The sequence below is a fragment of the Tissierella pigra genome (assembly GCF_018917845.1).
Taxonomy (GTDB): domain Bacteria; phylum Bacillota; class Clostridia; order Tissierellales; family Tissierellaceae; genus Tissierella; species Tissierella pigra.
Genome location: NZ_JAHLPJ010000001.1, coordinates 3,630,617 through 3,823,950 on the forward strand (window position 1 = coordinate 3,630,617; position 193,334 = coordinate 3,823,950).

188 protein-coding genes, 5 tRNA genes, 3 rRNA genes, 1 pseudogene, 2 riboswitches and 1 other annotated feature (1 of these 200 cut by a window edge) are annotated in these 193,334 nt (G+C 30.3%); of the genes and pseudogenes, 72 read left to right on the forward strand and 125 right to left on the reverse strand.

What is annotated here, in order from left to right; genetic code table 11:
• The 3 genes in view from KQI41_RS17570 to KQI41_RS17580 are tightly spaced (each overlapping or abutting the next) and all read right to left on the reverse strand, a layout consistent with a single transcriptional unit that may run on beyond the window.
• Nucleotides 1-66, reverse strand: partial view of a flagellin N-terminal helical domain-containing protein gene (locus KQI41_RS17570; protein WP_216585854.1) — the 5' portion only. Its footprint begins 825 nt before the window's first position; 66 of the gene's 891 nt are visible here — the first part of the coding sequence; the start codon lies at nucleotides 64-66; the stop codon falls past the left edge of the window.
• Nucleotides 56-256, reverse strand: coding sequence for a hypothetical protein (locus tag KQI41_RS17575; protein ID WP_154441372.1), 201 nt, complete (start codon nucleotides 254-256; stop codon nucleotides 56-58). Before KQI41_RS17575 ends, KQI41_RS17570 begins: the two co-directional genes overlap by 11 nt.
• Nucleotides 253-2,589: a DUF6240 domain-containing protein gene (locus KQI41_RS17580; protein ID WP_216585855.1), complete on the reverse strand. Its 2,337-nt coding sequence runs from the start codon at nucleotides 2,587-2,589 to the stop codon at nucleotides 253-255. Before KQI41_RS17580 ends, KQI41_RS17575 begins: the two co-directional genes overlap by 4 nt.
• 144 nt (nucleotides 2,590-2,733) lie before the next feature.
• Between KQI41_RS17580 and KQI41_RS17585 the strand changes: the two genes are divergently transcribed.
• The 3 genes from KQI41_RS17585 to KQI41_RS17595 all read left to right on the forward strand — a co-directional run bounded on the left by KQI41_RS17585 (nucleotide 2,734) and on the right by KQI41_RS17595 (nucleotide 5,146).
• Nucleotides 2,734-3,180, forward strand: a complete 447-nt coding sequence (locus tag KQI41_RS17585) for a YaaR family protein (RefSeq protein ID WP_154441368.1) — start codon at nucleotides 2,734-2,736, stop codon at nucleotides 3,178-3,180.
• Nucleotides 3,181-3,244: 64 nt separating this feature from the next.
• Nucleotides 3,245-3,535: a phasin family protein gene (locus KQI41_RS17590; protein ID WP_244971177.1), complete on the forward strand. Its 291-nt coding sequence runs from the start codon at nucleotides 3,245-3,247 to the stop codon at nucleotides 3,533-3,535.
• Nucleotides 3,536-3,565: 30 nt separating this feature from the next.
• Nucleotides 3,566-5,146 (forward strand): ABC1 kinase family protein, encoded by a 1,581-nt coding sequence (locus KQI41_RS17595; protein WP_216585857.1) that lies wholly within the window; start codon nucleotides 3,566-3,568, stop codon nucleotides 5,144-5,146.
• Between the two features lie 8 nt (nucleotides 5,147-5,154).
• On the opposite strand, the gene cuyB is transcribed toward KQI41_RS17595, so the two are convergent.
• Together cuyB and KQI41_RS17605 are read right to left on the reverse strand one after the other, a co-directional pair.
• Complete coding sequence (gene cuyB / locus KQI41_RS17600; RefSeq protein ID WP_154441362.1) at nucleotides 5,155-5,847, reverse strand: cysteate racemase; 693 nt, start codon at nucleotides 5,845-5,847, stop codon at nucleotides 5,155-5,157.
• 425 nt (nucleotides 5,848-6,272) lie between these two features.
• Nucleotides 6,273-6,542, reverse strand: a complete 270-nt coding sequence (locus KQI41_RS17605; RefSeq protein ID WP_154441360.1) for a CD3324 family protein — start codon at nucleotides 6,540-6,542, stop codon at nucleotides 6,273-6,275.
• Nucleotides 6,543-7,014: 472 nt separating this feature from the next.
• Between KQI41_RS17605 and KQI41_RS17610 the strand changes: the two genes are divergently transcribed.
• Nucleotides 7,015-8,481, forward strand: a complete 1,467-nt coding sequence (locus KQI41_RS17610) for a catalase (RefSeq protein WP_216585858.1) — start codon at nucleotides 7,015-7,017, stop codon at nucleotides 8,479-8,481.
• A gap of 84 nt (nucleotides 8,482-8,565) precedes the next feature.
• Here the strand turns inward: KQI41_RS17610 and clpB are convergent, their stop codons facing one another.
• From clpB to KQI41_RS17625, 3 genes are all read right to left on the reverse strand, one after another.
• Nucleotides 8,566-11,160, reverse strand: a complete 2,595-nt coding sequence (gene clpB, locus KQI41_RS17615; RefSeq protein ID WP_216585859.1) for an ATP-dependent chaperone ClpB — start codon at nucleotides 11,158-11,160, stop codon at nucleotides 8,566-8,568.
• A 17-nt stretch (nucleotides 11,161-11,177) separates the two neighbouring features.
• Nucleotides 11,178-12,107: a DnaJ C-terminal domain-containing protein gene (locus KQI41_RS17620; protein ID WP_216585860.1), complete on the reverse strand. Its 930-nt coding sequence runs from the start codon at nucleotides 12,105-12,107 to the stop codon at nucleotides 11,178-11,180.
• Nucleotides 12,108-12,402: 295 nt separating this feature from the next.
• Nucleotides 12,403-12,549, reverse strand: a complete 147-nt coding sequence (locus KQI41_RS17625; protein ID WP_216585861.1) for an aspartyl-phosphate phosphatase Spo0E family protein — start codon at nucleotides 12,547-12,549, stop codon at nucleotides 12,403-12,405.
• A gap of 154 nt (nucleotides 12,550-12,703) precedes the next feature.
• On the opposite strand from KQI41_RS17625, the gene KQI41_RS17630 reads away from it, so the two are divergent.
• Nucleotides 12,704-13,099 carry a helix-turn-helix domain-containing protein gene (locus KQI41_RS17630; protein WP_216585862.1) on the forward strand — a complete coding sequence of 132 codons (396 nt, stop codon included), beginning with the start codon at nucleotides 12,704-12,706 and terminating at the stop codon, nucleotides 13,097-13,099.
• A 65-nt stretch (nucleotides 13,100-13,164) separates the two neighbouring features.
• Here KQI41_RS17630 and KQI41_RS17635 read toward each other — a convergent pair whose 3' ends face one another.
• The 4 genes from KQI41_RS17635 to KQI41_RS17650 all read right to left on the reverse strand — a co-directional run bounded on the left by KQI41_RS17635 (nucleotide 13,165) and on the right by KQI41_RS17650 (nucleotide 16,368).
• The gene (locus tag KQI41_RS17635) at nucleotides 13,165-13,329 is read right to left on the reverse strand and encodes an aspartyl-phosphate phosphatase Spo0E family protein (protein WP_154441348.1); all 165 of its coding nucleotides are present in this window, start codon (nucleotides 13,327-13,329) and stop codon (nucleotides 13,165-13,167) included.
• 145 nt (nucleotides 13,330-13,474) lie between these two features.
• Nucleotides 13,475-13,744: a metal-sensing transcriptional repressor gene (locus KQI41_RS17640; RefSeq protein WP_154441346.1), complete on the reverse strand. Its 270-nt coding sequence runs from the start codon at nucleotides 13,742-13,744 to the stop codon at nucleotides 13,475-13,477.
• 14 nt (nucleotides 13,745-13,758) lie between these two features.
• Nucleotides 13,759-13,965: a copper ion binding protein gene (locus tag KQI41_RS17645; protein WP_216585863.1), complete on the reverse strand. Its 207-nt coding sequence runs from the start codon at nucleotides 13,963-13,965 to the stop codon at nucleotides 13,759-13,761.
• A 30-nt stretch (nucleotides 13,966-13,995) separates the two neighbouring features.
• Nucleotides 13,996-16,368 carry a heavy metal translocating P-type ATPase gene (locus tag KQI41_RS17650; RefSeq protein ID WP_216585864.1) on the reverse strand — a complete coding sequence of 791 codons (2,373 nt, stop codon included), beginning with the start codon at nucleotides 16,366-16,368 and terminating at the stop codon, nucleotides 13,996-13,998.
• A 220-nt stretch (nucleotides 16,369-16,588) separates the two neighbouring features.
• Between KQI41_RS17650 and KQI41_RS17655 the strand changes: the two genes are divergently transcribed.
• The 4 genes from KQI41_RS17655 (at nucleotide 16,589) to KQI41_RS17670 (ending at nucleotide 21,068) form a co-directional block, all read left to right on the forward strand.
• Nucleotides 16,589-16,813 (forward strand): FeoA family protein, encoded by a 225-nt coding sequence (locus tag KQI41_RS17655; protein WP_154441340.1) that lies wholly within the window; start codon nucleotides 16,589-16,591, stop codon nucleotides 16,811-16,813.
• A 30-nt stretch (nucleotides 16,814-16,843) separates the two neighbouring features.
• The gene (gene feoB / locus KQI41_RS17660; RefSeq protein WP_154441338.1) at nucleotides 16,844-18,838 is read left to right on the forward strand and encodes a ferrous iron transport protein B; all 1,995 of its coding nucleotides are present in this window, start codon (nucleotides 16,844-16,846) and stop codon (nucleotides 18,836-18,838) included.
• 11 nt (nucleotides 18,839-18,849) lie between these two features.
• Nucleotides 18,850-19,113, forward strand: coding sequence for a hypothetical protein (locus tag KQI41_RS17665; protein WP_154441336.1), 264 nt, complete (start codon nucleotides 18,850-18,852; stop codon nucleotides 19,111-19,113).
• A 500-nt stretch (nucleotides 19,114-19,613) separates the two neighbouring features.
• On the forward strand, nucleotides 19,614-21,068 hold the full coding sequence (locus KQI41_RS17670) for a nicotinate phosphoribosyltransferase (protein WP_216585865.1): 1,455 nt from the start codon (nucleotides 19,614-19,616) through the stop codon (nucleotides 21,066-21,068).
• Between the two features lie 49 nt (nucleotides 21,069-21,117).
• On the opposite strand, the gene KQI41_RS17675 is transcribed toward KQI41_RS17670, so the two are convergent.
• The 3 genes from KQI41_RS17675 to KQI41_RS17685 are packed head-to-tail and all read right to left on the reverse strand — an operon-like array spanning nucleotide 21,118 to nucleotide 24,326.
• Nucleotides 21,118-22,311 carry a hypothetical protein gene (locus KQI41_RS17675; RefSeq protein ID WP_216585866.1) on the reverse strand — a complete coding sequence of 398 codons (1,194 nt, stop codon included), beginning with the start codon at nucleotides 22,309-22,311 and terminating at the stop codon, nucleotides 21,118-21,120.
• Nucleotides 22,312-23,388, reverse strand: coding sequence for a DUF58 domain-containing protein (locus KQI41_RS17680; protein WP_216585867.1), 1,077 nt, complete (start codon nucleotides 23,386-23,388; stop codon nucleotides 22,312-22,314).
• A gap of 2 nt (nucleotides 23,389-23,390) precedes the next feature.
• The gene (locus KQI41_RS17685) at nucleotides 23,391-24,326 is read right to left on the reverse strand and encodes an AAA family ATPase (protein WP_244971118.1); all 936 of its coding nucleotides are present in this window, start codon (nucleotides 24,324-24,326) and stop codon (nucleotides 23,391-23,393) included.
• A gap of 234 nt (nucleotides 24,327-24,560) precedes the next feature.
• On the opposite strand from KQI41_RS17685, the gene KQI41_RS17690 reads away from it, so the two are divergent.
• Nucleotides 24,561-25,112, forward strand: a complete 552-nt coding sequence (locus KQI41_RS17690) for a hypothetical protein (RefSeq protein ID WP_216585869.1) — start codon at nucleotides 24,561-24,563, stop codon at nucleotides 25,110-25,112.
• A gap of 12 nt (nucleotides 25,113-25,124) precedes the next feature.
• Nucleotides 25,125-25,523, forward strand: coding sequence for a hypothetical protein (locus tag KQI41_RS17695; protein WP_216585870.1), 399 nt, complete (start codon nucleotides 25,125-25,127; stop codon nucleotides 25,521-25,523).
• 53 nt (nucleotides 25,524-25,576) lie between these two features.
• Here KQI41_RS17695 and KQI41_RS17700 read toward each other — a convergent pair whose 3' ends face one another.
• The 3 genes from KQI41_RS17700 to KQI41_RS17710 all read right to left on the reverse strand — a co-directional run bounded on the left by KQI41_RS17700 (nucleotide 25,577) and on the right by KQI41_RS17710 (nucleotide 27,909).
• On the reverse strand, nucleotides 25,577-26,041 hold the full coding sequence (locus KQI41_RS17700) for a hypothetical protein (protein ID WP_216585871.1): 465 nt from the start codon (nucleotides 26,039-26,041) through the stop codon (nucleotides 25,577-25,579).
• Between the two features lie 109 nt (nucleotides 26,042-26,150).
• A complete protein-coding gene (locus KQI41_RS17705; RefSeq protein WP_195838005.1) occupies nucleotides 26,151-26,702 on the reverse strand; it encodes an accessory gene regulator B family protein in 552 nt (183 codons plus the stop codon).
• A gap of 1 nt (nucleotide 26,703) precedes the next feature.
• Nucleotides 26,704-27,909: a hypothetical protein gene (locus KQI41_RS17710; protein WP_216585872.1), complete on the reverse strand. Its 1,206-nt coding sequence runs from the start codon at nucleotides 27,907-27,909 to the stop codon at nucleotides 26,704-26,706.
• Nucleotides 27,910-28,239: 330 nt separating this feature from the next.
• Between KQI41_RS17710 and KQI41_RS17715 the strand changes: the two genes are divergently transcribed.
• Nucleotides 28,240-28,617: a hypothetical protein gene (locus KQI41_RS17715; protein ID WP_216585873.1), complete on the forward strand. Its 378-nt coding sequence runs from the start codon at nucleotides 28,240-28,242 to the stop codon at nucleotides 28,615-28,617.
• A gap of 210 nt (nucleotides 28,618-28,827) precedes the next feature.
• Here KQI41_RS17715 and KQI41_RS17720 read toward each other — a convergent pair whose 3' ends face one another.
• The 3 genes from KQI41_RS17720 to KQI41_RS17730 all read right to left on the reverse strand — a co-directional run bounded on the left by KQI41_RS17720 (nucleotide 28,828) and on the right by KQI41_RS17730 (nucleotide 32,461).
• Complete coding sequence (locus KQI41_RS17720) at nucleotides 28,828-28,959, reverse strand: cyclic lactone autoinducer peptide (RefSeq protein ID WP_154441316.1); 132 nt, start codon at nucleotides 28,957-28,959, stop codon at nucleotides 28,828-28,830.
• Between the two features lie 197 nt (nucleotides 28,960-29,156).
• Nucleotides 29,157-30,350 carry a hypothetical protein gene (locus KQI41_RS17725; RefSeq protein WP_154441314.1) on the reverse strand — a complete coding sequence of 398 codons (1,194 nt, stop codon included), beginning with the start codon at nucleotides 30,348-30,350 and terminating at the stop codon, nucleotides 29,157-29,159.
• Between the two features lie 1,355 nt (nucleotides 30,351-31,705).
• Entirely contained in the window at nucleotides 31,706-32,461 is a 756-nt protein-coding gene (locus KQI41_RS17730) for a C39 family peptidase (RefSeq protein WP_154441312.1), read from the reverse strand.
• A 453-nt stretch (nucleotides 32,462-32,914) separates the two neighbouring features.
• Between KQI41_RS17730 and KQI41_RS17735 the strand changes: the two genes are divergently transcribed.
• The 3 genes from KQI41_RS17735 (at nucleotide 32,915) to KQI41_RS17745 (ending at nucleotide 36,309) form a co-directional block, all read left to right on the forward strand.
• Nucleotides 32,915-33,640 (forward strand): LytR/AlgR family response regulator transcription factor, encoded by a 726-nt coding sequence (locus KQI41_RS17735; RefSeq protein ID WP_195838004.1) that lies wholly within the window; start codon nucleotides 32,915-32,917, stop codon nucleotides 33,638-33,640.
• A gap of 2 nt (nucleotides 33,641-33,642) precedes the next feature.
• Nucleotides 33,643-34,959 carry a sensor histidine kinase gene (locus KQI41_RS19350; protein WP_216585874.1) on the forward strand — a complete coding sequence of 439 codons (1,317 nt, stop codon included), beginning with the start codon at nucleotides 33,643-33,645 and terminating at the stop codon, nucleotides 34,957-34,959.
• A gap of 246 nt (nucleotides 34,960-35,205) precedes the next feature.
• A complete protein-coding gene (locus KQI41_RS17745; protein ID WP_195838079.1) occupies nucleotides 35,206-36,309 on the forward strand; it encodes an IS4 family transposase in 1,104 nt (367 codons plus the stop codon).
• Nucleotides 36,310-36,553: 244 nt separating this feature from the next.
• Here the strand turns inward: KQI41_RS17745 and KQI41_RS17750 are convergent, their stop codons facing one another.
• The 24 genes from KQI41_RS17750 to KQI41_RS17865 form a co-directional block, all read right to left on the reverse strand.
• Nucleotides 36,554-36,733 (reverse strand): hypothetical protein, encoded by a 180-nt coding sequence (locus KQI41_RS17750; RefSeq protein WP_154441234.1) that lies wholly within the window; start codon nucleotides 36,731-36,733, stop codon nucleotides 36,554-36,556.
• 235 nt (nucleotides 36,734-36,968) lie between these two features.
• A complete protein-coding gene (locus KQI41_RS17755; RefSeq protein WP_216585875.1) occupies nucleotides 36,969-37,178 on the reverse strand; it encodes a hypothetical protein in 210 nt (69 codons plus the stop codon).
• A gap of 52 nt (nucleotides 37,179-37,230) precedes the next feature.
• Nucleotides 37,231-37,743 carry a hypothetical protein gene (locus KQI41_RS17760; RefSeq protein WP_154441236.1) on the reverse strand — a complete coding sequence of 171 codons (513 nt, stop codon included), beginning with the start codon at nucleotides 37,741-37,743 and terminating at the stop codon, nucleotides 37,231-37,233.
• A gap of 318 nt (nucleotides 37,744-38,061) precedes the next feature.
• Entirely contained in the window at nucleotides 38,062-38,673 is a 612-nt protein-coding gene (locus tag KQI41_RS17765) for a V-type ATP synthase subunit D (RefSeq protein WP_154441238.1), read from the reverse strand.
• Nucleotides 38,674-38,682: 9 nt separating this feature from the next.
• Nucleotides 38,683-40,059 (reverse strand): V-type ATP synthase subunit B, encoded by a 1,377-nt coding sequence (locus tag KQI41_RS17770; protein ID WP_216585876.1) that lies wholly within the window; start codon nucleotides 40,057-40,059, stop codon nucleotides 38,683-38,685.
• An 11-nt stretch (nucleotides 40,060-40,070) separates the two neighbouring features.
• Nucleotides 40,071-41,843 (reverse strand): V-type ATP synthase subunit A, encoded by a 1,773-nt coding sequence (locus tag KQI41_RS17775; protein WP_154441240.1) that lies wholly within the window; start codon nucleotides 41,841-41,843, stop codon nucleotides 40,071-40,073.
• Nucleotides 41,836-42,465 (reverse strand): V-type ATP synthase subunit E, encoded by a 630-nt coding sequence (locus tag KQI41_RS17780; RefSeq protein ID WP_154441242.1) that lies wholly within the window; start codon nucleotides 42,463-42,465, stop codon nucleotides 41,836-41,838. Before KQI41_RS17780 ends, KQI41_RS17775 begins: the two co-directional genes overlap by 8 nt.
• An 11-nt stretch (nucleotides 42,466-42,476) precedes the next feature.
• Nucleotides 42,477-42,782 carry a V-type ATP synthase subunit F gene (locus KQI41_RS17785; protein ID WP_154441244.1) on the reverse strand — a complete coding sequence of 102 codons (306 nt, stop codon included), beginning with the start codon at nucleotides 42,780-42,782 and terminating at the stop codon, nucleotides 42,477-42,479.
• Nucleotide 42,783: 1 nt separating this feature from the next.
• A complete protein-coding gene (locus tag KQI41_RS17790; RefSeq protein WP_154441246.1) occupies nucleotides 42,784-43,206 on the reverse strand; it encodes an ATP synthase subunit C in 423 nt (140 codons plus the stop codon).
• Between the two features lie 14 nt (nucleotides 43,207-43,220).
• Nucleotides 43,221-45,155, reverse strand: coding sequence for a V-type ATP synthase subunit I (locus KQI41_RS17795; protein ID WP_154441248.1), 1,935 nt, complete (start codon nucleotides 45,153-45,155; stop codon nucleotides 43,221-43,223).
• Nucleotides 45,155-46,216 (reverse strand): V-type ATPase subunit, encoded by a 1,062-nt coding sequence (locus KQI41_RS17800; RefSeq protein ID WP_154441250.1) that lies wholly within the window; start codon nucleotides 46,214-46,216, stop codon nucleotides 45,155-45,157. The genes KQI41_RS17795 and KQI41_RS17800 overlap by 1 nt, the downstream gene beginning before the upstream one ends.
• A 10-nt stretch (nucleotides 46,217-46,226) precedes the next feature.
• Nucleotides 46,227-46,544: a hypothetical protein gene (locus KQI41_RS17805; protein WP_154441252.1), complete on the reverse strand. Its 318-nt coding sequence runs from the start codon at nucleotides 46,542-46,544 to the stop codon at nucleotides 46,227-46,229.
• Nucleotides 46,545-46,791: 247 nt separating this feature from the next.
• Nucleotides 46,792-47,358: an indolepyruvate oxidoreductase subunit beta gene (locus KQI41_RS17810; RefSeq protein WP_154441254.1), complete on the reverse strand. Its 567-nt coding sequence runs from the start codon at nucleotides 47,356-47,358 to the stop codon at nucleotides 46,792-46,794.
• A 1-nt stretch (nucleotide 47,359) separates the two neighbouring features.
• The gene (iorA, locus tag KQI41_RS17815) at nucleotides 47,360-49,135 is read right to left on the reverse strand and encodes an indolepyruvate ferredoxin oxidoreductase subunit alpha (RefSeq protein WP_154441256.1); all 1,776 of its coding nucleotides are present in this window, start codon (nucleotides 49,133-49,135) and stop codon (nucleotides 47,360-47,362) included.
• 88 nt (nucleotides 49,136-49,223) lie between these two features.
• The gene (locus tag KQI41_RS17820) at nucleotides 49,224-50,132 is read right to left on the reverse strand and encodes a nucleoside hydrolase (protein ID WP_154441258.1); all 909 of its coding nucleotides are present in this window, start codon (nucleotides 50,130-50,132) and stop codon (nucleotides 49,224-49,226) included.
• An 18-nt stretch (nucleotides 50,133-50,150) separates the two neighbouring features.
• Complete coding sequence (locus tag KQI41_RS17825; RefSeq protein ID WP_154441260.1) at nucleotides 50,151-50,504, reverse strand: DUF1622 domain-containing protein; 354 nt, start codon at nucleotides 50,502-50,504, stop codon at nucleotides 50,151-50,153.
• Nucleotides 50,505-50,671: 167 nt separating this feature from the next.
• On the reverse strand, nucleotides 50,672-51,238 hold the full coding sequence (locus KQI41_RS17830; protein WP_154441262.1) for a hypothetical protein: 567 nt from the start codon (nucleotides 51,236-51,238) through the stop codon (nucleotides 50,672-50,674).
• Between the two features lie 18 nt (nucleotides 51,239-51,256).
• Complete coding sequence (locus KQI41_RS17835) at nucleotides 51,257-53,104, reverse strand: magnesium chelatase subunit D family protein (protein ID WP_154441264.1); 1,848 nt, start codon at nucleotides 53,102-53,104, stop codon at nucleotides 51,257-51,259.
• Between the two features lie 25 nt (nucleotides 53,105-53,129).
• The gene (locus KQI41_RS17840; RefSeq protein WP_154441266.1) at nucleotides 53,130-54,161 is read right to left on the reverse strand and encodes a magnesium chelatase ATPase subunit I; all 1,032 of its coding nucleotides are present in this window, start codon (nucleotides 54,159-54,161) and stop codon (nucleotides 53,130-53,132) included.
• A gap of 13 nt (nucleotides 54,162-54,174) precedes the next feature.
• On the reverse strand, nucleotides 54,175-57,888 hold the full coding sequence (locus KQI41_RS17845; protein ID WP_216585877.1) for a cobaltochelatase subunit CobN: 3,714 nt from the start codon (nucleotides 57,886-57,888) through the stop codon (nucleotides 54,175-54,177).
• Between the two features lie 12 nt (nucleotides 57,889-57,900).
• The gene (locus KQI41_RS17850; RefSeq protein ID WP_154441268.1) at nucleotides 57,901-58,701 is read right to left on the reverse strand and encodes an ABC transporter ATP-binding protein; all 801 of its coding nucleotides are present in this window, start codon (nucleotides 58,699-58,701) and stop codon (nucleotides 57,901-57,903) included.
• 4 nt (nucleotides 58,702-58,705) lie between these two features.
• Complete coding sequence (locus KQI41_RS17855; protein WP_154441270.1) at nucleotides 58,706-59,704, reverse strand: FecCD family ABC transporter permease; 999 nt, start codon at nucleotides 59,702-59,704, stop codon at nucleotides 58,706-58,708.
• 1 nt (nucleotide 59,705) lies between these two features.
• Nucleotides 59,706-60,749 carry an ABC transporter substrate-binding protein gene (locus KQI41_RS17860; protein ID WP_154441272.1) on the reverse strand — a complete coding sequence of 348 codons (1,044 nt, stop codon included), beginning with the start codon at nucleotides 60,747-60,749 and terminating at the stop codon, nucleotides 59,706-59,708.
• 215 nt (nucleotides 60,750-60,964) lie between these two features.
• A riboswitch (cobalamin riboswitch) is annotated at nucleotides 60,965-61,148 on the reverse strand.
• A gap of 127 nt (nucleotides 61,149-61,275) precedes the next feature.
• A complete protein-coding gene (locus KQI41_RS17865) occupies nucleotides 61,276-61,587 on the reverse strand; it encodes a winged helix-turn-helix transcriptional regulator (protein ID WP_154441274.1) in 312 nt (103 codons plus the stop codon).
• 116 nt (nucleotides 61,588-61,703) lie between these two features.
• On the opposite strand from KQI41_RS17865, the gene KQI41_RS17870 reads away from it, so the two are divergent.
• Nucleotides 61,704-62,138: a Dps family protein gene (locus KQI41_RS17870; protein ID WP_154441276.1), complete on the forward strand. Its 435-nt coding sequence runs from the start codon at nucleotides 61,704-61,706 to the stop codon at nucleotides 62,136-62,138.
• A 108-nt stretch (nucleotides 62,139-62,246) separates the two neighbouring features.
• Here the strand turns inward: KQI41_RS17870 and KQI41_RS17875 are convergent, their stop codons facing one another.
• The 4 genes from KQI41_RS17875 to KQI41_RS17890 form a co-directional block, all read right to left on the reverse strand.
• A complete protein-coding gene (locus KQI41_RS17875; RefSeq protein ID WP_154441278.1) occupies nucleotides 62,247-62,798 on the reverse strand; it encodes a CD3072 family TudS-related putative desulfidase in 552 nt (183 codons plus the stop codon).
• A gap of 27 nt (nucleotides 62,799-62,825) precedes the next feature.
• Entirely contained in the window at nucleotides 62,826-63,839 is a 1,014-nt protein-coding gene (locus tag KQI41_RS17880) for an ABC transporter ATP-binding protein (protein ID WP_154441280.1), read from the reverse strand.
• Nucleotides 63,840-63,955: 116 nt separating this feature from the next.
• The gene (locus tag KQI41_RS17885; protein ID WP_154441282.1) at nucleotides 63,956-64,957 is read right to left on the reverse strand and encodes an ABC transporter substrate-binding protein; all 1,002 of its coding nucleotides are present in this window, start codon (nucleotides 64,955-64,957) and stop codon (nucleotides 63,956-63,958) included.
• 26 nt (nucleotides 64,958-64,983) lie between these two features.
• Nucleotides 64,984-65,781 carry an ABC transporter permease gene (locus KQI41_RS17890; protein ID WP_154441284.1) on the reverse strand — a complete coding sequence of 266 codons (798 nt, stop codon included), beginning with the start codon at nucleotides 65,779-65,781 and terminating at the stop codon, nucleotides 64,984-64,986.
• 384 nt (nucleotides 65,782-66,165) lie between these two features.
• Between KQI41_RS17890 and KQI41_RS17895 the strand changes: the two genes are divergently transcribed.
• From KQI41_RS17895 to KQI41_RS17905, 3 genes are all read left to right on the forward strand, one after another.
• Nucleotides 66,166-66,240, forward strand: a tRNA-Glu gene (locus KQI41_RS17895).
• Between the two features lie 116 nt (nucleotides 66,241-66,356).
• A tRNA-Asp gene (locus KQI41_RS17900) sits at nucleotides 66,357-66,433 on the forward strand.
• Nucleotides 66,434-66,437: 4 nt separating this feature from the next.
• Nucleotides 66,438-66,513: transfer RNA gene (locus KQI41_RS17905), tRNA-Thr, on the forward strand.
• A 237-nt stretch (nucleotides 66,514-66,750) separates the two neighbouring features.
• Here the strand turns inward: KQI41_RS17905 and KQI41_RS17910 are convergent.
• The 8 genes from KQI41_RS17910 to KQI41_RS17945 all read right to left on the reverse strand — a co-directional run bounded on the left by KQI41_RS17910 (nucleotide 66,751) and on the right by KQI41_RS17945 (nucleotide 73,817).
• Nucleotides 66,751-67,497 (reverse strand): GNAT family N-acetyltransferase, encoded by a 747-nt coding sequence (locus KQI41_RS17910; protein ID WP_154441286.1) that lies wholly within the window; start codon nucleotides 67,495-67,497, stop codon nucleotides 66,751-66,753.
• 98 nt (nucleotides 67,498-67,595) lie between these two features.
• Nucleotides 67,596-68,048: a tRNA adenosine(34) deaminase TadA gene (gene tadA / locus KQI41_RS17915; RefSeq protein ID WP_154441288.1), complete on the reverse strand. Its 453-nt coding sequence runs from the start codon at nucleotides 68,046-68,048 to the stop codon at nucleotides 67,596-67,598.
• Between the two features lie 48 nt (nucleotides 68,049-68,096).
• The gene (locus KQI41_RS17920; RefSeq protein WP_154441290.1) at nucleotides 68,097-69,263 is read right to left on the reverse strand and encodes a SpoIIE family protein phosphatase; all 1,167 of its coding nucleotides are present in this window, start codon (nucleotides 69,261-69,263) and stop codon (nucleotides 68,097-68,099) included.
• Between the two features lie 14 nt (nucleotides 69,264-69,277).
• Nucleotides 69,278-70,963 (reverse strand): [Fe-Fe] hydrogenase large subunit C-terminal domain-containing protein, encoded by a 1,686-nt coding sequence (locus tag KQI41_RS17925; RefSeq protein ID WP_154441292.1) that lies wholly within the window; start codon nucleotides 70,961-70,963, stop codon nucleotides 69,278-69,280.
• Between the two features lie 206 nt (nucleotides 70,964-71,169).
• Nucleotides 71,170-71,637, reverse strand: coding sequence for a GNAT family N-acetyltransferase (locus tag KQI41_RS17930; protein ID WP_154441294.1), 468 nt, complete (start codon nucleotides 71,635-71,637; stop codon nucleotides 71,170-71,172).
• A gap of 42 nt (nucleotides 71,638-71,679) precedes the next feature.
• Entirely contained in the window at nucleotides 71,680-72,120 is a 441-nt protein-coding gene (locus tag KQI41_RS17935; RefSeq protein ID WP_154441296.1) for a pyridoxamine 5'-phosphate oxidase family protein, read from the reverse strand.
• A 23-nt stretch (nucleotides 72,121-72,143) separates the two neighbouring features.
• Nucleotides 72,144-72,851 carry an AlkZ-related protein gene (locus KQI41_RS17940; RefSeq protein ID WP_216585878.1) on the reverse strand — a complete coding sequence of 236 codons (708 nt, stop codon included), beginning with the start codon at nucleotides 72,849-72,851 and terminating at the stop codon, nucleotides 72,144-72,146.
• A gap of 60 nt (nucleotides 72,852-72,911) precedes the next feature.
• Nucleotides 72,912-73,817: a helix-turn-helix transcriptional regulator gene (locus KQI41_RS17945; RefSeq protein ID WP_154441298.1), complete on the reverse strand. Its 906-nt coding sequence runs from the start codon at nucleotides 73,815-73,817 to the stop codon at nucleotides 72,912-72,914.
• Between the two features lie 155 nt (nucleotides 73,818-73,972).
• On the opposite strand from KQI41_RS17945, the gene KQI41_RS17950 reads away from it, so the two are divergent.
• Nucleotides 73,973-74,512, forward strand: a complete 540-nt coding sequence (locus KQI41_RS17950; protein WP_154441300.1) for a class I SAM-dependent methyltransferase — start codon at nucleotides 73,973-73,975, stop codon at nucleotides 74,510-74,512.
• A 196-nt stretch (nucleotides 74,513-74,708) separates the two neighbouring features.
• On the opposite strand, the gene KQI41_RS17955 is transcribed toward KQI41_RS17950, so the two are convergent.
• The 6 genes from KQI41_RS17955 to KQI41_RS17980 form a co-directional block, all read right to left on the reverse strand.
• The gene (locus KQI41_RS17955; RefSeq protein WP_154441302.1) at nucleotides 74,709-75,263 is read right to left on the reverse strand and encodes a GyrI-like domain-containing protein; all 555 of its coding nucleotides are present in this window, start codon (nucleotides 75,261-75,263) and stop codon (nucleotides 74,709-74,711) included.
• 113 nt (nucleotides 75,264-75,376) lie between these two features.
• Nucleotides 75,377-75,453, reverse strand: a tRNA-Arg gene (locus KQI41_RS17960).
• A gap of 214 nt (nucleotides 75,454-75,667) precedes the next feature.
• Nucleotides 75,668-76,606, reverse strand: coding sequence for a DDE-type integrase/transposase/recombinase (locus KQI41_RS17965; protein WP_216584566.1), 939 nt, complete (start codon nucleotides 76,604-76,606; stop codon nucleotides 75,668-75,670).
• Between the two features lie 304 nt (nucleotides 76,607-76,910).
• Entirely contained in the window at nucleotides 76,911-78,035 is a 1,125-nt protein-coding gene (locus KQI41_RS17970) for an ABC transporter permease (protein ID WP_154443019.1), read from the reverse strand.
• Nucleotides 78,022-79,077, reverse strand: coding sequence for an ABC transporter permease (locus tag KQI41_RS17975; RefSeq protein WP_154443018.1), 1,056 nt, complete (start codon nucleotides 79,075-79,077; stop codon nucleotides 78,022-78,024). The genes KQI41_RS17970 and KQI41_RS17975 overlap by 14 nt, the downstream gene beginning before the upstream one ends.
• A gap of 1 nt (nucleotide 79,078) precedes the next feature.
• Complete coding sequence (locus tag KQI41_RS17980; RefSeq protein ID WP_154443017.1) at nucleotides 79,079-80,011, reverse strand: ABC transporter ATP-binding protein; 933 nt, start codon at nucleotides 80,009-80,011, stop codon at nucleotides 79,079-79,081.
• A 214-nt stretch (nucleotides 80,012-80,225) separates the two neighbouring features.
• Between KQI41_RS17980 and KQI41_RS17985 the strand changes: the two genes are divergently transcribed.
• The 3 genes from KQI41_RS17985 (at nucleotide 80,226) to KQI41_RS17995 (ending at nucleotide 83,873) form a co-directional block, all read left to right on the forward strand.
• Complete coding sequence (locus tag KQI41_RS17985) at nucleotides 80,226-81,269, forward strand: sensor histidine kinase (RefSeq protein ID WP_154443016.1); 1,044 nt, start codon at nucleotides 80,226-80,228, stop codon at nucleotides 81,267-81,269.
• 4 nt (nucleotides 81,270-81,273) lie between these two features.
• Nucleotides 81,274-81,873 carry a response regulator transcription factor gene (locus KQI41_RS17990; RefSeq protein WP_154443015.1) on the forward strand — a complete coding sequence of 200 codons (600 nt, stop codon included), beginning with the start codon at nucleotides 81,274-81,276 and terminating at the stop codon, nucleotides 81,871-81,873.
• Between the two features lie 1,256 nt (nucleotides 81,874-83,129).
• A complete protein-coding gene (locus tag KQI41_RS17995) occupies nucleotides 83,130-83,873 on the forward strand; it encodes a hypothetical protein (protein WP_154443014.1) in 744 nt (247 codons plus the stop codon).
• Nucleotides 83,874-84,381: 508 nt separating this feature from the next.
• Here KQI41_RS17995 and KQI41_RS18000 read toward each other — a convergent pair.
• A pseudogene (locus KQI41_RS18000) lies at nucleotides 84,382-85,218 on the reverse strand (transposase); the annotation flags it as partial.
• Nucleotides 85,219-85,534: 316 nt separating this feature from the next.
• Between KQI41_RS18000 and tnpA the strand changes: the two are divergent.
• The 5 genes from tnpA to tnpC all read left to right on the forward strand — a co-directional run bounded on the left by tnpA (nucleotide 85,535) and on the right by tnpC (nucleotide 90,126).
• Nucleotides 85,535-85,903 carry an IS66 family insertion sequence element accessory protein TnpA gene (gene tnpA, locus KQI41_RS18005; RefSeq protein ID WP_216585088.1) on the forward strand — a complete coding sequence of 123 codons (369 nt, stop codon included), beginning with the start codon at nucleotides 85,535-85,537 and terminating at the stop codon, nucleotides 85,901-85,903.
• Nucleotides 85,900-86,256, forward strand: a complete 357-nt coding sequence (gene tnpB / locus KQI41_RS18010; RefSeq protein WP_154443011.1) for an IS66 family insertion sequence element accessory protein TnpB — start codon at nucleotides 85,900-85,902, stop codon at nucleotides 86,254-86,256. Before tnpA ends, tnpB begins: the two co-directional genes overlap by 4 nt.
• Before the next feature lie 111 nt (nucleotides 86,257-86,367).
• On the forward strand, nucleotides 86,368-87,603 hold the full coding sequence (gene istA / locus KQI41_RS18015) for an IS21 family transposase (protein ID WP_216584826.1): 1,236 nt from the start codon (nucleotides 86,368-86,370) through the stop codon (nucleotides 87,601-87,603).
• Nucleotides 87,596-88,384, forward strand: a complete 789-nt coding sequence (gene istB / locus KQI41_RS18020) for an IS21-like element helper ATPase IstB (RefSeq protein WP_216584825.1) — start codon at nucleotides 87,596-87,598, stop codon at nucleotides 88,382-88,384. The genes istA and istB overlap by 8 nt, the downstream gene beginning before the upstream one ends.
• Before the next feature lie 167 nt (nucleotides 88,385-88,551).
• The gene (gene tnpC / locus KQI41_RS18025) at nucleotides 88,552-90,126 is read left to right on the forward strand and encodes an IS66 family transposase (RefSeq protein WP_244971094.1); all 1,575 of its coding nucleotides are present in this window, start codon (nucleotides 88,552-88,554) and stop codon (nucleotides 90,124-90,126) included.
• Nucleotides 90,127-90,153: 27 nt separating this feature from the next.
• On the opposite strand, the gene KQI41_RS18030 is transcribed toward tnpC, so the two are convergent.
• Nucleotides 90,154-90,774: a transposase gene (locus tag KQI41_RS18030; protein WP_154440027.1), complete on the reverse strand. Its 621-nt coding sequence runs from the start codon at nucleotides 90,772-90,774 to the stop codon at nucleotides 90,154-90,156.
• 671 nt (nucleotides 90,775-91,445) lie between these two features.
• On the opposite strand from KQI41_RS18030, the gene KQI41_RS18035 reads away from it, so the two are divergent.
• From KQI41_RS18035 to KQI41_RS18055, 5 genes are all read left to right on the forward strand, one after another.
• Complete coding sequence (locus KQI41_RS18035) at nucleotides 91,446-91,850, forward strand: hypothetical protein (protein ID WP_154440028.1); 405 nt, start codon at nucleotides 91,446-91,448, stop codon at nucleotides 91,848-91,850.
• 279 nt (nucleotides 91,851-92,129) lie between these two features.
• Entirely contained in the window at nucleotides 92,130-93,404 is a 1,275-nt protein-coding gene (locus KQI41_RS18040) for an ABC transporter substrate-binding protein (protein ID WP_154440029.1), read from the forward strand.
• Between the two features lie 25 nt (nucleotides 93,405-93,429).
• A complete protein-coding gene (locus KQI41_RS18045; RefSeq protein WP_216585879.1) occupies nucleotides 93,430-94,281 on the forward strand; it encodes an ABC transporter permease in 852 nt (283 codons plus the stop codon).
• 5 nt (nucleotides 94,282-94,286) lie between these two features.
• A complete protein-coding gene (locus KQI41_RS18050; RefSeq protein ID WP_154440031.1) occupies nucleotides 94,287-95,099 on the forward strand; it encodes an ABC transporter permease in 813 nt (270 codons plus the stop codon).
• Nucleotides 95,100-96,116, forward strand: coding sequence for an ABC transporter ATP-binding protein (locus tag KQI41_RS18055; protein ID WP_154440032.1), 1,017 nt, complete (start codon nucleotides 95,100-95,102; stop codon nucleotides 96,114-96,116).
• A gap of 39 nt (nucleotides 96,117-96,155) precedes the next feature.
• Here the strand turns inward: KQI41_RS18055 and KQI41_RS18060 are convergent, their stop codons facing one another.
• The 16 genes from KQI41_RS18060 to serS form a co-directional block, all read right to left on the reverse strand.
• Nucleotides 96,156-97,019, reverse strand: coding sequence for a nucleoside hydrolase (locus KQI41_RS18060; protein WP_154440033.1), 864 nt, complete (start codon nucleotides 97,017-97,019; stop codon nucleotides 96,156-96,158).
• A 253-nt stretch (nucleotides 97,020-97,272) separates the two neighbouring features.
• A complete protein-coding gene (locus tag KQI41_RS18065; protein WP_216585880.1) occupies nucleotides 97,273-98,250 on the reverse strand; it encodes a heterodisulfide reductase-related iron-sulfur binding cluster in 978 nt (325 codons plus the stop codon).
• A 13-nt stretch (nucleotides 98,251-98,263) separates the two neighbouring features.
• Nucleotides 98,264-98,953, reverse strand: coding sequence for a TIGR04283 family arsenosugar biosynthesis glycosyltransferase (locus tag KQI41_RS18070; protein ID WP_154440035.1), 690 nt, complete (start codon nucleotides 98,951-98,953; stop codon nucleotides 98,264-98,266).
• Nucleotides 98,943-99,941 carry an aminoglycoside phosphotransferase family protein gene (locus tag KQI41_RS18075; protein WP_154440036.1) on the reverse strand — a complete coding sequence of 333 codons (999 nt, stop codon included), beginning with the start codon at nucleotides 99,939-99,941 and terminating at the stop codon, nucleotides 98,943-98,945. The genes KQI41_RS18070 and KQI41_RS18075 overlap by 11 nt, the downstream gene beginning before the upstream one ends.
• Nucleotides 99,934-100,608, reverse strand: coding sequence for a TIGR04282 family arsenosugar biosynthesis glycosyltransferase (locus KQI41_RS18080; protein WP_154440037.1), 675 nt, complete (start codon nucleotides 100,606-100,608; stop codon nucleotides 99,934-99,936). The genes KQI41_RS18075 and KQI41_RS18080 overlap by 8 nt, the downstream gene beginning before the upstream one ends.
• The gene (locus KQI41_RS18085; RefSeq protein ID WP_154440038.1) at nucleotides 100,598-101,287 is read right to left on the reverse strand and encodes a TVP38/TMEM64 family protein; all 690 of its coding nucleotides are present in this window, start codon (nucleotides 101,285-101,287) and stop codon (nucleotides 100,598-100,600) included. Before KQI41_RS18085 ends, KQI41_RS18080 begins: the two co-directional genes overlap by 11 nt.
• On the reverse strand, nucleotides 101,274-101,996 hold the full coding sequence (locus KQI41_RS18090; protein WP_154440039.1) for a TVP38/TMEM64 family protein: 723 nt from the start codon (nucleotides 101,994-101,996) through the stop codon (nucleotides 101,274-101,276). Before KQI41_RS18090 ends, KQI41_RS18085 begins: the two co-directional genes overlap by 14 nt.
• 83 nt (nucleotides 101,997-102,079) lie before the next feature.
• Nucleotides 102,080-102,574: a rhodanese-like domain-containing protein gene (locus KQI41_RS18095; protein WP_195837970.1), complete on the reverse strand. Its 495-nt coding sequence runs from the start codon at nucleotides 102,572-102,574 to the stop codon at nucleotides 102,080-102,082.
• 151 nt (nucleotides 102,575-102,725) lie between these two features.
• Nucleotides 102,726-104,570, reverse strand: coding sequence for an ABC transporter ATP-binding protein (locus tag KQI41_RS18100; protein ID WP_154440041.1), 1,845 nt, complete (start codon nucleotides 104,568-104,570; stop codon nucleotides 102,726-102,728).
• Nucleotides 104,545-106,395, reverse strand: a complete 1,851-nt coding sequence (locus tag KQI41_RS18105) for an ABC transporter ATP-binding protein (RefSeq protein WP_195837971.1) — start codon at nucleotides 106,393-106,395, stop codon at nucleotides 104,545-104,547. Before KQI41_RS18105 ends, KQI41_RS18100 begins: the two co-directional genes overlap by 26 nt.
• An 89-nt stretch (nucleotides 106,396-106,484) precedes the next feature.
• Nucleotides 106,485-107,216, reverse strand: a complete 732-nt coding sequence (locus tag KQI41_RS18110; RefSeq protein WP_154440043.1) for a sensor histidine kinase — start codon at nucleotides 107,214-107,216, stop codon at nucleotides 106,485-106,487.
• Nucleotides 107,209-107,937 carry a LytR/AlgR family response regulator transcription factor gene (locus KQI41_RS18115; protein ID WP_154440044.1) on the reverse strand — a complete coding sequence of 243 codons (729 nt, stop codon included), beginning with the start codon at nucleotides 107,935-107,937 and terminating at the stop codon, nucleotides 107,209-107,211. Before KQI41_RS18115 ends, KQI41_RS18110 begins: the two co-directional genes overlap by 8 nt.
• 1 nt (nucleotide 107,938) lies before the next feature.
• Complete coding sequence (locus KQI41_RS18120; protein ID WP_154440045.1) at nucleotides 107,939-109,132, reverse strand: D-alanyl-D-alanine carboxypeptidase family protein; 1,194 nt, start codon at nucleotides 109,130-109,132, stop codon at nucleotides 107,939-107,941.
• Nucleotides 109,133-109,262: 130 nt separating this feature from the next.
• The gene (locus KQI41_RS18125; RefSeq protein WP_154440046.1) at nucleotides 109,263-110,762 is read right to left on the reverse strand and encodes a M1 family metallopeptidase; all 1,500 of its coding nucleotides are present in this window, start codon (nucleotides 110,760-110,762) and stop codon (nucleotides 109,263-109,265) included.
• 98 nt (nucleotides 110,763-110,860) lie between these two features.
• On the reverse strand, nucleotides 110,861-111,730 hold the full coding sequence (locus tag KQI41_RS18130; protein ID WP_154440047.1) for a DUF1002 domain-containing protein: 870 nt from the start codon (nucleotides 111,728-111,730) through the stop codon (nucleotides 110,861-110,863).
• 126 nt (nucleotides 111,731-111,856) lie between these two features.
• The gene (serS, locus tag KQI41_RS18135; RefSeq protein ID WP_154440048.1) at nucleotides 111,857-113,131 is read right to left on the reverse strand and encodes a serine--tRNA ligase; all 1,275 of its coding nucleotides are present in this window, start codon (nucleotides 113,129-113,131) and stop codon (nucleotides 111,857-111,859) included.
• 354 nt (nucleotides 113,132-113,485) lie between these two features.
• Nucleotides 113,486-113,648: a binding site (T-box leader), on the reverse strand.
• A 301-nt stretch (nucleotides 113,649-113,949) separates the two neighbouring features.
• On the opposite strand from serS, the gene KQI41_RS18140 reads away from it, so the two are divergent.
• From KQI41_RS18140 to KQI41_RS18160, 5 genes are all read left to right on the forward strand, one after another.
• Nucleotides 113,950-114,342, forward strand: a complete 393-nt coding sequence (locus KQI41_RS18140) for an ATP-binding cassette domain-containing protein (protein ID WP_154440049.1) — start codon at nucleotides 113,950-113,952, stop codon at nucleotides 114,340-114,342.
• A complete protein-coding gene (locus KQI41_RS18145; RefSeq protein ID WP_154440050.1) occupies nucleotides 114,318-114,620 on the forward strand; it encodes an MptD family putative ECF transporter S component in 303 nt (100 codons plus the stop codon). The genes KQI41_RS18140 and KQI41_RS18145 overlap by 25 nt, the downstream gene beginning before the upstream one ends.
• A 56-nt stretch (nucleotides 114,621-114,676) precedes the next feature.
• A complete protein-coding gene (locus tag KQI41_RS18150; protein WP_154440051.1) occupies nucleotides 114,677-115,627 on the forward strand; it encodes a helix-turn-helix domain-containing protein in 951 nt (316 codons plus the stop codon).
• Nucleotides 115,628-115,742: 115 nt separating this feature from the next.
• Entirely contained in the window at nucleotides 115,743-117,497 is a 1,755-nt protein-coding gene (locus KQI41_RS18155) for an ABC transporter ATP-binding protein (RefSeq protein ID WP_154440052.1), read from the forward strand.
• A 13-nt stretch (nucleotides 117,498-117,510) separates the two neighbouring features.
• On the forward strand, nucleotides 117,511-119,259 hold the full coding sequence (locus KQI41_RS18160) for an ABC transporter ATP-binding protein (RefSeq protein ID WP_154440053.1): 1,749 nt from the start codon (nucleotides 117,511-117,513) through the stop codon (nucleotides 119,257-119,259).
• Nucleotides 119,260-119,354: 95 nt separating this feature from the next.
• Here the strand turns inward: KQI41_RS18160 and KQI41_RS18165 are convergent, their stop codons facing one another.
• The 17 genes from KQI41_RS18165 to KQI41_RS18245 all read right to left on the reverse strand — a co-directional run bounded on the left by KQI41_RS18165 (nucleotide 119,355) and on the right by KQI41_RS18245 (nucleotide 134,001).
• Nucleotides 119,355-120,767: a sensor histidine kinase gene (locus KQI41_RS18165; RefSeq protein ID WP_154440054.1), complete on the reverse strand. Its 1,413-nt coding sequence runs from the start codon at nucleotides 120,765-120,767 to the stop codon at nucleotides 119,355-119,357.
• A gap of 1 nt (nucleotide 120,768) precedes the next feature.
• The gene (locus KQI41_RS18170; RefSeq protein WP_154440055.1) at nucleotides 120,769-121,479 is read right to left on the reverse strand and encodes a response regulator transcription factor; all 711 of its coding nucleotides are present in this window, start codon (nucleotides 121,477-121,479) and stop codon (nucleotides 120,769-120,771) included.
• Nucleotides 121,480-121,544: 65 nt separating this feature from the next.
• Entirely contained in the window at nucleotides 121,545-122,336 is a 792-nt protein-coding gene (locus tag KQI41_RS18175) for a TraX family protein (RefSeq protein ID WP_154440056.1), read from the reverse strand.
• Between the two features lie 297 nt (nucleotides 122,337-122,633).
• Nucleotides 122,634-123,662 (reverse strand): PTS sugar transporter subunit IIC, encoded by a 1,029-nt coding sequence (locus tag KQI41_RS18180; RefSeq protein WP_412034781.1) that lies wholly within the window; start codon nucleotides 123,660-123,662, stop codon nucleotides 122,634-122,636.
• Nucleotides 123,663-123,723: 61 nt separating this feature from the next.
• Nucleotides 123,724-124,245, reverse strand: coding sequence for a transcription repressor NadR (locus tag KQI41_RS18185; RefSeq protein ID WP_216585881.1), 522 nt, complete (start codon nucleotides 124,243-124,245; stop codon nucleotides 123,724-123,726).
• Nucleotides 124,246-124,285: 40 nt separating this feature from the next.
• Nucleotides 124,286-125,263: an ATP-binding protein gene (locus tag KQI41_RS18190; RefSeq protein ID WP_154440057.1), complete on the reverse strand. Its 978-nt coding sequence runs from the start codon at nucleotides 125,261-125,263 to the stop codon at nucleotides 124,286-124,288.
• 2 nt (nucleotides 125,264-125,265) lie between these two features.
• A complete protein-coding gene (locus KQI41_RS18195) occupies nucleotides 125,266-126,360 on the reverse strand; it encodes a DnaD domain-containing protein (protein WP_154440058.1) in 1,095 nt (364 codons plus the stop codon).
• A gap of 11 nt (nucleotides 126,361-126,371) precedes the next feature.
• A complete protein-coding gene (locus tag KQI41_RS18200; RefSeq protein ID WP_154440059.1) occupies nucleotides 126,372-126,971 on the reverse strand; it encodes a GNAT family N-acetyltransferase in 600 nt (199 codons plus the stop codon).
• Between the two features lie 145 nt (nucleotides 126,972-127,116).
• Nucleotides 127,117-128,448 (reverse strand): replicative DNA helicase, encoded by a 1,332-nt coding sequence (gene dnaB, locus KQI41_RS18205; protein ID WP_154440060.1) that lies wholly within the window; start codon nucleotides 128,446-128,448, stop codon nucleotides 127,117-127,119.
• Nucleotides 128,449-128,460: 12 nt separating this feature from the next.
• Nucleotides 128,461-128,907 carry a 50S ribosomal protein L9 gene (gene rplI / locus KQI41_RS18210; RefSeq protein ID WP_154440061.1) on the reverse strand — a complete coding sequence of 149 codons (447 nt, stop codon included), beginning with the start codon at nucleotides 128,905-128,907 and terminating at the stop codon, nucleotides 128,461-128,463.
• Complete coding sequence (locus tag KQI41_RS18215) at nucleotides 128,904-130,901, reverse strand: DHH family phosphoesterase (protein ID WP_154440062.1); 1,998 nt, start codon at nucleotides 130,899-130,901, stop codon at nucleotides 128,904-128,906. The genes rplI and KQI41_RS18215 overlap by 4 nt, the downstream gene beginning before the upstream one ends.
• 15 nt (nucleotides 130,902-130,916) lie before the next feature.
• Entirely contained in the window at nucleotides 130,917-131,870 is a 954-nt protein-coding gene (locus tag KQI41_RS18220; protein ID WP_154440063.1) for a DUF2232 domain-containing protein, read from the reverse strand.
• Nucleotides 131,871-131,881: 11 nt separating this feature from the next.
• A complete protein-coding gene (locus KQI41_RS18225; protein ID WP_154440064.1) occupies nucleotides 131,882-132,202 on the reverse strand; it encodes a MazG-like family protein in 321 nt (106 codons plus the stop codon).
• A gap of 93 nt (nucleotides 132,203-132,295) precedes the next feature.
• Complete coding sequence (gene rpsR, locus KQI41_RS18230) at nucleotides 132,296-132,520, reverse strand: 30S ribosomal protein S18 (RefSeq protein WP_154440065.1); 225 nt, start codon at nucleotides 132,518-132,520, stop codon at nucleotides 132,296-132,298.
• Nucleotides 132,521-132,536: 16 nt separating this feature from the next.
• Complete coding sequence (locus tag KQI41_RS18235) at nucleotides 132,537-132,968, reverse strand: single-stranded DNA-binding protein (protein WP_154440066.1); 432 nt, start codon at nucleotides 132,966-132,968, stop codon at nucleotides 132,537-132,539.
• Between the two features lie 20 nt (nucleotides 132,969-132,988).
• Entirely contained in the window at nucleotides 132,989-133,270 is a 282-nt protein-coding gene (gene rpsF, locus KQI41_RS18240) for a 30S ribosomal protein S6 (protein WP_154440067.1), read from the reverse strand.
• A 170-nt stretch (nucleotides 133,271-133,440) separates the two neighbouring features.
• Nucleotides 133,441-134,001 carry a hypothetical protein gene (locus KQI41_RS18245; RefSeq protein ID WP_154440068.1) on the reverse strand — a complete coding sequence of 187 codons (561 nt, stop codon included), beginning with the start codon at nucleotides 133,999-134,001 and terminating at the stop codon, nucleotides 133,441-133,443.
• A gap of 242 nt (nucleotides 134,002-134,243) precedes the next feature.
• Here KQI41_RS18245 and KQI41_RS18250 point away from each other — a divergent pair, with 242 nt between their 5' ends.
• The 7 genes from KQI41_RS18250 to KQI41_RS18280 all read left to right on the forward strand — a co-directional run bounded on the left by KQI41_RS18250 (nucleotide 134,244) and on the right by KQI41_RS18280 (nucleotide 140,266).
• On the forward strand, nucleotides 134,244-135,149 hold the full coding sequence (locus KQI41_RS18250; RefSeq protein ID WP_154440069.1) for a substrate-binding domain-containing protein: 906 nt from the start codon (nucleotides 134,244-134,246) through the stop codon (nucleotides 135,147-135,149).
• A gap of 11 nt (nucleotides 135,150-135,160) precedes the next feature.
• A complete protein-coding gene (gene pstC / locus KQI41_RS18255) occupies nucleotides 135,161-136,018 on the forward strand; it encodes a phosphate ABC transporter permease subunit PstC (protein WP_154440070.1) in 858 nt (285 codons plus the stop codon).
• Entirely contained in the window at nucleotides 136,019-136,846 is an 828-nt protein-coding gene (gene pstA / locus KQI41_RS18260) for a phosphate ABC transporter permease PstA (RefSeq protein WP_280634067.1), read from the forward strand.
• On the forward strand, nucleotides 136,839-137,594 hold the full coding sequence (gene pstB / locus KQI41_RS18265; protein ID WP_154440071.1) for a phosphate ABC transporter ATP-binding protein PstB: 756 nt from the start codon (nucleotides 136,839-136,841) through the stop codon (nucleotides 137,592-137,594). The genes pstA and pstB overlap by 8 nt, the downstream gene beginning before the upstream one ends.
• A 15-nt stretch (nucleotides 137,595-137,609) precedes the next feature.
• On the forward strand, nucleotides 137,610-138,269 hold the full coding sequence (gene phoU / locus KQI41_RS18270; protein WP_154440072.1) for a phosphate signaling complex protein PhoU: 660 nt from the start codon (nucleotides 137,610-137,612) through the stop codon (nucleotides 138,267-138,269).
• Nucleotides 138,270-138,410: 141 nt separating this feature from the next.
• Complete coding sequence (locus KQI41_RS18275) at nucleotides 138,411-139,088, forward strand: response regulator transcription factor (RefSeq protein ID WP_154440073.1); 678 nt, start codon at nucleotides 138,411-138,413, stop codon at nucleotides 139,086-139,088.
• Nucleotides 139,089-139,090: 2 nt separating this feature from the next.
• Nucleotides 139,091-140,266 (forward strand): sensor histidine kinase, encoded by a 1,176-nt coding sequence (locus tag KQI41_RS18280; RefSeq protein WP_154440074.1) that lies wholly within the window; start codon nucleotides 139,091-139,093, stop codon nucleotides 140,264-140,266.
• A gap of 58 nt (nucleotides 140,267-140,324) precedes the next feature.
• Here the strand turns inward: KQI41_RS18280 and KQI41_RS18285 are convergent, their stop codons facing one another.
• The 6 genes from KQI41_RS18285 to KQI41_RS18310 form a co-directional block, all read right to left on the reverse strand.
• Nucleotides 140,325-141,509 carry an aminotransferase-like domain-containing protein gene (locus tag KQI41_RS18285; RefSeq protein WP_154440075.1) on the reverse strand — a complete coding sequence of 395 codons (1,185 nt, stop codon included), beginning with the start codon at nucleotides 141,507-141,509 and terminating at the stop codon, nucleotides 140,325-140,327.
• Nucleotides 141,510-141,645: 136 nt separating this feature from the next.
• Nucleotides 141,646-141,888 carry a DUF951 domain-containing protein gene (locus KQI41_RS18290; RefSeq protein ID WP_154440076.1) on the reverse strand — a complete coding sequence of 81 codons (243 nt, stop codon included), beginning with the start codon at nucleotides 141,886-141,888 and terminating at the stop codon, nucleotides 141,646-141,648.
• Complete coding sequence (locus KQI41_RS18295) at nucleotides 141,872-142,759, reverse strand: mechanosensitive ion channel family protein (protein WP_154440077.1); 888 nt, start codon at nucleotides 142,757-142,759, stop codon at nucleotides 141,872-141,874. Before KQI41_RS18295 ends, KQI41_RS18290 begins: the two co-directional genes overlap by 17 nt.
• 16 nt (nucleotides 142,760-142,775) lie before the next feature.
• Nucleotides 142,776-143,042, reverse strand: coding sequence for a putative Se/S carrier protein (locus KQI41_RS18300; protein ID WP_154440078.1), 267 nt, complete (start codon nucleotides 143,040-143,042; stop codon nucleotides 142,776-142,778).
• A 9-nt stretch (nucleotides 143,043-143,051) separates the two neighbouring features.
• A complete protein-coding gene (gene yedF / locus KQI41_RS18305) occupies nucleotides 143,052-143,648 on the reverse strand; it encodes a sulfurtransferase-like selenium metabolism protein YedF (protein ID WP_154440079.1) in 597 nt (198 codons plus the stop codon).
• Between the two features lie 119 nt (nucleotides 143,649-143,767).
• On the reverse strand, nucleotides 143,768-144,847 hold the full coding sequence (locus KQI41_RS18310) for a DUF5711 family protein (protein ID WP_154440080.1): 1,080 nt from the start codon (nucleotides 144,845-144,847) through the stop codon (nucleotides 143,768-143,770).
• A gap of 251 nt (nucleotides 144,848-145,098) precedes the next feature.
• Between KQI41_RS18310 and KQI41_RS18315 the strand changes: the two genes are divergently transcribed.
• The 4 genes from KQI41_RS18315 to pdxR all read left to right on the forward strand — a co-directional run bounded on the left by KQI41_RS18315 (nucleotide 145,099) and on the right by pdxR (nucleotide 148,618).
• On the forward strand, nucleotides 145,099-145,467 hold the full coding sequence (locus KQI41_RS18315) for a DUF2089 domain-containing protein (protein WP_154440081.1): 369 nt from the start codon (nucleotides 145,099-145,101) through the stop codon (nucleotides 145,465-145,467).
• A 14-nt stretch (nucleotides 145,468-145,481) separates the two neighbouring features.
• A complete protein-coding gene (locus KQI41_RS18320; protein WP_154440082.1) occupies nucleotides 145,482-146,693 on the forward strand; it encodes a DUF4097 family beta strand repeat-containing protein in 1,212 nt (403 codons plus the stop codon).
• Nucleotides 146,694-146,704: 11 nt separating this feature from the next.
• Nucleotides 146,705-147,082, forward strand: a complete 378-nt coding sequence (locus KQI41_RS18325; protein ID WP_154440083.1) for an SHOCT-like domain-containing protein — start codon at nucleotides 146,705-146,707, stop codon at nucleotides 147,080-147,082.
• A gap of 87 nt (nucleotides 147,083-147,169) precedes the next feature.
• Entirely contained in the window at nucleotides 147,170-148,618 is a 1,449-nt protein-coding gene (gene pdxR, locus KQI41_RS18330; protein WP_154440084.1) for a MocR-like pyridoxine biosynthesis transcription factor PdxR, read from the forward strand.
• Nucleotides 148,619-148,670: 52 nt separating this feature from the next.
• On the opposite strand, the gene KQI41_RS18335 is transcribed toward pdxR, so the two are convergent.
• The 3 genes from KQI41_RS18335 to KQI41_RS18350 all read right to left on the reverse strand — a co-directional run bounded on the left by KQI41_RS18335 (nucleotide 148,671) and on the right by KQI41_RS18350 (nucleotide 152,885).
• On the reverse strand, nucleotides 148,671-150,164 hold the full coding sequence (locus KQI41_RS18335; RefSeq protein ID WP_154440085.1) for a glycine betaine uptake BCCT transporter: 1,494 nt from the start codon (nucleotides 150,162-150,164) through the stop codon (nucleotides 148,671-148,673).
• A 73-nt stretch (nucleotides 150,165-150,237) separates the two neighbouring features.
• Nucleotides 150,238-151,548 (reverse strand): betaine reductase selenoprotein B, encoded by a 1,311-nt coding sequence (grdH, locus tag KQI41_RS18345; RefSeq protein WP_154440086.1) that lies wholly within the window; start codon nucleotides 151,546-151,548, stop codon nucleotides 150,238-150,240.
• A gap of 11 nt (nucleotides 151,549-151,559) precedes the next feature.
• Nucleotides 151,560-152,885 (reverse strand): glycine/sarcosine/betaine reductase component B subunit, encoded by a 1,326-nt coding sequence (locus KQI41_RS18350; RefSeq protein ID WP_154440087.1) that lies wholly within the window; start codon nucleotides 152,883-152,885, stop codon nucleotides 151,560-151,562.
• Between the two features lie 246 nt (nucleotides 152,886-153,131).
• On the opposite strand from KQI41_RS18350, the gene KQI41_RS18355 reads away from it, so the two are divergent.
• Nucleotides 153,132-153,800 (forward strand): TetR/AcrR family transcriptional regulator, encoded by a 669-nt coding sequence (locus KQI41_RS18355; protein WP_154440088.1) that lies wholly within the window; start codon nucleotides 153,132-153,134, stop codon nucleotides 153,798-153,800.
• Between the two features lie 57 nt (nucleotides 153,801-153,857).
• A riboswitch (M-box (ykoK) riboswitch) is annotated at nucleotides 153,858-154,012 on the forward strand.
• A 289-nt stretch (nucleotides 154,013-154,301) separates the two neighbouring features.
• A complete protein-coding gene (gene mgtA / locus KQI41_RS18360) occupies nucleotides 154,302-156,935 on the forward strand; it encodes a magnesium-translocating P-type ATPase (protein ID WP_154440089.1) in 2,634 nt (877 codons plus the stop codon).
• On the opposite strand, the gene KQI41_RS18365 is transcribed toward mgtA, so the two are convergent.
• From KQI41_RS18365 to dnaA, 16 genes are all read right to left on the reverse strand, one after another.
• Nucleotides 156,919-157,731 (reverse strand): alpha/beta fold hydrolase, encoded by an 813-nt coding sequence (locus KQI41_RS18365; RefSeq protein ID WP_154440090.1) that lies wholly within the window; start codon nucleotides 157,729-157,731, stop codon nucleotides 156,919-156,921. The two genes, mgtA and KQI41_RS18365, sit on opposite strands and share 17 nt — an antisense overlap.
• Nucleotides 157,732-157,753: 22 nt before the next feature.
• On the reverse strand, nucleotides 157,754-158,770 hold the full coding sequence (locus KQI41_RS18370; RefSeq protein ID WP_154440091.1) for a YkvI family membrane protein: 1,017 nt from the start codon (nucleotides 158,768-158,770) through the stop codon (nucleotides 157,754-157,756).
• A 373-nt stretch (nucleotides 158,771-159,143) separates the two neighbouring features.
• Nucleotides 159,144-159,260: ribosomal RNA gene (gene rrf / locus KQI41_RS18375) — 5S ribosomal RNA — on the reverse strand.
• A 111-nt stretch (nucleotides 159,261-159,371) separates the two neighbouring features.
• Nucleotides 159,372-162,265: ribosomal RNA gene (locus KQI41_RS18380) — 23S ribosomal RNA — on the reverse strand.
• A 157-nt stretch (nucleotides 162,266-162,422) separates the two neighbouring features.
• Nucleotides 162,423-162,498 (reverse strand) — tRNA-Ala (locus tag KQI41_RS18385).
• Between the two features lie 128 nt (nucleotides 162,499-162,626).
• Nucleotides 162,627-164,156, reverse strand: a 16S ribosomal RNA gene (locus KQI41_RS18390).
• Together the 16S, 23S and 5S rRNA genes with 1 tRNA gene alongside form the textbook arrangement of a ribosomal RNA operon.
• 306 nt (nucleotides 164,157-164,462) lie before the next feature.
• The gene (locus tag KQI41_RS18395) at nucleotides 164,463-165,254 is read right to left on the reverse strand and encodes a SigB/SigF/SigG family RNA polymerase sigma factor (RefSeq protein WP_154441622.1); all 792 of its coding nucleotides are present in this window, start codon (nucleotides 165,252-165,254) and stop codon (nucleotides 164,463-164,465) included.
• Nucleotides 165,251-165,628: an ATP-binding protein gene (locus KQI41_RS18400; RefSeq protein ID WP_154441624.1), complete on the reverse strand. Its 378-nt coding sequence runs from the start codon at nucleotides 165,626-165,628 to the stop codon at nucleotides 165,251-165,253. The genes KQI41_RS18395 and KQI41_RS18400 overlap by 4 nt, the downstream gene beginning before the upstream one ends.
• Complete coding sequence (locus KQI41_RS18405) at nucleotides 165,621-165,950, reverse strand: anti-sigma factor antagonist (RefSeq protein WP_154441626.1); 330 nt, start codon at nucleotides 165,948-165,950, stop codon at nucleotides 165,621-165,623. Before KQI41_RS18405 ends, KQI41_RS18400 begins: the two co-directional genes overlap by 8 nt.
• Before the next feature lie 139 nt (nucleotides 165,951-166,089).
• Nucleotides 166,090-168,513: a DNA gyrase subunit A gene (gene gyrA, locus KQI41_RS18410; RefSeq protein ID WP_154441628.1), complete on the reverse strand. Its 2,424-nt coding sequence runs from the start codon at nucleotides 168,511-168,513 to the stop codon at nucleotides 166,090-166,092.
• Between the two features lie 10 nt (nucleotides 168,514-168,523).
• Entirely contained in the window at nucleotides 168,524-170,443 is a 1,920-nt protein-coding gene (gene gyrB / locus KQI41_RS18415; protein WP_154441630.1) for a DNA topoisomerase (ATP-hydrolyzing) subunit B, read from the reverse strand.
• A gap of 25 nt (nucleotides 170,444-170,468) precedes the next feature.
• On the reverse strand, nucleotides 170,469-170,720 hold the full coding sequence (remB, locus tag KQI41_RS18420; RefSeq protein ID WP_154441632.1) for an extracellular matrix regulator RemB: 252 nt from the start codon (nucleotides 170,718-170,720) through the stop codon (nucleotides 170,469-170,471).
• Between the two features lie 14 nt (nucleotides 170,721-170,734).
• Nucleotides 170,735-171,835, reverse strand: coding sequence for a DNA replication/repair protein RecF (gene recF, locus KQI41_RS18425; protein WP_154441634.1), 1,101 nt, complete (start codon nucleotides 171,833-171,835; stop codon nucleotides 170,735-170,737).
• 28 nt (nucleotides 171,836-171,863) lie between these two features.
• Nucleotides 171,864-172,073, reverse strand: coding sequence for an RNA-binding S4 domain-containing protein (locus KQI41_RS18430; RefSeq protein WP_154441636.1), 210 nt, complete (start codon nucleotides 172,071-172,073; stop codon nucleotides 171,864-171,866).
• Between the two features lie 12 nt (nucleotides 172,074-172,085).
• Nucleotides 172,086-173,192, reverse strand: coding sequence for a DNA polymerase III subunit beta (gene dnaN, locus KQI41_RS18435; RefSeq protein ID WP_154441638.1), 1,107 nt, complete (start codon nucleotides 173,190-173,192; stop codon nucleotides 172,086-172,088).
• 185 nt (nucleotides 173,193-173,377) lie between these two features.
• Nucleotides 173,378-174,709 (reverse strand): chromosomal replication initiator protein DnaA, encoded by a 1,332-nt coding sequence (gene dnaA, locus KQI41_RS18440; protein WP_154441640.1) that lies wholly within the window; start codon nucleotides 174,707-174,709, stop codon nucleotides 173,378-173,380.
• Between the two features lie 674 nt (nucleotides 174,710-175,383).
• Between dnaA and rpmH the strand changes: the two genes are divergently transcribed.
• From rpmH to noc, 9 genes are all read left to right on the forward strand, one after another.
• Nucleotides 175,384-175,518, forward strand: a complete 135-nt coding sequence (gene rpmH, locus KQI41_RS18445) for a 50S ribosomal protein L34 (protein ID WP_072977524.1) — start codon at nucleotides 175,384-175,386, stop codon at nucleotides 175,516-175,518.
• Between the two features lie 127 nt (nucleotides 175,519-175,645).
• Nucleotides 175,646-176,002 carry a ribonuclease P protein component gene (rnpA, locus tag KQI41_RS18450; protein ID WP_154441642.1) on the forward strand — a complete coding sequence of 119 codons (357 nt, stop codon included), beginning with the start codon at nucleotides 175,646-175,648 and terminating at the stop codon, nucleotides 176,000-176,002.
• Nucleotides 175,995-176,210, forward strand: coding sequence for a membrane protein insertion efficiency factor YidD (gene yidD, locus KQI41_RS18455; RefSeq protein ID WP_154441644.1), 216 nt, complete (start codon nucleotides 175,995-175,997; stop codon nucleotides 176,208-176,210). Before rnpA ends, yidD begins: the two co-directional genes overlap by 8 nt.
• Nucleotides 176,211-176,224: 14 nt before the next feature.
• The gene (locus KQI41_RS18460; RefSeq protein WP_154441646.1) at nucleotides 176,225-176,932 is read left to right on the forward strand and encodes a YidC/Oxa1 family membrane protein insertase; all 708 of its coding nucleotides are present in this window, start codon (nucleotides 176,225-176,227) and stop codon (nucleotides 176,930-176,932) included.
• A gap of 4 nt (nucleotides 176,933-176,936) precedes the next feature.
• The gene (jag, locus tag KQI41_RS18465) at nucleotides 176,937-177,563 is read left to right on the forward strand and encodes an RNA-binding cell elongation regulator Jag/EloR (protein ID WP_154441648.1); all 627 of its coding nucleotides are present in this window, start codon (nucleotides 176,937-176,939) and stop codon (nucleotides 177,561-177,563) included.
• Between the two features lie 114 nt (nucleotides 177,564-177,677).
• Nucleotides 177,678-179,051: a tRNA uridine-5-carboxymethylaminomethyl(34) synthesis GTPase MnmE gene (mnmE, locus tag KQI41_RS18470; RefSeq protein ID WP_154441650.1), complete on the forward strand. Its 1,374-nt coding sequence runs from the start codon at nucleotides 177,678-177,680 to the stop codon at nucleotides 179,049-179,051.
• A gap of 141 nt (nucleotides 179,052-179,192) precedes the next feature.
• Entirely contained in the window at nucleotides 179,193-181,112 is a 1,920-nt protein-coding gene (gene mnmG / locus KQI41_RS18475) for a tRNA uridine-5-carboxymethylaminomethyl(34) synthesis enzyme MnmG (RefSeq protein ID WP_154441652.1), read from the forward strand.
• On the forward strand, nucleotides 181,099-181,815 hold the full coding sequence (rsmG, locus tag KQI41_RS18480) for a 16S rRNA (guanine(527)-N(7))-methyltransferase RsmG (protein WP_154441654.1): 717 nt from the start codon (nucleotides 181,099-181,101) through the stop codon (nucleotides 181,813-181,815). Before mnmG ends, rsmG begins: the two co-directional genes overlap by 14 nt.
• Nucleotides 181,816-181,913: 98 nt before the next feature.
• On the forward strand, nucleotides 181,914-182,705 hold the full coding sequence (gene noc, locus KQI41_RS18485; protein WP_154441656.1) for a nucleoid occlusion protein: 792 nt from the start codon (nucleotides 181,914-181,916) through the stop codon (nucleotides 182,703-182,705).
• A gap of 38 nt (nucleotides 182,706-182,743) precedes the next feature.
• On the opposite strand, the gene KQI41_RS18490 is transcribed toward noc, so the two are convergent.
• Nucleotides 182,744-183,511: a polysaccharide deacetylase family protein gene (locus tag KQI41_RS18490; protein WP_154441658.1), complete on the reverse strand. Its 768-nt coding sequence runs from the start codon at nucleotides 183,509-183,511 to the stop codon at nucleotides 182,744-182,746.
• 192 nt (nucleotides 183,512-183,703) lie between these two features.
• Between KQI41_RS18490 and KQI41_RS18495 the strand changes: the two genes are divergently transcribed.
• Both KQI41_RS18495 and KQI41_RS18500 read left to right on the forward strand, forming a co-directional pair.
• Nucleotides 183,704-184,108 (forward strand): GNAT family N-acetyltransferase, encoded by a 405-nt coding sequence (locus KQI41_RS18495; protein WP_195838012.1) that lies wholly within the window; start codon nucleotides 183,704-183,706, stop codon nucleotides 184,106-184,108.
• 720 nt (nucleotides 184,109-184,828) lie between these two features.
• Complete coding sequence (locus KQI41_RS18500) at nucleotides 184,829-185,701, forward strand: AraC family transcriptional regulator (protein WP_154441662.1); 873 nt, start codon at nucleotides 184,829-184,831, stop codon at nucleotides 185,699-185,701.
• Nucleotides 185,702-185,784: 83 nt separating this feature from the next.
• On the opposite strand, the gene KQI41_RS18505 is transcribed toward KQI41_RS18500, so the two are convergent.
• Entirely contained in the window at nucleotides 185,785-186,375 is a 591-nt protein-coding gene (locus KQI41_RS18505) for a DsbA family oxidoreductase (RefSeq protein ID WP_154441664.1), read from the reverse strand.
• A 198-nt stretch (nucleotides 186,376-186,573) separates the two neighbouring features.
• On the opposite strand from KQI41_RS18505, the gene KQI41_RS18510 reads away from it, so the two are divergent.
• The 10 genes from KQI41_RS18510 to KQI41_RS18555 all read left to right on the forward strand — a co-directional run.
• On the forward strand, nucleotides 186,574-186,822 hold the full coding sequence (locus tag KQI41_RS18510) for a hypothetical protein (RefSeq protein ID WP_154441666.1): 249 nt from the start codon (nucleotides 186,574-186,576) through the stop codon (nucleotides 186,820-186,822).
• Between the two features lie 63 nt (nucleotides 186,823-186,885).
• On the forward strand, nucleotides 186,886-187,296 hold the full coding sequence (locus tag KQI41_RS18515; protein ID WP_195838013.1) for a GNAT family N-acetyltransferase: 411 nt from the start codon (nucleotides 186,886-186,888) through the stop codon (nucleotides 187,294-187,296).
• A 20-nt stretch (nucleotides 187,297-187,316) separates the two neighbouring features.
• Nucleotides 187,317-187,772, forward strand: a complete 456-nt coding sequence (locus KQI41_RS18520) for a GNAT family N-acetyltransferase (RefSeq protein WP_154441668.1) — start codon at nucleotides 187,317-187,319, stop codon at nucleotides 187,770-187,772.
• A gap of 255 nt (nucleotides 187,773-188,027) precedes the next feature.
• Complete coding sequence (locus KQI41_RS18525) at nucleotides 188,028-188,225, forward strand: hypothetical protein (protein ID WP_154441670.1); 198 nt, start codon at nucleotides 188,028-188,030, stop codon at nucleotides 188,223-188,225.
• A complete protein-coding gene (locus KQI41_RS18530) occupies nucleotides 188,212-188,475 on the forward strand; it encodes a hypothetical protein (protein WP_154441671.1) in 264 nt (87 codons plus the stop codon). Before KQI41_RS18525 ends, KQI41_RS18530 begins: the two co-directional genes overlap by 14 nt.
• Nucleotides 188,472-188,966 (forward strand): hypothetical protein, encoded by a 495-nt coding sequence (locus tag KQI41_RS18535; protein ID WP_154441672.1) that lies wholly within the window; start codon nucleotides 188,472-188,474, stop codon nucleotides 188,964-188,966. The genes KQI41_RS18530 and KQI41_RS18535 overlap by 4 nt, the downstream gene beginning before the upstream one ends.
• A 482-nt stretch (nucleotides 188,967-189,448) precedes the next feature.
• Nucleotides 189,449-190,216 (forward strand): ParA family protein, encoded by a 768-nt coding sequence (locus KQI41_RS18540; protein ID WP_154441673.1) that lies wholly within the window; start codon nucleotides 189,449-189,451, stop codon nucleotides 190,214-190,216.
• Nucleotides 190,217-190,220: 4 nt separating this feature from the next.
• On the forward strand, nucleotides 190,221-191,078 hold the full coding sequence (locus KQI41_RS18545) for a ParB/RepB/Spo0J family partition protein (RefSeq protein WP_216585884.1): 858 nt from the start codon (nucleotides 190,221-190,223) through the stop codon (nucleotides 191,076-191,078).
• Nucleotides 191,079-191,099: 21 nt separating this feature from the next.
• A complete protein-coding gene (locus KQI41_RS18550) occupies nucleotides 191,100-191,996 on the forward strand; it encodes a PhzF family phenazine biosynthesis protein (RefSeq protein ID WP_154441676.1) in 897 nt (298 codons plus the stop codon).
• Nucleotides 191,997-192,216: 220 nt separating this feature from the next.
• On the forward strand, nucleotides 192,217-193,334 hold a 1,118-nt coding region (locus KQI41_RS18555), incomplete at its 3' end, for an alanine/glycine:cation symporter family protein (protein ID WP_216585885.1).

Sequence of the window (193,334 nt, forward strand, 5' to 3'; positions counted from 1 at the left end):
TCCTTCCGTATTCATATTTAATAGTCTATGGGTATTTAATGCTGGTATATTGTTGTTAATTCTCATGGTTTTTATCCCCCTCTAATTTATTTGTTTTTTCTATAAATGAAATTACCTCTCCTAATATTTGAAACATTTCCTTTGGCAGTTTGTCCACCTTTTCTTCTATTGTTTCTTCATTTAAAGCATTTTCATTTACTTCATCTTTAATATATGCCTTTTCAACATATTTTCTTGATATTAATCTTCTTTTCATAGTATCACCAATTTATATCCTAAATCTTCTAGAGATTTTTCCAATATATTAATTTTTTGGAGTAAAGAATCTTCTTCTAAATTTACATATACTTCTTTGCCTCTTACATTAAAATCCATATTTATAAGTCCCAAATTTTCTGTTTCAAGACTTATATAAAAGTTCATATTATTTTTATCAATGGCTTTTTCCCCATGGGATACTATAATATTTAAACTTTTATATTCATCTCCTATTTCCAGTGGCAACTGAAGTATTGTATCTTTTTTAGTTATCTTCTTTTGAATACTTAAATATTCGTCCTTTGGTTCTCTTTTATCATTGGAATCAAAAGACCTTTCTCCACTATTCAATAGACCTACTAAATCCTTATAGTTTTCTTTGAAGCTATCATCACCATTTTTAATGGATTCCGATATTTTCTCTTGAAGAATTTTTATATTTTCTTTAAATTCTTCATTGTATTTAGAATTATGAGGATCCTGTATATCCTTTAATATATTGGCAATTCCTTTATTTCCATTAAAAAAAAGATTTACGTCTTTAATCTCTTTTAAGGTCATAGGAATTTGGTTCTTCATTATAATTGGTAATATTCTTTCTTCATTTCCTTTAATATCTTTTATTTCCTTGGTCATTCTATGGTTTTCTTTATATCTGTTTACCTTTTTTTCTATATAATTATTTAATTCATTTATTTCCATATGTTCCAAGGATTTTCCTTCTTTAATGCTTTCCCTTATTATATTTGTAGTTAGGCTATTTTTTGCCCTTATATATTCTTCAAATATTAACCCCTTACTTATTTTATCGACTGGGTTAATGGTTTCTATACTTGTATTTATTTCCTTATGAACCATGTATAGGTTATCTAGGGTAATAGCGTTAAACTTCTTCTCTGTAAGAGATACTGTTGTAGGATTTAGGTTTTCTCCTAAATTATTAAATATATTGGATATATGAATAGTCTTATCTACTGTTCTTTCCTCTATATTTAAGTGTTTTTGCATATTTGTATCTATTACTTCTTTAATGGTTTTTATATTAAAATCTTCCCCACTTTTTAGTAACTGCAAAAGATTCTTATCTGTAATCTTTCCTAGTACTTCCAGTTCTTCCTTTATTTTATCAATAAAGTCTTTAGCCATAGGCTCATATATTTCTTTTGATGAGTCTTCACTTTTTAATTCTTTTATTAATTCATGAATGTTTTCTTCTAATATATTTATACCTTTTTCATTTAAGTTTATTATTTGACTCTGATCTAATATGGATACTAGTTCTTTTACAGCTTCCTTCATATTTTTGACTTCATTGTATTTTTCCTTGTCCATGGTCATATTGTTTATTATAAATTCTCTAAGAATATTGATGTTTTCTACATTTTCATCTATATCTAAATTCTTTAGTATTTCTCTTAAACTATTTATTGATGTTTCTTGTACTATTGTAAAACCTTCAAAGTTTTTAGCTTCAGAGTTGCTACTTATTTCATCTGTTATATAAGAATTATTTATTTTATATAAATTCTCTATATTAAACTCTTTATCTTCACCTATTATCTTTACATATGCCTCTTCCTTTAGGGACTTTAAATTATATAATTTTTTCATAACTTCCATGGTCTTATCTATATTTTCCTTTGTAATAGGAAGTTTTTCTTTGTGTAATATCATAATAGTATCATATACATCTTTTCCCATCTTCTGACCATAGATTTCCTTGCATATTTCCTCTGCCTCTTTATAGGTCAAATCCCTTTCTAATTTTAAAAATCTTTTTAAGGAAAATTCAGGCTTTTCATTTTTTATTTCTTCTAAAACTTCATTTATCTTTTGTAAATTTACATTTTCTAAATCAATTCCTCTATCTATAAGCTTTACTATGGAATCTGTGTCTATATCCTCTATTATTTTATTTAGGTATTCTTTTGACTTAATATAGGAATCCACATTTCCTTTTGTAATTGCTATGCCACTACTAAGAAGAAATTCTATCATCCTTATGTTTTCCTCTGTATATTCTAATCCTAGTTCACTTAATATATCTGCTGCCCTTCTTGTTTCTTGCTCTTCTTTTACTACTTCTTTTTTTTCTTCTACTTTAGAAGATACTATATTTTCTTTTTCGACTACTATTTCTTCCCCTAAATCTTTTACCATTTCTTCCTTTAGTCTTAAAGAATATTCTATAGTCTTATTATCTATGGTCTTTTGAACCTTTATATCTTTACCATTTTGTTCTACCAAAACTCCTTCTATATCATAAGGAAGGGTTGGGGTGTTGTAACTATTCATTATATTTTCTTTGCTGCCTATTTTTAAAATTTCCATAATGATTTCCTTTCATTGATTAAATGAATAACTTTCCACTACTTTTACTATATATCGACAATATTAAAAATTTCCTTGAGGGACTTATTACTTATTTCCTTATTTATGTCGATAATATATAATGAATGGGTAGGAGGGATTAATATGAATCGGATAAATAGAACTGGTATGGAAAATGTTTCACCTATAGAGATTTCCCGGGCTGTAGATAAAAAAGCTGTAAAAGATACTTTTAAATTGAAATTAAATGAATTAGAACAAGAACAAATTAGAACTGAATTAAAATCCTTATACGATAAAATTGAGGAGCAATCCAATCGATTATCTGATAAATTATTTATAGACGATTTAATTTCTTATAAAAAATTAGTTAAAGAATTTCTAAATATTACAGTAAATAACTCTCATATTTTTTTCAAAGAAAACTCTCTCGATAGGCGAGGCAGACATAGAATCTACTCCTTAGTTAAAAAAGTAGATCAAGAATTAGATGAGTTGACTCAGGAATTTTTGGATTTAGAAAACAAACGATTAAACATTCTTAAAAGACTAAACGATATACAAGGAATTCTAATGGATATAATAGCATAAAATAATCGAATATTTTTTATATAGATGGGTATATTCTTTCATAGGGGTGATTAATTTGGAAGATATGATAAGAAGAATATTTTTAGCTGGAATTGGTACTTTAGCTTTAACTTATGAAAAATCTAATGAAATGATACAGAATTTAGTGGAAAAAGGTAAAATTACTGTAGAACAAGGCAAAGAATTAAACGAGGAGTTAAAAAGAGTTATAAACAATAAAGAGAATAGTAAAGATAGCAAAGAGGATTTAAAGGAAATCTTAAAGGACTTAAATCTAGCAACTAAAGAAGATATTGCTAATCTTGAGTCAAGAATCAAGGCTATTGAAAAAAACAATAATTTGGAGGGAAAATAAATACCTTGATGTTTCAAGGTATTTTTCAATATGGAGAATAATTATACTAAATTAAGGTTTAAAGAAATTATTTCTGTAGCCATTAAGCATGGGCTAAAAAACGGAATAGGAAATCCCTCAGATTTAAGGCTGGTTTTAGAGGAGTTAGGACCAACCTTTGTTAAAATTGGACAAATACTATCTACACGTTCTGATATACTACCTAAAGAATACATACTAGAATTGGAAAAGCTTCAAGATGATGTGAAGTCTGATGATTTTAATATAATGAAAGAACTTATAGAAGAAAATCTTAATGGAAATATTTCAGATGTGTTTTTAGATTTTCAAACTACACCTTTGGCTTCTGCTTCTCTTGCAGAAGTCTATTTAGCTAAACTAAAAACTGGAGAACAAGTAGTTCTAAAAATCCAACGTCCCTTTGTAAAAGACAAAATCCTAGCTGATATTCATATCTTAAAAAAACTTAGTCCTTTTATTAAATTGACAACAAAGAATGAATTCTTTGATATTAATGAAATAATTGAGGAAATTCAAGCTGCTACAGAAAAGGAACTAGATTTTTTAAATGAAAAAGAAAATATAAAGAAATTTAATCTAAATAATAAGGATATAAAATATATTAAACATATTGAAGTCTACGAAAAATATTGTACTTCTCATATGATAGTAATGGAGTACATTAGTGGTATAAAAATAGACGATATTTCCAAGTTAATAGAAGGTGGATATGATACTAAAGAAATAGCCAAAAAGCTTACTTATAATTATTTTAAGCAAGTTTTTGAAGATGGCTTTTTCCATGGAGACCCTCATCCAGGAAATATCTTAGTTCATGAGAACAAAATTGGATTTATTGATTTTGGTCTAATGGGAGATTTGAATCTAGGGCTCAAGAAGAAATTTAATCTATTTTTAGAGGGAGTGGCTACTAATAATGTGGAATTAATGACTAGCTCTATTTTGAGTATTGGTATTAAAAAAGATGAAATAGATATAAATAAACTTTATCAAGATATAGATCTGCTTTATAATACATATATAAATGAGTCTATCTATGAATATGACTTGGCTCAAATCCTAGAAGAAATTATTGTTACCTGTAGAAGAAATAAGATAGCCATGCCTAAAGACGTAGTTTTCCTTGCAAAAGGTATATTAACTTTACAGGGAGTTCTGGCTAAAATAGATAAAGATTTAAATATCATGGACATTGCAACTCCCTACTTTAAAAATAAAATTATAGAAGAAAAACTAAGGGATTTTGATTTCAATTTATTAGGGGGAAAGGTCTTATCTATTGGAAATTCATTTTTGGACCTGCCTTTGAAGCTGCTTCAACTTATTGATAGAGGTATTGAAGGAAGGCTAAAGCTTAACTTACAGTTTAAAGATATGGATGAAAACTTTAATGAAATCAATAAAATGGTAAATAGAATTATCTTCTCTGTTATTGTAGCTGGATTATTAGTAAGTTCTTCTTTAGTCATAAATGCCAATATAGGATTAAAGATTTATGGTATATCTGCCATAGGTATCGTAGGCTATTTAGGTGCAGGATTAGCTGGATTTTGGCTTTTAATATCTATACTAAAATCAGGGAAACTATAAACTAACTGTCAGTCATTTAGTTTATAGTTTCTCATTTCTACACATCTTTGAGCTAATATAACAATAGGATCTATATATTCCTTTGGAGCACCTATTTCTTCTGCTAAAAGAGGTAACTCTGTACACCCTAAAATCACTGGCATATGACTATCTTCAATATATTTATCTATAAGACCTTGAATTTCCATTGGTTCTACATTAAATTTTGAGGATTTAACGTCATATATCCAATTCATCAGAGTTTTCTTATGAGTATCATCGGGATATATAATGTCTAAATCAAATTCTTGAAATATGATTTTATAAATTTCAGATTTATAAGTCCCTTCTGTTGCAAGAAGTAAATATTTCTTGTGAGTATAATTATTTTTTAAATATTTTGCTGTTTCATATATCATATTCAATATCTTTACTTTAGTATACTTAGTTATTTCATCATAAAAATAATGAGCAGTATTACATGGTATGGCTATATAATCTACTCCCATTATCTCTAGTTTTAAAATAGATTTTATCATCTCCGTAATAGGATTTTCCCCTAGTCCTAAAATATATGCTGTCCTATCGGGTATTTCCACATTATTGTCAATAATAATATGTAAATGTTCTTGATCTTTAGTTGCAGGTGTAAGACTTATAATCTTATTAAATAAGTAACAGGTAGCTGCTGGTCCCATACCTCCCATTATTCCAAGAATCATTCTACCACCCCATAATTTTTATCTGTTTATCCTTTTTTTATATAATAATATCTTTTTAATATTATATTTAAGATATGAAAAAGCACAAAATTATATGAATATAAATTATAATTTTATGCCAAAGTGTATGGAATACTAGAATATAAAAATCATGAAGAATTAGTTCAAAATCCATAAATATTACCTTATTAATTGGATTAATTGATATTTTAAACGCCTTTACCATTATTCTGCTATGACTTGTGATTAAATCTCTATCCTCTAGATAAACAAATAAGCCAGGTCAGTTATGACCTAGCTTATTTGTTTAAAAATTTATACTAAAAACACCTCTATTATTTTCAAAATACCATCTCCCTTCTTCTATGTTAACCGGTTAATTATATTTTCTCATTTATTCTATAAAAATCATATAGAGAAAACAATTATAATAGTTTTTTACCATATACTATTTTTCTAACGGTCTCTTGACTTAGATAATACTCTTCTGATATCTTACTAATAGAAATACCATTTTGAAATAATTTGATAATATCTTTATTCCTTTCTGCAAGGGCTTCTTTAGAACCTGTCAATTGACCCCAACTCAATCTGTTGCTAACCTTAGGTATATATATTAGTCCTCCATCAATATGCTTTTGAACCTCTTCCAGCAAATGAGGTGGCAATACTTCTGCTGCATTTTTGTAACTCAAATATCAGTACCTCCCATAAAAAAGTATTAGATTGACAAATGTAAATTTCACATTTATTCACAATACCCACCTCCCTTAGTATATTTTTTAATATTATCTATTATATTTTAGAATAATATTTACAATGATCTTTCATTCTAATTTCTCTTCTGCCTTCAGCCTTAATATATACATCCCATTCATTATACTGAGCTGATAACCTAATTCTATCATTTATTGTATAAGAATAATATGGAAAAAACAATTATAATAATTTTTCCCCTTGAATTTAAAAAATTTTTCTTATTACTAGAAACTATTACGTTATCTTATCTTTCAAATCTCTCCCGATAATCATTTTATCTATTTCAGCTAGGTTTTGGCTTTTAATATCTATACCAAAAGCGAAGAGACTATAATGGTTTATAGTTTTAATGTTCTAAATTAGGGTATTTAAATAACTAAGTCATAAACTAAAGAGAGGAGATGGAATATGGATAAAAACAAGAAATTAACCACAGTCACAGGTGCACCAGTGGCTAATAATCAAGACTCTATGACTATAGGTCCTAGAGGTCCTATGGTACTGCAAGATGTTTGGTTTCTAGAAAAACTTGCTCATTTTGATAGAGAGGTTATTCCAGAAAGAAGAATGCACGCTAAAGGCTCAGGAGCCTTTGGAAAGTTTACAGTGACAGATGATATTACTAAATACACAAAGGCAAAATTATTTTCAGAAATAGGTAAAGAAACTGAAATATTTGTACGTTTTTCTACTGTTGCAGGTGAAAGAGGAGCTGCTGATGCTGAAAGAGATATTCGGGGATTCGCAATAAAGTTTTATACTGAAGAAGGAAACTGGGACTTGGCTGGTAATAACACTCCAGTATTCTTTTTTAGAGATCCTCTCAAATTCCCTGACTTAAATCATGCAGTAAAACGTGATCCTCGTACTAACATGAGAAGTCCTACAAACAATTGGGATTTTTGGACTTCACTTCCTGAAGCATTACATCAAATAACAATTACCATGAGTGACAGAGGAATACCAAAGTCCTATAGACATATGCATGGATTTTCTTCTCACGCCTATAGTTTTATCAATGCTGAAAATGAAAGGGTTTGGGTAAAATTCCATTTTACAACTCATCAAGGTATAGAAAATCTAACAGATGAGGAGTCAGCTACAATAATTGCAAATGATAGAGAAAGTCATCAAAGAGATTTATATGAATCAATTGAAAAAGGTGATTTCCCTAAATGGACAATGTATGTTCAAATAATGACTGAAGATCAAGCTAATAGTATGCCATACAATCCTTTTGATTTAACAAAGGTTTGGTATAAAAGTGAATATCCTCTAATAAAAGTTGGCATATTAGAGTTAAATAAAAATCCTGATAATTATTTCCAAGATGTAGAGCAATCAGCTTTTAATCCTGCTAGTGTGGTGCCAGGAATAAGTTTCTCTCCTGATAGAATGCTTCAGGGAAGACTATTTGCATATGGAGATGCACAACGCTATAGATTGGGAGTTAATCATCATCAAATCCCTGTTAATTATCCAAAGGCAGTTAAAGACTATAATAGTTTCCATAGAGATGGACAAATGAGAGTTGATGGCAACCATGGTTCAAAATTGCACTATGAACCTAATAGTTATAATGAATGGCAAGAGCAATCTGAATATGGTGACCCAATTGAAATGACTTCTGGACATATTATGAGATTTGATTTTAGAGAAGATGATGATGACTATTATACACAGCCTGGTAAGCTCTTTAGATTAATGACCCCAGAAAAACAACAAGCTTTATTTGAAAATACAGCTCGAAATATGGAAGGCGTTCCTGAATTTATAAAGATGAGACATATAGAAAATTGTCTAAAAGCAGATCCAGCCTATGGTGAAGGTGTGGCAAAAGCAATGGGTATAAGTTTATCTTCCAGTACAGAATAATATAAACATATGAATATAACCTTTTTGAAACCTATTTATGTAAAAAACTTGGTACAATTATTAATAATTGTACCAAGTTTTTATTTAATCAATATTATTTACTTTAAATTTAAAATCTTCTCCATCACATACTACTAGAATATTATCCTTATCTTTCAAATCTCCTCTAATAATCATTCTACCTATTTCAGTTTCCAAATGTTTTTGTAAAAATCGCTTAACTGGTCTTGCACCATATTGTATGGAATAGGCTCTGTCTAAAATAAAGTCTTTTGCTTCATCTGTTAATTCTATAGAAATCTGCCTATCTTCTAGTCTATGACGGATTTCCTCTATTTGAAGGTCTATTATTTTAAATATCTCTTCCCTTTGTAATGGTTTAAACATTACAATTTCATCTATACGATTCAAAAACTCAGGTTTAAAAGTTCTTCTCATTTCATTCATTACTTTATCTTTTGCATACTCATCTATACTGCCATCTGGTCTGATTCCTTCTAATAAATAAGATGAACCTAAGTTGGAAGTCATTATAATAACTGTATTTTTGAAGTCAACTGTTCTACCTTGATTGTCAGTTAACCTTCCGTCATCTAATACTTGTAAAAGTATATTAAATACATCTGGATGGGCTTTTTCTATTTCATCAAATAAGATTACTGAATACGGTTTTCTTCTTACAGATTCAGTTAATTGACCACCTTCATCGTATCCAACATATCCAGGAGGTGCTCCTACAAGTCTAGATACAGAGTGTTTTTCCATATACTCGGACATATCTATCCTTATAATATTTCTCTCATCATCAAATAATGTGGTAGTTAAAGCTTTAGATAGTTCTGTCTTACCTACTCCTGTAGGACCTAAGAATATAAAAGATCCTATTGGTCTATTTATTTGTTTCATTCCTGCCCTAGCTCTAATTACTGCATCTACTACGGATTCCACAGCTTCATCTTGCCCTATTACTCTTTTATGAAGTATTTTATCTAAGGATAACAGCTTTTCTCTTTCTGTTTCTACCAGTTTAGACACTGGAATTCCTGTCCATTTAGCCACTACTTCTGCTATTTCTTCTTCGGTAACTTCTTCCTTTAACATTCTTTCTTCTTTTTCGTTTTTCTCATTGACAGATTGTAGTTTCTTCTCTAATTCTGCTAAAGTTCCATATTTCAATTGTGATAATTTTTCTAAATCATATTTTCTTTCTGCTTCTTCTATTTCCCTTTTTACTCTATCTATTTCTTCTTTTATATCTTTAATATTTGATATACTCTTTTTTTCATCTTCCCATTGGGCCTTCATTATATCGAACTTTTCCTTAGAATCTGATAATTCTTTCTCCAGTTTTTCTAATCTTATTTTTGAAGCTTCATCAGTCTCTTTCTTTAAAGCAGATTTCTCGATTTCCAGTTGTAGTATCCTTCTTCTTATTTCATCAATTTCCACAGGCATAGAATCTATTTCGGTTCTTATCATGGCTGAAGCTTCGTCCATTAAGTCTATTGCCTTATCAGGTAAAAATCTATCAGATATATATCGGTCGGATAAAGTTGCTGCAGCTATTACAGCACCATCTGATATTCTTATTCCATGATGGATTTCATATTTTTCTTTTAATCCCCTAAGAATTGATATGGTGTCCTCAACTGTTGGCTCCTGAACTAATACTTTTTGAAATCTTCTTTCTAAAGCTGCATCTTTTTCAATATACTGTCTATATTCATCTAAAGTAGTAGCACCTATTGTATGAACCTCTCCCCTTGCAAGCATTGGCTTCAAAAGATTTGAAGCATCCATAGCTCCATCAGTTCTTCCTGCGCCTACTATATTGTGAATTTCATCTATAAACATTATTATTCTACCTTCTGATTTTTCTATTTCAGACAAAACTGCTTTTAATCTTTCTTCAAATTCACCTCTATACTTTGCTCCGGCAATTAATGCTCCCATATCCAATGCAAATATGGTCTTATCCTTGAGTCCCTCTGGAACATCTCCGTTAACTATTCTAGAAGCTAAACCTTCTACTATGGCTGTTTTACCTACTCCAGGGTCTCCTATTAAAACAGGATTGTTTTTAGTTCTTCTAGATAATATTCTAATTACATTTCTTATTTCCCCATCTCTGCCGATTACGGGGTCAATTTTGCCTTTTCTGGCATCTTCTACTAGATCTCTTCCAAATCTAGTCAATGCCTCATAAGTAGACTCTGGATTGTCAGAAGTAATGGTTTGATTTCCCCTTATTTTCTTTAACGCCTCTAAAAATCTTTGTAGATTTATATTATATTTATTAAATATCCTTTCAGATGCAGAACCTTTTTCCTTTAAAAGTGATATATAAATATGCTCTACTCCTACATATTCATCTCCAAATTTCTTAGCCTCTTCTTCTGCATTTAATAAAATCTTTGTATATACTCTACTAGGATACATAGAACCTCCACCACCAGATTGCTTAGGAAGTTTTTCTATTTCTCTTTCAACATCTATTCTAACCAGTTCAGAGTCTTCTCCCATTAAAGATACTACTTTAGGGATTAATCCCTCATTTTGTGTCATTAAGCCATAGTGAATATGGATTTCTTGTAACTCTGGATTTCCATTTTTTATGGCTATATTTTGTGAATTTTGTACTGCTTCTAAAGACTTCTGAGTAAATTTATTTAAATCCATATTATATACCTCCTTGACTACTTATTATCTTTACTAATATTTTTTAGTTTTTCATATAATTTGATTTCTTCTTCTGTAATATTATTTGGACTTACTATATTTATTTCTACATATAAGTCTCCCCTATTATCTTGCATATCCTTATATCCTTTTTTAGGTATTCTAATTTTCTTTCCTGACGAAATTAACTTTGGAACATCGATTTTAATTTTTCCATCTAGGGTGTTTACTACTACCTTTTCTCCCAATACAGCTTCCCAAGGTAGTAAATCTACTTTAGATATTATGTCCAGTCCTTCCAGTTTATTTCTTTCATCTTCCATAAAATTAATTTTAAAGAGAATATCTCCATTAATGCCCCATTTTTCACCTTTAACTTTTAATTTTTTCCCAGGCAATATTCCCTTTGGCACCTTTACTGATATATTTTTATTTTCGCCACCAACATTAAGATTTATATCTTTCTGGATTCCATTATAACCTTCTTCAATAGTTATATTTAGTTCCGATTCGTAAGAAGGACTTTGCTTCTTAGTTGCTTTCCTACTGCCAAACAAGTTACCTAAATCAAAACCTCTTTGACTGCCACCTCTTTGATTTCCGCCCATTCCACCAAAAAACATATTAAAAAAATCACTAAAATCCCCATCTGTTGTAGTATAGGTATATCCTCCTGATCCACCAAAACCATATTGGGATGGATCAAAATTTTGACCATTAGAAAAATTATATCCCGAACCAAATTGATCATACATCCTTTTCTTTTCTTCGTCTCCTAATACTTCATAGGCTTCATTTATTTCCTTAAACTTTTCCTGTGCCTTATTATCATTTGGGTTTAGATCTGGATGATACTTCTTAGCTAAACTTCTAAAGGACTTTTTTATTTCATCTTGACTTGTATTTTTATCAACACCAAGTATTTTATAATAATCTTTATATTCCATAGAATCTTCTCCCTTTTTATAATTAAATGATTCAACCTTATTTGACTTTCCTTGACCTTTAACTTAATTATACATTTTTCACTGAAAAAATCAATATAATAACAATATAATTAGTTAATTTTTTTCCTTTTTTATTACTCTTCACAGTTAATAAAAAAATAATAAAAATACACACTGATTACGCTCAAATAATGCAAACTGCTTAAAATCTTTTTTGCTTATGGCAACTCAAAAATTAAATCCTGTCTGCAAATGTCCTCTCAGTATTTTTATTATTTTTCAATATAACTGTGAATTATAAACTTTCTTCTAAGTCTTCTTCTTTATGATATTCTATTATTAATTTATCAAGCTCTTGACTTATTTGCAATATTTCTACTTTATTGTTGGACTTAACTACCTGATGTAAATGTTCCCTTAAATTATTAATTTTATTCTTCATTTTTTTCCTCCAAATAAATTTTATTACATTTATTATATAATAAAACATACTTGCAATACAATACTTTTTATGCAAATAGGCAATTATATTTATATGCCATTAGCCAATTTAGTTAAGACCCAGAAACGTATACATTATTATTGAGGTGGCGAAAATGAATGATTCAAAAAAGACATTAAACTACAAAGATGTAGGATTGAGAATTAGATTAGAAAGAGAAAAATTAGGATTATCTAGAGAAAAGTTTGCTGAATTAGTTGGATTATCATCATTTTATATTGGTCAACTGGAAAGAGGAGATCGTAAAATGAGTGTAGATACCTTAGTAAATATATCCAGTGTTTTAAATATCTCAGTAGACTATCTTCTATATGGTTATAACTATTATATGGAAAATATAAGTATTTCGGAGGCATTTAATGATATTTACAAGGTATCCGTTGACAATGAACTCAAAGAATTATTGAACGTATTAGAAGGTAGTTCTAAGGAACAAATATCTCTTTTAAAGGATATTTATAAACTTATTTTACCTTCTATTAAAAAGTAAGGTCATACTTTGACCTCCCCTGACTTTTATTAAAATTGTAAAACTGATTTAATGGAAAATCAACTTTATTGCAGCTTCTTTTTATTTAATTTTTCTTCTTCCTCTAAATGGTATTTTACAATAAGTTTATCCAGTTCCTCACTTACTTGAATGACTTCCTTATGGTTATCATTTTGAAATTTCATTTCTTTATACAACTTTTCTCTAATCTTATTAATTTCGTTTTTCATATTATCCCCCTACATAAAATCATATAGTTTAAATTATACGTTAAAACCTATGTTCGTTCAATAGATTTCTTTCTATTATATTAGAAAGGTTTTGACAAAATAAAACAACTTAATATAATTAAGTTGTTTTATTTGTCTTATTTTTTTATTTTATATATTTATCTATGATATTTATTATCTCATCTATTTTCTCTCCGCCTTGTTCTTCACCTTCTAAAATAGCAGTAATTACACAAGATCTTATATGACTATTTAGTATATCTATATTTGCCTTTTTTAACAATCCAATTGCAGATAGAATCTGTGTAGAAACATCTACACAATATCTATCGTCTTCAAGCATTTTTATTATTCCATCTATTTGACCTCTAGCTGTTTTCAGTTTAATAGCGGCTTTTCTTTTTCCCTCATTCATTAAATCACTACTCTCTATTTTATTTCTATTAAATCATATCCTGCATCTTCTATTGCATCTTTTATAAGAGTATCATCTAAACTTTCTCCCTCTACCTCTACTGTTTTAGTTGATAAATCAACTTCTACTTTTGTTACTCCAGATAATTCATTTAATGCGTTTTTTACAGCTTTTTCACAATGTCCACAGGACATTCCTTCTACTAATAAAGTTTTTTTCATTTTTTTCTTCCTCCTCTATTTTATAAATAACTATGCACGAAATTTCTTTAGTCTTAATGAATTTGTAACTACTGAAACTGAACTAAAGGCCATAGCTGCACCTGCTATCATTGGATCTAGAAAACCTAAAGCCGCAAAAGGTATTCCTATGGTATTATAGAAAAATGCCCAAAATAGATTTTCTCTTATGGTTTTCATAGTTCTATGACTTAGTTTAATGGCTGTTACTACTCCAGATAAATCTCCCCTCATAAGGGTTATATCTGCTGCCTCCATAGCAACATCTGTACCAGTTCCTATGGCAAATCCCACATCTGCAGCAGCTAAAGCTGGTGCATCATTTATACCATCTCCAACCATTCCTATATGCTTTCCTTCTGATTTAAGCTTTTCTACTACTTCAGCCTTATTCTCTGGTAAAACTTCTGCTAATATATTCGTTATACCCACTTCTTTAGCTATGGCCTTAGCTGTTCTCTCGTTGTCTCCCGTTATCATATAAACTTCTAATCCCATGGATTTCAACTGTTCTATTGCCTTTTGAGATGTTTCTTTTATTTGATCTGCCACAGCTATTATTCCAGATAATTTATTGTCTATGGATATTAGCATTGCAGTTTTACCTTCTTCTTCTAATCTTAGTAAGTCTTTTTCTCCTTCTGATATGGAAATATTATTATCTCCCATTAGTTTTCTATTTCCAACTAGTATCTCTTTGTCTTCAAAAATTGCCCTAAGTCCTTTTCCTGGTATTGCTGCAAAATCTGTGGGAATAGATAGTTTAAGCAATTCTTCTTCACCTTTTTTTACTATAGACTGACCTAGTGGATGCTCTGAAGTTTTTTCTACTGATGCAGCTATTCTAAGAATTTCTTCTTTCTCTATTTCTGTAATAGAAACTATATCTGTTACTTCAGGTTCTCCTTTAGTTATTGTACCTGTTTTATCAAATACTATTGTATCCATTTTATGAGCTCTCTCTAAATGTTCTCCTGATTTAATTAGTATACCATTTTCTGCACCTTTACCAGTACCTACCATAATAGCTGTAGGTGTTGCTAATCCCAATGCACAAGGACAAGCTATTACTAAAACTGCGACTGCATTTACAAGCCCTATATTGAAGTCTCCTTTAATAAAATAGAATCCTACAAATGTAAGTAATGCTATAACAACAACTACTGGTACAAATATTCCAGATATTTTGTCTGCCAATCTTTGTACTGGTGCTTTAGAGCCTTGAGCATCTTCTACTAATTTTATAATTTGAGATAATACTGTATCCTTACCTATTTTAGTTGCTCTAAATTTAAAAGCACCATATTTATTTATTGTAGCCCCTATTACTTCATCATCTACTGATTTATCTACAGGAATACTTTCACCTGTAAGCATAGATTCATCTACTGAGGAATTTCCCTCTACTATAATTCCATCAACTGGTATTTTTTCTCCTGGTCTAACAACTATAATATCTCCTATTTCTACCTTTTCTATAGGTATATCCATTTCTACTCCATCTTTTATAACCTTTGCTGTTTTAGGCTGTAAACCCATTAGTTTTTTTATGGCTTCAGAAGTCTTTCCTTTAGCCACAGCTTCAAAGGTTTTTCCTAAAAGAATTAAGGTTATAATAACTGCTGAAGATTCAAAATAATATTCATGAACTCCTGTTAATAAATTATATATACTATAGAAGTAAGCTGCCGATGTTCCCATGGATATAAGCACATCCATATTAGCCCCCCCACCTCTTAAAGCATTATATGCTCCCTTATAAAACCTATAGCCTATTATAAACTGCACAGGAGTTGCAAGGGCTAATTGAAACCAACCATTACTTAATATATTGTGAATTCCAGCCATATGAAAAAACATTGCAGAAAATAAAGGTATACTTAATATGGCTGAAATGATGAAGGATGTTTTTAAAGACTTTATTTCCTTTTCTCTCATTTCTTTTTCCCTATCTAAATCTCTCTCTATTTCTATTTCTGCTTTATATCCTGCTTTTTCTACAGTCTTAATTAAAGTTTCTTCATCTGTTAAGCCAGATAAATATTCTACTGTTGCTTTATTTGTTGATAGATTAACTGTAGCCTTAACCCTCTCTAGTTTATTAAGAACCTTTTCTACCCTAGTGGAACAAGCAGCACAAGTCATTCCTTCTATAATTAAAGTTTTTTTAACTAGAGGAACTTCATATCCTGTTTTTTCTATTACCTTGATTAAATTCTCTGGTTTGACTTTATTAGGGTCAAACTCTATATTTGCCTTATTGGAAAGTAAGTTTACTGCTACAGACTCTACTCCATCTTGTTTGCCTAGAGATTTTTCTACTCTAGCAGAACAAGCTGCACAAGTCATTCCAAGTACATCTATACTTATCTTTTTAGTTTCCATTATATCACTCCTTTTTATCCCACCCCCACGGGGGGGGTGTATTTTTATTATATTAGTATTCTTGAATTCTGTCAACAAAATTATTATTTATTAATATTTATTTACTTATTCACGTTATATATGAAATACATATTGCATTTATGTACTAAATCATTTATAATAGAAATATTAATGATAATTATTATCAATATCGTATATACATATATGAAAGGATGATATTATGAGCAGTTCATCTTTAGTTTCCTTAAAACCCAAAGAATGTGGAAGAGTTAAAGAGATTTCAGGGTGTTGTAAAGCAAAAAAAAGATTATATGAATTGGGGCTTCATAAAAATGCCTGCGTCAAGGTTGTAAAAAATGATTTTGGTCCTATTATTATCAACTTATCAGGTAATAAATTGGCTTTAGGTCGTGGACTGGCATCCCATGTATTTATTGAACATTAAATAGTGACTGATTTTGAAGGGGGAAGTCGTTTGAATACAATAGCACTTGTTGGTAATCCAAATAGTGGAAAAACAACTTTATTTAATGCACTAACAGGCTCTAACCAACACGTTGGAAACTGGCCTGGGGTTACTGTGGAAAAAAAAGAAGGAAAGTTTAAATATAAAGGTAATCAGTATAATGTGGTGGATCTTCCTGGAACATATAGCCTCGGAGCATATTCAGAGGATGAAGTAGTTGCTAGAGATTATATTTTAAAGGGAAATCCAGATATTGTAATCAATGTAGTAGATGCCACTAATATAGAAAGAAATCTTTATCTAACAACTCAATTAATGGAAATGGGAGTAAAGGTTATTATTGCTCTCAATATGATGGACGAGGCTAAGCAAAAAAATATCGAGATAAATCTAGATAAATTGTCTAAAGAACTAGGGGTTCCCATAATACCCACTGTTGCAGCTAAAAGCCAAGGCCTTGATCTTTTAATAGATAAATCCATTGACTCTATAAAAAAAGAAAAATATTCTAATAAATCTTTTAGTTATGGAAAGGATATTGATAGTGAGATAAATGAAATAGAAAAAATCTTAGATAACTTAGATTTACAATATCCTAAAAAATGGATAGCAGTAAAGCTTTTAGAAGGAGATAAAGAAATTTATAGCCTTTTATCAAAAAAAGCTTCCCAGCCTATTAAAGACAGATTGATAGATATAGAGGAAAAATCTAGTGAATATGAACTTGAAATAGTAGACAAAAGATATGAGTTTATTGGAAATATAGTAAATCAATCTATTAAAAAACCTTCAGAAGAAAGAGAAACTGTAACTGATAAAATAGATAAAATTGTTACTCACAAGTATTTAGGAATACCTATATTTGCTTTAATTATGTTTTTAGTATTTCAGCTAACTTTTGTTATAGGTCAGGATTTACTTGGAGGATATGTAGCAGATGCTATTGAATCTATGGGAGAGTTTGTAGTCTCCTTATTGGAAAATATCAACTCACCTGAATGGATAATTTCTTTCCTTTCAGAAGGCATATTTGGTGGAGTAGGAGCTGTATTTGAATTTGTTCCCCTTATTATGGTCTTATACTTTTTCTTAGGTATATTAGAAGATACAGGATATATGGCAAGGGCTGCTTATATAATGGATGGATTTATGAGACGCCTTGGTCTTCATGGGAAAAGTTTTATTTCAATGATTATAGGATTTGGTTGTAATGTACCTGGTATCATGTCTACTAGAACCTTAGATAACAAAAAAGATAGAATGATTGCATTATTAATTAACCCATTTATGTCTTGTGGAGCTAGGCTTCCTATTTATTTAGTATTTATAGCTGCATTTTTTCCAAGTCATGGAGGAATCGTATTATTTACACTTTATGCTTTGGGAATCATTATGGCTTTAATAATGGGTAAAATATTCTCAAAAACATTATTTAAAGGTGAGTCCTCTCACTTTATAATGGAGTTGCCACCTTATAGATTGCCTATATTTAAATATGTATTAAAAGATATGTGGAGTAAAGTCTGGGACTTCCTACACAGAGCTGGAACTATTATATTCTTTGTAGTATCTATTCTATGGGTGTTATCTGTATTGCCATTTGGAGTAGAGCCATATAGTCAAGAAAGTATTTTAGGTAGAATAGGTACTATTTTATCACCTATATTTATACCTGCTGGATTTGGTACTTGGCAAGCCACTGTTAGTTTATTTGCAGGAATCGCTGCAAAAGAAGCTGTTGTTGCAATCCTTGGAATGGTTTATGCAGGTGTAAGTGAAGGTACTGCTCTTGTTTCTGCCATACAAAATGTATTTACACCATTAACTGCCGTATCCTTTATGGTAATGGTTCTTTTATACACTCCTTGTGCCGCAGTAATAGGTACTGTAAAGCATGAAACTAAATCAATTAAATGGGCAGCTTTTATGGCTATATATCCATTTGTAATGGGCTGGATATTATCGGTTATTGTATATCAAGTTGGAAGCCTATTAGGATTTTAGGAGTTGATAGTATGCTTAAAGATGTTTTAAAGGAGTTGTCAGAAATTAGAGTTCTTTCCACTTCTTTAATAGCAAAAAAGTTAAATACATCAGAAGCCTTAGTAGAGGAAATCATCCAACAACTATATCGTATGGAGTATATTAAAAATGATGAAGGATGTGCTACCTCAGATGTTAAATGTAGTAGCTGTGCATATAAATCTATGTGTACAAGTACACCAATAAAAACCATAAGTATTACAGACAAGGGAAAGACATTACTAAAAAAACTTTAAGAAAATTTCTTAAAGTTTTTTTTAATATTATGTTTAAAATAAAATTTCTGGGTATAATATGAATACATACATCAGCAAGTTATATTGATAAAGCAGTATTTTGATATAGCATGATGTATGTATAAAATAGATAGAACTTTAGCCTTAAACCTAATTAAAGTATTTAATTGGCCCCTTAGTTTAAAAATAGTTTTACTGGCAAATAAAAATGTATATAGCACTACCCTTAGGATTGCAAATAGTAAATCCTCCATTGTTAAATAGTTAGATGAAAATGATCAAAGAATTATAGCATTAAGGAGTGTATCAACGTATTGAATTTGAAAAACAATGTAGTTCCATTAGGTTTAGGCATCAAAATAAAGTTCTATTTTATATAATGGGTAATTTCTATAGAGATTAGAAATTACCCATTTATTATTTTTTATTATTATGTTTATTGAACTTTTCATATTATAGGTCTATAATTAGGGTAATGATAATGAAAAAGGAGATTGCCAATGATAAGCTTAGATTGGAAAGATAGAAAGAATCTTACTATGTTAGCAGACTTTTACGAATTTACCATGGCTAATGGTTATTTAGAAAATGGTATGGGAGATCAAATTGCTTATTTTGATATGTTTTTTAGATCAATACCTGATGATGGTGGCTTTGCTATTATGGCAGGTGTGGAACAATTAATAGAATATCTAAGAAATCTTAAATTTGACGAGGAAGATATAAGCTACTTTGAATCCAAGAATATATTTTCACAATTGTTTTTAGATTATTTAAAGGACTTTAGATTTAAATGCGATGTATGGGCCATTCCAGAGGGAACACCAATATTTCCTCAAGAACCTATAGTAGTGGTTCGTGGTCCTGTAATACAGGCGCAACTTATAGAAACTATGGTACTTCTAACCATAAATCATCAAAGTCTAATAGCCACTAAGTCCAATAGAATAGTTAGGGCAGCAGATGGCAGAACTGTAATGGAATTTGGTTCTAGACGTGCTCAAGGATATGAAGGTGCAATTTTAGGTGCTAGGGCTGCATATATTGGTGGCTGTATAGGAACAGCAAATACCATAGTAGATAGAGATTTTGATATTCCTGCCATGGGTACAATGGCTCATAGCTGGGTTCAAATGTTTCCTACTGAATTAGAAGCCTTTAGGGCCTATGCTAAGACCTATCCAGATAATTGTACACTTTTAATAGATACGTACAATACTTTAAAGCAAGGATTACCAAATGCTATACAGGTATTTAATGAAGAAGTTGTACCACGAGGATTTAGGCCTAAGGGTATTAGAATAGATAGTGGTGATATTGCTTATCTATCTAAAGAATGTCGTAGAATGTTAGATGAAGCAGGATTTAACGATTGTAAAATAGTAGCGTCCAGTTCCCTTGATGAATATGTAATTAGAGACTTACTTATTCAAGGAGCACAAATCGACTCCTTTGGAGTAGGCGAAAGACTTATAACTGCAAAGTCACAACCTGTCTTTGGTGGTGTTTATAAATTGACTACCATAGAAAGAAATGGACAGCTTGTTCCTACTATAAAGGTAAGTGAAAATGTGGGCAAAATAACTACCCCAGGGTTTAAACAAGTATATAGATTATTTGATAATATTACTAAAAAAGCAATAGCCGATGTAATTACTTTACATGATGAAGTAATCGACACTAGTAAACCTTATGAAATATTCCATCCTCTATATACTTGGAAAAGAAAAACATTAGAAAATTTCCATGCTAAAAAGCTTCTAGTACAGATCTTTGAAGATGGAAATTGTATATATGAAAGTCCAAATATACATGAAATAAAAAATCATTGTAAAGAACAGTTGGATTTAATGTGGGATGAAGTAAAGAGATTTGAAAAACCACATAGATATTTTGTAGATTTGTCACAAGAACTATGGAATATTAAGAATCAGTTATTAAAAAAACATAGATAGGATAATCACCAGTAAAAAAGCTTAGGTTTCCATGGAAACCTAAGCTTTTTTATAAATTCTTATATAAATTTTCTATCTCTTTTACTGTATTTGTATTTATTTCTTTATCTCCATAACGTGTATTTATATAAATTTCTCTTATCTTTTCTACTTCCTTTGAAAATACCCTTTCTGCTTTTTTATTTATATCTAAAGATGTATCTGATTTCGTTATTTCTACATCCTTTTTATTTAATTTCTCTAAATATCTTCTATAGTAAAACCTTATCTGTTCTTTTAACTCCTTAGGATATTTTTCTCTTATCTTTTTCTTCCTTAAATTAGCGATCTTTATATATTCTCTTTCTTCAGTATATTCTACATTATTATATTTTCTATCTCCCATTTTACCTATTAGTTTATATATAATATAAGTTCCAGCTATAATGAGCAAAAAACCTATTACTTTCTTCAATATTGGAAAATTTCGTAGAACTATTTCCTCTACTTCTTCCATGGTTTCAGGATTATCTATATTCATATTTTCAAATAAAATCTCTAAATTACGTGCCTCCATTTTCCCTTGAATAAATGCAATAAATTTATTTACTAAATAAAAAATAAAAGTAATTGGATAGTACAGTACCTTCATTATTATATCTATAATAAAACTATATACACTTCCAATGGTTGAGAATATAAAGTTTCTCAGTTTATCAATGGCAACTATAAAGGATACTATGGAAATAACTCCTATGTATCTTTTATTCGATCTTTTTATATTTTCTATATCCATTCCAGAATCCAAGTGTCTAACTGTTCTTATTAATATTATTATAGTCATTTGGCTAATGATTATAAATGGTATGGAATATACTATGAAATTGTTAAATACATCTCCTAAAAAAGCTAAAATTATCACAGCTATATATGCCATATATGATTTCTTCAATCTTTCTGAATACTCATAATGACTACCTTTAAGTAAGGAATTTCTAATATATAGAAATATAATAATAGTAGTCATAAATATAAAAATCCTTGCCCAAATACTCTTGAAAAATAATAATGGGTAAAGCAAAAGTAATATACTTGTTCTATATATCTTCTTTTCCTTATAATTAAATGCAAATATTAGAGAACCTAAAATTGTCCAGATAAAAACTATAAATACCTTATCTAAAGATGCAAAAGGAAAAAAAGTAAGTAATAGGGAATATATAAATGAAACTACAGATATTATTTCAATTAAAATCAAATCCATTTAATCACTCCTATACTTCAGTATATTTCTATTTAAATCCTTTAAATCCTCACCTTTTATAGATATACAAACTACCTTATTTACAACTTTACTTAATGAATTTATAACATCTATATATGGTTCTAGTACTTTTGGTGTAACTATTACAACTGTAGTATAGTTTCCTTGGGATTTTAAAATATCATTTAAAGTTTCTTCAAAAGTTGAAGAAATTATATAGTTTATACTTCCTAAAATCTCAAGAAAATTATATAATCTGTGATTTCCTAATCCTGGATGATAGAAGTGCCCTTTAGTATAATTTGAATTTCTATCATGAGCATTAGAAATAAAACCATAAGGTATTTTTAAATCTTCAAATTCTTCCATTATGGCTCTAGTTATTGAAATGCTTTTTTCTATTGCTTCCTCATCTATACATTGCCAGTAAGGTTTCATTGATTCAATATTTAAAGCTATAAGGACATTGTTATCTGTGGTAAAATCAAAATTTTTAACCATTAAACTATTGTATTTTAAAGAAGAAGGCCAATGTATAAATCTCTCCGATTCATTTCCAGTATATTCCCTTATTCCAATAGTCATAAGGGGATCATCAATTATCCATCTCTTTACAGAAATATCTCCATTGAAAGACCCTAAGGGGGTAATACTTTTTTCTATATCTAGTTTTTGAGGAAATATTATTATTTCATTCTGATTTTCCCTATACTGGTGTTTTGTTTTAAGTCCAATAAAATCTCCCAACTCTAAATGAGAATTATTTATACTGTAAATTCCCCTTTTACTTCCTTGTATTTTATATTTTCTTCTAACTCTTTGATAAGGCATAATAAATAGAGTATATATATTTTTTTCTATATTAAATCCTTTAGGAAATATTTCGCTGACCTTTAGAAAGAATACTGTTAAAAACTTTTTATTCTCTATTGTAGATATAATCTCTATATCTTCTCCTATTTCTCCAGTTCTTTTATCTATATCCATTCTATAGGATAAATTTTTGAAACCATAGTCCAATGTGATTTTGTTGATTAAGTAGGTAAACACTACTAATCCTAATAAAAACCAAATCATATCTATATACTTTCTAAGGGAACTTCCACTGAATTTACGATTCCCTCAATTAGTTCTATTGAATCTTCTATTCTATTTACACCACGAGCAATTATCCTATGGTTTAACACATATGGAGCCATAGCCTTTATGTCTTCAGGTATTATATAATCTCTTCCATTGATTCCAGCATATACTCTTGATGCCTTAAATAATGCAATAGACCCTCTGGGGCTTACTCCTAACTCAATATTTGTTTTATTTCTAGTTTCACCTACTATATTTACTAAATAATCCATTACTTCATCTTTTATGGAGATATTTGATATATTCTCTAATACATTATCTAATTCTTCACCATCTGCTATTGGTTCTATTATATCTAAAGGATCAGTTATATTTCTTTTAATTATTGTTTTTTCCTGCTCTTTTGTTGGATAACCCAATTTTATTCTCATAAAAAATCTATCTAGCTGAGCTTCTGGAAGAGGAAAAGTTCCATAAGATTCCACAGGATTTTGTGTAGCCAATACCATAAATGGACTATGTAATTTTCTAGTTTCTCCATCAGCTGTAACTTGTTTTTCTTCCATTGCCTCTAGTAAAGATGATTGTGTTCTAGGAGTTGCTCTATTTATTTCGTCTGTTAGGATTATATTCGAGAATAAAGGACCTTCTCTAAATTGAAAGTCTGCTGTTTTTTGATTGTAAAAGTTAATTCCTGTAATATCTGATGGAAGTAAGTCAGGTGTAAATTGGATTCTTTTAAATGGTAAATTTAATGTCTTTGCAAATGCCTTTATCATCATAGTTTTTCCCATTCCAGGTATATCTTCTAATAAGACATGACCTCCTGAAAGAAAGGATACTATAATTAGTTCTATTTCTTTGTCTTTACCTATTATTACCTTTGATACATTTTCTATTATCTTTTCTTTAAAATCAACTAGCAATCTCATAATCTCCTCCTTTTCCATATTATATTAATTATACATCATTCTATAAATATAAAACAACAAACAAAAAAAATAGGATATAATCCATTTATAAGGGGAAAATATTTCCCACTACCTTTTGCATTTTAAATATTTTTGGGGTATTATATTAGTATCCATTTATTTGTGATATAACTTTAATCTAATATACAGACATAAACACTAATAACATAATTGCAATAGAAAGAAGGGAAAGCTATGAAACGAACTATATTTTTCTTACTTTATAGCTTAGTAAGTATAGGTATTTTGCTTTTAGCACTAATGAATAACACATTACTGCACAGTAGAATTTTTTTACTGACAGCCATTTTATTTTTAGGAGTTGGATTAATAAATCATTTCTATGAAATAAGCAAGTTAAATAAGGAAAGTGGAAAGGAAAAAAGAAACTTTGCTAAAGATGATTTGAAAATTTTAATAGGCTCAACTCTATCAGCCACAATAACATGGTATATAAATCACGAAATGGGCTATGGTGCAGTAGTTGCAAATGGCTTTATAGGAGTCCTAGCAGCTACATTATTTACTCCAAAATTAGCAGGAATCATATATACTGCTTCTTTTATAGGTATGTCATCTCAAACCATAATAGCTACTATGCCTATAGCTGGATTTACGGGATTTATTGCTGGAATGATAATTATATTATCTAAAGATATATATGTAGGATTTGGTGGAAAGGGTGGTACTTCAATGGCTCTTTCTACTCAACTAGTAAGATTATTTCTAAGTATATTTAGAATATAGGGAGGTTATTAAATGGTTATGATAATTTCCATATGCTCAGCATGTCTAACTTATTTCTTAGGGCTACACCTTAAAAAAGGCCCTGTACTTTCATCAGCTATAGTAACCTTGAGCTCGGGATTGTTATTACCACACTTCTTTATCGAAGGAGACACCTTAGCACTTGCTGCCACTACTGCTTCCTATGCAGCCATGGTATCTACCATTAAGTTCCCAAAGCTTATTGAAATGGTGGCAATTGGATGTATATGCGGTATTGTTTTTAATTTAACTCAAGATGTATTTATAGGTGTCGGTGGAAGACTTGGGTCTATTGCAGCTATAGCTGGATTTTCATGGTTTGGACTTAAGCAAATAATAGAAAAGTTTATGGGAAAAAATAAGTTTACAATAAATTTACTGCAAAAATAAATGTAAAAAAATAGAGTTATAGGGTTTAAATTCTATAACTCTATTTTTTTACATTATCTGGCTGCTTTTAATTTTGCTATATCATTCCAGTTCTTTGCTGTAACTATTTCTATTGTGTTGAATTCTTCTGTTAGCTTATCTACTTTTGTATTTATTTCATATCTAAATTCACTTAAATTGGTAGTTTGTTCAATAATAGATTTTACGTCTTTTTTAATTTCTTCCTGTCCTTTTTCAAGATTTACTACCTTATTTCCAAGGTCTACTACCTTGTCTTCAAGACTTACTACCTTATCTTCAAGTCCTACTACCTTATCTTCAAGTCCTACTACCTTATCTTCAAGTCCCACTACCTTATCTTCAAGTCCTACTACCTTATCTTCAAGTCCTACTACCTTATCTTCAAGTCCCACTACCTTATCTTCAAGTCCCACTACCTTATTTCCAATACCTACTACCTTATCCTCAAGGTTTCCTAACTTTTCTAGCACTATTTTTTGAAATTCCTCGTTAGTCATTTTATCGACCTCCTTTATTCATTTCATTTATAGTTTAATAATAATTATATATTATAACAATGGATTATACAATGAAGAAATACTTTTACATTATAGTCTATTTTACAATTTAAATACTTAATGCTACTACCATTAAAGAACTACTAATGGCAAAGAAGTAATTAAGTACACCTACTATATCTAATAATACTAATACATGGCATATAGTTGCCAACACCAATATAGCACTTAACCACTTATCCTTTTTTGCAATACTTTTATTTATAGTATCTTCATCTACAGTTCTATTTATATGTACTATGGGTTTAGTGGTATAAATCTTTACTGTGGAATAAATAATAAATATTATTCCCAGAACTTGTTTTAAGGTGGAATTTAAATATATTTCTAAAACCCCTATTACTATAAAGTTTAAGGCTGTAATAAATAAGCACCCCAAATAGGTCTTACTATGGTATCCCCCTATATTTCTCCTAAGTAAAATTAACACACCTAAATAAATAATTGATGGAATAGTTTGTCCTATAATTATTCCAATTAATACAATAATTAAAGCCGTTAACATACTAGTTCCTATGATTTTCATTCCATAGAGTATTACCTCTATTTCATCATCTGTTGTTGACAAAGAAACATATCTTCTAATAAATTGACTTAGCACTTTAACCCTTACTCCTTTCATCGCTTATATTTAAATCTAAATATAAATATTCGCTTTCAAAAAATACACCATATTGATTTTTATCTTTTTTAAATAAGCGTACAATATTCATATTACTAATTTTAAGCTTGTTTATATCAGCTAGTGTTTGTGTTAAAATCTTTTTATCACTAATACTTATATAATAAATATTAAAAAAAGAATCCGTTCCTAGACAATTATTTAGTCCATTACTAACTATAGTATACATATCATTACTTTGAATAACTGATTTCTCATGGTCTATAAAACTTATAAACATTAATTCTGATGTATTAATTTTGCTATTTTCATAAGATACAACAACTCCATTTTCTAACATATTATAAGAGAATACTTTTTCATAGGGTTCTAAATATATCTTATCTATAAGACTATTTTCATTTAAGATATAGAAACAAGCAGTTTTATTATCTTCCATAAAAATCATTAATAAATTTTCATTTGAAAATAACCTTGTATCTAAATAATCAACATCTTCAAACCTGTGAACACTAACTATTTTGTTCTTATCTATCTTTTTAATTCCACAAATAGTCTTAGTATCATTTTCTTCTTTGTATGTATAATATATATCTGATAACACTTTACTGAATCTTGAGGGTTTATAAACAAAACCTCTATATGTATCTAAAACTGTTATACTATCATCGTCATTAATACTTCCTATATAATAGTCTATTTCACCTAAATTATTATTTTCTATATCTATTCCAGTTACTCCAGGCCCAACTAATATATAAGATATGAATATTTCTCCATCATTACTTATTACCAAATCGTAGCAATAAATATCTTCCTTTAGTTCAATTACTCTTTCAATGTTTTGTAATTTATAATTATACATTATTATGTGTTTATTAACTATACTTAGACCCATTTGGTCCATAGGAATATCATCATCTAAATAGTTTTCTAGGACTATGAACATTAAGTCATCTTCTACAAAAATAATATTGGCAAAACTGTCCTCCATATTTAGATTATTATACTTGAGTTCCTTTAATATATCATACTTATTAAAGTTTATATTAGTCGATTTTGTTTCCAAATTTATACCATTCTCAATTTCTATGCTCTCATTTTTAGAAGAAATACAAACTAACACAATCATAGTAATAAAAAATATATATTTTACCTTTTTATCACTATATCTGAAGGTATTCATATCAAAACCTCCCAAATTATATTCTAATCTAAATCCCTCTAATATAATAATTATATCAAGCTAATTTTATATTTGTCGAAATCTGGTCTAAGTGGTCTTTTTGGGGAATAAGTGGTTATTTAAGAGGGATTGTGTTATTCTTCTTTTAAACGCCCATTCAATCCAAAAAATAGACACCTGCTCCAAATCTAAACTATTTTAATTTTTATTTGATATAATTGTTATAAGTATAGAAAATATATATACTTTTATAATAAGCTAAATAAAGTGTATCCTCTCAATTAAATTAAAATCTTCGTACAGTTTTTAAACCATGAAAGGGATGAAATAGTGAAAAAATTTATTATATTGCTACTAGTATTAGTGTTGATATTACTTATACTATCTTTAAATTACAAAGAAGAAACCTATGTGCTTCAAGGTACCTTTTTATGTAAAGAACTTCCCTTTTCTTCTATGGTTTTTGATACAGCTGATAATTTTACTTATTATTACTACTATTTAGATTCTGATAATAATCAAAAGGAAGATAAGGGTATCTTTTCATCAAATCCAAATTCTCCATCAAACTATGTAATTAACAGTGAAATCTTTGATAATAAAGTAATTAGTTTTGAAAAAAATAAATTTAAAATAACTATTGATGATAATATATATACTTTTAAAAGATTTCATCATACTCCAATGATTATCTTAATAGATGATTAAATAAAATTAAAGTCTCATAATGAGACTTTAATTTTATCTTTTTAAACTAATACAACTTCTAGATAATCTCTAATCAGATTTCTAGTATAAGTATATTATATAAATTCCCAATCTCCAGCTTTATAATAAGCTTTCTATAAGTTTTATAATGCGTTACCTCTATATCTTTTTATATTAATAATTTACTAAAACTAGTTTCTTATTCTTATTTTATTTCTTAATAGACTTTGGTGCCTTAGGTTCATAATATAAAAATGTAGAAACTGTATTTGGAGACTCTTCAGCAATTTTTTTTGCTGTCTTGCTTATTTTATCTATACTCTTAATTAGAACTTTCTTCATCTTCTGTCCTCCTCTCTAGCTTTATTATTAATACTTAATGCCATTGTAGAAAAATACTTCAATGACAAAAGTAATTAATCTCATTTAATAAACTAATTTGTTTATCACTTTAACTACTATGACCTTTCATTTATAATAATTATATCAAGCTAATTTTATATTTGTCGAAATCTGGATTAAGTGGCATTTTCTTGGAATCAATCTTGGTTTATATTTAAATCTAAATATAAATATTCATCTTCAAGAAATACACCATAGTTGTTTTTATCTTTCTTAAATAAACGTACAATATTCATGTTACTAATTTTAAGCTTGTTTATATCAGCTAATTTATTTATGGAAATTTTTCCATCATTTATATTTATATAATGAACATTGAAAAAAGGATCAGTTCCTATACAATTATTTAATCCATTACTAACTATAGCATATATATCATTGCTTCTAGTAACTGATTTTTCATGATCTATAAAACTTATAAACATTAATTCTGATATATCAGTATTACTATTTTGATAAGATACAACAACTCCATTTTCTAACATATTGTAAGATAATACTTTTTCATAAGGTTCTAAGTATATCTTATCTATAAGATTGTTTTCATTTAAGATATAGAAACAAGCAGTTTTATTATCTTCCATAAAGATCATTAATAGATTTTCATTTGAAAATAACCTTGTATCTAAATAATCAATATCTTCGAACTTGTGAACACTGACTATTTTGTTCTTATCTATCTTTTTAATTCCAGAAATAGTCTTAGTATTATTTTCTTCTTTGTATGTATAATATATATCTGATAACACTTTACTGAATCTTGAAGGTTTATAAACAAAACCTTTATATGTATCTAGAACTGTTATACTATCATCGTCATTAATACTTCCTATATAATAGTCTATTTCATCTAAACAATTATCTTCTGTATCTACTTCAGTTACTCTAGGCTCAACTAATCTATAAGATATGAATATTTCTCCATCATTATCTATCACCAAATCATAGCAATAGATATTTTCCCGCAATTCAATTGTTCTTTCAATTTTTTGTAATTTATAATTATACATTATTATATTTCTATTAATTACACTTGGCCCCATTTGGCTCATATAGATATCATCATCTAAATAATCTTCTAGGACTATAAACATTAAATCATCTTCTACAAAAATAATATTAAAGAAGTTATCCTCTATATCTATATTATTAGATTTCAATTCCTTTAATATATCATATTTATTAATTTTAATATTAGCAGGTTTTGCTTCCAAACTTATACTTTCCTCAATCTTTATATTTTTATTTTTACAAGAAATACAAAACAACACAATTATTGAAATAAAAAATATATATATTGTTTTTTTATTACTATATCTGAAGGTATTCATACCAAAACCCCCTATCTAATATGTTAGTGTAAACCTATTTATATAATTAATAGATCTATACTCTGTGTTCTCAAGGGTTTTAAAGCTTTTTAAAATAAAAAACAATGACCCTTTTTTTGGTATAATTGAGTCGCGAAACAAACAAATATCCAACGAAAGGTGTGTCATTGTACATTGTGGACTCAATTATATTATATTTACTTTTATATAATCAATTTTAAATTTCGACTATTCGTCAATTAGTTTTATTTATTGTTAAAAATATTCCTTTACAAGATTTTAAAGTTAATCATTTTAATCCTAAATATCAAAAGTTTACTCTTAAAACTCTTGACTACAAAACTGCAAATGAAAAAGAGTTAAAACCTGTTAAGTCACATGGTGGTAAGTCTGTGTCTTCTGATGCTATGTGCCCTCGTTGTGGTGCCTCTCATAATTATCTTTATAATAACAATGGTAAACACGGTCAGCTTCTTTACAAGGTTTGTGACTTTAGATTCAACAAGGATAAGGATGATCTCAGTTCCAATACTTTTGTTTGCTTTTATTGTGCCCGTGCTAAAAAGAAAAGCCGTAAGCTTTTTTAATATACATAAGTGTGTTAACCCTAAATGTCCATTTTATTTTGATTCTCTTAAAAGGTTATCTTCCCATATAATACGACTTTGCCTTACTTACCATGTTAATCTTGGTTTATCTACTGGAGCTACTGCAAGAGCTTTACGAGAAATTCATCAAGTCAAAATTTCTATGTTAAGGATTTCAACTTAATTCAAATCATTGGACTTACTAACGATGAACCATTTCAAAATAGTATCTTTGGTTAAAACAGATTATTAAACGTATGAACAGAACATTTTAGTTCTCTTAACAAGTTACTAATGGCTATGGTAACGGTACATATTCAGATGCACATGTAGGCTTGTTGCTTATTACAACTTTCTTAGTCATAGCAATGAGGCTTAAGAAAGCTCATTCCTATACTTATTGGAAGCCTTTAAACTCTATTAAAGACCTTCAAGTTTCTTAAAAACTTTTGTAAACTTTTCCTTCAACCTCAAAGCATTTTAAACAATCAGTTTAATTGCTGTCAAATGGCTCGACTCCAAAGTTTCTGATCTCTTGACTGACATTAGTTATGCTCACAAAGTGGTTAGATGGAAACATCTTTAGAATATCTCTTATTTTTTATTCTTTTTTTCTTTAAAGTTCTATATTTTTAGTAAATTTAATTCTATTTAGACTACATTCTTTTAATCTAGTTTTTTATACCCTAGTTAACACTATCGCTAAATTTAGAAAAAAGATTTCAGACTTTAATATATAAAATCTGAAATCCTAAATTATATTCTAGGCTAAATCCCCCTAATATAATAACCTAGTCTATCATCTATAGCTTTAACCATTTGACTCCATGTACATGAATATTTGCCGTAATATTCATTTTTATAATGTGGATCGTTATAGTAAACAATGTCCTCACTACTTGATCCACTCATACCCCAAAGATATCCTGTATTGACTATAAAATGACCTGACCCTGCCCCTGGAGAATGTGGAAGTGAACTTGCTCTTACATGAGCTATAATAGGTTTTCCCTTATCAATACTATATATTAAATCATTTACAAAATTTGAGCTATCAGTATTTGTGTATTCATATCTACTATATTTATTTAATTCCTGAGCTAATCTATATACCATAGTACCAGTTTTATCGGTTCCCATATTACTAGCCAGAGTTCTCTGAGTTGGACTTTGTCCTTGAAGGTATAAAATTGTCATTTGTGCACTTGCAGGACCACAATAATAGGTTTCTTCCTGTTGTCTTAATGGGACATTTAACCTTTTTGAATCATAAGAATAAGGTTGGATATTTCCATAAAACTTTTGTAATCTTTGAGACCTTTTCATATTAAAGTATTTTTCTGAAACTTCATTTTGACTTTTGATTTGTTCTTGGACTTCAATTTGCTCAAAGCCTGGAGCATGAGAATCAGCCGAGAAGTTATCCCCTATAAATCCCTCAGCTAACACTGATGAAAAACTTACTGTAAGTATATTAAAAATTAACCCTGATAAAATATAAAACCTTTTCAACTTATTTCTCATTTCATCCTCTCCTCTCAATATCTAATATTCAATCAATATGTTCTTATTATCAATAACAGGTACTACCTTTACATTTAATTTATCTACCTTATCTTTTGTCTACTTCCTAATCTTCTTAGATGCTCTAGTTTCATAATATAGAAACGTAGAAACCGTATTTGGTGATTCTTCAGCAATTTTCTTTGCTGTCTTGCTTATTTTATCTATCCCCCTAGTTAAAATCTTCTTTATCCCTGGCCCTCCTCTCTAGCTTTATTATTAACACTTAATGCCATTGTAGAAAATACTGCCAATGACAAAAGTAATTAATTTCATTTAATAAACTAATTTGTTTATCACTTTAACTACTATGACCTTTCATTTATAATAATTATATCAGGTTAATTTTATATTTGTTCAAATCTGGATTAAGTGGCATTTTCTTGGAGTAAATGGTTGTTTAGGGGGGATTCTGTGTTTAAAATTGGAATTTGTGAAGACAATAAAAAGTTCTCATGTGAATTAAGGTTAATAATTGAAAAAAAATTTATCCAACATAATATTAATTGCGAAATAGATTGTTTTTATTCTGGAGAAGAGGTTCTTGACAATATATTTAATTTAAAGAAGAACTATGATATTATATTTTTTGATATAGAACTGCAAAAATTAAATGGAATAGAAACAGCACGAAAAGTTAGAGAAGCCAATGAAAATACCATATTTATATTTATTACATATTTAAACGAGAAAGTATATGAAGCCTTAGACCTTACAATCTTTCATTTTATAAGAAAAAGTCACTTCCACAAGGAAGTTAATTCAGTCCTTGATTCATTAATTAAAAAACTTGAATATTTAACTGAAAAATATTCCTTTCCCATAGATGATAATAATATTTATCTTAAACTCTATGATATTATATACTTTGAGGTAAACAATAGAACTGTAATTATACACACCATAGATAATACCTATACCTCAAATTATCGTTCTTTAAAAGATATTCCTTATAATCTAACAGAAAAGTATTTCTTTGAAATATATAGAGGAATCATGATAAATCTTAATCGTGTAGAAGATTTTAGAAATAATAAGGTTATTCTATCTAACGGAGATACCTTATATATTGCAAGAAGGAGAATTAATAGTTTTAAAGAAGAATTCTATAGATATATTTCATCCAGAAGAGAGGGATAACTGTGGAAAAGCCTAATATTATATTAAGCTTCTTATTTTCTATAGTAGATAATACAATTTTTATAGGTATATTATCTAAGTTTAGAAATCATCAAGATAATTATAAATCAATTGATACTCTTGTAATTATTATAGTATCTATTTTTACATGTTTATTTACTGAATTTGGTATCACTCCATTTATTAAATTAACTTTTATATTAATGATACTGTTTTTAGCAACCTTTTTATATAATCTTAAATTTCATCAACGAGTTTTAGTCATTATAATGTATTATTTTATACTAATTATATCTGAACTATTAGTAACCTTATTAGCTTCAAATATTCTCGATAAAACTGTTGAGGGATTAAAATACACTTATTTCTTTTTAGGACTGCTTAGTAAATTTCTATCTGCATTAATATTTACGCTAATCAATAGGAAGTTCTTAAATACAAAGATTATTCTTCCTAAGATTTTAAATTATGTAATGATATTGATATTATCATTATCTACTATTTCAATGGTATTATTATTTTATTCTAGTTTAGTAATATCTTCAGAAAGTACTATATTGATTTTATTTTTTATATGCTTGTTTATTCTTTTCATTAGTTTAGGTACGATGGTAATGTATTATAATGCAAATACCTTTTATATTAATTTACAGAAAGAAACTACTAAAAGGATTTATGATAAATCCTATGAAAAATTTATTATTAATGCTGAACTAAGAAGCGATACTTTGTCTAAAATATGGCATGACATGGCAAATCATATTAAAGTCTTGGAGAAAATCAATGATATAGAAGATGAAAAATATATCAAATATGTTAATTCAATAAAAGATAAATTTAAGGAAATTCCTAATACAATAAATACTGGAAATAGATTAATAGATATAATATTAAATGATAAATATTCAGAAGCTGTAATGCAAGGTATAGATTTTGATATAAAGGCAATAGCTCCTCCTAAAGTAAACATAGATGATATGGATTTAAGTTCTATACTATTTAATACCATAGACAATGCAATAGAAGCTTGTATGAACTCCAGTGCAGAGAATAAATATATTAATTTAGAATTATATCCTGATGCGAATTTTTTATGTTATAAGATTAGAAATAATTATAATTCTACTAATGGCAACTCTCATATGAGGACTTATTTAAATAAAAAGAAATATATTTCTTCTGGATATGGTCTTAGTATAATAGAGGATATTATAAATAAATATGATGGTTATATGGATATAAAGAAAAATGATATGGAATATTTAGTTACTATTATTCTTCCTTTAAATGATCATTCAGTCCAGAAAATAACCACTTAAACTAAATTTAAACTATTTTAAATTAGATTTTATATAATTGTTATAGATAAATAAAGCATATATCTCATATGACAAATTAAAGTGTACCTAAATAAGAAAAAACACAAAAAGAAGGCAAAAGTCTTCTAGTGTTGCATCAAAATAAAAAATACCAGTTGACATGGTAAAATTTGATTAATGAAAAAAAGAGCCTCATTTGGTTTAATGGAATTATCGAGAAACCATACACCAAGGAGGTTCTTTTTCATGTATATAAATAATAATAAAATATTTTTTGATAAAATAACACAAGTAATTAATGGTAATATACTAAATATGCTTGTCAAAAAATATAATACAGATTACAGGACGCAGCATTTTGATACTTCTTCACACCTACTTGCAATGCTTTTCTTTCAGTTAAAGGGTTTAAATAGTTTGAGGGAACTGCAAACTAATATCTCAAATAATAATAAATTAAGAAAAATGATTAATGTACCAAGTGTTTCCCAATTTTCAAGAAAGAATGCTAACAGGGATTATAGGGTTTTCGAGGAACTTTACTATCATATAGTAAACAAGGCTACAAAAATGTTTGGTCTTCAGCGTATCAATAAGGATCTTCCAATAATTAAAATTATAGACTCTACTATGATAGATTTGCCTTTCAATTTTGTTAAAGAATTTCGTTATGATAATAAACAGAAACGTTCGGCAGTTAAAGTAAGTACTCTTTTTAATGGCGATTTCCCTGAAAAGATACACATAGTATCAGGAAAAGTAAATGATAGAAAATGTATAGATGACATGATTAATAATAAGGATGCTATATATCTATTTGATAGAGGATATTCTGATTATAAATGGTATGATAAATTAACTGATGATAAATATAAATTTATAACAAGGCAGGTATCTAATGCCTGTGTTGAAGAAATCAAAAGCACCTATGTGGAAAATGATTTAATATTTGATTATGAAATTACAATGGGAACTGAATATAGTAAGAATAAAACCGAGCACACATATAGGGAAATCCTAACTTTTGATGAAAACGAGGAAGAATTTAGACTTGTAACAAATATATTTGATATACCAGCAGAAGGAATAATAGCTTTATATAAGAAACGTTGGAAAATAGAGTTGTTCTTTAAGTGGATTAAACAAAATCTTAAAATAAAGAAGTGTATCGGGTATTCTGAAAATGCTATAAAGATCCAAATATATACTGCCTTGATAATGTATATGCTGTTATATATTTTTAAGATGAAAATAAACTCTAAATTATCAATGCTAGTTCTTACAAGGATTATAAAAGTAAATATATTAGAGAATTTCAATGAAAGTATAGAATATTTATTGACGGGATAATACTTGGATAAAATTGGATGATTGTTAATTAGCCTTGTAGCACTTTTAGCTCCCTATATGGTAATATTAGACAATTATGTATTACACTGTAGAATTAGGAATCCCTTGGATGTAATTTATATCATCCAAGGGATTCTCACTTTGTCAATATTTAATTGTTTCCTAAATGCAACACTAGAAGGCAAAAGTCCTTCTTTTTTAATAATAATTGAATTTTAAAGATAAATTTTTTTTGTAGAATGGTTTATTGTTCTAAATAATATTTATTTATAAAATATACTCCTATTATAAAACATAAAACTTTCATTATAAAAGCAATATAATTCATAGGTTCTACCAAATAATTACCTGTAATACTTCCTGTTAATAAAAAGGGATATATTATTACTAATATACTTAAAATCAAGCTAACTTTTTTATTCATATTATCCTCCTTTCTGTAAATAAAATATGAAAATAAAATTCCTTTAGGAAATCTTTATTTTCATATTTGCTATTCCTCATTTAAAATTAAATTTAACGTCTATAATAAGTACTACCTGAAACTGTATCGTAGAAGTTTCCAGCTCTAGAAATTCCAAATTCAGCAGTTTTACCCTCTCCTATTTCTACCTTTCCTCCTCCGTCAACAGTGACGGTCCCAGAAGAATATAATGCCCCTAATACTGAGATTTTATATAACCATCCTCAACTAAAATTTCAATCATTTCATCATAATTTATAACTCTAGATTCACTTATTTCTTGAGAAGTCAAATCAATTAAACCACTATCAATTTGTTCTGCTTTTACAAATGTCGTTGGTATTAAAAACATCAATGCTAAAAATAAAGATAAAACTTTAACAATTTTTTTTGCAACTTTTAACATATTGATCACCTCGCATAATAGTAAAAAACTTTCATAAAAAATCTTTACTACCCTACTCCCTTCCATATTTTATGCTTTCAACAAAAAAATAGTTTGTTGAAAAATTTGTAACAGCAATATAATATTTGCCATCTTCTAAAACTTCTAACATAATATCATCTTTAGGGGATTTTAAGTCATCATGTTTAACATTATCATTAACAATATTAGACTTTATAAGTTCTACATTTAAGGCTTTATCTGTTACATATTTCTCGCTTTCGCTTTGTCCTAATATAGGGCGACCTTCTATTTCAACAGAAATTCTATCGCCTTTTTTTAATGATAATCTTTTTTCTTTTTCACCTCCCAATAAGACTGTATCCCCATTTTGTAACATTATATTGAATTGTTGATATGGCTCTTGATTTAAAATTGGTGTAGTAAATTCCACTTTTGCTTTTACCTTTTCATTATTATCTAGAATATTGTAAAAGTTTTTTGAACTATAATAATTTCCTATTAATAACAAAAATAAGCAAATAAATATTATTAAAGAAATAAATAGACTCTTTTTCTTAGGCATTATTTCTATCCCCTTTATTATTTTATAATAATTATATCAGATTAATTTTATATTTGTTGGACTCTGGACTAAGTGGTCTTTTTGAGAAGTGAGTGGTTATTTCCATATAAAAAGAGACTGTTTCAAAATCAAAACGAATCATCTCCTTTGTTATTTTTTGTATATTCATTATACAATAAAAAACAATAGGTTTTGAGGAACTTGTTGAAACTTATATATGTTTTTGTTGAAACTTACAATTTTTGCATATTTATCACTAAAATATTAAAAGGGACTGTTGCATAACTAATTTAATAGTTATGCAACAGTCCCTTTTTATTATTTTCCCTTAACTCTCTTTAATCTAAAGAAATCTTCTCTTTCTTTCTCTTCCAATACTTCTTCTATATATTTAATAGTAGAAGTATATTTAGGGATTTGGATTTTATCTAGGGCGTTGGCTCTTTTTTGTGTCTTTTTTATTTCCATGGCTAGTTTATATACTGAGTTTTCTAGCTCTGCTAATTCATATATAAGATTTTTTATATCTGTAAAGTTTAGTACAGCCTTATCAAAGGCTGGATTTGTTCTAAAAAATCCATATTCTGTAGTAAGAGTTGTGTCTTCTCTTTTTATAATTGGAACCTCTACTCCCATTACAGATTTAAATAATATATTAAAGTCTTTCTCTTTTTCAATAGAACTTGCCAACTCATTTACATATTCACTGCCTATGGTTATATTGGCTAATTTTAAAGCTTCATAGGCTTGTTTAAACTCAGTATCTATTCTTTCCTGCAAAACATTTGCTCTATCTATGAGAGACATCATCTCTCTAATTAAAACTGTTCTTTTTCTATCTAATAATTCATAGCCCTTCTTTGCAAATCCAAGAGAACCCTTAGCTTTAATTAGATTTGCTTTTGTCGGTGTCATTTTATATACTGCCATTTAATCACCTTATTTCATATACTTTTCTATTAAGGTTGGATCTAATCTATCTAATTCTTCCTTAGGTAATAATGAAAGAATATTCCATGATAAGTCTAATGTATTCTCCATATCTCTGTTTTCATTATACTTTTGAGTTACAAACTTTTCTTCAAAGGCATCTCCAAACTCCATATATTTCTTATCTTTATCTGATAAATCCTCTTCACCCACTATCTGTGCCAAAGCTCTAATATCCTGAACTTTAGAATATGCAGAGAATAATTGGTTAGATACATCTGGATGGTCTACCCTTGTATATCCTTCTCCTATACCATCCTTCATAAGTCTCGATAATGAAGGAAGTACATTTATAGGTGGATATATATTCTTTTGATGAAGCTCCCTTGATAATACTATTTGTCCCTCTGTTATATAGCCAGTTAAATCTGGTATAGGGTGTGTTATATCATCATTTGGCATGGTAAGTATTGGTATCAAAGTTACAGAACCTTCCCTATCCTTTAGCATACCTGCCCTTTCATATAAGCTAGCCAAATCAGAGTAAAGATACCCTGGATAGCCTCTTCTACTAGGTACCTCTTCTCTTAGGGAAGAAACCTCTCTAAGAGCTTCACCATAACTTGTTATATCTGTCATTATAACTAATACGTGTTGGTTTTCCTCAAAAGCAAGATATTCTGCTGCTGTTAAAGCTGCTCTTGGTGCTATGATCCTCTCCATTATTGGGTCATCTGCATAGTTAATATACATAACTACTTTATTTTGAACTCCTGCTTTTTTAAAGGCTTCTTTAAAGAAAAACGCCTCATCATGTTTTACACCTATGGCTGCAAAGACTATGGAAAAATTATTTCTTTCCTGGCCCTTTACTTTAATCTTTGCCTGTCTAACTATTTGTGCCGCCAACTCATTATGAGGTAAACCTGAACCTGAAAATATAGGTAGCTTCTGACCTCTAATAAGGGTAATAAGTCCGTCTATGGACGATATTCCCGTTTGAATATAGTCCCTTGGATATTCTCTAGATACAGGATTTATAGGTCTTCCATTTACATTGTAAAAGTTGTCTGCATATATATCTCCACCATTATCTATTGGTATACCTATTCCATTAAAAGTTCTTCCTAGTATATCCTTAGATAATGGGATCTCAAAGGGTCTCCCTTCAAAGCTTACCTTAGTATTTTCCACAGAATGACCTAAGGTAGAACCAAAAACCTGTACTACTACTTTATCTCCATCTATTTTAATAACTCTGCCAAGTTTCTTCTCACCTAAATTATTTTCGACTTCAACTATTTCTCCATATCCAACTGCATGAACTTTTGATAATTCAATTAATGCTCCCTCTACCTTATCTAATACTAAATATTCTTTTTTCACTTGATCACCTACTATTTAGAATAATCTAATTCTAATTTATTGTAAAAATCATTAATCATATTTTTTAGTTCTTCTATCTTTTCTATATTGTCGTTAGGTATAGAGTATTTCATCTTAATAACTTCATCATAAAGTTCTCCATTCCTTACTTTAGAAATAGGAATATTTTTCTTTACAGATTGTAACCCTCTTTCATACAGTAAATCTATGGTCTTTAACATTTCTAGTTGTTTCCTTAAAGGTACATAGGTATCTTCCTTGTGAAAAGCATTTTGCTGTAAAAATCCAATCTTTATAACCCTTGCAATTTCAAGAATTAATCTTTGATCATCAGGCAATACATCTTCACCAACTAAAAGAACTATTTCAAGAAGTCTGCTTTCCTCAAATAAAAGTCTCAACATCTTTCCACGAAGCCCTTCTACTTCTTCATTTAATTCCATTTCATAATAGTTCTTTAACATTTCCATATATCCACTATAACTATTTAACCAGTTTATAGCTGGGTAATGTCTTGAGTAAGCTAATTCTCTGTCTAGTCCTAAAAATACATTTACGAACCTTTTGGTGTTTTCTGTAACTGGTTCAGAGAAATCCCCTCCTGCTGGAGACACAGCACCTATAATAGTTACAGAACCTTCATTACCTGAAAGAGATTTTACATATCCTGCTCTTTCATAGAATTGAGCAAGTCTAGAAGGCAAATATGCTGGATAACCTTCTTCTGCTGGCATCTCCTCTAGTCTTCCTGATATTTCACGGAGAGCTTCTGCCCAACGGGAGGTGGAGTCTGCCATTATTGCCACATGGTATCCCATATCTCTAAAGTATTCTGCCATGGTGATTCCTGTATAAATACTTGCTTCCCTTGCGGCTACTGGCATATTAGATGTATTGGCTATAAGAACAGTTCTTTCCATTATGGCTTTTCCAGTTTTAGGGTCTATTAATTCTGGGAAATCCTCTAGTACTTCTGTCATTTCATTTCCTCTTTCACCGCAGCCGATATAGATTATAATATCTGCATCGGACCATTTTGCTAATTGGTGCTGAGTCATGGTCTTTCCTGTACCAAATCCGCCAGGAATTGCTGCGGTTCCACCTTTGGCTATGGGAAAGAAAATGTCTAGTACCCTTTGGCCTGTGGCTAAAAGTTTAGTTATAGGCAGTCTTTCTTTAGTTGGTCTTGAAATCCTAACAGGCCACTCCTGATACATTTTAAGTGAATGTTTATTTCCTTCTCTATCTTCTAATTCAACTAATTTTTCTTCAATATTATATTTTCCATTTTTTATTACTGTAATTACTCTACCCTCTAATCCTACAGGAACTAAAAGCTTGTGGTTAATTAAAGATGTTTCCTGTACTGTACCAAAGATTTCTCCTTCTTTAAGATAATCTCCTAGCTTTACATTTATACTTACTTCCCATAATTTCTCTTCATCTATGGATATAAGACCTATACCTTCTGGAATAAAGCTGCCAAAATCATCTCTTATTTTTTTCAGTGGTCTTTGTATACCATCAAACATATTACCAAGCATACCTGGTCCTAATTTCAGAGATAGAGGTTTTCCAGTTGAAACTATCTTTTCTCCTCTTTTTAAACCTTCTGTTTCTTCATATACTTGAACTGTACCATATTCTCCATCTATGGATATAATTTCACCAATAAGTTTTTTCTCCCCTACCAATACCATCTCTCTCATTTTAAATCCAGTCATTTCTTCTCCAAGTATTACAGGACCATTTATCATAGAGATTTTACCTATTAAATTATCCATTTAAATCACCTGTCTTTTCTAAAGAACCATATAATTTTTTACCAATTTCATATCTATTTGCAGATATAATGGTTTTGAAGCTATTATCCAAATTATAAGTCCTGTTTTTGTCTGACAATATAAATCCACCAATTAAATCCCTTTTAACCACATTACAGGATATATCCTTATTGTTTTCTTTGCCCAGTTTTACAATAGCACCTTGAAGTTTTTCTATGTCTTCTTCCATTAATCCTATAATGATACTATCTTCCTCTATTTCATCAATTAAATTCTTGATTTTACTTAAAACATAGCTTTCATAAGCCTTAGTTTTAGTAAATTCCCTTGACTTTTCTTCTAAAGCCTCAACTAAATCTACTAAAAGCTCTTCTCTTTTTGAAAGTATTCTTTCTCTATTATTTTCAATGGCTTTAGAAATCATTTCATTCTTTGCAATTTCAGCTATATTCCTTTTTCTCTCTATTAAATCCTCTTTAGCCTTTGTAAGGTTAGATGTCTTTTCTTCTAATATCTTTTTATTTCTCTCCTCTTGTTCTTCTAAAAGTTTTTTACATTTTTCTTCTTCATCTTTATAAACTAATCTATAGAAAATATCTAACTTATTATCAATAGTAATCATCGTTTCACCACCTAAATTTTTATACCTATGGATTCCTTTACATATCTCATAATAAAGTTTTTGTCCCTTAGACCAGTTCTATCTGGAATAGTAGTTATAAGCTTAGAATCAAAGGTTTTTTTTAGTTCCAATACCTGTTCTTCTATTTCTTCAAATATCTTTTCTGTTATTATGATTATTCCAATTTCTGGATTCCCTACAGCTTCTTCAAAATATTTTTGTGTTTCTTCTTTATCCTTTGCTAAAACTCCTTCTATTCCTGCAAGCCTAAGTCCTATTATGGCATCCTCATTATGGCTGATTAAGAAGGATTTCATATTATAACCTTCCTAAAATCAAGATAGATACTATAAGTCCGTAAATAGCAATACCTTCTGCAAGACCTACGAAAATAAGCGTCTTACCTAGTATACTTGAATCCTCTGATACAGCTCCTAAGGCTGAAGCACCTACTACAGCAACTGCATATCCTGCACCTATAGTTGCTAAACCTGTAGATAAAGCTGCTGCAATAAATCCCATACCTGAAGGGGATGCACTTGATGTTGTTTCTGCATTAATTGCTCCTGGTACTAAAGTTATTACAGCTGCTGCAAGTAGTGGTAAAAATACGAATAAGTTAGCTCTTAAAATCTTCTTTAATTTCTTCTTGTTACCTTCCATATTGTTGTAAATCATAAAAATCCCAGTTCCTATTGTCATTAGAACCATTAAAGTTGTTGATATTAATATAAATTGCATTTAAATTCCTCCTATTATTTAATATTTACAGGGTCAAATTCTGTTCCTTCACCTTTATAATATCTACTGAATAACTCATAATATTGAAGTCTCAAACCCTGGATAAACACTATAAGACCTTCCATACCGATGATTACAATATTTCCTATAATAAGAACTATAATATTTCCTGTTGTAGTTCCTATCATTTTTCCTATGGTTTCAAAGGCTATAAATAAACCTACGTGAGTTAAAGCAAAGGCTCCTACCCTTATGAAAGAAACTGTACCACTTAACATACTTAAAAGTGTCTCTATAATTGAGAATACAGACTCTATATAATATCCAGTTACATCTTCTCCATGGAGAGGACGTTTATTCATTATAAAATGAGTAAGTGGCTGTTTGAATATCATTACCAATATACAAATGACAATGATACCTATGCCTATTTCCATTGATAATATTGGCTTATTTAAAAGTTTCCCACCCACTAATATAAGCAGACATAAATAAAATAAAAATCCTGCCAAACCTTCTTTTCCAAATAGTCCCTCTTCTACGTCTTTTCTCTTTATACTATTTATCATTCCATAGATATAAGCCATAAGAATAAGCCCTATACCTATAAATACTGCTGATACCAATACTGTATTTATATTTTCAAAGGGTTTAATTAAAATGGCAGGCAAAAGATGTTCAAATCCAAATACAGCCCCATATAATCCTCCAAATATCATGGAACTAACACCTAATCTTCCTAACAAACCACCGAACATCTTATTTTTTCTGGATAAAATCAATCCACCTAGTAATAATATGAACCCTTGACCTAAATCTCCAAACATTGAACCAAATAGCAGCATATAAGATATAGATAAAAATGGAGTAGGGTCTAATTCATTATAAGACGGCATACCATACATTTTAACTAATGATTCAAATGGTCGAAAAAGCCAAAAGTTTCTTAATTTAGTGGGAGGTGTAATATCCAGGTCATCTTTAAACATTATAAGGATGTCTTTATAATCCTTTAATATTCCCTCTATCTTTTTCTTATCCTTTTTAGCTACCCAGCCTGATAAATAAAAAAATCTATTGGACCTGGCTAATTTCTCTTTAATATCTTCGATTTTTCCTTTTACATTTAAATGATTTACTATTTTCACAATCCTATCTTTATATTCATTCTCCAAATCATTTAAATGTTGTTCTAATAATTTTATATTTTTTATTAGCTCATTCTTCTTAGATTCTAAAACTTCCATCATATCCTTTGGAGTACCTTTATATTCCTCAGGTATTGAAATCTCACTGAAGTTTAAAGACCTTAAAATCCTATTCATTTCTTCTCTTATTGTTGATGGATACATTACTAAATAAGTTTCTCCATATTTACTTGTTCCTGTATGAAGAATTGTTGCTAATATATTCTCATAATTCTTTTTAAGTTTTAATCTATCCTCTTTAGATAAAACTCCAATTCTAAAATCAAAGTATGAAAGATTTTTTAATTCCTCTATTGGTATCTGAAAATCCTTTATTTGTGAAAAACTTCTATAAAATTCTTCTATTTTTTCTAATGATTCTCGAGATTTCTTTAGTTCTTCATTAGGTGCTTTCACTTCATTATATATTTTTTCTAATTCCTTAGAAATACTAGGTATATCTACATTTTCTTTTAAATCAGGCTCCATATTTGATTCAATATGGAAGATTTCCTTTAATTCTTCTCCTTTTTTGATAATTCCTTCGTGAGACTTATCTTTCTGAAAGGATGATATATAGTTTAAATCTATTACTTTTTCTAAGTTTTCATCTTCTACCTTAAAAACAAAACTATTGTCTTCAATTTGAGATAATGCAGATACTAATTCTACCTTCCCAGACAAAATTATATCCTTTAGAACATTATCTGCATCAGAGATATTTCCAATGACATTAACCATGGTCATCTTTTCAACAGCCATTATTTATCACTTCCTTCAATTTTCCTTACTAAATACTCCTTCATTTCTTCTTTTTTTAGACCATATTTTTTAGCTTCTAGTATAGAAACAATATCTCTTATTTCATACTCTAAAAGATGAAAATATGCGAAGGGCAGAGTTATATCAAACTTTGCTTTTTTAAATGCACTTAAAAACCTATAATAAATATATCTCTGAATTCTTCTTTCCATATATAAATCTACATCTTTTTCAGTATCAAATAAGAAACCATAGGAGGTAGATAAAACCATTTCTTCAAGTCCAGATATATTTGAATAACACATTTTCCTTAAATTCTTATAATTTAATTCATATCCGTAAGGTAATGTGTAGTTTATTAATTCTTCTGGGATTAAATTATAAAATTTAAGTCCCCTATATATCCATTCAATATTTAATAGATCTTCATTTCTTCCAAGAATTTCTTCAAAAATCAATCTATCTTCTTTATTTAAGTTCTTAGAGCTATTACGTAAAAGATTAAAATATAGCCTATCTAAATTCATTTCCATATAAAAGATAATCTTTTGAGGATCTTCCTTTTTATATGGACTTAAAGAATTATAATAGATAGTCCCCTTCAGGTTTTCCACTAATTCCTCTAAGTTAGAGGCATTCTTCAATTCACTGGGATCAAAACTATAATCCTTTTCACTTAAAAGGCTTAAATGATTAATTTTCGTCTTTATCTTACCTTCATCTCTACCAAATGCCCTTAAATATAGTTTTAAATCCTCAATTTCATATCTAAGAATCAGGGCCTTAAATAAATCCCTATATCCACCAGTAAAATATTTTATTATCCTTTCAAACTCATGGATTAGATTTCTTTCAAGCTCTATTTCTATTTGTTTAATATCCTCTAAATCCTCTATATCTTTTAAAGCTTCTTTATAACTAGTATTCTCCTTTAGATATAAAACTTGTTCTTCTATGGTTTCCTTTTCCATTAAACTAATATAATCTTCTTTATCCAATAATTTAGCCTTTAGAACTCTAATTTTAGTGTTTATGGCTGCAAAAACTCTTTCACTCCCCATAAATATCCCTCTATTCTTCTGCCTTAAATAGATCAATCCATAAATCTTCAATTAATCTTTTCTTTTTTTCCTTATAGAAGTTTTCAATATCCTCTAAAATTTTGCTATCTTTAGATTCTAACCTTTTTATTTCTTCTTCACCATCTTTGATGATTTTTATATATATCTCCTCCCCCTCTTTCTTTCCTTCTTCCATAAATCTCCTTTCTAATTCCTGGAGACTTTCTTTTAGCTGACTTTCTCTTTGATTTATAATTTCTTCGGTTCTTTGTTTCATACTTGTAGTATCTTTATCAATACTAATAACTTTTTTAACAATTTCATCCATATAAATCACTCCTTGACTAACTCATTATACTCCTATTATCTGTTATGTAAACCATGATAATACCTTCTTTATACTCGATAAATTAATATAAATAGGTTTTCTATAATAATTTTTATACTATCTTCTCTTTTCTTTATAAATCTAACTTATTCTTTCTTTTACTAGGTTTTTGTATTTATTACAAAAACTTAATAAATATAAAAAAAGACTGTAGTATTTTTGAAAAATACTACAGTCTTTTTTTATATTAGTTTATACCTCTCTCGAATGCCCTTAAATTCACATCATGGACTCTTTCTGGAAGGAATTTTTTTATTTTTTCTTTCCAATCAATATTTTCTAGTCCTAAAGCTTTAACTATTAATCCTAGCATTACTATATTTTGACACCTTGGTTCTCCAAGTTCTTCTGCTATATTTCTTGCATTTATTGATATTACATTGTCAATTTTATCTCTTAATTCTTCCATTATTCCTTCAGGATACTTCTCCATTCCTGCTAAAACTGGAAGTGGCCACATTTCTTCTTCATTTACTATAAGTGTGCCATCTTTCTTAAGTTGGGATACATATCTTGCCCCTTCTAATTTCTCAAAAGAAACTAATACATCTGCTTCTCCTTTATTTATAGTTGGTGAATATACTTTATCACCAAATCTAATCTGAGTAGTAACACTACCACCTCTTTGGGCCATTCCATGGATTTCAGACATTTTTACATCATATCCTTCTTCCAATAATCCTTCTGATAATATTTTAGATACTAAAATTGTACCTTGACCACCTACACCTACTAAAAGTAAAGACTTAGTCAACTTACTCCACCTCTTTTCCAAAAGATTCTATAGCATTAAATGGACAGACTTGTAGACATACTGTACAACCATTACACATGGAAGTATCCATACTTACTACATTATCCTTCATGGATATTGCAGGACAACCTATTCTTAAACAAGTCTTACACTTTCTACATTTGTCTTGATTGACTTGACAATGTAATCCTGCTCTTCTTTTTTGTACATCTTTAATAAGTGCACAAGGCTGTTTTGTAATAATTACAAAAGGCTCTGTTGCTTCTAAGGCATCTTTTACTGCATTAGTATTTTCATCCATTTTATATGGATCTACTACTCTTATATTTTCCTCTTTTACACCTATAGCTTTAACTAAGCCTTCTATATCAATCATTGGCGCTTCTACACCAGATATACTTTTACCAGTACCTGGGTTTTCTTGATGTCCTGTCATGGCTGTTATTCTATTATCTAGAATTACTACTACCATATTGCTCTTATTATATACTGCATTAACTAATCCGGTCATACCAGAATGGAAGAACGTAGAATCTCCTACAAATCCAAATACTTTCTTACCTCTATCTGCCATCTGATTAACTTTGTCAAATCCAATACCTGCCGTAATTCCAGCACCCATACAAATAACAGTATCTCCCATACCTAATGGTGGCATAGCGCCTAGAGTATAGCAGCCTATATCTGAGGTAACTACTACTTTATTTTTATGTTTAGATAAAGCATAGAATATTCCTCTATGTGGACATCCTGCACATAATGCTGGTGGTCTTGATGATACTTCTAAATCTAGGTTATATGTTTCTTCTACTTTTTCACCAAGAATTGCTTCTCTTATGATTTGTGGATTTATTTCTCCGCAAACTGAGAATATTTCTTTACCTATACATTCTATTCCCATAGCTTTAATAAATTGTTCCATATATGGTTCATTTTCTTCTATTATATAAAGCTTGTCTACTCCATCGCTAAATTCTTTAAATAATTTATCTGGCAATGGATAGCTAAAGCCTACTTTTAAGTATGATACTGTGTCTCCAAATACTTCCTTTGCATGAAGATAAGATGCACCTGATGTAATAATTCCTATTTTTTTATCATTCCATTCAATTCTATTTAATGGACTATTATTTGAATACTCCCTAAGTCTTGGAAGCCTATCTGTTTCTATTTCTATATGTTTAGCTTTAGAATTTGCTGGAACCATTATATACTTTTTAGGGTCCTTTACATATTCTTTAATTCCCACTTCAGTTCTTTCTCCTAATTCAACTACACCTTTACTATGGCAAACTCTAGTAGTTACCTTAAACAATACTGGGGTATCATAGGTTTCAGAGATTTCAAAAGCATGCTTTATAAAATCTTTACATTCCTGACTATCTGATGGTTCTACCATAGCCACTTTTGCATGAGGTGCAAACAGTCTATTGTCCTGTTCATTTTGTGAACTATGCATACCTGGCTCATCAGCAGTTATAACTATAAGTCCTCCGTTTACTCCTTCATAAGCTATGGTGAACAATGGATCTGCTGCTACATTTAGTCCCACGTGCTTCATAGAAACTAAGGACCTAGCTCCTGCTATAGATGCACCTGCTCCAACTTCTAAAGCTACCTTCTCATTTGTAGACCACTCTGAATATATTTCCTCATATGTAGAAATATTTTCAAGTATTTCAGTACTTGGTGTTCCAGGATAAGCTGCTGCAACTAAACATCCTGCCTCATAGGCTCCTCTTGCAATAGCTTCATTTCCTGTTAAAAGCTTTTTCATAGAATCCCTCCTACTTTTTATGGTGTTTATACTATTATATCAAAAGTGTTCTAATTTGTAATAAAATTTGAAAATTTAAATTGAAAATTTAACAGACCAATTTCTTAAGGGAAGATTTAAACTTTTCCACATCTATATCTACTGATATATCCATATTCTTGTCTGATTCTGGAATATTTCTATAATCTAAAAGTATAGATCCTAATGACCCTTTATTATTGGTTTCTATTGATACATGAAACTTCTTCTTTTTAATTATTTCTGGCAAAATCATAGCAATAAAAGCCACTGCATCATGGATTTCAATTGCATCTTCTCTCCATAAACACTCTCTCTTATGGATTGCAAGGAGAATATCTGCAAATAACCTACTATGGATATTATTACAAGATAAAAAATAATCTGTATCTTCTAAGGTTAAAAATGCCCTTTTGGTTACATCTAATGCTACCATAGTTAAAGGTATGGAAGATTTAAATACTATATCTGCAGCATGAGGGTCTACATACATATTAAATTCAGCCCATGGTGTAATATTTCCTGTTCCTGTAGCTCCACCCATAAATGTTATGGCTTTTATTAGTTTTTTTATATCTGGATACTTTAGTAGAGTATTTGCAATGTTAGTCATAGGTCCTATAGCTAAGATTTCTAACTGTCCATTATGCTTTATAGCTTCATTGTATATAAAATCTACTGCATTTATATTATAAAGTTCTCTTTCAGATTCCTGTAATACTACATGACCTAGTCCCTTTCTTTTATTGGGTAGTTTCCTCTCTCTGCCTATAGGCTGGTCAGCTCCTTTTATGACTGGTATATTCCATCCAATAGTATCCAATATATTTAAGGCATTTCTACTTGTGTTTTCTACACTGGCATTTCCAACTATAGTTGTTAACCCTAATACATCAATATCCTCCACCTTATGAGCAAGTATTAAAGCCACTGCGTCATCTAATCCTGGATCGCAGTCTATAATAATTGGTCTTTTCATATTATCCCCCCAGATAACTTAAATAGATTTTTCTTCTGGTAATTCCATATTCTTTGTTCCGTTTTTCAATTCCCAATGCAGTACAAAGGTTAAAACTACCCTAAGTATTGCTACTGCTGCAAGTATAATAAATTCGTCTATTGTTCTTATGATTACTGTTTTTATAATTTCCGCCGCTAATTTAAATTCTAAACTAAGTGACATTGCTTTAGCAAAGTCAATGGCCACCTTATCATCCCTAAAATCAAACCCATTTTTTATAAACTGAAAAATTCCCCTTAAAGCTGCTATTGTAATAATTGCTACACCAATAGCCTCTAGGGAGCCAGTAATATATGGTATTATAAGCTCTAAAAATTCCTCAATTATCATAATTTCTCTCCTCTTTTGTATAATATCAGGGGATAATACATTACCCCTATATTTTAACATAAATCAATATATTATGTTAGTATATAATTTATGCCAATCTACATACTAAAAATACCTTTAGTCCAAATTTAAATCATGGACTAAAGGTATTTTTTAATATTTATTGTCTATTTTCCTAAAACTGATTCTTTAATTGTCATACTATATTGTTCTTTAAAATAATCCTCTAATAACTTTACCTCTTCATCTGTTTTTTCAGCAGCACTGTCCCATCTTCCAGATGACTTCATACCTTCAGTACTGTCATTATGATCTCCATCCTCAACCTTTACCAATTGCCCTTCCTCTAAATCGTAATAGTAATAAAATGCTGTTCCCATTGCTGAAACATAGTAGTATTTTTCCATAGTATTAGTTGCATAATCAAATTTATAATAATCTACAGTCTCATTTCCTTCCAAATCAGTCTTTATAAATTCAACATAACCATCTTCGCCTTCTTTAATTGATATTTTTAATCCTGATTCATCAAAGGGTCCATTCTCCACATCAGTATATACTAAAAGTCCATCTTTTTCTTCAAATTTTGATACATCTTGGTTTTCATTTTGATTTTCATTTTCAACATTGTTTGTTTGTAAACTCTCTTCTACATTGTTGTTCTTCGGCGAACATCCACCTACTACTGCCATTGTTAACATAAGTACTAACAATAATGATACTATTTTTTTCATATAAACTCTCTCCTTTTATTATTGATTTATATTCAGCAAGTTTTTTATACTTGTCTCAATATCACTTTTAGATATTTGATTAATCTTTATATATTCACTATCCATCTTTTCAGCTAGTTCCTTTGCAAATCCATATTCTATATAATTTTTTTCTGTATCAATTACCATGGTTTTTATTCCTTCATTTCTGATTTTCATACCTAAATTAAAAGCATCCTCCAGTGGATTTTCTGTCTCTAAGGAAACGTTTGCTTTCCCATCGGAAATTACCACCAAATATTGTAATGAATCTGGATTTTTTATTTTATCTGCTTTTAGAACTTGATAGGAAGTATAGAGTCCAGCAGCTAATGGTGTTTTTCCACCAGTAGGTAATTTTCTAAGATACTTTTCTGCTAAATCTACACTTCTCGTAATATTTAATAATATCTCTGCCTTGTCCTTTCTAAATGCCACTATACCAATACTATCTCTTTTTTGATATGCGTCTCTTAACAATGAGAGTACTGCTCCTTTTACTGCCCCCATTCTTCTTTTGGCTCCCATGGAACCACTTGCATCTACTGCAAATAAAATGGTGGCTCCTGTATGTTTTTCTCTAACCTTCTCCCTTATATCTTGAGGCTTTATACATACAGCTAGTCCATTTTTATTTCTATTTTTTTGATTACAAGCAGCTATTCTAAAAGTAGCATCAAAGGCTATATCTTTTACCTTTCCCCTTGGAATTTTACATCTTACATATCTTCCCTTGCTGCTATTTGCTTTTACTTTAGTTCGTTTTCCTGAACCTTGATTACTGGTCATTTTTCTAAAATCCATATTTATGGATATTTCATTATTATATGGAACTATATCTTCTATATTTTCCTTTATATCATCTTCTTTTGTATCTGTTTCTATATCTTCCTTTGGTCTATCTAAATCATGACTATCTATAGACTCATAATCCCCATTACAAGCATTATCTTCCAGTGCATCTTTATCTAAAGGTTCCTCTAGTTCTTCAAATGTTATGGACTCTCTTATTCTATGAGGTAATACATAAGTTGCTGCAATTTTAATATCATTTTCAGTTATATACTCTCTTTGATTAAAGGCAGCAATAGCTTTGGCTGTTTCAATTAATATTATTTCCGCCCTATTTCCTGAACAGTTACCATTTTTACATAAATCTACTGCAAAATAATAATCCTCATCTTTTATTTTTATATTTTTGATTATTGCTCTGCCTTTATCTATTAAACTCCCTATTTTTTCATTTTCTTCCTTCCATTTTAATAGAAACTCCGAAGGATTATTTTCATATTCAATATATCTTTTAATTATTTCTATACGATTATTTAAATCTATTTCTCCTTTAGCTTCCGCATATAGTCCAAACTTGTCCAATAGCTGGGGTCTTAAAATACCTTCTTCTGGATTCATAGAACCTATTAATATAAATCTGGATGGATGCCTATAAGATATACCTTCTCTCTCTACTATATTGGTGCCTGTAGATAATACCTCTAAAAGTATATTTACTATATGTTCACTTAATAAATTTACTTCATCAACATATAAAATTTGATTATGTGCTTTATATAAAATTCCTTCTTCAAAGGTTTTCTCTCCATTTACTATGGCTTTTTTTATATCAATACTGCCTATAAGTCTATCATCAGTAATATTTAGAGGTAATTCCACTACATTCATGTAATCAATCACATTTGAGACTCCTCTTACTAATGTAGTTTTAGCAGTTCCCTTTTCTCCACTTATAAGAACTCCTCCTATATAGGGGTTAATCATATTTAATATTAGAGCCATTTTAATTTTTTCCTGTCCTAATACAGCTGAAAAAGGAAAACAATTATTAAACATAGTTAAATCACAAACCTTTCTATATTTACATTATTGTTCTTTCAATAAGTTCATTGATTTGTTGAAAATCAATGACTCCTTCTTCAAAAGGTTGTCTTCTCATTCTATGGGGGAGAGACAATTTAGCTGCTGCAATAAGGTCCTCTTTATTTACTTTTATTTCTCCCCTATAGGCAGCATGGGTTACTGCTGTTTTTATGAAAGTTATATCTGCCCTATGTCCATCTACACCAATTTTTATGGCTATTTCTGCTGCTAGTCTTAAACATTCTTCTGAATACTCTACTTTATCCAATAAGTCCTTTGCCTGTTCTATTCTTTCTGCTAAATTCTTCTGCTGATTCTCATACTCTTTTATAAACTTATGAGGGTTATCTTCAAAGCCTAACCTTCTCTTAATTACTTCAACTCTTGAATCCTGACATCTTTCACCATATACATCTACAACTAATCCAAATCTATCTATTAATTGGGGACGCAAATCTCCCTCTTCTGGGTTCATAGTGCCTATTAAAACAAATTTTGATGGATGGGTATAAGATATTCCCTCTCTCTCAATCGAATTAACTCCCATGGCAGCAGCATCTAATAATACATCTACTACATGGTCATCTAAAAGATTCACTTCATCTACATATAAAATATTTCTATTCGCTTCTGCCAATATTCCAGGTTCAAATTTCTTCTCTCCAGATTTTATTGCATATTCTATATCTAAAGTTCCAACTACTCTATCTTCTGTAGCACCTACAGGTAAATTAATTACTCGCATTTTTTCTTTTTTTATCTTTATATCTTCTTCAAGTATCTTTTTGCAGTTTTCACATAAAGAACTATAATCCCTTGGATCACAAGAAAAAATACAATCTACAACCTGTTCCCTAACTGGAAGAATATCTATTAAAGCCCTTACTGCTGTAGATTTTGCTGTTCCTTTTTCTCCCCTTATTAAAACACCATTTAGCTTGGGGTTTATAATATTTAATATTAATGCTTTTTTCATATCTTCTTGCCCTACTATGGCGGTAAAAGGATATATTAGTCTATGATTCTCCATATTCTTACACTCCTTATAAACTTTCTTCTATATTATCTTCAAGTTTCAAATACAATTCCTTAATTTTGTTTATCTTTTCTTCATCTGCATCCCAATAGCCCCTGTTATAATACTCAGTCATTTGCTCTAATATATCCATATAAGCATAAGAATTATTTTCAATAAGTCTTTCTCTAAGTTCCTCATCTTCAACATAGGAGTTATACATATCTTCATAAATCCACTCCTCTACACTATTTGTAGTAGCAGCAAGCCCCATTATATTCTCAAATCTATCTGCAATCTTTTGAACACCATGATATTTATGCTCTAACATTCCATCTATCCATTTAGGATTAAGCACCCTAGTTCTTATACCTCTGCCTATGGACTTTTCTACACTTTCACTGATTACTCTTTCTCCTGTTGTGTCGGTTATATACATTTTTGCCTTTTTCCCCTTTACCATTTCAACAGACTTGGATAATCCTCCAAAGAACTCATAGTAATGGTCCAAATCCGTAATTTCATATTCATGATTACTTCTTATTTGAGAAATAATTTCTACAGATTTTAAGTTTTCCTCATAAAGCCCCTCAACTTTTTTACCATGAGATTTTTCATTATATATATATTGCAAACTGCTTATATATACTTTGCCTAGTTGTTCTTCATCTTCCCAATTTTTGGTTTCTATTATTCCCGTTATTCCTGTACCATAACCACCTTCTTTAGGTCCAAATATCCTAGAAATAGCCAGTTCTTCTGCTTCTTTCTCATCATAACCTTCATCTATAAGTTTTTTATATATTTCTTTTGAGTTTCTTTTAAAGTAATTTTCTTCATCAGTTTCCTCTAGATTCCAAATCTTTTCAAATATTTCACTAAGGCTTGTAATCAAGTTTGGAAACATATCCCTGAAAAATCCACATATATTTATGGTAACATCTATTCTAGGTCTGCCTAATTCTTCAATTGGAATAATATCAAATTTAGGTTCCCACATATTCCCTTTATCCGAAACTTTAACTCCTAAATAAGCTAATATCTGTGAAAACGTCTCCCCTTGGGTTCTTGATGTTTCTAATCCCCATAATATAACTGCCGTAGATAATGGATATTCTCCTTCTTCTTCTTTATAGGATTCAAGGGTATTTAAGCAAATCTTCTCTCCCCTTATATAAGCGGTTTTAGTAGGTATAAGCCTTGGGTCAAATTGATATAGATTATATCCAGTAGGCAATATTTCAGGATGTCTATAAATATCTCCTGCTAATTTTGCAGGATTATAATGTCCTCCTAATACTCGTAGCAAACCTTTAATTTCATGGTTTTCCTGTGAAGAATTGGTAACTTGTAGTCCAAATTCCAATGATTTTTTAAGCTCATCTTTGTTTATTGAATGTGAAATTTCAGTATTGCCTATATTTTTATATTCAAAATAATAATCAATAATTTTTTCTGCTTCTTCATCTATATCCTTTACAATCTCATATTTGTTATTATCCAGAAGAAAATCTAAGTTGTAGCCTTTAGATTTTGCTACTAATTCTCGAACACTAAAAATACCATTTCTATTATATCTTAATAACCCTTTGGCATATTCCCTTGCTTCTTCTTGGTTATATCCCTTCCCAAATATATGAAGTCCCTTTGGTATAAGACTTTTCTGCATTCTATATAATTCAGATTCTATTTCAACAATATCTTTTGGAAGATTAAGTTCTTCTGCTAACTCCAATATATTTCCTAATATATCCTTACTAGTTTGAGGAGCTAATAACAAAGATTGATGATAATTATCTATCATAGACATTAGCTTTGAAAAATCTCCATAAAGCTCTCCCTGAATAAATACTGGCGGCTGGTATCCTATTAGATTTCCATGAGAACGTCTTTTAGCAATAGTTCCTTCAGCTGGATTTCCACAATAATATAGATACATATGAGGAATATCTGATATAAGTCTATCTGGATAGCAATTACCACTCATTCCACATTCCTTACCTTTTAAAAACTCTAATGTTCCATGAGTTCCTACATGAATAATTACATCAGCCTTAAACTCATCTTTAATCCATTTATAAAATGCTAAATATTGATGATGAGGTGGTAATGTTTTATCATGATAAGCCTTCTCAACATCTTCATGAATACCTCTAGTTGGTTGTAATCCTAAAAATATATTTCCCTCAACTATGCCAGGAATCAAGAATTCATTATTTTCAGTACTCATTATAGTCCCTGGTACTTGACCCCAGGCTGTTATTATTTCTTCACCATCTAAACTTTTCTCTAGTTCCTTTTTATACTCCATATCCTTATATTTTATTATATTATCCCAATCATCACTGTATTTTCCTGAGTTTACAATTCCACCAGCAGTAAATTTATCCATTAACTCTTCTTTTGTAAAAGCGTTTAAATTATATCCATTATCTTTAAGATTTTTAAAGATATTTTCAACTGAAGCAAAAGTATCTAGAAATGCCCCTCCAAATAAATTACTCTCTCCTGGAGGATAGTTATAGCATATAATGGCTACCTTTTTTTCTTCATTTTTCTTTTTCCTAAGAAGAATATAGGACTTGATTCTGGAAACTAGCTTATCTACCCTTTCCTCTATAATAGTAAGCTCATCAGTCATAATGTCAAATTCAGAATCATATTTTGGTTCTGTCATAGCTCCAATAGGATAAGTTTCTATACATCCATCTAGTTCTGGCAACATAACAGAAATAAGTACTTCTGATGTACTACATCCTTGTGTAGATTCTTCCCATTCTTTTACAGTTCTTCTTGACATAAAATATGGATGAAAATATGGCGCACCTACTTCTTCCAATAGATTTATACCTGCTTGAGAATCTCCCCCCATTGGTCCTGCTCCAAGTCTAAAGGACATAAAGTTCAATATAATATCTATAGGATTTTTAGTGGAATTTAGTATTATATCCCTAATTTTTTCCTCATTCTTTACAAAGGCCCCTGAAACCGCAACAGGCAAAACGTTTGCAAACTCCTCAATCCTCTCCTTAATCTGTCCAACGCAAGAAGATGTATCTGTAGGGTATGTATGTCCATAAAAAAGCATGACTACTATAGGCTTTTCATTATCGAAGGGAAAATCTCTTTCATAATCTCCATAGTCTTTATAAAACTTCAAGTTTTCTGGATTACATATACTGACTTCATCCACTTCCCTTGGTTCAAGGGGCTTAGGTAATTCCTTTATATTGCCATAATCCCTCAATAGAAGATAGAGCATATTCTTTATGTTTGATTTATCTGCTACCTTAAAATATTTCATTATATTAGAATAGTTTCTCATATCTCTCATTTTGCCTGGCATTACTTTTCCAAGCATCTCTGCTGCATTTCTCATTTTTTCAATGGCAGCCATATCCATTTTTTTGTTACTGCTTTTCATACTTTCCATAGTAAAACTTCCAAGACGCATATATTCCCTTGCAGAACTTCCATATGGAATTATATTTCCATTACATTGTTCAAGACCTATATATACATCTTTCACTATGGCTGAAGGACTCCCCATTAAATCTACAAATACTATATTACTTTCCTTAATGTCTTCTATCATCTGTTGTCTTTTTTCATCTGACATTTCTTCTTTTCCATAATAAATATTTAAATCGAGGATTTTAGAATAGCTTTGATTTATGTCTTTTCCCGCCTCAACTAAATTTTTAATTCCTGGGGCTGATACAGTTATAAATGTAATCTTCACCTTAACAACCTCCTAACTATTAGAGACTACTTTTTTAGCATAAAATATTGGTTTATCTGTGTCTTTATCTTTTGTTATTTCAGATTCAATCTTAAAGACTTCTTCCAAAACTTTAGATTCTAATATAGTCCAAGGATCCCCTTGACTATGTATTTTTTTATTATTTATTACAACAAGCTCATCTGAATATCTAGCCGCATGATTTATATCATGTAGTACCATAACTATGGTTATACCTTCTTCTTTATTTAGTCTAGATATTAGTTCCATAATTTCTAACTGATGACATATATCAAGATAAGTTGTAGGCTCATCCAATAGAAGAATTTCTGGTTTTTGGGCAATAGACATGGCTATCCATGCCCTTTGCTTTTCTCCTCCTGAAAGGGTATCTATTCTTCTATTTTGAAGACTAGTAACTCCAGTTTTCTCCATGGCCCATTCCACTATCTTATCATCATTATCATCTATACCTTTCCACCAATCCTTGTGAGCATAACGACCATATTGAACTAATTTCCTTACATTTACATCGCTTATGGTATCATTAGCTTGATTTAGTATAGACATTTTTTTAGCTACATGTTTATTTTTCATATTGAATATATTATTTCCATATAAAAGTACCTTCCCCTGTTTAGGCTTTATACCTCTGCTTATGGTACGCATTAAGGTAGTTTTTCCACAACCATTTGGTCCAATTATAGAATAAACCTTTTCTTTTTCTATCTTTAGATTTATTTCTTTTAAAACATTCTTGTTTTTATAGCTTATACTTAAATCTTTAATCTCTAGTATAATATTATTATTCATCCATTTACTCCCTCCTCAGCAAGAATAAAAAGAATGGTGCTCCTAATACTGCCATTACAATACCTACTGGTATCTCCGTTGGACTTAAAAACGTTCTTGCAAAGGTATCACTAAACATTAGAAGTATAGAGCCTAATAATGCTGTTGCAGGAAACATATAATTATAATCATTTCCCATTATTAGTCTTATACTGTGAGGCACTATAAGACCAACAAATCCTAAAAGTCCTACAACACTTACTGCACTAGCAGCTAGAAGAGCAGCGAGAACAGTAAATCCAAGTCTTGCAGCCTCTACATTTAACCCTAAACCCCTTGCAACATCATCACCTAATATTAAAATATTAAGTTTCTCTGCAAATATATTTACTAAAATAATTCCTATTATGGTATAAGGTAATATGGTATATACTTCTGGCCAAGACCTTGAAGATAAACTTCCATTCATAAAGGTTAATGCTCCATGAACACGGTCACTATAGAAAACTAGCATACCTGAAATACCTGCTCCGAATAAGGCCGATACAGCTACACCTGCTAATATTATTCTTGTAGTTTGTATTCCACCCTTCCAAGATAAAATATATATTATAAAAGCTGCTAACATAGCCCCTATAAAGGCGGCAATAGGTACTAAACCAACATGCTGAGGAAAGATAACTAATACTGCTATACCAAAAAGCCCTGCACCACTACTTATACCAATAATACTTGGATCTGCTAAAGGATTCTTCATAACCCCTTGTAAAATAGCACCTGATAAAGCAAGGTTTGCACCTACTAAAGCAGCTAATATCATTCTTGGCAATCTAATATTCCAAATTACCATTCTTTCCGCACTTCCGTCATCTGTCATAATAACTTCAAATATACGTTTTGCCCCAACTTCAAGAGTGCCTTTAGTATTTCCCAGTATAAAACCCACAAAAAACAGTATTATTAAAATAGCAATAATGGTTATTTTAAAACCTTTATTGTCTTTAAGGGAAATATCGCTTTTCATCCTACTTATTCACCTCTTCATAAATTTCTGGATAAATATTTTTAGCCATATATTCTATGGCTTCATTATAATAAGGCCCTGCATTATACAAAAAGTATTCCTGTGGAAGATGAATAACACGACCTTCCTGTACAGCTTTTACCCCACTCCATACTGGATTTGTGTTAAATTCTTCCTCTATGGATTTTATAGCTTCTTCATTACTGGAAATCATACTGGTAACCAAAACATAATCTGGATTTTTCTCCACTATATACTCTATATCCAATGGCGTAGTTTCTGATCCTATAGTATCTGGTGGTAAATCAGATGCAATATTTTTAAGTCTCAATATCTTAGCAACATCTCCTGCTATACTATTATCTAGTTTTACAGCAAGTGTTTTAGAAGTTATATATAATATAACTACAGATTTAGATTCATCTGGTAATTTTGATACAATTTCTTTTTTCTGTTTTTCCAGTTCCTTTATTTTAGTTTCAGCTAGTTCTTCCTTCTCAAGTATTTTTCCAAATGCCTTATATGTAGACACCACATCATCATATCCTCTTATATGAGTAGTGATTACATTAAAACCCATTTCTCTTAACTTCTTTGCTTGAGTTGATTGGGTTCCAACTTGAGCTATAATTAAATCTGGCTTATGAGGTATTACAGACTCCATATCTATAGAATATACAGGCCCTATAGTTGGAAGATTTCGTATTTCCTCTCTATACTCTGGTATAAGTTTCACATTGTCTGATACGTCAGATGTACATACAGACTTGCCTCCTAAATCGTACCAAATGTTTAAAGGAGTACCAGACAATACAGCTATCTTCTCTGGTTTCTCTTTTAAAATAGTTTCCTTTTTTAAAAAGTCCTTTACAGTTAAGGGATACTTGTCTCCTTCTACAGTTATTGATAGCTGAGTATCATCTACCTTTTCTGTATTCTGAACATTGGTTAAACCACCTACTCCTGTGGTTTTGGTACAACCTGAAATACTAGTGGTTATTACAGCCAAAATCATTAACCACAATATGTTTTTATACTTTTTCATCTTTTTCACCCTTTCTTTTTACGGTACATAAAAAACTCCAACATTCATAGAATTCTACGATTGCTGGAGTTTTGTAAGCCTATATATAGACCATTTTTGTTGTTTTAAATCCAAAAATAATTGCTATCAAAAAACCTTCTGAAAATAATCATCAGAAGGATAGCCAAATAAAGCAATTTACTTAAAAACTAGCTTTCTCCATCTACCGTAGAGTTATTCTGCTAATAAAATAGGAAGGTATTCTGACTCAAGCTTAATCATCTTTTCTGCCTTCCCAGTTTCCCAGTGGCATTTAGAAAAGACTATTCTTTTACAGCGGCGGGACCGTGAGGGATTTACACCCTACTTCCCTATTACAATAGAATAATAATTCTATAAACCTATTTATCCTATATTCAATTTTAATCAACATTATACTACATAAATAAATTCCACACAAGCTTCAGCAAATATGTTTGTTATCTTTTTATTAATACTTAAGACCTGATGAATGTTTAATACAAGGAAATCAACTCATTATACCTGTTTATCCAGATTTTTGCTCAAAATACTTATCCTCCAAATCTTCTAAGTGATAAAAAATATGAACTAAATCTTTGCCAAAGCTCTGCAAGGAATAGTAGTTATCACTTCCATCGGTTATTTTCTCTATAACCTTTCTGTCTAGTAATATAGTTAATTTCCTATTTAATTCTGTATGACTCATATATGGGATACTATTTAAAATATCCTTATACCGTCCATTCCCAAGATGGATAGACTTTAGAATTTCTGGTATCCATCTTAGTTTAATTAAATCATGTACAATTTCAAATCCATTAGAAATTTTGCTTTTCATAATTTCACATCCTTACGAACAAATTTGTGCCTTTTTGTTTATCTTATTTTATCATATAATTAGATTAAAGAAAGATACTAATTAATAGTTAATTAAAAATTTTTAGGAGGGGTTATATGAAACATGTAAATTTATTACAAAAATATTTATCAAATTTGGCTGTATTGAATATTAAATTCCACAATATCCATTGGAATGTTGTAGGTAACCAATTTGTTCAAGTTCACGAATTTACTGAAGGTCTATATGACAAATTATTTGAAAATCTAGACGAAGTTGCAGAATTATTAAAGATGAAAGATATAATGCCATTATCAACTATGGCTGAATACCTAGATAATTCAGATATTGAAGAAATCAAGGCTAAAGATTTTGCAATTAAAGAATCATTAGAAATAGTTAAAACAGATTTAGAAAAAATGAAAATATTAGCAACTGAAATCAGAAATATAGCTGATGAAGAAGGAGACTTTGAAACTGTAGCCATATTTGAAGACTACGTTGCTGATTATAGTAAAAATATATGGTTCATTAATTCTATATTAAAATAAAAATAAGTATAATATAAAATGAGGCTGTTTCATAACTGGTTTATCAGTTATGAAACAGCCTTTTTTATTCTCGAGCTAACAACTGATAAATAGGAGAATTACTGTTTTCTAGTTTATAAATTCTGCTATTTTATCCAAAGAACTATATACATCATTTTCATTAATTGCTATAAAGGGTATCTTTATTCCAGATTCTTTCAGATAATTTGTTAACTCTTCCATAAATATACCAGAACCTTTAACTTCCTTTAAAGTTTCAAGGATGCTTTCTAATTCATCATTATTCGAAATCTCTCCTCTGAATTCTCCAGAACAAGTATAATTAACTCCACAACTTGGACTTCCATCTATACCCACAACTCCTAGAATCTCATATCCTGCATCAATATAACTTTTAGTCTGTTGAACTATTGGTCTAAGCATTTCTCTACATTGTTCTCTATAAAATAAGGTATCAAATTGCTCCTTTACATGGCCCCATCTTTTTATTCCATATACAATCATTTCTGGACAAGGAAGTTGAATAATACCAATATCTTTCTCTGCAATAAGATTTACAAATTCCTTAAAAATTCCCCCATACTGACTAAGACCTTCAACCTTAGAATTGGAATTAATGATACAATGACAAATTAATATTATCTTTTTATTCCTTTTCAATTTCCATCCTCCTTAACTATTCCATAGTTATAGATTAATACAATGATTTTTCTTAAATTTTAAATATACTTCTTGTCCCAAAGCATAAAGTTCCAAATCATTAAAGAGCACATCCACTTTTAAAGAAACAGAATTGATATCAACTGTATATCTTATAATATTACCTTGAGGGAGTATACCAATAATTTTACCCGAAACAGAATATGAATCTTTGCAAGATTCTAGTTTAACATGAGATATTTCAATAGTCTCTGGCCTAATTACAATTTTTGAATAAGTTGAATACTCTTGATTTATTAGTTTTGAGAATTGATCTTTTTCCAATATATTGTAATTTCCAACAAAACTTGCCGCAAAAATACTTTTTGGATTACTATAGACTTCAAAAGGGGTTCCTGATTGTTCTATAATACCATCTCTCATTATATGAATTGTATCTGACATAGTCATTGCTTCATCTTGATCGTGGGTGACAAATATAGAAGTCATATTAAGTTCTCTATGTATTTCCTTTATCCTAGCTTGTAAAGATTTTCGAAGCTTCGCATCTACTGCACTCAAGGGCTCATCTAGTAGTAATACCTTGGGCTTAGTAACAATACATCTTGCCAATGCCACTCTCTGCTGTTCGCCACCTGAAAGCTGGTAAGGATATCGCTTTTCATAACCTTGGAGATCTACTATTTTTAAAGTATCTTTCACAAGACCATTAATAGTGTCTTTTTTAACCTTCTTCATCCTAAGTCCAAATGAAATATTATTATATACATTCATATTAGGAAAAAGGCTATATTGTTGGAATATCATCCCAATATTTCGGCTCTTAGGATTCCAAAAAGTAATATCTTCTCCATCTAGAAATATCTTTCCACTGGTTACCCCTTCTAATCCAGCAAGACATCGAAGAAGTGTACTTTTTCCACAGCCTGAAGAGCCAAGTAATGTAACAAATTCTCCCTTATGAATTGAAAGATTGGTATTTTTAAGTACATGATTTTCACCATAATATTTTTCTATATTTTCAAAAACAATATATGACATGTTTATCTCCTTAATTTGATTAAATCATCTATAAACAATAAATTAAAGTTAATCTAACTTCCAATATGTTTTTCTTAGAAATTAGATTAACTGTTATAATATATTTTGAAAGAATTTTATTTCTCTAATGATTTTATTGCATTATTCACATAAGACATATCAATTACATTTTCATATCCAATAGGGTTTTCAATAATTCCTTGTTCTAAGCAAAAACCTTCGATTGCATTATAGCCTTCTTCGGAAAAGAAACCATCGTTAGAAAGTGACCCTCTCAATATGCCAACAATTTCAACTAAATCTTTACCTTCAAACATAGGAGAAACTAATTTCGCAAGTTCTTCATCAGTATGCTCTGATTGCCATGCCATAGCTTTTATAACAGCATTTACAAATTTTTGAACTGTTTCAGGATTTTTTTCTGCAAACTCCTTAGTAACTGTGACCATTTGTGATTCATAGTACTTAGAACCATAAAGTGCCTCATGCTGTATAGGATCCGAGGTATTAATTAAAATATTGGCATTTAGATTTTTAAGTTCATTAATATGAATTCCATCAAAAAATGATGCAGCTATACTTCCTTGCTCAAGTGCAACCAAAGCAGCTCCATACTCCATATTTATCCATTCAACATCATTTTCAGAAAGTCCCGCTTCTTCTAAAACAGAAAGAACAAATGAATAAGGAGCAGAACCTGGCATACCAGCAAAAATCGTCTTACCTCTTAATTGTTCAACGCTTGTTATTTCAGAATTTCCAGCAAAAATATATTGTTTATTCTTTACTGTTGAAATAACAATCTTAGACTCTAAGCCCTCTTCAAAAGCACGAAGTACCGGCTCAGTAGATAACATACAAAATTGTGAATCTCCTGCATGCATTCCTTGGAAAGCTATTGGCCCATCTTTAAAAACAACCCATTCAGTATCTAAACCCTCTTCTTTAAAGTAGCCTAACATTTCAGCTGCATATACAGGAATCCAAGACTCTCCTCTCATTTCTGATATTACAATTTTTGTAAGATCAGAATCATTATAAACACCTTTTGATGTGCATCCAGTAAATACTCCAGCTACTAAACAAATTAAAAGTACGATAATTATTGATTTTTTCATATTCTGCCTCCTTATTTAATTAGATTTTATGTATTTTTTTCATGATGTAGAGATAATCTTGTAACTGCTCTCCAACGCAGTAAATATGCTTCAATCTTATCAAGAATAAAATTAAGAATAATACCTACTATTAATAAAATAAAAATACATGACATAACACGAGCAATTTTAAAATATGATGACGCATAAGCAATCATCCATCCAAACCCTGCCGAAGCCCCCATAAATTCTCCAATGATTGCACCAATTAAAGAAGCCCCTACACCATTACGAATGCCAGCTATTATCCAAGGCATACTAGATGGTAACACGACATGGTATATTGTTTGTATCGTTCCTGCACCTAGTAAGTTCGCGGATTCAATGAGCTTGGGTTCTACATTTTGAATACCTGCATAAGTAGAGAAAAAAACATTGAAAAAGACCATTAATGCTGCAAGAAATATCTTTGATGTTAGACCCAGTCCAAACCATAATATATATACTGGTGCTAGTGTAAGTTGAGGTACACCATGAATAGCTGTAATTATCGGTAAAAAAATTTTACCTAATGATTGTACTTGTCCAAATAATAGTCCAACAAAAATTCCTATAATAGTACCATAAAATAATCCAGCAAGTGCTTCACGTAAGGTTATAGATGTATGTTTTACTAAGTCTCCACTTAAAAAAAATTGTTTTAAATCTAAAATAATCTCACTTGGATAACTTGTAAAAAAAGCATTATAGAGCTTTAATTTAGCAGCAATTTCCCAGAAAGATATAAATAGAATAACAATCAATATCCTTGTGATAACTATAAGATTATTTTTTCTCTTCTCCATAATCACCATCCTTTCATCTTGATCCAAAATTGTCGAGTATTGTCAATAACATCACGCTGTATACATATAATAATCTATCACTATAAGATATTGAAGTGTTATTAAAAAAGATAATAGCAATTAAATTGCTATTATCTTTTTTAATAATATAATTTTAGGTAGCCTTGATATTGTGGCGTTGTTTAATGTATGTTGGAGTAATTTATTTGTCAGTATTAATGATAGATTAACATAATTGCTGGAGTTTTTATATTTGTAAATTTTAACTAGCACAACGAGTTACATTATCATTTTAAAAAGTTAAATAATAAAATATAAAAATATGTTTGACAAATATAATAATCCATGTTAATATTAAGAAGGTTGTCTTTAGACGACTCATATGGCCCCATGGTCAAGCGGTTAAGACATCGCCCTTTCACGGCGGTAACCCGGGTTCGAATCCCGGTGGGGTCACCATTATGACCTAACACAGCGAACTAAGTTAAGTTGATGTAGGTCAAATGCAACGAGAACCAAATCTATACGGGTGTAACGAGTAAATAGATTTGAGTTTCGAGGCTGTAAAATATAATGGCCTGGTAGTTCAGTTGGTTAGAATGCCAGCCTGTCACGCTGGAGGTCGAGGGTTCGAGTCCCTTCCAGGTCGCCATTATGCTGGCGTAGCTCAATCGGCAGAGCAACTGACTTGTAATCAGTAGGTTGGGGGTTCAATTCCTCTCGCCAGCTCCAAACTTATCTTAAAGCCCTTGATAATCAAGGGCTTTAAGCGTTTTATCAAAATAAAATGACACCGTATTTGAAATAAATATTTCAAATACGGTGTCATTTTTGTGTTTTATATAAAAAATCATAAGGAACATTCCATGTATTGTTGTAATCACTTCAATTCTAGCAAATCCCACACTTTTTATATAATCACTAAGATAGTGTATTGAATAATCTATAACATAACATATCTTCTTAGGACTATAATTTTTTTGAATATACCTCTGCCCATACTGGAAAAAAGCCAGCATTTATTGCAACATTCTTAGAATTAATATTAGATACTGATGTCCCATAAAAAGGTATCTTTCCACGCTTTAAAAGCTCCTGCTTTAATAATGCAACCAAATTTGTACCAATACCTTTTCCTCTATATTCAGGTAGCACATCAATACCAATTTGATATAAAGTTTTACTGTCTTCACTAGATCCTGCCATCCCCATGATATTGTCACCATCGTAAGCAGCAACTCCAAGAACATCTGGATAATTCTCATCAAAAACAAAAGCTTGCTCAAACCTACTATCATCTTTAAATTGTAATATCTCTTCCTTTTCAAACCACTTTATTGTAGTCATAGGCTTTATCTCACAGGTAACAGGGTTTGGTAGATAAAAATGGGGCATCTCATCAATTTCATGGCCAAATTCTCTTAATTTATTATCTATCATCCTAAGATTACCGTAATCAAACAACCAAAGTGCATTTTTCTTTAATATTTTCTCTTCAATCCAAGGTCTTATTTTCTCATCAGCACAAATTATTGCCTTACCACCGATAGTAATTATCTTTAGGAAGCATCCATCACTTTCATTGATACGCCTTCCCTCTAGGAGCTTGTTTTCAGTAATTATATTTTCCTCTTTTTTAAAGTCTGAAATCTGACAATTATAATCAAGTGCCAGTTGTGTTTTTGCAATACTAAGTATTTCAGATTTTGTATACATACTCTTATATCCCCCTTATATTTACATGCCTACTTTAACTCTTCTCAAGAAATATCATAATAATGACATTTAAAAAGCAATCAATTCTTTATTGAGATCTATTTATTTTCCCTAAGCTCTCTAAAAAAGTCCGAGATTATGCTACTGCATTCATCCTCCAATACACCAAATTCTACTTCTAATCTATGATTGAATTTAGGGTGATTAGTTAAGTCTTCTACAGTTCCGCAGCAACCTCTCTTAGGATCTCTAGTTCCCATAACCAGTCTTCCTATTCTGGCATTAACTATTGCTCCTGCACACATTGCACAAGGTTCTAAAGTCACATACATAGTGCAATTAAGCAGCCTCCAAGCATCAAGATGCTTACTTGCCTCTTTGATTGCAAGGATTTCAGCATGGGCTGTCGGATCATTTAAAGTTTCCCTTTGATTATATCCCCTACCAATTATTTCTCCTTCGTAAACAACAACAGCACCTACAGGTACTTCATAGATGCTGTAAGCTTTTTCTGCTTCTTTCAAAGCTTCTCTCATATATAAAATATCCATCAATATCACCTTACATTGCTAAATTTAGATATGCTTTTCATTTACATATCAGCACATACTAATCTTTACCTTCTTGCCTATCTTTTCAAGATTTTCTCCTATATTCTGTACAAGTTTTAATTTTGACACCATATCAATTCCCGATTCTCCATCTTGATGGCTGTCATTTACAGCATTTCCTAAATATATATTTATATCCGTTGCATCCTCAATTAACATACGTGCCAACATAGCTACACCATCTTTTCTCTTTTCCAGTTCAAGTAAAATAATAGCATTTTCTTCATATTCACGTATAAGCTTAGGAATATTTCTCAAGGTAATGATACCCTCTGTTACTAAATCTACCCCTTCTATTTTTGACATGGCAGGTATACTTTCAGATGAGGTATTATCTATAGATATAATAGGCCTTTTTAAAAATTTAGCAACCATATTGGCTGTACTTCCTCCACATACAACATGTTTTCCTTTTTTTCCAAAGAACATATTCAATATCTTATGATCTTCAGCGGGATTTTCAGGAGGTCCAATTATAATATTTACAGCTTTTCGTTCTCGAAGCTGCAATGTCAAAATCGTAGTGTCATCCTTAGGTTTTCCATCATAAAGGCTCAAGCAGGCATTCATTAAACGTGCTCCTAGCAGTGCCGCCGAAACTCCTGATCTATACCATTGCTCCAAAAGTCTTACAACTTCATCATGTCCTAAACCTTCTCCAAACCCACTATCTAATCCTGCATTTGTAACTCCATCTGTCATTAGAAAAAGCATATCATCAAAATACAAAGGTATAGTACTTTCCCAAATCTCTTTCTCTTGAATGAAAAAACGTGTAGCTTCATGTTTCACATATTTTCCTCCTCGAAGAAGTATAGCAGGAGGGTTATCAAATTGTGTCAGGTATACCTTATATTTCTGTATTCTTGCAGCGACAAATGTAGCATATGCAAGCTTTCGTTCTCTGCAAATAGGTAATGTCTGCACTGTAGTAAAAATAGCATCCTCTAAAATCATACCTCCTGAAAGCAATGTACCTAATATTTGAGAAGTTAATGTTGCCAGTATATTTGCCTTTACTCCGCTTCCCAAACCATCAGAAAGAACTACAGTGGTTCCATCCTCTGTAGTTTCTTTATAATAAAAGTCTCCACAAATACTTTCTGTATATTTATTATAGCTTAGCTTTGCAAAATCTAGTACATAATCAAGCATATTAGCCACCTATCCTAAAAAATCTCGTCATCCATAAGTATTGTTTTTTTCAAGTCCATTATTGCCAACTTAGTTTTTGCAGCTGTTTCCCCTAAAAGAGATGCTATCTCATGTACTGTCCGTAACTGAGCCTCCACAATTTCATCAGCCATATTGGCTGAATTCATCTTTGCCTGACGAATCCTATTTTTCTCCATACGGAGCTGAGTAATATCCTTCATTACACAACTTATTATACTATTTGCCTTATCATATATAAGAGTCTGCTCCAGATATAGACCGTATTCAGCAACGTATATATTTCTGCTTATCCTCTCTTCTCCACTTGCAATCAAATCAACAAAATTATACTCATCCAATATACGTGAAACAGGAGAGCCGAGAATGTCCTTAGGTGAAGATAGATGAAAAGCTTTACAAGTAGCATTGTTAATCATTATAACACACATATCAATATCCACAGCCAGTATAAGATTAGGAGATGACTCTATAACCTTATCTGCAAAGGATTCTGTACGGGCTTTCATAAAGGGTAGGCACATATTGATATCCGCTTTGTTCTGATAAATAGCCATAGCCTTTTCTCGACAGCTTGAATAACCGCATGAACCACAATTTAGTTCATCTTCCATAGTATTCTTTCCCATCTTCTTTAATATTGCAGATAGTTGCCACTCTGTAGGAGGCATACAAATTACTTTTTTATCGAAAAATTTTCGTTTTAATGGAAAATCAGCTTTCACATCAAAATCAGTATTATCTCCACTTTCATCTACTGCTTGCTTCTTAACCAATGTTTTCGCCAAAATCTGCCTATGTTGACTTTTTTGAAAAGATGGCCCTCCTATACAGCTACCAGTACAAGCACTCATTTCTATAAAATATCCTTTCAGATTACCTGAAACCACTTCCTGCAACGCATTTATACAATTTTCAATCCCATCAACTGCCATATATTGAAATTCACTTTCCTTTACCATACTATCTGATATACCTCCACTATATGGAAAGGAACGAGATAGTTTTGGCATAGACACTAAATCATCTTCTTTAGGTTCTATACTAGAATTTCTAAACCATCCTTCAAGCTCATCAAAGGTGATTACATAATCTGCTCCATTTTCACCACATTCTGCTTTCTTAGAAATACATGGACCAATAAATACCACTATAGCATTAGGATATAGCTCTTTTAACTTATTAGCACTTACCTGCATAGGAGATATTATTGGAGCCAAGAAATCCAAAGCCTCAGGAAAATGATGTTCAATATATAGATTTATTGTAGTACAACAAGAGGATATGATCACGTCGTTCCATTTATCTTTGATTAATTTTTCATACTGACTTTTTACAACATATGCACCCTCTGCTGTTTCAGCAATATGTGAAAATCCAAGATTAATCAGTGCATCAGAAAAGCTTTTAAATGACGCCTTTGGATATGCAGTAATCCACGAAGGTGCTACTGTTGCCACAATCTCACGTCCTTCACTAAGCAATTCCAAAATTTTAGGAATATCATTACTGTCCTCCTTTGCATTTTGGGGACAAATAACAGTACATGTTCCGCATAAAATACATTCTGATTCAATGATTTGTGCTCGTCCATTTTTAACAGTTATAGATTTAACAGGACAATACCTGATACATTTATAACAATCCATACATTCAATTTCTTTAAAACTTAAAATTGCCATATAATTCGCCTACTTTGAGATAGTTTATTTAATTTAATTATGAAAACTTATTACTGAATAAAAGAAAAATCTTAATTTCATTCTTTATATTTCTATATTAAATCAACTGTTTGTTATAATAATAACAGTATATATCTATACTGTCAAGATAATGAAAATCCCTTCAAAGTACGCTTAAAATGTAAAAATAATGTTGTTCAATCCTTTTATTCTTTAACCATTATATAGAATTCATCTCCAGACTTAGAATGATTAATAGTCTTTAATATTATAAAACCAGCTTTTTCATATAAACTAACTGCTCGTTTATTGAAGGAAGCAACTGTTAGTCGGTATTTTTCAGCTTTGAATTGCTTTTTAGCAAAGTCCATCCCAGTATTTAAAAATGTATATCCTAATCCCCTTCCACATAAAATTGGCTTCATACCCAATCCAATATCCAATACTTCTTCAGAATATATATAGTCATTAGTTGGTATTTGTGCGGATTTACCAAAACAAAAGTACCCAAATAATTGATTTTCATCATCTATAAAAACATAATAATCCCCACCCATAAGCTCAAGAATGGTTTCTAGATTGTTTTCTAAACTATATATAGAATAGGGTTCTTCATAGATCCAATTTGAAATATTTTCAGCAAAATCTTTTGTCATTTCAGTAATTAAGCTCATATAATCTCTCCATCTCAATTTATTCTAAAAATTCATATTTCTTTACAATACTCCCTCTGCTTCCTGCCAATCAACTAAAAGATTATATCGATTGGTCTTAAAACGCAGAACACAATATTCTGGGTCATCAGAACCCTTAAAATGTTGTCCCATTCCTGGATACCACATTTCCTCCTTCACAGCTGAATCTGTTACAATCTCAATAGTTCCTACTAAGGTTATATTATATGCACCATCTCTATTAAAGCATAGGCTGGCACGATTACAGTGTTCTATACGCTTTGCCTTGTTGCTTTTAAGCCCAGTACAAAATGTGATCCAATTAATTCCATCAGACTTTGATGCCGTAATAGTTGAAGCAGTAGGATAACCATCCTTGTCAATAAGTGCAAGAACACAATAAGGCTCTGAGCCTTCCAATAAATTATGAGCTGTATTCTTATCAATAATTTCTCCTGCTTTTTCAATAATCTCTTTACTCATTTTGTCACCTCCGTAATAATTTTTTAGCCCTTAATAAATTTCAAAATCTTTTTTACCTCTCCATTAGGATTAAGCATAAAAACACGCTCTTTTATTTTTTCAATTGCCTCATCCTTCTCAATTTCTGCTGCTTTCTCAAATACATCTTCATCCCAAAAATTCTCAGTTGTACAAAATACAGTTGAAGACCATCCATATTCCATTCCTTTTTGAGATATCTTCTGCTGTCTTCCACACATGGTCAAATACATTTTCATTTGCAACTCTGTCAAAGCTCTATCAAATTGAGATTTCTCCTCTTTCCCAAAGCCTGCCAACTGCTTTATTCCATGTAAGGGCAAGGTTCCATTTTCAATAATAGCATCATAAATACGTTTTGCAGTGTTACTGATTGTACCTTCCGAGTATTCCTCATCAAAAGTCCTATTTTCTCTCCGAACAGCAAGAAAATAAGGAGCCCATTCCTTGGTAATATATCCACTTTTCTTGAAGAATAATTTTGAATAAGCAATATCCTTACGTTCATCTAACACCCGAATACGCCACTCCCAAGGGTCAGTTTCTGGATTTCCTGTATGCCAAGAAACTGGTGTCTCGTAAGGAGGTACCTCCTTCCAATTCCATGGAATTACTGAAAAAATACCTTCACTATTTCCACCGCCCATGGAAAAGCCTACATCCAATAATGTACTAACGAAATCTCCATAACCTTTTATTTCTCTGCTATTCAATCTCAATCCCTCCTTTTTAAAAAATTATATCATATTAAACAGGACAACATTATGTCTTGTTTATTTATATTGTTCCAAAATATTAACAGCAATTCTTTTTATATGTTCTGCCATATCAACAGGTTCAATTACCCTTACCTTATCTCCAAATCCTAGAATCCATGATATGGTGAAGTCCATATTTGTATAGCCAACTTCAAGACGAAGCAAACCTTCTTTAGTTTCTGTATAACAATGAAGTCCATATGTTTCAATAAGCTGATAGCGTACTGATGGATCAAATAGAGCTACTAGCTTTTTATCATCAGGTAGATGGTCATTGAAGTCTCTCTTTTCAGGTGGAATTTCACGAGGAATATAAGTTTCGTCACAAATATGTAAATCCCATAATCGCATCATCTTAAATAATCTCCAGTCCTTTCGCTCTTGGCAAAAGCCAAATATATACCATGCCGTCCACTGGAAAATTATAAAGTATGGTTCAATACAACGATGGGTAATACCCTTTTCATAATAATAGTCAAATTCAATTAGTCTATGGTCGTGAATAGCCTGTTTAATAAGTTCAATCTTTTCTGTTAGACTACCTTTGTAATGAGAAGCAAGGTCGATTACAATAGGTTCTCGTAGAGATAGGATCATATCTTTATTGGCAGATAATTTATTTAAGGTTTTTTCAATATAACACCTGTCTGATACACTTCCAAGACCTTTAAGTCCTGCAATAATTCCCAAAAGCTCATCAGCAGTCAGAATACTTTTATCAATCTTGAAGCCTTCTGCAATAGAAATACCACCACCACTACCTTGATATGTAATAATAGGTATCCCCGACTGACAAAGAGTATCAATATCTCTTCCAATGGTACGTCGAGTAACTTCAAATTTCTCAGCAAGATAGGGAGCTGTTACTCTATCATTCTGAAGTAAAATTGTCAGTATTCCAAGTAAACGATCAATCTTCATGGATTTCCACCTCCTATTACCATTATAACATATGAAATCTCAACTAAATTTCTTGACTAATATTAAATATATTAGTATATTAATATATACTGACAGGGGGTATATTAATGTAATAACAGCTGTTATACTTAATCTAGAAAGGAGAGTTTAAATATATGGAACATAAGTTGGAAAATCCTCAACGTATAAAAGAACTAAATCCATTAGAAACACTTAAAATCCTCAATCTTAAAGATGGAAATTCTTTTTGTGATATCGGTGCAGGAACAGGAATCTTTACATTTTCTGCATCTAAATTAACTACATCTAATATATATGCAGTGGATATATCTACTGCAATGCTTGAAATATTAAATATGAAAAAAGGAGAACAAAATGCAGATAATGTTATAATTAAAAACCATGTTCAGGATGTACCTTCATCCTCTTGTGATATAGCTTTAGTTTCTACTGTTTTTCACGAATTGAAGGACATGGATGGTATGGCAGATGAAATCAAGCGAATTCTGAATATAAATGGCATCTTAGGTATTATTGAATTTCATAAACGCCAGACTCCTATAGGTCCACCTGTCCAAAGTAGATTAAGCCCCGAACAAATTGACGACCTACTGCAAAAACATGACTTCAATAAAATCAACTATTTTGAACTGGGACAGAATTTTTATATATCAATTTTTACTTTAATCAAGTAAAGAGTGTGATTTTTGTTGCATTCAGATATTAACTCAATTGCCATACTACACCACCTGCACATTATATAAATTATCTGCATTATATCGTATAAAAAGAAAGAAGTCGAATATAAAATCATTCGACTTCTTTTGACGATATTTCTTATAGGGTACTGTGAAAAAGATGCTAGATGAATAATGTGCTTATTCGGTGCAACTAAACCTTTGGGAGAACTGGCATCCAAAACTGAACAATTCGATTTTTATTCGTAGAATCTTTGGGAACGTATATTTCATTTTTTGCGATAAAGATCACATCCAAATGAAAACCAACTTCATCGTTAAACGAATATCCCAGAGAGTCAATCCAAATATAAGGCTTTTCCGCACCATGACCATCATCCCAACTGTGAAGCAATTCATCTTGTTCCAATTCAAAACAAATCCATTCTGACTCAGCAGCTTTCATGGAAAACGTTTCATGTCCCTCAAAAACAGTTAAATCAACCAATTCAGTTTCTTCTATGCAAGCAGTATACCGAAATGTACCCTCTGGACATTCCTCGTCCCAAGAGCCACATCCAAATAAAACAGGAGGCAACATGGAAGCCGAACGGAGGCAATCAAGTCGTCCGTCGTCCGCTAATTCCTGCCAAAAAAACGGCACTTCTTTCTCATCTTTTACAAATTTTGAAAATCCCATCATGCTAAATGCCTTTTTTGAAAAATGATAAACATCAAATCCCAGGTTATGATTCTTTATCTTTTTCATCTCTCACACCGCCTAATATAAATACTATTAACAATCTCATTATAGCAAAACCTGCCGAAAAAGCAATCTACGCTTGCAAATCGTAGACTTTGACTTTCTTCGACAGGTTCATTTGGCGTTCCCGACACGAATCGAACGTGCGGCCTTTCGCTTAGGAGGCGAACGCTCTATCCTACTGAGCTACGGGAACATATTTACCTATATATTTTATAATATCTATGGATAGATGTCAAGGATGAACAAATCCAGAATATTTGGATTCAGAGAAGTCAAACATATGTGACACAGACCTCTGAAAAATTTTCTCTGAATAATGCTGTGGTTTTCTTAAATTGCTAGTAATTATTTTGTCAAGGAGGAAAGCGATAGCGATCCTTGATTAAATAATTATTAGTAATACCATCTTAAGCAGCATTTTTAGAGAAGTACTCCTCAACTATTTCATTTGGCGTCTTAAAGTTAAGAATTTTCCTTGCTATGTTATTGTATTTGTTACTATATCTTCTAAATGACTTCTCCATTTCTTTATAGCTACTAAACCGTCTTCTGCTGTAGAATAATTCATTATCTATCCTATGACTACGCTCTACTATACCATTTTGCCATGGTGAATATGGACGAATACGTTTGTGTTTTATATCTAGCTTTTCTAAATACTTTTCAAATCTAGTTTTCTTATTTGTAATATCTTGATCATTAACAAATTCGATTCCATTATCAGTTTGAACCAATTCAACTTTAAATCCTAATTTATCTTCTAATCGTGTTAAAAAGTTAGATGTACTATATGTGCTAAGTTCATTAACTAATTCTAAATATCTCTTTCTTGAATATTCATCAATAGCTGTTATTTGGTAGTATCTGCTATGATTACTTGCAAAGCCAATACATTCATTTGGAACATACTTTACATCTATTTGTACTCTTTCCCCTGGATAAGTAGCAAGGTTTTTATGATAGTTAGATTTAGGATAGCTCACTCTTTTCTTTGCTACATTTAATTTCATTTTTCTTATCTGTCTACACATAGAATCATAGGTTCTTTTATACCCTGCATCTCTTAACTTACGATATATCTGTGCATAACCTTCATGCTGATGGTATCGATGCTTATATCTTATTAAATCTAACTCTTCTTGAGTATGTTGATTAGGATGTGACTTTGGTCTTGTACTTCTATTGGCCAAGGATTTTACATCACCATCATATCTTTTTCTCCAGCGTTGAACTTGCTGACGGCTGGTATGGTATTTTCTAGCTGCCTTAGCATTATTATCATGTTTAATTGCATATTTAACTACCCTTTGACGAAATCTCATCTCTTCTGTTATAATTGTTTTCATAAGGAAAGATCCCTCCGATTTTTGTTTGTTATGGTAAACAACATTATATCAGAGGTCTTTCCTTTTTTCATATTTACTTGTCACAAATGTATTGTCTCATATCAGAACAAATCCAGAATATTTGGATTCCCTAAATAGCAGGAGTAGGATATTTCTTTAACTAAATTGCTATAAATTTTAGATATTTTATTTAGATTTATTATGATTTGTTTAGATAATATACTAAGTTTAAAATAAAGTAAATCCTTATAAACAATGTTTATAAGGATTTACTTTATTTCTTAACACAAATTTTCAAATTACACTATACCTTTTGCTTTGTTTTGGAAAAATATAGTCCCATTAATAAAAATACTATGGCAAATAGTAGCTGCATAAAGATTTCATATTTTACATCTAAGAATGAATTTATATTCATTTCATTTATCTTTACAAAGTAATATGTCGGGAAAAACTTGGCTATTGTCAATACCTTTTCTCCTAAAAATTGCTGAGGTACCATTACTCCTGATATAAATGAAGTTCCAAGAGACAGTACTGTACTTACACCAGATATAATATATTTATTATGTGTTATATTATTGATTAAAAATACAAGGCATAAAGCTGAAAATGAAAATACTATTGTATTGACTACATATTTTAGGAAATCTACTTCACCAATATATTTTCCCCTTAAAATCATACTTCCCATAATAAATATCATAGTTATAAGTGAAGCTATAGTCAATTGTCCTAGATATATTTCCTTATTGAACTTCAAAAACCTTATTGAAGATACCTTTCTTCTATTTTCAATTTCTTCATCTATAAACTCCGTCATAACATATCCTATTACAGCAATATATAAAGCCATTATTATATATGAGACAAAATTGAAGTAAAATTTAAACCACGTATTTACTTTTTGATTTACATTATCTTCAGATTCAATTAGATTTACATCTACGCTTTTATCTAAGGCTGAACCTACATTGAGTAAATCAAACTCTCCATTTTCATAAGTTGCATTGGCAAAGGAAATAAATTTATTGATTTGATTTTCAATTTGATAAGATGCTATATTCCTATCATCTCTAAATAATTCAATAGCATTTTTTTTATTCACTATCCTTTCATTAAAATCCTCTGGAATGATGATTACTGCATCTACTACTTGAAGAAACACCTGCTCCTTAATATAATCTTCATCTGCATCCATGAATGTTATTTTATTCTTCTTTCCTAGATAATCTGTTAAGTTCCTAGATATTTCACTATTGCTGTTATCAACTATTCCAATAATAAACTTTGTTTCTGTGAAGCTGATTTCCCTTTGAGCATTGCTACTACCATTTAATATTGATAGAATAAAGAATATTATAGTATATGAGAGAATAACACCCTTGTTTTTTAGTGCTATTTTAATGAAATACTTATATACTGTCATAGGTCTTCCTCCTTAAAAATACATAGGATATACTGATTAAAGCTACACAATAAATTGATAAGACAATGATGCCTTCACTTACACTTTTAGTGCTTCCTAACAGATTTATCCTATAAAGATTATTAGTTATTATGGCGATTGGATTTATCCTTCCTAATACTGGAATACTTTTATCAAGCTCAATCTTTATATTAGGTGACATCATTCCCGATAAAGCCGATAAAACTAAAGTAATCATAATCCCTATAATTGTTTTCGTATTTTCATTTTGTTTATTGGAAGCTCCAATAAACATTCCAAGGGCTACTCCAAATAAGTTTCCCATTATTATAAACACTGTACTGTACTTTATCTCCGTAAACAAATTAATTTTTAAGATATATTTTATAAAAATCAATAATAGACCGTTTGAAAGCAAATTTAAGATTAATGAGACTATAATACCTGCCAATAGAAATTCGTTCTTTCTGAGAGGTGTTATATTTATTCTCTTGCCTACATTAGTCAGATTTGCTTGAATCAAAATCACTGTTACAATTCCAGGAAAAATTCCATATGCAGAAACCATTGCAATTAGTGAATAGAATATTATAATTACAACATCTGCTTTTTGATTTGTTTTTGAAATATAGTTTACTGTAAAATCAAATTTTTCCATAGGCACATTTAAACTTCCCATCTGTTTAATCTGATCCAATATTTCTTTGATTATAGTCTGATTTACCCCTGATTTTTTCACTAATAGATTTAAATCATTGTCTACAAATCCTTGAATTTCTTCATTCTCTAATTTTTCATTTATTTCATCCTCTAAGATTTTATGAACCTTCACTATTTCAATTTCTTCCAATATAAATGCAATAGGATTTTCAGAACTTATTCCTATATCAATATTTTCTAATTGTATATTTATCATTCCATTAAAGGCTGTATAGAAAAATATTGCCATTATAATTGGATATATTAAAGTCCAGAAAAGAAAAGATTTGTCTCTATATAAGTTTTTTCCTTGATACATACAATTTCTAAATATACTTTTCATATCAATCCCTAAGCTCCTTCCCTGTTAACTCTAAAAATACATCATTTAGTGTTGGTAACTGGCTATATAATTTTGTATAGGTAAGGTTATTTTCTTTTATAAATTCCAATAGATTTGATAAATTATTTAGTCCATTTTCAAACTTTATTATATAATCATCTTCTCTTTTTTCTATATCTATTACATGAGGAATATTTTTGATCTTCTGAATCTCTTTATCTTCAATAGATGAGAAGCCAACTACTATTTTTTCAGTGGTTGTTATCATAGCCTTTAACTCCTCATTAGTTCCTGAAACCAAATTTTTGCCATTATCCATGATTATAATTCTCTTACAAAGCATTTCTGCTTCTTCTAAATAATGAGTAGTGTATATAATAGTACTTCCTTCTTGATTTAATTTCTTTATTCCATCTAATATAAAGTTTCTGCTTTGGGCATCTACTGCAACTGTAGGTTCATCTAAAAAAATTAATTTAGGCTTGTGAACTATTCCGCAAGCAATATTCAGTCTTCTTTTAAGTCCTCCACTTAATTTTTTAGGATAAAATTTAGTATATTCCTTTAATCCTACAAAGTCTATGGCTTCTTCTACATATTCTTTTCTAATAGCCTTATTGCCTACATAAAGTCCACAAAAATAATCTATATTTTCTCTTACTGTTAAATTTTCAAAAACTGAAACTTCTTGAGGAACTACTCCTATTTGCTTTTTAATATCATAGGAGTTTGGTGTCATCTTCTTTCCAAATATCTCTATTTCACCTTTATCAAAACTCAATAATGATAGAATACAGTTTATTGCTGTAGTCTTGCCACAGCCATTAGGACCTAAAAGTCCCAATATCTCCCCTTCTTCAACTTCCATATCAAAATGCTCAAGGGCAATTAATTCCTTATATCTCTTTACCAAACTCTTTACTTTTACTACCATATAAATCCCCCCATATTTCATCTTAATTTAATTATATGAATTTACAACTTTTCATTGTAGTGTCTAGAATCACAATATAGTATGACATTTGTCATATTATAAAAATTAAAACTTTCCTATTGGTTATAAATTGTATAATATAATGAATATTAGTATAATTGAAATATAGAGAGTATTAATTGTTTCAGAAACCTTAATAAAGAAGGGAATTTTTATGAGAAAATTTATAGAAAAATCATTTATAGTTCTTTTTTGTTTATATAATACATATAAAATAAATTCAACAAGAGATTTAGCATTATACTTCCTTATTTCCTTAATTGTTTCTTTAGTATTAGACTTGTGTAAGTCTAGAAAAATACGAAATATTCTTTATTTTAGCTTTCTAATACTTTATACTTATGACCATTTATTTATATACTATCTGCCTTTGATTCTGTATAATATGTATTTAGATTTTAATCTATATGTTTTTCTCATATTTCCTTTAATCTTACTAGACTTTTCATTCATGAATCTAGCAGTATCTTCCATATCAGTTTATCTTTCAACTATGACAAATAATTTCACTGCATTTTTAAATCAGAATAAAATAGTACGAGATGAACTAAAAGAGGACGCTATCTATTTAAAAAAATATAATGAACAATTAAAAATAGATAGAGAAAAGAATATACATATTGCCATACTTACAGAAAGAAATCGTATTGCAAGGGAACTTCATGATTCCATAGGTCATGCCATAAGCAGCAGTATTTTACAAGTTGAAGCCTTGAAAATAATCTCCAATGATGAAATGATGGGAAATTTAAATCTACTTCAAGATACTTTAAATAATGGAATGAATGATATTAGAAATAGTATTCATAATTTATATAATGAATCTCTTGATTTAGAAAATAAAATAGAAAACCTCTGTAAAGAGATACCTAATATAGAAGTTAAACTTATGTATAAACTTGAAAACGATCTAAGCTATGATTTAAAATTTGATATTTTGTCTATTGTAAGGGAAGCCATTACTAATTGTGTGAAACACTCTAATTCCACAGAACTTAGTATAAGTCTTTTGAGTCAGCCTAAGTTTTATTCTATTATAATAAAAGATAATGGCAACAGATTTGATCACAACGAGAACTTATATAATAAAGGAATTGGCTTACTTTCCATGAAAGAAATAACTAGTAAATATAAGGGATTTTTAAACTATGAATTTGACAATGGATTTAAAATACACCTAACTTTAATGAAAGGGTGATTAGATGAAAGTTATAATTATAGATGATGATTATTTAGTAGTGAATTCATTGAAAACCATCGTAAGTGCCAGTGGAATAGAGGTGCTAGCTGTGGGACATGATGGTATAGAGGCTGTAAAACTTTATGAAATACATAGACCAGACTTAATTCTTATGGATATACGAATGGAGAAAATGAATGGAATAGAAGCAACTGAAAAAATATTGAACCTAGATCCCAATGCTAAAATACTCTTAATCACTACGTTTCAAGATGATGAATATATATCATCTGCTATTTCTCTAGGTTGTAAGGGTTATATATTAAAACAAAATATTGGGGGGATTATCCCTGCCATAAATGCAGTTCACTCTGGTAATCATGTTTTCGATTCAAAGATAGTCCCTAATATACAAAAATATTCTAAAAAAAGTATAGATATAGATTTAACAGATAGGGAATTTGATATTTTACTTTTAGTTGCAGAGGGATTAAATAATAAGGAAATTGCTGAAAAGTTATTTTTAAGTGAAGGAACTGTACGAAATTATATATCCAATATGTTAGAAAAGCTATCCCTAAGGGATAGAACACAACTTGCCATTTATTATTATAAATTGTAAAGTAGATAATTATAATTAAACTCTATACTTTATAATCCATTAATATTTCACTAAAAGCTTATGTCGAAAAATAGGAGATAATATCGGAAAAAACACATTGATATATACTTGTACATATAATACAATGTACTTAAATTAGTTTGTTATGTCCCTGTCAATATTATGGTAATTAAGAAAATCATAATATCCTGTAAATCTAAAATTACTCTAATTATAAGTTTTATTCCATAACAAATTATACTAATTTAATGGATATTAATCGGAGGTGAATAGAGTGTGGATAGTCAATTATTTTTATCTTCAGTATTACTTCTGATGCAAGGTCACTTGATCCAGCATTTCAAAGAAATCCCTCAGTAAAATCCACGAATAATCTGTTTCAAAATCTAAAAGCAAGATTTTCTACGGGGATAATTTGTGAGCATTGTTATGATGATATTTATCAGGGTATAGAAACAATATATGGTCGAACTGATAAGTCTGGTGAAATGTGCTACCATTGTTATCTGTATTAGAGTCAGAAGAAGCTAATTTAGACATTTGACTTTGAGCATATTTTTCGACATCAAAGGTTGAATGAGAATTATTCTTAGCAAATAACTTGGTATATGTTCTAGCTTTTTTAGGCTAAGATTGATGCAACTTAGGATTATTCTCAGTAACATAAACTTCAATCCCAGTAATATCAGTAATTAAAATAGAGGCTGAAAATAGATTAATTTTTTTAGAAATTTCTTCAGTTACATTAACTAGATTGTTAAATAAATCGTTAAAATTATCAAAAGATTCAACTTGAATATAGAAAATTAAGATTTATCAGGTACCATCAATAATCCACAGGACTTACGCATTTCTGCCGATATATGTAGTAAAGAAATTAATAGGTCAATAAAAGGTATAGATAAAATATTCTTAAGAATAGAATCAGATAACATATGATAACATATATTCAAGAAATAAAAAGGAATAAATCACTGATATTAGTAAATTGGTTTAGCAAGTCAAGTAAGTTACTTTCATTTTAATTGTAAAACTTATCAAAACTAATATAAATATTACAAAGGTTTAATTATTTAGCTGAAACTGGGATAAGATTTTCCTTTCTTTTTTTCTTTGAGTTATATACATCTTGTCAATGAATATATACACAGAAATGTGGAAAATCCAGCCATTTCAATATATGAAAAGATAGTATTAATATGAGTTATAGAATTCTGCAACGAGCTAATAATATAAAATTCTGGGGGGATATTATAATGAAGAACAAAAGATTTATTACATTGATATTGGCAATGGTTATTATTTTAGTTCCTATATCTACTACCGCACAAGAAATAGAAGTATATAGTAATAAAGATATCACTATATTAAATGATGATATTTATAATTTGATTTATACTCAAAAAACAGATGATGGATTATATAAAATAGTAGAGCATATGACAGAGGACTTAAAAAATGTAGAATCTAACTTTTATAAACTAAATATAGAAACAAATGAATTTGAGCATAAAAAATATATAGAATCAAAGATTTCAGATGATAGCATATTGAGAGTAATTACGGAAAATGGAATTACGGTATATGAAACATATGATATATCTGATTGTTTTGACTTGAATTATAATGAAGAAAATGGAAAAGGAAGTATAAGAATAAATGCTTATGATGATTGGCATACTACCAAAAGAAGTGGTGACTCTTATATCGGAAATGCAACTATATCTGCTACAATTCAAGCATTGGGAACGCTCATAGGAGGACTCATTGGTAGTGCTCTCGGTATGCCAATATCAGGCGGAGCCGTAGGTACTTATCTTGGAACAATAGCAGAAAAAATTGTTATGAGAAATGTGAAAACAGTATATTACGAATCCACTGTAAGGTGGAAATATCGTTATCCTCGTTATGATTATGATAGCACCACTTATTTTTATGATGAGAGTGGTGGATATCTAGGGACATCTTATGATGATGGTAGCTTGATCATAAATATGTAATATGGAATATTTAAAAATATCCTTAATTTATGTATTGATAAGTATAATCTTTGATATACCTCTATTTATGAAAGGAATAAAAACTAAAGACTATTTTATCTTAAAATATAGAATAAAACTTCAAATGATTACCATAACTGCAGTTATATTAGGTGTATTTACTGGGAACTACTTATCGAAAATAAATATTAAGATTTTTAATATAGCAAGAGAGATAATTTCAGCTGTTATGCTCAATATAATATTATTATTTTTTAAGAAAAAATAAATAAGGCTTCAACATAATGAAATGCTTACAATTACTAAACTCATATTTAGATAATAAAAGGGGCTGTCTCAAAATGATTTAAAAAACCATTTGAAAAGGTAGCCCCTTTTCTATTTGAATTAAAGCAAGCCATTAAAATTTGAATGTTTTAAACAATAAAATTTTAATGGCTTTGATTTTTGGGTATATTTAAATAGAGATTTGTTAAATCTCTTAGTATGAATATCAAATTTTAATAATTTAAGCTACATCTTTCATATAAAACGATACACCACATTTGTTATTTTGAATCTTACTATGCAGCTTATTGATATCATATCCAAAGCAAAGGAGCATAAATTCAGTTTTTACGTTCTTCTTCCCACGAGTTAGGAATCTTCTAAATCCATAATCCTCTTTTAATACTCCAAACGCACCCTCAACTTGAATTGAGCGGTTCATTCTTAACAAAATACCCTCTTTACTTGTTATATTGGATAAAGATTTATTTCTCATTTCTATAAATTTCTCAGAAACTTGTAATTGCCTATTTCCTTTAGCTTTTGTGCATTTAGATTTATACTGGCAACTATCACAACTTTCGCATTCATATACCTTGACTTCAGACTCATATCCAGATTTTGATTTTCTTTTTATCTTATGAGTAAATTTTAATCTTTTATTATTATGACAAAGATACTCATCTTTTTCACTATTATATTCCATGTTTTCTCGTTTGCTTATATTGGATTTAAAACTACTTTTCTTCATTGTTTCATATGATTGAGGTTTTATAAATGAATTTTGTTCACTATTATCTAAGTAAACATAATTTTCTTCACTTTCATATCCTGCATCTGCTACTACATTTTCATATTTTTCAGCTAGGTTTTCATTAAGTTTTTCTAAGAATGGAATAAATGTCAGCTGGTCAGATCTTTCACTAGAAATATCTACTCCTACTATATATTCTCCTTCTACTCCAATTTGCATATTGTATCCTGGCTTCAATTGTGAATTTCTCATATGATCTTCTTTCATATGCATAAATGTAGCATCTTTATCTATTTTAGAAAAACTATTTCTTCCATCAAATGTAGCATTGTATTCGTCGTACTTATTCTGCTTTTCTATATATTCTTCAATACTTTCTACTATTCTTTGAATTTCAGTTTTTCTTTTACCTTTCCCATTCACAAATTCTATATTTTCTTCATCTTTCTTTTTAATAAAAAAATCTAGTATTTCTTCTAATATTGAAACCTCAATTTTTTCGTCAATTAAAAGATATTGTTTCGTAAGCGGTTAATAATCTCATGGATTTAAAAGTATTATACAACATGAGATAATATTCTCTACAAGGTACTTTTAATGTTCACAAAATAATTTTGCCAACATTAGAAGTGTAGGGAGGATGATTAATATTACTACTATGAAAACCACAAAGCATGAAATCCTAAGATCACAATGGATTGAAATCATTAAAAAACATAGTCAAAGTGGCCGATCCATTAGCCAATGGTGCGGAGAGAATGATATTTCAAAAAGTAAATTCTACTATTGGCAGAGGGTCATTAGAGAAGAATCTCTAATTAAAGCTGGGACGCTGGCAGTTACAGGAAAAACCCAATTTGTGGAGGTAAAACCAAGCATCACTGAATTTAAACCTAACAACCAAGGTACTTGTGCCATTCTTCGTTCAAATGGAAATGAAATTGAAGTTCTAAATGGGGCGGATCCAAATACATTGGGAGAATTGCTTAACTTAATTAGAGTTCTATGAAAGTAAAATTCCCTGATGATATAAAAATATACATTGCCTGTGGGAAAACTGATATGAGAAAATCAATAGATGGTCTCTCACAGATAGTATCCCAAAACTTTAAACTTAATCCATTTGAGAATGCATTGTTCCTTTTTTGTGGAGGGAAAAGAGATAGAATGAAAGCTATACTTTGGGAAGGAGACGGATTTCTTCTTTTATACAAGCGACTTGAAAATGGCGTTTTTCAGTGGCCAAGAACTACAGAAGATGTTAGAGAAATTAGTCCTCAGCAGTATAGATGGTTAATAGAAGGATTGACAATAGACCAGAAAAAAGTAATTCAAAAGTTAGATAATAAAATGATAATATAAATGTGTAAAGGACAATGATAAAATACAGATAAAAGGTAATCAAAAAGTACAGAGTTCTTAATCAAAGAGGGAACACTACCTAAAGAATAAAAAATAATAGGTGGTGTGAATATGAAAGGAGAACTTTGGATGGATATAAGAAATGATTATCTTAAGGGGCTATCCATTTCAGAAATATCAAGAAAATATAATATCAATTGGAGAACAGCTAAAAAGTATGCAGCAGCTATTGAGACGCCAAAATATACATTAACTAAAGATAAACCTTCTAAGTTAGATGACTTTAAACCTATGATAGATGAGTTACTAGAGGAAGCCCCATATAGTGCTGTAAGGATATTAGAAATAATAACTGATCAAGGGTTTGATGGTAAAATTGGTATAGTTAAAAACTATGTTAGAACTAAAAAGAAAGAGCTAAATACAAAAGCTACAGTCAGATTCGAAACTTTACCTGGGAAACAGGGTCAAGTTGATTGGGCTCATTTTGGAACATTCATGGATGAACTAGGAAGAGAACATAAACTGTATTGTTTTTTAATGATTTTAGGGTACTCGAGAATGCGATATATAGAATTTGTTACAGAGATGAGCACAGAAACTCTAATAAGATGTCATAATAATGCTTTTAGATATTTTAATGGATATCCAGAGCATATACTCTATGACAACATGAAGCAAGTTGTTGTAAAAAGAATGATAAAGCAAGAAGATTCTAAGTTAAATCCATTATTTGAGGACTTTGCAGGATTTTACGGAATAAAACCTATACTATGTAGGCCTTACCGAGGCCAGACTAAGGGTAAAATTGAAAGAACAGTCAGATATGTAAGGGATAACTTCTTTACTGGTATTAAATTTGTTAACCTAATAGATTTAAATAATGAAGCTCTCTCCTGGTGTGAAAAGATAAATAGAAAGGTCCACGGAACTACAAATAAAATTCCTTATGAAATGCTGCAAAAAGAAAAGTTAAATAAATTCGATCGAGAATATGTTTTAAGTATTGAAGAAAAAAGAAAAGTAGAGAAAGACTGCTTGATTTCCTTTAAGGGTAATAAATATTCTGTCCCACCAGAATATATAGGAAAAGAAGTTTCAGTATTCTCTACAGACAACTTAGTTAAAATTTATCATAATAGCTCATTAATATCAACTCATAGCACATGCTTTGATAGGAATAAACTAATAGTCTTAAAAGAGCATTATGAATCTATAGGTATAGTATCTCCAAAAAGATATGGTAAAAATACATTGATTAAAACAAATGTTAATCCCTCTTTTGATGTAGAAGATAGAGATTTATCAACATATGATGAAATTTATGAGGAGGGAAAAAGTGAGTAATGTAGCTTATGAGAGAATTAAAAATAACTTAGAAAAGCTAAAACTAACAAAAATAAATGAAATAATAGATAACTATTTGGAAATAGCCTTAAAAGAAGAAACCAATATAGTAGATATACTAGACTATCTTTTAGATCAAGAAACTAAATTTAAAGACACAAGAGCTTCAGAAATACAGGTAAATGTAGCAGGTTTTCCATATAGAAAAACCTTGGAAGACTTTGAATTTGAATTTCAACCTTCAGTTGATAAACGATTAGTTGAAGAATTATCTACATTAAGGTTTGTGCATAATGCTGAAAATGTGGTGTTCTTAGGACCACCTGGAGTTGGTAAGACCCATTTAGCTATAGGATTAGGTATCACAGCAGCTAAGAATAGGCATTTAACATATTATATTAGTTGTCAGGACTTAATATCAGAACTAAATAAGGCACACTTTGAAAACCAACTTCAAAAGAAACTCAAACATTACGCTAAGTACAAGCTATTGATAATAGATGAAATAGGGTATCTTCCTATGGATATTCAAGGGGCTAACCTATTCTTCCAACTAATAGCTAAAAGATATGAAAAGTGTTCAACTATATTTACTTCAAATAAGTCATTTTCACAGTGGGGTGAAGTATTTTCAGATAATACAATAGCGGCTGCTATTTTAGATAGAATACTTCATCACGCAACGGTAGTTAATATTAAAGGAGAATCATACAGATTAAAAGATAGAAAAGAGTATATGTCTTCTAGAAAAGAAATCACAAATACTCTTTTAAATAAATAAATTCTCTGCACTTTTTAAATGACTTTTTTATGTAGAATTAGATTGTCGTTGACAATGCTTGAAACTATTGAAAAATACGTGATTTCATGCATCTTTTTTCTTGTTTTTGACTGCTGAAAATGGTATAATATACTTAAATAAAAGCTCGAAAGAAAGGCTAAATTCCAATGACTGAAAACTCTTTAATACGAACTCTACAAGATACAATTGAATCTCAGAATAAAACCATAGAAGCTCTTAGAGAAGAGTTGAAAAGATCTAATGAAAATATGGAATATCTAATACAAAAACTCTATGGTAGAAAAACAGAAAAAACCTTTGCCATAGATGGTCAGCTAGTAATTAATGATATAGAACTAGGTTTATTCAATGAAGCAGAAAGCGAAATGGATCCAGCTGTTCTAGAACCAGTTCCATTTGAAGAGCCAATTAAAAGAACTAGAAAAGGATACAAGAGAAAAGATCTATTTAAAGATTTACCTAGCCACGACCAAGTATTTAAAATAGAAGAATCGAAACAAATATGCCCAACAGATGGCAATAGACTTTCCGTTGTAGGTAATAAATTCGTAAGATCAGAAATCAGATATGTACCAGCAGAAGTATCTGTAGTTAATATATACCAAGAAACATATGAATGCAGAACATGTAAGAAAGAAAACAGACCTGGGATGTTTAGTCCATCTACACCAGAGCCTGTACTTCAACATTCCTATGCTACTGCTTCAAGCGTAGCATGGACAATGTATCAGAAATTTGTCCAAGCAGTACCACTGTATCGTCAAGAAAAAGATTGGAAGCAGATGGGATTTCCATTAAGCCGTGCAACCTTATCTAACTGGATCATAAAAACATCAGAAGAATGGCTAAATCCAGTAGTAGAAAAACTACATGAAGAACTCCTAAAGGAGAAATACTTACATGCCGATGAAACCCCAGTCCAAGTATTTAGAGAAGAAGGTAAAAAGAATACCACAAAATCCTACATGTGGGTCTACTCTACCTCAACCGATTCTAAACATGGAATCAGAATATTTAAATATGCTAAAGGTAGAACAGGCGACAATGCCAAGGACTTCCTGAAAGGTTTCAATGGATATCTACATACAGACGGCTATACTGGTTATGGTAAAGTGAAAGATATTCACCATTGTCTATGCTGGGCACATGTCAGAAGATATTTCAAGGATGCTCTTCCTAAGGATATGGAAAGTCCTGAAGCCACCTTACCTGCAACAGGAATAGCATATTGCAACCAGTTATTCGACTGGGAAAGAAAATTTAAAAGTCTATCACCAGAAGATAGGAAAAAGATGCGTCTGGAAAAGGAAAAACCAGTTTTAGATGCCTTTTGGTCATGGGTAGAAAGTTCAAATGAAAAAGTACTTCCTAAATCCAATATTGGGAAGGCTCTTCAATATGCCCTAAATCACAAAGAAAAATTAGAAACCTATTTAGAAGATGGAAACTGTGTAATCTCCAACAATATTGCAGAAAACAGCATACGCCCATTTACCATAGGTAGAAAGAATTGGACCTTCTGTGGTAGTCCTGAAGGAGCCAATGCAAGTGCATGTGTATATACACTAGTAGAAACAGCAAAAGCCAATGGACTAAACCCCTATAAATACTTAGAATTTGTATTATCAAGATTGCCAGGATCTGATTTCAAAACAAATCCCAAAATCTTAGATTTAATGATGCCTTGGGCTGAACTTATTCAAAAAACATGTAAAGCTTAATAAAAGACTCTATGGGAAGATGATACATTATCTTCCCATAGCTATCAATACATCTTTTATTGTACGCTTACATTGTTTCCCAAATTTATCATTAATTTTGTTTATTAATATTTTAATTTTTTCTTGTAATTTTGTTTCAAATTTGTTAGTTGATTTTTTCCAAACAAAGCTATATTTATTAGCATTTGCTTCGATTTTTGTTCCATCAATAAATATATTTTTATATTCTATTTCTCCTAATTCTCCTAGTTTTTTAACGAACTGATAGAATAAATCTTCTATAACTTCTGTAAGTTTTCCGCTCCTAAATCTAGCTATTGTATTATGATCAGGAGCCTTCTGGCCTTCTAATAGCCACATGAAGTTAATATCTCTTTTGCAAGCTATTTCAATTTTTCTTGTAGAATAGATATTATTCATATATGCATAAACTAAAATTTTAAAAAGAGTCTTTGGTGAAACTACTGGATTTCTCCCGAGATGAGAGTACGCTTTTTCTAAATTTCTATAATCTATTTCCTCCAGTATTTGGCTTAGTAGTCTCACAGAATCATTTTGTGGTATTAATATTTCTGTATTTACAGGAAGTACTAATTGATAAACATTACAATTTTTGCTATAATCTTTTTGTGTATTTGTTTTTTCCATAAAAAAATTATACACAAAAAACGGATTCTTTGGAATCCGTTTTTACTATTTTTTGATATCTTTTAGCTGTCTCATTTTATTTGTTATTTTTTATTTTGAGACAGCCCCTTTTTTATGTCAAAGGTAACCACTAAGTTATCTAATTACACTGCCTCTTCATTATAATATTGAGATTGAAAATTCTATAATTTGGTTAGAAGTTTTAAGATATTCAATTTATTAATAATCTTAAGTTTATTTATTTTAGTATGGGTATTTATAAAATACTAGATCAAATTTAATCCTTATTTATACAAAATTAGAAAAATAAAAGGAATGGAAGCTACCAAGGAAATCGTAGAAAAGCTATCTCTAAGGGATAGAACACAACTTGCCATTTATTATTATAAATTGTAAAGTAGATAATTATAATTAAACTCTATACTTTATAATCCATTAATATTTCACTAAAGGTTTATGTCGAAAAACAGGAGATAATATCGGAAAAAGTACATTGATATATACTTGTACATATAATACAATGTACTTAAATTAGTTTGTTATGTACTTGTCAATGTTATAGTAATTAAGAAAATCATAATATCCTGTAAATCTAAAATTACTCTAATTATAAGTTTTATTCCATAACAAATTATACTAATTTAATGGATATTAATCGGGAGGTGAATAGAGTGTCACTTAATCGAAGAAATATCATTAGATGTTTAATGGGTGTTTTGTCAATTATTTTTATCTTCAGTATTACTTCTGATGCAAGGTCACTTGATCCAGAAGTTCAAAGAAACCCTTCAGTAAAATCCACGAATAATCTGTTTCAAAATCTAAAAGCAAGATTTTCTACGGGGATAATTTGTGAGCATTGTTATGATGATATTTATCAGGGTATAGAAACAATATATGGTCGAACTGATAAGTCTGGTGAAATGTGTTCCCATTGTAATATTCAAGACTTTCATTTAACTAACGTATATGCCCGTAGAAAATCTTCAATGTGTCCTAATGGATGTACCTATAAGGATGTAGAATATTTACCAACTTTATATGAATGTACTCGTTTAAATGAAAGAAATAAATAGACAGACTTATTTATAAGATAAATTTAAAAAATTAATATATAGTTAATCTAAAATTCTAATACAATATTATTTTTAATATGGTATTGGAATTTTTTAATTGACAATCTGTACAAATCATATAAATCAAATTTATTTTTTACCAAATTACCTTTTATTTCCATCCCTATAGATATAATAAATAATCAAATAATCATTATAGAATAATATTATCATAGATATTACAATTAATATGCTATAATTATTATTGGTAAAAAATTTGTCAAATAAGGGGAGGAAAACATGAATAAGAGAAAATTATCATCATTTCTAGCAATTATTATGGTCTTATTTCTAATTGCAGGTTGTAGTGGAAATAAAGAACATCCAAATATAGTAAAAGATAGTGACTCAAATGTAACACCTAAGACAGAGGTATTTGACCCAAATATGAGCTTTGATAAAATACTTGAAGAAGCCAAAGGAGATACTGTTAGTTTCTATGGTTGGGGTGGAGATGAAGATAGAAATAAATGGTTAAGCCAAACTGTTGCTCCAATACTAAAGGAAAGATATGATATTACATTAGAAGTAGTTGGCATGGATATTGACAATATATTGGCTAAATTAGCCGGAGAAAAACAAGCTGGTTTAGAAGAAGGGTCAATAGATATGATATGGATTAATGGGGAAAATTTTTATTCTGCTAAAGAGAATGATTTACTATTTGGTCCCTTTGCAGAACAATTACCTAATTTTGAAAAATATATAGATACTGAAGATGAAGAAGTTAAAAATGATTTTGGCTTTACCATAGATGGCTATGAAGCACCATATGGTAAGGCACAAATGGTATTTATAAATGATAGTGCAACAACTTCAGAAACTCCAAAGAATGCTGAAGAATTCATGGAGTATTGTAAAAAATATGAAGGCAAAGTAACTTACCCTGCTTTGCCTGATTTTACAGGAAGTGCCTTTGTAAGAACTTTAATTTATGATGTAGTTGGACACGAGCAATTCTTAAATATGGAGGCAGATAAAGAAATAGTTAAAGCTGCAATAGAGCCTGCCTTAGAGTATTTAAAAGAATTGAATAAATACTTATGGAATCAAGGCAAAACTTTCCCTGCAACTTCAGGAGAAGTCAATAATATGTTTGAAGATGGTGAATTAGTTATGACTATGTCCTATGGTCCTTATTCAGTAGCCACAGGAATCGAAAAGGGTATATACAATGAAACTGTAAGAACATTTTTATTTGACAAAGGTACAGTAGGAAATACTAACTATATGGCTATTGCTAAAAACTCACCTAATAAGGCTGCTGCAATGGTGGCTATTAATGAAATCATTTCAGCTGAGATACAAGCAACTCAATTTGAAGAGTTAAGGTCCTTGCCTGTAGTCTCCTATGATAAATTAACCGACGCAGAAAAAGAAAGCTTTGATAAAATCAATATAGGCAAAGGAGTACTGCCACAAGATGAACTTCTTAGTAAACGTTTACCAGAAATGCCAGCTAATATTGTTCCTATAATAGAAGAAATCTGGTTAGAAGAAATAATAGGTAAATAGTAGCAAATAGTTAGGAGTGAATATTATGAATAAAAAAACACCCTATATACTTATAATGCCCATAGTATTGTTGGGTGTTCTTTTTATATTTGGAGTTATAAATGGAATTGTTCAAAGCTTTGGATATATTCCAGCTTTTGATCTTACAGACATCACTTTGGATTATTATATTGAGATACTTAATAGCCCTACTTTCCTTGATTCATTAAAAACAAGTTTGCAAATATCAATTATTTCTTCTATATTGGCAGTAATTTTAGGTACTATACTTACAGCTGCACTAGTATATACTGGACATACAGAAGGTAAAATCCTTCAAATAATTAAGCTTGCCATAATTATTCCCCATACTATAGTAGCATTATTTCTAATAAGTATACTTTCACAAAATGGTTTAGTTGCTAGACTTTTTTACAAATTAGGATGGATTAGTTCACAGGGGGATTTTCCACTGTTACTATATACAAAAAATAACTTTGGAATTATATTAGGATATATATGGAAGGAGATACCCTTTGTTGCATACTTTAGCTTGGCTTTAATGTCCAGTATAAATAAAACTCTGGGAGAGGCTTCAGAAAACTTAGGTGCTTCTAAATTAAAGTCATTCTTTTATATAACTCTACCTTTAAGTATGCCTGCCATTGGAAAAGCCTTCTTGATTATTTTAACCTTTTCCTTTGGAGCTTATGATTTGCCATTTTTATTAGGTGCAACTATGCCAAAAGCACTACCTGTACAGGCACATATTGAATATATTCATCCAGATTTACGTCATAGGCCCTATGCTATGGCAATGAACGGATTAATATTAATAATAACTTGGACTATGGCAGGAATGTATTATTTAATAACTACAAAAAAGAATAAAAGGTGATATTGATGAAAAGTACTAATTCCAATAAACTATTAAAGATTTTTTTATACATTACTTTGTTTACAATATTAGCACCTATGGCAATACTTATTCTTTGGATTTTTGTAGGAAGATGGCCTTGGCCTAATTTATTACCAGCAACTTATTCCCTTAGAGCTATTAAAGAAATATTTGCACCTTATTCAAACGTATTTTCAATATTATTTTCAAGTATATTACTGTCTTTATCTGTAGCAATTTTATCAGCAATAATTGCTACGATCACTGCTCGAGCATTGGTATTATACGATTTCATAGGAAAAACAGTAATAGAATTTTTAACCATTGCCCCGATCTTAGTCCCAGGAGCTGTATTTGCCATGGGCATACATATAGTATTTATAAAACTGTCTTTAGCTGATACTGTATTAGGAGTAATAATAATACATTTAATATATACACTGCCTTATACTATAAATATTATGAAAGATTTAACAGAATCTGTAGGTAAGCAAATGGAGGTACAGGCTTATGTATTAGGGGCATCACCTTTAAAATCATTTATATATATTACATTTCCACTGCTTACACCAGGAATAATGGCAAGTATTAGTATGGCTTATATTACTTCATTCAGTCAGTATTTCATTACTTTACTAATAGGTGGAGGGACAGTAAAATCCTTTAATGTACTTATGGTACCATTTATAGCAAAGGGAGACCGTTCCCTGAGTTCTGCCTATGCTTTAGTATTTATTATATCTACACTTTTAGTTTTCCTAATTATAGATAAAATCATAAAAAAATTACCTTATCAAGATAATAAGGAGGAGATATAATTGGAATTAGAATTAAAAAACATATCTGTAACATTATCCAATAAAGAGATATTAAAATCTATAAATTTAAAAGTTGAAAACGGCGAATTCATATCTTTACTAGGTCCTTCTGGATGCGGAAAAAGCACTATGTTAAAAACAATAGCAGGTATAATAAATCAACATGAAGGTTCTGTTATATTAGGTGGAAATATAATAGACAATATACCACCTTACAAAAGAAAGACTGTTATTGTTTTTCAAGACTTTAGATTATTTCCCCATATGACAGTAGCTGAAAATATAGGTTTTCCGTTGAAAATACTTGGTGTTAATAAAAACAAATGCAGGGAAAGAGCTATAGAATTACTTAAAAAGGTTAAATTAGTTGGATATGAAAATAGACGAGTCCACGAAATGTCTGGAGGACAGATACAAAGAGTTGCTCTAGCACGTGCAATTGCAGCTGAGCCAACAGTATTATTATTAGACGAACCTTTCTCTAGTCTTGATACTAATTTAAGAAAGGACATGAGAGAATTAGTTTTGGAGCTGCAAAAAGAATATAAAATAACTACTATACTAGTTACCCATGATAAAGAAGAAGCTTTAATTATGTCAGATAAAATAGCTTTTATGTATAATGGACAAATAGAACAGTATACTACACCTAAAAATATTTTTAACAATCCTGCAAACACCATAGTAGCAGATTATTTCTTAGAAGGAACATATATTGATGGAGAAATAATGGATAATAGATTTCTTAGTGAACTATTTAATATAGATGTAAATAAAAATAATGGAAAATATAAATGCCTTATTAGACCTTTAGCTGTAAGGCCGTTTAAATCCCATGTTGGTGAATTCTTAGTAATCAATAAAATATATCAAGGAGATAATTATTTACTTAAATTAAATAGTACTATTAAAGACTTAACGCTAGAAAGTATTGTACCAGATTTTACAGATATTATGGAAGGTGATAAAGTCAATGTAGAAATTGTAAAGGATAAACTTATTTTCATACCAATGTAGAATTTTTCTATTGGTTATAAGTTTATCCTTAGGTTAAAATTAAAATTTTTCTCCAAAAATCCTATATTGATTATATACATGTTCTATATATTCATCTACATCCTTTATCTTTGGTATAATGACTTCTCGTGTTTTACCTTTTCCTATTAATAAGCCTTTTTTCATACTTTCCTCATCTGGTGAAATATTTATAGTATTTTTTATAAACAAATTAGGATTCAAAAGAGCTGCTGCTGACAATATATCCCAGATATATATTCCTTCGTTTTTAAATACATTCTTCTCTCTGTCAAACCAATATTCGCACTGAACATATAGCCATTTTTCAAAATCATTACCTTCTTTTAATGTTTCAAATCTTTCCCTTGTAAAAAATCCATCCAAACAAGTATTTCCTGTGGCTATAGTGATATTTTTTCCATGTTCCAAAACATTTAGACTCGCCTCAGCATTACAGGAAAAATTCAATTCGTTTAAAATCTTGTTGTTTATAACCAATGGTGCAGTTATTCCTCCCATTAGGGAAATGGATTTTATCTTTTCATAAAATTTATTATCTATTTTCCAGGCATCATATAAATTGGTCAATGAGCCTGTTGCTAATATACATAAATCTCCATTATATTTATTTACCATCTCTACTAAAAACTTTGCTGCTTTATTATTTTCATAGGAATCTTCTGACCCTTTATAGACTGGAATTTCTGGATAGCCAATATTTTTCATAAAGGAAATAGTATTGGGATATACAATATCTAAACTATTGTTGCCAAAGGTTGTACTTATACCTAATACTTCCACCTCCCTTTGGGCTAAAGCATATATAATCGCAAGACCATCATCTACATCACAACCATCTATGCCAAAGGTATTATCACAATCTATTATTATCTTTCTACCCATTAGTATCACTCCTGTTCTTTAAGAGAAAACAATGCTACTATTCACAAACCCTTTAAAATATAATAGAAATACACATTTACGGTTTCGGTCATGAATAATTCTATAGAGAATTCCAGCTAAAAATCCTACAACTTGCAAACTCGCTACGCTCAAACAGTGCAAGTTGCTTAACAGCTTTTCAGCTTACATTCTCTAAGAATTATAGTCATGCCCTGCAAATGTTCATTTAGTATTTTTATTATATTTATCTTATTTATCCTGAATAGTAACAAAACAATGCTCTGTTTTTTACGGAATTTATTCCTACTGATATTGTTTCCTTTGTACCAATTAGTTTACATAGGATATGCTCCACATTTGTATTGGACTTTGTTATCATACCTGCACAGGTAGCACAGTATACATATATCTTCTCATCATAGGCTTTAAACTTGTCCTGCATATTCTTAGTAAGTTCTTTTTCTTTTATAGATGCACATCCTCCTGCACCACAGCACTGAATTTCTCTTATTTCTTGGGTATCTCTTATATATTTTTCTATCATTTTATAGATTTGTCTGCTATCTTTATCTGGACAAGGTAAAAATAATGGTCCTTCTATTTTATTAGGATTCTCCTTAGAAATTAGACTCTCCATTATGTCCTTATGTTCATATATCATAGATACTTCAATATCCAAATTATTTTTAAAATAATAATAACAATTTGGACATAGTAATATAAGCCTTTTAATTCCTAATTCTTTAAATCTATTGTTTAATCTCTCTTTTACAATTTCTTTTTCCTTTGCCATATTCAAATCAGCTATAGGTTTACCACAACAATCAAATACAGTTGAAATTCCAAAGTCTTCCTTTAATTTTTTTGAGATAACCTTAGTTGTACTAGGATAATATGCTGAAAAATTACATCCTGGAAAAAAGGCAACTGTACTATTTACATCTTTATAATTTTTAAAGATATAGTTTCTTTTTTCTAAGAGTAATGCTCCATATCCATTTAAATATAGATTATATCCCTTTTCTATTTTACTTTTCCTTAAATCCAAGGATATTTGCCTACCATCTATATCAACTGGGCAAACTCTTTTACATTCTCCGCAAAGATAACAATTATAGGCGAGATTTGGTAAATTGGCATAATCCTTTAAATTTATATTATATTTTTTTAAAAACAAACAGCAATTTGTACATTTGCCACAGTCAATACATTTTTCATAGCTTGATTTCAAATCCTTCACCTTCTCATTTGTATAAATTCGCAATCTTTTTAATATCTTCTCCATTTCTATACATGTATTGTAGCCTTTGCATTCTTATCATAGTTTTTAATCTACCATTTTTTATAAAGCGTCTTTCTGAAGTTTCTATTTTTGCTTTTCCTAATGCTATTTTTTCACCACTATCTTTTATATCCATTGAAAGTTGATAATCTTCCATAATAGGTATGTCTCGAAACTCACCTAATTCATAAAAATAATCTCTAACTATGAATATTCCTTGATCTCCAAAAGCTATATTTCTTAATCTAACCCTTAAATTTGACATAAAGCCACATATTTTCATAAGAAAGTTTTTGCTATTAAATTTTATTTTAAAACATCCAACCTTATATCCTTGGGAAATTATTTTATGGATTTCATTGAGAAAATCATGGGGAAGCAAACTATCTGCATGTAGAAATAAAAGTATCTCTCCTTTTGATAATTTTGCTCCATAGTTCATTTGATTAGATCGACCTTTTTTCGGAGAATAGACAAGGCTATATTTTTCTTGGATTATTTTATCTGTGCCATCATTGCTGCCACCATCTACAAATATAATTTCACAACAATCTTTAAATTGTGCTAAATTATCCATTAATTCATTTATATTAGAAGCTTCATTATATACAGGAATTATAATTGAAACCTTATTATCCGATTTAATACTCATTTAGATATTCCTCTTTTATCATACTTAAAAACTCCTTAGACAAATAAGATTTAATCTTCTTATATGTGGAGTCATTGGATATAAGCTTATTTGGTTCTTGATATTCTACATAAGCCATTGCACACCATGTTATCCCTCTTAGACAATTCATAGATAGATAATTTTTTACAGAGTTCCAAAGTTCCTTTTCATCTTTGTATTGATTAGAGTTTTTACAATATTCTTTTATAAAGAAATCAATCTCTTCTTTAGATAGAATAATATCCGTTTTCCAAAATGTGGTTGTAGGTGCTAAAAAATGTCCTAAATCCTGTGCTGGATAGCCATATAATGGTTTTTCCCAGTCCACTATATAGTTATTGTCTCCTTCTCCATTTATAAGGAAATTTCCAGAATTTAGCTCTGTATTTATTATAGTTCTATTTCCTATATCTGTAGTTTTTATATTTCTTCCTTTTTCCAGTAAGTAATCTATACTATCTTTAATTTCCATATCCATATATTCTGATACTCTATATATTTCAAACATTTTCAGACATTCTTCATATATTGCTTCTATTGGATTTTCTGGTTTTATCAGATGATTAGTTTTTGAGATGGGATGGTTATGAATATCTGCTAAGGCTTTTGATGCAAGTTTTAAATCTTTTTTATAATCCAAATGTTTTCCTGAGAGATACTCCATAACTAAAAACCCATAAGGTATTAATTCCTTACTATCATCACAATATATAGGTTTTGGAGTTCTCTTAGTCATACTTAATAACTTTAAAGCATTATATTCATATCTAATTTGATTTTCTAATTTCATCTGACTAGCTGTGGCTATTCTCAGAATCAGCTTTTTATTATAAACTTTTGAATTAAAAATATAGTTAATATTATATTCTCCTTGTCCCAGTAAGATAAATTCTTCTTTCTGTTCTAATCCAAATCTTTCTATGAAGTCTTTATTTCTTCTTATATTATCTAAATTAATTTTATTCATATTTATCACACTTTTCCATTATTTCATTAACTAATTTCCTTGTATTTTCACAGGAAATACTCTTATCTTTATTTAATATTTCATAAAGTTTTAAAAAATCATTTTTGTCATCTATATCTAATTGAATATTTCCTTCCCCAAAGGATTTCTGTAAGTTTGTGATTTTATCTATGGTTTCCCTAAATACTGAGCTTGTACTATATCTTATATTGAATATATCCTTATTTTCATCCTTCATACCAATTAAATAATATCCTCCGTCATAGGTTGGAGAAATGACTATATCCTTAGTTTCTAGAATCTTAAAAGCTATTTCTATATCATTCTTATTTATTAAAGGAAGATCACTTCCTATAAGCACTGCATTATTATACCTTTTTAAAGAAAAAGATATAGCATTATACATCTTTTCTCCTAAATCTTTTCCTCTTTGTTTTAAGAAACATATATCTTCACCTATTATATCCCTTAAAACCTTTAGCTCACCATGATCTGAATAACTTATGATTATTTCTATTCCCATATCCTTTATATTGTTATAAATATCTTTTATAAATGCTGTCTGAAGCTTTACACATAAATCTTTATTTAAAAAAGATTCCAGTCTTGTTTTTGTCTTGCCTAATGTAGGTATTCTTGTAAAAAAAATAATTACTTTATTCTTCATCTTGCTCCTTTATGGTTAATAATTTGTATTTTTTATATAAATATGTTCCCAAAACCATCATTAAAAATATTATTAATAAGGCCATTAAAAACATTTTACTTCTATCTTCTGCATTTATAACTCCTTCTGTACCTATACTAAAGATAACAACTCCTGGAATCATAAACAAAAAAGTTCCTATAGTATATTTTACTATAGAAATATTTGTTATTCCATAAGCAAAGTTTTGAAGGTTAAATGGAAATATAGGAAGTAGTCTAGTTATCATTAAAATTAACAATTCCTTTTCAGAATCTGTTTGAAATATTATATTGTATAGTTTATCATTTTTCTTAACTAACTCCTCTATAGAATCCTTTAATAAATATCTGCTTAGAAGAAATGATAAAACTGCTCCTAAGGTTGCTCCTATTAAGCAATATAAACTCCCAATCCATGGACCAAATAGTCCACTGGCTATAACAGCAAAGGTAACTCCTGGCAAAGCTAAAACCGAAGATCCTATTATGGTAAATACTAAATATAAAGCTATTGAATACACATAATTATTATCTACAAAGTCAGAAACTTCTTTCAAATTCTTAGAATCTATTAAGGAACTCAATTGAAATTTTGTATTTAAAAATAATCCTAAAGCTACTATGAGCATAAAAATCAAAACTTTTTTATATTTGTTCATTATCCTTTTTCCTAGCCTTTGGCTCTCTTGAATTAAATATATTTCTTATTAGTACAATAAATATTGATAATGCAAATAAAATAAGAAGCCCTGTCACTAATAATTGTACTCCACCTGATAGCATACCTCCAACGTAAGAATAAATTATGGTTGCTGGTAATTGTCCTATTCCTGTTGCTATAAAGAAGGGTATAAAAGCCATGGAAGTTAGACCTGCTGCATAGCTTACAAGATCAAAAGACATAAATGGAAGTAATCTAGCTATTAATATAGAATATTTTCCATACTTTTCAAAGAAATTATCAATGCTTTCTAATCCTGCCTTACTTGTCAATTTTTCTACTATATCTCTACCTAGTACACGGGATATATAAAAACATAATGCTGCTCCTAACATTGCACTTACCCAAGATAATATAGCCCCTTGCCACCATCCAAATAAATTTGCATTGGCAAATGTAATTAAAAATGCTGGTAACGGTGCCATTACTGATTGAAATATCATTAATCCCGCTGATACTAACATTGCATAGGTACCATATTCATCAATAAAGTCCCTAACAACTGTAAAGTCTCCTGTTGCAAACATTGCAGATATATTATTTACTAATTGATTTACATTATGGTTGAAAAAATATAATAAAACTAATATTAAGATTATACCTACAAGAATTACTTTTGATTTATGTTTCAATAGGTTTTCCTTCATTGTTCACCTCAACTAAAAGTATTTTTTTTGTTAAATGGCTATTTATTTAAAAATATTTTTAAATAAATAGCCATTTATATTAATTATTCTAAAAGACCTTTATAATCGTCTCCGCCTTCTTCCCAGGCTTTCATTCCACCTTCTAATGTATAAATTTGATCTGCTGATATTCCCATTTCCAGCATTAAATCTGTAGCTTTTTGTGCATAGGATTTTCCTGAGTAACACACTAATGCGTATTTGCTGTCAGAATTTCCAAGTTCATTTCCTGTTGCTTCCTTAAGAGCTACTTTTAAATTTTCTGTTCCTTTAGCATCGTCTCCGCCTTTATTAGCAGCATCCACATCTCCTGAAATAGAACCTACTATATGACTTGTATTAAAGTCCTCTACTTTTCTTACATCTAAAATAATGTATTCCCCAGCGTCTGATTCTATAGATGTTTTTAAATCTTCTTTTGCAACATACTGCATTGGATTTGCTTCTGCATTTCCCTGCTCTGCTTTTTGTCCACAAGCTACTAATAATAATGATAAAATTAATAGAACTGACATTAATTTTAATGATTTGTTTTTCATAATATCTATACCTCCAAAATATTTTTTATCCATCTTACATTGTACAGTAAGGCATACTTAAAAACAAATAGATATTATTTATAAATTTTATTCTCACTATTGATATTTTAAATAGTATTTACTATATTTACATTACTAATTTTTAGTCTCTCTACATTGCCTCTTCATTATAATACTGTGCTTGGGAGTTCCATAGTTCATAGTATTTTCCATCTATATCCTTCAATAAACTTTCATGGTTTCCCTTTTGAACTATCCTCCCCTCATGGAATACTGCTATTTCATCACAGAACCTGCAGGATGATAATCTATGGGATATATAAAAGGCTGTCTTGGTGCCTACTAATTCGTTGAACTTAGAATATATTTCAAATTCTGCTATAGGGTCCAAGGCTGATGTTGGTTCATCTAATATAATAATAGGTGCATTACGATATAAGGCCCTAGCCAAAGCTATTTTTTGCGCCTCTCCACCTGAAATCTCCACGCCATCTTCATCAAAATCTTTATATAATGGGGTCTCAACTCCTTTAGACAAAGTAGCTAATCTTTCCTTTAATCCTGCTTTAATTAATATATCTTCTACCTTGCTAATATTATAATCTACAGATGCAGCCACATTTTGTCCCAAGGAAAATGAAAATAACTTAAAATCTTGAAATACTATGGAAAATAAATTCAAATATTCATCATAATCATATTTCTTTATATCTATTCCATTTAAAAGTATTTCTCCTTCGTCTGGGTCATAGAGCCTACACAACAACTTGATAAAAGTAGTTTTTCCTGAGCCATTCATACCTACTATGGCAAGTCGTTCCCCTATATTTAATTTCATAGAAATATTCTTTAGTACATAATTATTCGTCTTTGGATATTTGAAAGATACATTTCTAAATTCTATTTCATATTCATCATCATCTCTTTTTTCTACTGGCAATGTTCCCTTATATTTCTCTCCCTCTATATTTAAAAAATCCATATATAACTGTAGATATTGATTATTAGCCTTTAATCCTACTATAGCCATTAGCACCATACCGCTTCCTGCCATAAATTGATTTATACTTCCTGTATATTTGACTATATTTCCTATGGTAATGGAACCACTCATGGCTTTTAACCCTACAAATATATATACTAAACCGGATAATAATGATGAAATAAATCCGTTGGCTGCACCATATTTAATATTATCAGAAATAATTTCATTTAATATCTGATGGAATCCATTGCACATATTTTCAGATTTTTTATTGAGTAAAGGCTGTTGATGATATAACCTTACACTCTTACCCGAGTTATAGTCTGAAATTTGATCATAGTAAAAGAAAAACATTCTATTATAGCTGATCATTCTATTGAAAGAATTAAAAAATTTATTCTGTGAGTTTTCTTTTAGCTTTAGATTGTAAATTGTACATATAACCAATATAGCTATAAAAATCATATTGAATATTGTAGAATTTATAAATCCAATAGATTCTCCCACATTTGAATTCACTTTGAAAATCTCCATTATCAATATAATACTTGTGAATAACGTAACTAAACCTGTGATTAATTCATCAAAATAATTAACAAGAGCATATACTCCTCCACCATTCATGCTTTCTCCTTCTGTTATTTTTGTTCTTAGAATATGGGTTTCTGGGTTTTCCACATGTTGATAATCCATACTTATTATTTTTTCATTTATCCTCATGTCTTGATTTTGCCACATTATTCTAGCCAATAATCCCTTTAGATGTCCAAACCCTGTGGATAAAAGATGAATAATAAGATTTAACCCAATTGTAATACCTACAAGGAAAATAAGTCTATCCACATCTTTTGTTCTTAGTAATTCGTCTATTATTTTTGAGGACATATAGATATTTATAAAAGGCATTATAGATTTAAAAAATGAATTAATAATAGTAACTGGAATCACCCAAGGCTGTAGTATATGAATTTCTTTTAATCCAAATTTAAGAATCTGTATATCTTTTTTCATTCTCTGCACCCCCTATATTATCTTTATAATAATGAGCCTGCATATCATACATTTCCTTATATATTCCGCCCTTATTCATTAGACTATTATGATCGCCTTCTTCTACTATCTCACCATCTTTAAGAAAAACTATTCTATCACAAAATCTAGTAGAAGATAATCTATGAGATATAAATATGGAGGTTTTTTCCTTCGTCAATTCATTGTATTTCTGGTATATTTCATTTTCAGCTATAGGATCTAAAGCCGCAGTTGGCTCATCTAGTATAATAATAGGTCCATCCTTATATAATGCAGCAGCTAAAGCTAATTTCTGTTTTTCTCCCCCCGATAAATCTATGGCATCATCATAGACAGATTTTAACATTAGAGTCTTTTTACCTTTTTCTAAAGATTTTACCTTCTCCATTAATCCAGACATATTAAGGACTTTATCCATCATTTCCTCATCAATATCTTCCTCTAACTGGGATGCAATATTTTCTTCTATGGACATAGGAAGTAAATATATATCTTGAAATACTACAGAAAATAGCTTGTAATACTCATCTCTATTATATAAGGTGGATTTCTTATCATTTATATATATTTCGCCTTTAGTAGGAGCATATAATCCACAGAGTAATTTAACTAAGGTAGTTTTTCCTGCACCATTTATTCCTACTAATGCTAACTTCTCTCCTTTTCTTATATGAAGATTAATATTTTTAATAGTATAGTCTTCTGCTTCTGGATATTTGTAGAAAACATTTCTTAGTTCTATATCACAGGGTAATTCATATTCTTTTGGTAACTCTACTCCAGTACCTCTATTCATCTTATCTTCCATCTCTAGAAATTCTCTTAAATCCATGGTTTCTAAATGAACTCTATTTAATTCATTTATACTTTTTACTATGGCTGATAACCAAGTAGAAAATCCAGCAGTTGCTCCAAAGTATAATACAAAATTGCCTATACTCATATTTTTATATAATACAGAATAAATCAAAATTCCATAGGCTATGCCATCTCTTAAAAAACCTAATAATCCATCTATAATATTAGCAAGATATTTTCTAGATATATTTTGCTTTTGTAGCTTTATTCTTTTATATAAAAATATATTATACATCTCTTTAAACCATAAAGACATATTATATAATCTTAAATCCTTAGCAGCCTTAAAATCTCCTGACTTTTCCCTTATATATCTAAGCTTCTTTTCTATTGGTGCTAAATTAGATTTATTTTTATATTCAAATTTATTTGCGTAGTCTCCCATAAAATAATTAGTTAAAGAAGAAATAACAATAAATAGCGCAAACAATGGATGGATAGTAAATATTATGCTTCCATATAAAACTAAACCTACTATATTTGATATTAATTCTACAGAAACTTTAATTATAGCTTCTGTAGCAGAACCATTATTTTCTGTTGCCATAAATGCCTTCATAAATTTGTTTTGTCCTTGTGATCCATCTATATTTTCAAAATCTGTATCATTAGCCTTATGGATTAGTATTTGGATGTATCTAAATCTATAGATTACTCCTCCAAATAATGTCTTAAAGTATGAGCCTTTCAACATTGTTTCCACTATTATAATACCAATTATAGGTATTCCAATATTTATTAGGAGTTTAGTTATGCCTACATTTTCTACAATAGAATCTATCAGTACTTTAGGCAGGTAAATGCTAAGTAAAGGTCCAAGTACTAATAAAGGAATTTGTATAATGAAAAATCCGAATAATCCCTTATCCCAATTCCACATATTTTTCATTAAATATCTTAGATTTTCAAATAAAGAATATTTTTTCTTAAATATCTTTTCTTCCATAATCTCCATCACCTCAACTATATCATAGCATTACATCTATATTTATGTAAAAAAAAGCACCAATGGTTCAATTTACGACACCAATGGTACTATAGGGGTAAAATTATCTCTGTTGCAAAAACACCTTCTTCATTTTGTCTATTTATAAATCCATTATATTTTTTTACTATACTATCTACCCTTTTTAAGCCAAATCCATGGTTTATCCCTAGTTTTGTACTTAAATATTCTAAGTTAATTTTCTTTACTTCTCCACCTATAGAGTTAGTTATGGATATATATAGCTGACTTTTCATTTCTCTTATATAGATTCTTATGAATCTTTCATCTAAATTCTCCAATTTCATAGTAGCTTCCATGGCATTATCCATTAGATTTCCAATAATCACACAAAGATCCATATCTAAAATCTTCAAATCCTTTGGAACTGTTGCTTTGGCATTGATTTTTATATCATTGCTAATAGCTATAGATAATTTACTGTTTAAAATTGCATCTACCATTATATTTCCTGTTTTAATAACTGTATCTATATTGGTTAAGTCCTTATGTAATTCACTAAGATATTTATCCATGTCTTCATACTTTCCCAAGGAAAGATATGCCTTCATCACCTGTATATGATTATGATAGTCATGTCTCCAACCTCTCATTTGTTTATAAACATTTTCCACTTCATTAAAATGTTTAGATATAAGTTCATTTTGATAATTATTAATTCTTCTATCTACTAACCTATTGAATACATATCTACATATCAAAAATATAGCTCCTATTAATAGAGATATACCTATGGGCAAAAATAAAATCTTGCTATTCATCTACCTCACCCCTAAAGTATCTAATAAACTCCTTATTAACTTTAGAATATAGTCTCCTACTGACAGGAATGGTCTCTTTATTATCTAACTCTATATCTGTTTTTCCTATTCTCTTTATATGTTTCAAGCCTACTATATAGGACCTATGGCATCTTATAAAGAGTTTCGCATCTAACTCCTTTTCTATAACACCGATGTTCTTTCGGGTAGTATATATTCCATCTATTGTATGAATATCTATAGAATGAGAAAAAGCCTCTATATATATTATGTCCTTCTCCTTTATTCTAGTAATTTTCCCTTCTACATCTATAAGAAGTATCTTTTCTTCCATATGAATCTTTTTCACTGATTTATCTAAACATTCATATAGTTTAGTTTCTATTATAGGTTTTATTAGATAATTTATGGCATCTACTTCATAGCCTTCTCCTATATAATCTGAAATAGCAGTAATAAAAACTATATTTAATAGATTATCTTCTGTTCTTATTTTTTTCGCCAAATCTACTCCATTTATTCCAGACATTTCTATATCTAAAAGGAGTATATTATATTTCTTGTCCATACTCCAACTAAATTCAAAGGACTCACCACTATAAAAACATTCTATATTTACTTTTAGATTGTTTTTAGTCTCCCAGTTCTTTACATATTTTTTCAATAATTCTACCTGTACCTTTTCATCATCACATATGGCTATATTAACTATCTGAGACATTTTAATTATCCCCTCTCCCAAATAATCTTTCAATATATCTCATAAGAACTATGTACCATTTAGCTTTAATTACATCTTCCTTAATTAAAACATTAGTTTCAAAGATAATCTCTCCATTTTCTAATACTTCAGCCCTTCCTATGACAGCACCACTTTTTATAGGTAATTTCATATTTTCATTTATATGTAGATTTACTGTTATATCTTCATCATTTTTTATTAGCCTTGAAAATTCTTTTTCTGGAAACACATCTACTTTTGTAATATGCCCTTTAGGAAAATCTAAGGTCTTTAATGGAATAGTTTTATCTAAAAATACTTTATGGGAATAGTTATCAATTCCATATTGTACTAGAATTTTAGCCATTATATTTCTTTTCTCTAAATCCTTAGCCCCCATTACTATGGCTATAAGCCTTTGGTCTTTACTTTCTCCAGCCTTCCCTTCTATTGTAAAGGTAGATACATAGCTATATCCTGCTTTATTTGTAAATCCTGTTTTTAAACCATCTACACCTTTTATTTCATTTAACAAAGGATTAGTATTTAGCTCAAAATAATTTCTATCTATTTGTTCTATTGATTTTATTGAACAAATATTCAATATTTCAGGATATTTTTTAATTATATATTGAGACAAAAGAAATATTTCCTTTGTAGTCATTTTATTTTGTACATCTTTTTCTGGTATGGGAAGTCCTGTAGAATTGTAGAATACTGCACTTTCTATACCTATTTCTTTTGCCTTTTCATTCATCATCTTCACAAAGTTTTCTTCAGTTCCTCCCACATATTTTGATAGTGCATATGCGGCATCATTTCCAGATATAACTATGGCAGCTTCCAGTAGTTCCTTTACTGTAAATACTTCTCCAACCTTTAGTTTAAAACTAGAACCCTTTATTTTAGTAGTATCCTTATCTATGGTAATAATATCATCTAAGGAAACATTTCCCTTTGACACTTGCTCCATTACTACTAAATAAGACATTAGCTTAGATATACTTGCTATTTCCACTACTTCATTTATATTATGTTCTTCTAATATTTCTCCAGTTTCAAAATCAGCTAAAATATATGTTCGCAAATTTTCTCTTAAAACAACTGGAATATATGTATTTATACTATCTCCATAGGATATAGTACCTGTTATTACAATCATAAATATTAGTAAAATTGATAATAGCCTCTTCATAAAATCCCTCCATACTTATTGTAACAAAAATATATCTATATTTATATAATGTATTATATATTTCTCATATACTTGCTAGAAATATATAATAAATAGATAAGGCAGAGAATATGGATATTCTCTGCCTTATCTATTTATTTCCATTTAGATATTCCTTTACTAATGGTTCAAAGGAAGTTTTTGTTACTTCTTCACAGACCTTAATAAAATCTTCAGTAGTTGCTATATGAAATTTATGTCTTTCATAATATTTATTAAGTATCTCGTATAGAGCTTCTTCTCCAAAATCATTTTTTATTCTATCTATGAACATTGCTCCCCTTAGATATACTAAAATAGAATAATCATCCCATCCTGCAAATTCATCTAAAGGTTTATTCACTACTTCATTTCCTATGTTCCTATATTGAGCTCCATATTCATAACCTAATCTAATATTTTCATTATAATAATTTCTAGCTTCTTCTTCTCCCCTAGTTTCATTTACATATATCAGTTCTGAATATGTGGCTAAACTTTCATCTAACCAAGCTTCTTTAACTTGATTGTTTCCCACTAAACCGTACCACCACTGATGTGCAGTTTCATGGACTATGACCTTTTCCAATATATTTGTTAAATGTTTATAAAAATAGTCATTAGATATAAAAACTATACCTGGATACTCCATACCAGAAGGAAACTCAGTATTTACTATGGAATATACACCATAAGGATATTCACCAAAGATTCTATTAAAAGTCAATAAAGATTGTTCCCCTATTTCTAAGGTTTTATCTATCATATGTGAATTATTATTTATTGAGTAAACCTTAACGATTGTACCTTCTACTTTCTTTTCCTTCACTACAAAGTCTTTGCTTGCAGCCCAGGCAAAATCTCTTATTAATTTCCCTTCTATTTTGTAAGTCTTTTTATTTTTATTTACCTTCTCTGATAAGATTTTCCCACTGGAAGCAACTACTACTTCTTTAGGTACTGTTATAGTCACATCATAATCAGATACCTCACTATAGAAAGGGTCTCCTACTTTATAGTATAAGTCTAGGTTCCATCCATTTTCATCATATACACATACTATGGGATACCAGTTTCCAAGATTTATTCCCTTATCATGGTATCCAAATCTATCCTTTGTAGTAGGCAATTTTACATTATATTCTAAATAAATTTCAGTCGATTCACCTTTCTTTAATGTTTCGTTGAGTTTTACATGGAGAATAGTATCTATACTATGTATATTCCATTCTAAATCCTTATTTCCTGAGCTTACTTTCTTTATATCTATCAAGCCTTCCCTATAATCTAAGGAGTTAGTATTTTGTCCTAAATTAAATAAAATTGGTGCATTTTCCAATGTCTTAAAGGCATTAGGATATAGGTGAAAATAAACTTCCTCTAAATCTACATCTGTATTATTTGTATACATAAGGGTTTGTTTCCCTTTGTATGTCATGGACTCAGTATCTAAATCCACATCTATTTTATATTTATTTATGGTAGATTCTTTTACTCCATTTAAGTTCTTAATAACTATTGTGTCTTGATTTAATTTACCGCTTTCCTGCCTACATCCTGATACCAATAATATAAATACTAAAAGTATAACGAATAATCTAAATTTTTTCATAATACACCTCCATATATTAATATTAACTATATGGAGAAATTTTATCAATAATAATTTCAAAACCACTGAAAAGTATAGAATTTCCAGTGGTTTTAAAATTATTTTCTTTTAAACAAAGAATTAAAAAACTCTTTTATAGCATCTAGTATTTTCTGAAGCAATGATTTCACTTCTTCATTATTTTTTAATGTTTCATCAAGTTTTTGACCAATACCTTTTAATTGTTCTTTAATTTGTTCTGTATTTAAATCTAGTTTACTTATTTTTTCCATTAACTTTGCAATATCTTTTATTTGATTAGTATTTAGATTTATATCTAATTTTCCAGCAATTTCAATAATAATCTTTTTTATTTCTTCTGGAGTCTTTACATTTTTCTCTATAACCTTTTCTTTGACCTCTCTTATTAGTTCACTGGCTTTTTCTTTACCTATGACCTCTCCTAATTCTCCTGTTTGAATAATTTCTTCATTAGCTACTTTCTTTTGTTCTTCACTTATTTCTATACCTGCTGCCTGTTCAAAGGCTTTTAGTATACCAGTCAAAGCTCCTGTTCCTGAAACTGGATAAGGAGCCGCAGCTATAACCTTTGCATCTTTTACACCTGCTGTAATAAGTGCACTGCGGTACATTTCTTCTGTTGCCCAAGAGATATTATATGTTTGTACATCTATACCAGAACCTTCTTCCAATAATTCTACATAGGAGGATGATATGGTTATCTTTCCCAGTTGTCCTTCACTTGCTACTCCTTCTAAGTATTTTCTTTCTTCTTCATTATTAACTTCTATTATAGTAGCTTCATTTTTATTTACATTAAAAAGATTCAACATTTGTTTTCGTTGGTCTTCATTTAAGTTTTTCCCCAATGTAACAACCTTTGTGCTATCACCATAGGCAAAAGCATTAAATATAAAAATAAAAGATAAAATTATTGTTATATTCATTATTAATTTTTTATTTTTCATTTTACCACCTCTCTAAAATACTTTTTCTCTATTTTATCATATAATCCCCTTTTAGTCTCTTATTGTATAATAAAAAGCAATAATAAGGAACTAGAATGAGTTTCATCTAGTTCCTTATTATAGAATTTACTTCTCTATTTTCTCCAATCCTCCCATATATGGCCTTAGTGCTTCTGGAATTATTACTGTTCCATTTTCTTCTTGATAATTTTCTAAAATTGCTGCAAAGGTTCTGCCTACAGCTAACCCTGAGCCATTTAGAGTATGAACAAACTCAACTTTTCCTGTTTCTTCTTTTCTATATCTAATGTTTGCACGTCTTGCTTGAAAATCCTCAAAGTTACTACAGCTTGAAATCTCTACATATCTGCCATATGAAGGCATCCATACTTCTATATCATAAGTCTTTGCAGATGAGAAGCCTAAGTCTCCGCTACATAAAGCTACTACTCTATAAGGTATATTAAGTCTCTTTAATACTTCTTCTGCACTTAAAGTTAGCTTTTCCAATTCTTCATAGGAATTTTCTGGACTTACAAACTTAACTAATTCAACCTTATCAAATTGGTGGTTTCTAATAAGCCCTCTTGTATCCCTTCCTGCTGCCCCTGCTTCCTGTCTAAAACAAGGAGTATATGCTGTATAGTATATTGGTAAATCCTTTTCATTTAATATTTCATCCCTAAGAAGGTTTGTAAGGGGAACTTCTGCTGTTGGTATAAGGAAGTAGTCTTTAGTAGGTAGATGGAACATATCTTCTTCAAACTTTGGCAATTGACCTGTACCTGTCATACTATCTCTATTTACCATAAATGGAACAGCCATTTCAGTAAACCCATGTTCTGTTGTATGCAAATCCAACATAAATTGTGTAATGGCTCTTTCAAGTCTTGCACCTAAACCTCTAAAAACTGTAAATCTAGCTCCTGTAATCTTTGTAGCATTTTCAAAGTCCAATATATTTAAGTCTGTACCTATATCCCAATGTGCCTTTGCTTCAAATGTAAAATCCTTTGGTTCTCCAAACTTTCTTACTTCCACATTATCTGTATCATCTTTACCTTCTATTACAGCTTCATTAGGTGTATTTGGTATTTGAAGTAAAGTATTTCTTAAATCCTCATCTATTTCCTTTACTTTTACATCTAGATCCTTTATTTTCTCTGACAACTCCTTCATTTCAGCAAAAATAGGTGCTGGGTCTTTTCCTTCTTTTTTCAGTTTAGGTATTTCCTTTGATACTGAATTTTGTCTTGCCTTCATTTCTTCTACTTCTACAAGAATATTTCTTCTAGTTTCGTCTAATTCTAAAACTTTATCAATAGGAAATTCTCCTTTTCTTTTTCCTAAGGCTTTTATTACTTCTTCTGGATTTGATCTGATTCTTCGAATATCTAACATGATTCTTTCCTCCTTAAATTTTCCACAGTCCCAAAACACAAATCGGGTTAGGTCATTTGCCACGGTTTCGCAACTCAAATTCATTTACTCGCTACACTCATATAGATTTGGTTCTCATTGCCTTTTTGTCCAATGAGCGATAGCGAATTGCAGACAAAACGGACAGCGTAGGTGCGTTTGACCTACATCAGCTCACTGTCGTTCGCTGTATTAGGTCATTTGCCGCAGTTTCGAAACTCAAATCTATTCACTCGCTACGCTCATATAGATTTGGTTCTCATTGCGTTTGACCTACTAAAGCTCACTGTCGTTCGCTAAGTTAGGTCATAAAAAAACTCTCGATCCCTAATAAATATTAGGGACGAGAGTTACCCGCGTTGCCACCCTAGTTAGCCCGAAGGCTCACTCGAAATTCATAGACTCTGGGACGGATTCAATATTTTGCTTTGCCAATTCTCACCAACCATTGGCTCTCTTAAAAAGCTATATACTTACTATTTCCCTTCTTTGCCTAGTATTTAATTATAGATATTATAACACAATATTTGCAATTGTCAAGGTTTTTTTAATTTATAATAAAAATAAAATTTGACCAGATATATCTTGATAAAAATCTATAAACTTTTAACTTATTTCTATTATATATTTGTCTAAATGGAGTATAACGGTCTTTATAGAGCAGACAATCTCACAAATCTATATTAGACTATTTAGTATATGATATTATCTACTTCTATCTTATAGTTAGCCGATACTAACTTCCAAAGGATAAATACTATTTTAAAAGGACGTGATTTAATCTTTTATGGATAAACCACTTGAATTTAAGTCCACAAAACCTGATCATAGAGCAGGGAGAATTAAAAGGGAAGGGAACTATATGTAATCAAAACATAACTAGTGAATCAATAAAAGAAAGATCATATAAAGTAGGTTCTGTCTTTCAAGACCCACGTTCACAATTCTTTACCCTACATGTAAAAACAGAAATTTCCTTTCCAAGTGAAAACCATGGTGTTTCTACAGATAAAATGCAAAGAAACATTTCTGAAACAGTAGATAGACTAAAGTTTTCACCATTAATGGGAAGAAAACCTTTTGATTTATCTAGTGGCGAAAAACAAAAAGTTGCTTTAGCCTCTGTTTATTCATTAGGAGTAAAAGTCTATGTTTTAGAGGAGGATTTGTGGGAGAGCTACTTTTTAATTTAATAGGAAGAAATAAATTTATAGCAGCTGTATTTGGATTTTCTTCTATTATGCTAGGCTATGCCCTTGGTGAATATATTCCATTTGTATATATGCAAGATGTCTACATAGCATTGTATAAAAACTACAGGTACATTACCTATTGTTCAGCAATGTTTAGAAATTATGAACCCAAGTTTAATGATTATCTTATGTATTATAACAGTCATTGCTTCCATTTTAGGATGTTTATGGGTAAAAAATTACTTCATAAGCACTTTAAAAAGGCTGGAATTGTATAAAATAAGGGATAATTGCACAATAAAGATAGGATGTGAAACGGAAAGGAGTGTATAAAATGTCATGGGAAGAAAAAACCTTTTTAGGTGACAATATCACCACTTTTTCTCAAAGTGAAGATTGTACAATTTATCGAATGAAAGATAAGTCTGGTGATGGCATTATGACAGCAATAAAAGTATTTCCAGGAATTATTTTAATATATAATGATTTTCACATGGAAAGTTGTTCCTCTCAATTTCATACAAAGGCTAATTTCCTTTGCATCGATTTCTGTCGGGAGGGAAGAATGGAATGGAAATTGGACAACGATACCTATGTATACATGAAAGCTGGTGATTTACAGATAAACCATCGAGAAAACCATATTCAAAACTTTGGATTTCCTCTGAATCATTACCATGGAATATCATTAGTATTTCATATTGAAGAAGCAGAGGAAGTTGTAAAACTATATGGAGGATTTTCTATTGATCTAGCTGCTTTAAGTAAAAAGTTTTTTATGTTAAATAGACCTTTTATTATTCAAGCAGATAAGGTAATAGCACATATATTTTTGGAGCTCTATACAATACCTAATAAGATAAAAGATGATTACTTGAAAATAAAGATTTTAGAACTACTACTTCATCTAAGCATTTTAGAGATTCCCAAAAACTTTGATAAAAGACCATACTATTATAAAACTCAAGTTGAAAAGGTAAAGGCAATTCAGGAACTTATTACCACAAATTTAGAGGATCATTATACATTAGACGAGCTTTCAGAAAAGTTTAATATTCCTTTAACCTCAATGAAATTATGTTTTAAGGGAGTATACGGGACTTCAATATATTCTTATATAAGAGTATATCGTATGAACAAGGCTGCAATTATGTTAAGACAAACTAAGGAAAATATTTCTGAAATAGCACATAAAGTTGGATATGATAATTCCAGTAAATTTGCATCAGCCTTTAGATCCGTTATAGGAAAATCACCAAAGGAGTATAGAAATTCCATTGTCTAAATGGAGTATCATGGACTCATTAGAGTAGATAGGTTGCTAAATATAAAATATAATTGGGAATAGTTAAATAACTATTCCCAATTATATGAACTTTAATTTTAGAAAGGAGAGCATTATGAATAAAGAATCTTGGTTAAAAACCGTTATGAAATTCGCAGAACCATGTAAGAGAAAATTAATTTTTTCTATTTTTTTAGAAGTTATTAGTGTGGCTGGAGGTATAATCCCTTATTTTGGAGTATATCAGATAATCATTCTCTTTTTTGAAGGAAAACAGTCTGTAAATAATATATTATTTTGGACATCTATTTGTCTCTTAGGATATGTAATTAAATTGTTATTCCACGGCTTTTCAACTACATTATCACATATTTCTGCTTATACAATTTTAGAGGAAATGAGAATGTCCATGGCAGATAGATTAATGTATGCACCTCTAGGTACAGTATTAAATCAAACAGTGGGAAATTTAAAAAGTATTATAATAGACAGAGTAGAAACAATTGAACTCCCTCTAGCACATTTAATCCCAGAAGGATTTTCAAATCTTTTATTACCAATTTGCGTTTTCATTTATCTTTTTGTAATAAATTGGCGTATGGCATTAGCATCAATTATAACAGTTCCCATTTCATTTATTGCATATGGTTTTATGATGCGAAACTTCAATGAAAAATATAATGATTATATGGAAGCTAGCGCCTATGTCAATGGAGTCATTGTAGAGTATGTAGAAGGAATAGAGGTTATTAAAACATTTAATCAGTCTACAACTTCATATGAAAAGTTTGAAAAAGCCATACACTCTTTCAAAGAGTACACCTTGGACTGGTTTAGGAGTACATGGAAATTAATGAATTTTGGCGGAGCTGTTCTACCCTCCACTTTACTCGGCACATTACCTATAGGAATGTTTCTTTACAAACAGGGAAGTTTAAGCCCGGCAGAGCTTACTATGTGTATGATTTTATCTCTAGGAATTATAGGACCACTAACAAGTTTTACAGTATTCATTAATGACTTAAAATCTATTGAATATGCTGTAAGAGATGCCAATAGTCTACTTAATCTAACAAAACTGGAAAATGCAGATAAGTTAGTTTCTATTAAAGAATATGATATTGAATTAAATAATGTTTCGTTTTCCTATGACAGTACAGATAACAACGAGGTGTTATCAAATCTAAGTTTAAAGATTCCACAAGGAAGCTTTACAGCATTAGTAGGCCCATCTGGTAGTGGTAAATCTACCATAGCAAGATTGATTGCTCGTTTTTGGGATGTAAATGAAGGTGAAATAAAAATAGGTAATACAAATATAAAAGAAATACCTCTAAGTCAACTATGTGATATGGTCAGTTTTGTTACACAGGATAATTTCTTGTTTAACTGTTCATTACTTGAAAATATTCGCTTAGGCAATCCAAAAGCAACTGATGAGGAAGTTTTGCAAGCAGCCAAATCTGCATGTTGTGATGAATTTATCTCCAATTTTGAAAAGGGATATAATACCAGTGCTGGTGAAGCTGGTGGAAGACTGTCTGGTGGAGAAAAGCAACGAATTGTCATAGCTCGAGCAATATTAAAAGATGCTCCAATCATAATTCTTGATGAAGCAACGGCTTTTACTGATCCGGAAAATGAAGATAAAATCCAGAAATCCATTGCAGCACTTACGAAAGGAAAAACATTGTTAGTAATTGCCCATAGATTATCTACTATAAAAAATTCAGATCAAATTATTGTTCTACAAAAAGGAAAAATCCAAAGTAAAGGCACCCATGAAGAGTTATTAAAAAAAGAAGGCCTTTATAAAGATATGTGGACAGCACATATTGGGGCGAAACTATGGGCAGTAAATCAAGAATAAGGGGGAGTGTAATATGTTTAGGTCAATAAAAAGGATAATAGCATGGACAGGTATGCGTAAAAAGAGATTATATATTGGGTTTGTTTATTCTTTTATACACACTATGTTTACTGCAATGCCTATTATGGCAACAGCTTATGGATTAAATCTGATATTAGAAGATATATCTGGAAAAAAACCATTGGCTAGTAAAGAAATTATCCTACTAACTATATATATGATATTTGCTGTCCTAGGAAGATTTTTATTTTCCTATCTTCGTGCTAAAACACAAGAAAGTGTTGGATATGAGGTCTCAGCAGAAGAAAGAACTAAAATCGGAAATAGACTGAAAAGAGTATCCCTTGGATTTTTCAGCAATAATAATACTGGAGAACTAACTTCAGCTGTTACAACAGATTTATCCTTCATTGAGATGCACGGAATGAAAATGATTGATACAGTAGTAAATGGATATATCAGTGCTTTTACCATGGTATTATGTATGGGATTTTACAATATATGGATTGCAATAACTGCTGTAATAGGAATAGTATTATCTGCAGTATTCCTGAAACTTTTAGGAAATAAAAGTAATCAGAATGCTCCTATTCATCAAAAAGCACAAGATACTATGATCAATGCAACTATTGAATATATTAGGGGAATGCCTGTAGTAAAGGCCTTTAAACAGGAAGGTGTTTCAATAGATGGGATTCGTAATGCTTATAAATCCAGTAAGGATATTAATCTTAAAATTGAAAAGAATTACGTTCCATATAATACTATGCATCATTTTGTGTTAAAAACTGCATCTGTATGTATTATAGCCATTTCTTCTATTTTTGCCATAAAGGAAACTATGGATATACCAACTATGCTAATGATGATTATCTTCTCTTTTGTTATCTTTGGCAATGTAGAAACCATCAATAATGCAGCCCATGTTCTAAAAATCATAGATGCTACTTTTAATAAATTGGAGCCCATTGAAAATGCAGAATTTATTGATTATGATGGTAAGGATATTTCTTTGAATAATTATAACATTGAATTTCAAAATGTAACCTTTGCTTACAATAACAAAAATGTCTTAAGCAATGTATCATTCCAAATTCCACAAAATACAACTACTGCTATCGTTGGTCCATCTGGCAGTGGTAAAACAACCATATGTAATTTGATTTCCAGGTTTTATGATGTAAATGAAGGAAGTATTAAAATAGGAAATGTAGATATTAGAGAGATGACTTGTGATAGTTTATTAAAAAATATCAGCATGGTATTCCAAAATGTATATTTATTTCATGATACTATTCTAAATAATATTAAATTTGGAAAGCCAGAAGCTAACTTCGATGAAATTGTAGAAACAGCAAAGAAAGCATGCTGTCATGAATTTATCATGAACCTTCCTCAAGGCTATAATACTATCATAGGAGATGGTGGTTCTACCCTCTCTGGCGGTGAAAAACAAAGAATATCTATTGCAAGGGCCATGTTAAAGGATGCTCCAATAGTCATATTAGATGAAGCTACAGCCAGTATTGACCCAGAAAATGAGCATTTCATTCAGCAAGCTATTAGTGCCTTAGTACATGGAAAAACTATTATCACCATAGCTCATCGTTTAGCTACTATTCAAAATGCAGATCAAATAATTGTAGTAGATAATGGACAAATTGTACAAAGAGGTACTCATATGGATTTAATAGAAGAAGCAGGTATTTATAAGCGTTTTATTGAAATTCGTGAGAAAGCAGAAGGATGGATAATTGCATAATTGATTCTTTTAGTTTTAAAACCTTGAAAATATAGTTAATAATAATATTATATCCCTATCTTGTATTTTGAGAAATAAGATAGGGGTATAATACTTTAATTAGGAAGAATAATCCTAAAACACGTGCCAGTTCCTAGCTTACTTTCTACACCAATTTCGCCTCCGTGGACTTTTATAATCTGCTTAGTTATAGCCATACCTAGACCTGTTCCTTCAACTGTATTAGAAGTATTTGTACCTCGATAATGTCTATTGAAAATATATGGTAGATCCTCTGGTGAGATTCCCTTACCATCATCATCCACATATATATAAATTTTATTTTCCTCATAAGTTAATTTCACCTTAATATTCACTGATCTATCATTATGAGTAATAGCATTGTATAGAATGTTATTTATGGCTCGTCTAAAAAGTACAGGATCAAGCTGACATAAAATCTGTGTTTCATCACAATACCAATCCAGATGAACATTAGACATATCTACACCGTTAAGCACATCAATAATAATATCTCTTAACAAAGTTACCAGATTTACTGTCTGTAAATTTAACACTAAATATCCACTTTCCAGTCTCGTACTTAGATTTAAATCATCTACTAAGTTTGAGATATAAAGTGCCTTATCCTCAATAACTTTTGCATAACGATGTATATTCTCTACTGAAATTCTTTCATCACTACGAAGCAATTCTCCATATCCACGAATAGACGCCAGTGGCGTTTTTATATCATGTGATATATTAGAAATCCAGTTTTCTCGCATAGTATCTATGGCAACACGTTCTTTTTCATTGGCTTGTAGTTGATCCGATAATTTATTGATATTAGAAAAAACCGATCCGTATAACCCCTTTGTTGGCAGAACTTGATTGTAACCTCCCTCAGTCAAATCCTCTATACTTTTAATCATTTCTCCTACTGGCTTTGTTAGGCCTCTACTAAAACCCATACCAAATAGCAATCCTAAAATTAGGTCCACAGCAAAAACCAGCAGCACAAGTCCACCTATAATACTGGCAAAGTAAGTTTTATTGAAGGTAAAAAACGTCCTTTGAATATCTTTATATGGCATACCTATTAAATAGGTATAGGTCTCTTCTCCAAAAGACACCTCACTTACAAAGATTGTATCTGGATTGGCGTATTTATAATTATGCACTAAAGTCATTGGGGTGTATATCTGCGGAAGCTCTTCATTCCCATTGAATTGAAAATTTACCTTATAATCTGTACTAAGTATCTGAATCCAAGCATGGTTTTGGATTAAAGAACGCTCTGCATTTTTATCTAAGGAAAATTGTCCTTCCTCTAAGCTAATATGCTTAAAAAACTGTCTGACATAATCTTCTGGACTAATATAGCGTTCATTGGCAATTCCATAGGAATAAGATTCCCTAGGCCCAAAATGAAATAGGCCAAAAGCCATAAGGCCGTTGACCAATCCCACTACAATAATAACCATAATAATACTTATCAAATATTTGAAGGTTAAATGTAATCTCATATTATTTGTCCTTTACTACTAGCTTATAGCCAAGCCCTTTTACCGTTATTAAATACTCTGGATTTGATGGGTCTACTTCGATTTGCTCTCTTATTCTTCGAATGTGTACCATAATCGTGTTATCAAAGCCAATATAATCCTCTCCCCAGACTGCACCACATAAATGCTCCTTACTTAAAATCAAATTAGGATGTCTTGCAAAATATTCCAATAACTTATAGGCTTTTGGCTGTAGCACAAGTTCTTCATCTTCCTTAAAAAGTTCGCCTTTTAAAGGAATCATCCTAAATGGCCCAAAATAGATAGTTTCAATATCCTGTGGATCAGATGTAGATTCTGAGCGTTTCAAATGTGCTTTTACTCGATATGCAAGTTCTTTTGGACTAAATGGCTTTGTTACATAATCATCTGCTCCTATTGCAAATCCTACAATTCGGTCCACTTCTTCTGTTTTTGCAGATACAAAAATAATGGGAATCTGTGAAGTCTCTCTTATGGTCTTACACAGATTATGTCCTTGGACATCAGGTAACATTACATCTAAAATCACCATATCTGGTTGCCAACTATGAAATTCTTCCAAAGCTTTAACACCTGTATTTGTGGTTTTAACATTAGTGAAACCTTCTAGTTTTAAGGCATGTTCAATTATCTCTAGCAACTCAACTTCATCATCTACAACAAGTATCTTTTTATTAAATAGCACATCCATAATACCGCTCCTTATTATTGATATAGGTATAGTATACCCAATTTCGTCACCACATGATAAGTGATTTACGCGAAAAAGGTAGATAAAACGTATAAAACATAAATGTGAAGTGGATAAAACACATAAAATAAATATTTCATACCCTTACCCCTTTGACCATTATAAAGTGCTAAGAAAGGTAATGCTCCTATCATCATCCATTGGAAATTATCATAGAATATCCCTTGTAAGGAGAAGTTCTGCCAAGGCATTAAAGCAATAGACACTAAAGCATATAAAATCAATTGAAGTCTTTTTTTATCACGTGTTAAATAAAACAATATTCCCAATGCTATAAATACTGGACCACCTTCAACAAACATTGGGGTTGGTAATAGAAAAATTGCATGAATCATCCCTGGCACATGAAGGTTCATCATCATAAGTATACCAATGGCAACAGGCAATACCAATCCTAAAATTCCCAGCACTACAGACATGATGCGTCTTTCTTTAATACCTTTTTTTAGGTATTCGATTATGGTTAAATAAACAGTAATTAAAAAGAGAGTTGCAAAAATATTTGTCATAAGAGCTGCGTCATCACCACGTGGAAACCATCTTGAAATCCATTGATTTCCAAGAACCATTATCAATGATCCCATATAAAGTCTACCCATATATTTAACACGACTTCGTGTATGGATAAACCCTTCCACAGTCATGAAAATAAATATTGGAGCTACCACACGCCCTGTCCATGTAAACCATAAAGGTATCTTATTAGTAAACGAAAAAAAGTAATGCACATGATCAAAAATCATTAGAAAAAGTGCAATGAGCTTTATTTGAAATCCTGTTAATCCTTTTTTAAACATATTGTTCACCTCATTTTTTTATTTTCATTATGAGTATAACAAATCAAGTTTAAACCTTATTAACAGAAACCTTAATTAAACCTTAATTCTCTAGTTTCAGTAGAACTAGTAAAAGTACTGACTTTTACTAAACTTTTATAGCAAAATGCAAATATCCATTAAAAAATCTAAATTTAGATTTTTTAATGGATATTCTTATCTTTTGTTCTGTAATTATTTTATCCTTAGTTAGGAGGTTTGTCCTCCTGCCTTTTATATACCCCATAGGAGTTTATTAAAACAATATATTCAGAAAGTTTAAAGCTTCATATCTCCAAATTTTATAAATCCTTTTTTTCTCATCCATTCTGATACTATGAAGGATATTAGTCCTGGTAAAATAAAGTGCATCATAAGAATTAGAATTAAAGTTTTAGGGTTTCCACCCATTACGTCTATAGTAGCAAATTGACCTACTAATCCACTGGTCCCCATACCTGCCCCTATACTATTTCCTTCCATTTTTAAAAATTGAGTAGATATAGGTCCAAGTATTGCCGATGATACTATGGCAGGTATCCATATTAGAGGATTTTTTACTATATTGGGAACTTGAAGCATAGAAGTGCCTAAGCCTTGAGCTATAAATCCTCCAAATCCATTTTCTCTATAGGAAGCTACTGCAAATCCTATCATATTTGCTGCACACCCTATTGTACTGGCTCCTGCTGCAAGACCTGAAAGACCTAAGGATATTGCTAAAGCTGCCGAGCTTATTGGTAGTGTTAAAACTATTCCCATAACTACTGATACTATTATTCCCATGGGAATTGGGTGCATTTCTGTTGCTGTATTTACTATATTACCAAAGAAATTCATTATTGTGGTCATATATGGACCTATATGAGTTCCTACAAACCCACCTACTATAATGGTAGACAGAGGAACTAATACTATATCTACCTTAGTTTTACCACTAATTAACTTAGAAAACTCTGCCCCTATTAAAGCTGCTACAAAGGCACCTACAGGCTCTCCTGTATTGATAATTGTTATAGCTCCATCAAAAGTAATACTTCCTGCACCTATGGCCCCTGTAACTACTGAAGCAAATATTCCCAAAGGCGGAGCACCTACACTATAGGCTACTCCTGCACCTATGGCTGGTCCCATTAATTTTTGTGCTATTGAGCCAAATAAAATAAGAGCTTCCATATTAAACAATGTACCTAACTGTTTGATTATAAGTCCAATAAGTAAAGATGAAAAAAGTCCTAAAGCCATGCCATTTAATATCTTAACAAAATAATCTCTTATACTCCCTTGTGATTTTGCTATTTTCCACACCTCCGAGTTAAGTTATATTTACAGTTGTCTTGTCAGCTATAGATATAAATATATCATCTCATTACTCTTTTATCAAGTATTTTTTCTTTGAAAGTGCTTCTTTTATCTTATGAAATATTTCTTCACTATTTACTTCTATAGTATGTAAATGAACACCGTCTGTCAGTGAGGATAAGGGCTCCGCTTTAGTTGTCTTTAAATTATCCATAAATAGCATTAAATCATGTCTAGACCCTATTTGTAGTTGGGACTTTATTTCTCCATATAAAGGATGCTCTACTATTACATCTATAACCTTTCCACCTAAATCCACTATAGTTCTTAATTCATCTTCTAATTCTTCATTATTTTTATGATTACACACTATAGTTTTTATTAGCCTATCTTTTTCATAAATTCTAGGCATCAAGTATCCTTGAGGTGTGGCAAATATATTTTCCCCTTTTGCCCGTAATATTGCAATATCTTGAACTATTACTTGTCTGCTTACTTGTAGTTTTTCAGCTAATTCTGTACCTTTTACTGGATCCTTTGATTTGTTCAATATATTAATTATTTCCTGTCTTCTTTCACCTGCATCCACTATCTCACCCCCTGATTCACTATTTATTATTTACTAAATATTATTCCCACCTTAAATCTGGTCCATAAAACTTCAATGGAATAAACTTGTCTAATATTCTAGAAAATATTCTGTCTGTATATATTTCTGATATTTCCTTTGGAGTCAAATTAGTAGATATTATAGTCTTTTTGCCTCCTATTATTCTTGTATTTACTATATTGAAAATCTCTGCATTTGTAAAAGTATTAGATACTTCAGTACCTAAATCATCAATTATTAATAAGTCTGCGTCAAATAGAGAGTTGTATTCATAGTCATTTGCTTTTGTATCCCTTTTAAATCTATGTCCTTCTATTATTTCAAGTATCGTAAATGCAGTCTGATATATAACTATTTTATTTTTATCTAAGAGAGATTTGGCTATACAGCTACAGAGAAAGGTTTTTCCTAGACCTGTAGTTCCATAGAAAAGTAAGTTATCTCCATTGTTTTCATTGAAGTTACTAATAAATCCTTCTGCAATACTTACTATATCCTGCATATTTTCTCTAGGCGTCATATTTTCATTTCCAAAAGGTTCACTGCTAAATACATTAATATTAAAGGTCTTAAAGTTTTCTGCTTCTAAGGAGTTTTCTATATTTGACATTTTATATGCCCTAGAGACTAAAGCCTGTCTTAAACAGTTACATTGACTCCCGCTATCTAAATATCCAGTATCATTGCATGTATTACATTCATATTTTATATCCATATAATCTACTGGAATATTGGATTCTGTTAATAGATATGCCTTTTCCATTTTTAGCTTTTCTATGGTTCCCTTAGCTTCTTCTACTGCTTCCATATATTTATCAGGATTACCTATTATATATTTAGACATGGAAAGTCCTGCCTTAAATATGTCCTCATCAATTCTTCTAATGGCAGGTATCTTTTTATAGACATTTTCTTTTCTCATTCTTTGTTCATATATTTGTCTATCTCTTTTTCTCTCATATTCAGTTGATAATTCCTTTAATATATCCTTATACATCTTTAGGCTTCTCCTTTTGCTCTTTGATTATATGCTTCTCTCTTTCTTCTTGCAATATTTTCTAATTCTTCAGAAGTATATTTATCTGTTCTCTGTTCAAAATTATGAAATCTAGTTTTAAGTGGCATACTTTTACTTTGCTGAGCTTTTGTTACTTTATATTCCTTTTTCTCCTTAGGCTTATCCTTTTCTTCTATATCTTCTAAGGTTTGTATTCCTTTATTATGCCAAGAGGATATTACTCCATCAATATAGTTAATACTAGGATTTGCCACCTTAGATGAAGCCTCACATCCCTTTAAAACCATTTCTAAGGAATATTTATATTTATCAAACCATTTATCTATTACAGTCATTTCTCCCTGTGAAATAGGTCTATTATCTAATCCTAAGGATTTCATTACTCTTTGGTATCTATAATACTTTTCATCTTGAGTTTTAAAATGCTCGATTATGGATTCCATATTTGTAAGTCCATTATCATACCAGTTTCTTATGATACCCTCTATATAGTTAATACTCTTAACTCCCTTTCTCTCTACTCCGTAGAAAAAGGCTTTTTCTATTACATCTGGATTCATATTATAATTTTCTATCCATGATAGTATCTTCTGTTTTTCAGTGGTTACTGTTTGTCTTCTAATTATATAATCTATTTGGTTAAACATTTTATTTATGGCTGGTATTTGGTTTGCATCTATTAACTCCTGAGGCGTAATAGTCTTTGGTTTTTGTATAATGTTTTCTTTTGTCTCAAATAGACTCAAATTATTTTTTATGTATAACTGCTTTAAATTTAGAAACTTTACTTTATAATTATATTTATTCTCTTCATTATTTTGTATCTTTTCTATGATTCCCTTACTTTCCCAAAAATCCCAAGCCCTTAATACATCTTCCAAGGGTATTTCTAAATGTTTAGCTATGGTTTGGTTAGTTACCTCTATTTTTTCATCTCTATCATGAGCATATTTATATCCCAATAAATAGACTTTTACATAAGTTCCATTGGCCATAGGCATAAAGTCATTTATAAATATATTTTCTATAGGGGTATCACCTAGGTCCATATCTGTAGTTTCAAGAGTGAAACTCATTTTATCAACTCCTACATAGTTTTCCTTAACTTAAAAAATCTTTTCTTGTTTAAGACCATTTTGTAAATATAATTATATATCTTTTTATTAGTTATTACAAAAGAAGATTTTTCTTCTAAATAATATGGATTTGTTAAATTTAAGTTAGAGTCAAAGAATTCATCAAGATAGTATCCTACAGGAAGGAATCCTACCTTTTCATATACTCTATAGGCCCTCTTATTGAATTCTGCCACTTCTAGTATCATCTTTTTCATTTTCATTTCAGTAAAATAATATTCTAGAAATGTATCTAAAATTTCAGTTCCATATCCTTTATTGACATAGTTTGGATCAAGTACTATTCCCAAAGTAGCTTCTCTTCTAATGACTTTTATATCCTTTGTACCCATATATCCTATTAGTTTATTATCTTCGTTTAATATACCATAGTATTTATTAAATAACCTATTAGTCTTCATTTTATACCATAATTTTATTTCTTTATCATTCATTGGTGGAAAATTATAATCTTCTATTAAAGGATTCTCATGAGTTCCCCAATTTTTCATATTAAAAACATCTTCCAATTGCAAATCTCTTATTATAACTCTTTCCCCTCTAATCTCCAATAAAATCACCCCTTTAATCAATATATATTAATTAAAAAGCTTTTCCAAAGAATATGTAATAGATAAAACAGGATTACAATAAATCCATTTATTGTAATCCTTGGTCCTATTATCTTTGCTAATTGTTCTGTGCTAGTTGCATTTACTATTCTCTTACCATATTGACAAACTTAGTAAACTCTTTCTTAAATACTAACTCAATACTTCCAGTTGGTCCATTTCTATGTTTTGCTATAATTACTTCTCCTATATTTTTTTTCTCTGAATCCTCATTATAATAATCATCCCTATATAGGAAAAGTACCACGTCAGCATCCTGCTCTATGGCTCCAGATTCCCTAAGGTCAGATAATATAGGTCTATGGTCAGTTCTTAGTTCTGGAGCACGGCTTAGCTGTGATAAAGCTATTACAGGACAATCCATTTCCTTAGCTAGAGCCTTTAGACCTCTAGATATTGCTGAAATCTCCTGCTGTCTGCTTTCCTGTCTGCCTTCCAATTGCATTAACTGCAAATAGTCTATCATAACAAGGTCTAGCCCTTTTTCTATTTTCAACCTTCTGCATTTAGCTTTCATTTCCATCAATGAAATACCCGGTGTATCATCTATAAAAACATTTGCCTGAGACAAAGGTCCCATAGAGTTTATAACTTGTATCCATTCATCCTCTTCAAGTCTTCCTGATATAATCTTTTGAAGATCTACGTGGGCTGTGGCAGAAATCATTCTTTGTACTAGCTGTTCCTTAGACATCTCTAAAGAGAATACTGCTACACTTGCTCCTGCCTTTATGGCAGCATTAGTTACTATATTTACAGATATTGCCGTTTTTCCCATGGAAGGTCTAGCAGCCAATAAGACTAAATCCGATTTTTGAAGTCCAGATAATTTATTATCCAAATCTATAAATCCGGTGGTAAGTCCAGTTAGAGTTCCTTTATTTGCTGCTCTTTCTTCTATTTGAGAAAAGCTGTCTAATAAGACTTCACTAATAGGAGAAAATCCTTCTCTATGTCTTCCTTGAGTAATATCAAATATAGATTTTTCAGCCTTTTCTATTATGGCATTAACTTCATCTGAATTCTCATAGGATTGTGCTATTACATTATCACAAGAATTAATCAATCTTCTAAGAATAGATTTTTCCTCTACTATTTTACAGTAATATTTTACATTGGCAGTTGTTGCTATACCACTGGAAATATCTGCAAGATAAGTAACACCACCTGTATTCTCTAAAGTACCCCGTCTTTTTAATTCTTCTGACAGAGTAATTAAATCTACTGGTTCATTTTTATTAAATAATACCAATATAGATTCAAATATTTCCTTATTAGCTTCTTTATAGAAATCATCAGGTCTAATTATTTCTATTGCCGTATTTATAGCTTCTTTATTTAAAATCATAGCACCTAAAACCGATTGTTCAGCTTCTAGGCTATGAGGTGGAACTCGTCCAATTAGTGCTGTTTCCATTTAATCACCCTACTACTGTTCTTTTACACTAACATTTAACTTTGCCAATACTTCTGCATATACCCTTACATCTACTTGAGTATTCCCAAGAGATTTAATATTATCCTTTAATTCTATTTTTCTTCTATCTATATCTATTTTATGCTGTGATTTTAAACCATCAGCTATATCCTTTGAAGTAATTGAACCAAATAACTTTCCGCCTTCTCCTGATTTACCCTTAATTACTACTGTAATAGATTCTATTTTTTCCTTTAGTTCCAATGCCTCTTTATGTTCTTCTGCCTTTTTCTTAGCCTGTTCAGCTTTTTCTTCTTCCCATTTCTTTAGATTAGCTGGAGTTGCTTCTATTGCATCACCTTTTGGCAGTAGGAAATTTCTAGCATAACCATCCTTTGCATTTACTAAATCTCCTTCTTTTCCCAAACCCTTTATATCTTTCATTAATATTACTTTCATTCTTCTTCACCTTCCCTTAAAAATTTATCTATTGTTTCAGTAAGTACGGCTTCTCCTTCATCCATATTCATATCTAGCTGAGTACCAGCACTTGTTAAGTGGCCTCCTCCTCCTAATTTTTCAAGGATCAGTTGTACAGATATATTCCCCAAGGACCTACCACTAATATGAAGCTTATTATTTACATAGGTCATTACAAAAGAAGCTTCTACACCGTTTATGTTTAAAAGCTCATTTGCAGCCTGTGCAGCTATTAAAAGGGAATCATCCATTTGAGTTTCAAGTCTACCTATGGCTATTTTATCAAATATGATTCTGGAAGATTTAATTACTTCTGCTTTATAAATAAATGTATTATAATCATCTCTAAATAATTGTCTCACAACAGTAGTATCTGCACCTGCTCTCTTTAATGTGGAAGCAGCTTCAAAGGTTCTAACTCCAGTTTGGAAGCTGAAGTTTTTCGTATCTACAGTGATTCCAGCCATTAAAGCCTCAGATTCAAACTTAGTCAAATTGATTTTATCACTCATATAAGATAATACCTCTGTAACTAATTCACAGGTAGAAGATGCGTAGGGTTCCAAATAAGTAAGCACTGGATCTTTTATAAATTCTACACCCCTTCTATGGTGATCTATTACTACTACTTTATTTGTGTTATCTAAAAGCTCTGGTGCCTCTGTAAAGCTAGGTTTATGGTTATCTACCACTACCATCAGACAATCATTATTTATTAATTCTAAAGCCACTTCTGGAGTTATAATTCTTTCTAATAATTCAGGTTGTTCTTTTTCCATCTTTTCATAAACATTTTTAATAGATGGATTTTCTCCGCTTAAAACTAAATAACCTTCTTTATCTCTGTCTTTTACACAACGTAGTATTCCTATACCTGCACCAAAGGAATCCATATCTGGATTTTTATGTCCCATTACAAATACTTTATCTGCTTGGTCTATAAGCTGTCTTAAGGCATATCCTATAACTCTTGATTTTACCTTATTTCTCTTTTCTATTGCCTTTGTCTTACCCCCATAGAAACTTAGTTGACTGCCAACTTGTACAACTGCTTGGTCTCCACCTCTACCAAGTCCAATATCTATGGCAGCTCTTGCCTTTTCATAGGAATCAAAAGGAGTATTTCCACCTGCACCAACTCCCATACTTAAAGTAATAGGAATTGTATTTCCTAAATTTAATTCTCTCAGTTGATCTAATATATCAAACTTTTTACTTTCTATATTTTTAAAACCTTGATTTTCCATTATTATAAGATATTTATCATTTTCATATTTTCTAACTACGCCGTTATCTTTAGAAAAATATGAGTTAATGTTTTTATCTATTTCTGCCATTACTAAAGGTCGATTTACTTCTGGAGTACTGTTTTTTACATCGTCATAATTATCTACATAGGCCAATGCCAATACTAATCTTTCTCTATTATATTGATCTTCTAAACTAACAAAATTGGTATTATCAACAAAATAGAGCATTACTATCATATTATTAATACTATTAGTTTTCTTTGTATCTACTATATTGGGATATACCTTATATATTCTATCCTCATATTTTACATCTAAAGGTTTTAGATCATTTTCCTTAAATATACCATCTAAATTAATTCCTGGAATTAATTCTATTAGCTTCTTATTTAATATATCGTCACCGCTTATCATCTTTAAAAATGGAGTATTATACCATGATACTCCTCTATTTTCATCTAACATGACTAAGGGAAAAGGCATATTAAATATGGCATGTTTTGTTGCAGATTCAAATTCATCTGCTAATCCCTCTACGTGTTTCTTAAAAGCTTTTTCCTGTTTATGAGTATTTTTTATACTATGAAAAATTAAATATGCCAATAAAATAATACCTATTACTGATAACATTGGCTGATAAATTGATACTATTACAACTAAAATTCCAATAATTATAAGGTAAATATTATTCTCAAACCATTCCAATATCTTTTTATTATCCATTTTAATCCCCCTAAATTAGGACTTTAATCTTCTTAATTTCCTTGTATCAAATACTGTATCTAGTATGCCTAAAAACAATATAATACTGCTCATAGGTATAAAGAGTATCATTATACCTATTATTAAAATCCTAAATACTAAGCGAACTTTAGATTTCTTTAAAAGAAAATCTACAACAGCTAAACCTTGAAGTAAAAATGCAAAGCTAACTAGAAATGTAAGGTTATATAACAGTGCATCATGATATTCTATGCCTAGTTGCTTTATTATAAATGCAGCCATAAACATTACTAGAATTCCTGGAATAATATTTTTAGGTAATTTAAATTTAGAAAATCCTATGGCTCCTACTATTCCATATCCCATTTTCCTTAGAATTATTGACGATAAAAATACATTGATAGAACTTATAATTAAAGAGATTATTCCTAACATAGATGGAATAAGAACTATTATACTTCTATAGGCAGTTTCTAGTAAATCCTTAGTCTGAAGTATCTCATGATTGGTCATTCCCATATCTCTAAACATATCTATCTGTACAGTTAATATTCTAGTAAAATCATTTTCCAACTGTTTAGTTAAATCTAAATCAGATATCTTCACTCCTAGAAACATTAACATTACAATAGAAAGAAAAAATATTAAAGTCGAAGCTGATATGATTTCCATAGTAGTCTTTCTTTTTATTATACAATAATTTATTATAAGACTTAAAGGTACGAAAATCAAAATAAGTAAAGCATTTGATGCAACTCCAAGGAGTAGCCCTGCTATTATAAAGGATATTATCATACTTATTCCATTAATATATATGTTATTTCTTACACCCAATACTACAAAGGGTAATGGAATAAACAACATCAGTAAAGGTAGGAAATGAATTCCATAAACTATGTACAAAGCCATAATAGATATTACTATTATACTTTCTGTTATACTTTTCTTTATTTTATCATTATTATCCAAAAAATTCACCTCTAATCTTTATGGTTGTCTATAAATTCTAACAATATACTTAAATCTCCATACCATCTTTCTATTTTATGTTCTTCTATTAAATTCAATTGAATATTATCCCTTAAAGTTGATTTTATACTTTCATAGGATAATCCTAATCTTTTGCCTAAAAGCAAAGATTCTAATATAAGATTAGCAATAGTGTCTTCAAGATTTTCTTTGGTGTTCTCTTCTCCATTTGCTAAGGTAGTATAAAGGTTAGCAACTGTATTAAGCAACTGTGCTTTTAGCCATTCTACAGTTTTCATATTCTTTATAATATCTATGTCTTTATTTTTCATCTATTCTCATCCTTTGATTTATATTTTAGCCTTATTAAAATAATACAAATTATAAGGACAGAAGTCAAATAAAAAAGAGAGGTTTATCCTCTCTTATTCTGCACTATATGGTAATAATGCTACTTGTCTTGATCTTTTTATAGCTGTTGTAAGCTCTCTTTGATGTTTTGAACAGTTTCCAGAAATTCTTCTAGGAAGAATTTTTCCTCTTTCTGTTATATATTTTTTAAGTTTATTTATATCTTTATAGTCTATATGACTAGTTTTATCTGCACAAAAGCTACAAACTCTTTTTCTTGGCTTAAATCTTCTTTGCATCTCTTCTTACCTCCTTCTAGAATGGAATATCATCATTATCAGTAGGATGGAAGCCCTCTATACCACCAAAATCTAAAGAAGAATCTTGGAAATCTGAGGATTTATTCTTATCTCCCCATTCTAGGAATTCAACATTGTTAGCTACAACTTCTGTAGTATAAACTCTAACTCCCTCTTTTTCATAAGAGCCAGTTTGGATTCTTCCGTGAATAGCCACTAGTCTACCTTTTACTAGGTAGTTAGCACAATTTTCAGCAGGTTTTCCCCATACTACTATATTTATAAAATCAGCTGTTGGTTGATTTCTAGATTCCATTTCTTGTTTCTTTTCCCTTGAAAGCCCTCTATCTACTGCTATTCCAAATCTTGCAACAGCAGTTCCACTTCCAGGAATATATCTTAATTCAGGATCTCTTGTAAGTCTTCCAATCAATACAACATTATTCAATATTATCACCTACCCTTAGATTATTCATCTTCTCTAATGATCATGTGTCTCATAATGCTGTCAGAAATTCTAGCAACTCTATCTAACTCTTTAATAACCTCTGGTGTACCTTCAAAGTTTATAAGTACATAATAACCTTCAGCTATATCATCTATTAGATATGCTAATTTTCTATTGCCCCACTCATCAATGTTTGCTATAGTTCCTTCAGCTTCAATTATACCTTTGAATCTTTCAAGAACTTGAACTCTTTTTTCCTCTTCATTTGGTAAAAAGATAAACACCGCTTCGTATTTTCTCATGCCTTTCACCTCCCTATGGACTATCGGCTCTATATCAATTATAGAGCAAGGATTACCAAAGTATTATACCACTTATGATAGAACTATGCAAGAAAATTTAATTTATGTAATTATGTCCAGACTTTACATTTCTTTTAATTTATAGAATAACATAATATTTAATCATATGATCAATCAATTTGTAGTAATTCTACTCCTTCCTGAGGTTCAATATATATTTCAAACGTGCCTGTTGTCTTATATCCTATTAAAGCTATTATATTCTCTCCTTTCGATAAAGAATAGATTGCTTTTTCTGTAGTAGATTCTTTCATAAGCTCAACTAATTCACCATTGGATAAAATTATAAATACTTTGAAATCATCTTTTGGAGCAGAAATTTTATAGGATATTTCTACATCACATTCATTTTCTGTGTTTATTGAAACATAATGGTGAACACCTGTAAATTTACTAAATTTAAAAGAAAACCCATTTACCTCAGGTGTAGATCCTCTAGTTAGAAAGAACCTACCAATTGAATTATTTATTATCATATTCTCATCTATATCTTCTAAATTATTTAGTTCTGACCATTTTTTTATGTTTGACTTCTCTTCCAATGTATTTACAACATTTGTATTTCCTTTAGTGATATTATCATCTTTAATAGAATTTTTCCTATATAAAAAAAATATAGTCAAAACTATGATACCAGATAAAATTAAAAAGACAAAATTTCTTTTAGACATAACAAGCATCTCCCCTTTACATTTACACAAGCTTACCATATACATAAATTTAAATAAAGAAATTTAATCCACTATTTTATATCATATTTCATCAGAATTCGATGTTTTTTACTTTCAATCACGCATTTACTATTCATAATAATATTAACTAATTAATTTTACATAGATTTTACATTACTATAACAATAGATTTAACATTCCTCCTATATACTAAAAGCAAATAGTAAAAGGGAGGAAATAAAATGAAAAAAATAGTTGCTTTAGCATTATCATTGGTTTTAGCATTATCACTTCTTGCAGGATGTAAATCAAACAATCAAGATGGGGAAAATATTGAAACAGGTAAGAATAATAAAAAAGAATTCGATTCATCAAAAGAAATCGTAGTAGTTACTAGAGAAGAAGGTTCAGGTACTAGAGGTGCTTTTGTTGAACTAACGGGAATAGAAGAAAAGGATGGTAATGGAAATAAAGTAGATAAAACTACAAAGGAAGCTATTACTCAAATGAAAACCGACACTGTTCTTACAACAGTTGCTGGGGATGAGTATGCCATAGGGTATGTATCTACAGGTTCTCTTCAAGATACAATAAAAGCATTAAGCATCGATGGAATAAAGCCTACAACTGAAAATATTAAAAATGGTAGTTATAAAATAGCAAGACCCTTCAATGTAGCAACAAAACATGACGTTTCTGAAATTACACATGATTTTATAGACTATATAATGAGTAAAGAAGGTCAAGAAGTAGTTTCACAATCCTATATAGCTATAGATGATAATGCAGAACCATATAAGGGAAGCAAACCAGCTGGAAAAATAGTTGTTGCTGGCTCTTCATCTGTTACACCAGTTATGGAAAAACTTAGAGAAGCTTATCTTGAGATCAACCCAAATGCTGAAATTGAAATACAACAGTCTGATTCATCAGCAGGTATAAAAGCTGCTACAGATGGTACTTGCGATATAGGTATGGCTTCAAGAGCCTTAAAAGATAGTGAGATAACTGGACTTCAGAATATGGAAATAGCTTTAGACGGAATTGCAGTAATTATAAATCCTAACAATACTTTAACTGATATATCTTTAGAAAATGTAAAAAAAGTATTTACGGGAGAATTTACTAACTGGAGTGACATTAAATAAAGGGTGATTAAATGAAAAGGCAATCTTTAGACAAATTTATGGAGATAATATTTTTTATCTCCGCTTGTGTTTCTATAATATCTGTAATCTTAATATGTTATTTTATGTTTGCTAACGGCATACCAGGAATTAAAAAAATTGGTGTGTTGAATTTTTTATTTGGATTGGATTGGTCTCCTTCTAATATACCTCCATCCTTTGGAATATTTCCTATGATTGTTGGAAGTATTTATATAACCTTCGGTGCCATAATAATCGGTGTTCCAATTGGAATATTAACTGCCATGTATCTAGCTAAATTTTGTTCACCTAGATTATATAAATATCTAAAACCAGCAGTTAATTTAATGGCTGGTATTCCTTCAATTATATATGGTTTCTTTGGACTTGTTGTGCTTGTACCCCTAATAAGGAATATATTTGGTGGAACAGGTTCTAGTATATTAACAGCCTCTATTCTTCTTGGAATTATGATTTTACCAACTATAATAGGTCTTTCTGAATCTGCCATCAGAGCAGTGCCTAATTCTTATTATGAAGGGGCCATAGCTCTAGGTGCTACTCATGAATATTCAATAGTCTTCGCCATGTTACCTGCAGCAAAGTCTGGTATACTTTCATCTATAGTTCTTGGAATTGGCAGGGCAATAGGTGAAACTATGGCAGTAATCATGGTGGCAGGAAATCAGGCTCGTATGCCTAATGGGATATTAAAAGGTGTACGTACTCTTACTGCCAATATTGTAATAGAAATGGGATACGCTGCAGATCTTCATAGGGAAGCTTTAATTGGAACAGGAGTAGTATTATTTGTATTTATTTTAATAATAAATGGACTATTTTCCATGTTAAAAAGGAAGGTGTTTTAATTGACTAAATTAAGTAAGCTAATTAAAACTCTTGTTATGCTTTCAGCATTTTTAACTTTTTCTATTTTATTTATTATAATCGGGTATATTTTAATGAAAGGAATTCCACATATAAAACCTTCTTTATTTGCTTTAAAATATACAACAGAAAACGTTTCTTTATTTCCAGCTATAATTACTACTTTGATAATGACATTTTTATCCTTATTAATTTCCTGTCCAATTGGTATATTTACTGGAATATTTCTTATTGAATATTCTAAAAAGGAAAGTAAGTTAGTTGAATTAATAAGACTAACAACAGAGACTCTCTCTGGTATTCCTTCTATTGTATACGGATTATTTGGGTTATTATTCTTTGTAACAAGCTTAGGTATGGGATTCTCTATTTTATCTGGTGCTCTTACTTTATCTATTATGATTCTACCCCTTATAATTAGATCAACAGAGGAGGCACTTTTAGCAGTTCCTAATAATCTTCGTGAGGCAAGTTTTGCTTTAGGTGCAGGGAAACTGAGAACTATATTTAAAATAGTCCTACCTACGGCAATACCTGGAATATTTTCTGGAATTATTCTTGCTATAGGCAGAATTGTAGGAGAAACTGCTGCTCTTGTATATACTGCGGGTACAGTACCGCAAATACCTAAAAATTTATTTTCATCAAGTAGAACTTTGGCAATTCATATGTATTCTCTTTCTAGTGAGGGTTTATATACTAATGAAGCCTATGGCACAGCTGTAGTACTTTTAGTAGTAGTCATAGGAATTAACGGTTTATCATCTTTAATAGCTAAAAAATTGAGGAAAGGTGAGTTAAATGGATAAAATAATAGTTGAAAATTTAAATCTATATTATGGGGATTTTCAAGCCTTAAAAAATATAAATATAAATATTCCTAAAAATCGTATTACTGCTTTTATAGGTCCTTCTGGATGTGGTAAGTCTACATTTCTTAAAACCCTTAATAGAATGAATGATTTAATTTCCGATTGTAGAATAGAAGGTAAAGTCTTGGTGGATAAAGAGAATATTTATGATAATTCAAACATAAATATAAACAATTTAAGAAAACGTATAGGTATGGTTTTTCAAAAACCAAACCCTTTTCCAATGAGTATATACGATAATATTGCCTTTGGTCCTCGCACTCATGGAATAAAATCAAAAATCAAATTAGATGAAATAGTTGAAAAAAGCTTAAAGAATGCTGCTATATTTAGTGAAGTAAAGGATAGGTTAAAGAAAAATGCCTTGGAGCTTTCTGGGGGGCAACAGCAAAGAATATGTATAGCAAGAGCTTTAGCTGTTGAACCAGAAGTACTATTATTGGATGAGCCTACAAGTGCCCTTGACCCAATATCCACTATTAAAATTGAAGAATTAGTAGAAGATTTAAAAGATGTATATACTATAGTAATGGTAACTCATAATATGCAGCAGGCAACTCGTATTTCAGATAAAACTGCATTCTTTTTATCAGGAGAATTAGTTGAGTTTGATGATACCCATATTATATTCTCTAATCCAAAGGATAAACGTACTGAAGACTATATTACTGGAAGATTTGGTTAAAAGGAGCTGATATAAATGAGAAGTAAATTTGATAAAGAATTAGAATTATTAAATGAAGAACTTATAGATATGGGAAATATTATCGAAAGTTCCATAGAAACTGCTGTTGCTGCCCTTATAGAGCAGGATATTTGCCTTGCAAAAAGAATTGTGGATAATGATAGTGAAGTAGACAATGCAGAGAAAAATATAGAAACAAGATGTTTAAAGCTCTTATTGCAGCAACAGCCTGTAGCCAGTGATTTAAGAATGATCTCTTCAGCATTAAAAATAATTACAGACATGGAAAGAATAGGAGATCAAGCTGCTGATATTTCTGAAATAACAATTAGACTTATTGGACAAAAATATATAAAAAAAATTACCCATATTCCACAAATGGCAACAGCTACAATTAAAATGGTACGTGATAGTATCAATGCCTTTGTAAAAAAAGATTTAGAGCTTGTAAAAAATGTTATAGATTATGACGATGTAGTAGATGACCTATTTCATGTAGTAAAAAATGAATTAATTGAACTTATTAGACAAAATGCAGACAATGGAGAACAGGCCGTAGACCTACTTATGATAGCTAAGTATTTAGAGAGAATTGGTGACCATGCAGAAAACATTTCTGAATGGGTTTATTATTCTATTACAGGAGAACACTATGTAAGGAATTATGAATCATAATTTGAAAAATAAAAACCTATCTCATAATAATCTTTCAAAATTAAAAGCAGGCTGATTTAAACCTGTTTTTATTTTTCATTTTAATATTTTAATCTCTATGCTATAATTATGATAATTTATAGGGAATATTGGGGTGATTTTATGAAAACAATTTACTGTGTTGAAGACGATGAAAGTATCAGACAATTGGTCATATATGCACTAAAAAATAATGGTTTTGAAACCAAAGGTTTTGAAAACGGTAATGATCTATATACTGAACTTCATCATACAATACCTGATTTAATTTTATTGGATATAATGTTACCTGGGGATGATGGATATAAAATATTAGATAATATAAGGAAAAATCATAATACTAAGGATATTCCTGTCATAATCCTTACTGCAAAAAATAGTGAGTTTGATAAAGTAAAAGGACTTGATATGGGAGCAGATGATTATATTTCAAAACCCTTTGGTGTAATGGAATTAATATCTAGAGTCAATGCTGTTCTTCGCCGAAGTCTTAAAACAGATAATAAAGATAGTATTTTATCTATAGATAACCTTATTGTAGATGAAAACAAACGTATTGTAACTGTAGATAATAGAGAGGTTAATTTGACCTTTAAAGAATTTGAACTTCTTCTATACCTTATTAGAAATAAAAACATGGTTCTATCCCGGGATAAAATAATGAATGAAGTATGGGAAACTGATTTTGAAGGGGAAAGTAGGACTGTAGATGTTCATGTAAGAACTTTAAGATTAAAATTAGGAGATGCTGGTAAAATTATTCAAACCATAAGAAATGTTGGGTATAAGATAGGAGGATAACCTTGGGAAGAAAAATTTATTATAATCTTGCAGCTATAGCAACTATAACAGCAGTTATAACCTCCATAGTACTAGTATTTCTATTTTTCGATTTCTATAATCCAAGAGATATTAATGATATAATTAAAGTAGATATATATGATTCTAATTCTATACCTAAGGAAATACCATCAAACTTATCTCATGATGTAAAATTAGATAATAAAATAGTGAGAGTATCTAAACCTATCCAACATATTCAACAAGCCTTTATAGGAATATTACCTGCAATGGCTGGAGTTCTTGTACTGATCTTAATGTCCTTGTATATAGTGTCTTCCATATTGACATCAAAACTACTAGAACCTATCGAATTAGCCTCTAAAAGTATTGGAAGTATATTATCAGGAGAAGAAATGATAGATACTGAAACATATGAAGAACTTCAACCCTTTATTAGAACCATAGATATACAGAAAAAGGAAATCGAATACTCCATTGATAAATTAAAGGAATCAGAAAAAATTAGAAGAGAGTTCACTGCAAATGTATCTCATGAGCTTAAAACTCCGCTGACCTCTATTATTGGCTTTGCTGAAATGATAGAAACTGGAATGGCAAAAGATGAAGACATTAAAAAATCTGCCTCTATTATTTATAAAGAAGGTAATAGACTTTTAACTTTAATAGACTCAATAATCAAATTATCACAACTAGATGATCTGTCTATTAAAAGGGATTTAACTGAAATAGACCTATTTTCAATTGGAGAATTTGTATATTCTAACCTATTAAATAATACAAAAGAAAAAGATATATCTTTAAAAATAGAAGGAAAATCTACTATGATTAATGGAAATCAAAGGATGATTGAAGACCTAATATTTAATTTAGTAGATAATGCTATTAAATATAATAAAATAAATGGTAAAGTAGATATTAAAATCTATTCTGATGATAAATGGGGTGTAGTTAAGGTAAGTGATACAGGTATTGGAATACCACAAAAACATCAAAATAGAATATTTGAAAGGTTCTATAGAGTAGATAAATCTCGTTCTAAAAAAATTAATGGTACTGGTCTAGGACTATCTATAGTTAAACATACAGTTGAATACCATAGAGGACAGTTAACTGTATCCAGTATAGAAAATGAAGGAACTACCATAGAAGTTAAACTACCAAAAGCTAATTGTTGATTTTAAATTAAGAAAAACCTTTATATTGTTTAACAATATAAAGGTTTTTCTTAATTATTTATTTAACTGCTTCTCTTATTACTTTACCAAGTCTTTTTATACCTTCTACTATTTTTTCCTCATCCATATTGGAATAGTTTAATCTAAATGTATTTTCATTTCCACCATTAGGGAAGAAAGAACCTCCTGGTACATAGGCAACATTTTCTTCTAATGCCTTTAATGCTAGTTCTCTAGCATTCATATATTCTGGTAATACTACCCAAGTAAATAGTCCTCCCTCTGGATAAGTATAAGTAACTCCTTCTGGGAACTCTTCTTCTATGGTTTTCATCATTAGGTCTCTTCTAACTCTATATAAGTCAATTATTTTTTGAATATGATTATCTATATCATAAAGCTCCAAGAATTTAGCAGTTTCCATCTGTGATATAGTACTTGATTGAAGGTCTGCTCCTTGTTTTACAAGTATAAATTTATTTAAGAATTCAGTATCAGCTGCTACCCATCCAAGTCTTAATCCAGGACAAAGTATTTTAGAAAACGTACCTAAGAAAGCTACCCTTCCCTCTGTATCAAAATGTTTAACAGCTGGTAGTATTTCTCCTTCAAATCTTAATTCTCCATAAGGATTATCCTCTATAATAGCTACATTATATTTATTAGCTAATTCTATTAACTTCATTCTTCTTTCTACTGTCCAAGTTTTACCTGATGGGTTTTGGAAGTCTGGAATAACATAGATAAACTTAACTTTATCATTGTTTTTTAGCACTTCTTCTAATTCTTCCATATTCATACCATCTTTATCAGTAGATACTTCTATGAATTTTGGCTCATAAGCCTTAAATGCGTTAATAGCTCCTAAATAAGTAGGACTTTCACAAACTATAATATCTCCAGGGTTTATAAATATTTTAGCAGCAAAGTCTAATCCCTGTTGTGAACCACTGGTTATTAGTATATTTTCAGCTTTTACATCTACTTTTACTTTTTCCATTCTCTTAGCTATGGCTTCTCTAAGTGGTCCGTAACCTTCCGTTGGACCATATTGTAATGCTTGAGTTCCTGTGTTTTCTAGAACTTCTTTTCCAATCTTAATAAATTCCTCTACTGGAAATGATTCTGGAGCTGGTAATCCACCAGCAAATGAAATTATACCTGGTTGCTGTGTTAATTTTAATAACTCTCTAATTTCTGAAGCTCTAATGTTGTCCATACGCTTTGCATAATTTAATGACATTAGACACACCTCCACTAAATTTGGATTCTCTTTGTTATATCCTTGTCTATAGTTTACTATTAAATCGCGTAATTGTCTAACATTATAATACAATTTAGCATTTAAAAATTAAAGTTCATCTATTGAGAATTTTCCATCAATTTTTCCCTTCACTATCTCCCTTGCCCTTATGATGAATTATACTGATCCATTTATCTTCCACTAAAATCTTTCTAATTCTCTTGTCAAAATCTATCCTTGGTATCCAAATTTGTCTGTCGCACCCTAAACATCTGAGCTTTATATCTGCACCAGTACGCATGATTTCCCATTTATTTTCTCCACATGGATGACCTTTTTTTAAAGTTATTATATCTCCAGCATCATATTTCAGTATCATTTTCTTTTCCTCCAAATATTACTGTTTTAGGGTAAGGTATTTTTATATTTTCTTTATCAAAAGCTTCCTTAACCTTTTTTCTTATTTGTCTTTCCACTGCCCACTGCTCCATAGGCTTGGTTTTGGCTATTATAGTAAGGGATACATTGGATTCTCCTAAATCTGTAATTCCTAATATAGTAGGTCCATCTAACACAGAATCATTATTATTTTTAATTTCTAGGCAAATACCTTCTAATATTTTAATTACCCTATCTATATCTTCTTCATAGGATATAAATATTTGTACTAATGCCCTCATGGCACCCCTAGTCTTATTTGTTACAATTTGAATCATCCCATTGGGAATTATATATAAATCACCTGAAAAGTCTCTAACTTTTGTAACCCTGAGTCCCAATTCCTCAACAGTACCTTCCATAGATTCTACATTTATATAATCTCCAACTGCATACTGATCCTCAAATAATATAAAAAATCCTGTAATAACATCTTTAACCAAGGACTGAGCACCAAATCCTATAGCTAATCCTCCAATTCCTGCTGTAGCAAGTATTGAATTAGTATTTATATTAAACATGTCTAAAACCATTACCGTTCCTATGAAGTATAGAATATATTTAACTACCTTTTTAAGAACTTCAGCAATTGTATTAGCCCTTCTACTATCTACAAAAAAATTTGCACCTCGTTTATTTTTTAGAGTCTTGTCTATAATTTTATTTATTAAAGAAATAACTAATTTTATAATTAATATTATGATAAATATATTTATTAGTTTTCCTAAAATATTAAAATCTCCATTATCTCTCTTAATATATATATCAATAATATTTTTTAGGTGATTAAACCTTTCAATAATATCTATCATAAAGTCAACTCCAAATTTAATCTATCTTCTCAGCTTCATTACCTGATTCACTTTTTGTATATTTATATATACTATCTATATTTATATCATTCCTACTTACCATATCCTTTACCTTTGGAAGATCATCTAAGGCAAAGATAATTGCTAATCCACAACTAACGGTTATTTCTCTTGGGGTAGGTATAGTTCTAAAGCTTATTCCATTCTCCTTAAATACTCCTTCAGCTTGAATTGTATGATGTGTAGACTGATAAGTAGTTACTCCATAAGTCTCTTTTCTCATTGTTATCTCCTAACCAATATTTAAAGTATTATTTGCATTTCTCATTTTTTCATATATTGCATACATATTTCCTATTTCTCCAACTTGAATTTTATCCTTCAGATTATAATAATCTAAACAGGTGCCGCAAGAAATAATTTCAACACCTGATTTTTCTAACTCCTTTAAATCTTCCAATACAGGTGAATCTTCACAGGTTAAATTGACACCTGAATTTAAAAATAAAATGGTAGTTGGAAATGGCGTAGTTTCTCTTATGGTATATATGAAGCTTTTCATTAAGATTTTACCTAGTTCTTCTTCACCAACTCCCATTTTATCTGAACCTATGGCTATGGTTAAATCTTTAGTTTTACTTGGGGTCGGAATACCAATAGTTTCTTCCACTATTCCATCCTTAGTAATATGGATATAATAATCCTCATCTTTCTTATCAATTATAAAACTACATCCAGAAGACTGAGCTAATTTTGACACATTGTCTCTAGCCACTTCATTATCTACTATTGTAGTGATTACTCCCTTTGCTAAATTATCTAATTCCTTTTTAGTCATTATAACTGGTTTAGGACAAAGCTGACCTCTTGCATCTACTTCTATTCTCATTTTTTATGCCTCCTATATATTCAATAATTATATTATACTAGTTTTAATGATTGTCAATAAAAATATTGATAAATATTATATTATTTTATTTATTATAGATTAGTTTAATAAAATAAATTCTATTTATTTAGAAATCTATAGATTTTAACTTCATCATTATTCCATATCAATATATTATTTTTACTAGTCCTTACTTCTTTTATATCATCAGTATGTTTTAATATCTCCTTATTATCCTCTACTATGGAAATACCTTTTTCTCCATAAGCTAATATATTTCCATTAAATTCTTCTATTTTCCTATAATCCTCAGTAAATCCTATTTTGTTTTTAGTTTCTCCCTTAAAATCTATGGATTCTAAATAATTACTGTACAGTATATATATATCTTTTCCTATATAAATATCTTTTATTAAATCGAATTGTCTTTTCCATAATACTTCGTTCTCTTTAATACAATATATATTGTGATCCGTTAAAGCGATTAACTCATCCTTTGATATAAAATGAAGATATACTACTATTTCTCCTTCTATATCTATAGAATTTATGTTTTTATTATTTTCTCCATATATCTCTATTTGAGATTTTAAAATATTTCCATTAAAATCTAATAATGATAATGATCTTTTTTTCCCATTTTTATTTACTTCATATGCAAGTATATTTTTATCCTCATATGAATTACTGCCAACTACAGCATTATCTCCATCCAATACCTTAATGGCTTCCTGTTCATTATTTTTTATATGATATATAATATATCCATTACTTTCTTTTAAATTAAATATTTCTCTATTTATTTGGTTTCTACTTATGGTTTGACCATTTTTATCTAGAGAATAAATATCTCCTGTTGACTTATCCATTATATAAATATAATTTTGTCCGTAATATATGAAAGGATCTGCAAAATTAAATTCTTTTTCTAAAATAATAGTACCATCAATCTTTAAAAAACTTAATTTATTTCCATCCCATTTAATCATATTATTATCATATATATTCACACTTCCTAAAGACTTATTATCTTTGAAAGAATTCACTAATTCTAAAGTATTCTTTTTACTGCCTATGGAATCAAAAAACTTAATTAACTTTTCTTGATTTTTCTCATTTAATAAAAACATACTTAAAACAAGAAATATAATAACAAATATTTTAAATCCCTTATGATTTTCTTTCTTATCCCCTTTCATTTGTAGTCCCCCTAAAGCATATTATATTTTTATTATATCATATACATAAATCATATAACAATTTAAGAATCTATATTAGATTATATTTTATTCTATCTTTTATATTCAAAGCAAAATATTAATAATATTAATTTAAAAATTAATATTATTAATATTTATGTTGACATTTCTTATTTTTAATATTATTATAGTATTAACAGTAAAAATAATATTAATTTTCAGATATATTATATAAAAGAAAGGATGAAAATATGAAAAGAGAAGTAATAGGTAAATGTCCAGTTTGTGGAGAAGAACTTTTCGTAACAAAACTTAGTTGTCACAAATGTCATACTCACATAGAAGGTAATTTTTCACTTTGTAAATTTTGTAAACTTACAGACGATCAAAAACATTTTGTAGAAATCTTCATGAAAAGCAGAGGTAATATAAAGGAAATAGAAAAAGAATTAGGTATCTCATATCCAACTGTAAGGGGAAGGCTTGAAAATGTAATTGAAGCATTAGGTTATAGTCCAAAGTATAATGAACCTACCGTTAATAAGAAAGAAGTTCTTGAGAAATTAAATAGTGGTGAAATAACATCTGAAGAAGCCCTTAAACTTCTTCAAGGTGAATAATAGGAGGGATATAGATGAAAGAGGAAAAAATGATGATTTTATCAATGCTTGAAGAAGGCAAAATAACATCTCAGGAAGCCATTAAGTTAATGGAAGCATTAGAAGATATAGAATTTCCCAAAGAAACTGAAGTTATTAAAGAAGAAAAGAATGAAAAACATAAAGAAAAAGAAACATCTAAACCTATCTTCAACAGTCTAGAAGATATTGGGTCTGATATAGGCAGTGCTTTATCTAGTATGTTTGAAGGTCTCAAGGGTATAGGTAATCCTTTTAACTTCATAGGCAATTATGAAACAATAGTTACAGATTTAGATATGGATTTATCAGAAATTGAAAATCCAAGTTTAGATTTTAAAGCCATTAATGGAAGTATAAAACTTAGACCAGCAGATGAAAATAAACTGATTATTAAATCTACTTGTAAGTATAAAAATGGTCTATTAAATCTAAATGAACCTTATTTCGATTTCTATGCAAATGAAAATAAAATAATATTCAGTCCAAAATATAATAGCAATATATCAATTAGCTTAGATGTATTCATACCAAAAAGGGATTATGATGAAATAATATTAACTTCCAGCAATGGAAAAATAGATATAGAGGATCTAAATACCAATATTTTAAAATGTATAACAAATAACTCCTCTATTGATATATTAGATGTAAATAGTAAAGAAATAGATTTATCAACTAAAAATAGTAGAATAGAATGCAGAGATACTAAGGCAATTTTTTTAAAGGCTACAACCTCTAACTCTAATATATATTTAATGGATGTTATTGCAACAGAAATAGAGGCTAAAACAGCAAATGCTAAAATAATAGTAAATGATATAGATGCTTTTAATGTAGTACTAAAAACTTCAAACTCTCCTATTGAAGTAGAAGATGTTACTTGCGATATTATCAATCTAACTACATCTAACAGTAAGATTAACTTAGATAATATAGATAGAGATAGGGTTAAAGAAATTGAACTGTATACTTCTAATGGCCCTATTACTTTGGAAATCAATGAAACCAATAAGGATATTTATTTTGATTTAGAAACATCTATTGGAAATATATCTCTTGATTTTCCAGATTTAATATATAAAATAAATAAACAAGCAAATTTAGGATCAAGAAAAATAGTGGCTCATAGTGTTAACTTTAGTGAGAGCCAAGATTCCACTAAAGTTATTGCATCAACATCCAATGGTTCAATAAAAATATATTAAGGAGTGGTAATATGTCAGAAAAACTGCAAATCTTAAATATGGTTCAAGAAGGTAAAATTACAGCTGAAGAAGGTGTTAAGTTACTTGAAGCTTTAGAGGATAATAAAAAAATTTCCAATAATCTAGTTTATTCTGACAACAAAGCCAAGTGGTTAAAAATTAAAGTTATTGAATCAGGCGATATAACAAAGGCAAATGTAACACTTCCTATTTCTCTTGTAAATGTTGGAGTTAAGTTGATTGGCAAATTTTCCCCCGAAATCAAAGCATCTGGCTTAACAGAAGACGATATAGGCGAAATTCTTGAAGCCATAAAGAATGGGCAAATGGGAAAAATAGTAGATGTAGATACAGAAGATGGTACCAAAGTCGAAATAACCATAGAATAATCCCCAAATGGGATTATTCTTATTTTTTGTTTATTATATCTATAAATCTGTTATAATAAATGTATCCATACATTTAAGGAGGATACTATGGAAAAGTTTAAATTAAATAAAAAAACTGATACACCCCTATATATACAATTATATGAAAATTTTAAAACCTTAATAGAAGAAGATCAATTGGAAAATGAAAAATTGCCTTCCATAAGAAATCTTGCAAATTCTCTTGGAGTAAATAATGTAACTGTAGTCAGCGCTTATAAGCTTTTAGAAAAAGAAGGATATGTTTACTCCATAAAAGGTAGTGGAACTTATATAAGAAAACTCCCTGTAGACACTATTTCTTATTTAGAGGAAGGTGATATGGATCTAATGGTATCTGGTATACTTCCCATATCAAATAATAGTATAAACTTTGCATCTATGTCACCTACACCAGATTTGTTCCCCATAGAAGAGTTTAAAAGGGTTTTAATTGAGGTTTTAGACAGGGATGCTGGTCTTGCCTTCTTGTATCCAGAAATCACTGGATATGATCCTTTAAGAGGCTCTATATCTAAATTTTTAAAAGAACATTACAATACAGTAGTCAATAAAGAACAAATACTTATTACTTCTGGAGGTCAACAAGGACTTGACATTATATCTAAAACCTTGATTAATCCTGGAGACTGTATTTTTGTTGAAAATCCTACTTATTCTGGTGCCTTAGGAACATTTAAGTCTAGAGGTGCTAAAATTATTGGAATACCCATAAATGAAAATGGTATAGATATAATAGCACTTAAATCCTATATAAAGAAATACAGACCAAAATTTTTATATATAATGACTAATTATCAAAGTCCTACCACTTATTCCTATGATTTCAGAAGCAAAGAGGAGCTTTTATTACTATCTAAAGAATATGGATTTTATATAATAGAAGATGATTTTTTAACAGATTTAACTTTTAGTGAAAATAAAAAAATGCCCTTAAAATCCATTGATAGATTTGACCAAGTGATATTTATTAAAAGTTTCTCAAAGATATTTATGCCTGGTGTTCGTATTGGATTTATTACCTTACCTAATAAATTATTTAAGGAAATTATAAAAGCAAAACATACTACAGATATTTCTTCATCAGGTTATCTCCAGAGAGCCTTCGATTTATATTTAAGACAGGGATATTGGAAAAACCATATAGAAAAAATCAAAGCTGTTTATTCTAAGAAATATAAATTAATGACCGAGGGATTGGATAGATTATCAGAGTATGGAGTATCCTATATAAAACCTGATGGTGGTCTTAGTATCTGGCTCAAACTACCTAAGAATATAGATTCTATTAATATCTATAATGAATGTGCTGAAAATGGATTGGCTATTGTACCAGGAAAAGTTTTTTTCGTAGACGATTCTATTTATTCAAACTATATAAGACTTAGTTTTGGTCAAATCTCCAATGAAGAAATCATTGAAGGACTTAGAATACTTGAAAATATAATATCTAAACCATTTAGAGATAAAGAAAGTAATTATTTACCTTTTATATAAAGCTTTCTGCATAAGAGGAGGGCCCCAAATGAGGACCCTCCGTTATTTATGTTTATTTATTTTCTTCTTTTAAAGCTTTCATCAATGATACTATTGCCAATATCATTACAAATATAAATGGAAAGGCCGCTACAACTGAAGCTGTCTGCAATGCTTCCAATCCACCAGCTAATAATAGAGCAGTAGCCAATAAAGCTTGAAGTATTCCCCATATAAATTGTTTTTGCTTTGATGGGTTTAAGTCACCTTCTGATGTTAACATACCAAGTACAAATGTAGCTGAATTTGCAGATGTAATAAAGAATGTACCTAGTAACAATACGGCAATAAATGATAATACTGAACTTAATGGATATTTACTAAATACAAAGAATAATGCTGTAGAAGGATTGCTTGCTGCTGATGCTAAACCTTCTATACCTACAGTTTCCGCTAAATTTATACCCATTGAGCCAAAGGCTGCAAACCAAACAATGGATACTATAGCAGGAGCAAATATAACTCCACCTATGAATTCTCTAATGGTTCTACCCTTTGATATACGAGCAATAAATGTACCTACAAATGGTGCCCAAGCAATCCACCATGCCCAATAGAATATTGTCCATGAGTTTAGCCAACTATTATCACCAAATGCTTCTATATGAAGACTCTCAGTTATAAAACTATTTATATATTGACCTAATCCATTTACAAATGAGTTCATTATTTTTAATGTAGGTCCAAATATAAATGTAAGTAAAAGTAATCCAAATGCTAATATTAAATTTACATCTCCCAGTAATTTAATACCTTTATCTATACCACTAACAGCTGTCCATATATAAAGAATTGTAATTATTAAAATTATTGCCAATTGAACTACTGTTGTCTCTGGAATATTAAATAAGTAATTTAATCCACTGTTAATCTGTAAAGTTCCTAATCCAAGTGATGTAGCCACACCTGCTATTGTTGCAAATACAGCAAGTACGTCTATTAATTTTCCAATAGGTCCATTTACTCTATCTTCTCCTAGTAATGGAATAAAAATACTACTAATTAACCCTGGCTTATTTTTCCTAAATTGGAAATATGCTAAAGCAAGGCCTATTATACTGTAGTTAGCCCAAGGATGGAATCCCCAGTGCATAAAAGATGCTCTTAAAGCAAAGTTAGCTGATTCTAGTGTTCCTGCTTCCATTCCTGGTGCTGGATTTACAAAATGTGATATTGGTTCAGCAACACCCCAAAACACTAGACCTATACCCATACCTGCTCCAAATAGCATAGCAAACCAAGAAACTGTACTATATTCTGGTTTTGAATCATCTGGTCCTAATTTTATGTTTCCATATTTACTAAATGCTAATACAAGACAGAATAAAACGAATATGAACATGGCTATTAAATAAGACCATCCAAAATTAGTAGTTAAAAAATTTAATAGATGGTTCGCCGTATTTGCAAAACTAGTTTGTGCTAATATGGCCCATAATACTATAATTATTGTTAAAGACAAGGATATATAAAATACTTTATTATCTTTTTTCTTTACATTATTCATTATATTTCCTCCCGTTTTAAAATAGTTTAGAGGTTGATTTATAGGGGTGTGTACACACCCCTATAAAATTTTTCTAGATTTTTACCTTAAATACTGTTTGCTCCTTAACATCTTCTGTTAAAGCATCTAATGCTACTCCTACTCTATGGTATCTAAGTTTCCATTGAGCTTCTTTAGATGTTAATGGGTCTCCTAATGGATATGGAATGGATATTGTAGGTACTATTTTATTCGCACCTACAGTTGTAGCAACTGGAATTAAATTACACATTTGAACTACTGGAATACCTGCTCTTTCAATTTCTTTTACCATCGTTGCACCGCAACGTGTACAGGTACCTCATGTGGAAGTCATAATAACTCCATCTACGTTATCTTCTTTTAATTTTTCTACTATTTCTCTACCCATTCTAGCAGCTTCTGCTTGAGTAGTACCAGTTCCAACTGTACTGTAGAAATAGTCGTGTAGTTTTCCTATTTTGCCTTCTTTTACATAGGATTTCATCGCATCTATTGGCATTATTACATTTGGATCTGCATCTGCTGCTGCAGGGTCAAATCCAGCATGAATAGTTTTATATACTCCGCCTTCTAATCTTTCATCTTTAGATATATCATATCTTCCCCAACGTGTAGCTGAAGCAGATTGAATTCTATCTGGATTATCCACTGGTACAATTCCTCCAGTAGTTACCATAGCTATATTTGCCTTAGATAAATCTTTAATAGGCTCTGCAATAGGCACTCTATCTTGTTTTGGAATAGGAAGTTCTGTTATATAAGGAGCATCGTTTAATTTCTTAATTAACATTTCTACTCCTCTTTCTGCAGCTGTCTTTCCTGACTCTAACCAAGTTTGAGCTCTAATTCCTCTTGGGAAGAATCCTTCTTCATCAGCTGAACCGGTTTCTTCGCCCTTTAATATTTTATTTGCAAAATTAGCCATAACTTTCACATCATCTCTTAATTTTGCAGCTGACTTTCCACCTTCAAATACATACATATCTTTTTTAAACATTTCTACACCAGGATTTTCTACGTTCATAGATGTAATAACTGGTACATTAAATTTTTCTTTAACAGCCTTACAAATAGTTCCGCAGGCTACTCCATATCTACCTGCTTGAAATGCGGGACCTGCAACAAATATATCAAATTCCTTATCCTCTAAAAATCCCAATATGATTTCAACAGCTTCATCTGTATTGGATCCCATGAAGTTATCACCACAAATAACCGTATGTGTAACTTCTGCATCTAACATACTATTTAGAGCAAGGGATGGTCCTACTAAACCTTCTCTAATTTCTGGTTTATAATCAGCTGTATCTTCTCCACCAATACCTGCAAAAAATTGATTTATATAATGAATTGCTTTTTTCATATTTTCACCTCCTAGAATTCTTTCATAGTCTTAGTTGACCAGCCTGGTATTCTATCTCCACAGAACATTGCATTGTTTTCCATAATAATTGAACCATCTTCTCTTACAGATGCTCCTAATATTTCATCATAAGCCCATCCACCAGATAAACCATCTCTAGCTAAAGCTTGTAATTCTCCTATTACTTTATCTGCTGGTGGTAATTCTATTAATTGTGATACATTACCTGTAGATACTAAAGCATTTGCTTTTTCATCTAATGTAACAAGAGGCTGAGAAGCTCCATCTCTACCTGTACACTCATTACTTATACCTACTGTTTTTACTCCTACATCTTCTAAAGCAGCTAAGCATAAAATATAGTCAGCATCTGGATTTCCATATCCTTCTTCAGTAACTATTGCTCCATCTGCACCTAATGATTTTGCCATTTGTGCCACAAATATAGCTGATCTATGTTTTTGTTCTAAGGAAACATTTAGATTTGACATTATAACTCCTAAGAAGTTAATTGATTTTCCATGTTCCTTATATAATTCTCTAATTGTAGGGAAATTTTGGAAGTCATATGTTGACCATTTTGATGATGAAGGCATGAAACTACCTGATATTAATGCTCCATCTAATACTTCATTTGGATGCATAAACGTAGGAACATATTTATTCATATCCCATCCATATACTAAATCATTATATCCCAATTCTTCCATTTGAGATTGTGGTTGCATAACCAATACTACTGATGGAAGTTTATTTACTTCTTCAGTTCTTTTAGTTACTGGATCTAATTCAAAAGTTTCAATTTCCTCTGGTTCTAAATTCTTTACTGCAGTTCCTAGGTACTCTGCAAATCTATGGGTAGCCATTCTAATTGCTGTATTTTTCTTTTGTTGTTCAAATCTTTCAAACTCTTCATCTGTATCAGCAACTATACATATATTAATTAATTGTGAAAATAGAGTGTATTTTGCACCTTCACCACCCATATCGATTAGACCATCACCAAAACTACCATAGTGCATACCTACTCCTAAAACACTACATCCTTTTAATGCATGTACTCTTCCACTACCTGCAGATTCAACGTCTCCTGTAACTCCAGGAAATACTGGTCTATCATCTGGACGAATCCTTGGTTCTGCTGCTTCTTTAACTGGTACTATTCTTGTGTTCTCACCTGGCTTTGCAATTACTATATCTAATTCTGTAATATGCTCATCTTCTTTAATAAAGGCCATAGCTTCTTCTTTATTAATGGACAGAACACCGTTACTAAACATTGTTTTTTCTCCAAAAACAACATCTTTTACTTGAAAATTACCTATTTCTAGTCTCATCTTTTCACTCCTTTTTATTATTTTTAATGGATATTGAAAGTTTTTTGAAGCTTTGTGAAACTTTCTTTGTTAATTTATATAATATCATAATCATGATTATAATACAATCATAATTATTGATAAGTTTAATAATTATTTTGTTACTATAGAAAAATATAAGGTCATATATTCATATTTAAATTGTGGTTTTATAGTATTTATGCTAATATTAATCTAGTGAAAATAATATGAATATGGTGATTTTAAATGGTAAAAAAAGCGATACAACGAAAAAGAATGATGTCTTACTTTATTGATGCAACTGTAGAGCTAATAGATGAAGTTGGAATTAATGGAATAACCTTAAGAAAAGTAGCTGATAAGGCTGGATATAATAGTGCTACTCTTTATAATTATTTTGAAAACTTAGATCATCTAATTTTATATGCTTCCATGAAACATATAAAGGATTATTCCCATTCTTTAGAAATATATTTAAAAGATGCAGAAAATGCTATGGATAGATTTCTTAAAGTTTGGGAATGTTTCTGTGACTATGCCTATGATAAACCAGAAATTTATAATGCCATTTTCTTCCCAAATTTAGAAAAGCATTTTGAAGATTATGTGGCTGATTACTATAAACTTTTTCCAGAAGATATTATTAGCAAAGATAAAAATATTTCCACTATGCTACTGAAAACTGATATTAATGAAAGAGCGCAAACTACTGTATATGCCTGTGTAGATGAAGGTTATATTCGACCTGAAGATGCAAATAAATTAAATGATATGACCCTTTTAATCTTTGAAGGTATGTTAAAAAGAGTATTAAATAATAAAATTTCCTATGATGATTCAAGAAACAATACTATGGATTACATTAAAGCCATAGTAGAGAGATTTTTAATTAAAGATTATAATTTTTATTATTAAGAATCTTATAGAATACTTGACATTTCTAATTTTTAAGTATATGCTTAAAGATGAACTAAATAATCTCGGTAGGTGAGGTTACTATAAGGATATGGATTGCTGCCGTAAAAGAGTGGAAACACTCTGCACTGGTTAGCAGGTTTTGTCGCAAGGCTCAACCTAATGCAATTTCAGCGCCTTATAAAGCCAAAACTTGAACGAGAAGAATAAATCCTTCCCCTTCAAGTTTCGGTGGAGGATTATTATTTTTTTGGAGGTGAGTAGTTATGGATTCTGGGCCGAGTTGTATTTATATAGAGGAAGGAGGATGAAGTATATGTTAAATTAAAATCGTATAATTATAATATAATAATTATCTTTTCTTTACATATACCTTAAAAAACCTTTCTCAAAAATTTTCCAAACTTATTTTAAAAATTAAAAATTCAATACAATTTTAACTTATGGTTAGACTATTTACTGAACCATTATTTAGTATTGTCTTTTTTGGAGGTGTAATTTATGAGAAAGAAAAAAATTTATGATAATGAAAATATTAATAAAAACCTACGCGATATGAGTTCAAAAAATATTGATACTATTTTTAGAGAATTAGATTCCTCCATCAGTGGTTTATCTGAATTAGAGGCTGATAAAAGATTAGCTTTTTATGGACACAATGAAATAATATCCGAAAAAAGGAAACCTTGGTATATTTACCTTTTAAGCTCCTTTATAGATCCTTTTATTTTAATATTATTAGTTATAGTTTTAGTATCTTATTTTACTGACATTGCTTTTGCTCCTACTGGTGAGAAATCTTGGATGACTATAATAATTATTTCTACTATGATATTGATCAGTGTAATCCTTAAATTTTCTCAAGAGTATAAATCTCAAATGACAGCAGATAATTTAAAAGACCTTGTTCCTACAACTACATCTATAAAAAGAGAAGATATGAATAAAAGAGAAATTAATATATCTGATGTAGTTCCAGGAGATATTATTCATTTAGCAGCTGGAGATTTAATACCTGCAGATTTAAGAATTATTACTTGTAAAGATTTATTTATCAGTCAATCTTCCTTAACAGGTGAATCAGAACCTGTGGAGAAATTTTCAGATATTAAAGATAAGAATGTAAATAAGAATATAGCAGATCTAGAAAATATTGCCTTAATGGGAACCATAGTTGTTAGCGGTTCTGCAGTAGGTATAGTTTTGCAGACAGGAAACCAAACATACTTTGGTACTATTGCAGAGTCTCTTACTAAAGATAGAGGCCAAACTAGCTTTGAAGAAGGTGTTAAAAGTGTTAGTTTTCTTCTAATAAGATTTATGTTAGTAATGGTCCCTATAGTTTTCTTAATAAACGGATTAACAAAAAAAGATTGGATAAATGCCTTTTTATTTGCTATTTCAGTAGCTGTAGGCTTGACTCCTGAAATGCTTCCGACTTTGGTTTCTACTAATCTTGCAAAAGGAGCAATATCTTTATCTAAACGTAAAATTGTAGTCAAAAGATTAAGTTCTATTCAAAATTTTGGTGCTATGGATATTTTATGTACAGATAAAACTGGTACTCTAACATTAGATAAAATTATACTGGAAACACACTTAGATGTGCTAGGCAATGAAAATGATAGAGTCCTAAGACATGGTTATTTAAATAGTTATTATCAAACAGGATTAAAAAACTTATTGGATATTGCTGTAATAGAATATGGTAATGAAAAAGGATTTAGGGAAGTAACAGAAATATATGAAAGAGTAGATGAAATTCCATTTGACTTTACAAGACGTAGAATGTCAGTAGTAGTTGAAAGTGAAAATGGCAAAAGACAACTTATAACTAAAGGTGCCGTTGAAGAAATGATTTCTATATGTTCTTTTGTAGAAATCAATGGAGAAGTTTTACCTTTAAATGAAGAATTAATAAAAACAGTTATGAATATGGTAACTAAACTTAATGAAGATGGAATGAGAGTCCTTGCTATAGCGCAGAAAAATAATGTACCAGATGAAAATATGTTTAGCGTTAAAGATGAAAGTAATATGGTTCTTATTGGATATATGGGTTTTTTAGATCCTCCAAAGGATTCAGCAGTCTCTGCAATAAGGGCATTACATGAGCACGGAGTAACTGTCAAGGTATTAACTGGAGATAATGATATAGTTGCTAAAAAAATATGTAAAGATGTTGGTATTCCCGTAGATAATGTGGTTTTAGGAATAGATGTAGAAGAAATGACAGATGAAAAATTATACAAAGTAGCATCAAAGTCCAATATCCTAGCAAAACTATCTCCAATGCAAAAAGAAAGGGTTATCTCTGTTCTACAGAATAATAATCATGTTGTTGGTTTCTTAGGTGATGGTATTAACGATGCTCAAGCATTAAAACAAGCTGATGTAGGTATCTCTGTAGATACTGCAGTTGATATAGCTAAAGAATCTGCCGATATAATATTGCTTGAAAAAGATCTAAATGTTTTAGAAAAAGGAGTTATTGAAGGTAGAAGAGTATTTGGAAATATTGTTAAATATATAAATATGACTGCTAGTTCCAACTTTGGTAATGTATTTAGTGTATTAGCAGCTAGTGCATTTTTGCCATTTCTGCCAATGTTACCTATACAGTTACTTGTACAAAACTTACTCTATAGTATATCTCAAATAGCTATACCTTGGGATAGTATGGATGAAGAATACTTAAAAACACCTAAAAAATGGAATGCAGATAAAATAGGTAAGTTTATGCTATATATAGGACCTATTAGTTCCATATTTGATATTGCTACCTTTGCTATTATGTGGTTTGTATTTAAGGCAAATACGATAGAATTACAGCCTCTATTTCAATCTGGCTGGTTTGTAGTAGGGCTCGTATCACAGACCCTAATAGTCCATATGATAAGGACAAAGAAGATTCCATTTGTACAAAGCAGGGCTTCTACTCCCCTAATGATAATGACTCTCTTAATAATAAGTCTAGGAATAATAATTCCATATACTGGTTTCGGAACTTATATAGGACTTGTCCCTCTGCCACTTAGTTATTTTTCTTGGTTAATAGGAATATTATTAGCTTATTGTATTCTCACACAAATTGTCAAAAATATTTATATCAAAAAATTTAATACTTGGATGTAAATTCCTCTAAAACCCTATTAAATCTAATAGGGTTTTCTAATACCAATAAGTGGGTGCAATCCTGAAATATTACTAGCTCTGAATTTATAATATTTTCTTTAAGGTATCTTCCCGTATCAATTGAATAAAAGGTACTTTCGCCTCCAAATATTATTAAAGCTGGTATATGTATTTTACTTAAAGTCTTTCTATAATCCTTTTCTATCATGGATTTCCAAATTGAATACATTATATTAGGTGAATTATTTTTCATCTTATCCATTGAAATACTAAATTGTTTTTTATTGAAATAAGGTGCCATACTTTTTATAAATCTTTCTGTAAATTCCATCCAATTATCTTTGATTAAACTTAAATCTTTTAAAGCATCTTCCATAGTATATTTACCATGATATAAACCTAGATTCCAATTATTATCATTTAAAACTTTGGGACCTTTATCTATAATACATATTTTAGATAAGTTATATTCTCCAAATATATTTATATATTCAAATATAATTGAAGTACCCATAGACCATCCTACTAATACTATATCTTGTAAATCTAAATAATCTATAAACTCCTTTAGATCCAATGCAAGTCTTTCCATATTTAATCCATAATCTACTCTGCTAGATAAACCATGACCCCTTATATCATATGTAATTGTTTTATACTTTTTAGATAATATTCTTTGCTGTATCCTAAAAGAATCATGAGTTTCAGTAAATCCATGGATAAAAATTATTGGATTACCTTCTCCTTTTATTTCATAGTATGTTTTTACATTATCACTTGTATTAAAAAAATTCATTTATCTATCTCCCCGAAGTTTATTATAGTACCAATAAAATAAATACAAGTACAAAAAATCCTATTAATCCAAATATTGGATATAATATTCCCACTAATTTAGCAAATCCAAGTTTAGCTACTGGAATAGATAGTAAGCAATATAATCCTATAATTAATATTTTATATTTACTATTAGATAATTTATTTATAAATCCAAATCCATTGGCTAATGCTGTAGTAAACATAGCTATCCAAAGTATAACAGCATAAAATTTCCTATATCCAACGTTTATATAATCACATATTTTTAGCATTGGTATATCTAAAAGAAATACTTCATTATAATATATAAGCATAGATGTTAATATACTCATTCCAAGTATAAATAATATAACTCCTCCAATTGACCCTCCTAATATGGCTGTTTTTTTACTATTAATAATTGGTAATAGAGATGAAAATACTACAACTATAATCAATGAATTAGAACCCACATATAAAAGTGCTGATGTTATAAAATTACCCTTTAAAGTTAAATTAACACCATTTACATTAGAAAAATTATAACCTTCTCTTATATTTAAATATAAGGATGTAAATATAATACCTATAATAAGTAATGGGACTAATATTGTGTTTATAAAAGATAATCCCTCTAGACTAAATAGAAAGACTATAAAGGATAAAATAACCATAAAAATAACACCTAAATTGAAAGATAAGTTTAATTCTTGGTTAAAAAGAGCACCACTTCCTGCTACCATAACACTGAACCCAGTATATAATGAAAATGTAATTATGTTGTCCAATAAACTTCCAAATCTTTCGCCAAATATATTACATATTAATTCATCAAATCCATTTATTTTATTATTATATATTTTTATAAGAAGTAAACTTCCAACTAATGAAAGGATTATTCCAACTATAATCATTCCCCATATTCCATTAACTCCATAGATTCCAAAAAATTCTATTATTTCCCGTCCTGAAGCAAATCCTGCACCAATTACTGTCCCTATATATATTGAAGCAATATTAAACCATTCCTTCTTCATCTTTTCCCTCCTATTCTAATAATTAATATATTAGATACGAGGCTTATCCTATGACTTAAATAGACATAAAAAATCCTATCACTGCTAAGGTGATAGGTCTTGTATATATACGACTTACCTTCATTAGATTGAGTTGTTTGACACAGTGACTACGCAGTTTCGCAACTCAAATCTATTTGCTCGTTACACTTATATAGATTTGGTTCTCGTTGCCTTTTTGTCCAATGCGTGTAACGAATTGTAGACAAAACGGACAGCGTAGGTGCGTTTGATCTACCATCGATTTGTAAAATACACAAATCGGGTTAGGTCATAAAAAAAGAAAGCCCTACTACGACCAACGTAATAGAACTTTCTATATATTTTTATGTAAGCCTGGCAACTTCCTACTCTCCCAGGTCGTTTCCAACCAAGTACCATCGGCGTTAAGATGCTTAACTTCTGTGTTCGGTATGGGTACAGGTGTGTCCATCTTGCTATCGTCACCAGACGAAAACTATTAAATGCAATATACACAGTTTCGTAACTCAAATCTATTAGATTTGGTACTCATTGCGTTTGACCTACATCAATTCACTCTCGTTCACTGTGTTAGGTCATAAAGGTCAAGTCCTCGACTTATTAGTATCTCTTAGCTTAAAGTATTACTACTCTTACACCTGAGACCTATCTACCAAGTGGTCTTCTTGGAGTCTTATCTTTAAAAGTGGGAAATCTTATCTTGAGGGGGGCTTCGTGCTTAGATGCCTTCAGCACTTATCCCTTCCAGACTTAGCTACTCAGCCGTGCCATTGGCATGACAACTGATACACCAGCGGTCTGTCCATCCCGGTCCTCTCGTACTAAGGACAGCTCCTCTCAAATTTCCTACGCCCACGACGGATAGGGACCGAACTGTCTCACGACGTTCTGAACCCAGCTCGCGTGCCTCTTTAATGGGCGAACAGCCCAACCCTTGGGACCTACTCCAGCCCCAGGATGAGACGAGCCGACATCGAGGTGCCAAACCTCCCCGTCGATGTGGACTCTTGGGGGAGATAAGCCTGTTATCCCCGGGGTAGCTTTTATCCGTTGAGCGATGGCCCTTCCACTCGGAACCACCGGATCACTAAGTCCAACTTTCGTTTCTGCTCCACTTGTTGGTGTCACAGTTAAGCTCCCTTTTGCCTTTACACTCTTCGCACGATTTCCGACCGTGCTGAGGGAACCTTTGAGCGCCTCCGTTACTCTTTAGGAGGCGACCGCCCCAGTCAAACTGCCCAACTGACAGTGTCCCTATACCAGATCATGGTACCAGGTTAGAATTTCAGCATTACAAGAGTGGTATCCCAAGGTTGACTCCACCAAAGCTGGCGCCCTGGCTTCAAAGCCTCCCACCTATCCTGTACATGCAATGCCAAAATCCAATGTCAGCCTGCAGTAAAGCTCCACGGGGTCTTTCCGTCCTGTCGCGGGTAATACGCATCTTCACGTATACTACAATTTCACCGGATCCATTGTTGAGACAGTGCCCAAATCGTTACACCTTTCGTGCGGGTCGGAACTTACCCGACAAGGAATTTCGCTACCTTAGGACCGTTATAGTTACGGCCGCCGTTTACTGGGGCTTAAGTTCTAAGCTTCGGTTTCCCTAACTCTTCCCCTTAACCTTCCAGCACCGGGCAGGTGTCAGCACCTATACTTCGTCTTTCGACTTAGCAGATACTTGTGTTTTTGGTAAACAGTCGCTTGGGCCTATTCACTGCGGCCAGGTTTCCCTGGCACCCCTTCTCCCTAAGTTACGGGGCTATTTTGCCGAGTTCCTTAACAATGGTTCTTCCGCTCGTCTTAGGATTCTCTCCTCGCCTACCTGTGTCGGTTTGCGGTACGGGTAGTTACTTACTCGATAGAAGCTTTTCTTGGCAGTGTGGAGTCAGCTACTTCTCTACTTGTTTTTCGATCCCCATCACTTCTCAGGATTGTTGAAACGGATTTGCCTATCTCAACTCCCTAAAAGCTTGGACGTGCTCAACCAACGGCACGCTTAGCTTATCCTCCTGCGTCACTCCATCTCTCAAACGCTTGTAACTAGTACAGGAATTTCAACCTGTTGTCCATCGCCTACGCTTTTCAGCCTCAGCTTAGGTCCCGACTTACCCTGAGTGGACGAACCTTCCTCAGGAAACCTTAGGCTTTCGACGGGTGAGATTCTCACTCACCTCTCGCTACTTATGCCAGCATTCTCTCTTGTGTGCAGTCCAGCACTCCTTTCGGTATACCTTCTACCCACACACAATGCTCCTCTACCGATTCTTTCGAATCCCACAGCTTCGGTACCAGATTTAAGCCCCGGAAATCTTCGGCGCAAGGTCTCTCGACCAGTGAGCTATTACGCACTCTTTAAATGTATGGCTGCTTCTAAGCCAACATCCTGGTTGTCTGTGAAACCTCACATCCTTTACCACTTAATCTGGATTTAGGGACCTTAGCTGGTGATCTGGGCTCTTTCCCTTTCGACTATGAAGCTTATCCCACATAGTCTGACTCCCAAGGGTATGATTATGGCATTCGGAGTTTGATAGGTTTTGGTAACGCTATGCGCCCCTAGACCATTCAGTGCTCTACCTCCATTTCACTCTTCCTTGAGGCTAGCCCTAAAGCTATTTCGAGGAGAACCAGCTATCTCCGAGTTCGATTGGCTTTTCACCCCTATCCACAGGTCATCCCATAGCTTTTAAACGCTAACGGGTTCGAGCCTCCATTGAATTTTACTTCAACTTCACTCTGCCCATGGATAGGTCACCCGGTTTCGGGTCTATGGCAGGGAACTATTTCGCCCTATTAAGACTTGGTTTCCCTACGGCTCCTGACCTTAAGTCATTAACCTTGCTCACTACCATAACTCGCTGGCCCGTTCTACAAAAAGTACGTGGTTACACTAATAATGTGCTTCCACTGCTTGTAGGCGTAGGGTTTCAGATTCTATTTCACTCCCCTTCCGGGGTTCTTTTCACCTTTCCCTCACGGTACTATTCTCTATCGGTCACCAAGGAGTATTTAGCCTTGGGAGGTGGTCCTCCCTACTTCCCACTGGATTTCTCGTGTCCCGTGGTACTCTGGATACCAGCTGGTAAACTCATCTTTCATATACCGGACTATCACCGTCTTTGGTGGGATTTTCCAATCCTCTTCTATTAGATTCATTATTCCGTTATGCTGGTCCTTAACCCCAGATAAATCTGGTTTGGGCTGTTTCCCGTTCGCTCGCCGCTACTTAGGAAATCGATTTTTCTTTCTTCTCCTCAGGGTACTTAGATGTTTCAGTTCCCCTGGTCTTCCTTCATACACCTATGTATTCAGTGTATGATACTTGAGGGTTGCTCAAGTAGGTTTCCCCATTCGGAAATCTCCGGATCAATGTCTATTTGCGACTCCCCGAAGCATATCGGTGCTTATCCCGTCCTTCATCGGCTCTTGGTGCCAAGGCATTCGCCCTACGCCCTTAATAACTTGACCTTAATTACTTATTTATATTGCATTCTTTAGTTTTCAATGTTCAATTACCACCGCAGTCTCGAAACTCAAATCTATTCACTGGCTACGCTCGTGTAAATTTGGTTCTCGTTGCGTTTGACCTACATCAATTCGCTACGCTCATTGCGTTAGGTCATAATGGTGGAGATGAGGAGAGTCGAACTCCTGACCCCCTGCTTGCAAGGCAGGTGCTCTCCCAACTGAGCTACACCCCCACGTTAATTCACAATTTCACAGTCTACAATTAACAATTGAAATCCAAAGGATTTCAATGTGATTGATTCTGTAATTTTAGCGAACCAAATTTATAAACAAACAGTGTGAGTCCTTTTGAACTCCTTAGAAAGGAGGTGATCCAGCCGCACCTTCCGATACGGCTACCTTGTTACGACTTCACCCTAGTTATTGACCCTACCTTCGACAGCTGCCTCCAAAGGTTAGCTCACTGGCTTCGGGTATTGCCAACTCCCATGGTGTGACGGGCGGTGTGTACAAGACCCGGGAACGCATTCACCGCGACATTCTGATTCACGATTACTAGCAACTCCGACTTCATGTAGGCGAGTTGCAGCCTACAATCCGAACTGGGATCGGCTTTAAGAGATTTGCTCCTTATCACTAAGTCGCTGCTCGCTGTACCGACCATTGTAGCACGTGTGTAGCCCAGGACATAAAGGGCATGATGATTTGACGTCATCCCCACCTTCCTCCGATTTGTCATCGGCAGTCCCTCTAGAGTGCTCAACTTAATGGTAGCAACTAAAGGCAAGGGTTGCGCTCGTTGCGGGACTTAACCCAACATCTCACGACACGAGCTGACGACAACCATGCACCACCTGTGTCCCCTGTACCCGAAGGTAAAGTCCTATCTCTAGGACGGTCAGGGGCATGTCAAGCCCTGGTAAGGTTCTTCGCGTTGCTTCGAATTAAACCACATGCTCCGCTGCTTGTGCGGGTCCCCGTCAATTCCTTTGAGTTTCATACTTGCGTACGTACTCCCCAGGCGGAGTGCTTAATGCGTTAGCTGCGGCACCGAGGTTTGACCCCCAACACCTAGCACTCATCGTTTACGGCGTGGACTACCAGGGTATCTAATCCTGTTCGCTCCCCACGCTTTCGTGCCTCAGCGTCAGTATAAGTCCAGAAAGTCGCCTTCGCCACTGGTATTCCTCCTAATATCTACGCATTTCACCGCTACACTAGGAATTCCACTTTCCTCTCCTTAACTCAAGCCTTTCAGTTTCAAATGCTTACCACGGTTGAGCCGTGATCTTTCACATCTGACTTAAATGGCCGCCTACGCACCCTTTACGCCCAATAAATCCGGACAACGCTTGCCCCCTACGTATTACCGCGGCTGCTGGCACGTAGTTAGCCGGGGCTTCCTCCTTGGGTACCGTCATTATCGTCCCCAAGGACAGAACTTTACGACCCGAAAGCCTTCATCGTTCACGCGGCGTCGCTGCATCAGAGTTTCCTCCATTGTGCAATATTCCCCACTGCTGCCTCCCGTAGGAGTCTGGACCGTGTCTCAGTTCCAGTGTGGCCGTTCACCCTCTCAGGCCGGCTACCCATCGCGGTCTTGGTGAGCCATTACCTCACCAACTAACTAATGGGACGCGAGACCATCTTTCACCGCTTTACGCTTTGACTTAAAAGTCATGCGACTCTTAAGTGTCATAAGGTATTAATCCCAGTTTCCCGAGGCTATCCCTTTGTGAAAGGCAGGTTTCTCACGCGTTACTCACCCGTCCGCCGCTAAGATAATCAAAGCTTCATTCCGAAGAAATCTGCTTTGAAAACTTCGCTCGACTTGCATGTGTTAGGCACGCCGCCAGCGTTCGTCCTGAGCCAGGATCAAACTCTCATTTAAAAGTCTGATTAGCTCAAATTTGCTGACTGTTATTTCATGTGTTACTTTTTATAATTCAAAGTTTCTCACACTGTTTAGTTTTCTAGGTTCTCGTTGTCTCTCTCGAGGCAACTTATTCAGTATAGCAAATTTTTCATTTGCTGTCAACTACTTTTTAAAACTTTTTTTAAATCATTTGTTGATTTATGAAGTTATTTGTCGTAGCTGACTTTTACTATAATACACCTTTTCCAAATAAAAGTCAACACGTTTTATTAAAAAGTTTTAGTTTTATTATTATATATTGTTTCAGCTACCTTTTTCCTCTTACATCATTATCTTATCTACTTCTTTTCTCAGTTTCTCCAAAACCCTTTTTTCAATTCTTGAAACTGTCATTTGAGATATTTCTAAATCTTTAGCTATGGATACTTGAGTCTTTTTATTGAAATATCTTTCAATTAATATTTGTTTTTCCACATCATTTAGTTTCTCCATAGTCCTTGTTAAAAAGTCATTGTTTTCTATTTTGCTAAAATATTCATCTTCTTCACCTATTAAATCTGCTAGATTTACATCTTTATCTTCACTATTAGAATCATAGGTTACATCTAGTGATTGAGGGGTATATACTTTACTAGCTTCCATAGCTTCTAGTATTTCTTCTTCTGTATAGTTCAAATAATTTGCTATATCTTCAATTGTAGGTGATCTTTGTAATTGTTGGGATAGTAGTACTTTTGCATTATTTATCTTTTTAGATAGTTCTTGTATTCTTCTAGGTACTCTTATGGTCCAACCCTTATCTCTAAAATACTTTTTTATTTCACCTATTATAGTTGGAGTTGCGAAACTTGAAAATTCATAACCTTTTTCTATATTATATCTATCTATAGCATATATAAGTCCTATACAAGCAACTTGATATATATCATCATATTCTATACCTCGATTAGCATACTTCTTAGATAATATCTCTGCAATGTATATATGCTTTTCAATTAGCTTATTTCTAATATCCTTGTCCTTAGTTTCACTATATGCCTTAAATAATTCCTTAATTTCCATCTTATCCTTTAGATTTTTTGTTTCTCTTTCTTCCTGACTCTTGCTAGTCATTGAATATCATCCTCTATATATTTAATCATTTCTATACCATTTTCAGTAAATGCTACTTTATCCATCAATGACTTTATAATGAGTAATCCTAATTCTCTTTCTTTTTTATCTTCTATATAATCAGGTATGTTTTCTTTAACACCTGTTACTTTTACTGTTAATCTTTCTTCTTCTATTTCAAATACTATTAATATTTCTTCTTTTTCATTCAAAATAAGTGCATTTATACAAGCTTCTCCTATGGAAACCTTAATATCCTCTATATCATCTACACTTAATGCCATACTATTTCCTATTCCTGAAGTAGTGAGTCTAATTAAACTAATATAATCAGGCTTTCTGGGGATTATAAGACTAATTACATCTTTATTCATCTACCTCACCTCTTATAATAAATAACTTATCTAATTCTGTAATATGAAATAACTTTAGTATATTAGGTTTAATATTTGATAAATATATCTTAAAATTATTATCTTTTAATTTTTTTAATATATATATTAATGCTCCAAGTCCTGTACTATCTACATAATCTAAATTATCACCGTCTATTAATATATCCCTCGGGTTACTATCAAAAGCATTTAATACCTTTTCTTTTAATTTAGGAGAAGTATAAATATCTATTTCGCCTTTTGGAAAAACAATCCACATATTTTCTTTTTCATCAAATTGTACTTCTATATTTAAAGACATTTGCAAAAACCTCCCTTTTTATATTATTATATATTGATTTTATAATAAAAGAATCTTAATGTAAAGTGTGATACTGGGATTTGAAATTTCTCTATAATAAAAGATTCCTTATTTTTAAAAATAAGGAATCTTAATATATTTATTCTTCTCCTACATATTTTGCTACAGCAACTACTCTGTCATCACTCATCTTCATAAGAGTAACTCCTTGAGTACTTCTACCCATAATGGATATATCTTTAGCTATAAGTCTGATTATTGTACCACTAAATGAAATCATCATTATTTCATCATTATCATCTACAACCTTAGCTGAAACTATATCTCCTGTTTTTTCTCTTATATGATAGGTTATTAAACCTTTTCCACCTCTATTTTGGGTCTTATATTCTTCTAAAGATGTTCTCTTACCAAATCCATATTCTGATATAACTAGTAGTCTCTTACCTTCTTCCACTAGTTCCATGGCAACAACTTTATCATCTTTTTTCAAATCTATAGCCTTTACACCCATGGCAGACCTGCCCATTTCTCTAACATCACTTTCGTTAAATCTAATGGACATTCCTTTTCTAGTTACTACAATTATTTCTTGCTTTCCATTAGTTTTTCTAACTCCTATTAACTCATCATCTTCTTTTAGACTAATACCTATAATGCCATTTTTTCTAATATTTTCAAAATGTTCTAATCCAGTTTTCTTAATTATACCAGATTTAGTAATTAAAATTAAATTAGTGGCAGTAGTATTTTTATTTATAGGAATTATGGCACTTATCTTTTCATCACCTGTTAAATTCAATAGATTTATTATGGCAGTTCCTTTAGCCTGTCTACCACCTTCTGGAATTTCGTATGCCTTTAATGAGAACACTTTACCTTTATTAGTAAAGAATAGAATAGTATCATGAGTTGAAGTAATGTACAGATCTTCCACGAAATCTTCTTCCCTAGTAGTTAAAGCTATTATTCCTTTTCCGCCTCTTTTTTGAGTCTTATATGTGTACTCAGGAGTTCTCTTTATATATCCAAAGTGAGTTAATGTAATTACAACATCTTCTTCTTCAATCATATCTTCTATATCTATTTCATCCGCTGAAGGCATTATTCTTGTTCTTCTAGGATCTCCATATTTTTCTTTTAACTCTATTAATTCATCTTTAATTATTTGATATATTAATCTTTCATTTGCTAAAATTTCTCTAAATCTATTGATTTCTTTTATGAGTTCTTCATATTCTTCCTCTAATTTTGCTCTTTCCAAACCAGTTAATCTTCTTAATCTCATATCCATTATAGCTTGAGATTGTCTATCTGATAGACCAAAGTTTTCCATCAAAGCTTCCTTAGCTATTGCTTCTGTTTTAGATGATCTTATGATACGGATTACTTCATCTATGTTATCTAAAGCTATTTTTAATCCCTCAACTATATGAGCTCTTTCTTCTGCTTTATTTAAATCATATTGAGTTCTTCTAGTTATTATTTCCTTCTGATGATCAACATAATAAGAAAGCATTTCCTTTAGATCCAAAATCTTAGGTTCATCATTAACTAAAGCTAACATTATAACTCCAAATGTAGTCTGAAGCTGAGTATATTTATATAGATTGTTTAAAACTACATTTGGATTTGCATCCCTTTTTATTTCTATAACTATTCTCAGACCTTCTCTATCAGATTCATCTCTTAAATCAGATATTCCTTCTAATTTTTTATCTCTAACATATTCTGCTATTTTTTCGATTAAATTTGCCTTATTAACCTGATAAGGTAGTTCTGTTACTATAATTCTATGTCTTCCTTTATTTGTTTCTTCTATTTCAGTAACAGCTCTTACCCTTATTTTACCTCTACCAGTTTTAAATGCAGATCTAATACCATCTTTCCCCATTATATGACCAGCCGTAGGAAAATCTGGACCTTTTATTACTGTCATTAAGTCATCTATTGTAGAATCAGGGCTATCTATAAGCATTACAATACCATCTATAACCTCTTTTAAGTTATGAGGCGGAATATTAGTTGCCATTCCTACTGCTATACCTGAAGAACCGTTAACCATTAAATTTGGAAATCTACTTGGAAGTACTATAGGCTCCTTTAATGTCTCATCAAAGTTTGGTCTATAGTCTACTGTATCTTTACCTATATCCCTTAACATTTCCATTGCAAGTTTTGTCATTCTAGCTTCTGTATAACGCATTGCAGCAGCTTCATCACCATCTATAGAACCAAAGTTTCCATGACCATCTACCAATGGGTATCTAATATTAAAATCCTGTGCAAGTCTTACCATTGCATCATAAACAGAACTATCACCATGAGGGTGATACTTACCCAGTACGTCCCCTACAACCCTAGCAGACTTTCTATAGGGTTTATCTGGACTCATACTAAGTTCATCCATAGCATAAATAATTCTTCTATGAACTGGTTTTAATCCATCACGTACGTCTGGTAAGGCACGACTCATAATTACACTCATGGAATAATCTAAGTAGGACTTTTTCATTTCGTGTTCAATATTTATTTCAACTACATTATCAAATTCTCTGTCCATGACTTACCTCCTATATATCTAGATTTTTTACAAATTTAGCATTTTCTTCAATGAATTGTCTCCTTGGCCCCACCTTATCTCCCATTAGAGTAGTAAATACTTCATCAGCGGCCACAGCATCTTCTAAAGTTACCTTTAAAAGAGTTCTGGTTGATGGATCCATAGTTGTAGACCATAATTGTTCTGGGTTCATTTCTCCAAGACCTTTATACCTTTGAAGAGTATAATTTGTTCTACCTATTTCATCTAAAAGTTTATCTAGTTCATTGTCATTGTATACATAATGTTCTTGTCTATTTTTAGTCACCTTATAAAGGGGTGGTTGAGCTATATATATATGTTCATTATCAATTAATTCTTTCATATATCTATAGAAAAATGTCAAAAGTAAAGTTCTAATATGTGCACCATCTACGTCAGCATCTGTCATTAAAATTATTTTACCATATCTTAACTTTTCTATATTAAAATCTTCACCAATTCCCGTTCCAAAGGCTGTAATCATGATCTTTATTTCCTCTGAACTTAAAATTCTATCTAATCTAGCCTTTTCTACATTTAATATTTTACCTCTCAGCGGCAGTATAGCTTGGAATTTTTTATCTCTGCCTTGCTTTGCACTACCACCAGCTGAGTTTCCTTCTACGATATAAATTTCTGTGGTTTCTAAATCAGAATCTTGACAATCTGCTAGTTTACCAGGCAATGTAGTATTCTCTAAAACAGATTTTCTTCTAGTTAAATCCCTTGCTTTTCTAGCAGCATCTCTAGCTCTCTGAGAAGATATTGCTTTTTCTAATATTATCTTTCCATCTTTAGGATTTTCTTCTAAATACATACTTATATAGTCATAAGTTAAGGATTCTACTATACCTCTAACTTCACTATTTCCTAGTTTACTCTTAGTCTGTCCTTCGAATTGAGGCTCCATTAACTTAACAGATAATATTCCAGTCAACCCTTCTCTTACATCATCTCCACTTAGATTTTCATCTTTCTCTTTAAGAAATCCATATTTTCTACCATAATCATTCATAATTCTAGTTAAGGCAGTTCTAAGTCCTGATAAGTGGGTTCCTCCTTCTGGTGTGTTAATATTATTAGCAAAAGTAAATATATTTTCTGAATATCCATCTGTATATTGTAATGCTAACTCTACAGTAGTGCCATCTTTTACTCCATCAAAATACATTATATCTTTTTGAATCGGAGTTTTATTTTTATTTATATATTCTACAAATGACTTTATTCCACCTTCATAATGGAATTCTTTTATTTTTTCTTCTCTTTTATCTTCTAGTATAATCTTAATTCCTTTATTTAAAAAGGCCATTTCCCTAAATCTATGTTCTAAGGTTTCAAAACTAAATATTATAGTTTCAAATATCTGTGCATCAGGTTTAAAATGAATAGTTGTACCTGTTTCATTAGAATCTCCCACTACTTCTAGTTCTGTTTTGGATATACCCCTTTCAAATCTTTGGGTATACTCTTTACCATTTCTTCTTACGTTAGCTATTAACCATTCAGATAGGGCATTTACTACAGAAACACCAACTCCATGTAGTCCACCAGATACCTTATATGCACCATTATCAAATTTTCCACCTGCATGTAGTATGGTTAAAACAGTTTCTACTGTAGATTTTCCAGTTTGAGGATGAGTTTCTACAGGTATTCCACTTCCATTATCTGTTATCTTAACTGAATTATCATCAAAAATAGTGACCCTAATAGTGTCACAAATTCCTGCTAAAGCCTCATCTATACTATTATCTACTACTTCATATACTAAGTGGTGGAGTCCTTTTACACCTGTACTACCTATATACATACCTGGTCTTTTTCTTACTGGTTCTAATCCTGTAAGTACTTGTATATCTTGGGCCGTATAATGTCTATCATTATTACTATTTATTTCGTTATCCATTAATTTACCTCCAATCTATTATTATCTATTCATAAGTATTTCTATTTGACAGTGCTTTTGAAGATATATTTGATGTATAAATTATTGTCTTATTATTTCTTGATACTAGTACATAAGATTTAATACTTTCATCCAAACTTCCAACTATTGAGTTTTCTTCTATCAATTTATTTATAAATTCTCTAGTCTTTTTAGTACCTTCTGCTGCCTTTTTATCCAGTATAGCTATTATGTCCTTTGTAAATATATAATTATTATCACCTATATGAATAATCATATTGTAACTCCTATCTAACTTAATTGTCCATTGTCTATATAATATATTGATTTTTCAATATTATCCATTTCTTTTAAATCTACAGCATCTGTTACTGTTATTAAAGTTTGCATATTTTTAAAAGAATGAATTAAATATCTTCGCCTTTCCTCATCTAATTCAGAAAAAACATCATCTAAAAGTAAAACTGGATAAACGCCTTTTTGTTTCTTTATTAGTTCTACTTCCGATAGTTTTATGGATAATACTGCTGTTCTTTGTTGTCCTTGAGAACCATAGGTTTTGAGCTCTTTATTATTTATATTAATAAATATATCATCTCTATGAGGTCCTAACTGCGTAAAAGATGACTCTATATCACTTTTTACATTATTTCTAAGTTTATCTAAATATCTTTTTTCCATCTCTATTTTATTATCTAATATTTCAATATTTGAAATATAGTGAAGTTCTAATTTTTCCTTTGATGAAGTTATATTATTGTGGGTTATTTCTAATATACTTGATAACTCTTTTATATACCTATATCTTTCTAATATTATTTCCGTGCCAATATTAGCCATTTGTAAATCAAATATTTCTAAAAGATTAGAAATATTTTCCTGAAACTTACCAGATCTTAATAGGTTATTTCTCTGAAATAACACTTTATTATATCTATTTATATTGAAATTATATACTGGTTTTATTTGTGAGATTTCCGTATCTAAAAAATTCCTTCTTTCACTAGGACCACCCTTTACTAATTTTAAATCTTCAGGAGAAAATACAACTACATTTAATCCACTATAAAGTTCTTTATGGCTTTTTAGTTCTGTTTTATTTACCCTAATTCTTTTTGCCTTGTCTCTTTCTAGCTTTATCTCTATAAATTTTTCATATTTCCCAATATTTATTTCAGAACCAACATAAGCTTCATTTTTATCGAAATTTATTATTTCCTTATCTCTACTTGTTCTGAAAGACTTTCCAGTTCCACAAATATAAATTGCTTCTAATAAATTAGTTTTTCCTTGAGCATTTTTTCCTATAAAGACATTAGTTTTTTCGTTTAGTTTTATATTTAGACTATAGTAATTTCTAAAGTTTATTAGTCTTATATTTTTTACATACAACAAAAACACCCCTTAAAGGCAAATAGTATTATACCACAATAAAGGAATCATAGCCCTCAATATTAACTATATCATCTTTTCTTATTTTTTTGCCTCTTTGTAATACTACCTCATTATTTACTTTTATGCTACCTTCACTTATGATAATTTTTGCTTGACCTCCAGTTTGAGCAACTCCTATATGTTTTAAAAATTGATCTAATTTTATATAATCAGTATCTATTGATATTTCCTTCATAATATCTCTCCTCTAAAAATCATCCTGTGCAAGACGAACAGGCAATACTAAATAAATATAATTTTCATCTTGTATTGGCTTTATAATACATGGATTTAAACTACCCATAAAGTTTAATTGTATTTCCTCTGAATCTATTATTTTTATACCTTCTAGTATATACCTTGAATTAAATGCAATATTTATATTTTCCCCATTTACATCTGCATTTATTACTTCATTTACATTTCCTATTTCAGAATTAGATTTTATAAGTATTTGTTCATTCACTATATTTAATTTAACTAAATTAGCTTTTTCTTCTTTAGCCAATAGTGAAGCTCTCTCTAAACTATTTTGAAACTCTCGTTTATTAACTGTTACAGATGTTTTATGATCCTTTCTTATGATTTCTCTATAATTAAAGAATTGACCTTCTAGGAGTCTTGAATATACTATTGTATCTCCAGTATTGAATACAACATGACCTGGTGCTGCTGCTATTTTCATTATTTCTTCATTATCTTCCAAAATCTTATTTAATTCATTTAGTGCTCTACCTGGTATTATTATTTTAAGCTGTACATCTGATTCTATTGGTAATTTTCTTAAAGATAATCTATAACCATCTAAGGCAACAAAAGAAATAAGCTTATTTTCAATCTCTATTAATACACCCGTCAAAGACGGCCTAGTTTCATCTTGAGTAGTTGCAAATACAGTTTGCCTTATGGCAGATTTAAATAGGTCATTTGGCAATTCAAAGCTTGTGTGGTCTAATATCAAAGGAAGATCAGGATATTCTTTCGATGAATTTCCTATTATATTGAATTCAGAGTTCTCGCATTTAATATTTATATTATTGTTATCCACATGTATATAAATTGGTGCATCTGGAAGTTTTTTTACTATATCTCCAAATATTTTAGAATTAACTACAATTGCCCCTTCTTCTTCTATTTCACAATTTACATAGGTTTCAATACTTATTTCTAGGTCAGTTCCTATAAGTCTTAATCTACCCTTGTATGCTTCTAGTAAAATACCATCTAATATTTGTAAAGTTGTTCTAGATGATATTCCTTTTTGTGCAATATTTATATGTTTAGATAAATCTTTTTGGTTTATTTTAAATTTCATTTTAATTAGACCTCCTCTTTTTCATGATATAGAAAGAATATAAAATATATAGTAGTAATAGTAGTAGGGGCTGTGATTATGTGGATAACAGTTTGTAATTGGAAATATAAAAGATTATACACTTTTAATAACATGTGGATAAGTATTTATAAACTATTTAAACTATCCACAACTAGTAATATAATTTATCCTTTTAATTCTTTTACTATATCATCAATTTTCTTTTTTAAATCTTGATTTTCATTTATATCTGTACTTATTTTATCATAAGCATGTATTACAGTTGTATGATCTCTACCACCAAATTCTTCTCCAATTTTAGGTAAAGATAAATCAGTAAGTTCTCTAGTTAAATACATAGCAATTTGTCTAGGATGTGCTATTGCTCTAGTTCTTTTCTTTGAATTAAAATCATCTATTTTAATTTTAAAGTTTTTAGATACTATTTCTTTTATTAAATCTACAGTGATTTCTACAGTTTTATTGCTCAATAATATATCTTTTAAAGCTTCTTCTGCCAGTTCTTCAGTAACTTCACTATTAGTTAAAGAAGAATAGGCTACTACTCTGATTAAAGCCCCTTCTAACTCTCTAATATTAGACTGGATTTTTGAAGCTATATAAAGCATTACATTATCATTTACTTTAATATTTTCTACATTAGCTTTTTTTCTAAGAATGGCTATTCTTGTTTCTAAATCTGGTGGTTGAATATCTGCAATAAGTCCCCACTCAAATCTAGATCTAAGTCTGTCTTCCAACGTTGGAATTTCTTTAGGTGGTCTATCACTAGATATTATTATTTGTTTATTTGCTTCATGAAGTGCATTAAAGGTATGGAAAAACTCCTCTTGGGTACCTTCTTTACCAGCAATAAATTGAATATCGTCTACTAGAAGAACATCTATATTTCTATATTTATTTCTAAATTCTTCATTTCTATATTCTCTAATAGAGTTAATTAATTCATTTGTAAATTTTTCTGACGAAACATATACTACCTTTGAGTTAGGATTTTGACTAAGTATATAATGTCCAATTGCGTGCATTAAGTGAGTTTTTCCAAGTCCAACTCCTCCATAAATAAATAAAGGATTATATGCTTGTGCTGGTGCTTCAGCTACAGCTAACGAAGCTGCGTGGGCAAAACGGTTACTATTGCCTATTACAAATGTATCAAAAGTGTATTTAGGATTTAACTGTGATTTATGATTATTATCATTTGTCTCTTGTACTACAGGTTGTCCTATGTTTAGAGAATATTCTTCTCCAGGTATAATAAATTGAATATCAAATTCTTCCTCGGTAATATGAGAAAAGGCATTTTTTATTAGATTAAGGTATCTTCCTACTAAAATACCTTTTGTAAATTCATTAGGCGCTGCTAAAATTACTTTATCAGAAGAAATGCTAATGGGCTCTATTGCTTTCAGCCAAGTATTGAAACTAACTTCTGTTAATTCTACTTTAATAAGGTTTAAAACCTCATTCCAAATATTATCTAAACTTGAAGCCATTTTTTTACCTCCTATCCATTAAAATTATAGCCTATAGAAAAAAATTTAAACTTTTTTATAAAAGTCATAGGAAAAAGTTCTATAAAAAAAATAAAAATATTCGTTCTTGAAAACTTATTAGCAAAAAGTTCATAAATTAACAGAATGAAATTAGAAATTTTCTATAGGTTATAAACATAGTTATCAACAAGATTTTTAAATTTATATAAAAAAAATAAATGAGTTTGGAAAATAAAGTTTGTGGATAAACTATTGATATAATGTTATTAAAAAAATAACATTTATAAATATTAACTTATCAACACAGCATAAAAAAAATACAATGTGGATAAAAGGTGAGATAAATACAAGCTTTTATGTAAGAAAGTCCTAAGCGATATAAAAGTTATACACATACTATCCACAAAATGTGTATAACTTTTGATTCTTGATAAGTAAAATATAATATCCACATGTTATTTAATAATAACAAAAAACGTAAAGATATTCAACAAAATTATCCACAACTTAAACATATTGTTAGTAACTTTTTCTAAATATAGTTTTGTTGAAAAATCTTGACATATCTGCTTCAAATAAATATAATCATTAGTAGTATTCATGTTTTCTTAATGGAAAACTCTGTATTATTTTATATATTTCTGAAGTTATATTATCGAAGGAGGTGTTTATAAGTGAAAAGAACTTATCAACCAAAAAAGAGACAAAGAAGTAGAGAACACGGATTTAGAAAAAGAATGAAAACTAGATCAGGTAGAGAAATAATAAAAGCAAGAAGAAGAAGAGGTAGAAAGAAATTAACTGCATAAGGCCGCTAATATGGTGGCCTTTTTATAACGAATAGAAAAGTTTCCTTAACTTTGAATGTTTTCTATATATTATAGAAGCTTTTCTTATAATTAAAGGCCATTTATTTGACTAAAGGGAGCAAATGCAATGAATAAGATTTATAGATTAAGAAGTAATATGGAGTTTAAGAAAGTCTATAGTGGTGGAAAGAGTTATTGGAACAGAAATTTAGTTCTTTACGTTAAGAAGAATAATATTGGAAACACTAGAGTAGGTTATTCTATTACTAAAAAGATTGGAAATTCAGTTGTTAGAAATAAGATAAGAAGACGGATGAAAGAAATTTATAGACTAAATTTTGAGAACATAAAGAATAACTATGATTTAATTTTTATACCAAAAAAAAACACGGTGGATATTTCATATAAAGAGTTAGAAAGTGCAATGCTTCATATTTTAAAATTAGGAAACTTATTGATGGATAAAAGAGATAGTGATGGCTAAAATAGCTATTTTTTTAATCAAATTTTATCAGAATTTTATATCGAAATATATACTAACTAGAAAAAATTGCAGATTTTATCCAACTTGCTCAGAATATTCTATACAAGCCTACCAAAAATATGGATTTATTAAGGGAACTTATTTAACTATAAGAAGAATATTGAGATGTCATCCATTTAATAAAGGAGGATATGATCCGTTAAAATGATAGGGGGTTTATAAATGACGGCTTTTTTAGGTAACATATTAGGCGGGCTTTTAAAGTTTGTCTATGATATGGTGTCTAATATTGGTACAGAACCACAAAATTTTTCTTTTTATGCAATGGCTATAATAATAACGACTGTAATATTTAAGATTATACTTTTACCTGTTAATTTACATCAGAGTAAATCCTCAAAGAAGATGAATGAGATTCAACCGAAAATGAAAGAAATTCAAAATAAATATAAAAATGATCCTCAAACTATGCAGGCAAAGATGGCAGAATTATATAAAGAACATAATTATAATCCAGCTGCTGGATGTTTGCCACTTTTAATTCAATTTCCCATTATTCTTGCTTTTTTTAAAGTAATGGGCAATCCTACTATTTATGCTTTCAAAGACCCAGCAGTTTACCAAGCTATGAATAAAACATTTTTTTGGATTCAAAATCTAGAAGTTCCAGATCCTTACCTTTGGGGACTACCATTGTTAGCAGCAGCTACTACTTATTTACAAAGTTTAACTATGGTTCAGCCAAGTACAGACCCTCAAGCACAAGCTACACAGAGAATGATGAATATATTTTTACCTGTAATGATTTTTATGGCTGCAAAAGGATTTGCAGCAGGACTTGCACTATATTGGGTAATAGGTAATATTTTCTCTATTATACAACAAGTTGTGACAAATAAGTCTTTACGTAAAATTAAGGAGGAGAATTAAGGTCATGAGGTCTGTTATTAAGGTATCAAAAACCATTGATGAAGCAGTAAAAGAGGCTTTAATGGAATTGAATGTAAGTGAAAAAGATGTTGAAATAGAGGTAATAGAGGAACCAAGTAAAGGTTTATTTGGTTTAATCGGTGGAAAAGACGCAAAAGTTAGGGTTTCTGTAACATATGACCCTATTGAAATAGCAGATAATTATTTATCAAAGATATTAAATTCTATGAATATAAGTGCAGTAAATGTAGTTAAAAAAGATGGAGATAGTCTAATTGTAGATATAAAGGAAATTAGCTCCACAGATATGGGGATATTAATAGGAAAAAGAGGTAATACTCTTGATGCAATTCAGTATTTATTAAGTTTAGTTATAAATAAAAATCGAGATGATTATACTAAGGTTGTAGTAGATACAGAAGGATATAGGGCAAAGAGAGAAGAAACCTTGATAAAATTAGCTAATAAAATGGCTGAAAAAGCGAAATATATTAGAAAGCCTATTAAATTAGAACCTATGAATCCTTATGAAAGAAGAATTATACATTCTGCATTACAAAATATACAAGGAATAACAACTTATAGCGAAGGTGATGAACCTTACAGAAGAGTAGTTATTCAAGCAAAGTAAAACTAAGAACCCAGTATAATACTGGGTTTCTCTTATGATATAGAGAATCTTGTAAATTATTATAAATATGGAGAGTATTGGAATATTAAATACTTTTGTTAGTGAGGTGAAATTATGACTATTGCTGCAATTTCTACAGCTATTGGTGAGGCTGGAATAGGTATAGTAAGAATTAGTGGAAAAAATGCTTTAAGTATTGGAAATGCCATATTTAAAGGTAATAAAACAGAAAAACTAGGTAACAAATATAATAGAAAATTAGTATATGGACATATTGTAGATAAAAAAAACAATCAATTAATAGATGAAGTTTTAATATCTTTTATGAAAGGACCTACTACCTATACTAGAGAGGATATGGTAGAGATATATTGTCACGGTGGCATTATTTCAGTAAAGAAAGTATTGGAACTTGTATTAAATAGTGGAGCAAGACTAGCCGAGCCAGGAGAATTTACTAAAAGAGCATTTTTAAATGGAAGATTGGATTTATCTCAGGCAGAAGCTATTATAGACATGATAAAAGCTAAAACAGATAAAAGTTTTGAGACATCCTTAGATCAATTGGAAGGCTCTTTATCTAGAAAGATAAAGGAAATAAGAGATATACTATTGGAGATGATTGCCCATGTTGAAGTTTCAATAGATTTTCCAGATGAAGACATAGAAGAAGTTACCTACGATGATTTAAAATTAAGTGGCAATAAAGTAAAGGAAGAAATAGAAAAACTTTTATCTACAGCAGATAGAGGTAAGATTTTAAGAGATGGACTAAATACTGTAATACTAGGTAAACCTAATGTAGGAAAATCATCTTTATTAAATGCAATTCTTCGAGAAAACAGGGCTATAGTAACTGATATACCAGGTACTACAAGAGATGTCATAGAAGAATATGTAAATATAGATGGAATACCTCTTAGGATAGTAGATACTGCTGGTATTAGAGATACAGATGATATAGTGGAGCAAATAGGTGTGGACAGGGCCAAAGAAACTGTTGAAAAGTCTGATTTAGTTATAGGAGTATTCGATGCTTCAAAAGAGTTATCAAGTGAAGATTATAAGATCATAGAGCTAATTAAAAATAAGAAGAGTATAGTTATTTTAAATAAAACAGATTTACCTAATAAGTATAATAAAGATGATTTAAAAAAACTTATAGATAATAAGGATGTAATAGAAACCTCTATTACTTCTGGTATAGGTATAGATGTACTAGAAAAGAATATAAAAGATATGTTTTATAGCGGAGAAGTAGAGATTTATTCTGATGCAGTAATTACAAATATGAGGCATAAAAATCAGTTAATAAAATCTTTAGAGAATATAACACAGGCTTTAGAGGACATAGGAGCAAATGTACCTATAGATTGTATAGAAGTTGATTTGAAAAATTGTTGGGAAAACTTAGGTGAAATCTCTGGAGATACCATAGGAGAAGATATTTTAGATAGGATATTCTCTGAATTTTGCATAGGAAAATAGAAAAGATAGTGAAAAGTGTATAGTGAATAGTAAAAAGCTTTGAATTAATAAAAAATATCTATTTTAGTTTTTATTTAGTAGTTTCGAATTTATTCGAAACTTGTCTGAACTATTCACTGATTTATTAGAAAGGTGAAATTTATGAAAGAAGTGAAAAGATATTTTGCAGGAGAATATGATGTTATAGTAGTAGGTGCTGGTCATGCAGGTGTTGAGGCGGCTCTTTCTAGTAGCAGAATGGGTATGAACACCATGATAATGACAATGAGTTTAGATTCTATAGTAGCATTATCTTGTAATCCCAATATAGGGGGAACGGGGAAAGGACATTTAGTAAGGGAAATAGATGCCCTTGGTGGAGAAATGGCATTAAATATAGATAAGTCTTTTATTCAATCAAGAATGTTAAATACATCTAAGGGTCCTGCTGTTCATTCCTTGAGAGTTCAAGCAGATAAAAAAATATATCATACCGAAATGAAAAAGATATTAGAGGAAGAACCAAATCTAACCCTAAGACAAGGGGAAGTAATAGATATATTATTACAAAACAATGTGGTAAAAGGAGTTATAACGAGAACAGGAGCAATTTATAATTGTAAGTCTGTAATCTTAGCCACAGGAACTTATTTAAAGGGAAGAATATTTATGGGAGAAGTCAACTATGAATCAGGACCTGATGGAATGTTTCCTTCCATACTTTTATCAGATGCTTTAAAAGAAAAAGGTTTTCAAATGAGAAGGTTAAAAACTGGTACACCTGCTAGAGTCCATAGGGATAGTATAGATTATTCAAGGATGGAGATTCAACCAGGAGATGAAGAAGTTATACCTTTTTCTTTCCTAAATATGGATAAAACATTTGATAGAGAGCAAGTTCCATGTTATTTAACTTATACTACGGAAAAGATGCATGAAATCATAAGAAATAATTTACATCGTTCTCCAATGTACGCAGGAGATATTGATGGTATTGGTCCTAGATATTGCCCTTCAATAGAGGATAAGGTAGTTAGATTTGCAGATAGAAATAAACATCAGGTATTTATTGAACCAGAGGGTTTGTCTACAAAGGAAATGTATGTACAAGGAGTAAGTTCTACATTGCCAGAAGAGGTTCAATTGGAAATGTATAAAGAGATAATAGGTCTTGAAAATGTAAGATTTATGAGATCAGCCTATGCAATTGAATATGATTCAATAGATTCTACAATATTAAAGAGAACATTGGAACATAAGGAAATAGAAAATCTCTTTTTTGCAGGACAAATAAATGGATCATCAGGATATGAAGAAGCTGCAGCTCAAGGTTTAATTGCTGGAATAAACGCGGTATTAAATATAAGAGGAGAAGAACCCTTTATACTTGACAGGTCAGAAGCTTATATCGGGGTGTTAATTGACGATTTGGTTACTAAGGGCACAGAAGAGCCGTATAGGATGATGACATCACGTGCTGAGTATAGACTTACTTTAAGACAAGATAATGCGGATTTAAGGCTTACAGAGCGTGGCTATAAAATAGGATTAGTAACGGAAGACAGATATAAAAGAATGTTAGAAAAGAAAGAAGCTATAGCACTTGAATTAGAAAGACTGAAAAAGGTTCAAGTAAATCCTACTAAAGAGAACAATGATATAATTGAGAGTTTAAATAGTTCTCCAATAAATACACCTACAAATATTTATGAGTTAATAAAAAGACCTGAATTGGGATATGACTCTTTATCAGTTCTAGATTTAGATAGGCCTGAACTATTAAGGGAAATTAGATTGCAGGTAGAAACTCAGATTAAATATGACGGCTATATAAAGAAACAAATGATTCAAATAGAACAGTTTAAAAAGCTAGAAAATAAAAAGCTAAGTGAGGATATGGACTACAATGTAGTAAAGGGGCTTAGCAATGAGGCAAAACAAAAATTAAATGATATAAAGCCCGATTCTGTAGGACAGGCATCTAGAATATCAGGAGTATCTCCATCGGATATAAATGTATTATTAATTTATTTAGAACATAAAAGAAGGGTGGGAAAAGAAAATAGAGATGAACTCGATTAATACCCTATTAGATGGAATAGTAGATTTAAATATGGAATTAAGTCAAGAGCAACAAAATCAGTTTATTAAATATAAGAGATTATTAAAAGAATGGAATGAAAAAATTAATATTACTGCCATAACTGATGATGTAGAGATCGATATAAAACATTTTTTAGATAGTCTTACTCCAATAGCGACTAAATTATTTGATGGCAGAAAAAAGATAATAGATATAGGAACAGGAGGAGGATTTCCAGGTCTACCTCTTAAGATTTTTAATAAGGAATTACAAGTTACATTATTAGATAGTTTAAATAAAAGAATTACTTTTTTAAATGAAGTAATTAAGGAATTAGAATTAAATAATATAGAGGCTATACATGGAAGGGCAGAAGAGCTTGGAAGGACAGAAATATATAGAGAACAATATGACATATGTGTATCTAGAGCAGTTGCGTCATTAAATACTTTATCAGAATACTGTATGCCTTTTGTAAAAGTAGGTGGATATTTTATATCTATGAAAGGTGAAGATGTAGAAAATGAATTAAAAGAGTCAGAAAAAGGAATCGAGACACTAGGTGGAAGGATTATAAAGAAACAGTTGGTAAAAATTCCTAAATCTGATATAATACATTCTTTGATAATAATAGAGAAAATAAAAGAGACTCCTACAAAATATCCTAGGGGTGGAGGAAAACCAAAGAAAAACCCACTATAATTTGTAGAAATTTGTAGAAAAAAACTTGGGCAATAAAGAAGGAAATAATCTACCTAATGTAGAAATATATATTAATGTCAATTGAGAAGAGGGATGTCATGAAAAATACTCAACCGGAAATAAAATATATTCCTATATCTATTATTAAACCTAATCCATATCAGCCTAGAAAAGAGTTTAATCAAAGAGCCTTAGAAGAACTTAGTCAATCTATAAAATCATATGGAGTAATTCAACCTATTAGTGTTAGGAAAATTAGGGAGGATTCCTATGAATTAATAGCTGGAGAAAGAAGGCTTAGAGCTTCTGAGCTGGCTGGATTAAGTGAAATACCTGCCATTGTAGTAGATTATAGAGACAAAGAATCAGCTTTAATTGCATTAATGGAGAATCTTCAAAGGGAAGATCTAAATTTCATTGAAGAAGCTGAAGGCTATTATAATCTAATATCAGATCATGGTTTTACTCAACAAGAAGTAGCAGAGAAAATGGGTAAAAACCAATCTACAGTTGCTAATAAGCTAAGGCTTTTGAAATTACCAGAAGACATTAAAAGGAGTCTATTGGAATATAATTTGACTGAAAGACATGGAAGAGCATTGTTAAAACTGGCAGATGATGATTTGAAAAGAAAGATACTTGAAAGAGTAATAAAAAATGAATTAAATGTAAATCGAACAGAGGCTTTAGTGAATGATATATTAAATGATTTAACTAAAGAAGAAAAAGTTGAATCAAAACAAAATATAAAAAGTTTAATAAATGTTAGAATATACTTAAATACATTTAAAAAAGCCTTTTCTGCCATTAAAGATACTGGAGTTAATGCAGAGTACAAGGAAGTAGATAAGGGAGATCATGTAGAAGTAGTGGTTAAAATACCGAAATAATTTAAATTTGGACGGCATGAAAGCCGTCCATTATTATATTAATTGTAATTATTCAACACTTTTCTATCTTGTGAAATATTGATTAGTTCAGACATAGTAACAAAACTATAACCTTCCTCAATTAATTGAGGCAAAATGACTTTTAGAGCTTCTACAGTATGACTCTCAGGTTTATATACATAATCATGAAATAAGATTATATCTCCATTTTGTATTTTAGATAATGTAGTATCTATTACTACATCTACTCCAGGATTACTCCAATCTTTAGAATCTTGATAAAATGTCCAAAGTACCACAGAAGAATCATCACTACTTACAATTTTAACTACATCATCGTTATAATTTCCATAGGGTGGTCTAAATACCTTAGGCCTTATATTTGCTATAGAATAGACTATATCCTGAGTTTTTTCAAATTCTTGTTTAATAATCTTTGCTGAAACTTTTTTCATATTTACATGAGAATATGAATGGTTTCCAATTTCATGACCTTCAGCTACTTGTCTTTTAATTATATCTGGATATATTTCAGCATATTTTCCTAATACAAAAAAAGTTGCCTTAGCATCATATTGTTTTAATAAATCCAAGATTTCCACAGTATACTTTGGATGAGGACCATCATCAAAAGTTAAAGCTACTACTTTATCTTCTTTAGATCCTCTTGAAACAATAACAGCTCTATTATTTGAAAATGTGTATACTGATTTGGGATATGTATTATAAATAGTTACTATCATAAAAACCATAACTATAATAGTAATATCTAATATTATATTAATATCTTTTCTTATTTTATTCATTTAGATTCTCCTTATTTTGAAATATTAGAACTTATATAAAATTATATTCAATGGGGCAAGTACATATTAATAAAAGTAATAAATGTTTCATATTGAACATTTATTACTTTTATAATTATTGAATAGAAAATTATATTATGATATTGTTTTAATAAAAGAAATATATAAAACATGGAGGAATGGGAATATAAGATGATATTTGAATTAGAAGAGTTTAAATTAGAGAAAATAGAAAGTAAAGATTTAAATAAGATTCTTGAAATATATAATTCCAATGGTGAATTCTTAATAAATCATATGGACAAAAGTGTAGTAACAGAAGAATGGATAATTCAAGAATTAAAATATATGGAAGAAATGGACTTTAAATCCTGTAAAATAGTTGAAAGACATACAGAAAATATATTAGGAATAATAGATTTCAAAATAGATGAAGAAACTTACTTATCTCTGTTAATGATACATAAAGACTTTCAAGGAAATGGCCTTGGACATATAATTTATCAGGGATTTGAAGAATATATAGAGTCTTTAAAAGGTAAAAGTATCAGAATAGATGTAGTAACTAATTATGATAGTTCTGTATTAAAATTTTAGGCTCATAATGGATTTGTTAAATTGAAGGATATAGAATTAAATTGGACAGGAAAAACTTTATCTGCTGTAATTATGAAGAAAAGATTATAATTCTTTATGAAGAAAGGATTATATTTAGTAACATTAGAAAAGTTTAAAAGCGGAGATTTTGTAATGTTATGAAAGTAACTGGGAAAAGAAATAAATGTTTCACATGGAACATTTTAGTTTATATAAAATAAAAAGCTATTAAACTTTTGGAAAAATCCTTAAAATCAAAAAGGATTTTTTTATATTGAATCAATTATTTAAACTAGATTATAATTTAAGTAAGATTATAGATAACCAACACGAAATCATAATAAGTATATAAAATTTGAAGTATAAGTGAAAAACAAATAATAAAAAAATAACTAAAGGTTTAATATTTATTTTAGAATATAAAAAAATGAGGCTGTATTTTCAAATTTAAAGACATTTTAATGAGTTGTTCATATAATAGGTATACTTATTATATATAAATTAAATTTTCGCCTATTAGGACTTTAAATGGATTATGTAAAATTATACAGTAAAAATTTTTTGAGTTTTATATATTGGGATTAATTAGATTAAGTAAAATATATATAGTTGAAAAATGAATAATAAATATTATATAAAGAGCCTTTAGACAAATATGAGCAAACTTGGATAGGAAATATGTTAAAAATAACCTTACAATATAAATAGGAGGTGACAAAGATGGATTGTATTCAGAGTATACAAAAAGCAATAGAGTATATGGAGGAGAATATTCTAGAGAATATTAATTATGAAGATGTAGCAAAGCAAGTATATATGTCAAATTATCATTTTCATAGGCTTTTTAGTATGATTACTGGAATAACTGCAAATGAATATATTCGAAATCGAAAACTCTCAATGGCTGGTCAAGAATTGATAATGTCAAATAAGAAAGTAATTGATATTGCAATGAAATATAGGTATGATTCTCCTGAAAGTTTTACTAAAGCTTTTTCTAGATTTCATGGAGTAACACCTGTGATGGCAAAAGGTTCTGGAATACAGTTGAAATCATTTAATCCCCTTGTAATAAAAATAAAATTGGAAGGTGGAACAACTATGGAATACAAAATCGTAGAAAAAGAAGAATTTAAACTGTTGGCTAAAGTCAAAACATTTAAAAACGAGTCTATCTCTGAGGAAGGTAATACAGAGATACCAGAATTTTGGAAAGAATGTAGAGAGAACGAAGTATTTAACGTATTGGCTCAATATACTACAGAGCATGATATTTATGGAGTATGTGCTCCTATTTCAAAGGAAAGCATTTATTTTGACTATGGTATAGCTATGAAATATAATGGTGAAAATATTCCAGAAGGTTATAAATTGTGGCATGTGAGACCAACCTTATGGGCAGTGTTTGAATGTATTGGAAGTGATGGTGAATGTATAGGAGAGACATGGGAAAGAATATTTAAAGAATTCTTACCTAGCTCAAAATATAATATGTTAGATGATACAGATTTTGAATTATATCCAGAAAATAATAATTCTGATTGTTTTTGTGAAATATGGATTCCTATAGAGAGAAAGCACTATAGTATATAGAATAAGTATAGTTAAAACTTTAAAATAAAACACAAAAATAAAAGTAATAAATGTTTCACATGAAACATTTATTACTTTTATTTTTATTCTAATAAATCTTTTTTAAACTTTTCATAATCCTTTAGTAATTCAACTTTCTTTTTATCATCTACTATAAAAGTGGGAACACTTTCTACTTCATATATTGATATTAAATTTCTTCCTTCTTCTAATCTTTTGTTAAAGGTACCTTCTTCAATACAATTATTCATCTCCACTATATTTAGTCCTGTAGATAGGCCTATTTCATTTACTACTGCAGGGTCACCTACATTTTTTCCATATTCAAATATTGTTTTAAAAGCTTCCTTAGCAAATTCATAATATTTGTCCTCTTTGTTTGCATAGAGGGCAGCTAGGTGTAGTCTATTGGTATTAAATTTTTTACTTTTATTATTATATATTAGTCCATATTCTTTTCCTAGTCGTTCTATTCTTCTATAACTCATGTCTAATTGTTCTCGAGGAATATGATTTAATAAATCATCTCCATCTAAAGATAAGTTTGAATCTAGTATATAGGGTATCCACTCAATGTTTATATTACTATTTTCCTTCCTAAGTTTGTCAGCTATAGAAAATCCTATATAACAGAAAGGGCATGCAAAATCTGAAAATATCTTTATATTAACCATTAAATCACTCCCGTTAGTAGTTATATTTAAGTAGAGTATACCCAATAAACAATAGAACTAACAATTCTGTTATATATAGTATTTGAGTATTGTAAAATTACATTTCAATTACAATTTTTTAATAAATATTAAAGAAGTTCTCTTTATGATATGATATAAAGTATGTAAGTAAATTGAATATAAAATGAGGTGAATAATTTGAAAGATAAAAAAGCAAACATTATTGTAGGAATTCTTATAATGTATATATTATTTGGATTATTTCCAGGAGTAAAAATAAACTATGTTTCTCCAATTAAATTCTCCATACTTAAATTTATGGATTATCTAATAAAAAATTTCTTTTATCTTTGGAAAGTTAAATTACTAGCTTCAATAGCCTTTGTTTTTATTAGCCATGCAATTAAGAAAAATAAATTGAAAAAATATAATATAAAAAATAAATAGTTAATTAAATTTAAGACCGATTAAAAGATATATTTATATTTCAATACATAAGGAGTGAAGATTTTGATTCAGTATAAAATATATTCTTCAGATTTGAAATACTTAGAAATAGGGGAAGGTTTTTTTGATAAATGGCCAAATCCTCCTAGTCCAGAAAAACATAGACAAATTTTAGAAAATAGCTACAAAGCCATAGTTGCTATAGATAATAATAAGATAGTTGGATTTATAAATGCTATTAGTGATGAAATATTATCTGCATATATTCCTCTATTGGAAGTTTTATCCCAATATAAAAATCAAGGAATAGGCACTGAATTAATCAAAAAGATGTTATATGAGCTAAGAGAATTTTATATGATAGATTTGTTATGTGATGAAGATTTACAATCCTTTTATGGAAAACAAGGAATGTTTAAATCTCAGGGTATGGTAATTAGAAATTATAAGTATCAATCAGGAAGGTATAAATAAAATTGGGATGAGGTGATACTGTGATACAAAATTACAATTTTAGGAAGTTGACTCTTTCAGATTTAGACCTTGTATTACAAATGGAAAGAGATTTTAGAAGTGGATTTGTTGTTGAAGAAAATGCTAGACAGTTTCTTTTAAATCCAAATAACTGGATTTTTGCCTGTATTGAAGATAAAAGAGTAATTGGATTTGCATATGGATATGAACTTAATCGTCTTGATAACAAAGGAAATATGTTATATATTCATGAAGTTGGTGTACTTCTAGAGTATCAAAGGCAAGGTATTGGGCTTCAGATTCTTACTAGTATAAAGAACTTATGTAAGTTGACAGGCATATGTAGATTTTTTTTGTTTACACAAAAACTTAATAGTGCTGCATGTTTATTATATGAAAAGGCTGGTGGTGAAAAAACATCTGATGGACAGGATGATGATGTAACATATTTTTTTAATATAAGTGAAAAAAGATAATTTTTGTAGAGCTGGGAAAGAAATACATATATCCTATAGGCATAGAGATTCGGAAAAGATTATAATATGAGTATAAATATATTAGTATATATTATAGATAGTTTAAATTAATGCTTTGGTTAATGTATATTGGAAAATTAAACCGTAATATTAAATTAACATAGTAATATTTTTATTATTTTTACTGGGATAGTACTTATAAGTCAGGCAATGGATGAATGGAATAGATATAAAGAGACAAGAAGGAAAATATATTTGATTATTCCTATTATTTTATTGCCTATTATTACTGTTTCTATAATTTCTATAACTGTAACAAGATGTTCATATCTTAACATTGATAAAACAAAAGAGTATATAGGGGAAAAGTTATCCATAGGAATAATTGGTAATATTCCTGAGATTAGAGAAGTGGAAATAGAGTTTGAGATAATTGATTTTGATTTTTTATAAGACATCACAAATACCATTTTATTTTATTGAAAATGAAAAAACTCATGTTAATTTTATAAAGGAAGATTTATCCTATAAAGATGAACCAGATGCTGAAGATGGAATGTATATAACAGGATTATTATATAGTAAAGATAAGGTTTGGGGATATGGTTTATATAATAATACTAAAAATGCAACTAATATAAAAGCAGTATATTCTAGAATTTTTGAAGATATTTCAAAACTAAAAAAGGATGAGTTACATTGAAAAAATTTATTAAATTGGCTTTTATTTGTTTAGGAATTATTATAACCATAGGTATTGTTATAAAACTAGTGGAATATAATTCTCTATCAAGTAAAAACACAAGATCGTTAGAAAAAATATTGTTTGAAGATATTAAATTAGGAAAATATAGTAATGAAGGAATGGTGAAAGATTTAATTACTATTGACTATGATAAGCTGTATGTATTTGAACCCTATGAGTCAGTTGAAGAAATGGAGAAACAATTGGGGCTTAAACATACTAAATTAAAAGTAGTTTATAGTGAGGGATGGATGAACATGGTATTTATCAAAGAAGATAGGATAGTTGCTTATTTATATGGATTCGACTCTTACTATATAGATCTACCAAAGGGTATATATTCTAAAGAAAAAATGAATCAAATGATATACTATAGTGAAGAAAAAGAAATTGGAAATTCATCAGACGCTAGAAAGAAGTATATATATTATGAATTTAAGGAGAAATGATATGGAGTATAATATATTTGATGAAATGATGAATTATTATCATTGAGATTCTTTGTATATTATATTTTAACTTTTATAATCTTTATAATTTTTATAAGATATGTAGATTATGGAAAAAACACTTAATGTTCCACATGGAACATTAAGTGTTTTTTCACTAAATCTAGATAGATAAAGTCTTTAGGGTAGTATTAAACTAAGGTGTTTATCTTAGTTTAAAATCTAAAATATTTGATAATATACTTATTTCACCAGCAAAAGGAAAATACATAAGCTGATTTTCTGTTTCAAAAATTATAAAAAAGGGCAAATTACTTTCTGGAATTGGAATATAAAATTGTTGAATTGGTATAGTGTTCATTTATAAAATCTAAAATATTACAAGATTTGATGTTTCACGTGAAACATCAAATCCTTCTTTCAAATATTGAAATAATCTGATATTATATAGTTAAGATATATAATGCAAGGTGGTGGTTTTTTTGGGTAAGATTATATCTATATTTAATCAAAAAGGTGGTGTTGGAAAAACTACAACCACTATAAATCTTAGTGCTGGAGTTGGTAAATTAGGGAAAAAGGTCCTTCTAATCGATATTGACCCTCAAGGTAATGCAACGTCAGGTCTAGGAGTAGAAAAGGACAATGGACAACCTATTATATATGATGTATTGGTAAATGATGTGGATTTAAAGGATGCTATTAGAGATACTACTGCCGAAAATGTAAATATAATTGGTTCTAACAACGAATTGGCAGGTCTAGAAATAGAACTTGCTAGGGAAGGGAATTGGGAAAACATATTAAGTAATAAACTTAGAGACATTAGAGATGATTACGACTATATTTTTATAGATTGTCCTCCATCTCTGGGAATTCTCTCTATTATAGGGCTAGTGGCTTCAGATAGTGTAATTATACCTATACAATGTGAGTATTATGCTCTTGAAGGTGTAAGCCAATTATTTGATACGATAAAATTAGTAAGAAAGGGATTAAATCCAAATTTAGAAATAGAAGGTGTAGTTCTTAGTATGTTTGATGGCAGGACAAACTTGTCTATACAAGTAGTTGAAGAAGTAAAAGGATTTTTTAAGGGAAAAGTTTATGTAAGTCTTATTCCTAGAAATGTTAGATTAGCTGAAGCACCAAGTCATGGCCTATCTATTATGGACTATGACTTAAAGTCAAAAGGGGCTGAGGCTTATATGGAGTTGGCTGAAGAATTTTTAGAGCTAGTTGAGGAGTGATGATGTGAGTGTGAAGAAAAGGGGCTTGGGAAAAGGATTATCAGCTTTAATTTCAGATGAAGTAATTATTGATAATAAGAAACAACATAAAGAAATTATTGAAAATATAGATATAAAATTGGTGAATCCTAATGAGAATCAACCAAGGAAAGAATTTGGAGAAGAAGCATTACTTGATTTAACTAATTCCATAAAGATACATGGTTTGATACAGCCTATTATAGTAAGAAAAGTAAAAGATAAATATGAAATCATAGCAGGAGAAAGAAGATGGAGAGCATCTAAAGCAGCTGGATTAAAGGAAATTCCATGTATAATAAAGGATGTAGATGAAGAAGTATCTGCTAAGTTTGCATTAATAGAGAATATTCAACGAGAAGATTTAAATCCAATAGAAGAGGCTATAGCCTATAAACAGTTAATGAAAAAATATCATTTGACTCAAGAGGAAGTAGCAAGTCAAGTAGGAAAGTCGAGATCTTATATAGCCAATACCCTAAGGCTTTTAAATCTAGAAAATAAAATAATAGAGCATATATCTAAAGGAGAACTAACTTCAGGTCATGGAAAGGCTTTGCTGGGAATTAAAGATAAGAAAAAACAATTATTAGTTGCAGAGGAGATAATAAAAAACAATTTAAATGTTCGTGATGTAGAATCCATTGCAAATAAAAAAAAGGACTTTACTAGAAAAAGTATTATATCCAATAAAGACCCTAATATAATCAACCTTGAAGAAGAACTTATGGAGAGACTAGGTACAAAGGTTAATTTAACAGAAGGGGATAAAAAAGGTAAAATTGAAATAGAATACTATGGCTATGAAGACTTAGAAAGAATTATAGATATTTTAACTAAGTAAACTTTGAAAGGAGAAGCACTTATGGAAGTAAAAATATACCGAGTAAATGCTTTCACAGAGGAGACTTTCGGAGGAAATCCTGCAGGAGTAGTATTAAATATAAATGGATTAACAGATAATATGATGCAAAGCATTGCCAAGGAAATAAATTTATCTGAAACGGCATTTATAACTCCACTTCAAAGAGATAATTTTGATATAAGGTTTTTTACTCCAATGTGCGAAGTAGATTTATGTGGACATGCCACTATTGCTACATTTTATACTTTGGCTAAAGAAGGATATATTAGTCCAATGAAAAATGGTGTAAAGACAGTTTATCAATATACGAAATCGGGAAAATTAGCAGTAGAAATTTGTTTTGAAAATAGAAGAGTAACAAAAATATTTATGGAACAAGGAATTCCTAGGAAATTAGGTAAAATTCAAGATATATTGCCATTATCTAATTCAATGGGAATTTCTGTAGAAGATATAGGAGTATTAGACAAAGATATAGCTCCAGAAATAATTTCAACAGGATTAAAAGATATTATACTACCGATAAAGACAAAAGAGGCATTAGATAGTTTAACTATAGATAAAGAATTGCTAAGTAAATTATCAAAAAGACTTGGAGTAGTAGGGGTACATGCGTTCTATTTGCCAGAGTTAAATTCAGAAGTTGTATATACTAGGAATTTTGCTCCTATAGTGGGTATAGATGAAGAGGCTGCAACTGGAACATCAAATGGAGCATTAATTTACTTTTTAAAGGAAAATAGACTAATCAAAAATAATCAATTAGTGTCATTTCAAGGTGAAATGATGAATAGGCTTAGTAAGATTTATTGTAAAATTGAAGAAGATAATGAAGTCCAAGTAATTAAAGTGGGAGGAAATGCTAAACTAATAATTAGTGGAACTATGTTTGTATAATCAACCAATTTTTGGTTGATTTTTTATTGCAAAAATAAGAGCGCTTATGTCGAAAAATGTCGTAGTACAATATTACAATAGAAGAAACTTTGAAACAAACAATCTAAATTGTAAGATATTTAACAAACAATCCCTAAGATTTGATTTACAAAGATAGATATAAATGATATATTAGAATTGTGTCATAAAATTTTATTATACTTAAGAGGAGGTAGTTTTAATGCAAGCGTTTATTGATGTGGTAAATGGATTTCTATGGGATAACTTCTTAATTTATGCCTTATTGTTTGTAGGAGTCTATTACACTATCAGATTAGGTATTCCACAAATATCTAAAGTTGGCCCAGGATTTAAGCAAGCTTTTGGTGGGATATTTAAAAAAGAAAAAAATGAAAGTGCAGATGGAGAAGCAGATGGAATGACTTCATTCCAAGCACTGGCAACGGCAGTTGCAGCACAAGTTGGTACAGGTAACTTAGCTGGTGTAGCAACAGCTATAGCAGCTGGAGGTCCAGGAGCTATTTTCTGGATGTGGGTATCAGCGGTTTTGGGTATGGCTACAAACTTTGGTGAAGCTGTACTTGCGCAGAAATATGCTGATAGATCAGGTGAAGAAGTAACAGGAGGTCCTGCATATTATTTATCTAGAGGAGTAAAGAGTAAATTTTTAGCTGGATTCTTTGCTGTTACTATAATAATAGCACTAGGATTTGTAGGTAATATGGTTCAATCAAACTCAATAGCAACAGCAGTTAGTGCAGTGGTTCCTATTCCTAAGGTTGTCATAGGAGTTCTTACAGCAGCCTTTGTTGGTCTTATACTAGTAGGTGGTATGAGTAGAATAGCATCATTTGCAGAGTTAGTAGTACCTTTCATGGCATTACTTTATATTATAGGAAGTTTTGTTATAGTGTTTAAAAACCCTGCAGCTTTAGGACCAGCATTTAAGAGCATTTTCCAAGGAGCTTTTACTACTCAAGCAGCAGTAGGTGGAGCATTGGGAGTTACTATGAAGCAAGCTGCTAGATATGGTATAGCAAGAGGATTATTCTCAAACGAAGCAGGTATGGGTTCAACACCACATGCCCATGCAGTAGCAAAAGTAGCACACCCTGCACAACAAGGTATGGTTGCTATGGTTGGGGTTATTATAGATACAATCGTTATTTGTACAGTAACAGCACTTATAAATTTAGTTACAGGAGCCAATACTTTAGGACTTACTGGAATAGAAATGACTCAAGAAGCATTTAGATTAGGACTTGGTAACTTTGGATTAGTATTTATAGCTATTAGTTTATTCTTCTCTGCACTTACTACTATAATAGGATGGTATTT

What these genes read in the sequence shown, in the direction of transcription:
- KQI41_RS17575 (WP_154441372.1), bottom strand. Translation starts at nt 256, where the DNA reads ATGAAAAGAAGATTAATATCAAGAAAATATGTTGAAAAGGCATATATT.
- KQI41_RS17580 (WP_216585855.1), bottom strand. Translation starts at nt 2,589, where the DNA reads ATGGAAATTTTAAAAATAGGCAGCAAAGAAAATATAATGAATAGTTAC.
- KQI41_RS17585 (WP_154441368.1), top strand. Translation starts at nt 2,734, where the DNA reads ATGAATCGGATAAATAGAACTGGTATGGAAAATGTTTCACCTATAGAG.
- KQI41_RS17590 (WP_244971177.1), top strand. Translation starts at nt 3,245, where the DNA reads ATGATAAGAAGAATATTTTTAGCTGGAATTGGTACTTTAGCTTTAACT.
- KQI41_RS17595 (WP_216585857.1), top strand. Translation starts at nt 3,566, where the DNA reads ATGGAGAATAATTATACTAAATTAAGGTTTAAAGAAATTATTTCTGTA.
- cuyB (WP_154441362.1), bottom strand. Translation starts at nt 5,847, where the DNA reads ATGATTCTTGGAATAATGGGAGGTATGGGACCAGCAGCTACCTGTTAC.
- KQI41_RS17610 (WP_216585858.1), top strand. Translation starts at nt 7,015, where the DNA reads ATGGATAAAAACAAGAAATTAACCACAGTCACAGGTGCACCAGTGGCT.
- clpB (WP_216585859.1), bottom strand. Translation starts at nt 11,160, where the DNA reads ATGGATTTAAATAAATTTACTCAGAAGTCTTTAGAAGCAGTACAAAAT.
- KQI41_RS17620 (WP_216585860.1), bottom strand. Translation starts at nt 12,107, where the DNA reads ATGGAATATAAAGATTATTATAAAATACTTGGTGTTGATAAAAATACA.
- KQI41_RS17625 (WP_216585861.1), bottom strand. Translation starts at nt 12,549, where the DNA reads ATGAAGAATAAAATTAATAATTTAAGGGAACATTTACATCAGGTAGTT.
- KQI41_RS17630 (WP_216585862.1), top strand. Translation starts at nt 12,704, where the DNA reads ATGAATGATTCAAAAAAGACATTAAACTACAAAGATGTAGGATTGAGA.
- KQI41_RS17635 (WP_154441348.1), bottom strand. Translation starts at nt 13,329, where the DNA reads ATGAAAAACGAAATTAATAAGATTAGAGAAAAGTTGTATAAAGAAATG.
- KQI41_RS17640 (WP_154441346.1), bottom strand. Translation starts at nt 13,744, where the DNA reads ATGAATGAGGGAAAAAGAAAAGCCGCTATTAAACTGAAAACAGCTAGA.
- KQI41_RS17645 (WP_216585863.1), bottom strand. Translation starts at nt 13,965, where the DNA reads ATGAAAAAAACTTTATTAGTAGAAGGAATGTCCTGTGGACATTGTGAA.
- KQI41_RS17650 (WP_216585864.1), bottom strand. Translation starts at nt 16,368, where the DNA reads ATGGAAACTAAAAAGATAAGTATAGATGTACTTGGAATGACTTGTGCA.
- KQI41_RS17655 (WP_154441340.1), top strand. Translation starts at nt 16,589, where the DNA reads ATGAGCAGTTCATCTTTAGTTTCCTTAAAACCCAAAGAATGTGGAAGA.
- KQI41_RS17665 (WP_154441336.1), top strand. Translation starts at nt 18,850, where the DNA reads ATGCTTAAAGATGTTTTAAAGGAGTTGTCAGAAATTAGAGTTCTTTCC.
- KQI41_RS17670 (WP_216585865.1), top strand. Translation starts at nt 19,614, where the DNA reads ATGATAAGCTTAGATTGGAAAGATAGAAAGAATCTTACTATGTTAGCA.
- KQI41_RS17675 (WP_216585866.1), bottom strand. Translation starts at nt 22,311, where the DNA reads ATGGATTTGATTTTAATTGAAATAATATCTGTAGTTTCATTTATATAT.
- KQI41_RS17680 (WP_216585867.1), bottom strand. Translation starts at nt 23,388, where the DNA reads ATGATTTGGTTTTTATTAGGATTAGTAGTGTTTACCTACTTAATCAAC.
- KQI41_RS17685 (WP_244971118.1), bottom strand. Translation starts at nt 24,326, where the DNA reads ATGAGATTGCTAGTTGATTTTAAAGAAAAGATAATAGAAAATGTATCA.
- KQI41_RS17690 (WP_216585869.1), top strand. Translation starts at nt 24,561, where the DNA reads ATGAAACGAACTATATTTTTCTTACTTTATAGCTTAGTAAGTATAGGT.
- KQI41_RS17695 (WP_216585870.1), top strand. Translation starts at nt 25,125, where the DNA reads ATGGTTATGATAATTTCCATATGCTCAGCATGTCTAACTTATTTCTTA.
- KQI41_RS17700 (WP_216585871.1), bottom strand. Translation starts at nt 26,041, where the DNA reads ATGACTAACGAGGAATTTCAAAAAATAGTGCTAGAAAAGTTAGGAAAC.
- KQI41_RS17710 (WP_216585872.1), bottom strand. Translation starts at nt 27,909, where the DNA reads ATGAATACCTTCAGATATAGTGATAAAAAGGTAAAATATATATTTTTT.
- KQI41_RS17720 (WP_154441316.1), bottom strand. Translation starts at nt 28,959, where the DNA reads ATGAAGAAAGTTCTAATTAAGAGTATAGATAAAATAAGCAAGACAGCA.
- KQI41_RS17725 (WP_154441314.1), bottom strand. Translation starts at nt 30,350, where the DNA reads ATGAATACCTTCAGATATAGTAATAAAAAAACAATATATATATTTTTT.
- KQI41_RS17730 (WP_154441312.1), bottom strand. Translation starts at nt 32,461, where the DNA reads ATGAGAAATAAGTTGAAAAGGTTTTATATTTTATCAGGGTTAATTTTT.
- KQI41_RS17745 (WP_195838079.1), top strand. Translation starts at nt 35,206, where the DNA reads ATGTATATAAATAATAATAAAATATTTTTTGATAAAATAACACAAGTA.
- KQI41_RS17750 (WP_154441234.1), bottom strand. Translation starts at nt 36,733, where the DNA reads ATGAATAAAAAAGTTAGCTTGATTTTAAGTATATTAGTAATAATATAT.
- KQI41_RS17755 (WP_216585875.1), bottom strand. Translation starts at nt 37,178, where the DNA reads ATGTTAAAAGTTGCAAAAAAAATTGTTAAAGTTTTATCTTTATTTTTA.
- KQI41_RS17760 (WP_154441236.1), bottom strand. Translation starts at nt 37,743, where the DNA reads ATGCCTAAGAAAAAGAGTCTATTTATTTCTTTAATAATATTTATTTGC.
- KQI41_RS17765 (WP_154441238.1), bottom strand. Translation starts at nt 38,673, where the DNA reads ATGGCAGTATATAAAATGACACCGACAAAAGCAAATCTAATTAAAGCT.
- KQI41_RS17775 (WP_154441240.1), bottom strand. Translation starts at nt 41,843, where the DNA reads ATGGATAATTTAATAGGTAAAATCTCTATGATAAATGGTCCTGTAATA.
- KQI41_RS17780 (WP_154441242.1), bottom strand. Translation starts at nt 42,465, where the DNA reads ATGATTACTATTGATAATAAGTTAGATATTTTCTATAGATTAGTTTAT.
- KQI41_RS17785 (WP_154441244.1), bottom strand. Translation starts at nt 42,782, where the DNA reads ATGAAATCCTTCTTAATCAGCCATAATGAGGATGCCATAATAGGACTT.
- KQI41_RS17790 (WP_154441246.1), bottom strand. Translation starts at nt 43,206, where the DNA reads ATGCAATTTATATTAATATCAACAACTTTAATGGTTCTAATGACAATA.
- KQI41_RS17795 (WP_154441248.1), bottom strand. Translation starts at nt 45,155, where the DNA reads ATGGCTGTTGAAAAGATGACCATGGTTAATGTCATTGGAAATATCTCT.
- KQI41_RS17800 (WP_154441250.1), bottom strand. Translation starts at nt 46,216, where the DNA reads ATGGGGAGTGAAAGAGTTTTTGCAGCCATAAACACTAAAATTAGAGTT.
- KQI41_RS17805 (WP_154441252.1), bottom strand. Translation starts at nt 46,544, where the DNA reads ATGGATGAAATTGTTAAAAAAGTTATTAGTATTGATAAAGATACTACA.
- iorA (WP_154441256.1), bottom strand. Translation starts at nt 49,135, where the DNA reads ATGAAAAAGCTTTTAACAGGAAATGAAGCTATTGCAAGAGGAGCCTAT.
- KQI41_RS17820 (WP_154441258.1), bottom strand. Translation starts at nt 50,132, where the DNA reads ATGAAAAGACCAATTATTATAGACTGCGATCCAGGATTAGATGACGCA.
- KQI41_RS17825 (WP_154441260.1), bottom strand. Translation starts at nt 50,504, where the DNA reads ATGATAATTGAGGAATTTTTAGAGCTTATAATACCATATATTACTGGC.
- KQI41_RS17830 (WP_154441262.1), bottom strand. Translation starts at nt 51,238, where the DNA reads ATGAAAAAAATAGTATCATTATTGTTAGTACTTATGTTAACAATGGCA.
- KQI41_RS17835 (WP_154441264.1), bottom strand. Translation starts at nt 53,104, where the DNA reads ATGTTTAATAATTGTTTTCCTTTTTCAGCTGTATTAGGACAGGAAAAA.
- KQI41_RS17840 (WP_154441266.1), bottom strand. Translation starts at nt 54,161, where the DNA reads ATGGAGAATCATAGACTAATATATCCTTTTACCGCCATAGTAGGGCAA.
- KQI41_RS17850 (WP_154441268.1), bottom strand. Translation starts at nt 58,701, where the DNA reads ATGAATAATAATATTATACTAGAGATTAAAGATTTAAGTATAAGCTAT.
- KQI41_RS17855 (WP_154441270.1), bottom strand. Translation starts at nt 59,704, where the DNA reads ATGAAAAGCGATATTTCCCTTAAAGACAATAAAGGTTTTAAAATAACC.
- KQI41_RS17860 (WP_154441272.1), bottom strand. Translation starts at nt 60,749, where the DNA reads ATGAAAAAGTATAAAAACATATTGTGGTTAATGATTTTGGCTGTAATA.
- KQI41_RS17865 (WP_154441274.1), bottom strand. Translation starts at nt 61,587, where the DNA reads ATGAAAAGCAAAATTTCTAATGGATTTGAAATTGTACATGATTTAATT.
- KQI41_RS17870 (WP_154441276.1), top strand. Translation starts at nt 61,704, where the DNA reads ATGAAACATGTAAATTTATTACAAAAATATTTATCAAATTTGGCTGTA.
- KQI41_RS17880 (WP_154441280.1), bottom strand. Translation starts at nt 63,839, where the DNA reads ATGTCATATATTGTTTTTGAAAATATAGAAAAATATTATGGTGAAAAT.
- KQI41_RS17885 (WP_154441282.1), bottom strand. Translation starts at nt 64,957, where the DNA reads ATGAAAAAATCAATAATTATCGTACTTTTAATTTGTTTAGTAGCTGGA.
- KQI41_RS17890 (WP_154441284.1), bottom strand. Translation starts at nt 65,781, where the DNA reads ATGGAGAAGAGAAAAAATAATCTTATAGTTATCACAAGGATATTGATT.
- KQI41_RS17910 (WP_154441286.1), bottom strand. Translation starts at nt 67,497, where the DNA reads ATGTATACAAAATCTGAAATACTTAGTATTGCAAAAACACAACTGGCA.
- tadA (WP_154441288.1), bottom strand. Translation starts at nt 68,048, where the DNA reads ATGGATATTTTATATATGAGAGAAGCTTTGAAAGAAGCAGAAAAAGCT.
- KQI41_RS17920 (WP_154441290.1), bottom strand. Translation starts at nt 69,263, where the DNA reads ATGCTTGATTATGTACTAGATTTTGCAAAGCTAAGCTATAATAAATAT.
- KQI41_RS17925 (WP_154441292.1), bottom strand. Translation starts at nt 70,963, where the DNA reads ATGGCAATTTTAAGTTTTAAAGAAATTGAATGTATGGATTGTTATAAA.
- KQI41_RS17930 (WP_154441294.1), bottom strand. Translation starts at nt 71,637, where the DNA reads ATGAGCTTAATTACTGAAATGACAAAAGATTTTGCTGAAAATATTTCA.
- KQI41_RS17935 (WP_154441296.1), bottom strand. Translation starts at nt 72,120, where the DNA reads ATGAGTAAAGAGATTATTGAAAAAGCAGGAGAAATTATTGATAAGAAT.
- KQI41_RS17945 (WP_154441298.1), bottom strand. Translation starts at nt 73,817, where the DNA reads ATGAAGATTGATCGTTTACTTGGAATACTGACAATTTTACTTCAGAAT.
- KQI41_RS17950 (WP_154441300.1), top strand. Translation starts at nt 73,973, where the DNA reads ATGGAACATAAGTTGGAAAATCCTCAACGTATAAAAGAACTAAATCCA.
- KQI41_RS17955 (WP_154441302.1), bottom strand. Translation starts at nt 75,263, where the DNA reads ATGAAAAAGATAAAGAATCATAACCTGGGATTTGATGTTTATCATTTT.
- KQI41_RS17965 (WP_216584566.1), bottom strand. Translation starts at nt 76,606, where the DNA reads ATGAAAACAATTATAACAGAAGAGATGAGATTTCGTCAAAGGGTAGTT.
- KQI41_RS17970 (WP_154443019.1), bottom strand. Translation starts at nt 78,035, where the DNA reads ATGACAGTATATAAGTATTTCATTAAAATAGCACTAAAAAACAAGGGT.
- KQI41_RS17975 (WP_154443018.1), bottom strand. Translation starts at nt 79,077, where the DNA reads ATGAAAAGTATATTTAGAAATTGTATGTATCAAGGAAAAAACTTATAT.
- KQI41_RS17980 (WP_154443017.1), bottom strand. Translation starts at nt 80,011, where the DNA reads ATGGTAGTAAAAGTAAAGAGTTTGGTAAAGAGATATAAGGAATTAATT.
- KQI41_RS17985 (WP_154443016.1), top strand. Translation starts at nt 80,226, where the DNA reads ATGAGAAAATTTATAGAAAAATCATTTATAGTTCTTTTTTGTTTATAT.
- KQI41_RS17990 (WP_154443015.1), top strand. Translation starts at nt 81,274, where the DNA reads ATGAAAGTTATAATTATAGATGATGATTATTTAGTAGTGAATTCATTG.
- KQI41_RS17995 (WP_154443014.1), top strand. Translation starts at nt 83,130, where the DNA reads ATGAAGAACAAAAGATTTATTACATTGATATTGGCAATGGTTATTATT.
- tnpA (WP_216585088.1), top strand. Translation starts at nt 85,535, where the DNA reads ATGATTAATATTACTACTATGAAAACCACAAAGCATGAAATCCTAAGA.
- tnpB (WP_154443011.1), top strand. Translation starts at nt 85,900, where the DNA reads ATGAAAGTAAAATTCCCTGATGATATAAAAATATACATTGCCTGTGGG.
- istA (WP_216584826.1), top strand. Translation starts at nt 86,368, where the DNA reads ATGAAAGGAGAACTTTGGATGGATATAAGAAATGATTATCTTAAGGGG.
- tnpC (WP_244971094.1), top strand. Translation starts at nt 88,552, where the DNA reads ATGACTGAAAACTCTTTAATACGAACTCTACAAGATACAATTGAATCT.
- KQI41_RS18030 (WP_154440027.1), bottom strand. Translation starts at nt 90,774, where the DNA reads ATGGAAAAAACAAATACACAAAAAGATTATAGCAAAAATTGTAATGTT.
- KQI41_RS18040 (WP_154440029.1), top strand. Translation starts at nt 92,130, where the DNA reads ATGAATAAGAGAAAATTATCATCATTTCTAGCAATTATTATGGTCTTA.
- KQI41_RS18045 (WP_216585879.1), top strand. Translation starts at nt 93,430, where the DNA reads ATGAATAAAAAAACACCCTATATACTTATAATGCCCATAGTATTGTTG.
- KQI41_RS18050 (WP_154440031.1), top strand. Translation starts at nt 94,287, where the DNA reads ATGAAAAGTACTAATTCCAATAAACTATTAAAGATTTTTTTATACATT.
- KQI41_RS18060 (WP_154440033.1), bottom strand. Translation starts at nt 97,019, where the DNA reads ATGGGTAGAAAGATAATAATAGATTGTGATAATACCTTTGGCATAGAT.
- KQI41_RS18070 (WP_154440035.1), bottom strand. Translation starts at nt 98,953, where the DNA reads ATGAGTATTAAATCGGATAATAAGGTTTCAATTATAATTCCTGTATAT.
- KQI41_RS18075 (WP_154440036.1), bottom strand. Translation starts at nt 99,941, where the DNA reads ATGAATAAAATTAATTTAGATAATATAAGAAGAAATAAAGACTTCATA.
- KQI41_RS18080 (WP_154440037.1), bottom strand. Translation starts at nt 100,608, where the DNA reads ATGAAGAATAAAGTAATTATTTTTTTTACAAGAATACCTACATTAGGC.
- KQI41_RS18085 (WP_154440038.1), bottom strand. Translation starts at nt 101,287, where the DNA reads ATGAACAAATATAAAAAAGTTTTGATTTTTATGCTCATAGTAGCTTTA.
- KQI41_RS18090 (WP_154440039.1), bottom strand. Translation starts at nt 101,996, where the DNA reads ATGAAGGAAAACCTATTGAAACATAAATCAAAAGTAATTCTTGTAGGT.
- KQI41_RS18095 (WP_195837970.1), bottom strand. Translation starts at nt 102,574, where the DNA reads ATGAAAAACAAATCATTAAAATTAATGTCAGTTCTATTAATTTTATCA.
- KQI41_RS18100 (WP_154440041.1), bottom strand. Translation starts at nt 104,570, where the DNA reads ATGAAAAAAGATATACAGATTCTTAAATTTGGATTAAAAGAAATTCAT.
- KQI41_RS18105 (WP_195837971.1), bottom strand. Translation starts at nt 106,395, where the DNA reads ATGGAAGAAAAGATATTTAAGAAAAAATATTCTTTATTTGAAAATCTA.
- KQI41_RS18110 (WP_154440043.1), bottom strand. Translation starts at nt 107,216, where the DNA reads ATGAATAGCAAGATTTTATTTTTGCCCATAGGTATATCTCTATTAATA.
- KQI41_RS18115 (WP_154440044.1), bottom strand. Translation starts at nt 107,937, where the DNA reads ATGTCTCAGATAGTTAATATAGCCATATGTGATGATGAAAAGGTACAG.
- KQI41_RS18120 (WP_154440045.1), bottom strand. Translation starts at nt 109,132, where the DNA reads ATGAAGAGGCTATTATCAATTTTACTAATATTTATGATTGTAATAACA.
- KQI41_RS18125 (WP_154440046.1), bottom strand. Translation starts at nt 110,762, where the DNA reads ATGAAAAAATTTAGATTATTCGTTATACTTTTAGTATTTATATTATTG.
- KQI41_RS18130 (WP_154440047.1), bottom strand. Translation starts at nt 111,730, where the DNA reads ATGAAAAATAAAAAATTAATAATGAATATAACAATAATTTTATCTTTT.
- serS (WP_154440048.1), bottom strand. Translation starts at nt 113,131, where the DNA reads ATGTTAGATATTCGAAGAATCAGATCAAATCCAGAAGAAGTAATAAAA.
- KQI41_RS18150 (WP_154440051.1), top strand. Translation starts at nt 114,677, where the DNA reads ATGTCATGGGAAGAAAAAACCTTTTTAGGTGACAATATCACCACTTTT.
- KQI41_RS18155 (WP_154440052.1), top strand. Translation starts at nt 115,743, where the DNA reads ATGAATAAAGAATCTTGGTTAAAAACCGTTATGAAATTCGCAGAACCA.
- KQI41_RS18160 (WP_154440053.1), top strand. Translation starts at nt 117,511, where the DNA reads ATGTTTAGGTCAATAAAAAGGATAATAGCATGGACAGGTATGCGTAAA.
- KQI41_RS18165 (WP_154440054.1), bottom strand. Translation starts at nt 120,767, where the DNA reads ATGAGATTACATTTAACCTTCAAATATTTGATAAGTATTATTATGGTT.
- KQI41_RS18170 (WP_154440055.1), bottom strand. Translation starts at nt 121,479, where the DNA reads ATGGATGTGCTATTTAATAAAAAGATACTTGTTGTAGATGATGAAGTT.
- KQI41_RS18175 (WP_154440056.1), bottom strand. Translation starts at nt 122,336, where the DNA reads ATGTTTAAAAAAGGATTAACAGGATTTCAAATAAAGCTCATTGCACTT.
- KQI41_RS18190 (WP_154440057.1), bottom strand. Translation starts at nt 125,263, where the DNA reads ATGTATAAGGATATATTAAAGGAATTATCAACTGAATATGAGAGAAAA.
- KQI41_RS18195 (WP_154440058.1), bottom strand. Translation starts at nt 126,360, where the DNA reads ATGAGTTTCACTCTTGAAACTACAGATATGGACCTAGGTGATACCCCT.
- dnaB (WP_154440060.1), bottom strand. Translation starts at nt 128,448, where the DNA reads ATGGAAACAGCACTAATTGGACGAGTTCCACCTCATAGCCTAGAAGCT.
- rplI (WP_154440061.1), bottom strand. Translation starts at nt 128,907, where the DNA reads ATGAAAGTAATATTAATGAAAGATATAAAGGGTTTGGGAAAAGAAGGA.
- KQI41_RS18215 (WP_154440062.1), bottom strand. Translation starts at nt 130,901, where the DNA reads ATGGATAATAAAAAGATATTGGAATGGTTTGAGAATAATATTTACCTT.
- KQI41_RS18225 (WP_154440064.1), bottom strand. Translation starts at nt 132,202, where the DNA reads ATGAAAAATAAAGACATAGATATTATAAAGAATATGAAAACTGTAGAA.
- rpsR (WP_154440065.1), bottom strand. Translation starts at nt 132,520, where the DNA reads ATGCAAAGAAGATTTAAGCCAAGAAAAAGAGTTTGTAGCTTTTGTGCA.
- rpsF (WP_154440067.1), bottom strand. Translation starts at nt 133,270, where the DNA reads ATGAGAAAATACGAAGCGGTGTTTATCTTTTTACCAAATGAAGAGGAA.
- KQI41_RS18245 (WP_154440068.1), bottom strand. Translation starts at nt 134,001, where the DNA reads ATGTCTAAAAGAAATTTTGTCTTTTTAATTTTATCTGGTATCATAGTT.
- KQI41_RS18250 (WP_154440069.1), top strand. Translation starts at nt 134,244, where the DNA reads ATGAAAAAAATAGTTGCTTTAGCATTATCATTGGTTTTAGCATTATCA.
- pstC (WP_154440070.1), top strand. Translation starts at nt 135,161, where the DNA reads ATGAAAAGGCAATCTTTAGACAAATTTATGGAGATAATATTTTTTATC.
- pstB (WP_154440071.1), top strand. Translation starts at nt 136,839, where the DNA reads ATGGATAAAATAATAGTTGAAAATTTAAATCTATATTATGGGGATTTT.
- phoU (WP_154440072.1), top strand. Translation starts at nt 137,610, where the DNA reads ATGAGAAGTAAATTTGATAAAGAATTAGAATTATTAAATGAAGAACTT.
- KQI41_RS18275 (WP_154440073.1), top strand. Translation starts at nt 138,411, where the DNA reads ATGAAAACAATTTACTGTGTTGAAGACGATGAAAGTATCAGACAATTG.
- KQI41_RS18285 (WP_154440075.1), bottom strand. Translation starts at nt 141,509, where the DNA reads ATGTCATTAAATTATGCAAAGCGTATGGACAACATTAGAGCTTCAGAA.
- KQI41_RS18290 (WP_154440076.1), bottom strand. Translation starts at nt 141,888, where the DNA reads ATGATACTGAAATATGATGCTGGAGATATAATAACTTTAAAAAAAGGT.
- KQI41_RS18295 (WP_154440077.1), bottom strand. Translation starts at nt 142,759, where the DNA reads ATGATAGATATTATTGAAAGGTTTAATCACCTAAAAAATATTATTGAT.
- KQI41_RS18300 (WP_154440078.1), bottom strand. Translation starts at nt 143,042, where the DNA reads ATGAGAAAAGAGACTTATGGAGTAACTACTTATCAGTCTACACATCAT.
- yedF (WP_154440079.1), bottom strand. Translation starts at nt 143,648, where the DNA reads ATGAGAATAGAAGTAGATGCAAGAGGTCAGCTTTGTCCTAAACCAGTT.
- KQI41_RS18310 (WP_154440080.1), bottom strand. Translation starts at nt 144,847, where the DNA reads ATGAAAGGGGATAAGAAAGAAAATCATAAGGGATTTAAAATATTTGTT.
- KQI41_RS18315 (WP_154440081.1), top strand. Translation starts at nt 145,099, where the DNA reads ATGAAAAGAGAAGTAATAGGTAAATGTCCAGTTTGTGGAGAAGAACTT.
- KQI41_RS18320 (WP_154440082.1), top strand. Translation starts at nt 145,482, where the DNA reads ATGAAAGAGGAAAAAATGATGATTTTATCAATGCTTGAAGAAGGCAAA.
- KQI41_RS18325 (WP_154440083.1), top strand. Translation starts at nt 146,705, where the DNA reads ATGTCAGAAAAACTGCAAATCTTAAATATGGTTCAAGAAGGTAAAATT.
- pdxR (WP_154440084.1), top strand. Translation starts at nt 147,170, where the DNA reads ATGGAAAAGTTTAAATTAAATAAAAAAACTGATACACCCCTATATATA.
- KQI41_RS18335 (WP_154440085.1), bottom strand. Translation starts at nt 150,164, where the DNA reads ATGAATAATGTAAAGAAAAAAGATAATAAAGTATTTTATATATCCTTG.
- KQI41_RS18350 (WP_154440087.1), bottom strand. Translation starts at nt 152,885, where the DNA reads ATGAGACTAGAAATAGGTAATTTTCAAGTAAAAGATGTTGTTTTTGGA.
- KQI41_RS18355 (WP_154440088.1), top strand. Translation starts at nt 153,132, where the DNA reads ATGGTAAAAAAAGCGATACAACGAAAAAGAATGATGTCTTACTTTATT.
- mgtA (WP_154440089.1), top strand. Translation starts at nt 154,302, where the DNA reads ATGAGAAAGAAAAAAATTTATGATAATGAAAATATTAATAAAAACCTA.
- KQI41_RS18365 (WP_154440090.1), bottom strand. Translation starts at nt 157,731, where the DNA reads ATGAATTTTTTTAATACAAGTGATAATGTAAAAACATACTATGAAATA.
- KQI41_RS18370 (WP_154440091.1), bottom strand. Translation starts at nt 158,770, where the DNA reads ATGAAGAAGGAATGGTTTAATATTGCTTCAATATATATAGGGACAGTA.
- KQI41_RS18395 (WP_154441622.1), bottom strand. Translation starts at nt 165,254, where the DNA reads ATGACTAGCAAGAGTCAGGAAGAAAGAGAAACAAAAAATCTAAAGGAT.
- KQI41_RS18400 (WP_154441624.1), bottom strand. Translation starts at nt 165,628, where the DNA reads ATGAATAAAGATGTAATTAGTCTTATAATCCCCAGAAAGCCTGATTAT.
- KQI41_RS18405 (WP_154441626.1), bottom strand. Translation starts at nt 165,950, where the DNA reads ATGTCTTTAAATATAGAAGTACAATTTGATGAAAAAGAAAATATGTGG.
- gyrA (WP_154441628.1), bottom strand. Translation starts at nt 168,513, where the DNA reads ATGGACAGAGAATTTGATAATGTAGTTGAAATAAATATTGAACACGAA.
- gyrB (WP_154441630.1), bottom strand. Translation starts at nt 170,443, where the DNA reads ATGGATAACGAAATAAATAGTAATAATGATAGACATTATACGGCCCAA.
- remB (WP_154441632.1), bottom strand. Translation starts at nt 170,720, where the DNA reads ATGATTATTCATATAGGTGATAATAATTATATATTTACAAAGGACATA.
- KQI41_RS18430 (WP_154441636.1), bottom strand. Translation starts at nt 172,073, where the DNA reads ATGAAGGAAATATCAATAGATACTGATTATATAAAATTAGATCAATTT.
- dnaN (WP_154441638.1), bottom strand. Translation starts at nt 173,192, where the DNA reads ATGAAATTTAAAATAAACCAAAAAGATTTATCTAAACATATAAATATT.
- dnaA (WP_154441640.1), bottom strand. Translation starts at nt 174,709, where the DNA reads ATGGCTTCAAGTTTAGATAATATTTGGAATGAGGTTTTAAACCTTATT.
- rnpA (WP_154441642.1), top strand. Translation starts at nt 175,646, where the DNA reads ATGAATAAGATTTATAGATTAAGAAGTAATATGGAGTTTAAGAAAGTC.
- yidD (WP_154441644.1), top strand. Translation starts at nt 175,995, where the DNA reads ATGGCTAAAATAGCTATTTTTTTAATCAAATTTTATCAGAATTTTATA.
- KQI41_RS18460 (WP_154441646.1), top strand. Translation starts at nt 176,225, where the DNA reads ATGACGGCTTTTTTAGGTAACATATTAGGCGGGCTTTTAAAGTTTGTC.
- jag (WP_154441648.1), top strand. Translation starts at nt 176,937, where the DNA reads ATGAGGTCTGTTATTAAGGTATCAAAAACCATTGATGAAGCAGTAAAA.
- mnmE (WP_154441650.1), top strand. Translation starts at nt 177,678, where the DNA reads ATGACTATTGCTGCAATTTCTACAGCTATTGGTGAGGCTGGAATAGGT.
- mnmG (WP_154441652.1), top strand. Translation starts at nt 179,193, where the DNA reads ATGAAAGAAGTGAAAAGATATTTTGCAGGAGAATATGATGTTATAGTA.
- rsmG (WP_154441654.1), top strand. Translation starts at nt 181,099, where the DNA reads ATGAACTCGATTAATACCCTATTAGATGGAATAGTAGATTTAAATATG.
- noc (WP_154441656.1), top strand. Translation starts at nt 181,914, where the DNA reads ATGAAAAATACTCAACCGGAAATAAAATATATTCCTATATCTATTATT.
- KQI41_RS18490 (WP_154441658.1), bottom strand. Translation starts at nt 183,511, where the DNA reads ATGAATAAAATAAGAAAAGATATTAATATAATATTAGATATTACTATT.
- KQI41_RS18495 (WP_195838012.1), top strand. Translation starts at nt 183,704, where the DNA reads ATGATATTTGAATTAGAAGAGTTTAAATTAGAGAAAATAGAAAGTAAA.
- KQI41_RS18500 (WP_154441662.1), top strand. Translation starts at nt 184,829, where the DNA reads ATGGATTGTATTCAGAGTATACAAAAAGCAATAGAGTATATGGAGGAG.
- KQI41_RS18505 (WP_154441664.1), bottom strand. Translation starts at nt 186,375, where the DNA reads ATGGTTAATATAAAGATATTTTCAGATTTTGCATGCCCTTTCTGTTAT.
- KQI41_RS18550 (WP_154441676.1), top strand. Translation starts at nt 191,100, where the DNA reads ATGGAAGTAAAAATATACCGAGTAAATGCTTTCACAGAGGAGACTTTC.